This is a genomic window from Pseudomonas sp. PVC-3-1 (genome assembly GCF_057444315.1).
In genome coordinates, this window is the sequence record NZ_CM172023.1 from 2333319 (window position 1) to 2556801 (window position 223483).

The 223483-nt window shown below is 64.5% G+C and carries 218 protein-coding genes, 1 tRNA gene and 2 pseudogenes; 136 read left to right on the plus strand and 85 right to left on the minus strand.

What is annotated here, in order from left to right; genetic code table 11:
• Positions 1 to 607 precede the first annotated feature (607 nt).
• The 9 genes from AC2T4A_RS10810 to AC2T4A_RS10850 all read right to left on the minus strand — a co-directional run bounded on the left by AC2T4A_RS10810 (position 608) and on the right by AC2T4A_RS10850 (position 12430).
• Complete coding sequence (locus AC2T4A_RS10810; protein WP_416744601.1) at positions 608 to 1231, minus strand: helix-turn-helix transcriptional regulator; 624 nt, start codon at positions 1229 to 1231, stop codon at positions 608 to 610.
• Positions 1232 to 1321: 90 nt separating this feature from the next.
• Positions 1322 to 2452 carry an NAD(P)/FAD-dependent oxidoreductase gene (locus AC2T4A_RS10815; RefSeq protein ID WP_486743274.1) on the minus strand — a complete coding sequence of 377 codons (1131 nt, stop codon included), beginning with the start codon at positions 2450 to 2452 and terminating at the stop codon, positions 1322 to 1324.
• 13 nt (positions 2453 to 2465) lie between these two features.
• Positions 2466 to 3413 (minus strand): ornithine cyclodeaminase family protein, encoded by a 948-nt coding sequence (locus AC2T4A_RS10820; RefSeq protein ID WP_486743275.1) that lies wholly within the window; start codon positions 3411 to 3413, stop codon positions 2466 to 2468.
• Positions 3414 to 3584: 171 nt separating this feature from the next.
• The gene (locus AC2T4A_RS10825) at positions 3585 to 5543 is read right to left on the minus strand and encodes a methyl-accepting chemotaxis protein (RefSeq protein WP_478377792.1); all 1959 of its coding nucleotides are present in this window, start codon (positions 5541 to 5543) and stop codon (positions 3585 to 3587) included.
• A 321-nt stretch (positions 5544 to 5864) separates the two neighbouring features.
• Entirely contained in the window at positions 5865 to 7433 is a 1569-nt protein-coding gene (gene rhlB, locus AC2T4A_RS10830) for an ATP-dependent RNA helicase RhlB (protein ID WP_478377791.1), read from the minus strand.
• Positions 7434 to 7529: 96 nt separating this feature from the next.
• On the minus strand, positions 7530 to 8687 hold the full coding sequence (locus AC2T4A_RS10835; protein WP_486743276.1) for a dipeptidase: 1158 nt from the start codon (positions 8685 to 8687) through the stop codon (positions 7530 to 7532).
• Between the two features lie 75 nt (positions 8688 to 8762).
• Entirely contained in the window at positions 8763 to 9701 is a 939-nt protein-coding gene (locus AC2T4A_RS10840) for a GGDEF domain-containing protein (protein ID WP_486743277.1), read from the minus strand.
• Between the two features lie 151 nt (positions 9702 to 9852).
• The gene (locus AC2T4A_RS10845; RefSeq protein WP_486743278.1) at positions 9853 to 11745 is read right to left on the minus strand and encodes an acyl-CoA synthetase; all 1893 of its coding nucleotides are present in this window, start codon (positions 11743 to 11745) and stop codon (positions 9853 to 9855) included.
• Between the two features lie 31 nt (positions 11746 to 11776).
• Positions 11777 to 12430 (minus strand): alpha/beta hydrolase, encoded by a 654-nt coding sequence (locus tag AC2T4A_RS10850; RefSeq protein ID WP_486743279.1) that lies wholly within the window; start codon positions 12428 to 12430, stop codon positions 11777 to 11779.
• 513 nt (positions 12431 to 12943) lie between these two features.
• Between AC2T4A_RS10850 and AC2T4A_RS10855 the strand changes: the two genes are divergently transcribed.
• The 5 genes from AC2T4A_RS10855 (at position 12944) to pcsA (ending at position 18219) form a co-directional block, all read left to right on the plus strand.
• Positions 12944 to 13972 carry an amino acid ABC transporter substrate-binding protein gene (locus AC2T4A_RS10855; protein ID WP_236174233.1) on the plus strand — a complete coding sequence of 343 codons (1029 nt, stop codon included), beginning with the start codon at positions 12944 to 12946 and terminating at the stop codon, positions 13970 to 13972.
• 118 nt (positions 13973 to 14090) lie between these two features.
• Positions 14091 to 15275: an amino acid ABC transporter permease gene (locus AC2T4A_RS10860; protein ID WP_416744592.1), complete on the plus strand. Its 1185-nt coding sequence runs from the start codon at positions 14091 to 14093 to the stop codon at positions 15273 to 15275.
• A 12-nt stretch (positions 15276 to 15287) separates the two neighbouring features.
• Positions 15288 to 16385 carry an amino acid ABC transporter permease gene (locus AC2T4A_RS10865; protein WP_416744591.1) on the plus strand — a complete coding sequence of 366 codons (1098 nt, stop codon included), beginning with the start codon at positions 15288 to 15290 and terminating at the stop codon, positions 16383 to 16385.
• 12 nt (positions 16386 to 16397) lie between these two features.
• On the plus strand, positions 16398 to 17174 hold the full coding sequence (locus tag AC2T4A_RS10870; protein ID WP_301532925.1) for an amino acid ABC transporter ATP-binding protein: 777 nt from the start codon (positions 16398 to 16400) through the stop codon (positions 17172 to 17174).
• Between the two features lie 349 nt (positions 17175 to 17523).
• The gene (gene pcsA / locus AC2T4A_RS10875) at positions 17524 to 18219 is read left to right on the plus strand and encodes a phosphatidylcholine synthase (protein ID WP_401033782.1); all 696 of its coding nucleotides are present in this window, start codon (positions 17524 to 17526) and stop codon (positions 18217 to 18219) included.
• Between the two features lie 136 nt (positions 18220 to 18355).
• Here the strand turns inward: pcsA and AC2T4A_RS10880 are convergent, their stop codons facing one another.
• Entirely contained in the window at positions 18356 to 19312 is a 957-nt protein-coding gene (locus AC2T4A_RS10880) for a GlxA family transcriptional regulator (RefSeq protein WP_486743280.1), read from the minus strand.
• A gap of 124 nt (positions 19313 to 19436) precedes the next feature.
• On the opposite strand from AC2T4A_RS10880, the gene AC2T4A_RS10885 reads away from it, so the two are divergent.
• From AC2T4A_RS10885 to AC2T4A_RS10900, 4 genes are all read left to right on the plus strand, one after another.
• Positions 19437 to 19919: a nuclear transport factor 2 family protein gene (locus AC2T4A_RS10885; RefSeq protein ID WP_486743281.1), complete on the plus strand. Its 483-nt coding sequence runs from the start codon at positions 19437 to 19439 to the stop codon at positions 19917 to 19919.
• Between the two features lie 73 nt (positions 19920 to 19992).
• Positions 19993 to 20694: a glutathione S-transferase C-terminal domain-containing protein gene (locus tag AC2T4A_RS10890; RefSeq protein WP_416744588.1), complete on the plus strand. Its 702-nt coding sequence runs from the start codon at positions 19993 to 19995 to the stop codon at positions 20692 to 20694.
• Positions 20691 to 20996, plus strand: coding sequence for a GIY-YIG nuclease family protein (locus AC2T4A_RS10895; RefSeq protein WP_416744587.1), 306 nt, complete (start codon positions 20691 to 20693; stop codon positions 20994 to 20996). Before AC2T4A_RS10890 ends, AC2T4A_RS10895 begins: the two co-directional genes overlap by 4 nt.
• Positions 20997 to 21059: 63 nt before the next feature.
• The gene (locus AC2T4A_RS10900; RefSeq protein WP_416744586.1) at positions 21060 to 21995 is read left to right on the plus strand and encodes a glutathione S-transferase family protein; all 936 of its coding nucleotides are present in this window, start codon (positions 21060 to 21062) and stop codon (positions 21993 to 21995) included.
• Here AC2T4A_RS10900 and AC2T4A_RS10905 read toward each other — a convergent pair.
• From AC2T4A_RS10905 to AC2T4A_RS10915, 3 genes are all read right to left on the minus strand, one after another.
• A complete protein-coding gene (locus AC2T4A_RS10905) occupies positions 21976 to 22902 on the minus strand; it encodes a DUF4344 domain-containing metallopeptidase (protein ID WP_416744585.1) in 927 nt (308 codons plus the stop codon). The genes AC2T4A_RS10900 and AC2T4A_RS10905 overlap by 20 nt on opposite strands.
• Before the next feature lie 232 nt (positions 22903 to 23134).
• Positions 23135 to 24142: a nucleoid-associated protein YejK gene (gene yejK, locus AC2T4A_RS10910; protein ID WP_184591109.1), complete on the minus strand. Its 1008-nt coding sequence runs from the start codon at positions 24140 to 24142 to the stop codon at positions 23135 to 23137.
• A gap of 115 nt (positions 24143 to 24257) precedes the next feature.
• Complete coding sequence (locus AC2T4A_RS10915) at positions 24258 to 25622, minus strand: TAXI family TRAP transporter solute-binding subunit (RefSeq protein WP_416744584.1); 1365 nt, start codon at positions 25620 to 25622, stop codon at positions 24258 to 24260.
• A 133-nt stretch (positions 25623 to 25755) separates the two neighbouring features.
• Here AC2T4A_RS10915 and sbcD point away from each other — a divergent pair, with 133 nt between their 5' ends.
• From sbcD to AC2T4A_RS10940, 5 genes and pseudogenes are all read left to right on the plus strand, one after another.
• Positions 25756 to 26976: an exonuclease subunit SbcD gene (sbcD, locus tag AC2T4A_RS10920; RefSeq protein ID WP_416744583.1), complete on the plus strand. Its 1221-nt coding sequence runs from the start codon at positions 25756 to 25758 to the stop codon at positions 26974 to 26976.
• Positions 26973 to 30437, plus strand: a complete 3465-nt coding sequence (locus tag AC2T4A_RS10925; RefSeq protein ID WP_486743282.1) for an AAA family ATPase — start codon at positions 26973 to 26975, stop codon at positions 30435 to 30437. Before sbcD ends, AC2T4A_RS10925 begins: the two co-directional genes overlap by 4 nt.
• Entirely contained in the window at positions 30437 to 30892 is a 456-nt protein-coding gene (aac(6'), locus tag AC2T4A_RS10930) for an aminoglycoside 6'-N-acetyltransferase (RefSeq protein ID WP_486743283.1), read from the plus strand. Before AC2T4A_RS10925 ends, aac(6') begins: the two co-directional genes overlap by 1 nt.
• Positions 30893 to 31040: 148 nt before the next feature.
• Positions 31041 to 31262: pseudogene (locus tag AC2T4A_RS10935) on the plus strand (hypothetical protein); the annotation flags it as partial.
• Between the two features lie 96 nt (positions 31263 to 31358).
• Positions 31359 to 31760 carry a Dps family protein gene (locus AC2T4A_RS10940; RefSeq protein ID WP_486743669.1) on the plus strand — a complete coding sequence of 134 codons (402 nt, stop codon included), beginning with the start codon at positions 31359 to 31361 and terminating at the stop codon, positions 31758 to 31760.
• 121 nt (positions 31761 to 31881) lie between these two features.
• On the opposite strand, the gene AC2T4A_RS10945 is transcribed toward AC2T4A_RS10940, so the two are convergent.
• On the minus strand, positions 31882 to 32691 hold the full coding sequence (locus AC2T4A_RS10945) for a PA3715 family protein (protein ID WP_478377777.1): 810 nt from the start codon (positions 32689 to 32691) through the stop codon (positions 31882 to 31884).
• 29 nt (positions 32692 to 32720) lie between these two features.
• A complete protein-coding gene (locus tag AC2T4A_RS10950; RefSeq protein WP_416744579.1) occupies positions 32721 to 33956 on the minus strand; it encodes a dienelactone hydrolase family protein in 1236 nt (411 codons plus the stop codon).
• A 156-nt stretch (positions 33957 to 34112) separates the two neighbouring features.
• Here AC2T4A_RS10950 and AC2T4A_RS10955 point away from each other — a divergent pair, with 156 nt between their 5' ends.
• Both AC2T4A_RS10955 and AC2T4A_RS10960 read left to right on the plus strand, forming a co-directional pair.
• Positions 34113 to 34847, plus strand: a complete 735-nt coding sequence (locus tag AC2T4A_RS10955; protein WP_416744578.1) for an energy transducer TonB — start codon at positions 34113 to 34115, stop codon at positions 34845 to 34847.
• 38 nt (positions 34848 to 34885) lie between these two features.
• On the plus strand, positions 34886 to 35428 hold the full coding sequence (locus AC2T4A_RS10960; protein ID WP_486743284.1) for a hydrolase: 543 nt from the start codon (positions 34886 to 34888) through the stop codon (positions 35426 to 35428).
• A 19-nt stretch (positions 35429 to 35447) separates the two neighbouring features.
• On the opposite strand, the gene AC2T4A_RS10965 is transcribed toward AC2T4A_RS10960, so the two are convergent.
• Entirely contained in the window at positions 35448 to 36338 is an 891-nt protein-coding gene (locus AC2T4A_RS10965) for a LysR family transcriptional regulator (RefSeq protein ID WP_486743285.1), read from the minus strand.
• A 158-nt stretch (positions 36339 to 36496) separates the two neighbouring features.
• On the opposite strand from AC2T4A_RS10965, the gene AC2T4A_RS10970 reads away from it, so the two are divergent.
• The gene (locus AC2T4A_RS10970) at positions 36497 to 38020 is read left to right on the plus strand and encodes an MFS transporter (RefSeq protein ID WP_486743286.1); all 1524 of its coding nucleotides are present in this window, start codon (positions 36497 to 36499) and stop codon (positions 38018 to 38020) included.
• Positions 38021 to 38081: 61 nt separating this feature from the next.
• Here the strand turns inward: AC2T4A_RS10970 and rlmF are convergent, their stop codons facing one another.
• From rlmF to AC2T4A_RS10995, 5 genes are all read right to left on the minus strand, one after another.
• Complete coding sequence (gene rlmF, locus AC2T4A_RS10975) at positions 38082 to 39089, minus strand: 23S rRNA (adenine(1618)-N(6))-methyltransferase RlmF (protein ID WP_416744575.1); 1008 nt, start codon at positions 39087 to 39089, stop codon at positions 38082 to 38084.
• 52 nt (positions 39090 to 39141) lie between these two features.
• Positions 39142 to 39720 (minus strand): VTT domain-containing protein, encoded by a 579-nt coding sequence (locus AC2T4A_RS10980; RefSeq protein ID WP_416744574.1) that lies wholly within the window; start codon positions 39718 to 39720, stop codon positions 39142 to 39144.
• 10 nt (positions 39721 to 39730) lie between these two features.
• The gene (locus AC2T4A_RS10985; RefSeq protein WP_416744573.1) at positions 39731 to 40027 is read right to left on the minus strand and encodes a winged helix-turn-helix domain-containing protein; all 297 of its coding nucleotides are present in this window, start codon (positions 40025 to 40027) and stop codon (positions 39731 to 39733) included.
• Positions 40028 to 40049: 22 nt separating this feature from the next.
• On the minus strand, positions 40050 to 41879 hold the full coding sequence (locus tag AC2T4A_RS10990) for an SLC13 family permease (RefSeq protein ID WP_416744572.1): 1830 nt from the start codon (positions 41877 to 41879) through the stop codon (positions 40050 to 40052).
• A 111-nt stretch (positions 41880 to 41990) separates the two neighbouring features.
• Positions 41991 to 43646, minus strand: a complete 1656-nt coding sequence (locus AC2T4A_RS10995; RefSeq protein ID WP_486743287.1) for a thiamine pyrophosphate-binding protein — start codon at positions 43644 to 43646, stop codon at positions 41991 to 41993.
• A 197-nt stretch (positions 43647 to 43843) separates the two neighbouring features.
• Here AC2T4A_RS10995 and AC2T4A_RS11000 point away from each other — a divergent pair, with 197 nt between their 5' ends.
• Complete coding sequence (locus AC2T4A_RS11000; RefSeq protein ID WP_486743288.1) at positions 43844 to 48805, plus strand: C39 family peptidase; 4962 nt, start codon at positions 43844 to 43846, stop codon at positions 48803 to 48805.
• Positions 48806 to 48979: 174 nt separating this feature from the next.
• Positions 48980 to 50884 (plus strand): M14 family metallopeptidase, encoded by a 1905-nt coding sequence (locus tag AC2T4A_RS11005; RefSeq protein WP_486743289.1) that lies wholly within the window; start codon positions 48980 to 48982, stop codon positions 50882 to 50884.
• A gap of 125 nt (positions 50885 to 51009) precedes the next feature.
• Here the strand turns inward: AC2T4A_RS11005 and AC2T4A_RS11010 are convergent, their stop codons facing one another.
• The 4 genes from AC2T4A_RS11010 to AC2T4A_RS11025 form a co-directional block, all read right to left on the minus strand.
• The gene (locus AC2T4A_RS11010) at positions 51010 to 53859 is read right to left on the minus strand and encodes a valine--tRNA ligase (protein WP_486743290.1); all 2850 of its coding nucleotides are present in this window, start codon (positions 53857 to 53859) and stop codon (positions 51010 to 51012) included.
• A 218-nt stretch (positions 53860 to 54077) separates the two neighbouring features.
• Positions 54078 to 54449 (minus strand): DNA polymerase III subunit chi, encoded by a 372-nt coding sequence (locus tag AC2T4A_RS11015; protein WP_486743291.1) that lies wholly within the window; start codon positions 54447 to 54449, stop codon positions 54078 to 54080.
• A gap of 19 nt (positions 54450 to 54468) precedes the next feature.
• Positions 54469 to 54897 (minus strand): DNA polymerase III subunit chi, encoded by a 429-nt coding sequence (locus AC2T4A_RS11020; protein WP_478377765.1) that lies wholly within the window; start codon positions 54895 to 54897, stop codon positions 54469 to 54471.
• Positions 54898 to 55056: 159 nt separating this feature from the next.
• Positions 55057 to 56547 carry a leucyl aminopeptidase gene (locus AC2T4A_RS11025; RefSeq protein WP_486743292.1) on the minus strand — a complete coding sequence of 497 codons (1491 nt, stop codon included), beginning with the start codon at positions 56545 to 56547 and terminating at the stop codon, positions 55057 to 55059.
• 190 nt (positions 56548 to 56737) lie between these two features.
• Between AC2T4A_RS11025 and lptF the strand changes: the two genes are divergently transcribed.
• Both lptF and lptG read left to right on the plus strand, forming a co-directional pair.
• Positions 56738 to 57862 (plus strand): LPS export ABC transporter permease LptF, encoded by a 1125-nt coding sequence (gene lptF, locus AC2T4A_RS11030; protein ID WP_416744564.1) that lies wholly within the window; start codon positions 56738 to 56740, stop codon positions 57860 to 57862.
• Entirely contained in the window at positions 57855 to 58922 is a 1068-nt protein-coding gene (lptG, locus tag AC2T4A_RS11035) for an LPS export ABC transporter permease LptG (RefSeq protein WP_416744563.1), read from the plus strand. Before lptF ends, lptG begins: the two co-directional genes overlap by 8 nt.
• A gap of 128 nt (positions 58923 to 59050) precedes the next feature.
• Here the strand turns inward: lptG and AC2T4A_RS11040 are convergent, their stop codons facing one another.
• On the minus strand, positions 59051 to 59566 hold the full coding sequence (locus AC2T4A_RS11040) for an RDD family protein (RefSeq protein WP_486743293.1): 516 nt from the start codon (positions 59564 to 59566) through the stop codon (positions 59051 to 59053).
• Positions 59567 to 59727: 161 nt separating this feature from the next.
• Here AC2T4A_RS11040 and AC2T4A_RS11045 point away from each other — a divergent pair, with 161 nt between their 5' ends.
• The 8 genes from AC2T4A_RS11045 (at position 59728) to AC2T4A_RS11080 (ending at position 69250) form a co-directional block, all read left to right on the plus strand.
• Complete coding sequence (locus tag AC2T4A_RS11045) at positions 59728 to 61275, plus strand: EAL domain-containing protein (protein WP_486743294.1); 1548 nt, start codon at positions 59728 to 59730, stop codon at positions 61273 to 61275.
• 581 nt (positions 61276 to 61856) lie between these two features.
• Positions 61857 to 62246 (plus strand): type IV pilin protein, encoded by a 390-nt coding sequence (locus AC2T4A_RS11050; RefSeq protein WP_486743295.1) that lies wholly within the window; start codon positions 61857 to 61859, stop codon positions 62244 to 62246.
• Positions 62247 to 62251: 5 nt separating this feature from the next.
• Positions 62252 to 62803, plus strand: a complete 552-nt coding sequence (pilV, locus tag AC2T4A_RS11055; protein ID WP_486743296.1) for a type IV pilus modification protein PilV — start codon at positions 62252 to 62254, stop codon at positions 62801 to 62803.
• Positions 62800 to 63930 (plus strand): PilW family protein, encoded by a 1131-nt coding sequence (locus AC2T4A_RS11060; RefSeq protein WP_486743297.1) that lies wholly within the window; start codon positions 62800 to 62802, stop codon positions 63928 to 63930. Before pilV ends, AC2T4A_RS11060 begins: the two co-directional genes overlap by 4 nt.
• Positions 63927 to 64415, plus strand: coding sequence for a hypothetical protein (locus AC2T4A_RS11065; RefSeq protein WP_416744557.1), 489 nt, complete (start codon positions 63927 to 63929; stop codon positions 64413 to 64415). The genes AC2T4A_RS11060 and AC2T4A_RS11065 overlap by 4 nt, the downstream gene beginning before the upstream one ends.
• Before the next feature lie 2 nt (positions 64416 to 64417).
• Positions 64418 to 67471, plus strand: coding sequence for a pilus assembly protein (locus AC2T4A_RS11070; RefSeq protein WP_486743298.1), 3054 nt, complete (start codon positions 64418 to 64420; stop codon positions 67469 to 67471).
• 12 nt (positions 67472 to 67483) lie between these two features.
• Positions 67484 to 67984: a GspH/FimT family pseudopilin gene (locus AC2T4A_RS11075; RefSeq protein ID WP_486743299.1), complete on the plus strand. Its 501-nt coding sequence runs from the start codon at positions 67484 to 67486 to the stop codon at positions 67982 to 67984.
• A 309-nt stretch (positions 67985 to 68293) separates the two neighbouring features.
• Positions 68294 to 69250 carry a tyrosine-type recombinase/integrase gene (locus AC2T4A_RS11080; RefSeq protein ID WP_486743300.1) on the plus strand — a complete coding sequence of 319 codons (957 nt, stop codon included), beginning with the start codon at positions 68294 to 68296 and terminating at the stop codon, positions 69248 to 69250.
• On the opposite strand, the gene AC2T4A_RS11085 is transcribed toward AC2T4A_RS11080, so the two are convergent.
• The 17 genes from AC2T4A_RS11085 to AC2T4A_RS11165 form a co-directional block, all read right to left on the minus strand.
• Complete coding sequence (locus tag AC2T4A_RS11085) at positions 69247 to 69543, minus strand: hypothetical protein (RefSeq protein WP_301593392.1); 297 nt, start codon at positions 69541 to 69543, stop codon at positions 69247 to 69249. The genes AC2T4A_RS11080 and AC2T4A_RS11085 overlap by 4 nt on opposite strands.
• A 184-nt stretch (positions 69544 to 69727) precedes the next feature.
• Positions 69728 to 70228: a hypothetical protein gene (locus AC2T4A_RS11090; protein WP_486743301.1), complete on the minus strand. Its 501-nt coding sequence runs from the start codon at positions 70226 to 70228 to the stop codon at positions 69728 to 69730.
• Entirely contained in the window at positions 70225 to 71295 is a 1071-nt protein-coding gene (locus AC2T4A_RS11095; RefSeq protein WP_486743302.1) for an RNA-directed DNA polymerase, read from the minus strand. Before AC2T4A_RS11095 ends, AC2T4A_RS11090 begins: the two co-directional genes overlap by 4 nt.
• Positions 71296 to 71617: 322 nt before the next feature.
• Complete coding sequence (locus tag AC2T4A_RS11100) at positions 71618 to 71980, minus strand: four helix bundle protein (RefSeq protein WP_301593395.1); 363 nt, start codon at positions 71978 to 71980, stop codon at positions 71618 to 71620.
• Positions 71981 to 71994: 14 nt separating this feature from the next.
• Positions 71995 to 72657 (minus strand): hypothetical protein, encoded by a 663-nt coding sequence (locus tag AC2T4A_RS11105; protein ID WP_486743303.1) that lies wholly within the window; start codon positions 72655 to 72657, stop codon positions 71995 to 71997.
• A 62-nt stretch (positions 72658 to 72719) separates the two neighbouring features.
• Entirely contained in the window at positions 72720 to 73334 is a 615-nt protein-coding gene (locus AC2T4A_RS11110; protein WP_486743304.1) for a DUF1566 domain-containing protein, read from the minus strand.
• A gap of 10 nt (positions 73335 to 73344) precedes the next feature.
• On the minus strand, positions 73345 to 73887 hold the full coding sequence (locus AC2T4A_RS11115) for an HD domain-containing protein (RefSeq protein ID WP_486743305.1): 543 nt from the start codon (positions 73885 to 73887) through the stop codon (positions 73345 to 73347).
• Positions 73884 to 74372 (minus strand): hypothetical protein, encoded by a 489-nt coding sequence (locus AC2T4A_RS11120; protein WP_486743306.1) that lies wholly within the window; start codon positions 74370 to 74372, stop codon positions 73884 to 73886. Before AC2T4A_RS11120 ends, AC2T4A_RS11115 begins: the two co-directional genes overlap by 4 nt.
• A gap of 71 nt (positions 74373 to 74443) precedes the next feature.
• A complete protein-coding gene (locus tag AC2T4A_RS11125) occupies positions 74444 to 75265 on the minus strand; it encodes a YfdQ family protein (RefSeq protein WP_486743307.1) in 822 nt (273 codons plus the stop codon).
• Positions 75266 to 75300: 35 nt separating this feature from the next.
• A complete protein-coding gene (locus AC2T4A_RS11130; protein WP_301593408.1) occupies positions 75301 to 75639 on the minus strand; it encodes a hypothetical protein in 339 nt (112 codons plus the stop codon).
• Between the two features lie 31 nt (positions 75640 to 75670).
• Entirely contained in the window at positions 75671 to 75898 is a 228-nt protein-coding gene (locus tag AC2T4A_RS11135; RefSeq protein WP_301593410.1) for a pyocin activator PrtN family protein, read from the minus strand.
• Complete coding sequence (locus tag AC2T4A_RS11140; protein ID WP_301593412.1) at positions 75898 to 76146, minus strand: hypothetical protein; 249 nt, start codon at positions 76144 to 76146, stop codon at positions 75898 to 75900. Before AC2T4A_RS11140 ends, AC2T4A_RS11135 begins: the two co-directional genes overlap by 1 nt.
• Positions 76147 to 76148: 2 nt before the next feature.
• Entirely contained in the window at positions 76149 to 76508 is a 360-nt protein-coding gene (locus AC2T4A_RS11145) for a hypothetical protein (RefSeq protein ID WP_486743308.1), read from the minus strand.
• Complete coding sequence (locus AC2T4A_RS11150) at positions 76505 to 76789, minus strand: phage antirepressor KilAC domain-containing protein (protein WP_486743309.1); 285 nt, start codon at positions 76787 to 76789, stop codon at positions 76505 to 76507. The genes AC2T4A_RS11145 and AC2T4A_RS11150 overlap by 4 nt, the downstream gene beginning before the upstream one ends.
• Before the next feature lie 10 nt (positions 76790 to 76799).
• A complete protein-coding gene (locus AC2T4A_RS11155) occupies positions 76800 to 77321 on the minus strand; it encodes a hypothetical protein (RefSeq protein WP_486743310.1) in 522 nt (173 codons plus the stop codon).
• On the minus strand, positions 77318 to 77518 hold the full coding sequence (locus AC2T4A_RS11160) for a hypothetical protein (RefSeq protein WP_486743311.1): 201 nt from the start codon (positions 77516 to 77518) through the stop codon (positions 77318 to 77320). Before AC2T4A_RS11160 ends, AC2T4A_RS11155 begins: the two co-directional genes overlap by 4 nt.
• Before the next feature lie 80 nt (positions 77519 to 77598).
• A complete protein-coding gene (locus AC2T4A_RS11165) occupies positions 77599 to 78327 on the minus strand; it encodes a LexA family protein (protein ID WP_486743312.1) in 729 nt (242 codons plus the stop codon).
• A gap of 52 nt (positions 78328 to 78379) precedes the next feature.
• Between AC2T4A_RS11165 and AC2T4A_RS11170 the strand changes: the two genes are divergently transcribed.
• The 36 genes from AC2T4A_RS11170 to AC2T4A_RS11345 all read left to right on the plus strand — a co-directional run bounded on the left by AC2T4A_RS11170 (position 78380) and on the right by AC2T4A_RS11345 (position 106724).
• Positions 78380 to 78568, plus strand: a complete 189-nt coding sequence (locus AC2T4A_RS11170) for a winged helix-turn-helix domain-containing protein (RefSeq protein WP_486743313.1) — start codon at positions 78380 to 78382, stop codon at positions 78566 to 78568.
• Positions 78569 to 78748: 180 nt separating this feature from the next.
• Complete coding sequence (locus tag AC2T4A_RS11175; protein ID WP_486743314.1) at positions 78749 to 79249, plus strand: phage regulatory CII family protein; 501 nt, start codon at positions 78749 to 78751, stop codon at positions 79247 to 79249.
• A complete protein-coding gene (locus tag AC2T4A_RS11180) occupies positions 79242 to 79454 on the plus strand; it encodes a TraR/DksA C4-type zinc finger protein (RefSeq protein ID WP_301593426.1) in 213 nt (70 codons plus the stop codon). The genes AC2T4A_RS11175 and AC2T4A_RS11180 overlap by 8 nt, the downstream gene beginning before the upstream one ends.
• The gene (locus AC2T4A_RS11185; RefSeq protein WP_486743315.1) at positions 79447 to 81876 is read left to right on the plus strand and encodes a VapE domain-containing protein; all 2430 of its coding nucleotides are present in this window, start codon (positions 79447 to 79449) and stop codon (positions 81874 to 81876) included. Before AC2T4A_RS11180 ends, AC2T4A_RS11185 begins: the two co-directional genes overlap by 8 nt.
• A 268-nt stretch (positions 81877 to 82144) precedes the next feature.
• Positions 82145 to 82738, plus strand: a complete 594-nt coding sequence (locus tag AC2T4A_RS11190; RefSeq protein ID WP_486743316.1) for a hypothetical protein — start codon at positions 82145 to 82147, stop codon at positions 82736 to 82738.
• A 388-nt stretch (positions 82739 to 83126) separates the two neighbouring features.
• A complete protein-coding gene (locus tag AC2T4A_RS11195) occupies positions 83127 to 83516 on the plus strand; it encodes a putative holin (RefSeq protein ID WP_486743317.1) in 390 nt (129 codons plus the stop codon).
• The gene (locus AC2T4A_RS11200; protein ID WP_486743318.1) at positions 83506 to 83793 is read left to right on the plus strand and encodes a phage holin family protein; all 288 of its coding nucleotides are present in this window, start codon (positions 83506 to 83508) and stop codon (positions 83791 to 83793) included. The genes AC2T4A_RS11195 and AC2T4A_RS11200 overlap by 11 nt, the downstream gene beginning before the upstream one ends.
• A gap of 60 nt (positions 83794 to 83853) precedes the next feature.
• Positions 83854 to 84210 (plus strand): hypothetical protein, encoded by a 357-nt coding sequence (locus tag AC2T4A_RS11205; protein ID WP_486743319.1) that lies wholly within the window; start codon positions 83854 to 83856, stop codon positions 84208 to 84210.
• Positions 84203 to 84511 (plus strand): HNH endonuclease signature motif containing protein, encoded by a 309-nt coding sequence (locus AC2T4A_RS11210; protein ID WP_486743320.1) that lies wholly within the window; start codon positions 84203 to 84205, stop codon positions 84509 to 84511. Before AC2T4A_RS11205 ends, AC2T4A_RS11210 begins: the two co-directional genes overlap by 8 nt.
• A 181-nt stretch (positions 84512 to 84692) precedes the next feature.
• Positions 84693 to 85109, plus strand: a complete 417-nt coding sequence (locus tag AC2T4A_RS11215; RefSeq protein WP_486743321.1) for a terminase small subunit — start codon at positions 84693 to 84695, stop codon at positions 85107 to 85109.
• Position 85110: 1 nt separating this feature from the next.
• On the plus strand, positions 85111 to 86832 hold the full coding sequence (locus AC2T4A_RS11220) for a terminase large subunit (RefSeq protein WP_486743322.1): 1722 nt from the start codon (positions 85111 to 85113) through the stop codon (positions 86830 to 86832).
• Positions 86829 to 88061 (plus strand): phage portal protein, encoded by a 1233-nt coding sequence (locus tag AC2T4A_RS11225; protein ID WP_486743323.1) that lies wholly within the window; start codon positions 86829 to 86831, stop codon positions 88059 to 88061. Before AC2T4A_RS11220 ends, AC2T4A_RS11225 begins: the two co-directional genes overlap by 4 nt.
• Before the next feature lie 15 nt (positions 88062 to 88076).
• On the plus strand, positions 88077 to 88934 hold the full coding sequence (locus AC2T4A_RS11230; protein WP_486743324.1) for a head maturation protease, ClpP-related: 858 nt from the start codon (positions 88077 to 88079) through the stop codon (positions 88932 to 88934).
• Between the two features lie 10 nt (positions 88935 to 88944).
• On the plus strand, positions 88945 to 90369 hold the full coding sequence (locus AC2T4A_RS11235; protein WP_486743325.1) for a phage major capsid protein: 1425 nt from the start codon (positions 88945 to 88947) through the stop codon (positions 90367 to 90369).
• 44 nt (positions 90370 to 90413) lie between these two features.
• The gene (locus tag AC2T4A_RS11240; RefSeq protein ID WP_486743326.1) at positions 90414 to 90812 is read left to right on the plus strand and encodes a hypothetical protein; all 399 of its coding nucleotides are present in this window, start codon (positions 90414 to 90416) and stop codon (positions 90810 to 90812) included.
• A 53-nt stretch (positions 90813 to 90865) separates the two neighbouring features.
• Positions 90866 to 91252, plus strand: coding sequence for a hypothetical protein (locus AC2T4A_RS11245; RefSeq protein WP_486743327.1), 387 nt, complete (start codon positions 90866 to 90868; stop codon positions 91250 to 91252).
• Entirely contained in the window at positions 91249 to 91581 is a 333-nt protein-coding gene (locus AC2T4A_RS11250; RefSeq protein ID WP_486743328.1) for a head-tail connector protein, read from the plus strand. Before AC2T4A_RS11245 ends, AC2T4A_RS11250 begins: the two co-directional genes overlap by 4 nt.
• 1 nt (position 91582) lies before the next feature.
• Entirely contained in the window at positions 91583 to 91939 is a 357-nt protein-coding gene (locus tag AC2T4A_RS11255; protein ID WP_486743329.1) for a phage head closure protein, read from the plus strand.
• Complete coding sequence (locus AC2T4A_RS11260; RefSeq protein WP_486743670.1) at positions 91939 to 92781, plus strand: glycosyltransferase family protein; 843 nt, start codon at positions 91939 to 91941, stop codon at positions 92779 to 92781. Before AC2T4A_RS11255 ends, AC2T4A_RS11260 begins: the two co-directional genes overlap by 1 nt.
• Positions 92729 to 93346, plus strand: coding sequence for a methyltransferase domain-containing protein (locus tag AC2T4A_RS11265; RefSeq protein ID WP_486743330.1), 618 nt, complete (start codon positions 92729 to 92731; stop codon positions 93344 to 93346). The genes AC2T4A_RS11260 and AC2T4A_RS11265 overlap by 53 nt, the downstream gene beginning before the upstream one ends.
• 191 nt (positions 93347 to 93537) lie before the next feature.
• Positions 93538 to 94035 carry an HK97-gp10 family putative phage morphogenesis protein gene (locus AC2T4A_RS11270; protein ID WP_486743331.1) on the plus strand — a complete coding sequence of 166 codons (498 nt, stop codon included), beginning with the start codon at positions 93538 to 93540 and terminating at the stop codon, positions 94033 to 94035.
• On the plus strand, positions 94035 to 94400 hold the full coding sequence (locus AC2T4A_RS11275; RefSeq protein ID WP_486743332.1) for a DUF3168 domain-containing protein: 366 nt from the start codon (positions 94035 to 94037) through the stop codon (positions 94398 to 94400). The genes AC2T4A_RS11270 and AC2T4A_RS11275 overlap by 1 nt, the downstream gene beginning before the upstream one ends.
• Before the next feature lie 74 nt (positions 94401 to 94474).
• Entirely contained in the window at positions 94475 to 94987 is a 513-nt protein-coding gene (locus AC2T4A_RS11280) for a phage tail tube protein (protein WP_480448961.1), read from the plus strand.
• Between the two features lie 3 nt (positions 94988 to 94990).
• Positions 94991 to 95392 (plus strand): phage tail assembly chaperone family protein, TAC, encoded by a 402-nt coding sequence (locus tag AC2T4A_RS11285; protein ID WP_480448959.1) that lies wholly within the window; start codon positions 94991 to 94993, stop codon positions 95390 to 95392.
• A gap of 68 nt (positions 95393 to 95460) precedes the next feature.
• Positions 95461 to 95676 (plus strand): phage tail assembly protein T, encoded by a 216-nt coding sequence (locus tag AC2T4A_RS11290; RefSeq protein ID WP_486743333.1) that lies wholly within the window; start codon positions 95461 to 95463, stop codon positions 95674 to 95676.
• Between the two features lie 53 nt (positions 95677 to 95729).
• On the plus strand, positions 95730 to 96050 hold the full coding sequence (locus AC2T4A_RS11295) for a hypothetical protein (RefSeq protein WP_486743334.1): 321 nt from the start codon (positions 95730 to 95732) through the stop codon (positions 96048 to 96050).
• A 57-nt stretch (positions 96051 to 96107) separates the two neighbouring features.
• Positions 96108 to 98600: a phage tail tape measure protein gene (locus AC2T4A_RS11300; RefSeq protein WP_486743335.1), complete on the plus strand. Its 2493-nt coding sequence runs from the start codon at positions 96108 to 96110 to the stop codon at positions 98598 to 98600.
• Positions 98600 to 99478 carry a DUF2460 domain-containing protein gene (locus AC2T4A_RS11305; RefSeq protein ID WP_486743336.1) on the plus strand — a complete coding sequence of 293 codons (879 nt, stop codon included), beginning with the start codon at positions 98600 to 98602 and terminating at the stop codon, positions 99476 to 99478. Before AC2T4A_RS11300 ends, AC2T4A_RS11305 begins: the two co-directional genes overlap by 1 nt.
• A gap of 47 nt (positions 99479 to 99525) precedes the next feature.
• Positions 99526 to 100410: a DUF2163 domain-containing protein gene (locus tag AC2T4A_RS11310; RefSeq protein WP_486743337.1), complete on the plus strand. Its 885-nt coding sequence runs from the start codon at positions 99526 to 99528 to the stop codon at positions 100408 to 100410.
• Entirely contained in the window at positions 100407 to 100838 is a 432-nt protein-coding gene (locus AC2T4A_RS11315; protein ID WP_486743338.1) for an NlpC/P60 family protein, read from the plus strand. Before AC2T4A_RS11310 ends, AC2T4A_RS11315 begins: the two co-directional genes overlap by 4 nt.
• Positions 100835 to 104002 carry a phage tail protein gene (locus tag AC2T4A_RS11320; protein ID WP_486743339.1) on the plus strand — a complete coding sequence of 1056 codons (3168 nt, stop codon included), beginning with the start codon at positions 100835 to 100837 and terminating at the stop codon, positions 104000 to 104002. Before AC2T4A_RS11315 ends, AC2T4A_RS11320 begins: the two co-directional genes overlap by 4 nt.
• Entirely contained in the window at positions 103999 to 104700 is a 702-nt protein-coding gene (locus tag AC2T4A_RS11325) for a DUF2793 domain-containing protein (protein ID WP_486743340.1), read from the plus strand. Before AC2T4A_RS11320 ends, AC2T4A_RS11325 begins: the two co-directional genes overlap by 4 nt.
• Positions 104697 to 105392 carry a hypothetical protein gene (locus AC2T4A_RS11330; RefSeq protein WP_486743341.1) on the plus strand — a complete coding sequence of 232 codons (696 nt, stop codon included), beginning with the start codon at positions 104697 to 104699 and terminating at the stop codon, positions 105390 to 105392. The genes AC2T4A_RS11325 and AC2T4A_RS11330 overlap by 4 nt, the downstream gene beginning before the upstream one ends.
• Positions 105389 to 105925, plus strand: a complete 537-nt coding sequence (locus tag AC2T4A_RS11335) for a glycoside hydrolase family 19 protein (RefSeq protein WP_486743342.1) — start codon at positions 105389 to 105391, stop codon at positions 105923 to 105925. Before AC2T4A_RS11330 ends, AC2T4A_RS11335 begins: the two co-directional genes overlap by 4 nt.
• Positions 105922 to 106428, plus strand: coding sequence for a DUF2514 family protein (locus AC2T4A_RS11340; protein ID WP_486743343.1), 507 nt, complete (start codon positions 105922 to 105924; stop codon positions 106426 to 106428). Before AC2T4A_RS11335 ends, AC2T4A_RS11340 begins: the two co-directional genes overlap by 4 nt.
• Positions 106429 to 106463: 35 nt before the next feature.
• Positions 106464 to 106724 carry a hypothetical protein gene (locus AC2T4A_RS11345; protein ID WP_486743344.1) on the plus strand — a complete coding sequence of 87 codons (261 nt, stop codon included), beginning with the start codon at positions 106464 to 106466 and terminating at the stop codon, positions 106722 to 106724.
• Here AC2T4A_RS11345 and AC2T4A_RS11350 read toward each other — a convergent pair.
• From AC2T4A_RS11350 to AC2T4A_RS11360, 3 genes are all read right to left on the minus strand, one after another.
• Positions 106721 to 107374, minus strand: a complete 654-nt coding sequence (locus AC2T4A_RS11350; protein ID WP_486743345.1) for an SOS response-associated peptidase — start codon at positions 107372 to 107374, stop codon at positions 106721 to 106723. The genes AC2T4A_RS11345 and AC2T4A_RS11350 overlap by 4 nt on opposite strands.
• Before the next feature lie 39 nt (positions 107375 to 107413).
• Entirely contained in the window at positions 107414 to 107929 is a 516-nt protein-coding gene (locus AC2T4A_RS11355; RefSeq protein WP_486743346.1) for a hypothetical protein, read from the minus strand.
• Positions 107930 to 108078: 149 nt separating this feature from the next.
• Positions 108079 to 108164: transfer RNA gene (locus tag AC2T4A_RS11360), tRNA-Leu, on the minus strand.
• 106 nt (positions 108165 to 108270) lie between these two features.
• On the opposite strand from AC2T4A_RS11360, the gene queA reads away from it, so the two are divergent.
• From queA to AC2T4A_RS11390, 6 genes are all read left to right on the plus strand, one after another.
• Positions 108271 to 109314 (plus strand): tRNA preQ1(34) S-adenosylmethionine ribosyltransferase-isomerase QueA, encoded by a 1044-nt coding sequence (gene queA, locus AC2T4A_RS11365; RefSeq protein ID WP_486743347.1) that lies wholly within the window; start codon positions 108271 to 108273, stop codon positions 109312 to 109314.
• A 12-nt stretch (positions 109315 to 109326) separates the two neighbouring features.
• Positions 109327 to 110445: a tRNA guanosine(34) transglycosylase Tgt gene (gene tgt / locus AC2T4A_RS11370; RefSeq protein ID WP_416744949.1), complete on the plus strand. Its 1119-nt coding sequence runs from the start codon at positions 109327 to 109329 to the stop codon at positions 110443 to 110445.
• Positions 110446 to 110483: 38 nt separating this feature from the next.
• On the plus strand, positions 110484 to 110825 hold the full coding sequence (gene yajC / locus AC2T4A_RS11375; RefSeq protein ID WP_017522301.1) for a preprotein translocase subunit YajC: 342 nt from the start codon (positions 110484 to 110486) through the stop codon (positions 110823 to 110825).
• A 64-nt stretch (positions 110826 to 110889) separates the two neighbouring features.
• Entirely contained in the window at positions 110890 to 112752 is a 1863-nt protein-coding gene (secD, locus tag AC2T4A_RS11380; RefSeq protein ID WP_416744553.1) for a protein translocase subunit SecD, read from the plus strand.
• Between the two features lie 10 nt (positions 112753 to 112762).
• On the plus strand, positions 112763 to 113680 hold the full coding sequence (gene secF, locus AC2T4A_RS11385) for a protein translocase subunit SecF (RefSeq protein ID WP_416744552.1): 918 nt from the start codon (positions 112763 to 112765) through the stop codon (positions 113678 to 113680).
• Between the two features lie 159 nt (positions 113681 to 113839).
• On the plus strand, positions 113840 to 114376 hold the full coding sequence (locus tag AC2T4A_RS11390; RefSeq protein WP_037010115.1) for a glycine zipper 2TM domain-containing protein: 537 nt from the start codon (positions 113840 to 113842) through the stop codon (positions 114374 to 114376).
• A gap of 205 nt (positions 114377 to 114581) precedes the next feature.
• On the opposite strand, the gene suhB is transcribed toward AC2T4A_RS11390, so the two are convergent.
• The gene (gene suhB, locus AC2T4A_RS11395; RefSeq protein ID WP_081515987.1) at positions 114582 to 115397 is read right to left on the minus strand and encodes a type III secretion system regulator SuhB; all 816 of its coding nucleotides are present in this window, start codon (positions 115395 to 115397) and stop codon (positions 114582 to 114584) included.
• Positions 115398 to 115543: 146 nt separating this feature from the next.
• On the opposite strand from suhB, the gene trmJ reads away from it, so the two are divergent.
• From trmJ to AC2T4A_RS11500, 21 genes are all read left to right on the plus strand, one after another.
• On the plus strand, positions 115544 to 116323 hold the full coding sequence (gene trmJ, locus AC2T4A_RS11400; protein WP_478377756.1) for a tRNA (cytosine(32)/uridine(32)-2'-O)-methyltransferase TrmJ: 780 nt from the start codon (positions 115544 to 115546) through the stop codon (positions 116321 to 116323).
• Complete coding sequence (cysE, locus tag AC2T4A_RS11405) at positions 116316 to 117095, plus strand: serine O-acetyltransferase (protein WP_416744550.1); 780 nt, start codon at positions 116316 to 116318, stop codon at positions 117093 to 117095. Before trmJ ends, cysE begins: the two co-directional genes overlap by 8 nt.
• A 140-nt stretch (positions 117096 to 117235) precedes the next feature.
• The gene (iscR, locus tag AC2T4A_RS11410; RefSeq protein ID WP_088419609.1) at positions 117236 to 117730 is read left to right on the plus strand and encodes a Fe-S cluster assembly transcriptional regulator IscR; all 495 of its coding nucleotides are present in this window, start codon (positions 117236 to 117238) and stop codon (positions 117728 to 117730) included.
• 28 nt (positions 117731 to 117758) lie between these two features.
• Positions 117759 to 118973 carry an IscS subfamily cysteine desulfurase gene (locus AC2T4A_RS11415; protein ID WP_081515981.1) on the plus strand — a complete coding sequence of 405 codons (1215 nt, stop codon included), beginning with the start codon at positions 117759 to 117761 and terminating at the stop codon, positions 118971 to 118973.
• Positions 118974 to 119000: 27 nt separating this feature from the next.
• Positions 119001 to 119387, plus strand: coding sequence for a Fe-S cluster assembly scaffold IscU (gene iscU / locus AC2T4A_RS11420; protein WP_015478505.1), 387 nt, complete (start codon positions 119001 to 119003; stop codon positions 119385 to 119387).
• A 26-nt stretch (positions 119388 to 119413) separates the two neighbouring features.
• Positions 119414 to 119737 (plus strand): iron-sulfur cluster assembly protein IscA, encoded by a 324-nt coding sequence (gene iscA / locus AC2T4A_RS11425; protein ID WP_024762955.1) that lies wholly within the window; start codon positions 119414 to 119416, stop codon positions 119735 to 119737.
• Between the two features lie 8 nt (positions 119738 to 119745).
• Positions 119746 to 120267: a co-chaperone HscB gene (gene hscB / locus AC2T4A_RS11430; RefSeq protein WP_416744549.1), complete on the plus strand. Its 522-nt coding sequence runs from the start codon at positions 119746 to 119748 to the stop codon at positions 120265 to 120267.
• Positions 120268 to 120311: 44 nt separating this feature from the next.
• Positions 120312 to 122171 carry a Fe-S protein assembly chaperone HscA gene (gene hscA, locus AC2T4A_RS11435; protein ID WP_486743348.1) on the plus strand — a complete coding sequence of 620 codons (1860 nt, stop codon included), beginning with the start codon at positions 120312 to 120314 and terminating at the stop codon, positions 122169 to 122171.
• A gap of 6 nt (positions 122172 to 122177) precedes the next feature.
• A complete protein-coding gene (gene fdx / locus AC2T4A_RS11440; RefSeq protein WP_017522289.1) occupies positions 122178 to 122516 on the plus strand; it encodes an ISC system 2Fe-2S type ferredoxin in 339 nt (112 codons plus the stop codon).
• A 14-nt stretch (positions 122517 to 122530) separates the two neighbouring features.
• Positions 122531 to 122731 carry a Fe-S cluster assembly protein IscX gene (gene iscX / locus AC2T4A_RS11445; RefSeq protein ID WP_017522288.1) on the plus strand — a complete coding sequence of 67 codons (201 nt, stop codon included), beginning with the start codon at positions 122531 to 122533 and terminating at the stop codon, positions 122729 to 122731.
• Positions 122732 to 122981: 250 nt separating this feature from the next.
• Complete coding sequence (gene ndk, locus AC2T4A_RS11450) at positions 122982 to 123413, plus strand: nucleoside-diphosphate kinase (protein WP_024762960.1); 432 nt, start codon at positions 122982 to 122984, stop codon at positions 123411 to 123413.
• Between the two features lie 27 nt (positions 123414 to 123440).
• Positions 123441 to 124589: a dual-specificity RNA methyltransferase RlmN gene (rlmN, locus tag AC2T4A_RS11455; protein WP_416744547.1), complete on the plus strand. Its 1149-nt coding sequence runs from the start codon at positions 123441 to 123443 to the stop codon at positions 124587 to 124589.
• A 16-nt stretch (positions 124590 to 124605) separates the two neighbouring features.
• A complete protein-coding gene (pilW, locus tag AC2T4A_RS11460; protein WP_416744546.1) occupies positions 124606 to 125364 on the plus strand; it encodes a type IV pilus biogenesis/stability protein PilW in 759 nt (252 codons plus the stop codon).
• On the plus strand, positions 125361 to 126398 hold the full coding sequence (locus tag AC2T4A_RS11465) for a RodZ domain-containing protein (RefSeq protein WP_486743349.1): 1038 nt from the start codon (positions 125361 to 125363) through the stop codon (positions 126396 to 126398). The genes pilW and AC2T4A_RS11465 overlap by 4 nt, the downstream gene beginning before the upstream one ends.
• Before the next feature lies 1 nt (position 126399).
• Positions 126400 to 127512 carry a flavodoxin-dependent (E)-4-hydroxy-3-methylbut-2-enyl-diphosphate synthase gene (gene ispG / locus AC2T4A_RS11470; protein ID WP_486743350.1) on the plus strand — a complete coding sequence of 371 codons (1113 nt, stop codon included), beginning with the start codon at positions 126400 to 126402 and terminating at the stop codon, positions 127510 to 127512.
• Between the two features lie 18 nt (positions 127513 to 127530).
• Positions 127531 to 128820, plus strand: coding sequence for a histidine--tRNA ligase (hisS, locus tag AC2T4A_RS11475; RefSeq protein WP_486743351.1), 1290 nt, complete (start codon positions 127531 to 127533; stop codon positions 128818 to 128820).
• A 23-nt stretch (positions 128821 to 128843) separates the two neighbouring features.
• The gene (locus AC2T4A_RS11480) at positions 128844 to 129488 is read left to right on the plus strand and encodes a YfgM family protein (RefSeq protein WP_138215440.1); all 645 of its coding nucleotides are present in this window, start codon (positions 128844 to 128846) and stop codon (positions 129486 to 129488) included.
• A 1-nt stretch (position 129489) separates the two neighbouring features.
• Positions 129490 to 130632, plus strand: coding sequence for an outer membrane protein assembly factor BamB (gene bamB / locus AC2T4A_RS11485; RefSeq protein ID WP_416744543.1), 1143 nt, complete (start codon positions 129490 to 129492; stop codon positions 130630 to 130632).
• Positions 130633 to 130714: 82 nt separating this feature from the next.
• Positions 130715 to 132202 carry a ribosome biogenesis GTPase Der gene (der, locus tag AC2T4A_RS11490; protein ID WP_045210518.1) on the plus strand — a complete coding sequence of 496 codons (1488 nt, stop codon included), beginning with the start codon at positions 130715 to 130717 and terminating at the stop codon, positions 132200 to 132202.
• Positions 132203 to 132283: 81 nt separating this feature from the next.
• Positions 132284 to 133432: a pyridoxal phosphate-dependent aminotransferase gene (locus AC2T4A_RS11495; RefSeq protein WP_486743352.1), complete on the plus strand. Its 1149-nt coding sequence runs from the start codon at positions 132284 to 132286 to the stop codon at positions 133430 to 133432.
• On the plus strand, positions 133420 to 134214 hold the full coding sequence (locus AC2T4A_RS11500; protein WP_486743353.1) for an amidohydrolase: 795 nt from the start codon (positions 133420 to 133422) through the stop codon (positions 134212 to 134214). Before AC2T4A_RS11495 ends, AC2T4A_RS11500 begins: the two co-directional genes overlap by 13 nt.
• Positions 134215 to 134350: 136 nt before the next feature.
• Here AC2T4A_RS11500 and AC2T4A_RS11505 read toward each other — a convergent pair whose 3' ends face one another.
• On the minus strand, positions 134351 to 135304 hold the full coding sequence (locus AC2T4A_RS11505; protein WP_416744540.1) for an aldo/keto reductase: 954 nt from the start codon (positions 135302 to 135304) through the stop codon (positions 134351 to 134353).
• Between the two features lie 132 nt (positions 135305 to 135436).
• Here AC2T4A_RS11505 and AC2T4A_RS11510 point away from each other — a divergent pair, with 132 nt between their 5' ends.
• Positions 135437 to 135769 (plus strand): DUF5629 family protein, encoded by a 333-nt coding sequence (locus tag AC2T4A_RS11510; protein ID WP_478379671.1) that lies wholly within the window; start codon positions 135437 to 135439, stop codon positions 135767 to 135769.
• A 39-nt stretch (positions 135770 to 135808) separates the two neighbouring features.
• On the opposite strand, the gene AC2T4A_RS11515 is transcribed toward AC2T4A_RS11510, so the two are convergent.
• From AC2T4A_RS11515 to leuA, 4 genes are all read right to left on the minus strand, one after another.
• A complete protein-coding gene (locus tag AC2T4A_RS11515; protein WP_486743354.1) occupies positions 135809 to 137047 on the minus strand; it encodes an OprD family porin in 1239 nt (412 codons plus the stop codon).
• A gap of 81 nt (positions 137048 to 137128) precedes the next feature.
• Complete coding sequence (locus AC2T4A_RS11520) at positions 137129 to 138496, minus strand: spinster family MFS transporter (RefSeq protein ID WP_486743355.1); 1368 nt, start codon at positions 138494 to 138496, stop codon at positions 137129 to 137131.
• A gap of 270 nt (positions 138497 to 138766) precedes the next feature.
• The gene (locus AC2T4A_RS11525; protein ID WP_486743356.1) at positions 138767 to 139243 is read right to left on the minus strand and encodes a hypothetical protein; all 477 of its coding nucleotides are present in this window, start codon (positions 139241 to 139243) and stop codon (positions 138767 to 138769) included.
• 82 nt (positions 139244 to 139325) lie between these two features.
• Complete coding sequence (leuA, locus tag AC2T4A_RS11530) at positions 139326 to 140996, minus strand: 2-isopropylmalate synthase (protein ID WP_416744535.1); 1671 nt, start codon at positions 140994 to 140996, stop codon at positions 139326 to 139328.
• A gap of 400 nt (positions 140997 to 141396) precedes the next feature.
• Here leuA and AC2T4A_RS11535 point away from each other — a divergent pair, with 400 nt between their 5' ends.
• From AC2T4A_RS11535 to AC2T4A_RS11555, 5 genes are all read left to right on the plus strand, one after another.
• Complete coding sequence (locus AC2T4A_RS11535) at positions 141397 to 141861, plus strand: DUF2946 domain-containing protein (RefSeq protein ID WP_416744534.1); 465 nt, start codon at positions 141397 to 141399, stop codon at positions 141859 to 141861.
• Positions 141862 to 141966: 105 nt separating this feature from the next.
• Entirely contained in the window at positions 141967 to 144078 is a 2112-nt protein-coding gene (locus AC2T4A_RS11540; RefSeq protein WP_486743357.1) for a TonB-dependent copper receptor, read from the plus strand.
• A gap of 52 nt (positions 144079 to 144130) precedes the next feature.
• Complete coding sequence (locus AC2T4A_RS11545) at positions 144131 to 145501, plus strand: PepSY-associated TM helix domain-containing protein (RefSeq protein ID WP_486743358.1); 1371 nt, start codon at positions 144131 to 144133, stop codon at positions 145499 to 145501.
• A gap of 129 nt (positions 145502 to 145630) precedes the next feature.
• Positions 145631 to 146119 carry a copper chaperone PCu(A)C gene (locus AC2T4A_RS11550; protein ID WP_486743359.1) on the plus strand — a complete coding sequence of 163 codons (489 nt, stop codon included), beginning with the start codon at positions 145631 to 145633 and terminating at the stop codon, positions 146117 to 146119.
• Positions 146119 to 146661 carry a GNAT family N-acetyltransferase gene (locus AC2T4A_RS11555; RefSeq protein WP_486743360.1) on the plus strand — a complete coding sequence of 181 codons (543 nt, stop codon included), beginning with the start codon at positions 146119 to 146121 and terminating at the stop codon, positions 146659 to 146661. Before AC2T4A_RS11550 ends, AC2T4A_RS11555 begins: the two co-directional genes overlap by 1 nt.
• Here AC2T4A_RS11555 and AC2T4A_RS11560 read toward each other — a convergent pair.
• From AC2T4A_RS11560 to xseA, 4 genes are all read right to left on the minus strand, one after another.
• Positions 146642 to 147031: a ribosomal maturation YjgA family protein gene (locus tag AC2T4A_RS11560; protein ID WP_486743361.1), complete on the minus strand. Its 390-nt coding sequence runs from the start codon at positions 147029 to 147031 to the stop codon at positions 146642 to 146644. The two genes, AC2T4A_RS11555 and AC2T4A_RS11560, sit on opposite strands and share 20 nt — an antisense overlap.
• A complete protein-coding gene (locus tag AC2T4A_RS11565) occupies positions 147031 to 147867 on the minus strand; it encodes a peptidoglycan DD-metalloendopeptidase family protein (RefSeq protein WP_486743362.1) in 837 nt (278 codons plus the stop codon). The genes AC2T4A_RS11560 and AC2T4A_RS11565 overlap by 1 nt, the downstream gene beginning before the upstream one ends.
• A 184-nt stretch (positions 147868 to 148051) precedes the next feature.
• Positions 148052 to 148810, minus strand: coding sequence for a M15 family metallopeptidase (locus AC2T4A_RS11570; protein WP_486743363.1), 759 nt, complete (start codon positions 148808 to 148810; stop codon positions 148052 to 148054).
• 6 nt (positions 148811 to 148816) lie between these two features.
• Positions 148817 to 150196 carry an exodeoxyribonuclease VII large subunit gene (xseA, locus tag AC2T4A_RS11575; protein WP_486743364.1) on the minus strand — a complete coding sequence of 460 codons (1380 nt, stop codon included), beginning with the start codon at positions 150194 to 150196 and terminating at the stop codon, positions 148817 to 148819.
• A 148-nt stretch (positions 150197 to 150344) separates the two neighbouring features.
• On the opposite strand from xseA, the gene guaB reads away from it, so the two are divergent.
• The 4 genes from guaB to tadA all read left to right on the plus strand — a co-directional run bounded on the left by guaB (position 150345) and on the right by tadA (position 155766).
• Positions 150345 to 151814 (plus strand): IMP dehydrogenase, encoded by a 1470-nt coding sequence (gene guaB, locus AC2T4A_RS11580; protein WP_024762983.1) that lies wholly within the window; start codon positions 150345 to 150347, stop codon positions 151812 to 151814.
• A 210-nt stretch (positions 151815 to 152024) separates the two neighbouring features.
• Positions 152025 to 153602, plus strand: a complete 1578-nt coding sequence (guaA, locus tag AC2T4A_RS11585) for a glutamine-hydrolyzing GMP synthase (RefSeq protein ID WP_045211294.1) — start codon at positions 152025 to 152027, stop codon at positions 153600 to 153602.
• A 254-nt stretch (positions 153603 to 153856) separates the two neighbouring features.
• Positions 153857 to 155260, plus strand: coding sequence for a multicopper oxidase family protein (locus AC2T4A_RS11590; RefSeq protein WP_486743365.1), 1404 nt, complete (start codon positions 153857 to 153859; stop codon positions 155258 to 155260).
• Positions 155248 to 155766, plus strand: a complete 519-nt coding sequence (gene tadA / locus AC2T4A_RS11595; RefSeq protein WP_478379662.1) for a tRNA adenosine(34) deaminase TadA — start codon at positions 155248 to 155250, stop codon at positions 155764 to 155766. The genes AC2T4A_RS11590 and tadA overlap by 13 nt, the downstream gene beginning before the upstream one ends.
• Before the next feature lie 162 nt (positions 155767 to 155928).
• On the opposite strand, the gene mltF is transcribed toward tadA, so the two are convergent.
• Complete coding sequence (gene mltF / locus AC2T4A_RS11600) at positions 155929 to 157404, minus strand: membrane-bound lytic murein transglycosylase MltF (RefSeq protein ID WP_486743366.1); 1476 nt, start codon at positions 157402 to 157404, stop codon at positions 155929 to 155931.
• 290 nt (positions 157405 to 157694) lie between these two features.
• On the opposite strand from mltF, the gene purL reads away from it, so the two are divergent.
• From purL to AC2T4A_RS11615, 3 genes are all read left to right on the plus strand, one after another.
• On the plus strand, positions 157695 to 161588 hold the full coding sequence (gene purL, locus AC2T4A_RS11605) for a phosphoribosylformylglycinamidine synthase (RefSeq protein ID WP_486743367.1): 3894 nt from the start codon (positions 157695 to 157697) through the stop codon (positions 161586 to 161588).
• A gap of 173 nt (positions 161589 to 161761) precedes the next feature.
• Entirely contained in the window at positions 161762 to 162022 is a 261-nt protein-coding gene (locus tag AC2T4A_RS11610; protein ID WP_416744520.1) for a CDGSH iron-sulfur domain-containing protein, read from the plus strand.
• Between the two features lie 183 nt (positions 162023 to 162205).
• Positions 162206 to 162523, plus strand: a complete 318-nt coding sequence (locus AC2T4A_RS11615; RefSeq protein WP_416744519.1) for a YqfO family protein — start codon at positions 162206 to 162208, stop codon at positions 162521 to 162523.
• Positions 162524 to 162567: 44 nt separating this feature from the next.
• Here AC2T4A_RS11615 and nagE read toward each other — a convergent pair whose 3' ends face one another.
• From nagE to AC2T4A_RS11650, 7 genes are all read right to left on the minus strand, one after another.
• Positions 162568 to 164226 (minus strand): N-acetylglucosamine-specific PTS transporter subunit IIBC, encoded by a 1659-nt coding sequence (gene nagE, locus AC2T4A_RS11620; protein WP_486743671.1) that lies wholly within the window; start codon positions 164224 to 164226, stop codon positions 162568 to 162570.
• Positions 164227 to 164357: 131 nt separating this feature from the next.
• Positions 164358 to 166871 (minus strand): phosphoenolpyruvate--protein phosphotransferase, encoded by a 2514-nt coding sequence (gene ptsP / locus AC2T4A_RS11625; protein ID WP_486743368.1) that lies wholly within the window; start codon positions 166869 to 166871, stop codon positions 164358 to 164360.
• 11 nt (positions 166872 to 166882) lie between these two features.
• Positions 166883 to 167905 carry an SIS domain-containing protein gene (locus AC2T4A_RS11630; protein WP_486743369.1) on the minus strand — a complete coding sequence of 341 codons (1023 nt, stop codon included), beginning with the start codon at positions 167903 to 167905 and terminating at the stop codon, positions 166883 to 166885.
• The gene (nagA, locus tag AC2T4A_RS11635; RefSeq protein WP_478379657.1) at positions 167886 to 168992 is read right to left on the minus strand and encodes an N-acetylglucosamine-6-phosphate deacetylase; all 1107 of its coding nucleotides are present in this window, start codon (positions 168990 to 168992) and stop codon (positions 167886 to 167888) included. The genes AC2T4A_RS11630 and nagA overlap by 20 nt, the downstream gene beginning before the upstream one ends.
• A 15-nt stretch (positions 168993 to 169007) precedes the next feature.
• On the minus strand, positions 169008 to 169769 hold the full coding sequence (locus AC2T4A_RS11640) for a GntR family transcriptional regulator (protein WP_478379656.1): 762 nt from the start codon (positions 169767 to 169769) through the stop codon (positions 169008 to 169010).
• Between the two features lie 249 nt (positions 169770 to 170018).
• Positions 170019 to 170519, minus strand: coding sequence for a L,D-transpeptidase family protein (locus AC2T4A_RS11645; protein ID WP_416744512.1), 501 nt, complete (start codon positions 170517 to 170519; stop codon positions 170019 to 170021).
• Between the two features lie 53 nt (positions 170520 to 170572).
• Positions 170573 to 171124: an NUDIX hydrolase gene (locus AC2T4A_RS11650; RefSeq protein ID WP_486743370.1), complete on the minus strand. Its 552-nt coding sequence runs from the start codon at positions 171122 to 171124 to the stop codon at positions 170573 to 170575.
• A gap of 135 nt (positions 171125 to 171259) precedes the next feature.
• Here AC2T4A_RS11650 and AC2T4A_RS11655 point away from each other — a divergent pair, with 135 nt between their 5' ends.
• The 5 genes from AC2T4A_RS11655 to AC2T4A_RS11675 are packed head-to-tail and all read left to right on the plus strand — an operon-like array spanning position 171260 to position 174563.
• On the plus strand, positions 171260 to 171856 hold the full coding sequence (locus AC2T4A_RS11655) for a CoA pyrophosphatase (RefSeq protein WP_017522246.1): 597 nt from the start codon (positions 171260 to 171262) through the stop codon (positions 171854 to 171856).
• Between the two features lie 40 nt (positions 171857 to 171896).
• On the plus strand, positions 171897 to 172424 hold the full coding sequence (locus tag AC2T4A_RS11660; RefSeq protein WP_416744508.1) for a gamma carbonic anhydrase family protein: 528 nt from the start codon (positions 171897 to 171899) through the stop codon (positions 172422 to 172424).
• Positions 172417 to 172605, plus strand: a complete 189-nt coding sequence (locus AC2T4A_RS11665; protein WP_416744506.1) for a DUF1289 domain-containing protein — start codon at positions 172417 to 172419, stop codon at positions 172603 to 172605. The genes AC2T4A_RS11660 and AC2T4A_RS11665 overlap by 8 nt, the downstream gene beginning before the upstream one ends.
• Positions 172606 to 172656: 51 nt before the next feature.
• The gene (purT, locus tag AC2T4A_RS11670; protein WP_486743371.1) at positions 172657 to 173838 is read left to right on the plus strand and encodes a formate-dependent phosphoribosylglycinamide formyltransferase; all 1182 of its coding nucleotides are present in this window, start codon (positions 172657 to 172659) and stop codon (positions 173836 to 173838) included.
• Positions 173835 to 174563: an SGNH/GDSL hydrolase family protein gene (locus AC2T4A_RS11675; RefSeq protein WP_486743372.1), complete on the plus strand. Its 729-nt coding sequence runs from the start codon at positions 173835 to 173837 to the stop codon at positions 174561 to 174563. The genes purT and AC2T4A_RS11675 overlap by 4 nt, the downstream gene beginning before the upstream one ends.
• Positions 174564 to 174660: 97 nt before the next feature.
• Here the strand turns inward: AC2T4A_RS11675 and AC2T4A_RS11680 are convergent, their stop codons facing one another.
• The 3 genes from AC2T4A_RS11680 to AC2T4A_RS11690 all read right to left on the minus strand — a co-directional run bounded on the left by AC2T4A_RS11680 (position 174661) and on the right by AC2T4A_RS11690 (position 178395).
• Complete coding sequence (locus AC2T4A_RS11680; protein WP_486743373.1) at positions 174661 to 175974, minus strand: MFS transporter; 1314 nt, start codon at positions 175972 to 175974, stop codon at positions 174661 to 174663.
• 285 nt (positions 175975 to 176259) lie between these two features.
• A complete protein-coding gene (locus tag AC2T4A_RS11685) occupies positions 176260 to 177552 on the minus strand; it encodes an HlyC/CorC family transporter (RefSeq protein ID WP_416744499.1) in 1293 nt (430 codons plus the stop codon).
• Between the two features lie 42 nt (positions 177553 to 177594).
• Positions 177595 to 178395 (minus strand): cytochrome C assembly family protein, encoded by an 801-nt coding sequence (locus tag AC2T4A_RS11690; RefSeq protein WP_416744497.1) that lies wholly within the window; start codon positions 178393 to 178395, stop codon positions 177595 to 177597.
• Positions 178396 to 178616: 221 nt separating this feature from the next.
• Between AC2T4A_RS11690 and ffh the strand changes: the two genes are divergently transcribed.
• From ffh to AC2T4A_RS11720, 6 genes are all read left to right on the plus strand, one after another.
• On the plus strand, positions 178617 to 179990 hold the full coding sequence (ffh, locus tag AC2T4A_RS11695) for a signal recognition particle protein (protein WP_486743374.1): 1374 nt from the start codon (positions 178617 to 178619) through the stop codon (positions 179988 to 179990).
• 144 nt (positions 179991 to 180134) lie between these two features.
• Complete coding sequence (gene rpsP, locus AC2T4A_RS11700) at positions 180135 to 180383, plus strand: 30S ribosomal protein S16 (protein ID WP_192291507.1); 249 nt, start codon at positions 180135 to 180137, stop codon at positions 180381 to 180383.
• 5 nt (positions 180384 to 180388) lie between these two features.
• The gene (gene rimM, locus AC2T4A_RS11705) at positions 180389 to 180925 is read left to right on the plus strand and encodes a ribosome maturation factor RimM (protein ID WP_486743375.1); all 537 of its coding nucleotides are present in this window, start codon (positions 180389 to 180391) and stop codon (positions 180923 to 180925) included.
• A 26-nt stretch (positions 180926 to 180951) separates the two neighbouring features.
• Positions 180952 to 181695: a tRNA (guanosine(37)-N1)-methyltransferase TrmD gene (gene trmD / locus AC2T4A_RS11710; protein WP_024766884.1), complete on the plus strand. Its 744-nt coding sequence runs from the start codon at positions 180952 to 180954 to the stop codon at positions 181693 to 181695.
• Positions 181696 to 181738: 43 nt separating this feature from the next.
• Complete coding sequence (rplS, locus tag AC2T4A_RS11715; RefSeq protein ID WP_017522234.1) at positions 181739 to 182089, plus strand: 50S ribosomal protein L19; 351 nt, start codon at positions 181739 to 181741, stop codon at positions 182087 to 182089.
• 159 nt (positions 182090 to 182248) lie between these two features.
• A complete protein-coding gene (locus AC2T4A_RS11720; protein WP_416744493.1) occupies positions 182249 to 182662 on the plus strand; it encodes an acyl-CoA thioesterase in 414 nt (137 codons plus the stop codon).
• A gap of 137 nt (positions 182663 to 182799) precedes the next feature.
• Here AC2T4A_RS11720 and AC2T4A_RS11725 read toward each other — a convergent pair whose 3' ends face one another.
• Positions 182800 to 183477, minus strand: a complete 678-nt coding sequence (locus tag AC2T4A_RS11725) for a cyclic di-GMP-binding domain-containing protein, MshE-related (protein ID WP_416744491.1) — start codon at positions 183475 to 183477, stop codon at positions 182800 to 182802.
• 98 nt (positions 183478 to 183575) lie between these two features.
• On the minus strand, positions 183576 to 185420 hold the full coding sequence (locus AC2T4A_RS11730; protein ID WP_486743376.1) for a cation:proton antiporter: 1845 nt from the start codon (positions 185418 to 185420) through the stop codon (positions 183576 to 183578).
• Positions 185421 to 185508: 88 nt separating this feature from the next.
• On the opposite strand from AC2T4A_RS11730, the gene xerD reads away from it, so the two are divergent.
• From xerD to AC2T4A_RS11755, 5 genes are all read left to right on the plus strand, one after another.
• Entirely contained in the window at positions 185509 to 186405 is an 897-nt protein-coding gene (gene xerD / locus AC2T4A_RS11735) for a site-specific tyrosine recombinase XerD (RefSeq protein ID WP_478378870.1), read from the plus strand.
• Positions 186406 to 186654: 249 nt separating this feature from the next.
• Entirely contained in the window at positions 186655 to 187383 is a 729-nt protein-coding gene (locus tag AC2T4A_RS11740) for a DsbC family protein (protein WP_416744485.1), read from the plus strand.
• Between the two features lie 174 nt (positions 187384 to 187557).
• A complete protein-coding gene (locus AC2T4A_RS11745) occupies positions 187558 to 188862 on the plus strand; it encodes a homoserine dehydrogenase (protein WP_296285349.1) in 1305 nt (434 codons plus the stop codon).
• Between the two features lie 51 nt (positions 188863 to 188913).
• On the plus strand, positions 188914 to 190323 hold the full coding sequence (gene thrC / locus AC2T4A_RS11750; RefSeq protein WP_486743377.1) for a threonine synthase: 1410 nt from the start codon (positions 188914 to 188916) through the stop codon (positions 190321 to 190323).
• A 171-nt stretch (positions 190324 to 190494) separates the two neighbouring features.
• Positions 190495 to 190776: a DUF3509 domain-containing protein gene (locus AC2T4A_RS11755; protein WP_045210456.1), complete on the plus strand. Its 282-nt coding sequence runs from the start codon at positions 190495 to 190497 to the stop codon at positions 190774 to 190776.
• A 565-nt stretch (positions 190777 to 191341) separates the two neighbouring features.
• Here AC2T4A_RS11755 and AC2T4A_RS11760 read toward each other — a convergent pair.
• The 5 genes from AC2T4A_RS11760 to AC2T4A_RS11780 form a co-directional block, all read right to left on the minus strand.
• Positions 191342 to 192043, minus strand: a complete 702-nt coding sequence (locus tag AC2T4A_RS11760) for an ABC transporter ATP-binding protein (protein WP_045210454.1) — start codon at positions 192041 to 192043, stop codon at positions 191342 to 191344.
• Positions 192044 to 192046: 3 nt separating this feature from the next.
• Positions 192047 to 192814 carry a high-affinity branched-chain amino acid ABC transporter ATP-binding protein LivG gene (livG, locus tag AC2T4A_RS11765; RefSeq protein ID WP_045210453.1) on the minus strand — a complete coding sequence of 256 codons (768 nt, stop codon included), beginning with the start codon at positions 192812 to 192814 and terminating at the stop codon, positions 192047 to 192049.
• Positions 192811 to 194067 carry a high-affinity branched-chain amino acid ABC transporter permease LivM gene (locus tag AC2T4A_RS11770; protein ID WP_416744481.1) on the minus strand — a complete coding sequence of 419 codons (1257 nt, stop codon included), beginning with the start codon at positions 194065 to 194067 and terminating at the stop codon, positions 192811 to 192813. Before AC2T4A_RS11770 ends, livG begins: the two co-directional genes overlap by 4 nt.
• Positions 194064 to 194987 (minus strand): high-affinity branched-chain amino acid ABC transporter permease LivH, encoded by a 924-nt coding sequence (gene livH / locus AC2T4A_RS11775; protein WP_416744479.1) that lies wholly within the window; start codon positions 194985 to 194987, stop codon positions 194064 to 194066. The genes AC2T4A_RS11770 and livH overlap by 4 nt, the downstream gene beginning before the upstream one ends.
• Before the next feature lie 116 nt (positions 194988 to 195103).
• The gene (locus AC2T4A_RS11780) at positions 195104 to 196225 is read right to left on the minus strand and encodes a branched-chain amino acid ABC transporter substrate-binding protein (RefSeq protein ID WP_045210450.1); all 1122 of its coding nucleotides are present in this window, start codon (positions 196223 to 196225) and stop codon (positions 195104 to 195106) included.
• A 309-nt stretch (positions 196226 to 196534) separates the two neighbouring features.
• On the opposite strand from AC2T4A_RS11780, the gene AC2T4A_RS11785 reads away from it, so the two are divergent.
• Complete coding sequence (locus tag AC2T4A_RS11785) at positions 196535 to 196852, plus strand: DUF2288 domain-containing protein (protein ID WP_486743378.1); 318 nt, start codon at positions 196535 to 196537, stop codon at positions 196850 to 196852.
• 66 nt (positions 196853 to 196918) lie between these two features.
• Positions 196919 to 197284: a DUF5064 family protein gene (locus AC2T4A_RS11790; protein ID WP_024766898.1), complete on the plus strand. Its 366-nt coding sequence runs from the start codon at positions 196919 to 196921 to the stop codon at positions 197282 to 197284.
• Positions 197285 to 197445: 161 nt separating this feature from the next.
• Here the strand turns inward: AC2T4A_RS11790 and phnE are convergent, their stop codons facing one another.
• The 4 genes from phnE to AC2T4A_RS11810 are packed head-to-tail and all read right to left on the minus strand — an operon-like array spanning position 197446 to position 200709.
• On the minus strand, positions 197446 to 198216 hold the full coding sequence (gene phnE, locus AC2T4A_RS11795; protein WP_486743379.1) for a phosphonate ABC transporter, permease protein PhnE: 771 nt from the start codon (positions 198214 to 198216) through the stop codon (positions 197446 to 197448).
• The gene (locus AC2T4A_RS11800) at positions 198213 to 199055 is read right to left on the minus strand and encodes a PhnE/PtxC family ABC transporter permease (RefSeq protein WP_486743380.1); all 843 of its coding nucleotides are present in this window, start codon (positions 199053 to 199055) and stop codon (positions 198213 to 198215) included. Before AC2T4A_RS11800 ends, phnE begins: the two co-directional genes overlap by 4 nt.
• A complete protein-coding gene (locus AC2T4A_RS11805) occupies positions 199049 to 199855 on the minus strand; it encodes a phosphonate ABC transporter ATP-binding protein (RefSeq protein ID WP_486743381.1) in 807 nt (268 codons plus the stop codon). Before AC2T4A_RS11805 ends, AC2T4A_RS11800 begins: the two co-directional genes overlap by 7 nt.
• On the minus strand, positions 199852 to 200709 hold the full coding sequence (locus tag AC2T4A_RS11810; protein ID WP_486743382.1) for a putative selenate ABC transporter substrate-binding protein: 858 nt from the start codon (positions 200707 to 200709) through the stop codon (positions 199852 to 199854). The genes AC2T4A_RS11805 and AC2T4A_RS11810 overlap by 4 nt, the downstream gene beginning before the upstream one ends.
• A 165-nt stretch (positions 200710 to 200874) precedes the next feature.
• Here AC2T4A_RS11810 and AC2T4A_RS11815 point away from each other — a divergent pair, with 165 nt between their 5' ends.
• Both AC2T4A_RS11815 and AC2T4A_RS11820 read left to right on the plus strand, forming a co-directional pair.
• Positions 200875 to 201774, plus strand: coding sequence for an NAD(P)-dependent oxidoreductase (locus tag AC2T4A_RS11815; protein WP_416744467.1), 900 nt, complete (start codon positions 200875 to 200877; stop codon positions 201772 to 201774).
• Complete coding sequence (locus tag AC2T4A_RS11820; protein WP_253444646.1) at positions 201771 to 202562, plus strand: hydroxypyruvate isomerase family protein; 792 nt, start codon at positions 201771 to 201773, stop codon at positions 202560 to 202562. Before AC2T4A_RS11815 ends, AC2T4A_RS11820 begins: the two co-directional genes overlap by 4 nt.
• 12 nt (positions 202563 to 202574) lie before the next feature.
• Here the strand turns inward: AC2T4A_RS11820 and AC2T4A_RS11825 are convergent, their stop codons facing one another.
• Positions 202575 to 204737 (minus strand): putative bifunctional diguanylate cyclase/phosphodiesterase, encoded by a 2163-nt coding sequence (locus AC2T4A_RS11825; protein WP_416744465.1) that lies wholly within the window; start codon positions 204735 to 204737, stop codon positions 202575 to 202577.
• Positions 204738 to 205032: 295 nt separating this feature from the next.
• Between AC2T4A_RS11825 and AC2T4A_RS11830 the strand changes: the two genes are divergently transcribed.
• The gene (locus AC2T4A_RS11830) at positions 205033 to 206691 is read left to right on the plus strand and encodes a phosphoethanolamine transferase (RefSeq protein WP_416744463.1); all 1659 of its coding nucleotides are present in this window, start codon (positions 205033 to 205035) and stop codon (positions 206689 to 206691) included.
• A gap of 78 nt (positions 206692 to 206769) precedes the next feature.
• On the opposite strand, the gene AC2T4A_RS11835 is transcribed toward AC2T4A_RS11830, so the two are convergent.
• Positions 206770 to 207222, minus strand: a complete 453-nt coding sequence (locus AC2T4A_RS11835; protein ID WP_416744461.1) for a universal stress protein — start codon at positions 207220 to 207222, stop codon at positions 206770 to 206772.
• 288 nt (positions 207223 to 207510) lie between these two features.
• A complete protein-coding gene (gene rapA / locus AC2T4A_RS11840; RefSeq protein ID WP_478378858.1) occupies positions 207511 to 210363 on the minus strand; it encodes an RNA polymerase-associated protein RapA in 2853 nt (950 codons plus the stop codon).
• A 223-nt stretch (positions 210364 to 210586) separates the two neighbouring features.
• On the opposite strand from rapA, the gene AC2T4A_RS11845 reads away from it, so the two are divergent.
• The 7 genes from AC2T4A_RS11845 to AC2T4A_RS11875 all read left to right on the plus strand — a co-directional run bounded on the left by AC2T4A_RS11845 (position 210587) and on the right by AC2T4A_RS11875 (position 215264).
• The gene (locus AC2T4A_RS11845; RefSeq protein ID WP_416744458.1) at positions 210587 to 210892 is read left to right on the plus strand and encodes an aspartate-semialdehyde dehydrogenase; all 306 of its coding nucleotides are present in this window, start codon (positions 210587 to 210589) and stop codon (positions 210890 to 210892) included.
• Positions 210893 to 210940: 48 nt separating this feature from the next.
• Complete coding sequence (locus AC2T4A_RS11850) at positions 210941 to 211540, plus strand: alpha-ketoglutarate-dependent dioxygenase AlkB family protein (protein ID WP_416744456.1); 600 nt, start codon at positions 210941 to 210943, stop codon at positions 211538 to 211540.
• Positions 211537 to 211698, plus strand: coding sequence for a hypothetical protein (locus AC2T4A_RS11855; RefSeq protein ID WP_416744454.1), 162 nt, complete (start codon positions 211537 to 211539; stop codon positions 211696 to 211698). Before AC2T4A_RS11850 ends, AC2T4A_RS11855 begins: the two co-directional genes overlap by 4 nt.
• Before the next feature lie 215 nt (positions 211699 to 211913).
• Positions 211914 to 212024: a cytochrome c oxidase subunit CcoM gene (ccoM, locus tag AC2T4A_RS11860; RefSeq protein ID WP_024764625.1), complete on the plus strand. Its 111-nt coding sequence runs from the start codon at positions 211914 to 211916 to the stop codon at positions 212022 to 212024.
• Between the two features lie 184 nt (positions 212025 to 212208).
• Positions 212209 to 214197 carry an FUSC family protein gene (locus AC2T4A_RS11865; RefSeq protein WP_486743383.1) on the plus strand — a complete coding sequence of 663 codons (1989 nt, stop codon included), beginning with the start codon at positions 212209 to 212211 and terminating at the stop codon, positions 214195 to 214197.
• Positions 214184 to 214393: a DUF1656 domain-containing protein gene (locus tag AC2T4A_RS11870; RefSeq protein WP_416744450.1), complete on the plus strand. Its 210-nt coding sequence runs from the start codon at positions 214184 to 214186 to the stop codon at positions 214391 to 214393. The genes AC2T4A_RS11865 and AC2T4A_RS11870 overlap by 14 nt, the downstream gene beginning before the upstream one ends.
• 13 nt (positions 214394 to 214406) lie before the next feature.
• Positions 214407 to 215264 (plus strand): efflux RND transporter periplasmic adaptor subunit, encoded by an 858-nt coding sequence (locus tag AC2T4A_RS11875; protein ID WP_416744448.1) that lies wholly within the window; start codon positions 214407 to 214409, stop codon positions 215262 to 215264.
• Here the strand turns inward: AC2T4A_RS11875 and AC2T4A_RS11880 are convergent.
• The 3 genes from AC2T4A_RS11880 to AC2T4A_RS11890 form a co-directional block, all read right to left on the minus strand.
• A complete protein-coding gene (locus tag AC2T4A_RS11880) occupies positions 215245 to 216423 on the minus strand; it encodes an MFS transporter (protein WP_486743384.1) in 1179 nt (392 codons plus the stop codon). The genes AC2T4A_RS11875 and AC2T4A_RS11880 overlap by 20 nt on opposite strands.
• A gap of 142 nt (positions 216424 to 216565) precedes the next feature.
• A complete protein-coding gene (locus AC2T4A_RS11885) occupies positions 216566 to 217036 on the minus strand; it encodes a MaoC family dehydratase (RefSeq protein ID WP_416744445.1) in 471 nt (156 codons plus the stop codon).
• Positions 217033 to 217986 carry a lysophospholipase gene (locus AC2T4A_RS11890; protein WP_486743385.1) on the minus strand — a complete coding sequence of 318 codons (954 nt, stop codon included), beginning with the start codon at positions 217984 to 217986 and terminating at the stop codon, positions 217033 to 217035. The genes AC2T4A_RS11885 and AC2T4A_RS11890 overlap by 4 nt, the downstream gene beginning before the upstream one ends.
• 306 nt (positions 217987 to 218292) lie before the next feature.
• On the opposite strand from AC2T4A_RS11890, the gene fadD2 reads away from it, so the two are divergent.
• A complete protein-coding gene (fadD2, locus tag AC2T4A_RS11895; protein ID WP_486743386.1) occupies positions 218293 to 219981 on the plus strand; it encodes a long-chain-fatty-acid--CoA ligase FadD2 in 1689 nt (562 codons plus the stop codon).
• Between the two features lie 76 nt (positions 219982 to 220057).
• Here fadD2 and AC2T4A_RS11900 read toward each other — a convergent pair whose 3' ends face one another.
• The gene (locus AC2T4A_RS11900; protein ID WP_416744440.1) at positions 220058 to 220294 is read right to left on the minus strand and encodes an HP1242/YdcH family protein; all 237 of its coding nucleotides are present in this window, start codon (positions 220292 to 220294) and stop codon (positions 220058 to 220060) included.
• A 447-nt stretch (positions 220295 to 220741) separates the two neighbouring features.
• Here AC2T4A_RS11900 and fadD1 point away from each other — a divergent pair, with 447 nt between their 5' ends.
• Positions 220742 to 222427: a long-chain-fatty-acid--CoA ligase FadD1 gene (fadD1, locus tag AC2T4A_RS11905; protein WP_416744439.1), complete on the plus strand. Its 1686-nt coding sequence runs from the start codon at positions 220742 to 220744 to the stop codon at positions 222425 to 222427.
• Positions 222428 to 222466: 39 nt separating this feature from the next.
• Positions 222467 to 223339 (plus strand): annotated as a pseudogene (locus AC2T4A_RS11910) (cache domain-containing protein); the annotation flags it as partial.
• Positions 223340 to 223483: the final 144 nt, after the last annotated feature.

The window sequence follows — 223483 nt, forward strand, 5'->3', positions numbered from 1 at the left end:
AACTGCACTCTGCCGTCCCTGTCGATGAGTGCATTCGTAGGATGGGTCGGGCGGCGTTTCGCGAGCTTGCGATACCCATGCTGGCTATGCGCTGGTTGGCTTGGGCATTTTTGCGCCGCTTTGGCGTGTTCGGTTACTTCTTGTTTCGCCCCCTCGGGCGAGTCACTTTCTCAAACGCCAGAAAGTAACCAAAGGGCTTGCCCCGGACATCCGGTTTTTCGCTTGGGGCGAAAAATACCCTCGTTGAATCGAAGTTTCAGGGGCCCGCCGCGAAGGGCCATCCCTGGCCCGTCGCGGCTCTCGCGACATCCATGTCGCTCAACCCCTGAAACTCCGCTTCAACGAGGCCTCCTGAACGGGGCAGTCCGGAGTACGCGGATATTTCTCTGGAAGACTTTTAAAAGCCAAAGCCAAAGCCAATGCCAAAGCCAAAGTTGGATTGGAAGCAGGCTCTCGCGGGAGCGGAATCCTTCCACGATCGATGTCGCGCCGTGCCGTTCGGTTCGCGAGCAAGCTCGCTCCTACAAAAAGCGCGCTGCACGTTCCGGCTACCTGTAGGAGCGAGCTTGCTCGCGAACCGGAGCAAAAAGCGCGGGAAGAAGTCGGCTCAAACCTCCTCCTTCAACTCCTTCAGGTGCTTGTACACCGTCGCCCGCCCCATGTTCAGCACGTTGGCCACATAGTTCGCCGCGCTCTTGCCCTTGAATGCGCCCTCCGCATGCAGCGCCAGGACCAGCTCGCGCTTGTGGTCGCGGCTGAGGGTGGACAGGCTCAGCTGGCGCTGCCGCAACCAGGCATGGAGGAAGGTATTGATGCGCTCCTGCCAATCATCGCGGAACAGCGCATCGGGTTGCGGCACGATCTTGCTCGAGGACAGGAACAGGTCCAGCGCCGCCTTGGCGGTCTCGAACAGGGTGATGTTGAGGTTGATGCACAGCACCGCCAGCGGCTCGCCCTTGGCGTCGCGCAGCACGGTGCTGATGGAGCGGATCTTCTGGCCGTCCCAGTTGAGCTTCTCGTAGGGGCCGATGTTGCGCTCGTCATGGCCGCCTTCGAGCATGTCCTCCAGCGCCGAGTCGTCGCCGATCTCGCGCTTGGAGATGTTGTTCGCCAGATAGGCCACGCGCTGGTTGCGCAGGTCGTGAATGACCACTTCGGCGTGGGGGAAGAACAGCGCGGCGATGGCGTCGGCGATGGCCTTGTAGTTGTCCAGCGGATCAGCGGTGGTCATGGGCAAGGCTCTCGAGGGCGATGAGGCGGGCGATGGAGCGGGCGCTGGCGAGTGTGCCGCAAGCGCCCGCAGGCTGTCACGACTGGCGGCTCACTTGGTCAGCAGCCGCGCCGGGGACAGCATCTCGGCGCTCAGGCCGTGGCGGGTCAGGTGCTCGGGCAGCGCTTCATGGCGGATCAGCGCGGCGCTGGCTTCCCCCATCGCCGCCGAGGTCTGGATGCCATAGCCGCCCTGGCCGGCGACCCAGTACAGGCCGGGCGTGGTCGGGTCGTAGCCGGACACCAGGTCGCCGTCGGCGAAGAACGAGCGCAGGCCGGCCCAGGTGTGGCTCGGGCGGCGGATGCTCAGCGTGGTGTGTTCCTCGATCTGGTAGATGCCCATCGCGATGTCCAGCTCTTCGGGCTGCACGTCGTGAGGTTCCACCGGGTCGGCGTTGGCCGGCGAGCCGAGCAGCATGCCGGCGTCAGGCTTGAAGTAGAAGGATTCGTCCAGGCTGACCAGCACCGGCCAGGCGTGGCTGTCCACACCCTCGGGCGGGCTGAACAGGAAAGCAGCGCGGCGCTTGGGCGTGAGGCCCAGGGGCGTGGCACCGGCAAGTTCGGCAATCTTGTCGGACCAGCTGCCGGCGGCGTTGACCAGCACCGGCGCGCGGTAGGTCTGCTGCGCGCAGCGTACTTCCCATACGTCGTCGATACGGCTGATTTCCAGGGCTTCGCTATCGAGTTGAACGCTGCCGCCGTTGCGACGGACGCCGCGGAGATAGCCTTGCAGCAGGCCATCGGTGTCGATGTCGGCGGCGCTGGGGTCGAGCATCGCGCCGTGGACTTTCTCGCGGCGCAGCACCGGCACGATGGCGCAGGCTTCATCGGCATCCAGCAGGCGTATTTCCGGCACGCTGGCGAGGGCGCTGTCGTACTGGCGCCGGAGCTCTTCCGGGTTGCCTTCGAAATCCACGGTCATCTCGCCGCGCGGGGTGAGGATCGGGTGTTCGACGAAGCCTTCGGGCGGGGTGTCGAAGAAGGCGCGGCTGGCAGCGGTCAGCGCACGCACCTGCGGCGTGCCATAGGCGACGGTGTAGAGCGCGGCCGAGCGGCCGGTGGAGTGGTAGCCGGCGTGGGACTCGCGCTCCAGCACGGCGACCTTGCCGTGGCGGGAGAGGAAGTAACCGGTGGAGGCGCCGGCAATGCCGCCGCCGATGATGAGGAAGTCGACTTCGATCATGTTCGTCCCCGGCTCAGGCTTTGGTGGTCTGGAGATGGTAGAGCGCATTGGCCAGGGCGACGTCTTCCAGGCCCAGGCCGATGGAGCGGAAGAAGGCGTGGCGCTGGTAGTCCGGTTTCGCGGCCTGGCCGCTGACCAGTTCCGGCAGGTCGCCGTGGATGGCGCCGTCCCAGCCGTGCTCGTCGCGGGCCAGGCGCATCTCGCCGGCGGAGGCCGGGGTGGTGGCGCGGTAGTCGCAGTAGACATCCATCTGCGCCAGCGATTGCGGCGGCACTTCATGGGCGCGGGCGACGTTGGTGCTGATGGAGGTGATCAGCGCCGGTTTGCCGAGGATCGCCGGGTCGAGCACCGGGGTACCGGAAGAGGTGCACAGCAGCACGACGTCGGCATCGGCCACGGCGGACTCGACACTGGTGGCCGGTTCGGCGCGGGAATCGATAGCGCCGAACTGGGCCAGCACGCCGGCGTTCAGGTTCGGCGAATAGACGCGGATGCTCTGCCAGTCGCGCAGGCATGCTACATAGCGCAGGTGCGCACGAGCGACCGGGCCGCTGCCAACGATGGCCAGGCGCTTGGCGTCCGGGCGGGCCAGTTCCTGTACCGCCAGGGCGGTGGTGGCGGCGGTGCGCGCCGTAGTCAGGCTGCCGGCGTCGCACAGCAGCAGCGGCTGGCCGCTTTCCATGGACATCAGCAGGCTCCAGGCGGTGACCAGCGACTTGGGCTGGCGCACGATGTACGGCGAAGTCTTCACGCCGTAGACCTTCTGCGAGGCCAGCACGCCCAGGTAGTTGATGAAATCGCCGCCGCCATTGGGGAACTCCACCAGTTGCTGCGCGGGTTGCACGGCGCTGCCGCCAGCCAGTTCGACGAACATGTCACGCATCGCCTGGAGCACGTCGACCTGTTCCAGCAGGCGTTCGGCGTCAGCCTGGTTGAGGGTGAAAGGTGTGGCGGCGGACATGGCGAAACTCCAGATATGGATTTATTTTTCCATTCTGGACTCTGTTGTCTTGATCAGCAAGGGCGAGTGGTCGGATGAGCGCCGTGTAGGAGCGAGCTTGCTCGCGAGCGCATTTTGCCGGAGGTTCCGGTGCCGCGCGGTTCGCGAGCAAGCTCGCTCCTACAGGGGGCGTTACAGCTTGAACTGCGCCACCAACTCCTCCTGGCTGCCGGCCACGCGGCGCAGATGCTCGCCGCAATCACGGGTGTGCGCAGCGGTCTTGCGGTTTTCCACGGTCATGTCGCTCAGGCGGTGCATGTGCTGATTCACTTCCTGGGTCGTCGCGGCCTGCTGTTCGGCAGCGGCGGCGATCTGGAAGGCCATGGCGTGCACGCCCTGCAGCGAGTCGTCCAGCGCGCCGAGGGCTTCGATCACGGCCTGGGTGTCCTGTTCCAGGGTGTGGGCCTGCTCGCTGGCGCCGCTCATGCTCGACTGCGCCTGGATGGATGAGTCGCCCAGGCTGCCGACGATGGCGACGATCTCGTCGGTGGCGCTGCGGGTGCGCTGGGCGAGGCTGCGCACCTCGTCGGCGACCACGGCGAATCCACGACCCGCTTCGCCGGCGCGGGCGGCTTCGATGGCGGCGTTGAGCGCGAGCAGGTTGGTCTGTTCGGCGATCGAGCGGATCACGTCCAGCACCGAGCCGATCTGCTGGCTCTCGCCGGCCAGGGTCTGTACCACGCCGTCGGCCTGGCGCAGGCCGACCAGCAACTGGTCCTGGCGGCCGATCATGTGCTGCAGGGTGCCCTGCATGGCGACGAAGGCCTGCCGCGCGGCGGCGCTGCCATCCGCGCTGCGGCTGGCGCTGCCAGCGATCTCCTGCACGGTGGCGGCCATCTGGTCGACGGCGCTGACCACCATTTCCAACGCTTCCTGTTGCTGGTCGAGGTGATTGCTGGTGCGTCCGGCGGCGTCGAGGATGTCGCCACTGGCATCGCCCACGGCCTCGCTGGCCTGGCGCAGGCGCTCGACGACCTGGCGCCAGGCCACGGTCATCTCGCGCAGGGCCTGCATCAGGCCGCTGCTGGCGCTGGCGTCGTCGCTCAGTTTGAGTTCGCCGCTGGCCAGGCGCTGGGCGAGGGCCGCCATGCTGGCCGGCTCGCCGCCCAGAGGGCGCATCACGCTGCGGCTGACCAGCCAGGTGCCGGCTGCCACGCCTACCAGGGTCAGCAGGCCGAGCACGAGAATCTGCCACATCAGTTTGCGTACCGGAGCGAAAGCCTGGGCCTGGTCCATCTCCGCCACCAGTGCCCAGTGCAGGCCGTCCAGGTTCAGCGGGACGAAGGACTTGAGTGCCGGCTCGTCGCTCAGGCCCGCTTCGGTAAGACGCCCCTGTTCACCGGCCAGGGCTTTCTCGATGGCCTGTCCGGGCAGCGCGGTGGGGCTTTCCTTGTCGCGGCGTACGTGGTGGTCGGCGAAGCGCACCGAGTCCGAGCGCAGGCTGCCGTCGCCGCCTACCAGGTAGGTCTCGCCGTCGTCGCCCAGGCCCTGGCGGTTCTGCATCACTTCGTTGATTGCCGCCAGCGGCAGTTCCAGCACCAGCAGCAGTTGCAGCTTGCCGTTGTCCTTGATCGGCGCGGCCAGCCATTGCACTGGCTGCTGGTCGTTGGGCGCCTGCTCCAGGTCGCTGATGCTGGCCTTGCCGCTGTCCAGTGCCTTGCGGATGAACAGGCCGAACGGCGTGTCGCGCCACTGCGGATCACCGATGTTCTGCTGGTAATCGACGCCGCGGCCGAGGCTGAACACCACCTTGCCGTCGCCGGCCACCAGCCGCAGCTCGCGGTAGCCGAAGGTCTTGATGAAGTTCTCGAACACCGGGCGGTCGTAGTTGGCGGTAGTCACCAGGGAGTCGCTGTCCAGGCCTGCGTAGTTGCTGCCCAGGTTGGTGGCGAGGCTGCTGAGCTGGTCGTTACGGGCCTTCCACGCGTCCATCAGCTGCCGCTGCTTGATGCTGGCGACCGCCTCCAGGGCGTTCAGGCTTTGTTCTTCGAGGGCTCGGCTGGCCTGGAGATAGACCACGATGGCCATCACCAGCACGGGGATCAGGCCGACCGAGAGGAAACTCAGAGCAAGTTTGGCGCGCAAGGGCATGGGAGGATTCCGACGAGTTCTTGGAATTGTTCTCGCGTGCTTTGCAAGAAGCGTGCGAATTTTTTTACGTCTGTAAATAAAACTGATCAGAAATGGCCGGGGCGGGGCTGATTTCCTGGCTGAAGATGGCGCGGTGCCATTGTTTGCGCGGATTCCCGTACGGTCGTCCCAGCGGGTCCGGCGGGAAAAACCCGAGGCTCTGGTGCGTGGATAGGCTTGGGGGTGAGCGGGGGAGAGGAGGTGGCGTCACCGGACGTAACGTCGATGGAAACAAAAAAGGCGAAGCCCAGGGGCTTCGCCTTCTTGTGGTGCAGTACTCGATCAGTGCTTGCGCGGTACCGGCTTGAGCAGCTCGGTGGGCGGCATTTCGCAGGTGATCTTGCGGCCCAGCAGTTCCTCGATCGGCGGCAGGGCGAAGGCATCGTCCTCGCCGGCGAAGCTGATCGAAGTACCGGTGCTGCCGGCGCGGCCGGTACGGCCGATGCGGTGTACGTAGTCGTCCGGATCTTCGGGCAGGGTGAAGTTGATCACGTGGCTGATGCCGTCGACGTGGATGCCGCGGCCGGCAACGTCGGTGGCGACCAGGACGCGGATCTTGCCTTCTCGGAAACCTTCCAGGACCTTGATGCGCTTGTGCTGCGGCACGTCGCCAGACATCTGGGCGGCGCTGATGCCGTCCTTGGTCAGGCGTTCTTCGATGCGGCGCACCTCGTCCTTGCGGTTGGCGAAGACCATCACGCGGGTCCAGTCGTTCTGCGCGATCAGGTTGTACAGCAGCTTGTACTTGTCGCTGCCGGCAACGGCGTAGACGTGCTGCTCGACGGTATCGCTGGCGACGTTCTCCGGCTCGATCTCGACGATGGCCGGGTCGACGGTCCACTGCTTGGCCAGGTTCATCACGTCGTCGGTGAAGGTGGCGGAGAACAGCAGGGTCTGGCGTTCGCCCTTGTACGGGGTCTGGCGGATGATCTGGCGGACCTGCGGGATGAAGCCCATGTCGAGCATGCGGTCGGCCTCGTCCAGCACCATCACCTCGACCATGTCCAGGTGCACCTCGCCGCGCTGGTTGAAGTCCAGCAGGCGGCCGGGGGTGGCGACCAGGATGTCGCAGAAACGCGATTCCAGGGTGCGCAGCTGCTTGTCGAAGTCCATGCCGCCGACGAAGCTCATGACGTTCAGGCCGGTGTACTTGGCCAGGCCGATGGCGTCGTTGGCGATCTGCACCACCAGTTCGCGGGTCGGCGCGATGATCAGCGCACGCGGCTCGCCCATGTAGCGCTCTTTCGGCGGCGGGGTCTGCAGCAGCTGGGTGATGATCGAGATGAGGAACGCGGCGGTCTTGCCGGTGCCGGTCTGGGCGCGGCCGATGGCGTCCTGGCCACGCAGGGTGAAGCCCAGTACCTGCGCCTGGATCGGCGTGCAGTAGGGGAAGCCCAGGTCATGGATGGCGTGCATCAGGCGCGGGTCGAGGTTGAAGTCGTGGAAACGCGTCTTGCCTTCGGCCGGCTCGACCACGAAGTCTTCCAGCTTCCAGTTGTCCACCACCGGCGGGCGCGGCTTGCGCTCGCGGCGCGGTTTCGGCTCGCGGGGTTTGTCGGTGCCTTCGGCCTTGGCATGCTCGTGCTTCGGAGCGTGCTCGCGTTTCTCGCCGCGTTCACCTTTGTCGGAACGCTCGGCGCGGGGTTTGTCGCTCTTCGGGCCGCGGGCCGACTTCTCGGCTGCATCGGCTGTATCGGCCGCTTCGCGGGGCGGGCGCGGGCTACGCGGTTTGCGCGGACGTTTCTCACCGCTCTGGGCGGGCTTTTCTGCGGCGGGAGCGGGGGCCGCTGGCGTGGCTACGGGTTGCTCGCCGTCGCCCTTGCTGAAGATTTTCTTGAGTGCTTTGAGCACGGCTGTCTCGTGTTGGTTAAGGAATGAACGGCCGCCAGTGTAATGCAAGATGCCCGCAGGGCGAAGTGCCGCGGGCATCCTGCCCATTGACTTGGGCTACGGAAGGTTCTCCAGCAGCAGGCGGCGCACGTTGCCACCCATGATCGCAGCGATGTCCTGGTCGCTGAAACCGGCCTTCGCCAGGCCCTGGGTCAGTTGCGCCAGTCCTGTGGTGTCGAAGGGGGCATTCACTGCACCGTCGAAGTCCGAACCCAGCGCGATGTGTTCGACGCCCACCTTGTCGGCGGCGTAGCGCATGGCCTTGACGATGGCGCTCACCGACGTTTCGCAGACTGCGCCGTCCCAGTAACCGATGCCGATTACACCGCCGGTATTGGCGATGCCGCGCAGATGGGCGTCAGTCAGGTTGCGCGGGCCGGGGCAGGTGCCGGCGACGCCGGTATGGGAAACGATCACCGGGCGCCTGGCGATGGCCAGCACGTCGTCGATCAGCGGGCGCGAGGCGTGGGCCAGGTCGATCAGCATCTTCTTGTCTTCCAGGCGCGGGATGACCTGGCGGCCGAACTCGGTCAGGCCACCCTTCTTCAGGCCATGGGCGGAGCCGCCGACCTCGTTATCGAAGAAGTGGGTCAGGCCCATGATGCGGAAGCCCGCGTCGTACATGCGGTCGATGTTTTCCAGCTTGCCTTCGAGCGGGTGCAGGCCTTCGGTGGCCAGCACGCCGGCGAGTTGTTTCGGGTCTTTCTGCCAGGCGGCGAGGTAGCGGGTGAGGTCCTCGCGGCTGCGGATCAGGGTGAGCTTGCCCTGGCTGTCGGCGGCGGCCTTGTCCAGCAACTCGCCTTGATAGAGGGCGCGCTCCAGCAGGCTGTTCCAGGTCCGCGCCGGCCAGCGCTGGGCGATGATCAGCGGGGTGATGTTGTCGCTGTCGGCGCTGTTGCTCTCGTAGTTCAGGCCGCGCGGGGTCTTGGTGACGGTGGAGAACACCTGCAGGCCGACATTGCCCTCGATCAGGCGCGGCAGGTCGGTGTGGCCGTGGTTGTGGCGGTCAAGCAGGTTGCGATCCCAGAGCAGGGCGTCGTCATGCAGGTCGGCGACGAACAGGCTCTGGTGCAGCGCCTGGGCCTCGGGGGAGGCAGGGTAGGGCGGCGGGCTGGCCACGGTATTCATCTTCCGGTCCATGTAGCCCGGCAGGTTGAAGAAGATTCCCAGGCCAACGGCCAGCAGGACGAGCAGAACGATCAGCAGCTTGCGCATGTCAGCTTCCCAGCTTTGTTGTTATTCGAGTTTTGCCGGGATGGAATCTAACAGACGGGAAAGTGCAGCGGGAGGTCAGCCGCAGAGGCAGTTGCGGCCCTTCTGCTTGGCCTGGTAGAGAGCACCGTCGGCGCGCAGGATCAGGCTCGGCAGGTTTTCCTGGATGTCCATCTCGGCCAGGCCGAGGGAGACGGTAACGCCGGGCAACACGCCCACCGGCGAATAGAAGGAGGCGATCTGCTCCAGGCTCTGGCGCAGGCGATTGCCAATGCGCCGGGCTTCGTCGATGGCGATCTCCGGCAGGAGGATGACGAACTCCTCTCCACCGTAGCGTGCCATGCTGTCCTTGGGCCGCAGCTGGCTGCGCAGGGTGTGGGCAACCAGGCACAGCGCATAGTCGCCGGCCAGGTGGCCGTGTTCGTCGTTGTAGTTCTTGAAGTGGTCGACATCGAGCATGAGCATGCACATGGGCTGTTCATTGAACGCGCAGCGCGTGCTTTCGCGATCGTAGATGTGCTCCAGCCAACGTCGGTTGAACAGCCCGGTGAGGGTGTCGATGTTGGCGTTCTGCTCGGTGTCGAGAATGATCCGGTTACCCTCGCGCACCCGCTCGCACAGGACCGTGAGGAGATTCTGCATGACTTGCGGGGAGTGCTCGAACAGGCCGATCAGCGCCTCGCGGTGCAGGCGCAGCACGGTGGTCGGTTCGCTGGCGACGACGTATGCCGAAGGGTGGTCGCTGTCGATGAAGCTGATCTCGCCGGCGCAGTCCCCCGGATGCAGGGTACTCACCGGCTGGTTGTCCAGCGAACCCAGGTACACCGTCAGGTGCCCGGAGAGAACCATATAAAGGAAGTGATTGCGGTTGAACGGCGACAGCAGGATTTCCCCGCGCTCCAGTTCGCAGGCGCAGAAATCCTTGAGCAACTGCTGCAGGTGAGCCGCGGCCACGTTCTGGAACAGGCGCAGATGCTGGAGCTGGCGAATGTCCTCGTTCCACTGCGCGGCTTTCATGACGCAGCGGAGGACGGGTGATGGCTGGTGATGTGCACGACTGACTCTCCCTGTAGTCCTCTTCGCACATTGAGACATCAGTATTAGTCAGATTTGATTACTGGCAATTCGCAGCCACACCCGGCCGACCGGCGGTCGGCCGGGTGTTTCATCAGCTTTCCAGCAGCTCCACATGCACTGCATAGCCGCCCAGACGGTCGGCCAGTGCAGCGCGCGAGTCCAGATCGAGGCCGCCGACGAACAGGCGGGCTTTCTGGCCAAAGCGGTCATCGGCGATCACTTCGATGCGTGGCGCCGGGGACAGGTGCCGGGTCTCGTCCTCGAGCACGCGACGAATGGCATCCAGGCGCAGCGCCGGCTTGAAGGTCTTGCCCACTGCGGTGACCGGGATGGCGTCCAGCAGCCAGACGTCCTTGGGCACCGCCGCGCGCTCGGGGACATGGCGGGCGGCGTGCTCCAGCAGCTCCGCCTCGCTCGCCTGCATGCCGGGCTTGAGCTGGATGTACACCACCGGCAGCTCGCCGGCCTTCAGGCACGGCTTGCCCACGGCGGCGGCCATGGCCACGGCAGGGTGGCGATGCAGGGCTTCCTCGATCATCTGCGGATCGATGTTGTGGCCGCCGCGGATGATCAGGTCCTTGCTGCGGCCGGTGAGCCAGATGTAGCCGTCGGCGTCGATGCGACCCAGGTCGCCAGTGTTGAACCAGTCGCCGTCGACCCAGATGTCCTTGTTCTTGCTGGCCTGCAGGTAACCCTTGAACACGGTGGGACCGCGCAGGCAGATGTTGCCGATCTCGTCCACGGCAGCATCGCGCAGGTACCGGCCTTCACCGTCGAGGATCACCGATTTCAGTTCGCAGTAGGGCAGGCGCAGGCCGATGGAACCGGGCCGCCGCTCACCGCCGCGCGGGTTGCAGCTGGTGCCGCAGGTGCCTTCGGTCATGCCATAGCCTTCGATGATCGCAAGGCCCGTCTTCGCCTCGAACTGGCGGATCAGCTCCACCGGCATCGGCGCCGCGCCGCACAGGGCGAAGCGCAGGCTGGAGAGGTCGCGGCCTTCGCTGGGCACCTGCAGGAGGGCGGCGTAGATGGTCGGCACGCCGCTGAAGCTGGTGACCTTGTAGCGCTCCACCAGTTTCCAGAAGTCCTGGATCAATGTCGGGTTGCGGTAGCCCTGGGGGCCGGCCAGCAGTACTTCACCGCCACGCATGAAAGGTGCGAGGCCGGTAACCATCACACCGTTGACGTGGAACAGCGGCAGGCCGCAGAGCAGCACGTCGTGGCCGTCGTAGTCGGCGTTCAGGCCCATGATCTCGGCCATCGCCACTTCGTTGAAATGGCTGTGCGGTGCGAGCTTGGGCGTGCCGGTGGTGCCGCCGGTGTGGAAGTAGGAGGCGACTTCGTCCGGACCGATCACCCGGCCGCTTTCCAGGTGGTCGTCCGGGCACTGGGCGAGCAGTTCGTCGAAGTCCAGCACGCCCTCGGGCAGCGCGCCGCGGGCGGTCTTGATCGCCGAGCGCTGCGGTTCGGGTAGCAGGTTGGCGATGTCGACGGTGACGATGGCGTTGAGGTCGGGCAAGTGGTCGCGCAGGCCGGCGACCTTTTCCCACAGGTCTGTGCCGGGGAACGGCGCCAGTGTCACCAGCACGCGGGAGTCGGCGGCGCGCACCAGCTCGGCGATGTGCTCGGGATCGAGCAGCGGGTTGATCGCATTGACGATCCCCGCTGCTTCGCCGCCCCAGATCACGTAATGGGTCTGCGGCAGGTTGGGAAGCAGGAACGACACCGAATTGCCAGGCCGCACGCCGAGACGGTGGAAGGCGTTGGCCGCCTGGGTGAGGCGGGCAAACAGCTCGGCGTAGCTCACCCGGATCGGCTCCTCGGCCGCCGAGCCCTGCAGCAGGAAGCTCAGGGCGGTGGACGTGCCGAACTGCTGCGCCGAGCGGCGCAGCAGTTCATAGGTGTTGGGCGGCAGGTCGCGGTCTTGCAGCGGAACCTGTTCCAGGGCTTCGACGTCACGCAGGCTGCTGATCGGGGCGTTCATGCTTCTTCTTGTTCTCCGCAGGGTCAGGGGATCACAGGCGCTCCCGCAGCCAGGCGCCGATATCGCCAAGCTCCTCGTTGCTCACTTCGTGGCTCATCGGGTAGGTGCGCCACTGGGCGGGCACCTCGTTGGCCTGCAGGAAGTCGTACGCGGCGCGGCCCATGGCAGGCAGCACCACGTCATCGAAAGTGCCATGCAGGCAGAGTGCGGACAGTTGTCTTTTTGTAGCCGGCAGGCTTATGCCTTCGCTGAATGTCGGGCCATAGGTGGAGAGCGCCATGACGCCGCCCAGTTCGCCGTCCCAGCGCAGGTAGCCGGTGTGCAGCACTACTGCGCCGCCCTGGGAGAAGCCGGCGAGGATGATGCGCTTGGCCGCGACGCCCTGGTCGATCTGCCCCTGGATCAGTGCGATCACGCTGTCGGCCGAGGCTTCCAGCTGCGCTTCGTCGATGGCGCGTGCCGGGGCCATGGCGAGGATGTCGTACCAGCTCGGCGCGGGCATGCCGTTGAACACGGTAACCGGGCGGGTCGGCGCCTGGGGCAGGATGAAGCGCGTCGAGGTGAAGCTGCGTTGCAGCATCTGTGCTACCGGCTCGAAGTCGTAACGGTCGGCGCCCAGGCCGTGCAACCAAATGACGCAGGAATCGGCAGGTTGGGACGGATCGAGGATCAGCGGCTGGGTCATGGAGGCTCCAGGATGGGGCAGGCGCTCTAGGAAGGGGCGCTGCGTGCGAGAAAGGGCGGAGGGGCGATGCAAGAAGATGTCGCATGGCCATAACTTGTGGGACTTGACTGAACGAAATTGCACGAACGTTCCTCGGCTGGTACGCCCCTTGCTATCGCTACTGGCAGGCTGTGCGGCCCCACTTCCGGTAACACTCTACCGACCCCATCCGGAAAGCTGTACCGGAAGTGGCGCCGCGAAAGCCTTGGGCTGCTTCAGGGCCTGTCGCGCCGGCTGCGGTCAACAGCCGGCGCGGCGGGCCTTCGCCTTCACGCAATGATCCCTTGATGACCCGTTCCAGCGCGCAAGACCTGCGCGCTCGAAGGTGTGTTCGCGGCTCGGCGAAGGATTTTTCGCAGGCCGTCTAGACTCACTTTCAGGTCTCCATCCCGTTTGTTGTCTTGCTGGTGCCTCACAAGGGTACGGCGGTGGAACCGGGACTCCAAAACACTAAAAAAGCAACGGAGAAGATCGATGAAGATGGTGAAATCCACCCTGGCAGTGCTGACCACCGCCGCCGTGTTCGGTATCAGCGGCCTGGCGCATGCTGGCGCCACCCTGGATGCTGTGAAGAAGAAAGGCTACGTGCAGTGCGGTATCAGTGACGGTCTTCCCGGCTTCTCCTATGCCGACGCCAAGGGCCAGTACAAGGGCATCGACGTGGACGTCTGCCGCGCCGTGGCGGCGGCCGTGTTCGGCGACGCCAGCAAGGTCAAGTACAGCCCGCTGACCGCCAAGGAACGCTTCACCGCGCTGCAGTCCGGCGAGATCGACATCCTCTCGCGCAATACCACCTGGACCAGTTCCCGCGACAGCGCCATGGGCCTGAACTTCGTCGGCGTGACCTACTACGACGGCCAGGGCTTCCTGGTGAACAAGAAGCTCGGCGTTTCCAGCGCCAAGGAACTCGACGGCGCCACCGTGTGCATCCAGGCCGGCACCACCACCGAGCTCAACCTGTCCGACTACTTCCGCTCCAACAACCTCAAGTACACCCCCATCACCTACGACACCTCCGACGAGAGCGCCAAGTCACTGGAGTCCGGCCGTTGCGACGTGCTGACCTCCGACCAGTCGCAGCTCTACGCCCAGCGCATCAAGCTGGCCGCGCCGGACGACTATGTGGTGCTGCCCGAGGTGATCTCCAAGGAACCCCTCGGCCCGGCCGTGCGCCAGGGTGACGAGGAGTGGTTCGACATCGCCCGCTGGACGCTCTTCGCGATGCTCAACGCCGAGGAGCTGGGCATCAACTCGAAGAACGTCGAGGAACAGGCCAAGAGCACGAAGAACCCCGACGTCGCGCGCCTGCTCGGCGCCGAGGGCGACTATGGCAAGGACCTCAAGCTGCCCAAGGACTGGGCGGTACAGATCGTCAAGCAAGTGGGTAACTACGGCGAGATCTTCGACCGCAACGTCGGCGACGGTAGCGAGCTGAAGATCAAGCGTGGCCTCAACGCCCAGTGGAACAAGGGAGGTCTGCAGTACGCACCGCCGGTGCGCTGACCTGACCCGTTCCGGCGCCCGGAGTGTGGGCGCCGGACTGTTTCGAACGACGTGAAGCCTTCCGGGCGGCCACGGGCGTAGCCCCGTGGTCGCCCGGCGGCCTTCCGAGAGGGCTTACATGCAGAATTCCGTCAAGGCCCAGCGCCCGCGGGGGGTATCGCTCAACGATCCCGTCGTGCGCGGCTGGGCATTCCAGGTCATCGCCGTCATCTTCGTCGTGGCGGTCGGCTGGTTTCTCTTCGACAACACCCAGACCAACCTCGCCCATCGCGGCATCCAGTCCGGTTTTGGTTTCCTTGACCACAGTGCCGGCTTCGGCATCTCCCAGCACCTGATCGACTACAGCGAAAGCGACACCTACGGACGGGTGTTCATGGTCGGCTTGCTGAACACGCTGCTGGTCACAGTGGTGGGGATCTTCTTCGCCACCATCCTGGGATTCATCCTCGGTGTGGCGCGGCTGTCGCCCAACTGGCTGATCCGCAAGCTGGCGACCCTGTACATCGAGACCTTCCGCAATATCCCGCCGCTGCTGCAGATCTTCTTCTGGTACTTCGCGGTACTCGGCCCGCTGCCGGGCCCGCGGCAGAGCATCAGCTTCGGCGACCTGTTCTTCGTCAACAACCGCGGCCTGCAGATGCCCGCGCCGATCGCCGCCGACGGCCTCGGCCCGTTCATCGTCGCGGTGATCCTGGCGCTGGTTGGCTGGGTAGTGATCTGGAAGTGGGCCAAGGCCCGCCGACATGCCACCGGCAAGGCCTTCCCGGTGTTCCTCAGCGGCCTGGCGCTGCTGATCGTGCTGCCGGGGCTGGTGTCGCTGGTCGCTGGCGCGCCGTTCCACTGGGACGTGCCGGTGCTGCAGGGCTTCAACTTCCGTGGCGGCTGGGTGGTGATTCCGGAGCTGGTGTCCATCGTGCTCGCCCTGTCGGTCTATACCGCCGCCTTCATCGGCGAGACGGTGCGCGCCGGCATCCAGGCGGTCAGCCATGGGCAGACCGAGGCCGCTGGATCGCTGGGCCTGCGCCCGGGGCAAACGTTGCGCCTGGTGATCATCCCGCAGGCACTGCGAGTGATCATTCCACCGCTGACCAGCCAATACCTGAACCTGGCGAAGAACTCCTCGCTGGCCGCCGCCATCGGCTACCCGGACATGGTCTCGCTGTTCGCCGGCACGGTACTCAACCAGACCGGCCAGGCCATCGAAACCATGGCCATCACCATGAGCGTGTACCTGGCCATCAGCATCAGCATTTCGCTGCTGATGAACTGGTACAACAAGCACATCGCGCTGGTCGAGCGGTAGGGGAAGCAGACTATGACAACGCATACCTTCAAGCCCGACCTGCCGCCACCGGCGATGAGCGTGGGCGTGCTCGCCTGGCTGCGCGCCAACCTGTTCTCCAGCTGGTTCAACACCCTGCTGACGCTGGTCGGCATCTACCTGGTCTACCTGATCGTGCCGCCGCTGCTGGAGTGGGCGATCATCAAGGCCGACTGGACCGGCACCACCCGCGCCGACTGCTCCCGCGAGGGCGCCTGCTGGGTGTTCATCGGCTCGCGTTTCGGCCAGTTCATGTACGGCTTCTACCCCGAGGAACTGCGCTGGCGCGTGGACCTCACCGTGCTGTTCGTTGTGTTCGGTGCCGCGCCGCTGTTCCTCAAGCGCTTTGCGTACAAGGTGAAGTACGGCCTGGGCTTCCTCGTGGCGCTGCCGATCGTGGCCTACTGGCTGCTGCACGGCGGCTTCCTCGGCCTGGAAACCGTGCCGACCAGTTCCTGGGGCGGGTTGATGCTCACCGTGGTGATTGCTGCGGTCGGCATCTGCGGGGCGATGCCGCTGGGCATCCTGTTGGCGCTCGGGCGGCGTTCGAAGATGCCGGCGATCAAGGTCATCTGCGTCACCACCATCGAGTTCTGGCGTGGCGTGCCCCTGATCACCGTGCTGTTCATGTCCTCGGTGATGCTGCCGCTGTTCCTTCCCGAGGGCATGAACCTCGACAAGCTGCTGCGGGCCATGGTGATGGTGGTGCTGTTCGAGGCCGCCTATATCGCCGAGGTGGTGCGCGGTGGCATGCAGGCCATCCCCAAGGGGCAGTACGAAGCCGCGGCGGCCATGGGCCTGGGCTACTGGCGGACCATGGGCCTGGTGATCCTGCCGCAGGCGCTCAAGCTGGTGATCCCCGGCATCGTCAACACCTTTATCGCGCTGTTCAAGGACACCAGCCTGGTGATCATCATCGGCCTGTTCGACTTCCTCAACAGCATCAAGCGCGCCACCGCGGACCCAGCCTGGCTGGGCATGGCCACCGAAGGCTACGTGTTCGCTGCGGTCGTCTACTGGATTTTCTGTTTCGGCATGTCCCGCTACTCCATGCACCTGGAGCACAAGCTGGACACCGGCCACAAGCGTTAGGAGCGATTCGTCATGTCTGAAGCCACCCAAAAGACCGCACAGCCGGCCGTCGGCGATCACGTGATGATCACCATGAAGGGCGTGAACAAGTGGTACGGCCAGTTCCACGTGCTCAAGGACATCAACCTGGAGGTCAAGCAGGGCGAGCGCATCGTGCTCTGCGGGCCGTCCGGCTCGGGCAAGTCCACCACCATCCGCTGCATCAACCGCCTGGAAGAGCACCAGCAGGGCAGCATCGTGGTCGACGGCACCGAGCTGACCAACGACCTCAAGCAGATCGAGGCGATCCGCAGCGAAGTCGGCATGGTGTTCCAGCACTTCAATCTGTTCCCGCACCTGACCGTGCTGCAGAACTGCATCCTGGCGCCCATGTGGGTGCGCAAGATGCCCAAGCGCCAGGCCGAGGAAGTCGCCATGCATTACCTGGAGCGCGTGCGCATCCCGGAGCAGGCGCACAAGTTCCCCGGCCAGCTCTCCGGCGGCCAGCAGCAGCGCGTGGCGATTGCCCGCGCGCTGTGCATGAAGCCGAAGATCATGCTGTTCGACGAGCCCACCTCGGCACTCGACCCGGAAATGGTCAAGGAAGTGCTCGATACCATGATCGGCCTGGCGCAGAGCGGCATGACCATGCTCTGCGTGACCCACGAGATGGGCTTCGCCCGCACCGTGGCGAACCGGGTGATCTTCATGGACAAGGGGGAGATCGTCGAACAGGCGCCGCCGGACCAGTTCTTCGACAACCCGCAGTCGGATCGGACCAAGTTGTTCCTCAGCCAGATCCTGCATTGATATAGCTCTTCGTAGGAGCGAGCTTGCTCGCGAACGGGTTTCCGGCCGCGACAGCGTTGGGCGGGCTCGCGAGCACGCTCGCCCCTGCAAGGGCATCACGCCATCTTTCACGTGACGGGGCTGACCTCGTCACGCTCGTCCCCCCCGATAGCAAGCCCACGCCGCAACGGCGTATGCTGCCAACTCCACCGCACACACCGGCGGCATCGCGACAAACCGGCTGAACTCGGCCGTCGGATCGGTGTTCCCATGTGCAGTGGTTCGTCAGGGATGGGCTACCGTTTGAAGTAGCTCCCCTGCACCCGCCGTCCAAAGGAAGAGAGCCGACGTGAACCTGATCCTATCGCCAATGAACCTCAGCAAAGCCAAGGCCTGGGGCGCCCATGCGGTGACCTCCAGCGGTGTCATCCTCGCGCTGCTTGCGCTCCTCGCGCTGGTCGACAACAGGCCCCAGGCCTGCCTGCTGTGGCTGGGCGTGGCGCTGCTGGTGGACGGCCTGGACGGCACCCTGGCGCGCAAGTTCGATGTCAAGGCGGTGCTGCCGCACTTCGATGGCTCGACGCTCGACCTGGTGATCGACTACCTCACCTACGTCTTCATCCCCGCGATCTTCATCTACCGCTACGTGCCGCTGCCGGTGCATACCGAGCTGCTTGCCGTGGGGGTGATCCTGGTGTCCTCGCTGTTCTGCTTCTGCAACGTCAACATGAAGAGCAAGGACAACTACTTCGTTGGCTTCCCGGCGGCCTGGAACGTGGTGGCGGTTTACTTCTTCGTGCTCGACCTGCACCCCTGGGTGAGCTTCGTCACCGTGCTGGTGCTGGCCGCGCTGACCCTGACGCGCATGAAGTTCCTGCACCCTTTCCGCGTGCGTCAGTTCATGCCGCTGAACATCGCCGTGACCTTCGTCTGGATGCTCAGCAGCGCGCTGCTGATCCTCCAGCAGCCGATCGACCAGCCGTGGCTGCTCGGCCTGTGGTTTGCGGCTTCGGCCTACTTCGTCGGCGTGTGCGTATGGCGCACGGCAATGGAGTGGTTCCACTGATCGCGGAATCTCCATTCCCTCCATCCATCCTGCGATGCTGATCCTCACCCTGTAGGAGCGAGCTTGCTCGCGAACCGCCCAGCGCTGGAGTGGCCGGGAAATGGTTCGCGAGCAAGCACGCTCCTACAGGTTCACCTTAAGCCTGCCGCCCCAGCAAGCGCTGGCGGAAAGCCCCCGGTGTCTCCCCGCAAACCTGCTTGAACAACCGCGCGAAGCTCGCCCGATCGGCGTAGCCCACGTCGCTTGCGATGCGCTCCAGCGAGCGCGCCGGATCACCCAGCGCCTCCTGCGCCGAGGCGATGCGCAGGCGCTGCACATAATCGTTCGGCGACATTCCCACCTGCTCGCGAAAGCGCCGCAACAGCGTGCGCGTGGAACAGTGCACGCGTTGCGCAAGCGTGGCGAGATCGAAGGGTTGCGCGTAGTTATCCTCCAGCCACGCCAGCAGCGGCTCCAGTGGCGAGCCAGCGGGCAGCGGCTCGGGCAGCAGCGGAGTAAAGCGCCGCTGGCGGCCGCGCCCATGCTCGAACACCAGGGTTGCCGCCGCGCGCCGCGCCAGCGCCGCCCCGGCGTGCCGCTCGATCAGGTACAGGCACAGGTCCAGCCCGGCCTGGGCGCCACCGGAGCAGAGCCGGCCCTTGTCGTCGGTGCACAGGGCATCGATGTCCAGCCGGACCTGGGGATAACGCTCGCGGAATGCTGCTTCCAGCGCCCAGTGCGTAGTCGCGCGGCGGTCGTCCAGCACGCCGGCTTCGGCCAGCAGAAAGGCACTGCTGCACAGGCTGCCCAGCTGGACGGTGTCAGGTGCGCGGCGCAGCCAGTCGAGCAGCGGTTGGTTGGCGGCGAAGGTGGCGTCGATGTCCGCGCCGGTGGCGGGGATCAGCAACAGGTCGCAGCGCGCAGCAAGATCGAGCCCGCCTTCCACTTCCACCAGCCCGAAGGGCAACGTCACGGGCGTACCGTCTGCACTGACCCGCAGCACCTCGAAGCGTCGCTCGCCGGCCAGACGGTTGGCGAGGTGGAAACTGTCCATGGCCAGCCCAAGGCTGGAGCACAGGGTTTGCGGGCAGACGAACAGGGCTATCCTGAACATGGCGTCTCGCTTTGCGCTGGCGGTAGGTGTGGCGCTTTCGATCATAATGTTGTCGATATTGCCAATCGTGTCCAGTCGCTGCAATCCCGATACTGCACACATTCCTCCTGACTCGAGCCCAACCATGGCCCACGCCAACGCACAACTGATCGAACGTTTCTACCAGGCCTTTCAGCGCCGCGACGGCGAGGCCATGGCTGCCTGCTACAGCGCCGACGTGCTGTTCAGCGACCCGGTCTTCACCGACCTGCGCGGCGCCGAAGCCGGCGATATGTGGCGCATGCTCACGGCTCGCGCTAAGGATTTCGCGTTGACCTACGAAGGCGTCGAGGCCGATGAGACGCGAGGTTCCGCACGCTGGGTGGCGTCCTACACCTTCACCCAGACCGGTCGGAAAGTGACTAATCACATCCAGGCACATTTCCACTTTCGCGACGGATTGATCTGTCAGCATGAGGACAGATTCGACCTGTGGAAATGGTCGCGCCAGGCCCTCGGCACCAAGGGAGCGCTGCTGGGCTGGGCACCGCCGGTGCAAAGGGCAATTCGTGCGCAGGCCGCCAAAGGCCTCGCAGCGTATCGCGCACAACGGGCGGCGGCGGCCTGATCGCGGGCTTTCGGGCTCGCCCGCGGCGGCTGGATAGGCTTAAATGACAGGCGACTGAGAGCCGGACGCCGCCATGATCACACTTTTCCAGTTCCCGCCCGCCTTCAACGTACCCAACGTCAGCCCCTTCTGCCTGAAGCTGGAGACCTTCCTCCGCCTGGCCGGGCTGGAGTACCAGGTCAAGCATGTGATGGACCCGCGTAAGGGGCCCAAGGGCAAGCTGCCGTTCATTACCCTGGACGGCAAACCCGTCGCCGACACGGCGCTCATCATGCGCACCCTGCAGCAGTACTACGAATTCGACCTGGACGCCGGCCTCGACGCCCGCGGCCGTGGCTGGGCGGTTTCGATCACGCGGCTGTGCGACGAGCACCTGGTACCTCTGCTGGTGTATTTCCGCTGGCTCGACGAGCAGGGCTTCCGACAGGTGAAGGACGTGATGTTCCGCAGCATTCCCGCACCGCTGCGCCCGGCGGCGGGTATGTTCATGCAGCGCAAGATCCGTGGCGACCTCAAGGGCCGTGGCCTGATGCGCCACAGCCGTGAAGAACTGCTGAGCTTCGCCCGCGACGACCTCGAAGCCCTCGACGGTATGCTCGGCGACCTGCCGTACTTCGGCGGGGCCCAGCCGTGCAGCGCCGACGCCGCCACCTACGGCGTGCTGGCCAACCTGATCCTCAGCACCCTGGAAACCCCGCTCAACGACATGGCGCGCAGCTACGAGCGCCTGGTTGCCTATTGTGACCGCATGCAGGCGCGGGTCTGGGCGTCGTGACGGCCGCCGAGCCCAAGCCCTGGTTCGTCTACCTGGTGCGCGCCGAGAACGGCGCGCTCTACTGCGGTATCAGCGACGACGCGCAACGCCGGTTCGAAACCCATCGCACCGGCAAGGGCGCGCGCTTCTTCCATTCCAGCCCGGCCCAGGCGCTGGTCTACGTCGAAGCCTGCCCCGGCAAGGGTGATGCCCTGCGCCGCGAGCGTGCGATCAAGGCGCTGACCAAGAAGGCCAAGGAGCGCCTGGTGCTGGCCAGCCCCTTCACCATCAGCGCCGTGGATGTCGTGCCATCCGAGGGATGAGGTAGGACTCGCGCGAAGCACGGGTTAAGCTGCCGGACCACTTTACGGCCGCTGGAGCGACCCATGTCCGAGCTGATCCTGCACCATTACCCGACTTCGCCCTTCGCCGAAAAGGCGCGTCTGATGCTGGGCTTCAAGCAGCTGTCCTGGCGCTCGGTGATGATTCCGCCGCTGATGCCCAAGCCGGACCTGATGCCTCTCACCGGCGGCTACCGCAAGACCCCAGTGCTCCAGGTCGGCGCCGACATCTACTGCGACACCGCACTGATCGCCCGCCGCCTGGATCAGGAAAAGGCCGTGCCGGCACTGTTTCCCGAAGGCCACGAGTTCACCGTCGCCAGCTTCTCCTCGTGGATCGACTCGGTGATCTTCCAGCATGCGGTCAGCCTGGTATTCCAGCCCGAATCCATCGCCATGCGTTTTGGCAAGTTGCCGCCGGAGTTCCTCAAGGCCTTCGTCGCCGACCGCAGCCAGCTGTTCAGCGGCGGCACCGCCAGCAAGCTCTCCGCCGAGCAGGCCAAGCACCAGTGGCCGGCGTTCATGGCCCGTGTCGAGGAACAACTGGCCCGCGAGGAAGGCGACTTCCTGTTCGGCGAGCCCTCGGTGGCCGACCTGTCTCTGGCCCATTGCCTGTGGTTCGTCAAGGCTACGCCGGTCACCTCGCCGCTGGTGGATGCCTACCCGGCCGTCAGCGCCTGGCTCGGCCGCGTGCTGGGCTTCGGCCACGGTGCGCCCAGCGAAATGAGCGCCGAGGAGGCCATCGCCGTGGCCCGCGACAGCCAACCGGCGGCGCTGCCGCAGGCAGACTTCGTCGACCCCAACGGCTTCAAGCCTGGCCAGCGCGTGGTGATCGCCGCCACCGACTACGGCTGCGATCCGGTAGAAGGCGAGCTGGTCCATACCGGACTGGAAAGCCTGATCCTGCGTCGCGAGGACCCGCGCGCCGGCACCGTTCACGTGCACTTCCCGCGCGTCGGCTTCAGCATCCGCCCGGCCTGAGTCCGGCCGGGCCAGGGCATTGCCGCGTCACCGGCGTACGCAGGCGCGGCAGGTTCTCGGCCATCTCGCGGAAGTGTTGCAGGCGCTCGTAGCAGAGCGCCATTTCCCCGCTGTTGCTGTTGTACCAGGCGTCTGGAGCGCCGCAGCTGACCAATCGCAGATTCAGCGGGCGTGGCGGGCGAAACAGGCGAAACACCTCGTTGACCATCAATTGCAGGTGATCGCCGTCGCGTAGCAGCGCGATCAGCGGCTCGGTCTCGTCACGGTTCACCGACGGTGTATCCCAGGTCAGGCGCCACGCCGCGTGGTGCTGGATCGACGCGGTGCGCCGCGAATGCCGGATCCATTCCAGCGCCTTGCTCGCCTGGCGGAACTCCTGGTCGCAGTAGACGGCCCGCTCGTAGGGCAGGCCGGTAAGCGGCGGCAGCCAATCCAGCCGCGCCATGTCGCTGCCGTAGAGCAGGCAGGCGATGTTGTAGTAGCGCTGCTCGTCCAGCGGGTGGCTGTCCCAGGCCAGCACCTGATCCGGCGGCGGCTTGGGCGTCTGCCATTCCAGCCGCCAGTAGTCGGCGATGTCCAGCAGGCGGGCATCCACCTCGTCGCGCGGCAGCCTGGCGTAGAGGTGAAACAGCAGGATGAAGCCGAGTTGGTCCGCCGCGTCCTCCTCGCGGCCCAGCACCGGGAGATCGTACTCGGCGATCAGCACATGCCCCATCTCGTGCATCACGCTGAACTCGGCGTTGGCCAGCACGAAGCGCGCGACATTGGGAGTCAGCGCCTGGGGTGCCGGGGCGGCGAAAAGGAGTTGGGTGCAGAGCAGCAACAGCAGCGCCAGGTACGAGCGATCCACCCGGGGATGCCCGGAGAGCGGCGACGCAGCGACAGTGAAAGCGTGCAAGGCGGACATGGCGGCCACCGCGAGCGAGAGGCGCCTGATTTGACTGTAGCACCCGCACCACGCGGGCTGCGGAGTGCTTGTCGGAAGTTGGCAGGTTCGCGAGCAAGCTCGCTCCTACAACGAGCGCGCCGTGCTGACCGACTGCCTGTAGGAGCGAGCTTGCTCGCGAACCGCCCAGCGCTCAATCGTCACGCACAAAAAAGCCCATCACGAGACGGGCTTTTTTGTCAGCGCACGGACCTCAGTCCTTGCGCCGCTTGAGCTGGTCCTGCAACTGGGTTGGCAGGCCACGGATGATCAGCATGTCGCGGGCCTCGTCGTACTCCACCTTGCTGCCCAGCAGGTGCGCCTCGAAGCTGATCGACAGCCCCTCGGCGCGGCCGGTGAAGCGGCGGAACTGGTTGAGGGTGCGCTTGTCGGCCGGGATCTCCGGCGACAGGCCATAGTCCTTGTTGCGGATGTAGTCGTAGAAGGCGCGCGGCGCCTGGTCGTCCATCAGCTCGGAGAGCGCGTCCAGGGCCATCGGCTCGCCGATCTTGGCCTGGCTGGTGGCATAGTCCACCAGCACGTCGGTCTTCTCGCGGGCCTGTTCTTCGGGCAGGTCTTCGCTTTCCACGAAGTCGCTGAAGGCCTTGAGCAGGGTGCGGGTCTCGCTCGGGCCATCGACGCCCTCGGTGCAGCCGATGAAGTCGCGGAAGTAGTCGGAGACCTTCTTGCCGCCCTTGCCCTTGATGAACGAGATGTACTGCTTGGACGTCTTGTTGTTCTGCCACTCGGAGATGTTGATCCGCGCGGCCATGTGCAGCTGGCCGAGGTCCAGGTGGCGCGACGGGGTCACTTCCAGCGCGTCGGTCACCGCCACGCCTTCGCTGTGGTGCAGCAGGGCGATGGACAGGTAGTCGGTCATGCCCTGCTGGTAATGGCAGAACAGCACGTGGCCGCCAGTGGAGAGGTTGGACTCTTCCATCAGCGTCTTCAGGTGCTCCACCGCCTGCTTGGAGAAGGCGACGAAGTCCTTGCCGCTGTCCAGGTACTCGCTCAGCCAGCCGCTGAAGGGGTACGCGCCGGACTCGCCCTGGAACAGGCCCCAGGCCTTGTTCGGCTTGGCGTTGTAGCTCTCGTTGAGATCGGCCATCAGGTTTTCGATGGCCTGGGAGTCGCCCAGCTCGGCGTCGCGCGCGTGCAGCGTCGCGGGGTTGCCGTCGGGCTTCTTGTCGATCAGGTGGACGATGGCGTGGCGAATCGGCATGGCGGACCCGGATGTTCAGTGCCGGCGACGCCGCGCGCATCGAAGCGGCGGCGGGGCGGGCGGATTGGAAAACGCCAGAGTTTACCCGACCCGGCGGCGGGATGCGCGACGCCGATCAGTCCGCTGCCGGCACCAGCCCCTCGTCGCGCTCGCGCCGGTTGCGTCGCAGCTGGCGCAGGCGACGGATCACGTAGTTCAGGTGCAGGTGCAGCTCGTACAGCTCGTTGTAGTAGGACAGCGGCACTTCGACCTTGGCCAGCTCGGCCTCCAGCTGTTCCAGGCGCTCGATCTCGGTGCTCAGCTCGGCGCTGCCGGTGCGCTCGTCCAGGCGCCGGTCGATCTCGCGCAGGTAGCGATACCAGCGGTAGATGCGCGCGCGGATGCGCCAGCGGTACAGCGGACCGATGGATTTCATCAGCGGGATGAGGATGGCGATAAAGGGAATCAGCAGGATGATGTAGCGGTCCGCCAGGGAGGCGATACGGAACGGCAGGAAGCGCTGCAGCAGCGGCGGCCCGCTCTTGTAGTAGCGCTCGGCGTCTTCCTGCAGGGCCAGGGTGCGCGGCTCGGCGCTGGGGAAGGCGCCAGCGGCGTCGAGCAGGGTGCCGCTCTTCATGACCGTGCGCGCGGCTTCGAGAATCAGCGGGGTAAGCGCCGGGTGAAAGTCGCCGTTGACCACCAGGGTGGCGACCGGCGCCAGGGTGGCCAGGTCCTGATCCGGCACGTTCTGCGACAGGTTCAGCAGACCTTCGCTGACGTCCACGCGCTTGAGGAAAGGAATCCGCGCCTCGTAGGCGTGGGCGCGACGGAAGCCGGCAAGCTTCAGGTCAGGGCTGGCTGCCAGGCGCTGCACCAGCGGATTTTCTGCCGGGCCGACGAAGAAGGCGGCATCCAGCTCGCCGGCCAGCAGTTCATTGGCCACCGCGTTACCGCCACGCGCCTGCCAGCCGGCAGGCAGCGGATCGGTGGGAATCTCGTTGGCCTTGAGGATGGCCTCGGTCACGGCCTCGGTGCCGCTGCCGGAGCCACCGATGGCCACACGCAGGGCGAGCAGGTCCGCGAGGCGGTCGATCTTCGCCTCGCGGCGCTGGAACAGCCACAGCGGCTCCTGGAATACCGCGCCAAGGGTCTGCAGCTGGGCGCGCTGCTTGGGTTCCAGTTGCTGCTCCTGGCCGCTCTGCACCAGTGCGACATCCACGCCGCTCTTGCCATCCAGCAGTTTGCCCAGGTTCTCCCGCGAGCCAGAGGTGCGCACCAGTTGCAGGTCGAATCCCTGCTTGGCCAACTCTTCCTTCAGTCGCTGGCCAAATACCGCGTAGCCGCCACCCGGTGCGCCGGTGGCCAGGGTGGCACTCATCGGTGGAGGCGGAGCGACGAAGTAGAAGACCGCGGCGACCAGCGCGGCCAGCACCGGCACCAGCCAGAGGTTGGCGCGAACAAGAATGGCGAGGTCCTTGAGCATGTTCAGAAGGCGTTGCATGGGGAGTCCTTGTGACGACGTGCTGTCCTGAAAAGATAGCCAGCCTGCGCGGGGGCGGCCGGCGAATCCGCCCCCGATGGAGCTTGAACCGCTATCATCCGAGGCTTCGAAATACGGCTGCGGACATCACGGCATGCGCATTCTCCACACCTCCGACTGGCACCTGGGCCAGCATTTCATGGGCAAGAGCCGCGAGGCCGAGCACCAGGCGTTCTGCGCCTGGCTGGTCGAACAGGTGCGCGAGCAGGCCGTGGATGCGGTGATCATCGCCGGTGACATATTCGATACCGGTGCGCCGCCCAGTTACGCCCGCGAACAGTACAACCGCTTCATCGTCGAGCTGCGCGATACCGGCGCTCGCCTGGTGGTATTGGGTGGAAACCACGACTCGGTGGCGATGCTGGAGGAATCCCGCGACCTGCTGGCTTGCCTGGATACTCAGGTGATCGCCGCCGTCGGCACCGATCTCGAGCGCCAGTTGCTGGTGCTGCCGCAACGTGACGGCCAGCCCGGCGCCATCCTCTGCGCGATCCCCTTCATCCGCCCACGGGACGTGCTCACCAGTCAGGCCGGGCAGAGTGCGCAGGACAAGCAGCTGGCCTTGCAGCAGGCGATCCAGGCGCACTACCGCGAGCTGTTCCAGCGCGCCGAGGCGCAGCGCGAAACGCTCGGCCGACACTTGCCGATCATCGCCACGGGACATCTCACCACCGTGGGCGCCAGCGCCAGCGAATCGGTGCGGGAAATCTACGTCGGCACCCTGGAGGCCTTCCCCACCAGCGCCTTCCCGGCAGCGGACTACATCGCCCTGGGCCATATCCACCGGCCGCAGAAGGTCGGCGGCCTGGAACACATCCGCTACTGCGGCTCGCCCATTGCGCTGAGCTTCGACGAAGCGACCCAGGGCAAGGAAGTGCTGCTGGTGGACCTGGATGACAGCGGTCTGCGCAGCGTCACCGCGCTGCCGGTGCCGCGCTTCCAGCCGCTGAAGTCGGTATCCGGCAGCCTCGCCGAACTGCCCGCCGAACTGGCCCGCGTCGCTCGCGAAGGCAACGTGGAACAACCGGTGTGGCTGGAAGTCCTGGTGCACACCGACGACTACTTGACCGACATCCAGCTGCGCGTCGAAAAGCTCTGCGAAGACCTGCCGGTGATCGTCCTGCGCACCCGCCGCGAACGCGGCACCGCGCAGGCGGCGTTGTTCAGCGAGGCGAAGGAAACCCTCGACGAACTCAGCCCGGAGGACGTGTTTCGCCAACGCCTCGATGCCGAGGACCTGGAGGCGCCGCTGCGCGAGCGCCTGACCGGGCTCTACCGCCAGGTCGTTGCTGACCTCCAGGAGGAGCGCCCGTGAGAATCCTCAGCCTGCGCCTGAAGAACCTCAACTCGCTCAAGGGCGAATGGAAGATCGACTTCACTGCCGAGCCCTTCGCCGGTAACGGCCTGTTCGCCATCACCGGCCCGACCGGGGCGGGCAAGACCACGCTGCTCGATGCCATCTGCCTGGCGCTGTATCACCGCACGCCGCGCATGAGCGTGCTGTCGCAGAGCGGCAACGAGCTGATGACCCGGCATACCGCCGATTGCCTCGCCGAGGTGGAATTCGAGGTGAAGGGCCAGCCTTACCGAGCCTTCTGGAGCCAGCGCCGCGCCCGTGACAAGGCCGACGGTGCGTTGCAGGCGCCGAAGGTGGAGCTGGTGCGCATCGACCGCGCCACCGGCGAGGGGCAGATCCTCACCGACAAGATCAACGACAAGCTCAAGCAGACCGAGACGCTTACCGGCCTGGACTTCGAGCGCTTCACCAAATCCATGCTGCTGGCCCAGGGTGGCTTTGCCGCCTTCCTCGAAGCCAACGCCAACCAGCGCGCGGAACTGCTGGAGGAACTCACCGGCACGGAAATCTACGGACTGATTTCCCAGCGCGTATTCGAGCGAACCCGTGAAGTGCGTGGCGTGCTGGACCAGTTGCGCGCCCGTGCCGATGGCTTCGAACTACTCAGCACTGAACAGCGCGGCGAACTGGAACAGCAAGGCCGCGATGCCGCCGTGCAGGAAACCGCTCTGCAATCACAGCACGCGGCCGTTCAGGCGCAGCGTCGCTGGCGCGAAGACCTGACCCGTGCGCAGCAGCAGGTCGAGCAGGCTGCTGTGAAAGAGTCTGACGCACGACAGGGGCTGGAACAGGCACAACCTGACCTCAAACGCCTGGCGGACAGTGAGCCCGCCGCTCGCCTGCAGCCGTTGTACCAGCCCTGGCGCGGCAGTCACGAGAGCGTCGAACAGGTCCGCGCGGCGCTGGGGGACAACCGCACACAGCAGGCGTCCAGCCGTGATGAGGTCGCCCAGGCTCTGTGGGCGGCCAGCCAATATGCTCAACAGGCGCAAGAGGCGCGCGCGAGTGAGCACAAGGCTGTCAGCGAGCAGCGGCAGGCGTTGCAGGCGCGCCTGGCGCAGCATCCGCAGCGAGCGAGGCTGGGTGAACTGCTCGGTGGTTGGCGCGCGCAGTTTGCCCAGCGCTCGCGGCTTGCCCAGGCTATCGCCGACCTGCAGCGGCAGGCGCAGGCGACCGATCAGGCGCTGCAGGCCGCGACGGCGCAGCGGCAGACCCTGCAGGGCAACGTCGCCTTCATGCAGCAGCAATTCGATTCGGCTGGCACGCAGGAGAAACAGCACCAGCAACAGCTCGATGCGTTGCTGGGCGGCGCCACCGAAACTGCCCTGCGTGAACGTCTGCAACAGGCGCAACTGCACAGCCGTGGGCTCGACCGTCTGGAACAACTGGCCCAGACCCGCGCCCAGACCGCCGCACAGTTGGAGCGCTGGCAGCCGGAGCTGAACTCGTTGCGCCAGCGCAGGGCCGAGCGCGACACGGCCATCGTCGCGCTGCGCGAGCGCTATCAGGCGACCAAGCAGCAGGTCGCCGACAAGGAAAAGCTCCTGCAGCAGGAGCAGCGGATTCACCAGTTGGAGCATCTGCGCGCGCAGTTGCAGCCCGGTGAGGCCTGCCCGCTGTGCGGCTCGCCGGAACACCCGGCTATTGCGGCTTACCAGGCACTGGACGTGTCTTCCACGCAGACGGCGCTGGAGCGGGCGCGCCAGCAATTGGCCGAGCTGGAAAGCCAGGGCATTGCCCTGCGTGGTGAGTTGGCCGAGATCGATGCGCAACTGCAACAGGGGCAGCGCCAGCTGGACGAAGCCCTGGCCGCACAGGTGCAGCATCAGCAGGCGTGGCGGCAGCAGTGTGAAGCTCAGGGCGTTGCGCTGGAGAATGACCAGCAGCTCGCCGCCGAGCGCGAACGCCATGAGACGTCGCTGGCCGCCTTGCAGCAGCAACTCAAGGCACTGGACGAACACCGGGCCCAGCTCGAGCAGGCGCAACAGCAACGCCAGCGCGCCGAACGCGACCATGCCGAGGCCGCTCAGCAACTGGCGCTGTTCGATCAGCAGCAGACCCACGAACGCCAGCGCCAGGCAGAGCGTGCGCAACAACTCGCCACTCAGCGGGCAGAGCTGCAACAGCAGGATCAGGCGCTGGCCGCCGCACTGGGCGAGCTGGATTACGATATGCCGGAAGACGGCGAGCAATGGCTGGCCGAGCGCACCGCAGAGTGGCAGCAATGGCAGCAGGACCAACAGCGCAGCCAGGAACTGGCAGCAGCCGAGCGTGATGCCGAACAGGCCGCTCGTGCGGCGCAGCAGATCGCCGCGCAATGGCAGCAGCGCTGGCAGGTTGCCGGTTTTGATACGCGTCAGGCGCTGCTCATTCATGCGGCGCCGCAACAGGCGTTGGCGCAGGCCGAGGAACAACTGGCTGCCGCCCAACGCCAAGCCGATGCCTTGCAGGGCCGCGAGCAATCGCTGGTGGAGCGCCTGGAGCAGGAGCAGGCACGTCTTTCGGAGCATCTGGCGAGCTGGCAGCAGGCGCTGGCGGCGAGCCCCTTCGCCGATGAGGCGACCTACCTCGCTGCGCTATTGGACGATGCCCAGCGCACCGAACTCAGTCAGCTGCGCCAGCGTCTGGAAACGGCCATCACCGAAGCCGTTACCTTGCGCGCGGCTGCGACCCGGGATGTCGAGCGCTTGCAGGCCGAGCCTCACGGCGAGCATGCGTTGGAAGAACTCGACCAGCAGTTGCAGGCGCTCGCCACGCAGCTGCGCGAGCTTGGCCAGCGCCAGGGCGAGATTCGCGCCCAGTTGCAGGGCGACGACAATCGCCGCGCGAGCCAGCAGAGCCTATTCGCGGAAATCGCCCGGCAAGAGGAAGAGCACGACCTCTGGCAGCGTCTCAACAGCCTGATCGGTGCCTCCGATGGCGCGCGCTACCGACGCTTCGCCCAGGGCCTGACTCTCGATCACCTGGTGCACCTTGCCAACCGTCAGCTACAGCGGCTGCATGGTCGCTACCAGCTGGCGCGGCGCAGCGACGGCGAGCTGGAACTGGAAGTGGTGGATACCTGGCAGGGCGACACCGCGCGTGACTGCAAGACGCTGTCGGGCGGCGAGAGCTTCCTGGTCAGCCTGGCGCTGGCGCTGGCGCTGTCCGATCTGGTCAGCCACAAGACCAGCATCGATTCGCTGTTCCTCGACGAAGGTTTCGGCACCCTCGATGGCGAGACCCTGGAGGTCGCGCTGGATGCTCTCGACAGTCTCAACGCCACTGGCAAGACCATCGGCGTGATCAGCCACGTAGAGGCGCTGAAGGAGCGCATCCCGGTGCAGCTCAAGGTGCACAAGGGCGTTGGCATGGGTTACAGCCAGCTCGATGCGCGCTTCCGTTTCAACCCTGAGCGCTTCGAGCCGGAGAAAGCCTGATGGACATGTCGGTACTGCATTGCGTCGCGAGCGATCTGGCCGACTGGGTCGACCTGCGCCTGCAACTCTGGCCAGGCGATCATGCGGAAGAGTTCTTCGAGGAGGCGCGCGACATTCTCGCGCAGCCGCAACGCTTCGGTGCGTGGTTGGCCCGAGATGAAAAGGGCAGGGCGCTGGGCCTCGCGGAAGCCGCGGTGCGCAGCGACTACGTGAATGGCACGCAAGGGACGCCCGTGCTGTTTCTCGAAGGCATCTATGTGCGTGAGGACGCCCGCCGGCGAGGCATGGCGCGGGCTCTGGTGCGCGCGGTACAGGCCTGGGGCAGTGCACGCGGCTGTGTGGATTTCGCCTCCGATGCGGCGCTGGACAACACTGTCAGCCACGCCTTGCATCGCGCCCTGGGCTTCGTCGAAACCGAGCGTGTCGTGTTCTTCCGCAAGCCCCTCGACGATTGATCCACATCAGTCGGAACGTGAGTACGGTACTGCGGTCAACTTGCAATCGACGTCAGGCGAGATAGGCTCAAGACCGCGTAAGTCAGCCGCTCCCGCCTGGGTCGGCATCCACAGGTATCGTGATCTTTCGTAGAGGTGATTTGTGATGAAGCAATCCGCATCGGCTCCGAAGAAACCCGCAGCGGCCAAACCCGCCGCGAAGCCGGCTGCGAAAGCGGCCAGCAAACCTGCCGCAAAACCTGCCGCTGCCAAGCCGGCAGCCAAGCCCGCTGCCAGCAAACCCGCAGCTGCCAAGACCGCAGCCGCCAAGCCCGCTGCCGCAAAACCGGCGGCCAAACCTGCCGCAGCCAAGTCCGCGCCGCGCCGCGCCCCCGCACTGGCCACGCCGTCGGACCTGAGCAAGAACGCCACCCGCGATCTGTCGGCTGCGCTCAATCGCCTGCTGGCGGATGTCTTCGCGCTGTACCTGAAGACCAAGAACTTCCACTGGCACGTAAGTGGTCCGCACTTCCGTGACTACCACCTACTGCTGGACGACCATGCCACCGAAATCTTCGCGATGACCGATGCGATTGCCGAGCGCAACCGCAAGATCGGCGGCAACACCATCCGCTCCATCGGCCATATCTCGCGCCTGAAGCGCATCCTCGACAACGATGCCGAGTTCGTCCAGCCGCTGGACATGCTGGCCGAACTGCAGGAGGACAACAAATCGCTGACCTCCTACATGCGCGAAGTCCATGACCTATGCGACGAGTACCACGACATCGCCACCGCCAGCCTGATCGAGAACTGGATCGACGAGACCGAGCAGCGCACCTGGTTCCTGTTCGAGACCAGCCGCCGTGGGGACAGTACCGGCCACTGATTGCAACGACAAGAAAGACAAGGCCGCCTCCGGGCGGCCTTGTCTTTTGTAGGAGCGAGCTTGCTCGCGAACCGGGTCATATCGGGCTCACCGGCTGGATCGTTCGCGAGCACGCTCGCTCCTACGGCTGTGGCTGGCTCTGCCAGAAGGTGGAGAACTCCTCGAATGGATAGCGCGTACCGTCGTAGCTGACGGTGGTGCGTACGGTCTTCGGCGTACCGACATCGTCACCTTCATGCTCGCGCTGGACCTTCGACGTCACGATCAGGTCGGCATAGCCGTGATGGCTTTCCTTGCCCATGGCCAGGGTGAGTTGCGAGCGTTCGATGACTAGCTTGTCAGTGCCGCCGCAGACCACGCCTTCCAGCGTCGTCCATTGCCGCAGGTAGGTGCGGAACACTTCCTTGAGCTTGTCGCCCTGCGGCGCGTACAGGCTGAAGTCGTCATAGGACCAGGCGTCCGGACAGCTTGCGCCGCGTGCCACGCTGCCGATGATCAGGCCGAAGCCGCGCACCTCCGGTGCCAGGCGATAGCGCGCGGTGTCGAGCCACAGGCTGGAGCTGTCGATTTCCACCATGGCGTCCTCGCCGATGCTGTCGTCGCTGCGCGTCACCAGCTTGCCGCTGCTGGTATCGAGCTGGCCGACCAGCAGGTTCAGGTTGCGCTCGCCCGGCTCGGCCTTGTCGCCGGCCGCGCTGTAGGCGACGGCGACTACCTGCAGCGTCGGATCGTCCGGCCAGGGCTTGCAGGCAGCGGCCACCACGGGCGTCGTCGCTCCGGACTGCGGTGCCTGCCAGCCCTGCTGGCCGAGCAGCCCGGCCAGGGTCTGCAGGGTGGCAGCGTCGCAGGGTTGCGCGGTGCGCTCCGCCGCGCCGGCGCTGCCGGCAAGTACCAGCAGCGCGGCGCAGGTCCATTTCCCTATGGGGTACATCGGGTGCTCCTTGGGTTCATCGAGGAGGATCAGCGGCCTTCGCTGTCCTTCCACTTGTTCATCAGGGTGTTCGATTCCAGGCCCTCGTCGAGCAGCTTCTTCGCTGTCTCCACACCGGCCACCGGCAGCCCGGCGGGGTCGAGCAGGCCGATCTGCACCAGTACGCTGGCCTGGTCCCAGTAGATATGTTCGTGGCACAGCTTGTCACCACGGAAGCGGATCACGCCGAGCATGGGGATCTCCACGTACTTGCCAGTGGGCGGCACGCCGGGGAGCATCCAGTCGATCTCGCTGGTGTGGGTGAAGCACATGACGAACTCGTCCACCACCTGCAGCGCGCCGACGGTGCGGGAGATCGGCACCAGCTTCATGTCCGGCGGATTGCCGTGGACGAAGTGGTTGCGGTAGAAGCGCGCCAGTTCGTCCTGGCCGACGCCGCCGGTCATGGTGGGGATGTGGTTGACGTAGGGCTGGGCCACCATCGTCGCCATGGTGGCGGGCACGTCGCGGGCGGCGAATTCGTGGTGGATGTGGTCTTCCCACAGCTGCGACAGGTCGAAGTCCGGGCCGATCTCGCGTTTGAGCGCACCGATGCTGCGCTCGTGGGCCATCAGCGCGGCGGGCTTGTCGAAGTGCATGCCGTTGGGGCGGGCGAAGGCATGGTCGACGCCGGGGTAGCTGTAGATTTCCGCCTTCGGCAGCTTGCCGAGGACTTCGCCGATGGCCGCGCGGGCGTTGGCGTCGCAGTACACGTCCTGCTCGGCGAAGTGCAGCACCAGGCGGCCCTTGATGTTCGCTGCCTCGTCGAGCATCTGTTCGATGCCCATGCCGTAGTAGCCCACGGAGCATGCAGCGTCGGTGCGCGCGGCGGTGAGGTAGGCGAGCTTGCCGCCCAGGCAGAAGCCGACGTAGCCGAGGCCGCGATCCTCGACTTCCGGGAGGGCGCGCAGGGCATCCATGGCAGCGGCAATGTCGTCTACGCCCTTGTCCACGTCGAAGCGTTGGAACAGGCCGATGGCCTGGCCGAATTCGGCCTCGCTGTAGCCCAGTTCGAGGTTGGGTTGCAGGCGCCAGAACAGGTCGGGCACCAGGGCGACGTAGCCTTCCTCGGCATAGCTGTCGGCGATGCTGCGCATGTTGGCGTTGACGCCGAAGATCTCCTGGCCGATCACCACGCCGGGGCCGTGCCCGCTGGCCGGTACCGCGAGATAACCGCTGAAGCTGCCGCTGCCGTCACGTGCGGCGATGCTGATGCTCTTGCCCATGTTCCCTTCTCTCCCAGGCTCGTTGTTGTGTTGTTCTGGCGGCATAGGGTGCGTGCTTGAGCGGCGCCTGCCAAGAGGGCCTGCAGCTTGTGAGGGAAAGTGGCGCAGCGCTACCATCGCGCCCCTCATGAAAATGGAGCTTCAGGATTGGATCGCATGGAGAAAGCAAAGGGTATCGCGCGCATCGGTCTGCTGCTGGCGCTGGCAGTATTGGCGGCATGCAGCAGCACAAAGAAGGACGACGCGCCACGGCTCGTTGCACGTTACATGGCTCCTCCGGAGTATCCTCAGGAGTTCCGGCCCCTTGGGATCGATGGTTCGGTGAAGACCACGTTCGATATCGAGCCCAGCGGCGAGGTTTCCAATGTGCAGATCGTCGAATCGACCCATCCCGCGCTGGCCGATGCCGTACGCGAGCGCGTGGCCCAGTGGCGGTTCGATCCCTGGACGCCGACTGCCACCCATCCGGCGCCGCAGGAGGTGATCAAGACCTTCAACTTCAAGCAGGTCGAAGCCGGCACGCCCATTCTGGGCGCGGACAAATCCGCGGACGAAAACGAAGCGAACCCTGGCGTGGGGCTGGCGAACACGATTCGCGACCTGCTCGCCCAGCCGTGCAGTGCGATCAGCAGCCAGTACGCCGATTTCCACAAGGCCTACCCGGATCGTCCACTGGATCAACTGCCGAGCTTCCGCATGACCAGTGGTGCGCTGTTCCTCGTTCAGCTCAGCGGCAAGCTGGATGTCGAGAAGAACCTCCAGGTCGGCAAGCTCTTCGATGCTGCTTTGCCCGGTGTACTGGAGCGCTGCCAGCAGCAGCCGCAGGCCGTCTACTCGGACGTCCTTTTTGATGAGATGCGTCGCGCGCGTGTTGACAGCGCACGCTCCTGAGCCCAAAAAACAGGGCTGGACCTGCGAGGAATTTCTCCATGCTGATGCGCGCCCAAACCTCCTGCCTGCTGATCATCGACATCCAGGAGCGCCTGTTCCCGGCCATCCACGACAACGAGGCGGTGCTGGAACACAGCGCCTGGCTGCTGGCCATCGCACGGCGGCTGGGCGTTTCGGTGCTGGCCACCGAGCAGTATCCGAAGGGCCTCGGGCCGACGCTGCCGACGCTGCGTGACGAACTGGCGGAAGGCGAGGTGCTGGAGAAGATCGCCTTCTCCGCCGTCGCCGATCCGGGGCTGTTGCAGATGCCCGGCGGCGATAGTCGGCAGTTCGTGGTGTGCGGCACCGAAGCACACGTCTGTGTGTTGCAGACGGTGCTCGGGCTGCTCGCCGAGGATCGCCAGGTCTATGTGGTGGACGAGGCCGTCGGTTCGCGTCGTCCGCAGGACAAGGCGCTGGCGCTGGAGCGCATGCGTCAGGCCGGGGCGGTGATTATCTCGCGGGAGATGGTCGCCTTCGAATGGATGGAGCGCGCCGGCACGGAAGTCTTCCGCGAGATCAGCAAGCAGTTCATCCGCTGATCGGTCTGTGAGTCCACCCTCAACGGGTGACGAACAGGCGGTCGTCGAGAAAGTCGAGGAACACCCGTAGCTTCAGCGGCATGCGCCGACCCGCTGGCCACAGGGCGTGGAAACTGCCCTGGTGCGTGGTGTGTTCGCTCAGCACCTGCACCAGGCGGCCATCGCTCAGCGCGCTGCGCACCGCAAAGTCGGGCAGGCATGCGATGCCCATGCCCTGGCTGGCGACGTTGATCAGCATGTCGGCGGTATTGCAGATCAGCCCGCCGTCGAGGCGCGGTTCCGTTTCGCCCGGTGCGAGGTTCAACGGCCAGCGCTGTACCAGCCCGCTGCTGGGGTAGCGGTAGTGCAGGCACAGATGCTGGTTGAGGTCCGCCGGGCGCCGGGGCGTACCGTACTGGCGCAGGTAGGTCGGGGCGGCCACCAGCAGCAGGCTGAAGTCGCCCAGCTTGCGCGCCTTGAGACGCGAGTCGCGCAGCTCGCCGCCGCGCACCACGAGATCGAAGCCCTCGTCGATGACGTCCACCAGGCGGTCGGTGAAATCGATGTCCAGCTGGATGCGCGGATAGCAGCGGAGGAACTCCGGCAGCACCTGGGGCAGCAGCCCGGCCACCAGCGGCATGCTGACCTTCAGTCGGCCGCGAGCCTGCTGGGTGGACAGCGCCAGTTCCTGCTCCGCTGCTTCCAGCTCGTCGAGGATGCGCCGGCAACGCTCGAGAAACAGTTGGCCTTCGTTGGAGAGGCTGAGGCTGCGTGTGCTGCGATGGAACAGGCGCACGCCCAGGCGTTCCTCCAGGCGGGCGATGCTCTTGCCCACCGCCGAGGCGGAAAGGCCGAGCAGGCGCGCGGCCTGGGCGAAGCTCAGAGTCTCGGCGACCTGGAGGAATACGCGAAGGCCGTTGAGGCTGTCCATGTACATGCGTCCGTTTGGGCGGGCGGCCATTGTGCCGCGCCGCGAACCTTCGATTGCGGACAGTGATGTCCGTTTTGTTCGGAATCCTAGCCTGTTTTTCCGCAATGCCGGGTTGGGTAGCGTTCGGCGGGTCTTCTTCGGATCATTGCGGACCCACCATGAACCCTTCCCACGACACTTCCGAAAACCAGCCCGCCACGTCGCGCTGGCTGCTGTTGCTGGCGGCCAGCCTGACGGCGGTGCTGATTCCTCTCTGCTTCACCGGCCCTGCCGTGGTGTTGCCAGCCATCGCCCTTGAACTGGGCGGCTCGGCCGTGGCGCTGAACTGGATCGTCAACGGTTACGTGCTGGCCTACGGCGCGGCGATGATGGCGGCCGGCAGCCTGGCGGACGTGTATGGGCGCAAGCGTGTCTGGCTGGTCGGCCTGGCGCTGTTCTGCGTCACTACGCTGGCGATTCCTCTGGCCGGTTCGGTGGCGACCATCGATGTGCTGCGCCTGTTGCAGGGCGCCGGTGGTTCGGCGGCCTTCGCCGCCGCCATGGCGGCGCTGGCACAGGAGTTCGACGGACCGATCCGCACGCGGGTGTTCAGCCTGCTGGGCACTACCTTCGGCGTCGGCCTTGCATTCGGCCCGTTACTCGCCGGCTGGCTCACCGATGGGCCGGGCTGGCGCTGGGTGTTCCTGGTGCCAGCGGTTTGCGCGCTGGCTTCGGTGCCGGTGGTGGTGCGCCATTGCCGCGAGACACGAGACCCGCAGGCGCGCGGTCTCGACTGGCCGGGAGCGCTGAGCTTTACCGCTGCGCTCAGCCTGTTTACCTACGGTCTGTTGCTGGCACCGGAACAGGGCTGGAGTAGCCTTGTGGTCATTGTCACCCTGGTGGCGAGCGCCCTGCTGCTGGCGGCGTTCATCGTCATCGAGCAGCGTGTGGAGCGCCCATTGCTGGACCTGTCGCTGTTCAGCCAATGGCGCTTCGTCGGCGTGCAGTTGCTGGGTGCGTCGCCGGCGTTCGCCTACGTGGTCTTGATCGTGCTGCTGCCGGGGCGCTTCATCGGTATCGAGGGGCAGGGCGCGCTCCAGGCAGGCTGGACCATGCTGGCGTTGTCGGCGCCGCTGCTGGTGGTGCCCTTTGTTGCGGCGTTATTGGCGAAGCATTTCAGTGCGGGCAGCCTGTCGGCGATCGGGCTGTTGATCGTGGCGGGCGGGCTGCTCTGGCTGGCGCGCAGCCTGGAGGCGGGCATAGCGCCGGATGCGCCGTTGCTGGTAATCGGCATCGGTATCGGCTTGCCCTGGGGGTTGATGGACGGGCTGGCGGTGAGCGTGGTGGAGCGCGAACGCGCGGGCATGGCCACCGGTATCTTCAACACGGTGCGGGTGTCCGCCGATGCGGTGGCCATCGCGGTGGTCGGTGCCTTGTTGGCGACCTTGATCGCGGCGCAGCTGGAGCCGCTGGGGTTGCCCACGGTGGATCGGCTGATGAGCGCCAACCAGCTGGCCATCGGCAACCTGGCGGCGGTGGTCGAGCAACTGCCGCAGCTGGCGCCTGAGCAATTGCGCCGTGATTACGTGGCGGTGTTCAGCCGAGTGCTGCAACTGCTCGCGGGCGTGACCTTCCTCGTTGCCGGGCTGGTGTTCCTGCTGCTGGGCCGGGAGCGCATACCGGCCATGGCAGCCGAAGTCTGATAGCGGCGCTTATCCGCCCAGCTCTCGACGACGGCGCATAACGCGTGCCGCGTTATGCGCCCTACGGTTGGGCTCGGCGGTGTTCCGGCTCGAGGAAGGTCCAGGCGACGAAGCGGCTCTGTTTCTGCCCCTGGGCCATGTCCACGGTGCGAATGGAAATGGCGCCGGCCTTTTTCAGCGCACGGCGGAAGTCGTCGAGGTTACCGGCCTTGGACACCAGCGAGCTGAACCAGCGCACCTGCTGGCCGACCTCGGCGCTCTCCGCCGCCAGCTTGCGCAGGAAGGCGATCTCGCCGCCTTCGCACCACAGCTCGTTGCTCTGCCCGCCGAAGTTCAGCTTGGGCAGTTGGCGCGACGGGTCGAGCTTGCCGAGGTTCTTCCATTTGCGCCGGCTGCCGCTGCTGGCTTCCTCGGGCGAGGCATGGAAGGGCGGGTTGCACAGGGTTGCGTCGAAGCGCTCAGCGGCACCGAGCAGGCCGCGGAAGATGTGCTTCGGATCGTGCTGCTGGCGCAGTTCGATGGCATCGGCCAGGCCCGGATTGCCGTTGACGATGGCGTGGGCGGAGGCGAGGGCGGCCGGCTCGATGTCCGAACCGAGGAAGCGCCAGCCATAGTCGCGGTGGCCGATCAGCGGGTAGATGCAGTTGGCGCCGACGCCGATGTCCAGCACGCGCACATCCGGCCCGCGCGGCACGCTGCCGCCGTTTTCCTCGGCGAGCAGGTCGGCGAGGTAGTGCACGTAATCCGCACGACCGGGGATCGGTGGGCAGAGGAAGCCGGCGGGAATGTCCCACTGGCCGATAGCGTATTGCGCCTTGAGCAGCGCGCGGTTGAACACACGCACTGCTTCGGGGTTGGCGAAGTCGATGCTTGGTTTGCCGTAGGGGTTGGTGATGACGAAACGGCCCAGCTCCGGGCAGCCCTCGATCAGCGCCGGGAAATCGTAGTGGCCCTGGTGGCGGTTGCGCGGGTGCAGCAGGTTCGGTCGCTTGGCAGCGGGATCGCGCAGCGCCTGGGCAGGTTTCGCGGGCGCGGCGGGACGTTTTGACGGTTTTGGCGGTTTCGACATGGGGGCGCGCAGGGCAGGGAAGCGGTGGACGATTTTCCCACAGATGGGCGCTTCAGCCGAGCAGCACGTTGCTCAGTCGGTCGAACAGCAGGCAGCAGAGCAGCAGCGGTATCGGCAGGCCGAGCAGGGTGCCGAGCATGTAGGGCCAGAAACCGATGCCCGAGAGCGCCAGGCTGTAGTTCAGCGTCGGTGAAGTGATGAAGGCGTGACGCAGCAGGAACACGCTGCTGGCGGGGCGCTGGTCGAGATGGCTGAACACTGCGCGGGTCAGCTTGTTGTTCAGCAGGCGCAGGCCGTTGCCACCGACAGCACGCACGACCAGGAAGGTGAAGCCGCAGGAGAACACTGCCGCGCAATAGGTGATCAGCCCGCCCCAGAGTTTGCCCATGGCCAGCACGGCGGCGGCGAGGAACAGCAGGCCGGGGATGTGCAGCAGGTTGCCCAGGGCGAACAGCCCGACGAACAGCAGCAGGCCGTGCAGGCGGTTGTCGGTCAGCTCGCTGCGCAGGTAGTCGAGGCTGAACTCTTCGTGCAGGCCGCTGGCGCGGTAGAGCAGAACCAGCACCACGGCGAAGGCCAGCAGCAGGATCAGTCGACGAATGCGCCAGAGGGCGGGTGGGACGGCAAGCATGCGGGCGGGCTCAGGGGTACTGCAGGATGTCCTTGATCTTCGGCAGGTGCGCGGCGATCCAGCGCGGATCGATGGCGCCCCAATCGCGGATGCGGTAGTGACCTGCGTTGTTGCGCTCGCCGTCGTGCTGTTCGAAGACGCAGTCGATATCCAGGTCGGCCAGCGCGGCCAGGGTGTCCTGGGCAGTGCGGCGGGGCATGCCGGTGGCCTCCATCAGCGCCGGGACGCTGGTCGCGGTGCCGCTGTCGATCAGCCAGGCGACGTACAGGCGACGGTAGAAACTGCTTTTGGTCTTGCTGACTTCCATCGGGACATTCCTTTGTGGACTGCTACAGCGGCAGCAGCCAGGGTACCAGCACAACGCTGACGATCATCACCAGAATCGTGAAGGGTACGCCAACCTTGACGAAATCGGCGAAGCGATAGCGCCCCGGCCCCAGCACCAGGGTGTTCACCGGCGAGGAGATCGGCGTCATGAACGCGGCCGACGCGGCCAGCGCGACGATCATCGCGAAGGCTTCCGGGGATGCCCCCAGGGCCTTGGCCGTGGCGATGGCGACCGGAGCCATGAGCACGGCGGTAGCGGTGTTGGAGATGAACAGGCCGATCACCGCCGTCAGCACGAACAGGCTGGCAAGGATGGCATAGGTTCCCGCGCCGCCGAGGGCGCCGACCAGGCCATTGACCGCCAGGGTGATGCCGCCGGTCTTCTGCAGGGCGAGAGCGAAGGGCAGCATGCCGACGATCAGCAGTAGGCTCTGCCAGTGGATGGCGCGGTAGGCACTGTCCATGTCGATGCAGCGGAACGCGCCCATCAGCAGGCAGGCGATCAGTGCGGCCATGACGTTGGGCACCAGCCCGCTGACCATCAGGATCACCATCACCGCCAGGCTGAACAGCGCGTGTGGCGCCTGGCTGGCGGCAGGGGCGGCCTCATCGACCTCGGCGGGCAGGCTGAGCACCAGGAAGTCGCGGGCGCGCGCCTGCAACTGGCGGATCTCCTTCCAGCCGCCGATCACCAGCAGCGTGTCGCCGACCTTCAGCTTGGCGTCCAGCAGGCCTTCCACCAGCGCTTCGCGGTTGCGCCGCAGGCCGACCACGTTGAGGCCGAACTGGCTGCGGAACTCCAGGTCCAGCACGCTCTTGCCCTGCAGCGCGGATTCCGGCGGCAGGGTGACTTCGGCCATGCCGACCTCGTGGGCGCGCTCGGTGAAGTAGTCGCCCTGCAGGCTCAGTGGCTCCAGGCCGAATTCGTGGTACATGCCCAGTAGGTCGCTGCGGTCGCCGTAGATATCCACCAGCAGCACGTCGCCGGCATGCAGCACGATGTTGGCGCTGGGGCTGAGGATCTTCAGGCGGAAGTGCACCATGCGCTCGATGGCGACCACGTTGGTGCCGGCGCGGGCGCGCAGTTCGATGTCGCCCAGGCTCATGCCCACCAGTTGCGAGTCGGCACGGATGCGCAGGCGGCGCTCGCGGCCGGCGAGCTGGTAGTCGCGGATCAGGTCGCTGAGGGTGCGGCGCTTGACGCTCTGTTTGTCGTCGTCGCTGTCATCACCCAGCCAGCGCCGCGCCACCAGCATGTAGCCGACGCCGAGCACCAGCACCACCAGGCCGAACGGCGTGAAGCTGAAGAAGCCGAAGCCCTTCGAACCTTCGCGCACCAGCTCGCTGTGGATAACCACGTTGGGTGCAGTGGCGACCAGGGTGAGCATGCCGCTGATCAGCCCGGCGAAGCTCAGCGGCATCATCAGCCGGCGCGGCGACACGTGCAGGCGCGCGGCGATGCTCAGCACCACGGGGATGAAGATGGCGACCACGCCGGTGGAGCTCATCACCGAGCCCAGGCCGGCCACGGCGAGCATCAGCAGCACCAGCAGGCGCGTCTCGCTGGCGCCGGCCCGGCGGGTCAGCCATTCGCCGATGCGGTAGGCCACGCCGGTGCGCACCAGGCCTTCGCCGATGACGAACAGCGCGGCGATCAGGATGACGTTGGGATCGGCGAAGCCGGCCAGCGATTCCTGCACGCTGAGGATGCCGGACAGTGGCAGGGCGACCATCACCAGCAGGGCGACCACGTCCATCCGCGGACGGTTGATGACGAACAGCCCGACGGCGGTGGCGAGCAGGGCGAGGACCCAGATCAGTTGCAGACTCATGCGCTTCCCTAGCGGATTTTCGGCGCCATTGTGCCCGCTGGCGCGGGCGCAATGCCTTGACCCGGTGCAGCTTAGCGAAGCCTGCGCTGCTGCGTGTGAAGCGAAAAGTCCTCAGGGCAGCCGTGCGACCGGGGTGATCTGCCGAGGATCGGTACGCAGCTCGATCAGTGCCGGCTTGCCGCTGGCCTGGGCGCGCTGGAAGGCGTCGGCGAAATCCTCGGTGCGTTCGACCAGTTCACCATGGGCGCCGAAGGCGCGGGCGAGGGCGACGAAGTCGGGGTTGCGCAGTTGCGTGGCACTGATGCGGCCAGGGTACTCGCGCTCCTGGTGCATGCGGATGGTGCCGAGCATGCCGTTGTTGACCACGATGACGGTCAGCGCGGCGCCATATTGCACGGCGGTGGCCAGTTCCTGCGGGTACATCATGAAACAGCCGTCGCCGGCGAAGCACACCACGCTGCGCTGCGGATCGCGCAGCTTGGCGGCGATGGCGGCGGGGAAGCCGTAGCCCATGGCGCCGTTGGTGGGCGCGAGCTGGCTGCGCGGCGAGCGATAGCGGTAGAAACGGTGCACCCAGACGGCGTAGTTGCCGGCCCCGTTACTGATCACGGCGTCGTCCGGCAACGTCTCGTTCAGGTACTGGACGACATGCGTCAGGTCCACGCCCTGCGGCGGTTCTGCGTTTTGCGGCGCGGTGATGTAGCTGAGGTAATCGGCGCGGGCAGCGGCGGTCCATTCGACCCACGGTGTTTCGGCGAGGGGCGCGAGATCGGCCAGGGCGGCGGCGATCTCCGGCATGCCGGCTTCGATGGTCTGGTCAGCCTGGTAGACGCGGCCCAGTTCGCTGGCGTCGGCGTAGACGTGGATCATCGACTGCAATGGGCGCGGGCTCTGGATGAGGGTGTAGCCGGCGCTGGGCGTTTCACTCAGGCGCGAGCCGAGCACCAGCAACAGGTCGGCTTCCTGGACGCGCGCGCTGAGCTTGGGCGAGGCGCCGAAGCCGAGTTGGCCGGCGTACTGCTCGTCGCGGTTGTCGATCAGGTCCTGACGGCGGAACGAGGCCACCAGCGGCAGATGGTTGGCGCGGGCGAAGGCTCGTACCTGTTGGCAGGCTTCGGTGGTCCAGCCGGTGCCGCCAACGATCAGCAGCGGGCGCTTTGCCCGGGCGAGGCGCTCGCGCAGTTCGGCCAGTGCGTCGGCGCTCGGAGCGGCACGGGTAATCGGCGTCGGCTGCACATCAGCGACTTGTGCCGCGCCGAACAGCACTTCCTCCGGCAGCCCGATGACCACCGGGCCGGGCCGCCCGGACTGGGCGACGCGGAAGGCGCGGGCGACGATTTCGGGGATGCGGCGGATGTCATCGATCTCGGTGGCCCACTTGGCCAGGCCGCCGAACATCTGCCGGTAGTCCACCTCCTGGAAGGCCTCGCGGCCCTTGAAGGCGCTTTCCACCTGGCCGATGAAAAGGATCATCGGCGTCGAGTCCTGCATCGCCGTGTGCACGCCGTTGGCCGCGTGGGTCGCGCCCGGCCCACGGGTAACGAAGCAGACGCCGGGCCTGCCGGTGAGCTTGCCGTAGGCATCGGCCATGTTCGAGGCGGCGCCTTCGTGGCGGGTGACGATGGTCTGGATATCGGCGGCGTCGTGCAGGGCATCGAGAACCGGGAGGTAGCTTTCGCCGGGGATGCAGTAGACGGTGTCCGTGGCGTGGTGCAGCAGGGCATCGACGAGGATCTGGCCGCCGTTGCGGGCTGGAGAGTCTGGCATGGCTGTTCGCTTGAGGGGGGACGGGTGCCGGTGATCTTCAGCCAAGCAGCGGCGCCTTCCAAGCGACGATTCTTCCGGAGGTCATTCCGGCAAGGAATGGCGCCACAGCGGGCCGAACCTGGCTGTCGGCAAAAAGACACTGGTCGATCTTTCGAGGGCACGGCACTATCTTCCTGCCATCTGGGAGGGCGTAGTCAATGAACGGATTCGATCTGGAACCCTGCGTCGCGGCGGGCAGCGTCGCGGACATCGCGCACATCGAGCGGCTGTGCGACATCGGCAGATTTCAGGATGCCTACGAGCAGGCCTTGAGGCTGGGGCCGCTGGAGGAGTGGCGGGGGCCGCAGGCCCTGGCGCTGGCCTCGCGACTGCTGCGGCACCTGGGGGCGCAGCGGCTGGCACGGGTTTTCGCCTGGCGCGCCTGGCGTGCCGACCGACGCAGCTATGCCGGTTGTCTGGTGCATGGGCGAGAGCTGTTGTCGCGGCGCGGACACTATTTCGTCTGGCGCTGGATCCATCAGCTGGCTCCGCTCCACGGCACCGCCGATGAAGAGGCGGAGTGGCTGTCTTTCATCGCGCTGCAGGCTGCACATCTGCGCGACTTCACTCGCTCCCGCGAGACCATGGAGCGCGCCCTGGAGCTGAGCCCGGGGCAAGCCTGGTTGCACGTCGAGCAGGCTTACTGCCTGGAACAGGAGGACCGCTTCGCCGAGGCGTTGCAGGCCTGCGAGCGGGTGCTGGAAACCTGGCCCGATTACCGGGCGGCCCGGCAACAGGCCGCGTCGATGGAGATGCTGCTGGGCCGCGACGCCGAGGCTATGGCGCGCTTGCAGGTCGCGGCCCGGGAAACCCAGAGCGCGGCATTGCTCTCGCAGCTTGGCGGGTGGCTGATCGAGCATCAGCGCCTCGACGAGGCCGAGCAGACCCTGCGGCGGGCCGAGGCCTGCGCCATCCTCAACGACGCAGGGCTCAAGCGCTGGTATGCGGCGCGCTACTGCGATATCGCCTGCCTGCGCGGCGACTACGAAAACGGCCGGCACTATGCCGAACAGGCCGGCCCTGGCTTCTACCAGGGGATCGCTGAAAAACTGCGGGCGCCCCAGGGGCAGCGTCGCCTGCTGCCGGTATCTTTCGTTCGGCAGCACCACGTCACCTGCGGCCCCGCGACATTGACCGCAATCGCCCGGTTCTGGGGGCGAGGTGTCGAACATCTGCAGGTCGCGGAGGAGATTTGCTACGACGGCACACCACATTTCGCGGAGCGCAACTGGGCCGAGCGCAATGCCTGGCTGGCGCGTGAGTTCACTGTCGACTGGGGTAGTTGTGTCGCGCTCATAGACCGCGGCATCCCGTTCACTCTCACCACGCAGACCACCGGCAGCGGACACCTGCAGGCTGTCATCGGTTACGACGCCCCCCGTGGCACCTTGTTGCTGCGCGATCCATCTCAACGCGATTACAACGAACTGCTCGCCGAATCCTTCTTTGCCGAACGCAAGGCTTTCGGTCCGCGCGGCATGCTGATGCTGCCGGCTGACGAGGCAGCGCGGCTGGAGGGCTTGGAGCTTCCCGACGCGGCGCAGTGGGATGCCTATTACGCCGTGATCGGCGCCCTGGAAGTGCATCATCGGGAACAGGCGCGGGAAGGACTCGCCAGGATGCTGCAGCACTGGCCCGATGACCGCCTGACGGCACAGGCCGAACGAGCCCTGGCCGGGTACGACGGCAGCGAGGCGGGCCGCCTGGCGGCCACCGAAAAATTGCTGAGGATGTTCCCCGAGGACGCCAACCTGAGGTTGTCCAAGGCGTCGTCGCTGGAGCAGCTGGCGACCCGCGCGGAACAGCAGGAGTGGTATTCGCAGATCGCGGAGCACAGCGCGGACGTCTGGGTGCTGGTGCGCTACGCGCATTTCCTCGCCGAGGACGGTAGCCGCCAGGCGCAGGCACAGGCGCTTTTCCAGCGCGCCCTGTATGGTCATCCGACGCTGGCGACGGCCTGGCAGGGCCTTGCTTCGCTGCTCTGGGGCGAGGGCCGGCAGGAGGAGGCCACCGAGTTGTATCGGGTTGCCGCCTGCCTCGATGAGTTCAATGAAGGCCACGCGCTGGCCTTCTTCCGCTCCAGCCGCTGGTTGCGCCAGGGCGAAGTGGCGCTGGAATTCCTCCGGCAACGGGCTGAACGCCTGGGAAATCGCAACAGCGGGCCGGTGATCAGTCTGTGCCAACTGCTCGATGAACTGGAGCGCGTGCAGGAGATGTTCACGTTGCTGGAGCGGGGGCTCGCACGACTGCCCGAGGACCCTGAACTGCTGCTGTACGCCTCGGACGCCTATGGGCGCTACGGCCGGCTCGAGGAAGCCGAGGCCTGCCTGCGCCGGGCCGAGTCGCGCTGCCAGCGCGGGCGCTGGGTGCGCGCCCACGCCTGGCACCTGCAGCGCAGTGGCGCCGACCATGATCTGGCCTTGCAGGAGGTGGGCGAGGCGCTCGAGCAGGAGCCGCTCAACCTGGGCCTGCAACGCCTGTACGCCGATCTGCTGCAGAAGCGCCAGGGACGGGCGGCGGCACTTGCGCACCTGGCTGACCTCGTGGCCCGTTACCCCCATCACTGCGGGGTAGCGGAGATGCACTACGGATGGCTTTCGAGCGAGCCCCTGGTCGACAAGGAGCGCGCATTGCGCCATCTGCTGGCGATCAACCCGGCCTATCCCTGGGCGCTGCGTGAACTGGCGGTCAACCTGGCCAACCAGGCGCGCGGCGATGAGGCGCTGGAGCAGGCCGAGGTCGCGCTTGGATTGGAACCGCGTTCGTCCAACGGTGCCTCGACCATGGCCTTCGTGCGCCTGCGGCGCGGCGAGCGCGAGATGGCGCGGGAATACCTGCGACTGGCGCTGGAGTGCTCGGTAGACAACGACTACGCCATCGAGACACTAGTGGAACTGGCCGCCAGCCGGGAAGAAAGCCTGCAGGCGCTGACCCTGGTGGCCGACCAGCTCAGGCGGCAGGTGACCTTTGGTGACGGCCTGCTGGGCTACCAGCGCGTCGCGCAGCCACTGCTCGAAGCGGAGGCGGTTCTGCAGACGCTGCAGGAGGCGCTGGCGCAGCGCCCCGACCTGTGGCAAGCCTGGCTGGCGGTCGCGATCCAGCAACGCGCGTGCGGCCAGCAGGAGGCCGCCAGCACCCTGCTGAGCAGCGCCATCGAGCGCTTCCCTCTGCTGCCGCGCCTTTACCTGGAGCTGGCCCAGCTGCACCTTGTCGCGAAGGACTTTGCCGCGTGTCGCGAGGTGCTGGAGAAGAGCTTCGCCATCAACCTCGTCTGGGTTCCGGCCATTCGCACCTACCTGGAATCGCTGCTGGAGGAAGATGCCGAGCTGGCGCCGGGGCTGGCGCTGCTGAAGCGTGCGCTGCTGCGCGAGCCGGAGAATACTGCTTTGCGGGTCTGGCAGGCATATCTGCTGGGGCGCGTCGAGCGCTTCGTCAAGCAGCGCGAGGCGCTGGAAAGGGCCCTGAAGGAAGAACCGGATAACCAGTGGGCGTGGAATCAGCTGCGAGAGCTGGACGAGCGCGAGCGCACGCCGGAAGCGGCCGTCACGCTGGCCAGGCAACTGGTGGAACTGCGCGCCGGCGATCCGGCCGCCTGGCAGGCCTTGGCCGAACTCAGCCAGGGTGACGAGCGTGGCGCGGCCCTGCGTGAAGCGTTGCGCCTGGCGCCTTTCGGCTGGGCGGCGGGAGAGGGCTATCTGAAATGGCTGATCGAGCAGCGCCGCTTCGAGGAGGTGGGCCAGTGGCTCGATGGGCCGCCCTGGCAGGGCAACGCGCCGGTGGAGTTCGAGTTGTACCGCGCTCGCGCCCAGCGCGCCGCGGGGCGGAACCGGGAGGCGGTTGGCGCGCTGCGGCAACTGTTGGCGCGGGCGGAAAACTTCTTCGAAGGCTGGCGCCAACTGGCCGACTATCACGACGAGGATGGCGAGGCCGCGCCTTATGTCGAAGCCGCCCGGCAGATGGTCGCACTGCGCCCGCAACTGGCGATGGCCCATGGCTTCCTGGGGCATGCGCTGGTCGCCGCCGCGCAGCCTGCCCAGGCGGAGGCCTCCTTCGAGCGCGCCCTGGAACTGGACGCCAACTACCCGTTCGCCTGGTTCCAGCTGTTCGACCTGCGCCTGGATCGCCAGGCGACTGTCGCCTGCGAGGAAATGCTGCACGCCATGGCCGTCCACACGACGGGGCCGGCCCTCGATCTGCGGATGGTGCGCCTCGGTGTGGCCGAGGACCGTTTCGCCGCGCACCTTCGCGACGGCCTGAAACGCCTCGCGCAGAGTGACGAGGACGTCGGGGAAGTCTGGAGCCGGGCCGAAGACGCCGTGATGGGGGCCGCGCGCGAGCATGTTCTGGTGCAGGAGGTTGAGCAAAGCCTGCAGCAGGGCAGCGCCAATACGGTCGCCGCTCGCGCCTGGCTGCGCCGCCAGGCTGGGGCGCTGGTGCCGGGGGGCCTGCTGAGGGCGTTCAAGCGCATGCTGCCCAAGGACCGCCAGGGGAATCTCGCCGTGGCGATGTTGGGCCTGCTGGCCGACCGCCCCGCTGATAGTGCGGTGCTGCGCAGCACCTGTTACCTGCTGCGCGAAACGATGAAAAGAGACATGCGGATCTGGTCCCATGCCAGCTACGCGCTCTCCAACCATGGCGAGTGGTACACCCTGACCAGCATGCTGGGCGACTGGCGCGAGCGCAACGACGCACCGGCCTGGGCGCTGGACAACCTTTCCCTGGGCCTGCGCGAGCTGGGCAGGGACGAGGAGGCGGGCGAAGTCTCCCGACGCGCCCTGGCCCTGGATGACGGCAACCTGGAGGCCCGGTTGTGGCTGACTGTCGATCACGCGATCAGCGATGACCTGGGCGCGTTGGCCAGCGGCCTGGCGGCGATTCCCGTGGAGTCGCTGCGGCCTTACTACGCCTGCCTGTGGCACCTGGCGGAGGGCTATCGCGAGGCGCGCGAAAGTGGGCATGCGCGTCATGCGCAGGGGCAATTCGAACTGGCGCGCCGGCAGGCGGCGGGCAGTCGCAGCCACGGGGTCTATCGTCGGCTGCGCCGCAGACTGGCCGCGGCGCTGGCAAGGCGTCAGCGCTCCTGGCTGGAACGCCTATGGTGGCGGATCCAGCTGCACTGAGTCGCTGTTGCCGACATCAACAGGCGGCGCCGGTGGCCATTCAGGGCAGCCGGGCCGCTCGGCGACGCAGGGCGCGACGACGAACCGCGCTGGTATTTGCCCAGGGTTGACTATGGTTGATGCACGGACGCACCTGCGTCCGCAGGACGTTTTGCTGCAGAAGGAGACCCTCCCATGTACCCCCTTTCGTCCCGAGCGCTACTCGCCGGCCTGTTCGCCACCTCCAGCCTGCCCCTATACGCCGCCCTGCCTTCGGCGCCGGGGTATGTCGATGACAGCGGCTACAGCGCCGCGGCCAAGACCCGAATCCTCCCGGCGATGTTCGAGCAGAAGCTCACCAGCACGAAGTACATCGCCAAGTCCGACAATCCTTTGATCACCCTGGCCGAATCCAGCGGCTTCAAGGAAACCTCCGATTACCACCAGACCCGCGCCTGGTTGCAGAAGCTGGCGGATGCCTCCGGCGGCGCCATTACCTTGAGCGATTTGCCGGAGAACAGCGCGACCGGCGAGCCGATGCTATTGGTCACCGCCAGCCGCGAGGCGGACAAGTCCGCGGCGGGGCTGAACAAATCCGGCAAGCCGACCGTTTTCGTCGAAGCGGAAATCCACCCCGGCGAAGCCAACGGCAAGGATGCGATGTTCATGCTGCTGCGCGACATGACCACCGGCGACAAGCCGCTGGCAGGGTTGCTGGACAAGATCAACATCGTCTTCATCCCCACCGTGAACATCGACGGCGACCTGCGCCGCAGCCCCTACGGGCGGATCAACCAGAATGGCCCGGAGGTCACCGGCTGGCGGGTCAACGGTCTGAACTACAACCTCAACCGTGACTTCACCAAGCTCGACAGCGCGGAAATCCGCAACGTCGCCTCAGTGTTCAACCAGTACGACCTGAGCTTCTTCGTCGATACCCATTCCACCGACGGCGCCATGTACCCCTACGACAGCTCCTATTGCCACAACGGCAACGGCTGGTCGCCGGCCTCCAGCGAGTGGATGGACAAGGTCATGCGGCCGCCGGTGTACAAGGAGCTGGAAAGCGACGGCCATGTGGTCCACGAGTGCATCAGCTTCAACGACAACCAGGACCCGACCAAAGGCTATTACCCCTATCGCACGGACCTGGCGCGTTTCTCCAACCAATACGGCGACATCCGCAACGTGCCGTCGATCCTCATCGAGCAGCACGCGCTGCATCCTTATGAAACCCAGGTGCTGGGCAACTATGTGATGCTCAAGGCGATGTTCCAGGTGATCGGCGACAACGCCGAATCGCTCAAGCAGGCCATCGCCAAGGACCGCGAGCGCCTGGCCGCGCAGAAGGAGGTGATCCTCACCTGGAAGCCTGGCAAGGAGCAGCACACGCCGTTCACCGTCGGCGACTACCGCTACGAGGAATCACCGATCACCGGCAAGAAGACCATCGTCTGGAGCAACAAGCCCAAGCAACTCAACGTGCCGATCAGCGACAACTCGGTGCCGGACCTGGTGGTGAAGCGGCCGAAGCAGTTCGTGGTGCCGGTGCAATGGAGCGAGGTGATCGCTCGGCTGAAGTCCCATGGAATCCAGATGAAGACCCTGGACAAGGCCACGCCCATCGAGGTGACCCTGAACCGCATGGACGACATCAAGCTGGCGGGCGGCTTCGAGCCTGACCGCGCCGCCACCAACGAGATTCCCGGCTACGAGGGGCACCTGCTGGTCAGCGGCGTGGGCAAGCCGTTCCAGAGATTGCAGACCTACCCGGCGGGCTCGGTGGTGATCGATACCGACCAGCCGCTGGGCGTGCTGGCGATTAACCTGCTGACGGCGGAAAGCCCGGACTCGTTCTGGTCCTGGGGCTTCTTCAACTCGACCCTGGTGGTGGCCGAGGAGCCGGAGGAGTACGTGATGGAGCCGATGGCGCGCAAGATGCTCGCCGAGGATCCGAAGCTCAAGGCCGAGTTCGAGAAGAAGCTCAAGGACGACAAGGCCTTCGCCAAGGACGCCCAGGCGCGCCTGCAGTGGTTCTACCAGCGCACGCCGTTCTATGACGTGAATGCCTACGTGTATCCGGTGGGGGCGGTGTACTAGAAGCTGACTCTAGGAGCGAGCTTGCTCGCGAACAGGCCTGGAGCTGGGCGGTTCGCGAGCAAGCTCGCTCCTACAGAGGGCTGCGGAAAGCACAAGGCCCGCATTGGCGGGCCTTGTGGTGGCACTTACAGGCTGGCGATCTTCTCGCGCTGCTGGATCAGGTTGGTCACCGCCTGCTCGGCTTCAGCCAGCTTGGCGCGTTCCTTCTCGATCACTTCCGGCGGGGCCTTGGCGACGAAGCCTTCGTTGGACAGCTTGCCGCCCACGCGTTTGACTTCGCCTTCCAGGCGCTGGATTTCCTTGTCCAGGCGCGCCATCTCGGCAGCCTTGTCGATCAGGCCGGCCATCGGTACCAGTACCTGCAGATCACCGACCAGCGCGGTGGCGGACATCGGCGGTTCTTCGCCTTCGTCCAGCACACGGATGGTCTCGAGCTTGGCCAGCTTCATCAGCAGCGGCTCGTTGTCGGCGAGGCGACGGTGGTCTTCGGGCGATGCGTTGTTCAGTACCAGGTCGATGCGCTTGGCCATGGAGATGTTCATCTCGCCGCGGATCTGGCGGATGCCCAGCATCAGGGCCTTGACCCACTCGATGTCGCCTTCGGCGGCCGCGTCGATCTTCGCCTCGTCGGCAATCGGCCAGGGTTGCAGCATCAGGGTGTCACCGGACTTGCCAGCGGCGGTCTTGATGCGCTGCCAGATTTCCTCGGTGATGAACGGCATGAACGGGTGCGCCAGGCGCAGTGCGGTTTCCAGCACGCGCGCCAGGGTGCGACGGGTGCCGCGCTGACGTTCGATCGGCGCGTTTTCGTCCCACAGCACCGGCTTGACCAGTTCCAGGTACCAGGCGCAGTACTCGTCCCAGATGAACTCGTAGAGGGCCTGGGTGGCGAGGTCGAAGCGGAAGGCGTCGAGCTGACGGGCGACTTCGATCTCGGTGCGCTGCAGAGCGGAGATGATCCAGCGGTCCACCGAGGACAGCTCGACCGGCTCGCCATTCACGCCGGTGTCCTTGCCATCGGTGTTCTCGATGACGAAGTTGGCAGCGTTCCACAGCTTGTTGCAGAAGTTGCGATAGCCCTCGACGCGGCCCATGTCGAACTTGATGTCACGACCGGTGGAAGCCAGCGAGCAGAAGGTGAAGCGCAGGGCGTCGGTGCCGTAGCTGGCGATGCCTTCGGGGAACTCGGCCTTGGTCTGCTTGGCGATCTTCTCGGCGAGCTTGGGCTGCATCATGCCGCTGGTGCGTTTCTCCAGCAGCTCGTCCAAGGTAATGCCATCGACAATGTCCAGCGGGTCGAGCACGTTGCCCTTGGACTTGGACATCTTCTGGCCCTGGCCATCGCGCACCAGACCGTGGACGTAGACGGTCTTGAACGGGATCTGCGCGGTGCCATCGCCATTCTTGATCAGGTGCATGGTCAGCATGATCATGCGCGCAACCCAGAAGAAGATGATGTCGAAGCCGGTCACCAGCACGTCGGTGGGGTGGAAGGTCTTCAGGTACTCGGTCTGTTCCGGCCAGCCGAGGGTGGAGAAGGTCCACAGGCCCGAGCTGAACCAGGTATCGAGGACGTCTTCGTCCTGACGCAGGTTGGCGTCGCCCAGGTTGTGCTTGGCGCGCACCTCGGCTTCGTTGCGGCCGACGTAGACGTTGCCGGCGTCGTCGTACCAGGCCGGGATGCGGTGGCCCCACCAAAGCTGGCGGCTGATGCACCAGTCCTGGATGTCGCGCATCCAGCTGAAGTACATGTTCTCGTACTGCTTGGGCACGAACTGGATGCGGCCATCTTCCACGGCGGCGATGGCGGGTTCGGCCAGCGGCTTGGTGGAGACGTACCACTGGTCGGTCAGCCAGGGTTCGATGACGGTGCCGGAGCGGTCGCCCTTGGGCACTTTCAGTGCGTGGTCGTCGATCTTCTCGAGCAGGCCGGCGGCCTCGAAGTCGGCGACGATCTGCTTGCGCGCGACGAAGCGGTCGAGGCCGGCGTAGGCGGCCGGCAGGCTGGAGTCGAACTCGGCGTTGACGCTGCCGTCGAGCTGGAACACCTGGGCGGTCCCGAGCACGGCGGCGTTCTTGTCGAAGATGTTGATCAGCGGCAGGTTGTGGCGCTTGCCGACTTCATAGTCGTTGAAGTCGTGGGCCGGGGTGATCTTCACGCAGCCGGTGCCGAACTCGCGGTCGACGTAGTCGTCGGCGATGATCGGGATGCGCCGGCCCACCAGCGGCAGGTCGATGAAGGTGCCGATCAGGGCGGCGTAACGCTCGTCTTCCGGGTGCACGGCGACGGCGCTGTCACCCAGCATGGTTTCCGGACGGGTAGTAGCGACGATCAGGTGATCCTTGCCGTCGGCGGTCTTGTTGCCGTCGGCCAGCGGGTAGCGCAGGTGCCAGAGGTGGCCCTTCTCGTCGTGGTTCTCCACTTCCAGGTCGGAAATGGCGGTGTGGAACTTGGTGTCCCAGTTGACCAGGCGCTTGCCGCGATAGATCAGGCCGTCCTCGTGCAGGCGCACGAAGGCTTCCTTGACCGCTTCGGACAGGCCGTCGTCCATGGTAAAGCGCTCGCGCGACCAGTCCACGGAGGAACCCAGGCGACGAATCTGGCGGGTGATGGTGCCGCCGGACTGGTCCTTCCACTCCCAGACCTTCTCCAGGAACTTCTCGCGGCCCAGGTCATGACGGGCGATGCCCTGCGCGGCCAGTTGGCGTTCCACCACCATCTGGGTGGCGATGCCGGCGTGGTCGGTGCCCGGTTGCCACAGGGTGTTGCGGCCCTGCATGCGGCGGTAGCGGATCAGCGCGTCCATGATGGCGTTGTTGAAGCCGTGACCCATGTGCAGGCTGCCGGTGACGTTCGGCGGCGGGATCATGATGGTGTACGGCTCGCCGGAACCTTGCGGGGCGAAGTAGTTCTCTTTCTCCCACAGGGGGTACCAGTGGGATTCGATGGCGTGGGGCTGGTAGGTCTTGTCCATGAGCGCGGCGGGACCCTGATAAGGCTAGACGGAAAACCGCTGAGTATAACGGGAGGCGGGGCGCTCAGGCCACCGGCGCGGATGGCCATGCGCCCAAAGGGGCTGTAGGAGCGAGCTTGCTCGCGAACCCGCCTGATGCCTGATGGTTCGGGCATGAAGCTTCGCGAGCAAGGCCTTGGCGCTCCCTCGTTCCTACAGAGAGGGATCGGGTTTGGCAGTCAGGGCTTGCGCTGCGCCAGCAGGCGCTGCATGCGCGCTTCGAGGCGGCGCTGCAGTTCGGCTTCGATCTGCGGGGCGAAGTCGTCGAGGACGTCCTGCAGGATCAGTTGGGCCGCGGCGCGCAGCTCCAGGTCCAGGCGGTTCAGCTCGCTGGCTGCAGGCGATGCCTGCGGCGCGGCGGGTTGCGCAACGGCCGGCTCCGGCGCCTGCGGCGCGGGCGTGACGACGTCGGAGAGCAGCGGAATGTTATCCGGCTCGAAGGATTCGGTGAGCAGGGGCGGCTCGGCGCCCGACTCGTCCAGCAGGTCCTGGATCTTCTTCAGGTCTTCCAGCAGGTGGTCGGGGTCGTGCGGGGGCTTGCGGTTGTCCATGGTCTTGGCAGAGACGCTCTCAAGGGCGCGGCAGGCGGTGATCCTGCAAAGGATAGCCCTGCTCGCGGTAGCGGCGGAAATTCTCCCGCGCGGCCTGACGAATCGCTGGTTCCTCGATCACCAGTTCGGCGACCCGGTTGAAGCGGTCGACGAAGGAGGGGATGGCCAGGGTCAGGTTGATCAGCAGGTCCCGGTGGCTCTCCGGCGGCTCGCCGAGGGCGAGTACGATCGGCGAGTCGGCGTCTTCTTCCACCGCATTGTGTGGGATGAAGGTTTCGCCCCGGAAGTTCCACAGCCGGGCATCCAGCGCTTCGCGCTGGGCCTCGTCGCTGCACAGCACGAAGATGCGCATGCCTTGCCGCCAGGCCTTTTCGGCGAGGCGGCAGGCGATGGTCAGGCGTGCGTCGGGATCGGCGCTGGGTATGACGTAGAAATCCACACGCGTCATTTTTTGGCCCCAAAGCTGCTGCGTTTGCTCATGCTGCGTTGAAAACCTGCGCAAATTGCTCATTTACAAAACGTAAACTGCGCATTTGCGCAGGATTTCGCCTTGCCTGAGCGGCACTCGCGACGCTTTGGGTTCCAAAAAACATTTCTGTCTACTCCGTTACTTGGCGCGGTCCAGCAGGTACTGGGTCAGCAGCGGAACCGGGCGGCCAGTGGCGCCTTTGTCCTTGCCGCCGCTGATCCACGCGGTGCCGGCGATGTCCAGGTGCGCCCAGTGGAACTTCTTGGCGAAGCGCGACAGGAAGCAGCCGGCGGTGATGGTGCCGGCCTTCGGCCCGCCGATGTTGGCGATGTCGGCGAACGGGCTGTCCAGCTGCTCCTGGTACTCGTCGAACAGCGGCAGTTGCCAGGCGCGGTCGTCGGCGACTTCACCGGCCTTGAGCAGTTGCTTGACCAGCGCGTCGTTGTTGCCCATCAGGCCCGAGGTGTTGGAACCCAGGGCGACGATGCAGGCGCCGGTGAGGGTGGCAATGTCCACCACGGACTGCGGCTTGAAGCGCTCGACATAGGTCAGCGCGTCGCACAGCACCAGGCGGCCTTCGGCGTCGGTGTTGAGGATTTCGACGGTCTGGCCGCTCATGGTGGTGACGATGTCGCCCGGACGGGTGGCGCCGCCGCTGGGCATGTTCTCGGCGCAGGCCATGACACCCACCAGGTTGATCGGCAGTTGCAGCTCCAGCACGGCGCGGAAGGTGCCGAACACGGAGGCGGCGCCGCACATGTCGAACTTCATCTCGTCCATGCCCAGGCCTGGCTTGAGGCTGATGCCGCCGGTGTCGAAGGTGATGCCCTTGCCGACCAGGACGTGCGGGGCCTCGTCCTTCTTCTTCGCGCCGTTGTATTGCAGCACGATCAGGCGTGGCGGCTGGTCGCTGCCCTGGGCGACAGCGAGGAAGGAGCCCATGCCCAGTTCGCGCAGTTTCTTCTCGTCGAGCACTTCGACCTTCAGGCCCTTGTATTCCTTGCCCAGCGCCTTGGCCTGCTCGCCGAGGAAGGTCGGGTGGCAGAGGTTTGGCGGCAGATTGCCCAGGTCGCGGGTCAGGGCCATGCCGTTGGCGATGGCCTGGGCTTCCTTGGCGCCCTGCTCGACGGCGGCGGCATCGGCCTTGTCGGTGAGCAGGGTGATTTTCTTCAGCTTCGGCGCTTCGGCCTTCTGGCTCTTGAATCGGTCGAAGACGTAGGTGCCGTCGGCCAGGGTTTCCACCTGCAGGCGGGCCTTGCCATGGGCATTACGGCCTTTCACGGCCAGGTCGCCCAGGGCCAGGACGGCGTCGCCGCCGCCCAGGTTCTTCAGGTTGCCGAGGACGGCGGAAACCAGTTTGCGGTAGGCGCGGTCGGAGAGTTCGCGCTCTTTGCCGGCGCCGACCAGCAGGACGCGCTCGGCCTTAAGGTTGGGTAAATCCTGCAGTAGTAGAGTCTGGCCCACCTTGCCTGCCAGATCGCCACGCTTGAGCAGGTTGGCGATGGCTCCGCCGGTGGCTTCGTCGACGGCCTTGGCGGTGGCGCCAAGCTTGCGGCCTTCGCCCACGGCGATGACCAGGGTGGCGGTCTTGAGAGTTTCCGGACGTACGCTTTTTACAAGGAATTCCATGGCTGAGTGTCCCCGGGACAAAGAGCAGAATGGTCTGCGAATGAAGATGGACTGCGCAGTGACAGGCCTGGCGAATCGCAGGATAATGCCGGCTATTTGCGCTGGGTCGCGTCCGCGCGCACCCGGCAATGCTTCACGGCGGCTAGTTTGAGCGTAGCCGCCTGAGCGTGACAACCCTGGAGTGTCCGGTTTGATTGTCTTCCGTTACCTGTCCCGTGAAGTGTTGATCACCATGAGCGCGGTCAGCGCCGTGCTGCTGGTCATCATCATGAGCGGCCGTTTCATCAAGTACCTGGCGCAGGCGGCCCAAGGCCTGCTCGATCCGGGTTCGCTGTTCATGATCATGGGCGTGCGCCTGCCGGGCTTCCTGCAGCTGATCCTGCCGCTGGGGCTGTTCCTCGGCATCCTGCTGGCCTATGGCCGCCTGTACCTGGACAGCGAGATGACCGTGCTCACCGCCACCGGCATGAGCCAGCAGCGCCTGCTGGCCATCACCTTGGCGCCGGCGCTGTTCATCGCCCTGCTGGTGGCGTGGCTGAGCCTGTGGCTGGCGCCCCAGGGCATCACCCAGATGCAGCTGCTGCTGAACAAGCAGGACGCGATGACCGAGTTCGACACCTTGGCGCCGGGGCGCTTCCAGTCGATGCGCGACGGCACGCGGGTGACCTATACCGAAACCCTGGCCAACGAACGGACGGAGCTGGGCGGGGTGTTCATCTCCGACAAGAACCGCCCGCGCAACGGCAAGGACGGCGGCACTTCGGTACTGGTCGGCACCACCGGCGTGCAGGAAATCCACGCGGACGGCAGTCGCTACCTGATCCTCAAGGATGGCTACCGCTACGACGGTACGCCTGGCCAGGCCGATTACCGCGAGATCAAGTACGACACCTACGCCGCGCTTCTGCCCAAGCCGGAAGTGAGCAGCGAGATCGACGACCGCGACGCCATCCCCACCTCCGAACTGCTGGGCAGCGATGACCCGCGCATGCAGTCCGAGCTGCAGTGGCGCCTGTCCATCCCGCTGTTGGTGTTCGTGGTGACTGTGCTGGCGGTGCCGCTGTCGCGTGTCAACCCGCGTCAGGGCCGCTTCCTCAAGCTGCTGCCGGCGGTGCTGCTGTACATGGCCTACCTGGCCCTGCTGATCGCCGGGCGCGGCATGCTCGACAAGGGCAAGATCCCCATGGCTCTCGGCCTGTGGTGGATCCACGGGATATTCCTGGCCATTGGCCTGTTGTTGCTGTACTGGGAGCCGCTGCGTCTGAAGCTGGCCGCCAAGCGAGCGAAGTCGGGCGGGGAGCTGAAGCATGCGTAAGCTGGATCGTTACATCGGCACGACCGTCTTCGTTTCCATTCTCGCGGTGCTCGGGGTGATCCTCGGGCTGGCCGAGCTGTTCGCCTTCGTCGACCAGTTGGGGCAGATCAGCGACACCTACACCCTCGGCGAGGCGCTCAAGTTCGTCCTGCTGACCGCGCCCAGCCGCGCCTACGACATGCTGCCGATGGCCGCGCTGATCGGCTGCCTGGTGGGCCTGGGTACCCTGGCCAGCAACAGCGAGCTGACCATCATGCGCGCCGCCGGTGTATCGCTGCAGCGCATCGTCTGGGCGGTGATGAAGCCGATGCTGGTGCTGATGTTTGCCGGCATCCTGATCGGCGAGTACGTGATTCCCTACACCGAAACCGCCGCCCAGAGCGGCCGCGCCCTGGCCCAGAGCGGCAACGGCTCGCAAAGCTCCAAGTCGGGACTGTGGCACCGCCAGGGCCACGAGTTCATCCACATCAACGTGGTGCGCCCGGACGGTGTGCTGCTGGGTGTGACCCGCTACAACTTCGACGACAACCGCCGCCTGCAGTCCGCGAGCTTCGCCCGCCAGGCCGTGTTCGAGAACAACCAGTGGCAACTGCAGGACGTGACCACCAGCGTGCTGCACGCCGCGGAAAAACGCAGTGAAGTGGTGAGCGCGGCGAGCGAGACCTGGAACATCCAGCTCAGCCCGCAGTTGCTCAACACCGTGGTGATGGAGCCCGAAGCGCTGTCGATCACCGGCCTGTGGGGCTACATCCATTACCTGCAGGACCAGGGCCTGAGCTCGAACCGCTACTGGCTGGCGTTCTGGACCAAGATCCTGCAACCGCTGGTAACGGCCGCCCTGGTGCTGATGGCGATCTCGTTCATTTTCGGCCCGCTGCGCAGCGTGACTCTCGGTCAGCGCGTGTTCACCGGCGTGCTCGTGGGCTTCACCTTCCGCATCGCCCAGGACCTGCTCGGCCCGTCCAGCCAGGTGTTCAACTTCCCGCCGCTGCTGGCGGTGCTGGTGCCGGCGGCGATCTGTGCCTTCCTCGGCACCCTGTTGTTGAAGCGAGCCGGATAAGCCCTGTAGGAGCGAGCTTGCTCGCGAACCTCTCGCCACCGAGTGGGGATGTATCGCGAGCAAGCTCGCTCCTACAGAGAGCAAAAGCAAAAAGCCGGCAATCGCCGGCTTTTTTGTGCCCCCGAGGATCAGCCCCGGCCCTGTGTGGCCTTGCGCACAGCCTTGGGAATCTGGATCACCACGCTTTCCGAGTAGCGGTCCTGCCAGGTGCGCTTGTCCTTGTCCCAGAGCATCCAGAGGAAGCCGAGGCCGGCGCAGGCCCACGAACCGATGGCGATGACGAAGCGCAGCAGCGCCTGCATCAGGCTGATGCGCGTGCCGTCGGCGTTCTGTACGCGCACGCCCCAGACCTGCATGCCCAGGGTCTGGCCGCTGTGGGTCCAGAACTTCGCGAAGAAGGCGAACACGCTGATGAACAGCACGCTGGAGAGCAGCGGGTCGCCGGTCAGCGCGCCCTGGTCGGCCAGCATCCGGAGCTTCTCGCTTCCATAGATCAGGCGCAGGAAGCCTTGCTGGTAGATCAGTGTCACGACCATCAGCAGGGCCACGCAGAGCAGGAAGTCGTAGAACATCGCGGCAAGGCGACGGAGGAGCGTGGCGGGCGGGAAGTTTCCCACGGGCTGGAGCTGCTGCGGCTTGGGCATGAGCGTCTTCTGTGGCGATCAGGGTGGATGGGGCCGGGATTATACGGATTCCGCCGCGCAGCGCCCGACGGCGGAGGCTGTTCTAAGCTCAAACCACGCCGCTGCCCACGGGGGAGTGGCAATGCGTCGCAGGTCGCGGCGCCGTCAAGCAAGGAACAAGGATGCCGCTACGCACCTACACCCGGCGCAGGCTCTTGCCCCGTCTGGTCTTTTCCCTTTCCATGGCGCTGCTGCCGCTGTTGCTGGGCAGCGTGATCATCTACTGGCAGACCTTGCGTGCCCTGTCTAGCGAGGCTCGCACCGCCTCGAACGAGGCGGTGCGCCTGTTCGACGTGATGCTCAGCAATGCCACGGCGGCGGCGCGGGTAGCGTTGCTGCATGACGATGAGGCTTGCGACGATGCCACCCAGGTGCTCAGGGAGCAGGTCGCTGTCGTGCCATTCGTCCGTTCGCTCAACCTGACCCGCGACGACGACATCTATTGCACCTCGCTCTTCGGTGAGTTCGACGAACGCATCGATCCTACTCTTTATGTGGACGGCACCCTGCGCATGATGGCCGGCAACCGGGTGACGCCGCACTACGCCCTGCTGATCCTGCGCCGCGCGGAAGGGCCTCATGCGGCCCTGGCGACCGTGGACGGGCGTTACCTGAGCAATACACTGCAACTGGTCGACCAGCGCAGCGACCTGCAACTGCACGTCGGCAGGCAATGGATGGACGAGGCGGGCATCGTTCGCGACGGCTCGCCCAACCCCCTGCCGCTGGGGCAGGTCGTCCAGCACTCGGAGCGATTTCCCTACTCGGTGATCGGTGGCTTCCCTGCCGGCGCGCAGTGGCAGCACATCCGCGAGGATTCGCTGCCCCTGGTGACACTGATGTTCATGTTGGGCGGGATTTCCGGATTCGTCTGTTTCTGGCTCTGGGGGCGTTCGGCCACGCCGAGCCTGGAGCTGGAGAGGGCCCTGCTGGCTGGCGAATTCGTGCCCTACCTGCAACCGCTGGTGGATGCCCGGGATGGGCGCTGGGTGGGCGCGGAAGTGCTGATGCGCTGGATTCACCCGCGCGAGGGCATGGTCGGCCCTGATCTGTTCATTCCCATGGCGGAGCGGTCAGGGCTGATCGTGGCGATGACCCGTGAACTGATGCACCAGGTTGCAGATGGGCTGGCGCCGCACGGGCAACTGCTGGGTCAGGGCTTCCACCTGGGCTTCAACATCAGCGCTCGGCACTGCACCGAGTCGGGGCTGTCCGACGATTGCCGGGACTTCCAGGCGCGTTTCCTGCCCCATCGCCCCGAGCTCACCCTGGAGCTGACCGAGCGTGAGCTGATCGTGTCCAGCGAAGTGACTGACGAGCTTTTCGACAACCTCCATGGGCTGGGCGTCAAGCTGGCCATCGACGACTTCGGCACCGGCAACTCGAGCCTGGCCTACCTGCATCGCTTCAAGGTGGATGCGCTGAAGATCGACAAGAGCTTCGTGGCGATGATCGGCGTGGATGCGCTGTCCTCGCACGTCCTCGACAGCATCGTCGAACTCTGCGGCAAGCTCGACCTGATGATCATCGCCGAGGGCGTGGAAACCGAGGAGCAGCGGGCCTATCTCGCCCTGCGCGGCGTTGAGGTGCTCCAGGGGTATCTGTTCGACCGGCCAATGCCATTGGCGGCGTTCGTCCAGGCGCTGCAGGAGCGACAAGGAACGAGCTGAGGTCACTTGCTGCCCCTTCACCCTGCTGGCCGATTGAGCTTGAGCGGATTTTCCTCACCCTGAGGAGCAGCGGGGGCGCTGGCTATTGCCATCGCGAGAATAATTGACTCGGTAGTTTGCTTATGAATAGCCGGATAAATATAGGCTGAAGATGTAATAATTTCTCGTCTGTTGTTGGATGGCTGCTTCTTTGAATAAGTTATCAGCAGGCTTTGTTGTTAATTTTAAAAGCGATATAGGTAGCGGTTTTTACTTTTTCTTCACACTTTTTTTATGTGAATTTAATGATTGGTACTGTTGTTCTTGAAGTTTGCCTGGGAATACTTTGAGCGCTCCTTTTCTAATTCCTGTCTGGACGGTTTTCGGCACTTGTCGTTGAGGCTGTGTTTGGCTCTAATGCGCGTGGTTGTTGGGGTGTTGGCTTTTTGGCGCTAAAGATTCGTTCAACTTTTTCGCTAGCTATTTGTATATATAGCGTCGTGTCTGCGACGACTGGTATTGAATTACCGCGTCGGCGGGGTGGCGATTCGCCATTTAACTAATAGAGTCTTTGAAAAGGACCCGAAAAGAGAGTCTTGATAATGTCTGTTAGTTCCCGTGGTTTTACCCTGATCGAGTTGATGGTGGTGGCGGCGATAGTGGCGATCCTGGCCGCAATTGCTTATCCCAGCTATCAGCAGTACGTCATCCGGGGCAAGCGATCCGCGGCCCAGGCACAGATGATGGATATCGCCAATCGCCAGCAGCAGTTCCTGTTGGCCAATCGCGCCTATGCCAGCAAATCCGCACTGGAAGGTGGCGGCTACGTGCTGCCCAGCGAGGTGTCCGCCAACTACGGTTACGACATCACCGTGGGCAGCGGCACTCCGCCCACCTTCACGATCACCTTCACCCCCAGTGGCGCGCAGGCCAGCGACGGCAACCTGACCCTCAGCAGCGACGGCACCAGGACGCCGTCCGCCAAGTGGTGATCGTCATGATGACCTCCCGCCAGAACGGTGTGACCTTGATCGAGCTGCTGATCAGCATCCTGATCATTTCCCTTGGCTTGCTTGGCCTGGCCAAGCTGCAGATGCGCATGCAGTTGTCGGACATGGAGTCCTACCAGCGCGCGCAGGCGCTGCTGTTGCTCAATGACATTTCCAGTCGGATGGCGGCCAATTCCAACAATGCGTCCAGCTACGTCACTGGCGCCTCTTCGCCGGTCGGCTCCGGCATGACCTGTTCGACCACTACCGGCACCCGTCAGCAGGCGGATATCGCCGACTGGTGCAACAGCCTGCAGGGTGCAGCGGAGGTCGGTGGCGGCAACGTCAAGGCCGGCGCCATGCTGGGCGGGCGCGGCTGCATCCAGTCGCTGGGTAGCAATCAGTACATGATCACGGTTGCCTGGCAGGGAATGAGCCCCATTTCGGCGCCGCCCTCGAGCGTGGCGTGCGGTACGGGCAGCTATGACGGCAGCTCCGGTTGCAGCAACGATCTGTGCCGGCGCGTGGTGACCACCGTCGTGCGGGTGGCCACCCTATGAGCCGCGCTACTGCGCAGCGCGGATTCACGCTGGTGGAGCTGATGGTTGCCGTGACCATCGGCTTGATCATCATGGCGGGAGTCCTGTCGCTCTACCTGAACCTGAGTCGTACCAACGACGACATGGCCAAGACCAACGCCCTGATCGAAAACGGTCGGTTCGCGGTGGGGCTGATGCAGGAAGACTTCGCCCATGCCGGCTTCTGGAACGGATACATTCCCCAGTTCGATGACCTGACGGTGACCGGTATTCCCGGCGACGTGCCGACGGCCCTGGCGCCAGTGTGCTCGGACTTCTCCACCTGGACCGCTGCCGACAAGGTCAATGCCGTCGGTATCGTGGTACAGACCTACTCGGCGGTGCCCAGCGGCTGTTCGGGAATCATCTCTGACCTGGCGGCGAACTCCGACGTGGTGGTGATTCGCCATGCGGAGAACTGCGTGCCCGGCGTTGGCAACTGCGAGGCACTGACGGCCGGCAAGGTGTATTTCCAGGCCTCCTTCTGCGACACCGATGCCGGCCCTACGACCCCCAATCCGTTTGTGCTCGCGACCACCGGTTTTACCCTGCGCAAGCGCGACTGCACGACCCTGGGCGAGCGCCGCAAGTTCATCACCAACGTCTATTACGTGCGCACCTATGCCGTGACGGCCGGGGATGGCATTCCCACCCTGATGCGCGCGCAGTTCGATACCTCCGGGGGGGCCACGCCGACTAATGGCCTGCAGGCGGCCGTGCCGCTGATCGAGGGCATCGAGTCCTTCCGGGTCGAGCTGGGACTCGACAACGTCAGTGACTCCGGCGCAGCGGTGAACTACGCCCAGGGCGTGTCCTGGGCTGACAGCAGTACCAAGACCTCGCCCACCAATCGGGGGGACGGTTCCCCAGACGGCAGCTTCATTCACTGCGGTTCGGCTTCCTGCACCGCAGATCAACTGGTCAATGTCGTCGAGGCGCGTCTCTACGTCGTCGCGCGCACCCGCTCCCCGACACCAGGCTACAGCTCCGACAAGACCTATGCCCTCGGCTCGACCACCCTCGGCCCCTACACCGATGGCTACAAACGGCACCTGTTCACTTCCAGCGCCACGCTGGTGAACGTATCCCGGCGGAGGCAGACGCCATGAAGACGCACCGCAGTATGAGAAGCCAGCAGGGCGCGACCCTGGTGGTCACCTTGGTGATGTTGCTGATGCTGATGCTGATGGTGGGCAGTTCCTACACCCTCAGCGGCACCAATCTCAAGGCCGTGGGCAACATGCAGTTCCGCAACGAGGCGATCGCCTCCGCCAACATCGGCATCGAGCGGGTGCTGGGGTCAGCCTTTACCTCTGCACCGACGGCGGAACAGCTCAACGTCGACATCAACAATGACGGCACCACCGACTACCAGGTGTCGATGGCAACCCCGATCTGCCTGAGCGCGAAACAGGGAGCCGGGTCTTCGCTCTGCGGCAAGCAGACCCAGAGCATGTGCAGCCAGGACTGGAACACCGTCTGGGAATTGAACGCGACCGTGACCGATGCCGTGACCGGGACGGCGGTGAAGGTTCGCTCGGGCGTGCGCGTGCAGCTCACCGATACGCAGAAGCAGACCGTGTGTGGAGCATGAAGATGAAAACTCAGGGCAGTCTCATGATCTTCCGGCGCGCGCTCGCCTGTTGTGTACTGTGCTTCACCTCGGTGGCGGCCTGGGCGGAGGATATCGACCTGTTTGTCGGTACGCCGCCCAATTCGACGGATGCGCCGAACGTGTTGATCATTCTCGACAACACCGCCAACTGGAACACGCCATTCGATAATGAAAAGGCGGCGCTGGTATCGGTGATCAACGGCCTGACCGCGAACAAGTTTCGTGTCGGCCTGATGATGTTCACCGAGACAGGTGGTGGCGACAAGGGCGATGACGGCGCCTATGTGCGGGCTGCCATCCGCTTGTTCGATACGGCGAACAAGCCCAAGTACCAGGCTCTGGTAAACAGCCTGGACGTTGGGGGGGACAAGTCCAACGGGGGCAAGATCAGCAAGGCGATGGAGGAGGCCTGGCTCTATTACTCGGCCAGCGCGCCCAATTCGGGCAACAAGAAGGTGAAGACCGACTACGTCGGCAACGTCTCGGGCACCGCGTCCTCCAAGGCCATCTACGCCCTGGCTGGCAACGCTTTGCCATCGAAGGATGGCTCACCCTACGTCAGCCCCATCGTCGCCGGCTGCGCGAAGAATTTCATCATCTACATCAGTAACGGTGCGGCGCAGGACAACACCAACGATATCAAGCAGGCAACGGATGCACTGACCGCGGCCGGCGGCAATGCCACCGCGATTCCGATTTCCCCCAGCGGCTCCCAGGACAACGTGGCCGACGAGTGGGCGCGCTTCATGAAGAAGAGCAGTCTCGCCATTACCACCTACACCGTAGACATCAACAAGGATACCCAAGGGCAGGGGCCTGGCTGGACCGCGCTGCTCAAGAGCATGGCCAACGTCAGTAGCGGCAAGTACTTCGACGTGACTTCCAGCGGCACTCAGATCGCTGACGCGCTGAACGCGATCTTCTCCGAGATCCAGGCCACCAACAGCGTGTTCGCCTCGGTGACGCTGCCGGTCAGCGTCAATACCCAGAGCACTTACCTGAACCAGGTGTTCGTCGGCATGTTCCGGCCTGACACCGATTCCTTCCCGCGCTGGCCCGGCAACCTCAAGCAGTACAAGCTGGGCATGGTCGGCGGCGCGCTGAAAACAGTGGATGCCGACGACAGAAGCGCCATCAACAGCAGTACCGGATTCATCACCGAATGCGCGCGCAGCTTCTGGACGCCCAGCACCACCGACAACTACTGGGCGTTCAAGCCGCAGGGCGGCTGCCTCACAGTCACCGGGGCCGACGCTTCCAACTATCCGGATGGCAACATCGTCGAGAAGGGCGCCCAGGCCTATCGCCTGCGCCAAGGCGGCACGCGGACGGTGAAAACCTGCGCCGCCAGCGCCTGCACCACCCTGACCAACTTCAACACCGCCAACGGTACCGCCATCGGGCTGCTGGGCACGGCGAACACCACTGAACGCGACACCCTGATCAACTGGGCGCGGGGCGATGACAGCCAGGACGAGAACACCAACGCCAACCTGACCGAAGTACGCTCGTCGGTGCATGGCGACGTGGTGCATTCGCGTCCGGCGGCGGTCAATTACGGGACGGCGGCTTCGCCACAGGTGGTGGTCTACTACGGCGGCAACGATGGCCTGCTGCGGGCAGTCAACGGCAACCGTACCGCCGCCATCGGGTCGGTGCCGGCCGGTAGCGAAATCTGGTCGTTCATGCCGCCGGAGTTCTACCCCAACATCAAGCGGCTGCGTGACAACACCGTCACCATCGCCTTCCCCGGTCACACGACCGGGTCGCCGACACCGCTGCCCAAGGCCTACGGCATGGATGGCTCGGTGACCACGGTCCGGCAGGGCACCAGCACCTGGATCTACGCGGCCATGCGCCGTGGTGGTCGGGCGCTGTATGCCTTCGATGTCAGCACGCTGGCCAGCCCCAGCCTGAAATGGAAGATAGGCTGCCCGAACCTGACCAACGATACCGGCTGCTCCACCGACTACAGCGGCATCGGGCAGACCTGGGCCACACCGACCACCTTCACGGCAGCCGGCTACGGCAGCGGTGTCTCGACCATCCTGGCGATGGGCGGTGGCTATGACGCCTGTGAGGACGGCGACCCGAACACCTGCACCTCGTCCTCCAAGGGCAACCGGATCTACATGATCGATGCCGACACCGGGGCTGCGCTGAAGACCTTCACGACTGATCGTGGTGTCGTCGGTGACGTAACCATGGTGACCAACAGCAGCGGCCTGGCGGTCTACGGCTATGCTGCCGACCTGGGCGGCAACGTCTACCGGATTTCCGGGGTGGACGCCGTTTCGCCCATCGGAACGACCGCGCCGGCGAACTGGACCATCACCAAGATTGCCGCGCTGGGTTGCAATTCCGCTTCCAGCTGCACGGCAAACCGCAAGTTCCTCTATGGCCCTGAGGTCGCCGTCAGCAATGGGCAGTACGTCATCCTGCTCGGCTCCGGCGACCGCGAGAAGCCGCTGCTCAGCTACACCTCGGCCGCCAGCGTGGCGAACCGCTTCTACACCCTGCGCGACAACCCCACCGAGTCGACCTGGCTGACGTCCGAGAACGCCACCTGCGGCGCCAATGTGATCTGCAATGCGTCGCTGCTGGCCATCACCAGCACCGCCAACCCCAGCGACGCAGACCTCGCTGCGCACCCGAAGGGCTGGTACCTGGGCCTGGCATCGACCGAACAGGTGGTGACTTCGGCGTTGCTGCTGTTCGATACCATCATCTTCAGTACCCACACCCCGCAGGTCGCGACCACGACCAGTTGCGTCGGCCTCGGCACTGCGCGCAATTACAACATCAACTACCTGAACGCCTCGGCAACCGGCGATCGCTTCCAGGTGATTGCCGGCGGCGGCTTGCCGCCCTCGCCGGTGGCCGGTGTCGTGGTGCTCGATGACGGCACGCAGAAGCCCTTCATCATCGGCGGTGGTACGTGTGCCACCGACTCCTCGCTGCAGGGCTGTGAAGCGGTGCCGCCGACGTCCGGAACCCGGCCGAAGTCCTGGGTGTTCTGGGATATCGAGCGATAGGAGGGCGGCATCATGAAAGCAGTTTCCCGGCATGTGGACAGCGGTTTTACCCTGCTTGAACTGATGGTCAGCCTGGCGGTGCTGGCAATCCTGATCGGTATCGCCGTACCTTCGATGAGTGACGCGACGCTGGCCAGCAAGCTCAAATCCAGCGCCAACGATCTTGTGGCCGGCGTGGCGATGGGGCGCAGCGAGGCGATCAAGCGCAATGCGGTGACCAGCCTATGCGTGTCGAGCAACGGCACCAGTTGCGGCTCGGGCGGGTGGGAGCAGGGCTGGATCGTCATTTCCGGCTCGACGGTGATCCAGAAGCACGCCGCGGCCCCGACGGGGTTCAAGGTCACTTCCAACGTCGCCAAGGTCGACTTCCAGCCGACCGGCGTGGGCAATACCCAGGCGAGCATCACCGTCTGCCGCTCCGCTCCCAGCGCCGGGGCGCAGGAGCGGGTGGTGAGCGTCAGTGCCACCGGACGCGCCTACGTCAGCAAGACCACGACCGGGACCTGTTCCTGAGGCGATCAAAAATCGCAGGCAACAAAAAACCGGCCAGAAGGCCGGCTTTTTTGTGGGTTTCGACAGTTCAGCGGAACTGCCGAAACCATGTGGTGGTGCCCCGGGAGGGACTCTCAAGGCATCCTGAAAGGATCATAGGCTTCTATAAATTGTCATCAAGGCCGCGCCATTGCTGGCTTTGGCTATTTCATCCCGCATAGCCTTCCAGCGTCTTGGCGTAATTTCGTGCTACCGTTTACGCCAAATTTACGCCAAGGCGGGTGAGCGGTGGCAACGTATAGGAAGCGGAGCGGCGGGTGGCGTGTCGAGGTGGCCAAGAAGGGAGTGCGGGACTCTGGCACCTTCTCCACGAAGGCCGAGGCGGTTGCCTGGGCTACTCAGCGAGAGGCTGAGATTCTGGCAGGAGTGGGGAGCCCCAAAGGGGCATCGAACTCGACTCTGAAGGAGGCGCTGGAGAAATACAAGCTCGAGGTATCACCCAGCAAGGTTGGTCAGCGCTGGGAGGAGATCCGACTGGACAAGCTGATCAATGAACTGGAGTTCGTTGGTGAGCGCATGGTGGATGTTGGTGCCGAGCAGGTCGCGGCCTGGCGCGATATGCGGCTGAAGTCGGTGGCCACCTCAACTGTTCGGCGCGAGATGACGCTGCTGTCCAGCGTTTTCGAGCAGGCGCGGCGAGAATGGCGGTGGATCAAGTCAAACCCCGTGCGCGAGGTGAAGCGGCCGAAGAACCGACCGCCCAGGGACAGGCGAATTTCTGCTGCTGAGGAAAAGAAAATCCTCGACGGTCTTGGGTATGCAGAGGGTGAAGCTCCAGGCAGCAAGCTGCAGGAACTGGCCTATGCGTTCCTGATCGCACTGGAGACCGCCATGCGGCAAGGCGAGATTCTCGGCCTGTCCAGCGGCCGGGTAAACTTGCGGGGCCGATATGTGGAGCTGATCCATACCAAGAATGGCGACGCCCGCAAGGTTCCGCTGAGTTCGCGGGCCGTTGATCTGCTGAAAGTGATGGTCGATGCCGCTGGCGATCGCCAGGAGCTGTTCACTCTTTCATCCAAGTCGGCGGATGTCATGTTCCGGCGTGTCCGTGATCGAGTGAAGATTGAGGGCCTGACGTTCCATGACACCCGTCATGAGGCAACAACCAGGCTTGCCCGTAAGCTTGATGTGCTGGATCTGGCGCGGATGACCGGGCATCGTGATCCGCGCTCGCTGATGATCTACTACAACGCAACAGCCACCGAAGTGGCTAGCCGCCTGGATTAACTCCGGCGGCCTTTCGGCAGCTTGCTGCTGTTCTGCCGCGCCCACTTCTTTACGTCTACCGCGAACCAGCGTTTCATCGCCTTGACGGTGCCGCAGGGCTGAAGCGGTTCCGGGAAGTCAGGCCGTGTTGCGACCCGCTGCTCCACCGTAATCGGCGACAGCTTTAGGTATTCGCCAATCTCCTTGCTGGTCCACAGCTCATCCTCGGGTGCAATTTTCGGCCCGCTCAAGTACGCCACCAGGTCAACGATTGCCTTGGCCAGGTCTTGGTCCTGCTGTTTTTCCTCGATCATCCCCTGTTCCTCATCTCTTCGCATAGCGCCGGCCCAGGTAGTGCCAGCGCTTCGTCTTGTGTTCTGCTCGTTCCTGGCTGGTTGGCCAGCGTTGCCCTATTGCTCCGCAGGCTGTGCAGAGGATGTGCATCGGGCTAGTGAATACCCACTGATGCTCGTCTCTCCTGCACATCTCGGTAATTCGTTACGGCAGGGCGGCCAGTGCCGCCTTGAACTTGCGGACGGCTTCCAGATCGCCGGCCAGGCGCTCCCGGCTTTGCTCGGCTGCCAGTGCTGCATCCTCGAGACGGCGTGCCAGGTTTTTCATCTGCACCGCGAACTGGTCAGCCAGTTCCGCGAGCTCGCCGGCCAGTTCACCGAACATTTCGATGGAGTCGCCGACGGTAGGCGCGGTGGCTTGAGTGCTGGTCGGTGCCATTGTTTTCTCCTGGAGTGCGGATTGCGGCTGGCGGGTATCGACGCGACGAAACTGCCCGGGATTGGTCTCCTTGACCAAGCCTGCCTCTTTCAGCGCCTTCAGACAGCCGCGGAGCACGTGCATGTCGATGGTGCTGCGTGTCTGAGCGCGAAGCTGGGTAAGTATCTGGATCGGCTCCCAGTCATCCTGGATGGGCACGACCTCGAAGACTTTGCGCGCCACCGCTGAGGTGCCCTGCAGAAGCTGCTGTTGTTTGGCTGGAGTCATGTTGCCCCCTTGAAGGTCTTGCGCAGGTTGGCGGAGACAGCTCGCCCGCGCTTCTGTACGACCCTGGCCAGCTTGCGGCGGGAGTTATGGCTGTGGCTGGCCTGGCCAAGGAGGCCGAAGTAGCTGTTGGCCGTCTCGCGCAGCTGTTCTGCCGGCACGGTGCTGACCTGGCGCAGGGCGACTTCTACCGTGCGCGGCCGGGTGACACGCCGGTGCGGAAGTATCACTTGGCCCACGAAATCGATCCCGCGGGCGATGGTCTGGAGCACGGTCTTCGACGGGTTGAGCCGGGCATGCAGCTTGTCGGCCAGGAAGGCCTCGATCCGGTCGTGCCAGGTATTCAGCTGTTGGGGCGACTCGGCCAGCAGCACGAAGTCGTCGACGTAACGGATGTAATGCTTAACGCGTAACTGGTGCTTCACGAACTGGTCCAGCGCGTCGAGGTGCACGTTGGCGAAGAACTGCGACGAAAGGTTTCCGATGGGCAGACCCAGGTGCGCCGGCTGCGCGGTGAGCCGCTTGTGCTGTGGAACCCGGTTCAGCAGGCGGGTGGGGCTGCGGGTTTCGTAGTTGGTGCGCGGGTCGTGCCAGAGGATCTGCAGGGCAAGTGCCCGCCAAGCTGGCTCGGGGATGTGCGCGGTCAGCTGCTGCTCCAGCACCCGCTTGTCGAGGCTGACGAAGAAATTGGCCAGGTCGCACTTCAGGTAGTAGGCGCGGCGTTGCCAATTGCGGGTGATGCTGCGCACCTTCTTCTCCAGACGCTGGGCGCCGTAGAGGGTGCCGCGGCCCTTGATGCAGGCGCAGCTATCGGAAATGAACGAGCGCTCGATGCGCGGGCCGATGTGGTTGTACAGAAGATGGTGGACGATCCGGTCGCGGAAGTCAGCGGCCCACACCTCGCGGTGTTTCGGGTGCGTCACCACGAAGCAGATGGAGGCGCCTGGTTGGTAGACGCCGGTGTTCAGTTCGTTGAGGAGTTGCATGATGTTGCGCTCCAGGTTGAACTCGAATGCAAGGGCTGACTGGCTGTTGCGCTTGCTGCGCCGGCAGTCGTAATAGGCCTGCATGAGTGCCTCGATAGAAAAACCAGCATGGCCGCTTGTGTTGCCGTTCGATGCTGCGGACGGCGAAAGCGGGCCGGGCGTTGTCCTTGTCGTCGTTGTTCTGGTTGCCATCGTCGAAGTTCTGGATCCACGCGTTGTTCGGGCCGTTCTGCGCCAGGTCGTGCTATCTACGTCGCGCTGCCGAAGGCTAAGGCCGATCAGCGGCGAGACTGCGCGGGGCCTGCCGGGACGATGCCCGGCGGTTCCCCTGATGCGCATGACGGTGGCCTTGTGAGCCAGCGGCACGACCAGAATCAAAATCGCGCTGGTATGAGGGCCGTGGCGCTCATACGGCTGGCGATGCGGCGGCATTTCGTTTCCACCCAGTGGCCTGCCGGCCTATGTCGTCGGTGATCTGAATGGCCCGGCCGTGTTGGGCGCTACTGAGTAGCCCAAGGTCGACCGAGAGGCGCAGCATCAGCTCGACGACCTGGATGCGCTCCAGGATCTGCTGGATGTGTGCGACTCGTTCCTGGCTGCCGGCCGTGTTGGCGCGGAAGACCAGGATCGACACGTCGATGCACTCGTTGAGCACCTTCTCGCCAAGGGTGCGCTTGAAGTCGCGGCGCCATCCTTTGGAGAGGTCGGCCACAAGCCGCGCCAGTTCTCCGGAGCGCTTGTAGATCGGCAGGTGTTGGGCGATGGCCATGCTGGAAAACTCGCTTAGCTCGCGCTGCGCGCGAGGTTGGTTAGAGCGTTAAGTGGTGAAGGGATAACGATTCTGCGGACGGCGAAAGCGGGCCGGGCGCTGACCTTGTCGCCGTGGTACTGGTAGCCATCGACGAAGAGCTGGATCCACGCGTAGCCCGGGCCGCCCTGCGTGCTGGTAATCCACCAGCCCTTGCCCTCGAACTGCTCGGGGATGTTCGACCAGCACAGGTATGCCTCGGCTCGCGACGGCAGGTAGAGGTCGGCGTGGCCATCGGCCTGCTGCTCGGATGCCCACTTCGCGGCGGGATGGTCGGTGTCATCGGCGAGCAAGGCGCGGGTGTTGGCCAGGCCGTCGCGGATATGATCGGCGCCGGGGGTGCGCTGTCCGTACCCGCCGTAGATGATCGAATCGATCTGCGCGTGTTTCGGGGCGATCAAATGGTAGTCCGGCTCGCCGTTCTCGCCGCGGATCACGCCAACGTAGGTGCCGCCCTCGCCAGGCCACCATTGGCCAATGGCAGGCGGGGACGCGAAATCGTCGCTGGTGATCAACTCACCCGAGATGGCGGTGAACGATACCAGGCCGGTTTCCTGCTCCAGTACGTGGCGAGCGAGCTGGGCGTTGGTGGTGTTGAGCTTGGTGCTACCGATGGTCAGGGTGATTTCGTTCTGCATGGTCTGAACCTCAAAAATTTGAGCCGCCCGCGCGCTGCGCGCGCGGATGGGGAGCGAAGGGGTCAAGGGGTGACTTTGATTCTGCGGACGGCGAAAGCGGGCCGGGCGTTGCCCTTGCCGTCGCCGAGCTGGCCGCCACCGTCGAAGCGCTGGATCCACGCGCCGTACGGGCCGTGCTGCGTACTGGTCCAGTAGCTGCAGGCCTCCAGCGCTTCCTCGCCGCCTTCCTGGAAGATGGCGATGGGGCTCTGCCCGGGCGCCTGGTCGGTGTAGGGGTAGCCTGGCGGCAAGCTGCTGGGGTTTTCGCCGTCGCGGAAGCTGCACCAGTTCTCTTGGGCGGTGGGCTTGCAGGCGCGATAGACCAGTTCGTTTTCATCGCGGGCGCCCAGGTACCAGTCGTTGTGGCCGCCAATCAACAGGTCCAGCGCCCAGGCGGCCAGCTCCGAGCCGGCCTCGGCCATGGCGCGGGTGTTGGCCAGGCCATCGACGAAGCTGGTGGCGCCGGGGATCAGCAGGCCGCGCTTGCCCCAGTGGATCGGATCATGGAAGCCCAGTGCCTTGGGGGCGCGGATGAGGGCGAACCGCTCACCGTCAATCTGGAATTGACCTACATAGAAGCCGCCTTCGAACGGAGTGCCGATGACAGTGGGGATGGCGTTATTGGTCAGTGCATTCATGGGGTAGTCCTCAGATGTGGGCTGCGCGGTGGGTGCTGGAAAGCAGCCCCATCAGGCGGTCATGGAAGTGCCAGCGGGAAACGTGCGGGGACCAAAGGGTGATCCGGCCGGCGATGGGCTCGATGCCCTCAAGGCAACGCCAGGGCGCGGGATGTTCCGGCATCAGGTCGCGGCGCTCAGTGGCAAGTGCCACCAGGTCTGCCTGCTTGACGCAGGCAGGCAGCTCTTCGTCGATATCGAAGCGAGCGCAGATGGCCGACCAGATGCGCTTCTCCACCTCGCAGAACGCCGGCATGTGCTCCTTGAGGGGGCGGACCATGTCGCCGATATAGGCCTCGGTTGCGTCATGCAGTAGTGCGGCGAGCTGATGCTCGGGCGGTACAAGGTTGGCCACAATGACGCTGTGCTGAGCGACGGTGTAGTGCTCTTTGGTGTGCCCGTTGAAGCGCGCGATAGTGCCCAGGGCCTGCGCGATATCGCGCGGGTCGATCATTTCCGGGGTGGGTTCGAACAGGTCGAAGCGCTTTCCGCTCCAGGTGAGAATCCAGGTCATGCCGCGTTCTCCTGTGCTTCGGAGGCCTCGGCCGCGGCGATAGCGTCATGTACGCGGAGCGACAGACGCATGGCCATCGCGGCTGCGTCATTTGCCCAGGCAGCCTTATCGGTCGCGTTGAACTGGCGGAACAGATTGGCCGCGTACTGCAGCTGTCCGCTGATCTTCATGAGCTCGCCGGCGTGCTCCAGCGTCAGCGGGTTCGAGCGGCGCGAGTAGTGCGCGATGCGGTTGTCGCAGTCGAGCAGGAGCGCTTCCCGGTCTGCCTGGTGCTGGGTTTCCATGGCCTTGATCTTGTCGGCCTTGGCGGTGATGTCTTCGTGTAGGGCATCGATGTGAGTGCGGTAGCCGCGCTGCGCGTCTCCATACCCGAGGTCGTAGCCGTTGGACTGGGCGCGTAGGACGCCGATCCAGGCGACGATGAGGATCACCAGCATGGCGATCGCCATGGCTCCGATGATCATGTACTGAGTAGTCGTTTGCATGTGCTGTGTCCTCCATAGGGCCCGCCACCGGGAATGGATGTCAGAGTCCGGTGGCGGGGTATTGCAGGTGGTTAGGCGCTCGCCTCGTAGAGCGGAACCTCGCCGATGCCCTCGGCGATCTGCTTGCGCACGGCGCCGTAGGCTTCTTCGAGGACCTTGTCCGGGCGCACCAGCTCGAACCACATCACCAGGCGCTGATCGGCGATGCGGTAGCGGAAGCGGGCGGCGATCAGGAAGGCTTCACCGCCCAGGAACGGGCGAACGCCGATGTAGAACTGCTCGGGAATGTTCAGCTGGCCGGTGGCGCCGGCGCGGCCGTCGATCTCCTCGTTGTAGGTGAGCTGGATCTGACCGTTGTCCAGGCGCGTGCCCTGGCGGAAGCTGATGTTCTTCTTCGCTTCCAGGGTGCGGCTGATCTCCAGCATGTCAGCGGCGGACGGTGCCGTGGGCTGGTCGTTGGGCTGAACGATGTCGCGGACGTTGTCCTCGATGAATTCAGCGAAGCTGGCCTGGTCGAGCTTCTTGCGGTCGAAGGCCTTCCAGTTGCCCCACTCGACAGTGGTCGGGCATTTGTAGCGCGCGACATGGCTGCCCCAGGCCGGCTGATCCGGCAGGTGGTAGTCGATGACAGCGGTGAAGGTCAAGCCGGTGGGGCCGTTGCAGAAGACGGCGGTAGAGGGCTTGGCGAAGCGCTTCACGTAGTCGATGAAAGTCATCGCATCGAGCACGTTCAGGTTTTCACGGACGCGCGACGGTGCCGGGAGCAGGTGTTCCAGGTCGGTCAGTTCTACCGAACTGGGAACCAGGGCGACCGGCGTGGCCAGCGAGGGATGGTCGATCGGCTTGCCCAGGGACTGGGACAGGGCGACCAGTTGGTTCAGAAACTCTTGCATGTGCAGTGCTCCTTCTAGCGTTGGGTGTGGAGGGTTTACTCGCTGACTTGGCGCAGCTCAGGAGCGGGTTCAGAGTCCACGGTGCGAAGGCTGAGCTCCTGCTGGCGAGGGTCGCGGCGGGAAAGGTTGCCCTCGGGGGTGAGGAAGAACAGCGAGGTGCCGCGCGCGAGCACGGGCTCCTTGGATTTCACGTCGGCCTTGATGGTCATCTGGCCAGCGCCTTCGGGCTTGTAGGTCAGCTTGATCGTCAGCTCGCCGGCCTTGCCGGTGGCGCGGATCGCGTCGACCAGGCTGTGCTGGGTGTCGGTCAGCTCGTCCAGCAAGCCGCCGGTCTCCACGTCGCGGAGCGTGTCGATGAAAGGGCGTTTCGTCATGTGCTGTGTCTCTTCTATGGTGGTGGCGCGGTTATGCCGCCTTCTCGTTGAGGAACTCGGCGAGGTCCTCGAGGAAGACGACGGGTTTTTCACGGCGCGAGGCCGTCAGCTTGTGAGTGGCCAGGGCCACGTCGCCGCGGCTGATCAACTTGCGCAGGTGCTTCTCGGTCTGGATGTGGGAGAAGTACGCCTTGTGGACTTGGTCCAGCGTCAGGGTCGCGGTTCCCCACTGTTTGAACAGTTGCTCGAAGGTGGTCATTACTTCACCTGGAGCCATGGATGGGGTGCGTTGGGATCGGCTTTCAGTTCCCTGCTGCGCACCCGAATCGCATTGCTGATCAGGTCGAAGTAGCGCATCGACTGCTGCTCATCGAGGGCGCCGAGCGCGAGGGCCATACGCTGGGCTGCGTCGGCGATCATGGCGGCGGCGAAGACAGAGTCGGCGTGAGCGGCGCAACGAGCCCCGACCGCGTGAGCAGTCAGCAGGCGGTAGCCTTTGGGGGTCATGGTCAGACTCCTCGGCTCGCCGGCAGGCGAGCCTTCACGATATGCACCAGGCCTTCGATCGTTTTGCCGGTGGCCCGGAAGGCCACGTTCTCAGCCTCGTCGGTGATCACCGTGCCGAACGGCCGTACCGGGTCGGTCGTCAGCGTGACGTGCGGCAGCCAGCCGCGCGGGGTGACGGCGAGGAGTTCGGCATAGAGATTCGCCAGCTGGATGGCCTGCTCCGGGATGGCATGCAGGCGGCCGATGCACTCTTCCGCTGCATCCCGCACTGCTTCAGCCGGGTAAGCGGTCGGTGCCACCAGGTGCATGCCAACCAACTTCAGAGTGCCGACAGCGTCGGCGATGGGATTGGATTCGTTCATGCCACGTTGTCCTTGTGCAGGGTGACGGTGATCGCGATGCCCAGGCGCTTGGCCAGCCATGCGATGCCGTCCTCTGTCACCATCAGCACGCTGTAGTGGGCGTATTTGCCGATCTTCGGGTTCCAGCGGGAGCGAGGGTCCATGAACAGATGGCCGCGGCCGATGTGCTTGGCGGCGAGCGTGCCGTCTCGATTCATGTCCTGGTGCTGTCGGAGGTGATCGCGCAGGGCGTGTTCACCGATGCCCAGAACTGCGGCTGCTTGGCGGATATCCCGGTTCATGGCGAAGGCCTCAGGCTACGAGCTGGCTTTCGATGTGCTCGGTGAGGGCGGTGCGCAGGTCATTGGGCGAGCCGCTGACGATGTGCGTGCCGGCATCCGAGACGATGATCCCGGTGATGCGCTTGGTCCCTCGATGCACTGTGACCATGTGGCCGGTCGACAGTCGCTGGAACCCGCCGGCGTCGATCAACGTTTCCAGGTCTTCCGCATCGCAGACAGGAATAATGGGCGCGGCCAGCGAGGAAATGCTCGGCTCACGGAGGCGCCCCGATTCGATTCGGCCGTTGGCCATGTCTTCGATGAAGTTGCGCAGGCGGAGGTGGTTCGACAGGAGTGCGCTGTTCAGCAGGATTTCACCGGAGTAATCGCCGACGACCACCCGCGCGCGAGTATTGCGGCCCTCGTCGGTGACATTGAGCGAGGCGGTAATACGCTGATCCAGGCGCTGCAGCGGGCAATCCATCTTGCCGCCGTAGTTGACCAGCTGATGGATCAAGTCGTGCTCAGGAAAGGGGATGCGGAAGTCGGTCATGCGGCACCTCCCCAGGGGCCGCCGTCCGTTTCATCGGAGCGGTTCGGCTTGGCCAGGCGGGCGCAACGGGATGTGGTAACGATCACCAGCAGCCCGGTCTTGGCCTGGATGGCTTCGACTGCTGCTCGGCTGGTGGCCGCTGCCGGGTGCAGGAGCACCAGGCAGGGGGCTTTATTGGCGTGCTGTGCCGTTTGCATTGCTCGTACTCCAGGGGTCAGAGATGGGTACGAAGCAAACGATACGACTATGAATTGGTTGTAGTCAATCCATTTATGAATTATTCGATGGCGATCGTTCGCCGCCGCCTTCTATTCATCCAGGAGCCGGTCACAACACCGCAGATTTCAGTCCCCTCTGGAACGTGGATGATCCTATTTGGGAACTCGGGGTTAAGGGCGAGAAGGAAGGTGCCGTCTTCACTGACCTGCAGGCGTTTGAACGTGGCTTGTCCGTCAGGGGTTCTTGCAACGATGTCATCATCATGTAGAGCCTCCAGTTGGGGCTCAACCAGAATCAATTCACCTGGCCGGTATTCTGGGAACATGCTGTTCCCGCGAACCTCAAGACAGAATGCGTTGCTGCTGTGAGGAAATGGGCAGTCCAGCCACTCCTCGGCATAGCCCGGTTCAAACAAGTCAATCGCCTCGCTCAGGGTCCCTGCTTGGACCCAGGAAATCCGAGGGACGCGGCCTTTAATGGCGGGTCCTTCCGTCACATTGTTGTCGAATTCTGCGTTCAGCTTTCCCGCAAGTAGATCCGCCCCGTCAAGACCCATAGCCTTTGCGAGCTTCATTACGTTGTCGATGCGCGGGCTCTTGGCATCGCCAGCCAGTATCCGGTGGGCTGTGGGCTGCGGTACGCCTGAGCGTCGGCCTAACTCGCCCTCTGACCACTCAAGTTCCTTGAGCTTCTCGGATAACAATCGACCAATCAGTTGCCCTGATACGGCCATTTGGAGGTCCTTATACCTAAATGAATAATTCAGGATTGTATTGCCCTTGGTCATTCACCCGCGTATGATCGCGTGTAATTCATTTGTGAATTGATTGGGCCCTGAGATGACTATCCGCGACATGATCGAGGCGCTGGTTAAAGGCGGGATGAAGCAAGGTGCAATCGCCGAGGCTGTTGGCGTGAGCCAGCCGACTATCCACCGCGCTCTGCACGGCGCCGACGTCCTGTACGCCACTGGCAAGAAGATCGAAAGCCTCTACGAGGCTCGGTGTGGGCAGCCCAAGGCTGCCTGAAGGAACCCTTTTTCCAAAGGGGCCGGCGCGGGACTCTGACCTCCCGCGCCGGCGGGTTGCTAGACAAGGGCTCTGACCCCCTTGGCTGGCTTACGACGACACAGCACATGCATCGGTCGTGGTCATAGAGTAGGGCGTGCCCAGCTCGATGGCTACACCGTAAAGGGAGCATTTACGGTTATGAGCCGCAAAGACCTATTGCCGAACGCCGGTCCGGTGTTCAGCCTCCGTGAAGCACTCTATCGCGCAGGCCGCGATTACAAGGGCGGTCTCACCTCCCTTGCCCATGGCATGGTCCTGTCCTACGAGGATCTCCAGAAGAAGCTCAAGCTCGATGAGGAACGGCGCTGGCTGAACCCCGACGAGCTCGAGGACCTCATCCGCCTCACCAATGACGATCGTCTTCTGGATGCCCTGATGCGTCCGGTAGGTGCTGTCTGGTACCGGCCGGTTCCGGTCGAGGCCACCGGTGAGGCTCTGAAAGCTGTTGGTGATCTGCTCCAGCGTGAAGGCAAGTTCGTGGGCAGCTTGCACAACGGCGCCTCCGACAGCGTATGGGAGCCGCACGAAGTCGCGGACCTGGAATATCACGGCGCGAACGTCATTCGCGCGATCCTCGGCATCATGGCCGGTGCTCGTCAGGCGATGGAAAAACGCCTGGAGGAGAAGGGCCATGACTGACCTGCTGGATATGGCCAACGAGCAGGAGGAGAACCGACTGCAGGGCATCTTGGCCGCCCGGAAGCGTCCGGCGCCGGCATACACCGTCAGCGCAACTCATTGCGACGACTGCGGCGCCGAGATTCCTTCGGCGCGACGTCTGGCGGTGCCCGGGTGTGAACTCTGCATCGATTGCCAGACCCTGCTGGAGAAGCGCCGTGGCTGACAAGCTGGAGCTGAGTGTCAGCGATCTCTGGACGCTGTTGCAGTACCTCTCCGCTGATAGCCGGGAAGCCTGGGTAGCGGTGGGGATGGGCGTAAAGGCCGAGTTCGGTGAAGAGGGCTTCGATGCCTGGGACCACTGGAGTCAATCCGGTACCGGCTACAAGGCCGCCGATGCTAGGACGGTCTGGCGTTCCTTCCGTAAGTCGGGAACCGGCTTCGGTACCGTGGTCAAGATGGCGCGGGACAATGGATGGGAGCCGGAGAAGAAGGAGCTGTCGCGCGAGGACAAGCGTCGGTTTGCCCAGCAGCAGGAAGAGCGCCGGCAGCGGCGGCAGGCCGAGCTGGAAGCGGACGAGGCGCGGCTGCTGGTGATGCGACAACAGGTGGCCGCAGCTTGCGGGTGCATTCTGATGGAGCACTGCCAGCCGGCCGGCAACAGCCCGTATCTGCAGCGCAAGAAGGTCGGGGCATACGGCGTTGCCTTCCTGCGGCACACGGTGGTGCTGGAGATCGACGACCAGGCTGAGCGCTGCCAGCTCTGGGTTGGCGCAGATGCGCAGCATTACCTGACGAACCTGCCGAAGCCGCGGCCCGACCATCTCTCGATGTTGGTGATGCGGCGCGGTGATCTGGTCATTCCATTGCGTGATGCCGATTTCACGCTGCATTCGCTGCAACTGATCAACGACCAGGGCAAGAAGCTGTTCCCGAAGTACGGCCGCAAGGCTGGGCTGTTCCATCTGCTGGGAGACTTGGCCGGTGCGAAGTGCGTGGCTGAGGCGGAAGGCTACGCGACGGCGGCCAGCGTGCATGAAGCCACCGGTTGGCCGGTGGCAATGGCTATCGACTCCGGGAACTTGCCCGGCGTCGCGGCGGCGCTACGACAGTTGGCTCCGGATGCCTGCCTGGTGATCGCCGGGGATGATGACCCCACCGTTACGGGAAACCCGGGAAGGGTCAAGGCGGAGACCGCGGCGAAGAGTTGCCGCGGCGTTGCTGTCTTCCCGGCCGGAGAGCCTGGTGCCGACTGGAATGATCTACATGTTGCCCAGGGCCTGGAGCTGGTTCGCGAGCAGCTGGCGGCAGCGGCGGACTCGGCCGTTGTACCCCATGTTCCGCCTGCGGCTGGCGATGAAATTGACTACGAGGCGGGGCGCGAGCCGGAGCATGGGGTAGAGGAGGGTTGGACCCAGCTGCTGCGCCGAAACGACAACGGCGGCCTGCTGCCGGAGTTGGCGAACGCCTTCCTGATCCTCGCCAACGCGCCCGAGTGGAAAGGGGTGCTGGCGTACAACGAATTCGCGGATCGCATCGAGAAGGTGAAGCCGCCGCCGGTGCCGGATGGTGCGCGAGGCCCATGGCAGGACGTAGATGCGAGCAAGACGCTGGTCTGGTTGCAGATGGTCTGGGGGCTGCGGCTGCGCAGCAGTTCCATCGCGGACGAGGCGGTGCGCATGGTGGCGTGGGACAACCGCTATCACCCGGTGAAGGAGTTCCTCAACGTGCTGCAGCCATGGGACGGCGAAGCGCGGTTGCCGGCGCTGATGCAGACGGTCTTCGGGGCGGATGCAAACGCCTATACCGAACACATCGGGCAGTCGCTGCTGGTGTCGGCGATCGCGCGGGTTCTGCGGCCCGGCTGCAAGGTTGATGAGATGGTGGTGCTGGAAGGCGGCCAGGGCCTTGGCAAGTCGACGTGCGTAGCCGAGCTGTTCGGCAGTGAGTGGTACCTGGAAACCAGCGAGCCACCAGTAAACAAGGACTTCTATGTCACGATGCAGGGCAACTGGGTGGTGGAGATCGGCGAGATGCAGTCTTTCTCCAAGGCCGATATCAACCAGGTGAAGATGGCCATTACCCGGCGCGACGACAAGTACCGGGCGCCCTATGACCGCCACGGCAGCAGCCACCCCCGGCAGTGCATCTTCATTGGTACGACGAACGCTGATGCCTACTTGGGCGACCCCACCGGGGCGCGACGATTCCTTCCGGTGCTCTGCCGCCAGGCAGACGTGGGGTATGTGCGCCATTGGCGCCCGCAGCTGTGGGCGGAAGCGCTGCACCTCTATCAGACGGGATTCCAGTGGTGGGCCTACCCGAAGGACCTGGCCAAGGAGGAGCAGGATGCGCGCTATATGGAAGACGCCTGGGAGGAGGTGGTGCTCGAGTACCTGGAAGGCAAGGCGCCGCACTTGCACTACCCGAGCGGCCACCAGGGTCGGATCAACGAGGTCACGGTGATGGAGTTGCTCCGGCATGCTCTGCGCATCGAGATCGGCAAGATGAACAAGCCAGAGCAGAACCGCGTGGCGGCCATCCTCTGCCGGCTGGGCTGGACAAAGCTCAATCAGAAGAGGGTGAACGGGATCCGCATTCGCCCCTACATGCGCCCGGCGGCCGACGAGTCGAGGGCTGCCGCATGAGCGTCACTGCCGTCACATCTCACCGTCACAGCCAGGCTCAAGAAAATTCCTTTGAAATCAGGAGTGTCACAACCGTCACAACCGTCACAACGGGATTCCTCACGCATATACGCGCGCTCCTGTGCGCGCACGCGCATCCTGTGTTCATTCTTTACGTTGTGACGGTTGTGACAGTAGTGACAGCCACGACAGGAGCGGGTTTCAACGTCACCACCATCAGTCACCACGTGTCACAACGGGTTTTCATCGTGCAGAGCGGAGTTCAGCCATGATCGATGCAGTTGAGGAAGTGATGCGCCATTGGGGGGAGCAGGTGCGCAAGGCGGGGAGTGCGGGTGGCCTGCCCAGTACGATGGCCACGATCATGGAGTACGGCGGCTGTGCGCCGCGAGGCGGTGTGTATGGCGCGCGGGTGCTGATGGCCGGTGCCGGGCCGGATTTCCTCGCCAGCGAAGTTGAGGCTGCATTGGGTTGCGTGGAGCGTTCCGAGGGTGGATCAGCGCTGATTGCGCTGGCGTCGATTCGCTATCTCCATGCGAGCGATCTGACTCTCGATGCGCAGGTGCGCCACCTCGGCCTTGGATATGGCTCTGCCGGGCGCTCTGCCTACTACCGGAGTCTTGATCGACTGCACCACCTGGTGGGTGCTGAACTGCGCGCCAGGCAGCGGAGAGGAAAGGCGCGGGCGAAGGAGTCGATGCGTGGTGGTGATCGCCTGCGGAAGACCTCTCTGGAGCAAGCCAAGAGTGCCCATAGGGCGCGCGGCGTTGAGTTGATCGGCAAGAATGTTAATGACCGCTCGTCGGGGCATATGGCGCCGATGGGCGCCGGTCAGGTGCCGAACGGCGCCGAAGCGAACTAACCGAAAACCAGGGCTTTTCGTTACGCAAATCGGGGGGTAAAAAGTCGTCACGATGTTAAGAGTCCGTTAACGGGACTCACCCACCGAGCACGTGCTGTGCGCCCCGCCTTGGAGCTCTGCCCAGGCACCGAAAGCCCCTCGCATGAGGGGCTTTCCTTTTTGCAGGAGTTCGGCCCGGCTCAGGGCCTAAGTCGGTAGTGGCGTGTCGCATACCCGTGCGGTCACTGCGGCGCAACGCGATGAGAGGCGGAGGTACGCGACTCAGCGAGCCCGCCCGAACAGCCCGAGATGAGCACGGGTCTCCTGCTCCACTTCTTGAGGACTGGGCCGCAGAGCCTGGCCTTCTCATATCTGCGCTTGCGATTGCAGGCCCTAAGGGGAGAACACCATGGCCGAGCCGAGTAGTGGGGCTGCGGTGGGGACTGCCGTGATCGGACTTGGCGCTGCCTCGCTGCTTCCCGGAGTTGATCTGAATGCCGTGATAGGCGCCTTCGCCGGAGCGCTGTTCTTCGTGCTTTGGGCGCGGGACGTCACTGCGATTGCCCGGGTGGGCTATCTGCTTGTCTCCTGGATCGGCGGCTATTACGTCGCCGCGGAGGCCGTAGGCCGGGCATGGACTGCTTACTCAGGGTTGCCTGCGCTTGTTGCTGCGGCCCTGATCGTGACGGTACTGATCGGTGCGTTGGAGTGGATGAAGGGTGGCCAGGCGCCGGTCTGGCTGCGTATCGCATACCTCCGAATGCTCCGAATGTTCGGAGGCCCGAAAGATGGCAGTTGATCTGGTTACCCTGGTGGCGGCGCTGGTGTGCGGTGCGATCTGCGTACGGATCGTGACGTATCGCCGCGGCGGTGCAAGCTACCGACTCGGCGTTTCCTTCTGCGCCTATGTGCTGGCGGCCGGAACCGGAGCCCAGGCGATGCAGATCGCCTTCGGGGCCCTTCTGGCCCGGCCGGTGCCTTCTGTTACTCCCTGGATGCTGGTGGTGCTGCTGGTGGTGCTGGTCCTGATAGTCAGGTCTCGCGGCAATGTGGCGCGCATCTGGGAACTGACCTGATGGCCTGCAGACGCTGCGAAGAGACCAGGGCCTACATCCTGGCAAATCTGAGGATGATGTATGAGCGAGCAACCCTGCGAAAACGAAAAGCCTCTGCTGGTGGTGAAGCTGGACCGGTTCCTGACCAAGGAGCAAACCGAGGCGTTCACAAAGGCAGTTGACCGCGAGGCTGGGCGCTTGGGCATGAATTCCCTGCTGCTGACCTGCGGAGCGGATGCACACATCGAGCAAGACCTGCGCCCGGTGCTAAGCGATCTGCTCGCCGAGCAGCGCAACACCAACCGGCTGTTGGTCGCTCTGGTCGAGGCGATGGCGTATGAGCCGGAACATGAGCTGAGCACTGACGTGGTGGTGCAGCGTGATCTGTCCGGTAAGCCGATCAGGTTGCCGCCACCACCTGGTGCCAGGAATGGCTAAGGTCCAGACCCTGAAGCCCAAGCTGCAGCAGGTCGGTTCAAAGCTGAAGGCCACGGCCAACACCAGCGAGCGCCGCATGACGGGCAGCAGGTTGCAGCGTCGGCGCCATCGCTTGTGGTTGGCCTCTCCTCACTGCGCTGAGTGCGGCGCGATGGTGGCCTACCCGAGTGGCTTCGAACTGGACCACAAGGTCCCGCTCTACTTGGGCGGGGCGGACACGGAGGAGAACTGCCAGATCCTCTGTTGCGGGCCAGGCAGCTGCCACGAACGCAAGACCAGGGCTGACGTCAGCTTGGCCTGACCGCGCGGAATATTCCTCGCGCGGCGGAAATTCACGGGAATGGGGAGGGGTGGGGCAAAACTTCGAAAACTCGGAGCACAGGAAACCTCGCCCCCTCTCACGCGCAGAAAATTCCCCCTTTAACGGATTCTGTTAAGCCATGGCGTTAACTGAACAGCAACGCAAATTCGCTGAGGCACGGATGGAGGGCCTGTCGATCAGAGAATCGGCAATCTCCGCCGGCTGCCCGGAGAAGAGCGCGTCTCAAGCTGGTTCGCGCCTGGAGAAGCACCCGAACGTGCTGGCCCACCTGGCCAGGCTGAAGAGCATCGAATCCGAGACTGTTCCAGGAAGTGGCCGCGATGCTCCGCCGGCCGGTGTCAGCCTGGGCGATGAGTTCTACGACGACCCGAAGGACCTGCTCAAGCAGGCGATGAACGATCGGCGCCTCGATGCGAAGACCCGTATTCAGGCGGCTGTCGCCCTGCTGCCGTTCGAGCACCAGAAGCTCGGCGAGGGCGGCAAGAAGGATCAGAAACAGCAGGAAGCTGGTCATGTGGTGAAAGGGCGTTTTGCTCCGGCTGCGCCTCCATCGCCCCAAATGAAGCTGGTGAAGTGAAATGGACTGGAGCACTGCGTGCCCTGATTGGGCAGACCGGCTGCTGTCCGGGAAAAGCCTGATTCCTCCACCAATCTTCGAAGACCAGGCCGAGCAGGCACTGACGATATTCAAGCAGCTGTGCGTGGTGGACATCCCGAAGGTCTGGGATGAGGCCCTCGAGCGCGAGCGTTACCAGACCTTCGGCGAGTGCTGCGAAGAGTGGGTCTTTGACTTCGTCGCCGCGATCTTCGGTGCCTACGATGCCGAGACGGGTCGCCAACTGATTCGCCAGTTCTTTCTGCTGATCAGCAAGAAAAACGCGAAGTCGACGATTGCTGCGGGGATCATGCTGACGGCCGTCATCCTGTGCTGGCGGGAAAACGAAGAGCACCTGATCCTCGCTCCCACCAAGGAAGTAGCTGATAACTCGTTCAACCCTGCCGCCGGCATGGTGCGCGCGGATACTGAGCTGACCGCGCTGTTTCATGTGCAGGAGCACACTCGCACTATCACCCACCGCATATCCCGGGCGAGCCTGAAGGTCGTCGCGGCAGATACCGACACGGTGTCCGGAAAGAAGTCGGGCAAGATCCTGGTGGACGAGCTCTGGGTCTTTGGCAAGCGTTCCAGCGCAGACGCTATGCTCATGGAAGCCACCGGCGGCCAGATTTCGCGGCCGGAAGGTTTCGTGATCTACCTCTCGACGCAGAGCGACGAGCCGCCGGCGGGTGTATTCGCGAGCAAGCTGCAGTATTTCCGGTCGGTACGCGACGGCGAGGTGAAGGACCAGAAGTCGCTGGGGATCATCTACGAATTCCCAGCGCCGATGATTCAGGCCAAGGCCTACCTGAAGCCTGAGAACTTCCACATCACCAACCCCAATGTGGGGCGTTCGGTAAGCCGCGAATGGCTCGAGGACAACCTGGCGCAGCGCCTTCGCGGCGAAGAGGGTGAGCTGCGGAAGTTCCTGGCCAAGCACCTCAACATCCAGATCGGGATGAACCTGCGCGAAAACCGATGGGCAGGTGCGGACCATTGGGATGCTGGGGCAGACAGAACGCTGACGTTGGAAGAGTTGATTCGTCGATCAGAAGTTGTCGTCGCCGGTATCGACGGCGGTGGCCTGGATGACCTCCTGGGGTTGTCGCTGGTGGGCCGCGAGAAGGGCACGCGACGCTGGCTGCACTGGGCCCATGCCTGGGCACACAGGATCGTGCTGGAGCGCCGCAAGGAGATCGCCACCCAGCTCCTTGAGTTTCAGGCTGACGGCGACCTGACCATTGTCGATTTGCCGGGGGACGACGTATTCGACCTGGCCGACATTCTCTGCCGTGTGAAGGACGCTGGCCTCTTCCCTGAAAAGAGCTCGATTGGCGTGGACAACGCCGGTATCGGCGACATCGTCGACGAGCTGACCACCGAGCAGCGTGGGTTCACCCTCGATGACATCGTGGGCATCAGCCAGGGGTGGAAGCTCAACGGCGCGATCAAGACCACGGAACGAAAGGTCGCTGGCGGCGAGTTCATTCATGGTGGCCAGCGCCTGATGGCCTGGTGCGTAGGCAACGCTAGGACCGTGCCGGTAGGCAACGCCATTGCGATCAACAAGCAAGTCAGCGGCACCGCCAAGATCGACCCGCTGATGGCGACCTTCGACGCGACCACGCTCATGGCGCTCAACCCCTCGGCTTGCGATGAGGGCGATTTCAACGACTTCCTGAAGGCACCGATCATCGTATGAAGCCCAAGACGAAGAAGCCGAGCCGGATCAAGGCTGCCGTGCTGGGCTGGCTGGGTGTCCCGGTCGGCCTGACGGACGAGACCTTCTGGAACCAGTTCGGCACCAACGTAGCCGGCCAGCAGGTCAACGAGTGTTCCGTCCTCAAGCTGTCAGCGGTCTGGTCGTGCACTCGGCTGATTGCCGAAACAATCTCGACCCTGCCGCTGGGCCTTTACGAGAAGACGAGCACCGGTCGCAATCCGCTGCCAAATCACCCGCTGTACAGCATCATCCACTCCAGCCCGAACGCAGACTCAACGGCATCGGTGTTCTGGGAGGCGATGGTCGTCTCCATGCTGCTACGCGGAAACGGATTCGCGGAGAAGAAGTTCCTCGGGGGGCGCCTTGTCGCCCTGGTGTTCCTGCCGCCATCCCGTCTGGCGATCACGAGGGACTCTTCGGGCAATCGCATCTATCGATTCACAGAGAAGAACGGCAAGCAGCGCGTCATTCCTGAGTCATCCATCTTCCGCATCCCAGGCTTCACCACTGATGGTGACTGGGGGCTGTCTGCAATTGAGTACGGGAGCCAGGTGTTTGGCTCTGCTCTGGCCGCCAGCAATGCCGCCAATAGCACCTTCGAGAAGGGCCTGGCGCCGACCGTTGCCTTCACCATGCAGCGCGTCCTCAACAAGGAGCAGCGCGCCGAGTTTCGCGAGAGCTTGGCCGAGGTCAGTGGCGCCATCAACGCCGGGAAGTCTCCTCTGCTCGAGGGGGGCATGGATGCCAAGACGATCGGCATCAACCCCAAGGACGCCCAGCTGCTGGAATCCCGCGCGTTCAGTGTGGAGGAGGTCTGCAGGTGGTTCCGCGTTCAGCCCTTCATGGTTGGCCAGTCAGAGAAGTCCACTACCTGGGGGACGGGCCTCGAGCAACAGATGATCGGCTTCATGACCTTCACGATCCTGCCCTGGCTCACCCGGATTGCACAGTCCATCTGCAAGGACCTGCTGTCGCCGGCCGATCAGAGAACGGTCTACGCCGAGCACAGCATCGAAGGAGTGCTGCGCGCTGACAGCGCTGGCCGCGCTTCCTTCCTGTCGACCATGGTGAACAACGGGATGATGACTCGCGATGAAGCTCGCGCGAAGGAGAACCTACCGCTGAAGGGCGGGAACGCTGACGTGCTCACCGTACAGACCGCGCTGATCCCCATTGACCAGCTTGGCAAGACCACCGCCGGCAACTGATCCAGAGGAAATCCCATGTCCATTCGAGCACTGCCCGCCGCGCGCGTGGGCGCGCCGGCGGCTGGCCTGCGTTTCGACCTATCGGCCCGCGCCATGGAGCGCTGGAACCCGGCGGTGCAGGCTGCCACCGAGCAAGACAACACCATCAGCATCCTCGACATCATCGGCCAGGACTTCTGGAGCGGCGAGGGCGTCACCGCCAAGCGGATCGCCGGTGCACTGCGCGCCATCGGTGAAAACGACGTGGTGGTGAACATCAACAGCCCAGGCGGCGACATGTTCGAAGGGCTGGCGATCTACAACCTCCTCCGCGAACACCCCGGCAACGTAACCATCAAGGTGCTCGGCATGGCGGCCTCGGCAGCCTCCATCATCGCGATGGCCGGCGACGAGGTGCAGGTGGCCCGCGCCGGCTTCCTGATGATCCACAACGCCTGGACCTGGGCCGCCGGGAACCGGCACGACTTCCGCGAATTCGCCGACTACCTGGAGCCCTTCGACGCCGCGATGGCGGATGTCTACGTGGCCCGCACCGGCCTCGATGCCAAGACCGTCGCCACGATGATGGACGGCGAGACCTGGATTGGCGGCAGCAAGGCGGTGGAGCAGGGCTTCGCCGATTCGTTGCTCGACTCCGACGAGGTCGCCGCCGGCAATGAGAAGCCCACCGCCAAGGCCGTGCGGCGCGTCGAGAACGCACTGCGCGCCTCCGGTATGCCCCGATCCGAGGCCATGCGCCTGATCTCCGAATTCAAAGCCAGCCTGAGCGACTCGGCTGGTAGCGGTGAGCGTGACGCCACCGACCCCGGCCGCAAGGCCACCCGGCTGCAGGTTGAACCCCTGTCGCGACTCGCTTACAAACCGCTCTCTTGAGGAAATACTCATGAAACGATTCAAACTCTCCGCACCGCTGGTCCTGGCGGTGATCGCTGTTGCGATGCTGATCCCTCTGGCGGTCGGCCTCGTCACTCCGATGACCAATGCGGTCATGGCTGGCAGCGCCCTCGCCAGCCTCACCGTCGTCGCCTTCAGCTCCCTGTTCATCGAGCCGGCGACCTACCCGCTCCGCGCCGCTCACGCGCAGTTCGGTCGAGCCGGCGAAGACACCGACATCGAGCGCGAGTATCGCCAGGTTCAGGCTGACCTGAAGACCGTCGGCGATGATCTGCGCAAGCATGCCGAGGCTGCCGAGAAGAACATCAACGCCCACGTCGCGCTTTCCGAAGAGACCAAGGCTTCGGTCGACAAGCTGCTCACCACCCAGGGTGAACTGAACGCCCGCCTGCAAGCGGCCGAGCAGCAGATCGTGAAGCTCGATGGCGGCAGCCGCGGCGATGACCGACAGGAGTCCGCTGGCGAGACCTTCACCAATGACGAGCGCTACAGCGCATTCGCCGCCCAAGCCCAGGCCAGCGGCAACTACAGCCTGACCGTCCCGGTCCGCGCTGCCATCACCAGCCTGCCCGGGTCCGCCGGCGATCTGATCCAGCCGCAGCGCGTCGGCATGGTGCAGCCGCTCCAGCAGCGCCTGTTCCTGCGTGACCTGCTGAACTGGGGCCGAACCACGTCGTCCTCGATCGAGTTCGTGCGTGAGACCGGCTTCACCAACAACGCCGCCCCGGTCTCGGAAAACCCGCAGAACCCGAAGCCGGAGTCGAACATCATCTTCGAGCTGGACTCGGCGCCGGTGGCAACCATCGCCCACTGGATTCGCGCATCCAAGCAGGTGCTGGCTGACGTGGCGATGCTGCAGAGCTACATCGACGGCCGCCTGTTCTATGGCCTGAAGCTGAAGGAAGAGCAGCAGCTGCTCAAGGGGTCCGGCGTTGGCCTGAACCTGAACGGCATCTACACCCAGGCCACCACCTACGCGAACCCTGGCGTGACCGTGGAAGGTGAAACTGCGATCGACCGTCTGCGCATCGCGCTGCTGCAGGTCACTCTGGCCGAGCTGGAAGCGGACGGCATCGTGCTCAATCCGGTCGACTGGACCAGCATCGAGCTGACCAAGGACCGCAACTATGGCTATGTCTTCGCAACCCCGACCGGCATGGCTGTTCCGGGTCTGTGGTCGCGGCCGGTAGTGGCGACCCAGTCCATGGACATCGGTGACTTCCTGGTGGGCTCCTTCCAGCAGGGCGCCCAAGGCTGGGATCGTGAAGACGCGAACATCACGGTCTCCACGTCCGACCGCGACAACTTCGTGAAGAACATGGTCACCATCCTCTGCGAAGAGCGCGTTGGCCTTACCGTCTACCGCGACGAAGCCTTCGTGAAGGGCGACTTCGACGGCCTGCCGGTGTCCTGATCAACTGGCGGGGCTTCGGCCCCGCCTTCCTTCGAGGAAAAGTCATGGTCTTGGTAACAGCTACCTCAGGGTTTGATCACGGAGGGCAGCGCCGCCGCGGCGAAGTGTTCGACGTGAGCCCGCAGCACGCCGTTGCGCTCAAGAAGAAAGGCCTCGTCACGTACGACGAGAACCAGGTGGACCCCGCCAAAGCCGCTGGCGAGACGTCGTCTGCATCGCAAGTGGCCCCAGCCTCACCGCAGACGACTGCGAACGAGTTAGGCGCTGGCGTTACGGATCAGGTGAACGAGAATCCCTCGGAACCGGAACCGGAACCGGAACCGGAACCGGAACCGGAACCGGAACCGGAACCGGAACCGGAACCGGAACCGGAACCGGAACCGGAACCGGAACCGGAAGCCCAGCCGGCCGCCCCGCGTCGTCGGAAATCAGCCGCGGAGTAATTGTCACCAACACCACTTTCCGGCTCTGCCCCTGGGCTGACGTCCTGTACGCGATGGATGCGGCCTGGTGGCAGGTCCACGGCGAGGAAGCCGCTGCCGCTTTCGGCGGCGATCGCTGCGCGCCGTTGACCTTCAAGGATGTGAAGAAAGTGCGCTTCCAGCAGTTCCAGAACAGCGGCGCCGGAGCGGCTTCGCTGGCTGCCTTCTGGGGGGCGCGGCGGATCATCCTGCTGGGCTACGACTGCCAGAAGACTGGTGGGCGCGCGCACTGGCACGGCGACCACCCGGCCGCCCTGGGCAATGCCGGCAGCGTGGACAAGTGGCCGGCGCAGTTCCGGCAACTGGCCGCGCATCTCGCAGGCCTCGAAGTCATCAATTGCAGTCGAGAGACGGCCCTGCAGGCCTTCCCGCGGCGCACCCTCGAAGAGGTTCTCTCGTGAGCGTCATCAACCTTCAGGACGTGAAGCAGGCCCTGCGCGTTATCCACAGCGCCGACGATGCCCTGATCCAGCAGCTGATCGACAGCGCCGAGGATGAGGCCGTGCGCTTCTGCGGTCGCACGCAGTTGCCGACCTTGCCGCTGGACAACCCCTGCTCACCGAGCAGCGAGGATATCCCGTCCAGCGAGGATCCAGTGGCGCCCAGCGTCTTCACCGCGGTGGTGGCGCTGGTAAAGGCCGACTACGAGGCGACGGTCGATGAGGCGAAGAAGCTGCGCGAGCTGGCCGAGGTCAAGCTGATGCCCTATCGCGTCGGCCTGGGGGTGTGAGGTGCTGACCAATCGCTTGCGGCACCGCATCACCTTCCAGGCGCAGGAGCAGCGGCAGGACTCGGAGTCGGGTGACGTGCTGTTGGTCTGGGTGGACGCCTCGCAGTCCGACGGCACGCTGCTGGTGGACGTTCCGGCCGAGGTGCTCACCGGCGCCGGCCGGGAGTTCATGGCCGCCAACACCAAGCAGAACGAGACCGACGCACGGATCAACCTGCGTTGGTTCCCGGATCTGGACATGTCCTGGCGGGTCATCTGGCAGGGCCAGCAATTCACCATAACCGGCGCCGACACGGATGCCACTGGGTGCAAGGAATGGCGCCTGCGCTGCGCGACAGGAGTCACCGACGGTCGATGATGATCATCAACGGCATGAAGGGGCTGGGCGACAACATCTACCAGCGGGCATTCATCAAGCAGCTACCGCGAGGCGTGTGGCTGGAGACTCCCTGGCCCGAGCTCTACCAGGACATTCCCGACATCAACCTGATCCTGCCGGTGACCAGGCTCCGCACGCAGATGAAGAACATCTGCCGGCAGCCGAAGGGAACCTGGCAGCGGCGCCCGCGCGGCACCGTGGTTCAGGTCGGCTACGGCCGGGAGGGCATCTTCCCGGGAATGATGCGCAGCTTCGCCCGCCGCCCAGGGGAGATGGACCTGCCCGACTTCGGACCATCGCCGGTCGATGGCCGCTACGTGGTGGTCCGACCGGCGACGGTCCGCTCTGAGTGGCGCGCTGACACCCGCAACCCGCTGCCCGAGTACATCGCCCAGGCGGCGGATGAGATGCGTCGACGCGGTTTCAAGGTGGTCTCGGTTGCTGACCTGGTCGAAGGCCGGGAATGGGCGCTCGACCCACTGCCAGCCGCTGACCTGCGGTTCCACCGCGGCGAGCTACCGGTCGACCAACTGCTGGCCCTCATCCAGGGAGCTGCGGCAGTGATCGGCGGAATCGGATGGCTTCTGCCGGCGGCGATCGCGGCCAAGGTGCCAGCCCTGATCATCTGCGGCGGCCAGGGCGGCTACAACGCGCCGGAGCTCATCACCGCCAAGGTGATGGACACCTCGCGAATTGAATTCGCGGTGCCCGACAAGTTCTGTCGCTGCACCCAGAAAGAACACAACTGTGACAAGAGGATCTCGGACTATGACGCACGCCTTGCCGCCTGGGCTGACCGACTGCCTGCTGTGGTCGGATGAGCTGGGCATGGGGTACCACCCGCGCAAGCCGATGGACTACTCCGGCCCCTACTTCGAGAAGTACCAGGCGATGGATGCGACCCCGATGGGGGAGGCGCTGACCAAGGCCCGTGTGAGCATGGTTCGCCGCCACCACGTCGGCGACCTGGTCGACATCGGCATCGGTGGCGGCCGCTTCCTCGAGGAGTCCGGCGCCTTCGGCTACGACGTGAACACCGATGCAGTGCGCTGGCTCAGGGAGAGCGGCAACTACCTGGATCCCTACGCCAGCAGAATCCCGGCGATCACCTGCTGGGACAGCCTCGAGCATATCCCGAATCCGGAGGAGCTCCTGGCCCAGGTGGTTGACTGGGTGTTCGTCTCGATGCCGATCTACCAGGACCAGGCCGACTGCCTGGCGAGCAAGCACTTCAAGCCAGGTGAGCACCTCTGGTACTGGACGCAGAACGGCCTCATCAGCTGGTTCGCGCGTCTCGGCTTCGGCTGTGTCGAGATCAACCAGGACGAGTCGGACATCGGCCGGGAGGGCATCACCAGCTTCGCTTTCCGGAGGTTCCATGGCTGACCACATCCACACCCCAGGCGACGGCCGAGGCCGTCGCGACGTGTTGGTGAATGGCAATCGAATCGACCACGTTGTATGGGCTGATACCCGACGCGGGGTGGTCTGGTTCTGCCCAGCGCCCGTGCGTCTGGCGAAGGGAAAGGACGCCCCCTACGCCCGCCGTCTGCGCGGCGCCGTAGAGGTGGTCTCCCGTGGCTGATGGCACGGAATTCAGCATCACTGGCTTGGAGTCCCTGCTGGGTAAGCTGGATGGTCTGAGCTTCGACATTCGCCGCAAGGGCGGGCGTGCAGCATTGCGCAAGGCCGCCATGGTGGCGCTCAATGCCGCGAAGGCCGGCGCCGAGAAGATCGATGATCCAGGCACCGGCCGAAGCATCTCCGACAACATCGCGCTGCGGTGGAACGGGCGACTCTTCAAGCAGTCCGGAGACCTTGGCTTCCGCATTGGCGTGCTCCACGGGGCTGTGTTGCCGGCGAGGGGCGACAGCGTCGATAGGCAGAAGAACGCTCCAACCCCGCACTGGCGTCTCTGGGAATTTGGGACCTCGAAGATGAAGGCCTCGCCGTTCATGCGCAGCGCTCTGGCCGACAACATCGCCGAGATGACCAGCACCTTCGTCACCGAATACGAGAAGGCTATCGACCGCGCTATCAAGCGCGCCCAGAAGAAGGCAGCCAGGAGCAGCTGATGTACGCACCGATTTTCAAGGTCTGCTCGCAGGACGCCGGCGTTGTCGCCTTGCTCGGCGCGAAGCCAACCAGGCTTTACCTATTCGCTGAGGCGCCCGACAAACCGCCGCGCCCCTACGCGACTTGGCAAGCCTACGGCGGGGCGCCCGAGAACTACCTGGCCAACCGCCCCGACATCGACTCTTTCAGCCTGCAGGTGGATGTCTTCGCGGAGACGGCCGCTCAGGCCCGCTCCGTCGCGACAGCGATCCGCAACGCGATCGAGCTGCGCGCCACGATCACCCGCTGGGGTGGTGACGACAGGGACGAGCCAACTGGCCTGTATCGCATCAGCTTTGACGTTGACTGGTGGGTGAACCGCTAGCCCGCCGACCTCAGTAACGACCCGCATCTCGCGGGTTTTTTTGTGCCTCAAGAAACCCGCGACAGGAGACTCCAATGTCCATTTTGGCCCAAGGAACGCAGTACTTCGTGCTCGATCCGAACCTCGACAGCAATGGCCCCGGCGTGCTGGAGATCGATTGCATCACCGCGTTCAACCCTGGCGGAAACCCGTCCGACCAGATCGATGACACCTGCCTGAAGGCACGCTCGCGCACCTTCAAAAAGGGTCTGCGCACCCCAGGGCAAGCCACTGGCACCCTGAACGCCGATCCGCAGAACGATAGCCACTATCGGTTCTGGCAGTTCGCCGAAGACCCCGAATTCGACCAGGTTGAGATGGACATGGTCATCGGCTGGTCTGACGGCCCGCTCGACGCGAGCGGTGAGCCGACCTCCCTGCCGACAATCGCCAGCGATGGCGGATTCAACCTGCCCGACGACCGTACCTGGTACCGCTTCCGCGGCTATGTGTCGGACTTCCCCTTCGACTTCCAGAGCAATGCGGTGGTGGCCACCAACTTCACCGTCCAGCGCTCCGGTCGTGGCTACTGGATTCGGAAGGTCTAACTCATGCAGCTCAGCCTCTCCAGCCTCACGAAAATGGGCGCCTTCACCGGCGCCCCGGTAGAGAAGGAAATCACCTGGAAGCAGAAGGGCTCTGCGGAAGAGCTCAAGGCCACGGTCTTCGTGCGCCCGCTCGGCTACCGCACCGCCGTCTCCGACGTCCTGGCCCACACCGGCAAGGTCGACGGGGTTGCCGGACGGATCGCTGCCAGCATCTGCGACCAGGACGGCAACCCGATCTTCTCGGTTCTGGACATCACCCATGGCCCGCTCGACCCGGAAGCGCTGGCGAAGGACCCCGAGTCCACCAAGCGCCTCGGTGCTCTTGACGGGAACCTCACGGTGGCGCTGCTGGTGGCCATCCAGGAGGTGAACGCTCCGGGAAAGAGCCAAGCCTCGGAGAGCTAGACGAGGTCTGGCACGAGCTCGTGCTCAACGGAGTGGGTGGCAGGACGATCGCAGAGGCGCAGGAGCGCATGAGCCTGCAGGAGTTCTCACAGTGGGTGGCCTTCCGAAAAAAGCGGGGAGGCCTCCACCCAGGGCGCCGCATGGATCGCGGCTTTGCCCTGCTGGCCAGCATGTACGCGAACACCCACACCAAGAACGGCGGGTTCAAGATCTCCGACTTCCAGCCATTCGAGGCTGATGACAAGCCGATCTCGCTGGTTACGGCGATGGAGAATTGGGACTGACTGAGGGAACGGCTGGGTGCTAGAGTTCGCTGATTCTATGGAGAGGAACACGCATGAAAGCACCTTTTTTCGTAGCTTTAGCCCTGATGAGCACCCAGGCTTTTTCTGCCGATACAGCGGAGTCGAACGATCCATGCGGATGGGTCAACACGATTTCTGAAGCGATCATGAAGGCGCGCCAGGATGAGAAGCCCATGGCAAAAGTCATGGCTGTTTTCGACGGCGGTGACGCCTCGCCTGAGATGAAGAAGGCCATGAAGCAAATGGTCATCGCGGCCTATGAAGAACCGGCAATGTCCGTTCCGGAAAACAAGGCCAGGGCAGTCGCGCGATTCCAGAACGAGATGTATTTGAGTTGTGTGAAGGGCACATAAGCCCTTTCGGCTCCCACAAGCCCGCTTCGGCGGGTTTTTTATTGCCCGGAGTTTTTCATGGCAGCACGAAGCCTCGGTACTCTAACCCTCGATGTCATCGCCAAGGTTGGCGGCTTCGTGTCAGGAATGGATGCCTCTGAGCGCAGCGCTGAAAAATGGCGCAAGTCGGTAGAGAAATCAGCCAAGGCGGTCGGTGTGGCTATCGGCGGCGCAATAGCTACGGGCGCTACGGCGCTGACCGCCATGACTGTGGGCGCTGTTCGGTCCGCCGGCGAGATCACGAACCTTGCCAGTGTCGCCAACGCCGGCACCACCGAGTTTCAGAAGTACGCCGCCGGTGCGAAAACCGTAGGCGTTGAACAGGACAAGCTCGCAGACATCTTCAAGGACACGAACGACAAGGTAGGTGACTTCCTCAACACTGGTGGTGGCGCCCTGCAGGACTTCTTCACGCAAATCGCTCCGAAGGTCGGCGTCACCGCAGAGGATTTCCGAAACCTCTCTGGGCCGCAGGCCTTGGGCTTGTATGTCAGCAGCCTGGAGAAGGCCAACGTCAGTCAGGCCGACATGACCTTCTACATGGAGGCGATCGCCAGTGACGCGACTTCTCTGTTGCCGTTGCTCCGGAACAATGCAGAAGGTTTCACCATGCTCGGTGATGCGGCCGAGGCCGCAGGCGCGATCATGGACGAGAAAACCATCAAGTCGGCGAATGAGCTGAAGGCCGCCACTTGGCTGATCGAGCAGAGCACAACGGGCCTGAAGAACCAGCTGGTTTCCCAGTTGCTTCCAGTGCTCAGCGATTTTGCAGATGACCTCTTTGGCGTGGCCAAACAGGGAACCATCATGGTTACCGTCGGTGAGGCCGCGGTGACAACCATCAAGTGGATGGCCAAGGCAGCAATCGGCGCTGTCGGTGCATTCGACTTGATGGGGAAGGCGATAGGAGGTGCTGCAGCAACCGCCGCTGCCGGATTTAAGGACGCGGATTGGATGGACTTCGCCGTTGGCCCTGTGGGGTTGGCGAATCTCCTCTACAAGAACCGGAAAAACATCCAGCAGACCGCTGCTGGGGTGGGCGAAGACCTTGATGAGGTTGCCCAGAAATACGCCGGATTCCTAAAGGATGTCGATCAGGCTGGAACTGGTGGTACTAACGGATTTGTAAAGCAGCTCGCTGGAGTCATGGATGAGCTGGATAAGCTCGGTAGGAAGCCTGGATCTTTCCGCGCGGTAACCAAGGAAGAGCAGGCCGCCGCGAAGGCCGCCGAGCAGGCCGCAAAAGCCCTGCAGAAGCGCTTCGACGATGCCGAGACCGGCTACGAGCGGCAGATCGCCCTGATCAACACCGAGGTCGATAAGCGCAAGGATGCCACCGAGGTCGCCAAGCTTCAGTTCGAGATCGAGTCGGGCAAGCTGAAGGGCATCAACGCCCAGCAGCAGGAGCGCCTCAACGGCCTGGCCACCGAGCTCGACCGTCTTCAGAAGCTGAAGCAGGCGAACGAGGATGCCGCGAAGGCTGCCGCGTACCGGTCGTCGCTGGGGCAGGAGAACTCGACCGCTGCGGCCGGCTTCGACCTGGAGCTGGCCGGCGCCGGCGCGGGCGACAAGTACCGCGCACGCCTGCAGGGCCTGCTGGAAATCCGCCAGCGCTTCAACGAGAAGCTGTCGGACCTGACCACGCAGCTGAACTCCGGCGACATCAGCCAGTCGCTGTACGACAAGGAAACCGCGATCCTTCAGCAGGCCCTGAACGATCGCCTGAAGATTCAGGAGGACTATTACGATCGCGTAGATGAGGTCCAGGCCGACTGGATGGCGGGCGTCGATGAGGCCTTCCAGAACTACGTCGACAGCGCCCAGGACCATTACCAGATCGCAGCTGACGCGGTCACCAACATCCTCGGCGGCGCCACTGATGCGCTCAGCGACAGCATCTACGACGTCTTCACGGGGACCGAGTCGCTGGGTGACGCCCTGGGCAACCTCGCTACCACCATCGGGCAAACCATCGTCAAGGCGATTGCCGACATGGCGGCTCAATGGCTGGTGGCTCAGGCCGTCCAGTTGCTGGTCGGACGTACCACCCAGGCGAGCGCGGCGACAACTCTGGCGGCCAACGCCCAGGCTACGGCTTTGCAGGCTGGTCTTGCCGCTTTCGCCTCCACCGCTGCAATCCCTATTGTTGGCCCGGTCGCGGCTCCGGCGGCGATGGCTGCGGCTCTGGCCGTGGCCGAACCGATGGCCGCCGCGGTTGGCGTTGCAGCTCTGTCAGGCATGGCCCACGACGGCATCGACAAAGTACCTGCCGACGGCACCTGGTACCTGCAGAAGGGGGAGCGGGTAACGACTGCTGAGACCAGCGCGAAGCTGGACAGCACCCTCGACCGGGTTCGCTCCGATATGTCGCGCAGCTCGCGCTCTGGCGGCGGCATTGGGACAGTCAACTTCTACCAGACCACGACCGACGCCAAGAGCCAGAACGAAGCCAACGCCCGCGCGCTCCGGCGCATGCGCAGGCTGGTCGACGGCTCCTTGAGGTATGAGTAATGGGTGAGTTCATTGAAGAGCGCCTCGACACCTGCATTCGTCTTGGCGCCGAGTCGGAAGATGGATTCTTCCTGGATGTCTCGCGGACATCGAGCGGGGCCAGGTATGCCGCGCTGAAGAACGGCAAGCCCTACCGGACCTTCGACATCGAATACGTCAAGGACCTGCCGGAGCTGGCCGAGGAGATCCGCAGCCTGTTCTATCGCACCTGGGGCGGGTTCGCTGGATTCCGGGTGCAGGCTTGGGACGACTTCACCACGGCCCTGGATGGGACTTCCGCGTACACGTCGCTCGATTGCCGGCTGGATGTGGTTTCGCCTGGCATCTATCAACTGGTGAAGGAGTACGGCCGGGACAAGCCAGGCCTTGCCAGCATCGGCCGCCCACGCAGGACGATCTTCAAGCCGGTAACTGGGAAGGCAGTGATTGCGGTTGCGGGCCTGGCGTACCCCAACGGGGTAACGATCGACTACACGACAGGTCGCGTGACCCTGGCGGCCAACAAGACCTCGACCATAACCGGCATCACGAAGGGCGCCACGACGGTATTCACAGGGTCCAACAGCTTCGTCATCGGCGAGTCGGTCGCCCTGAAGGACATCGTCGGGATTGCCGCTCTCAACGGCCTGCGCGCGCTGGTCACCGCCCGCACCGCTGGGACGTTCACGCTGGCCATCAACTCCTCGTCGATGGTGGGCGACTACGTCAGCGGCGGCACGGCGCAGACCCAACCGCTCAACACCGGCTCGGACGTTGTGACTGGCGGGTGCGAGTTTGATTACCCCGTCGTCTTCAGCTCGAAGTTCAACGTCCAGGCCCTGGGCATGGATGTCGGCCAAGCCTCTGGCCTGACCCTCGAAGAAATCCTCAACCCGTAAGCCATCACGCACAGCCATTGCGCTGGGCGCTTTCATTGGGGAATCCTATGAAACCACACGTTGCCGCCTGGTCGACGAAAGTTCGCTGCGCCCGGGTTGTGTCGCAAGACGGAACCACTGTGCGGATCACCGAGCATCCAGTTGACCTGGTCATGAGCAATGGCCAGGTATACCGGTGCGACACAGGTTACGAATTCACCGGGCAGGATGATCAGGCCGATGTGGCGCCCGGCAGCTTCGATCTGACCGGCATCCTTGATCATGGCATCACTCGCGATCAACTCGGCAGCGGGGTGTTCGATAACGCTCGCATCTACTCATTCGCCACAAGCTGGGCCAGCCCCGTAGAGGACGAGGAACCGAGTCCATTGGCCTTCCTTGGAAGGACAACTCTGAGCGACAGCACCTATTCGACAGAGGTCATGTCAGCAAAGGATGTTCTCAGCCAAGAGATGGGGCGCATCTATGCACCTTCATGCCCCTGGACGCTGTTCGATCAGCATCTCAGCGGTGGGCTCATTGCATCAACACGAAGCCGCTGCATTGGCTCTCGATCCAATCCCGACGGGCCGAGTATCGATACCTATCGAGTAACTGGCGTAATCACTAGTGTTACCAGCCAATCCCAGTTCCAAGATACCGGCAGAGCAGAGCCTGACGACTGGTTTACGGCCGGCGAGGTGCTGTTCACCAGCGGTCCAAATGCTGGGCTGCAGCCGCTTAAGATCAAGCGCAGCACATCTGGCGGCCAGTTCTACCTGCATGGTGGAACCTATTCCTTGCCGCGGGTAGGCGATGCCTACGTGATGATCCCAGGCTGCAGGAAACGCCTGGAGGACTGCCGAGACAAATTCGGTAATGTCGTCAACTTCGGCGGCCAGCCCTACGTTCCAACGACCTCCGAATACACCCAGGTGGGGCGCGGCTCATGAAGCGAGAGGATATCGTCGCCGCCGCGCTATCGGTGGAGCGCACGCCGTTCAGACATCAGGGTAGGGTGCCAGGCGTAGGCCTGGACTGCGTTGGCCTCTACATCCATATCTGCCAGGCTCTGGGTTTCGAGTGCATCGACACCACAGGCTATGCCAGAGACCCCTATGACGGGACGCTAGAGCGTGAGTTGGATCGCCAGCCCTGCCTGGTTCCGATAAACCTCTCTGATGCAACAACGGGCGATCTTCTCGCGATGCGCATCAGCCGGGCCCCGCAGCACATTGCAATTCACGCCGGGTTCATCGATGGCCACCCCTACATCATCCATTCCAGCGAGGAGGCTGGTCACGTCTGCCACCATCGCGTGGACGCGACCTGGCGCCACCGCATCCTTTCGGCCTACCGATTCAGGGGTGTTGAAGAATGAGTCTCAGCGCGCAACTCTTCGGCCGTGACAGCACGATCTTCAAGATCAACAATTTCATGCTGGGCGGCGGCCCCGGGCTGATTGATAGCGCCTACCGCAAGCTGTTTCCAGAGGCGAAGACTCCCTCTCCAACAATCCCCACTGTTCAGGATAGTGCCTACGGTAATCCAATCCCGCACTTCTATGCAATGTATGGAACTTCAGGGAACGTCATCTGGCTGAAGGGCGGGAAGCTCGACTACACCGTCAAGAAGAAGAAGTCCGGCGGAAAGGGTGGCGGCTCAAGTTCTGCTCAACCTGTGTACAGCTACTTCGCCACCTTCGCCTTGGCGCTTGGGGAAGGTGAAATTTCCGGCATTCGCCGTATCTGGTGCTCTGACAAGCTGATCTACAACGCCGGTAGTGATGACCTTGAAACCATCGTCGCGAGTAACCAGTCCGCCAAGGGCTGGGTTCTCTATCGCGGAACTGACGACCAGCTACCAGACCCAGATATGCAGGCTGACAAGGGAGTTGAGAATACTCCGGCTTACCGTGGCCTCGCCTACATCAAGTTCAAGCGATTCGCGCTGAAGAACTATGGCGATTCGCTCGCCGGCAGCCAGTTCAAGGTTGAGGTTGTTCGGGCAAACAGCTTTGAGGTGATAGCAAGTGAGGGGCCTTCCCTGAACTTTGCAACATGGCGTGATGTTGCGGTCAGTGCATCTGCGTTTTGCGCCATCGCAACGTCAGTTGCTTACGTTGGCATCAGCTATGACGGGAAAAGCTGGCGGCAAGTAGCACTGCCGGAAACTTCAACCTGGCGCTCCATTGGATATGGAGCTCCGGGCTTTGTGATTCTCTCGCAAAGTGGGAGAGGGGCGTTTTCCAGCACGGGAGAGGCATGGGTTTCGTTCGCGCTACCCGTGAGTGCAGAGTTTGTGCGCGTAGCCTGGAGTGGTGTTTCGTATGCAACTGTAGCTGCGAATACTGCTGTTGCGATGGTATCCCCTGACGGCAGAACCTGGGTTTCGAAATCTTTGCCTGCTTCGAGAAACTGGTCCGGCATCGCCTACGGAGCAGGGAAGTACATAGCTGTAGCGTTGCTCACCAATAAGTATGCGGTCTCGTATGACGAGGGTGAAACTTGGGTTGAGAAAACACTGCCAATTACCGGAAGTTTCAGCGGAGTCGCCTATAACGACGAAGTCTTCTGCATCATCACGAGTGGCAACAGTAATTTTCTGGTGTCGGAGGATGGAGAGACGTGGACTGCAGTACCTGCTCCTGGTGGCGCCACTCTGAGAGACTGGCTGGATATCTCTGCGGATAGTGGAGTGTTCGCCCTAGCCGATGGCACTTCAAGCCAGCCGACGAACTATGTTGGCTTCTCTGGCGACGGGGTGAATTGGGATCTTGACGTTGTCCAGCATGAGACTTGGCAGGGAGTCGCGAATATTGGCAACAGCATGGTTGCCGTCGCTCCTGGTTTGAGGAGTGTCTGTGCAGTTCGTCGCGTCTCTCCTGACTCCGAGACTTTGGCCGATGTGATCTCAGCGGAGGTCAGCCTAACCAATCTCCTTGGGCCGGCTGATATCGATGTTTCAATGCTCACCCAGAGTGTTCGGGGATACAAGGTAGTCGGCGGTTCACCGCGCTCAGTCATTGAGGAACTGCAGTCCGCCTATCGATTCGACGTTCGCATGCATGGGTATTCGATTCAGTTCGTGCCTCGAGGGCAGGCGTCTGCGGTTTCTATCCCGTGGGGCGATCTCGCCGCCACCGATGGCGACGAGATCGGTGATTCGCTTCCCTATACCCGGGAAATGGACTCCCAGCTCCCACAGAAGATAACTGTCTCTGGCGTCAGTGCTGACCGTGAGTATGCTTCGTCGTCGCAGTACTACGAGCGCATTGGCACAAATGCCGTCAACTCTGAATCTGTCGACCTGGGTCTGGTCCTGACTGATGACGAAGAGGCGCAGATCGCGGAGGTTCTCTGCGAGTTGCGCTGGCTGGAGCGCGATGAGTTCTCGTTTGATCTGCCACCAACCTACCAGGCGCTTGAGCCAGCTGACGTTGTAACGGTCAGCGCGAAGTTTGGAACCTTCGATCTGCGCCTGACCGAGGTTAGCAGTCAGGCAAATGGGATAGTTTCCTGCAAGGCCTTCCCAAACAGCATTGGGCTCTATACCAGCGTGGCAGTTGGTGCGCCGGCGCCTGGGCCAGATGGCACCATCGGTGTGGAAGGCCCAACCTTCATGGCGCTGGTAGACGGCCCGATGATCTATGAGGACGTGCAGAACGCTCCCGGATTCTCCACTGCGGCGGCCGGCTATACCGGCGGTTGGCCAGGCGCTGTCTTGGTTCGATCGAACGACCAAGGGCAGACCTGGATAGATCTTCAGGGATACGACGCCCCGGGCACTGTCGGGACCTGCCGGGATTCGCTCGCCGTCAACTCTGGCGCCTTGTTTGATCTTGGAGGAAGTCTGCGCGTCGACATGATCGCCGGCGAGCTTGAGAGCATCACGGAAAGCCAGATGCTCGAAGGCGGGAACATGGCGCTTTACGGCGCTGATGGTCGGTGGGAGGTGATTCGCTTCCAGAACGCCGCTCTGCAGACTGACGGCTCCTACATCCTGACCAAGTTCGTGCGAGGCGACAAAGGAACGGAGTGGGCGACTGGTTTGCACCTGGCCGGCGATGTTCTTGTGATGGCAGCTGACCCTGACAATGCCTTTGTTGGCTCTCCAGTAGAGTCGATTGGCCTGCAGCGCACTTATCGAGCGGTTACATCCGGCGCCTCGATTGATTCCGCAGCTGACCTGTCATTCACCTACCGCGGCGTAAACCTGAAGCCGCTCTCTCCGGCCTATCCATTTGGCAGCAGGAACTCGTCCAGCGATCTCGCCGTGAGCTTCACTCGCCGCAGCCGGTTCTCGTCGAGCTGGTGGATTACCGGTGTACCTGCACCAGTTGGTGAGGCGAGCGAGGCCTACCAGGTGGATGTCATGTCCGGATCAACGGTGAAGCGGACAATCAGCATCACCAGCCCTTCATTCACCTACACCGCCGCTGATCAGACGACCGACTTCGGCTCGCCACAAGCCTCTATCACCCTTCGCATCTGCCAGGTGTCGGCGACCGTAGGTCGCGGATACCCCCTGGAGGTCATCCTGTGAGCAATACCCCAAAGCTGAAGATCCAGGAACTGGCCAACAGCGCCAATCAGAATCTGGTGGTCAACAGCAGTGCCTTCTCCATTCTCGACGTACTGGTCGACAAGACAGTAAAGAGCCGAGGCGTCAACACGCCTCCAGGAAGTCCCATTGATGGGGACGCCTACATTGTCGGCAGTAGCCCAACAGGGCTGTGGAGTGGGAAGGCGGCACAGATCGCCTACTGGCGCACCTCCGCTGGTGTATGGCAGTTCATCGTTCCGCTCGAGGGTTGGGCTGTCCGCGTTCAAGATGACGACGATGCCAACGGGGCCCCCAAGGAGTACATCTACACGGGCTCAGCCTGGACTCTGCCTGACCTGACTGGCGGCGCCACGGGAATGACGATCAGCTCAAAGAGCACCGCGTACACGCTGGTTCTGGGGGACGCCAACACTGGCATTCTCCACCCGAGCGCCGACACCACTGCACGCACGTTCACGATTCCGGCCAACGCATCGGTGGCTTTCCCTGTCGGAACCATGATCTCGTTCTTCAACCAGAACGCTGCTGGCGTTGTGACTATCGCGATCACCACGGACACTATGCGTCTTGCAGGCGCCGGGACTACCGGCAGCAGAACCCTCGCGGCAAACGGCGTAGCTACAGCGATCAAGCTCACCAGCACCGAGTGGATGATCAGCGGGGTCAACCTGACATGAACCCGCATCAGGCTCTGTTGATGAGCTACCCGGGGGCTGGCAATGCGATGTCAGTGGTTGCTGGGTCGACGGTATACCAGCCCGCATCGGCAACCTCTGTAAGCCCAGCGGTGCCGGCCGGCGCCTCTGTGGGCGATCTGTTACTCGCGTTCGTGGTGACGTTCTACCCGATAACGTCGGTGCCATCGGGATGGACTCTGGTTGATTCACAGGCCAACCCGTTCTCAGGGGGAGGCCTGAACACAACGCTGAGCATCTATTCGAAGACTGCTGTTTCAGGTGATATCGGCGCCGCGATTACTTTCGGATATGGAACCGCCGAACAGTCCGGCGCCTGCGTGTTGGCTATTCACAAGGCAAACTCGACGACCGCTACGGTATCCAGCACTACGAAGAGCACCCAAGACCTTTCGGGCGTGACGTTTGCCGCCTCTGCAATTACAGCGACGGCTGGGCAGATGATTATCGCCTCACAGTGTGCGATCTACACCATAACTGGCTCAGCAACCATCTACACCGTCCCATCAGGGCTGACTCAGCAGACGCCTTCATCTGTCAACCAGAACAGGCTTTGTGTCGGCACCAAGGTCAGCGCCACCGGGGAGTCGTTCAGTGGGAACTTCAGCAACAACGGCTATGGCGGCACCGTCACCCAAGAGGTTTCATCCATCTCCCTGGTAATCAGCCCATGACGCCAATCACCGAGGCGCAGCTCCTGCGCATCTATCCCAACGCCAGCCAGAGAGCTGGCGTTTTTGTTCCTGCGCTCAACCGGGCGATGGAGCGCTACCAGATCAATACGCCGGCGCGCCAGGCTGCATTCCTTGCCCAGATCGGGCATGAGTCGATGCAGCTAAAGCGCACGAGGGAGATTTGGGGGCCTACGCCGGCGCAGTCGCGCTATGAGGGCCGGAAGGATCTGGGCAACACGCAGCCAGGCGACGGGAAGCGCTTCATGGGGCGAGGCTTGATCCAGATCACCGGTCGAGAAAACTACCGCAGGGCGGGCGCAGCCCTGGGCGTGCCGCTGCTGGACAAGCCGGAACTGCTCGAACAGGTCGAGTGGGCCGCTGCGTCTGCCGCCTGGTGGTGGAGCAACCGGGGTCTGAACGAACTGGCCGATACCGGCGAGTTCGAGCAGATCACCCGCCGCATCAATGGCGGCCTGAATGGCCAGCGAGAGCGCCTGGAACTGTGGGCGCGCGCCAAGGAAGTGCTGGCGTGACCTTCTTCAAGGCTGTTCCGATCTGGTCCTGGGTGATCCTCGTGCTGGTGATTGGCCTTGGCGCCCAGGAAGTCCGTGTTCGCGCCGGGCAGGCCGAGACGGCGACGGCCCGGAAAGAGCTGAGCGATTACCGCGCCGCGGTGGCGGAAGCGTCCAGAAAGGCGGAAGCCGCTGCCCGAGAAGAGGAAAGGCGCCGGCAAGCGGAAGTCGACCAGGTGGAAATCAAAGCGAAGGAGAAGATCAATGCGGCAAATGCTGATGCTGATGACGCTCGTAATGCTGCTGATGGGCTGCAGCGCGAAGTCAATCGACTGCGGGCTGGCCGTTCAGCCACCTGCAGTGCCATCGCTGCCGGAGAACGCAAGGCAAGGGGAGACGCCTTCTCTGTGCTTGCCGACGTGTTCCAAGAATCTGTCGACCGCAATCGAGGCCTGGCAGACGCGCTTGAGCGAAGCCGAGTAGCCGGGAAGGCCTGCGAGGCGGCTTACGACGGCATCCGATAGGGTAGACTGCCGGCCTCGATCAACAGGAGGTTGGCATGCTCAGAATTCGATCCAATGGCGGGACGCGCCTGAACCTGGAGCGCCTTGTCACCAAGGCCGGGCAGTACGGTGTCTGGGAGTTCCACGTCGCCGCCAACTCCGAGATGTTCAAGGGGCTGCAGGCTGGCCGTCATGCCGCGCTGCTGCCGGCTGAACCGAAGGAGGGGCAGGAGGTGGAGCTCTTCGCCATGCTATCGCCGCACTCGCCACAGGAAGAGTGGAAAGCAATCGGGAAGGGCACGGCCCATTACCTCTAGATCGGTTCGATCAACTGCGCGCCCTGGTTCCTGACGCTCCCGACGTCCGTCGAGATGCGGTAGGCCTCGAAGTCCTGCCGCGCCAGGGCGATGGTGTCATAGGCCAGCTCCAGCGAGGTCTCAGGCGATAGCCAGGTTTTCCACTGCTCCGGCGCCAAGATGACCGGCATCCGGTGGTGGATGGCTGAGACCAGTCCCTCGGCCTCCTTGGTCAGCAGCGCGCAGGAGGTGATCGGCTCACCCTCTGGCGGTGACCAGGTCGACCAGATCCCGGCGATGGCCAGCACGTCGCCGTCTATCGCGTGGTGGTAGTAGGGCTGGTTCACGGCGCGGCCGGCGGTGTTCTTCACCGGCTCCTTCTCGTTCCATTCATACCAGCCCGCCGCTGGCATCAAGCAGCGCTTATGCCGGATGGCGTCCCGCCACATTGGCTTCGTCGCTGCTTCCTCGCTCCGCGCGTTGAAGGTCAGCGGCGGCAGTTTCTCCTGCTTCCACCAGAACGGGATCAGTCCCCAGCGGGCCGCGACCACTTCCTGTTCTCCTGCCTCGTTCAGGAACACCATGGGTACCTGACTGGTCGGCGCGACGTTGTACGCGCGGTCGATCCAGCGCCCGGAGTTTCCCCGCCCAATATGCCAATACCGCTCCATGGCGGCCTCCTCTGGCGTTACATACCGTCCACACATCGTTCAGCCTCCCGAGTACGGCCAGCGCTTGTCGCCGGCGCCGGCCGGAATCACTTCCCTCAGTTCGAACAGCTCCTGGCCATCGCACATTATCCGCAGGCCCTCGACGTCGCCCGCGAACTCACGGTCGAAGCGGCCTACGCGCAGGTGTAGCCCCGGCGGCCGTCCGATGATGTTACCGAGCAGCTTCCCCTGCAGGTCCTGGTAATGGCCTTCGGTTCCGATCGTGCCAACCACCTCGCCATCGACCAAGACATGGTAGTAGCAGCCCAGGCACCAGTGGGTTTCCCTGGTAATGTTGTGCTCGACATTCCAGGAGTAGGCGCCGAGCGCGCGGGTGACCATCTCCTGACGCTCCGATAGGCAGATCAGGCCGAGCTGGTAGGCCTCGTCGGCCTGAGCCAACAGATAGTGGTAGTGATCGTCGGTGCGGTAGAGGAAGGCGACGCGGTCGCACAGCGCAGCCTCCCAGCGATATATCAGTAGCCGGCGGTCGTTTTCGTGGTTGGTGTACAGCATGGTCCGCCTCCCGAGTCAGGGGAGGGAAAGAATACTGTATGTATATACAGTTTCAAGCGGCGGGCAGAAACGGAAGTTCTGGCATTACGCCAAAATTACGCCAACAGAAAAGAAAAAGCCCGTAAGAACAATGTCTTACGGGCTTTATTTGGTGCCCCGGGAGAGACTCGAACTCTCACTCTGTCGCCAGAAACGGATTTTGAATCCGCCGCGTCTACCATTCCGCCACCGAGGCAATGGGCGCGCAGTATAGGGAGGCGCTCTGCGCCGGTCAATCGGCTCGAATGGTCAGAATTTGGCATTTCCAGTAAGATACGCGCCCCTTCGAGATAGCTCTTCCCATGCGTGTCGCTGACTTTCATTTCGACCTGCCCGAGGCGCTGATCGCCCGCCATCCGCTTCCTGAGCGCCGTTCCAGCCGCCTGCTGGTGCTGGACGGTCCGAGCGGCGAGCTCAGCCATCGGCAATTCGCTGACATCCTCGGCTTCCTCAAGCCGGGTGACCTGATGGTGTTCAACAACACCCGGGTAATTCCTGCCCGCCTGTTCGGCCAGAAAGCTTCTGGCGGCAAGCTGGAAATCCTCGTGGAGCGCGTGCTGGACAGCCATCGCGTGCTGGCCCACGTGCGTTCCAGCAAGTCGCCCAAGCCGGGTTCGAAGATCCTCATCGACGGCGGTGGCGAGGCGGAAATGCTGCAGCGCCACGATGCGCTGTTCGAGTTGGGCTTCAGCGAGGAGGTGCTGCCGCTGCTGGAGCGCGTCGGCCACATGCCGCTGCCGCCTTATATAGACCGCCCGGACGAAGATGCCGACCGGGAGCGCTACCAGACTGTCTATGCCGAGCGCGCCGGTGCCGTTGCGGCGCCGACCGCCGGCCTGCATTTCGACGAGGCGCTGCTCGAGTCGATCCGCGCCAAGGGCGTGGATACCGCGTTCGTCACCCTGCACGTCGGCGCCGGCACCTTCCAGCCGGTGCGCGTGGAGCGCATCGAAGACCACCACATGCACAACGAATGGCTGGAAGTCAGCCAGGACGTGGTCGACGCCGTGGCCGCCTGCAAGGCGCGCGGTGGCCGTGTGGTTGCTGTCGGTACCACCAGCGTGCGTTCGCTGGAGAGTGCCGCCCGTGATGGTGTTCTCAAACCCTTCAGCGGCGACACGGACATTTTCATTTTCCCCGGGCGGCCGTTCCACGTGGTCGACGCCCTGGTCACCAACTTCCACCTGCCGGAATCCACCCTGCTGATGCTGGTCTCCGCCTTTGCCGGCTACCCCGAGACCATGGCCGCCTACGCGGCGGCAGTGGAGCAGGGCTATCGCTTCTTCAGCTACGGCGATGCCATGTTCATTACCCGCAACCCGGCACCGCGCGGCCCCGAGGACTGATCCATGAGCTTCATGAAATTCGAACTGCTGGCCACCGAGGGCAAGGCCCGTCGCGGCCGCCTGAGCTTCCCCCGCGGCGTGGTGGAAACCCCGGCGTTCATGCCGGTGGGCACCTACGGCACCGTGAAGGGCATGCTCCCGCACGACATCGAGGGCATCGGCGCGCAGATCATCCTCGGCAACACCTTCCACCTGTGGCTGCGTCCGGGCACCGAAGTGATCCAGAAGCACGGCGACCTGCATGACTTCATGCAGTGGAAGGGGCCGATCCTCACTGACTCGGGCGGCTTCCAGGTGTTCAGCCTGGGCGCGCTGCGCAAGATCAAGGAGGAGGGCGTGTACTTCGCCTCGCCGGTGGACGGCGCCAAGGTCTTCATGGGCCCGGAAGAGTCCATGGCCGTGCAGCGCGCGCTGGGCTCGGACATCGTGATGATCTTCGACGAGTGCACCCCGTATCCGGCCGAGTTCGACGTCGCCAAGCGCTCAATGGAGCTGTCGTTGCGCTGGGCCAAGCGTTCGAAAGTCGCCCACGGTGATAGCCCGTCTGCGCTGTTCGGCATTGTCCAGGGCGGCATGCACGAAGAGCTGCGCATGCGCTCGCTCGAGGGGCTGCAGGAAATCGGTTTCGACGGCCTGGCCATCGGCGGCCTGTCGGTGGGCGAGCCCAAGGAGGAGATGATCCGCGTGCTGGACTTCCTGCCCAAGCACATGCCGGCTGACAAACCTCGTTACCTGATGGGTGTGGGCAAACCCGAAGACCTCGTGGAAGGTGTGCGCCGGGGCGTCGACATGTTCGACTGCGTCATGCCCACCCGCAATGCGCGCAATGGCCACCTTTTCGTTGACACCGGGGTGATCAAGATCCGCAACGCGGTTCACAAACATGACGAATCGCCGCTGGACCCGACCTGCGATTGCTACACCTGCAAACACTTCTCCCGCGCCTACCTCTACCACCTGGACAAGTGCGGCGAAATGCTCGGCAGCATGCTCAATACCATCCACAACTTGCGGCATTATCAGCGGCTTATGGCTGGTTTGCGCGAGGCAATCCAACAGGGTACATTGGCGAACTTTGTCGACGCCTTCTACGCCAAGCGCGGCCTTCCCGTGCCGCCGCTGGCGGACTGACCTTATTCATCGAAAAAGCTTTGAGACAGGAGTTTCCAATGAGTTTTCTGATTCCCGCTGCCTACGCTGACGCCGCAGCCCCCGCCGCTGCTGCAGGCCCGGCCGGCACTGGCTTCGAGTGGATTTTCCTGGTCGGTTTCCTGGTCATCTTCTACCTGATGATCTGGCGTCCCCAGGCCAAGCGCTCCAAGGAGCACAAGAACCTGCTGTCCGGCCTGCAGAAGGGCGATGAAGTCGTCACTTCCGCCGGTATCGCCGGCAAGGTCACCAAGGTCGCCGAGGACTTCGTCGTCGTCGAGGTTTCCGACAACGTCGAGCTGAAGTTCCAGAAGGCCGCGATCGCCGCCACCCTGCCGAAAGGCACCCTCAAGGCGATCTGATCCACCTCTTAGAAACCCAACCGACGGGGCGCAAGATGCGCCCCGCGTCATAACGGGCGGTGTCATGCTCAACAAGTATCCCCTGTGGAAGTATCTGCTGATCCTGGCGGTTCTGGCCGTCGGTTTCATCTACTCCGCACCCAACCTCTATCCTGACGATCCGGCCGTGCAGATCAGCGGCGCGAGCACTGCGCTGCAGATTTCCCAGGCTGACCTGGACAAGGCCAGCAAGGCGCTCGCCGACGCTGGCATCGCCGTCAAGGCGGGTTCGCTGGGCAAGAACAGCGGCCTGATCCGCCTGGTCAAGCAGGAAGACCAGCTGCCGGCCAAGGACATCGTTCGCCGCGCACTGGGTGACGACTACGTGGTCGCCCTGAACCTGGCTCAGACCACGCCGAACTGGCTGCGCAATATCGCTGCCCACCCGATGAAGCTGGGTCTCGACCTGTCCGGTGGTGTGCACTTCCTGCTGGAAGTGGACATGGACAAGGCCGTCGATGCCCGCATGAAGGTGTACGAGAACGAGGTCAAGAGCGCCCTGCGTAAAGAACGCGTGCGCTATCGCAGCCTGCCTGTGCAGGACGGCGGCATCCAGCTGGGCTTCACCGAAGAAGCCGACCTGGACAAGGCCAAGTCGATCATCGCCAAGGATTTCCGCGATTTCGAAACCGCCCAGAGCGAGCGCAATGGCATGCAGGTCCTGCGCCTGGCCATGACCGCCACCAAGCTGGCCGAAATCCGCGAATACTCGATCAAGCAGAACCTCACCACCGTCCGCAATCGCGTGAACGAGCTGGGCGTGTCCGAGCCGCTGGTACAGCGCCAGGGCGCCAACCGCATCGTCGTCGAGCTGCCGGGCGTGCAGGACACCGCTGAAGCCAAGCGTATCCTGGGCAAGACTGCCAACCTGGAGTTCCGCCTGGCCGCCGAGCCGGATGCGATCAAGTCCTCCACCGAAACCTTCGAGTTCCGCGAGCCGCGTCGTCCGCCGGCGAGCCTGGAGCGTGGTGTGATCATCACCGGTGACCAGGTCACCGACGCCAGCGCCAGCTTCGACGAGAACGGCCGTCCGCAGGTGAACATCCGTCTGGATGGCCACGGCGGCGAGCTGATGAACCGCGCGACCCGCAACAACGTCGGCCGCAGCATGGCGGTGGTGTTCATCGAGCAGAAGCCGATTACCCGCTACACCAAGCAGGTCGTCGACGGCGTCGAGCAGGACGTTGCTGTCCCGGCGTTCAAGGAAGAGAAACAGATCATCAGCCTGGCGACCATCCAGTCGCCGCTGGGTAACCAGTTCCGCATCACCGGCCTGGACGCTCCGGGCGAGTCCTCGGAACTGGCCCTGCTGCTGCGCGCTGGTGGCCTGGCGGCGCCGATGTACTTCGCCGAAGAGCGCACCATCGGCCCGAGCCTGGGTGCGGACAACATCGCCAAGGGTATCGACGCATCCCTGTGGGGCATGGTCTTCGTTTCCCTGTTCATCATCGTCATCTACCGCTTCTTCGGCGTGATCGCCACCGTCGCCCTGGCCTTCAACATGGTCATGCTGGTGGCATTGATGTCGATCCTCGGCGCAACCCTGACCCTGCCGGGCATCGCGGGTATCGTGCTGACCATGGGCATGGCGGTGGACGCCAACGTGCTGATCTTCTCGCGGATACGCGAGGAACTGGCGGCGGGCATGTCGACGCAGCGGGCGATCCATGAGGGCTTCAACCGTGCCTTCACCGCGATCATCGACGCCAACCTGACCTCGCTGCTGGTCGGCGGCATCCTCTACGCCATGGGCACCGGCCCGGTGAAGGGCTTCGCCGTGACCATGTCCCTGGGTATTCTCACCTCGATGTTCACTGCCATTCTGGTCACCCGCGCAATGGTGAACCTGATCTACGGCGGCCGCGACGTTAAGAAGCTGTGGATCTAAGGGGCCAGAGATGAATATCAAGATCGGTACTATCAACTTCATGGGCGTTCGCAACATTGCGTTCGCCGCAACCCTGATCCTCACCCTGATCGCCCTCGGCAGCTGGGTCTTCAAGGGCATCAACTTCGGCCTGGATTTCACCGGCGGTACGTCGATCAAGCTGACCTACGAGCAGCCTGCCGACCTTTCCAAGGTGCGTGAGCAACTGGTCGCCGCGGGTTACAGCGAGGCCGTGGTGCAGAGCTTCGGTGATACCCGCGACGTACTGGTACGCATGCCCAGCGAAGATCCGGAACTCGGCAAGAAGGTCGCCACTGCGCTGCAGAAGGCTGACGCTTCGAACCCGGCCAAGGTGAACGGCGTCGAGTACGTCGGCCCGCAGGTGGGTGAAGAGCTGCGCGACCAGGGCGGCCTCGGCATGCTCCTGGCGCTGGGCGGCATCCTGCTGTACGTGGGCTTCCGCTTCCAGTGGAAGTTCGCCCTGGGGGCGATCCTCTCGCTGATCCACGACGCCATCATCGTGATGGGCGTGCTGTCGTTCTTCCAGATCACCTTCGACCTGACCGTGCTCGCCGCGGTGCTGGCGGTGGTGGGCTACTCGCTGAACGACACCATCGTGATCTTCGACCGGGTGCGCGAGAACTTCCGCGTACTGCGCAAGGCCAGCCTGATCGAGAACATCAACATCTCGACCAGCCAGACCCTGCTGCGGACCATCGCTACCTCGGTATCGACCCTGCTGGCCATCGCCGCTCTGCTGTTCTTCGGCGGCGACAACCTGTTCGGCTTCTCCATCGCCCTGTTCGTCGGGGTAATGGCGGGTACCTACTCGTCGATCTACATCGCCAACGTGGTGCTGATCTGGCTGAATCTGTCCAGCGAGGACCTGATTCCTCCGCCGAGCAAGGAAGTCGACGAACGCCCGTAATAGAGCGCTTCCGGCCCTCCACAGAAAACTCCCGCTTCGGCGGGAGTTTTCGTTTGTAGGGGGTGTGTCACGTATTTGCCGGAACTTTCTTACAAAAGAGCTGCTCCAAGGCAAGGTAAAGGGCGAGGCCCGAATGAGAAGAAAGACCAGGAGAACCCTATGAACAAGTCGTTGCTAATCGGTACCGTGCTGGGCGCTGTAGGCGTGACTGCCGGTGGCGCCGTGGCTACCTACAGTCTGGTGGACCGCGCACCGCAATACGCCGAGGTGCTCGCCGTTCAGCCGGTCAAGGAAACCATCAAGAATCCGCGCCAGGTCTGCAAGGACGTGGCAGTGACCCACCAGCGCCCGGTCAAGGACCAGCATCAGATTGCCGGTACGGCAATTGGCGCCATCGCTGGCGGCCTGCTGGGCAACCAGATCGGTGGCGGCAATGGCAAGAAGATCGCCACCGTGGCAGGCGCCATCGGCGGCGGTTATGCGGGCAACAAGGTGCAGGAAGGCATGCAGGAGCGTGATACCTACACCACCACAGAAACCCGCTGCAGCACCGTCAATGACACCAGCGAGAAGGTCGTCGGTTATGACGTGAAGTACCTGCTCGACGGCAAGGCCGGCCAGGTCCGCATGGATCGTGATCCGGGCTCGCAGATTCCGGTCGACAAGAGCGGTCGGCTGGTCCTGGGGCAGCAATAAGCAGTCGCCAGGTGAAAGTGAAAAAGGCGCCCATTGGGCGCCTTTTTCTTTTCTGCTTTCTGTAGGAGCGAGCTTGCTCGCGAACCGCCTCAAGCCCTGGTGGCAGGATAAAAAACTTCGCGAGCAAGCTCGCTCCTACAGGGAGTGCGTTCTTGCAGGCACAAAAAAGCCCGGCATCGCCGGGCTTTTCTTGCGTCGCTCAGGCTCAGCGCTTGAGCGAGGCTGGCAGGTGCGGCTGGATGCTGGTCAGCAGGGCCTTGAAGCACTTGGTGTTGCCGGCAACGATCTGGCCCTTCTCAAGGAATTCGTGACCGCCGGTGAAGTCGCTCACCAGGCCGCCCGCTTCCTGGATCAGCAGGGCGCCAGCAGCCATGTCCCACTCGGACAGACCGAATTCCCAGAAGGCGTCGTAACGGCCGGCGGCGACGTAAGCCAGGTCCAGGCTCGCGGCGCCGGCGCGGCGGATGCCGGCGGTCTGGCCGACCAGGCTGCGGAACATGCCCAGGTAGGCGTCCAGGTTGTCCATCTGGCTGTCGCGGAATGGGAAGCCGGTGCCGAGCAGGGCGCCTTCCAGGCTCTTGCGATTGCTGACGCGCAGGCGACGGCCGTTCAGTGCGGCGCCACGGCCGCGGCTGGCAGTGAATTCTTCCTGGCGGACCGGGTCGAGGACTACGGCGTGCTCGAGGCGGCCGCGGTATTTGCAGGCGATGCTGACGGCGTAGTGCGGAACGCCGTGGATGAAGTTGGTGGTGCCATCCAGCGGGTCGATGATCCACAGGTAGTCGGCGCCTTCGCCGCTGCCTTCGAGCATGCCGCCTTCTTCGCCCATGATCCCGTGGTTCGGGTAGGCCTTGCGCAGGGCGGTGACGATGGAGAGTTCGGCCGCGCGATCGACTTCGGTGACGTAGTCGTTGGCTTCTTTCTCGTTGACCGACAGGGTATCCAGGCGTTCGATGGAGCGGAAGATCAGTTCACCGGCGCTGCGAGCGGCGCGCAGGGCGATATTCAGCATAGGCTGCATGGAGAGGTCACCTGGGTCGTTAAAGAAAGCCGAACATTCTAGCAGAAAGCCATGGAGTTCATAGAGCGACCTGTCGCCTGCGTGGCGCAAGACCCACTGCTGCGGTAGGATTCCCTCCCTTTTTCGCTTTTGTGTGGAGTCGCGCGTTGCTCGACAAAATTCGCGTGGTGCTGGTCAACACCAGCCATCCCGGCAATATCGGCGGTACGGCCCGTGCGATGAAGAACATGGGCCTGTCGCGCCTGGTGCTGGTCGATCCGATGGATTTCCCCAGCAGCGAGGCGCGCGCCCGCGCGTCCGGCGCCGATGACATTCTCGATGCGGCCGTGATCGTGCCGACCCTGGAAGATGCCCTGGTCGGCTGCAGTCTGGTGCTCGGTACCAGCGCGCGCGATCGCCGCATTCCCTGGCCGCTGCTCGACCCCCGCGAGTGCGCCACCACCAGCCTGGAGCATGTCCAGCAGGGTGGCGAGGTCGCGTTGGTCTTCGGTCGCGAGTACGCCGGCCTGACCAACGAAGAGCTGCAGCGATGTCAATTCCACGTGCACATCCCGGCCAATCCCGAGTTCAGCTCGCTGAACCTGGCGACGGCGGTGCAGGTGCTGGTCTATGAGGTGCGCATGGCCTGGCTGGCTGCTCAGGGGCAGCCGACCAAGCAGGAGAAGGTGGAGTCCACCGCGATGCTCAACAGCGTTCCGGTGACGTCGGATGAGCTGGAGCGCTTCTATGCGCACCTGGAATCGACGCTGGTGGATATCCAGTTCCTCGACCCGCAGAAGCCGCGCCACCTGATGTCGCGCCTGCGTCGCCTGTACGGCCGCAGCGGCGTCAGCAAGCTGGAGATGAATATCCTGCGGGGTATTCTCACCGAGACACAGAAGGCTGCCCGTGGGGAGCTTTCCAAGCGGAGTGATGAAGATGTTTGAGCGTGTACGCGAAGATATTCAAAGCGTATTCCATCGTGACCCGGCGGCGCGCAACGCCTTCGAGGTGCTCACCTGCTACCCGGGCCTGCATGCCGTCTGGCTGCATCGCCTGGCCCATGGCCTGTGGACGTCCGGCTGGAAGTGGCTGGCGCGCATGGTGTCGAACTTCGGTCGCTGGATGACCGGCATCGAGATCCATCCGGGTGCGAAGATCGGTCGCCGCTTCTTCATCGACCATGGTTTGGGAATCGTCATCGGCGAAACCGCCGAGATCGGCGACGACGTGACTATCTATCAGGGTGTGACCCTGGGTGGCACCAGCTGGAACAAGGGCAAGCGTCACCCAACGCTGGCCGATGGCGTGGTGGTTGGGGCGGGCGCCAAGGTGCTGGGTCCGTTCACCGTTGGTGCCGGCGCCAAGGTCGGTTCCAATGCCGTGGTGACCAAAGAGGTACCGCCGGGTGCCACCGTTGTGGGTATTCCGGGCCGCATCATCGTCAAGGATGATGCCGATCAGGCTGCCAAGCGCCAGGCCATGGCGGAAAAGCTCGGGTTCGATGCCTACGGTGTCAGCCAGGACATGCCCGACCCGGTGGCGCGCGCCATCGGCCAACTGCTCGATCATCTGCAGGCAGTCGATGGCCGGCTGGAGGGCATGTGCAAGGCTCTGACAGCGCTGGGCAGTGACTACTGTGCGAAAGATCTTCCGATTCTGCGGGAAGAGGACTTCGCCGGAGTGAAGGATCAGGAGAGCAGCAAGTCGGCGCAGTGATGCGCCGGCTCTTGCATTGCTGCTACAATATGCCGCCGTTCGCTGGCTAATTCCGACTAAAGTAATAGGTCTTATAGTTGACTTAAATAGTCGGAAAAGAGCATACTCCCGCCATACCAGCGATTCTTCCGGATTTCCCCATGCGATTGACCACCAAAGGCCGCTATGCCGTCACCGCCATGCTCGATCTGGCGTTGCACGCCCAGCGTGGCCCGGTTTCTCTCGCCGATATCTCCGAGCGCCAGGGTATCTCCCTGTCCTACCTGGAACAGCTGTTCGCCAAGTTGCGCCGTGGCAACCTGGTGGTCAGCGTGCGCGGTCCGGGCGGCGGCTATCAGCTGTCCCGCGACATGACGGGCATCCACGTCGCCCAGGTGATCGATGCAGTCAACGAGTCGGTCGACGCCACCCGCTGTCAGGGGCAGGGCGACTGCCACTCCGGCGATACCTGCCTGACCCACCACTTGTGGTGCGACCTCAGCCAGCAGATTCACGAGTTCCTCAGTGGCATCAGCCTGGCCGACCTGGTCGAGCGCCGCGAAGTTCAAGAGGTCGCCCAGCGCCAGGACGAGCGTCGCTGCTCGGGCAGTAAGCCGCTGCGCCTCGACAAGATTGAAGCGTCCGCCATCGATTGAGCGAACGCCCGCCTGTAGGAGTTACCTGATGAGATTGCCGATTTACCTCGACTACTCCGCCACCACCCCGGTGGATCCGCGTGTCGCTCAGAAAATGGCCGACTGCCTGCTGGTTGACGGCAACTTTGGCAACCCGGCTTCGCGTTCCCACCTCTTCGGCTGGAAGGCCGAGGAAGCGGCTGAGAACGCCCGTCGCCAGGTCGCTGAGCTGGTCAATGCCGACCCTCGCGAGATCGTCTGGACGTCCGGTGCTACCGAGTCCGACAACCTCGCCGTCAAGGGCGTCGCGCACTTCTACGCGACCAAGGGCAAGCACATCATCACCTCGAAGATCGAGCACAAGGCGGTCCTGGATACCTGCCGCCAGCTGGAGCGCGAAGGCTTCGAAGTGACCTACCTGGAGCCGACCCCCGAGGGCATCATCACCCCGGCGATGGTCGAGGCCGCCCTGCGTGACGACACCATCCTGGTCTCGGTCATGCACGTGAACAACGAAGTCGGCAGCATCAACGACATCGCCGCCATCGGCGAGCTGACCCGCTCGCGCGGCATCCTGCTGCACGTCGACGCCGCCCAGTCCGCCGGTAAAGTCGACATCGACCTGGAGAAACTCAAGGTCGACCTGATGTCCTTCTCCGCCCACAAGGTCTACGGCCCCAAAGGCATGGGCGCGCTGTACGTGCGCCGCAAGCCGCGCGTTCGTCTGGAAGCCCAGATGCACGGTGGCGGCCATGAGCGCGGCATGCGTTCGGGCACCCTGGCGACTCACCAGATCGTCGGCATGGGCGAAGCCTTCCGCATCGCCAAGGAAGAAATGCACCAGGAAATGGCTCGCATCGAAGGCCTGCGCAAGCGCTTCTTCGATCAGGTGCAGGACCTGGAAGAGCTGTACCTCAATGGCAGCCCCACTTCCTACGCGCCGAACATCCTCAACGTCAGCTTCAACTACGTCGAAGGCGAGTCGCTGATGATGTCGCTCAAGGACCTGGCCGTTTCGTCCGGTTCCGCCTGCACCTCGGCTTCGCTGGAGCCGTCCTACGTGCTCCGCGCCCTGGGTCGCAACGACGAACTGGCGCACAGCTCCATCCGTTTCAGCTTCGGCCGCTTCACCACTGAAGAAGAGGTCGATTACGCCGCCAAGAAGGTGGTGGAAGCCGTTTCCAAGCTGCGTGAACTCTCGCCGCTGTGGGATATGTTCAAAGAGGGTGTCGACCTGTCCAAGGTCGAATGGCAGGCCCACTGACCCGCCCCGTAGAAGTGAGGATTAGCCATGGCTTACAGTGACAAGGTCATCGACCACTACGAAAACCCGCGCAACGTCGGCAAGCTCAACGCCGAAGATCCGGACGTCGGCACCGGCATGGTCGGCGCGCCGGCCTGCGGCGACGTAATGCGCCTGCAGATCAAGGTCAACGAGCAGGGTGTCATCGAAGACGCCAAGTTCAAGACCTACGGTTGCGGCTCGGCCATCGCCTCCAGTTCCCTCGCCACCGAGTGGATGAAGGGCAAGACCCTGGACGAAGCCGAATCCATCAAGAACACCACCATCGCCGAAGAACTGGCCCTGCCGCCGGTGAAGATCCACTGCTCGGTACTCGCCGAGGACGCCATCAAGGCGGCCGTACGCGACTACAAGCAGAAGAAAGGTCTGCTCTGAAGCGATCCGTTGAGTAAGGAGTTCCCATGGCCATCAGCATGACCGAAGCCGCCGCCAATCACGTTCGCCGCTCCCTCGAAGGGCGCGGCAAGGGCGAAGGTATTCGTCTTGGCGTGCGTACCACCGGTTGTTCGGGCCTTGCCTACGTGCTGGAGTTCGTCGACGAACTGGCGGCCGAGGACGAGGTCTTCGAGAGCCACGGTGTGAAGGTCATCATCGACCCGAAAAGCCTGGTTTACCTCGACGGCACGGAGTTGGACTTCACCAAGGAAGGCCTCAACGAGGGCTTCAAGTTCAACAACCCGAACGTACGCGGTGAGTGTGGCTGCGGCGAAAGCTTCAACGTCTGAGGCTGGGTGTGGGTAGTCCCTGTCACTTCGCGCTGTTCGACCTGCAGCCGGGCTTCCGGATCGATCTGGAAGCCCTCGGCAATCGCTACCGTGAGCTGGTGCGAACCGTCCATCCGGACCGTTTCGCCGATGCTTCCGAGCGCGAGCAGAGACTGGCGCAGGCCAAGGCCGCTGAACTCAACGATGCCTACCAGACGCTGAAGAGCGTTCCGCGTCGTGCCCTGTACCTGCTGGCCCTGCGCGGCGATGCTCTGCCGCTGGAAGCCACGGTGCAGGACCCGGAGTTTCTTCTGCAGCAGATGCAGCTGCGGGAGGACCTGGAAGACCTGCAGGACAGTGCTGATCTCGACGGCGTGGCGCAGTTCAAGCGTCAGCTGAAGTCCGCCCAGCAGCAGCTCGAGGCGGATTTCGCCGAGTGCTGGGATGACGCCGCCCGCCGCGATCTGGCCGAGCGCCTTGTGCGTCGCATGCAGTTCCTCGACAAGCTGGCGCAGGAAGTGCGGCAGCTGGAAGAGCGACTCGACGATTAATCCGCGCGGCCCACGCCGCGCCCGATAGCCTGATTAGATACCGCATGGCCTTACTGCAGATCGCCGAGCCCGGACAAAGCCCCCAGCCACACCAGCGTCGTCTGGCCGTGGGGATCGACCTGGGCACCACGAATTCCCTCGTCGCTGCCGTGCGCAGCGGCGTCGCGGCTCCGCTGCCGGACGATCGCGGCGAAGTGATCCTGCCGTCGGCGGTGCGTTATCTCGCTGATCGCATCGAAGTGGGGGAGAGCGTTCGCGCTACTGCCGCGCAGGATCCACTCAACTCCATCATCTCGGTCAAGCGCTTCATGGGCCGCGGCCTGGAAGACGTGAAGCAACTGGGCGGCCAACTGCCGTACCGCTTCACTCAGGGCGAGTCGCACATGCCCTTCATCGAGACCGTCCAGGGCGCCAAGAGCCCGGTGGAAGTCTCGGCTGAAATCCTCCGTGTCCTGCGTCAGCGCGCCGAATCCACCTTGGGTGGCGAGCTCGTCGGTGCGGTGATCACCGTCCCTGCCTATTTTGACGACGCCCAGCGCCAAGCCACCAAGGACGCCGCGCGTCTGGCTGGCCTGCATGTGCTGCGCCTGCTCAACGAGCCGACTGCCGCCGCTGTCGCCTATGGTCTGGACAAGAATGCCGAGGGCCTGGTCGCCATCTATGACCTGGGTGGCGGCACTTTCGATATCTCGATCCTGCGCCTGACCCGCGGTGTCTTCGAAGTCCTGGCCACTGGTGGCGATACCGCCCTGGGCGGCGACGACTTCGATCATGCCATCGCCGGCTGGATCATCGAGCAGGCGGGTATCTCGGTCGACCTCGACCCGGGTACCCAGCGCCGCCTGTTGCAGACTGCCTGCGCGGCGAAAGAGGCTCTGACCGATAGCGACGTCGTTTCCGTTGCTCATGACGGGTGGACTGGCGAGCTTTCCCGTGCCCAGCTCGAGGCCCTGATCGATCCGCTGATCCAGCGCAGCCTCAAGTCCTGCCGTCGCGCCGTGCGTGATTCCGGTGTCGAGCTGGAAGAAGTCAGCGCTGTGGTCATGGTCGGTGGCTCCACTCGCGTGCCGCGCGTTCGTGAGCTGGTAGGTGAGCTGTTCGGTCGCGAGCCGCTGACTGATATCGACCCGGATCAGGTGGTCGCCATCGGCGCCGCCATCCAGGCTGATGCCCTGGCCGGCAACAAGCGCGGCGAAGAGCTGCTGCTGCTGGATGTGATTCCCCTGTCGCTCGGCCTGGAAACAATGGGCGGGCTGATGGAGAAGGTGATTCCGCGCAATACCACCATCCCGGTGGCGCGCGCCCAGGAGTTCACCACCTACAAGGATGGCCAGACGGCCATGATGATTCATGTGCTGCAAGGCGAACGTGAGCTGGTCAAGGACTGCCGGTCCCTGGCGCGCTTCGAGCTGCGGGGCATTCCGCCGATGGTGGCGGGCGCGGCGAAGATCCGCGTCAGCTTCCAGGTCGATGCTGATGGCCTGCTGGGCGTGTCCGCCCGCGAGCTGTCCTCTGGTGTCGAGGCGAGCATCCAGGTCAAGCCGTCCTACGGCCTGACTGACGGCGAAATCGCCCGCATGCTGCAGGACTCCTTCCAGTACGCCGGCGACGACATGGCCGCCCGCGCTCTGCGCGAGCAGCAGGTCGAGGCCCAGCGCCTGCTGGAGGCCGTGCAGTCCGCGTTGGACGCCGATGGCGAGCGCCTGCTGGATGCCGACGAGCGCCTGGTCATCGATGCCGGGATGGATTCGCTGCGCGAGCTGGCTACCGGCAGCGATGCCACTGCCATCGAACTACAGATCAAGCGTCTGTCCCAGCTGACCGACGCCTTTGCCGCGCGCCGTATGGACGCCACCGTCAAAGCCGCACTGGCCGGTCGCCGGCTCAACGAAATCGAGGAATAAGCGAAGATGCCGCAGATTGTCTTTCTGCCCCACGCCGAGCACTGCCCTGAAGGCGCGGTGATCGAAGCCCAGCCGGGCGAAACCATCATGAAGGCGGCGCTGCGCAACGGCATCGAGATCGAGCACGCTTGCGAGATGTCGTGTGCCTGCACCACCTGCCACGTGATCGTGCGCGAAGGCTTCAACTCGATGGAGGCCTCCGACGAGCTGGAAGACGACATGCTGGACAAGGCCTGGGGCCTCGAGCCGGATTCGCGCCTGTCCTGCCAGGCGGTGGTCGGCGAGACGGACCTGGTAGTGGAAATTCCGAAGTACACCATCAACCAGGTGTCCGAAGGTCACTGAAGCGGAGCGTCCACATGAGTCTGAAATGGGTTGATGTGCTCGAAATCGCCATCCAACTGGCCGAATCCAAGCCGGACGTCGATCCGCGTTACGTGAACTTCGTCGATCTGCACCGCTGGGTGCTGGCATTGCCGGAGTTCAGCGACGATCCTTCCCGCGGCGGGGAAAAGGTCCTGGAGGCCATTCAGGCTGCCTGGATCGAAGAAGCCGACTGAGGGCGCGGCTCACCAGAGCCGCGTACCCATTTGTCATGAACCCGCGTATAATTCGCGGGTTTTATCTTTAGGTGAGCTGTCGAAAATTCCCTCGGGGAGATTTTCCAGCCGCCGGCCCTGTCGCAGTCGGGCCGGCTTCGCGGTCGCCACCCATCGGGCGCGGCGCGCGGCAAACCCTAGAATCGCAGGAGCTCCTGGCCACGCCAGGGGCTTCTTGGCATTACCAACCTTGCTTTTCGGAGTTATTTCCATGGCCCTGCAACGTACCTTCTCCATCATCAAGCCCGACGCTGTTTCCAAGAACGTCATCGGCGAAATCCTGACCCGCTTCGAGAAAGCCGGCCTGCGCGTTGTCGCTTCCAAGATGGTTCAGCTGTCCGAGCGCGAAGCTGGCGGTTTCTACGCCGAGCACAAAGAGCGTCCCTTCTTCAAGGACCTGGTTTCCTTCATGACCTCCGGTCCGGTCGTTGTTCAGGTTCTGGAAGGCGAAGATGCCATCCTGCGCAACCGTGAACTGATGGGCGCTACCGATCCGAAGAAAGCCGACGCCGGCACCATCCGCGCCGACTTCGCCGTTTCCATCGACGAGAACGCCGTACACGGTTCCGACTCGGAAGCTTCGGCTGCCCGCGAAATCGCTTACTTCTTCTCCAGCACCGAGGTGTGCGAGCGCATTCGCTAATCCAGGCGAATGAGCGAGGGTGAATCCATGACTGATACCGCTGTAAAGGCCAACCTGCTGGGCATGACCAAGCCCCAGCTCGAGGAATTCTTCGAGTCCATCGGTGAAAAGCGCTTCCGCGCCGGCCAGGTGATGCAATGGATTCACCACTTTGGCGCTGTCGAATTCAGCGCCATGACGAACGTCGGCAAGGCCTTGCGCGAAAAGCTCGAGGCCGTTGCCGAAATTCGTCCGCCGGAGATCGTCAGCCAGGATATTTCCGCTGACGGTACCCGCAAGTGGGTGGTGCGCGTGGCCTCGGGCAGTTGCGTCGAGACCGTGTACATCCCGCAGGGCGGCCGCGGCACCCTGTGCGTGTCGTCCCAGGCCGGTTGCGCGCTGGACTGCAGTTTCTGCTCCACCGGCAAGCAAGGCTTCAACAGCGACCTGACCTCCGCCGAGATCATCGGCCAGGTGTGGATCGCCAACCAATCGTTCGGGACCATCCCGGGCAAGATCGACCGTGCCATCACCAACGTGGTGATGATGGGCATGGGCGAGCCGCTGCTGAACTTCGACAACGTCGTGACCGCCATGAGCATCATGATGGAAGACCTCGGCTACGGCATTTCCAAGCGCAAGGTGACCCTGTCCACCTCAGGCGTGGTGCCGATGATCGACAAGCTCGCCGAGGTGACCGACGTGTCCCTGGCCCTGTCGCTGCACGCACCCAACGACGAACTGCGCAACAAGCTGGTACCGATCAACAAGAAGTACCCGCTCGAGATGCTGCTCGACTCCTGCTACCGCTACATCACGCGCCTGGGCAAGGAGCGCGTGCTGACGATCGAGTACACCCTGCTGGCCGGCGTCAACGACCAGCCCGAGCATGCTGAGCAATTGATCGCACTGCTCAAGGATTTCCCTTGCAAGATCAACCTGATTCCGTTTAATCCGTTCCCGCATTCCGGCTACGAGCGGCCAAGCAACAATGCCATTCGCCGTTTCCAGGACATGCTGCACAAGAGCGGCTTCAACGTGACCGTTCGTACCACACGCGGCGACGATATCGATGCTGCCTGTGGTCAGCTGGTGGGGCAGGTGATGGACCGCACCCGCCGCAGCGAACGCTATATCGCCGTACGACAGCTGGCCGCGGATGCCGAACAGGCTCCGACCAACGCCAATCGAAACTGAACTAGGGAGGAATCCGATGACCCTGCGCGCCGCGCTGTGCTTACTGTTGGCAACCGTGCTGACGGGTTGCGTGACGACTGGTAAACAGGATCCTCTGAAAACCGAAAAGGGCCGGGATGAGGCACGCGATGCCTTCATCCAGCTCGGTATCGGTTACCTGCAGATGGGCAACACCGAACAGGCCAAGGTGCCGCTGCGCCAGGCCCTGGACATCGATTCCTCCAGTGCCGACGCCCACGCCGCTCTGGCGGTGGTCTATCAGGTGGAAAAGGAGCCCAAGCTCGCCGAGAGCGAGTTCCGCAAGGCGCTGTCTTCGCGCTCCGGTGATGCGCGCATCCTGAACAACTATGCGGGCTTCCTGTTCGAGCAGAAGCGCTACCAGGAAGCCTACGACACCTACATGAAGGCCACCGAAGACGGACTCTATTCCGAGCGCTCGCGCATCTTCGAGAACCTCGGCCTGGTCAGCATGAAGCTGAACAAGCGTGCCGAGGCCAAGGAGTTCTTCGAGAAGGCCATTCGCCTGAATCGCAACTCGACGGGCGCTCTGATCGAATTGGCCGACCTGAACTACCAGGATCGCGAGTACGTACCCGCTCGCGCGTTCTACGAGGAATACCTCAAGCGGGGCCCGCAGACTGCGCGCAGCCTGCTGCTGGGGATTCGACTGGCAAAGATCTACGACGACCGGGATACCGCTGCCAGCTACGGGCTGCAACTCAAGCGCCTGTATCCCGCTTCTCCTGAATACCAGGCATACCAGGCGGATAAATGATGAATACGTCGCAGCCCGATGTCATCGGCACGACCCGCGCCAACCCTGGCGAAACCCTGCGCCAGGCGCGTGAGAACAAGGGCTGGAGCACCGCTCAGGTCGCCGGCCAGTTGAACCTGACCGAGAACGCCCTGCGTTCGCTGGAGCAAGGTTCCTTCGATCAGTTGCCCGGTCATACCTTCGCCCGTGGCTACATCCGCGCCTACGCCAAGCTGCTGGGCATGGACCAGGCCCAGATGGTCACCGCCTTCGACCAGTACACCGGCACCGACGCCACCGGCAGCAACGTCCAGGCGCTCGGCCGCGTGGTCGAGCCCGTTCGCCTGTCGCGCAACCTGCTGCGCCTGTTCAGCCTGGCGCTGCTGGCCGTGCTGATCGGCTTCGGCTACTTCTGGTGGCAGGAGCGCTCCGCGCGCCCGGCCGAGACCGGTAGCCTGAACATGGAGCACGTCGAGGTCGAGAGCGCCGACGGCACCACCGAGATCCACACCCTCGACGAGCCGGAAGACCAGGCTGTCGCCGAGGATCAGGCCAATACTCCGGCGGTTCCGAACGAACCGGTCGGCGATAACGGCAGCGCCGAGGCACCCGCCGAAGCCGCTCCGTCGACCGCGCCGGCTCCGGCCGCTCCGGGCGTGCCGGCTGCTGCCGAAACCGCTCCGGTTCAGGTTCCGGCGATCCCGGGCCAGCCACCGGCTGCACAGCCGCCCGCCGCTGCGGCCAGCGCGGCCGCTCCGGTTGACCCGGTGACTCCGACCGAGGCGCCCGCCGCTCCGGTGGTTGCCGCCGCGGGGCAGGGCGTGGTCAAGGTTCAGTTCAGCGCCGATTGCTGGACCCAGGTGACCGATGCCGATGGCAAGGTCGTCCTCGAGGGCCTCAAGCGCAAGGGTGACTCGCTGGAAGTCGCTGCCAAGGCGCCGGTGCAGTTGCGCCTGGGTTACGCCCAGGGCGCCCAGGTCAGCTACAACGGCCAGCCGGTCGAAGTCACGCCGGCGCGCGGTGGCACCGCGCGCCTGAAGTTGGGTGGACAGTAAGATGCATTGCGAGTCTCCGATCAAACGTCGCCTTTCCCGCAAGATCTGGGTAGGTAACGTGCCGGTGGGTGGGGATGCTCCCATCGCCGTGCAGAGCATGACCAACACCGACACCCTGGATGTGGCCGCCACCGTGGCCCAGATCCGTCGTCTGGAAGACGCCGGCGCCGACATCGTCCGCGTCTCCGTGCCGGACATGGACGCCGCCGAGGCGTTCGGCAAGATCAAGCAGCAGGTGAAAGTCCCGCTGGTGGCCGATATCCACTTCGACTACAAGATCGCCCTGCGCGTGGCCGAACTGGGCGTCGACTGCCTGCGTATCAACCCCGGCAACATCGGTCGCGAAGACCGGGTGAAGGCCGTGGTGGACGCGGCGCGTGACAGGAACATCCCGATCCGTATCGGCGTCAATGCCGGTTCCCTGGAGAAGGACCTGCAGAAGAAGTACGGTGAGCCCACCCCCGAGGCCCTGCTGGAATCGGCCATGCGCCACGTCGACCACCTGCAGCGCCTGGACTTCCAGAACTTCAAGGTCAGCGTGAAGGCTTCCGACGTGTTCATGGCCGTCGCCGCCTACCGTCTGCTGGCCAAGGAGATCGAACAACCCCTGCACCTGGGCATCACCGAAGCCGGTGGCCTGCGTTCGGGGACCGTGAAGTCTGCCGTGGGCCTGGGCATGCTGCTCGCCGAAGGCATTGGCGACACCATCCGCATTTCTCTCGCTGCCGATCCGGTGGAAGAGATCAAGGTCGGCTTCGATATCCTTAAGTCGCTGCGCCTGCGCTCCCGTGGCATCAACTTCATCGCCTGCCCGAGTTGTTCGCGGCAGAACTTCGATGTGGTGAAAACCATGAACGAGCTGGAAGGCCGCCTCGAGGACCTGCTGGTGCCGCTGGACGTCGCCGTGATCGGTTGCGTGGTCAACGGTCCGGGCGAGGCCAAGGAAGCTCACATCGGTCTGACCGGCGGTACACCGAGCAACCTGATCTACATCGACGGCAAACCGGCGCAGAAGCTGCAGAACGATAACCTGGTGGATGAGCTGGAACGGCTGATCCGCGAAAAAGCGGCCGAGAAGGCCGAGGCCGACGCCGCACTGATCGTGCGCGGCTGACCGCAACAAGGATCCTAAGTGAGCAAGTCCCTGCAAGCCATCCGTGGCATGAACGACATCCTGCCGGACCAGACCCCGGCCTGGCGCTACCTGGAGCGCACCTTCGCCGATCTGCTGGACGCCTATGGCTACAGCGAGATCCGCATGCCGATCCTGGAATTCACCGAACTCTTCGCCCGCGGCATCGGTGAAGGCACCGACGTGGTCGACAAGGAGATGTACACCTTCCTCGACCGCAACGGCGAATCCCTGACCATGCGTCCGGAAGGTACTGCCGGTTGCGTGCGCGCCGTGCTCGAACACGGTCTTTCCGGTGGCGGCCAGGTGCAGAAGCTCTGGTACACCGGCCCGATGTTCCGCTACGAGAAGCCGCAGAAAGGCCGCTATCGCCAGTTTCACCAGATTGGCGTGGAAGTCTTCAACCTGCCCGGCCCGGACATCGACGCCGAGCTGATCATCCTCACCTGGCGCCTGTGGCAGAAGCTGGGCATGGCCGACGCCGTGACCCTGCAGCTGAACACCCTGGGTTCCAGCGAAGCGCGCGCGCGTTTCCGCGAGGACCTGGTGGCCTACCTGCAGGAGCGCTTCGATCAGCTAGACGAAGACAGCCAGCGTCGCATGACCACCAACCCGCTGCGCATCCTCGACAGCAAGGTGGAGAGCACCCAGGCCCTGCTGGTCGGTGCGCCGAGCCTGCATGACTACCTGGATGAAGAGTCGATCGCCCACTTCGAGGGCCTGAAGGCTCGCCTGGACGCGGTCGGCCTGCGCTATGAAATCAACCAGAAGCTGGTGCGCGGCCTGGATTACTACTGCCGCACCGCTTTCGAATGGGTCACCGACAAGCTCGGTGCCCAGGGCACCGTCTGCGGCGGGGGCCGCTACGATGGCCTGGTCAGCCAGTTCGGCGGCAAGCCGACTCCTGGCGTGGGCTTCGCCATGGGCGTGGAGCGCCTGGTGCTGCTGCTGGAGACCCTGGGCTTAGTCCCGGCTGCGCTGAGCCGCCCGGCCGATCTCTACGTCTGCGCCTTCGGCGAGCCGGCGGAGCTGGCCGCGCTGACCCTGGCGGAAAAGCTGCGTGAAGCCATTCCGGGCCTGCGCCTGCTGGTCAATGCCGGCGCTGGCAGCTTCAAGAGTCAGTTCAAAAAGGCCGACAAGAGCGGCGCACAGTTCGCAATGATTCTGGGTGACGACGAACTGGCCAACCGCGTGGTAGGTTTCAAGCCCCTGCGTGGCGAGGGCGAACAACAGAATATCGCCTGGGATGCTCTGCCCGAGCACCTGGCTGCCTGCCTCAAGCAGGCCTGAATCGAGCGGATAGGAGTATTGGGGTGAGTAACCGTACCGAAGAAGAACAGATCGCTGACATCAAGGACTGGTGGCAGCGTAACGGCATGCCCCTGCTGACCGGCGCCGCTCTGGCGCTGATCGTGGTGTTCGGCTGGCAGGCCTGGAAAAAGTACCAGAACAACCAGTCCCAGGGCGCCTCCATCATTTACCAGGCCCTGCTGGAAACCGCGCTGAACCCGACCGGCAAGCCTGACACCGCCAAGGTCGCCGAGCTCGCTGGCAAGCTGAATACCGACTTCGCCGGCACTCCGTACGCCCAGTACGGCCGCCTGTTCGTCGCCAAGGTCGCGGTGGACAGCGGCAAGCTGGATGACGCGGTCCTTGAGCTGAAGGCCGTGGTCGACAAGCCGGTTGACGCCACCCTGGGCGAGCTGGCCCGTCAGCGCCTGGCCCGTGTCCTGGCTGCCCAGGGCAAGGCCGAGGACGGCCTGAAGCTGCTCGACGGCAACGTCGACAAAGCCTACGTTGCCACCCGCGAAGAACTGCGCGGCGACCTGCTGCTGCAGCTCAAGCGCAATGACGACGCCCGCGTTGCCTACGAAAAGGCCAAGGCAGCCCTGCCCGAAGACGCCGCTGTCGGCGCCCTGCAGATGAAACTCGACGACCTGGCCAAGGGAGACGCCTGAGATGTTGCGTTGGAAACACGTTGCACTGCTGGCACTGACCCTGATGGCTGTGGGTTGCAGCAGCAATAGCAAGAAAGAACTGCCGCCGGCCGAACTGACCGATTTCAAGGAAGAGGTTCGCCTGGAGAAACAGTGGAGCCGTTCGGTCGGTGATGGCCAGGGCGACCTGTACAACCTGCTCGAACCCGCCGTGGATGGCCAGACCATCTACGCCGCGTCTGCCGAAGGCCGCGTCATGGCCATGCAGCGCGAAACCGGCGAAGTGCTCTGGAAGAAAGACCTCGATCTGCCGATTTCCGGCGCCGTCGGCGTGGGCAACGGCATGGTCCTGCTGGGCACCCTGCGTGGTGACGTGATCGCCCTGGATTCCGGTTCGGGCGAGCAGAAATGGCGCGCCAAGGTCACCAGCGAAGTGCTGGCTGCCCCGGCCACCAACGGTGACGTGGTGGTGGTGCAGACCCAGGACGACAAGCTGATCGGCTTTGACGCCTCCACCGGCAACCAGCGCTGGATCTACGAAGGCACCGTACCGGTGCTGACCCTGCGTGGCACCGGCGCTCCGTTGATCGCCGGCCGCCTGGCCCTGGCGGGTCTGGCCAGCGGCAAGGTCGTCGCCGTGGATGTGGAGCGTGGCCTGCCGGTCTGGGAGCAGCGCGTTGCCGTCCCGCAAGGCCGTTCCGAGCTGGACCGCGTGGTCGATATCGACGGTGGCCTGCTGCTGGTCGACAACGTTCTCTATGTCGCCAGCTACCAGGGCCGTACCGCGGCGCTGGACCTGGGTACCGGCCGCGTACTCTGGCAGCGTGAGGCTTCCAGCTACGTCGGCGTCGCCGAAGGCACTGGCAGCGTGTTCATCAGCCAGGCCAGCGGCACCGTGGAAAGCCTCGACTCCCGTGGTTCGTCCTCGCTGTGGAGCAACGACGCACTGGCTCGCCGCCAGCTGTCCGCTCCCGCCGTGCTGTCGAGCAACGTGGTGGTCGGTGACCTGGAAGGTTATGTGCACCTGCTCAGCCAGGTGGACGGTCGTTTCGTTGGCCGCGAGAAGGTCGACGGTGACGGCGTGCGGGTTCGCCCGCTGGTAGTCGGCAGCTGGATGTACGTGTTCGGCAACAGCGGCAAGCTGGTCGCCTACACGCTCCGCTAAGCTGAGTGTTACTGCCGGCCGCTGCCGTGAAAAACGGCAGCGGCCGTCGTGTTTTCTGAAATTCAAATTCCTGGAGAGCCGCATGGTTCCCGTAATAGCCCTGGTGGGCCGCCCGAACGTCGGCAAGTCCACCCTGTTCAACCGCCTGACCCGCACCCGTGACGCCATCGTCGCCGAGTACGCAGGTCTGACCCGAGACCGCCAGTACGGCGAGGCCAAGTGGCAGGGCAAGAAATTCATCGTCATCGATACCGGTGGTATCTCCGGTGACGAAGAGGGTATCGACGCCAAGATGGCCGAGCAGTCGCTGCAGGCCATCGAAGAGGCCGACGCCGTCCTGTTCATGGTCGATTCCCGCGCCGGCCTCACCGCCGCCGACGAGATGATCGGCGAGCACCTGCGCAAGAAGAACAAGCGCACCTACCTGGTGGCGAACAAGGTCGACACCGTCGATCCGGACATCGCCCGCGCCGAGTTCAGCCCGTTGGCCCTGGGGCATGCGATCCCGATCGCCGCCGCCCATGGCCGTGGTATCACCCAGATGCTCCAGGAAGCCCTGGGCGAGATGTTCGCCCCCGAGCCGGAAGCGCCGGAAGACAACGACCTGCCCAGCGAGCTGGAAGAAGTCGCCGAGGGCGAGGAAGCCAAGCGCATCCCCGGCCCGAGCGAGAAGGATGGCATCAAGATCGCCATCATCGGCCGCCCGAACGTTGGCAAGTCCACCCTGGTCAACCGCATGCTCGGTGAAGAACGGGTGATCGTGTACGACCAGGCGGGCACCACCCGCGACAGTATCTACATCCCCTTCGAGCGCAACGAAGAGAAGTACACCCTGATCGACACTGCCGGCGTGCGCCGCCGCGGCAAGATCTTCGAAGCGGTGGAAAAGTTCTCCGTGGTGAAGACCCTGCAGGCGATCCAGGACGCCAACGTGGTCATCTTCGTCATGGACGCCCGCGAAGGCGTGGTCGAACACGACCTCAACCTGCTTGGCTTCGTGCTGGAGACCGGCCGTGCGCTGGTCATCGCGCTGAACAAGTGGGACGGCATGGAATCGGCCGAGCGCGACTACGTGAAGACCGAGCTCGAGCGCCGGCTGATGTTCGCCGACTTCGCCGACATCCACTTCATCTCCGCGCTGCACGGCACCGGCGTTGGCCACCTGTACAAGTCGGTACAGGATTCCTTCCGTTCCGCCGTGACCCGCTGGCCCACCAGCAAGCTCACGCAGATCCTCGAGGACGCCATCCAGGTCCACCAGCCGCCGATGGTCAACGGCCGCCGTATCAAGCTGCGCTATGCGCACCTGGGCGGTGCCAACCCGCCGCTGATCGTGATCCACGGCAACCAGGTGGACGCGGTGCCCAAGGCCTATACCCGCTACCTGGAGAAGACCTTCCGCCGCGTGCTGAAGCTGGTCGGCACGCCGATCCGCATCGAGTACAAGGGCGGTGACAACCCGTTCGAGGGCAAGAAGACCCAGCTCACCGATCGCCAGGTCAACAAGAAGCGCCGTCTGATGTCGCACCACAAGAAGGCGGAGAAGAAGAAGAAGGACAAACGTAAATAACGTCTGTCAGGCTTTAGACCGCAAGCCGCAGGCGATAGAGTAGAGACTTCCCTCTCATCGCCTGCAGCCTGTAGTCACGCCATGCTTACCAGCAAACTGCCGAATGTCGGCACCACTATCTTCACCCGCATGTCCCAGCTCGCCGCCGAAAGCGGGGCGCTGAATCTCTCCCAGGGCTTCCCGGACTTCCCCGGCCCCGCGCCGCTGCTCGAAGCGGTCGCCCGCCACGTCATGGCCGGGCACAACCAGTACAGCCCGATGACCGGCCTGCCGGCGCTGCGCGAACAGGTAGCGCTAAAGGTCGCCAGCCTGTATGGGCGTAGCGTCAGCGCCGACACCGAGGTGACCATCGTTCCCGGAGCGACGGAAGGGATCTTCTGTGCCGTACAGGCGCTGATCCGCGCCGGCGATGAAGCCATCGTCCTCGATCCCTGCTACGACAGCTACGAGCCTTCGGTGGAACTGGCCGGTGGCCGCTGTGTGCACGTCGCACTGAGCCAGGCGGACTTCCGCATCGACTGGCAACGCCTGGCCGATGCCATCACCCCGCGCACCCGCCTGATCTTCCTCAACAGTCCGCACAACCCCAGCGGCGCACTGATCGACCGTGCCGACCTGGATCGCCTGGCCGAGCTGATCCGCGACCGCGAGATCTACGTGATCAGCGATGAGGTCTACGAGCACCTGATCTATGACGGCGTGCAGCATGCCAGCGTGCTGGCCCATGACGAGCTGTACCCGCGCGCCTTTGTCATCAGTTCCTTCGGCAAGACCTACCACGTCACTGGCTGGAAGACCGGCTACGTGGTGGCACCGCCGGCGCTGTCGGCGGAAATGCGCAAGATCCACCAGTACGTGAACTTCTGCGGCGTGACCCCGCTGCAGTGGGCGCTGGCTGACTTCATGGCCGCGCATCCCGAGCACCTGCGCGAGCTGCCGGGTTTCTACCAGGCCAAACGCGACCTGTTCTGCGACCTGCTGGACGGCTCGCGCTTCACCTTCCAGCGCGCCGCCGGCACCTACTTCCAGGTGGTCGATTACTCGGCGATACGCCCGGACCTCGATGACGTCGCCATGTCCGAATGGCTGACCCGCGAGCACGGCGTGGCTGCCATTCCGGTCTCGGTGTTCTACCAGCAGGCACCGGCGGACATGCGCCTGGTGCGCTTCTGCTTCGCCAAGAAAGAGGAGACGCTGCGCCAGGCAGCGGAACGACTATGCGCGATCTGAGCCAACTGCCAGACCTCAAGCTTGCTCTCGTGCAGACCACCCTGGTCTGGCACGACGCCAAGGCCAACCGTGAGCGCTTCGACGCGCTGCTGGAAAGCGCCCGTGGCGCAGACTTGGTGATCCTGCCGGAGATGTTCACCACCGGCTTCTCCATGGACTCCGAAGCGCTGGCCGAAGCGGAGGAGGGCGAGACCTACGTCTGGCTGCGCGAACAGGCGGCGAAGCTGGACGCCGTAGTCTGCGGCAGCGTGATCATCCGCGCCGCTGACGGCAGCCATCGCAACCGCCTGCTCTGGGCGCGCCCGGATGGCGAAGTGCAGCACTACGACAAGCGCCATCTGTTCCGCATGGCCGGCGAGCACAAGCACTACACGCCAGGGGAGCAGCAGGTGCTGCTGGATTGGAAGGGCTGGCGGATTCGCCCGCTGGTCTGCTACGACCTGCGCTTCCCGGTGTGGAGCCGAGATGCCCAGGACACTGACCTGCTGCTCTACACCGCCAACTGGCCGGCCGCGCGCCGCCAACACTGGAATCGGCTGTTGCCGGCGCGGGCTATCGAGAACCTGTGCTACGTCGCGGCAGTCAACCGGGTCGGTGAAGACGGCAAGGGCCACGCCTATTCCGGCGACAGCCAGGTGCTGGATTTCCAGGGAGACAATCTGCTGGCCGCCGGGAATGCCGATGGCGTCTTCCAGATAGCCTTGAGCGCGGCGGAGCTGACGGCTTACCGGGAACGCTTCCCGGCGAACCTGGATGCAGATCGGTTCGATATCCAGTTTTAATTGGATGCCAATCGCGGACGGAGTCCGCTCCTACGAAAGGCTGATGCTTTTGTAGGAGCGAGCTTGCTCGCGAACCGCCCAGATCAAGCGTTGAAGCGTTCGCGAGCAAGCTCGCTCCTACAGGTCGGCCCGTCCTTCAATACGCGCTGGCGGTATTCAACCGCTGGATCGCCTCGTCACTGAGCTTCAGGTCGACCGCCGCGATCAGGTCCGGCAACTGCTCCAGCTTCGATGCGCTGGCTATCGGCGCGGTGACGCTCGGGCGGGCCATCAGCCAGGCGAGTGCGACCTGGGTCGGCGTAGCGTTCAGTTCGCCGGCCACTTCCTCCAGTGCATCGAGGATGGCGAAGCCGCGCTCGTTCATGAAGTTCTTCACCTTGTAGCCGCGCACGCTGCTCTTGCCCAGGTCCGCTTCGCTGCGGTACTTGCCGGTGAGGAAGCCCGCCGCCAGCGAATAGAAGCTGATGACGCCCAACCCCAGCTGCTGCACCGTGGGCTCAAGGTTGGTTTCGTAGTTGGCGCGGTCATACAGGTTGTAGTTGGGCTGCAGGCTCTGGTAGTTCGGCAGCTTCAGACGCTCGCACACCTCGCGCGCTTCGCGCAGGCGCTTGGCCTCCAGGTTCGAGGCGCCGATCACCCGCACCTTGCCGATCTCGATCGCTTCGGCAAAGGCGCCCATGGTCTCCTCCATCGAGGTGTGCGGGTCATCGCAATGGGACTGGTAGAGGTCGATGTAGTCGGTCTGCAGGCGCTTGAGCGAACGCCCCAGCGCCTGCTCGATGTACACCGCCGACAGGCCCTTGTGGCCGTTGCCCATGTCCATGCCGACCTTGGTGGCGATCTGCACCTGGTTGCGCTTGCCGGTCTTCTTCAGCCATTTGCCGATCAGGATTTCCGACTCGCCGCCCTCGTGGCCGGGCACCCAGCGCGAATAGACGTCGGCGGTGTCGATGCAGTTGAGCCCGGCGTCCACAAGCGCATCCAATAGACGGAACGAGGTCGCCTCGTCGGCGGCCCAGCCAAACACGTTGCCGCCAAATACCAGGGCGGGAATCTTCAGGCCCGATTGGCCGAGTTCGCGTGTACGCATCTGTTTTGGCTCCTGTGGCTGCGCGGGAACCCTCAGTGTAGACGCCGCCCATCCCTTCGCCGGGGCGAATGACCGGCAGCCAGAGGCCAGCTGGTCTATCATGGCGGCCAGCCCATTTGCCGAGTGCCGAACATGACCACGACTCCCTACCTGCTGGATCAGCTGGAAACCGCCGACATGCTGTTGATCGACGGTCTGCATGCCTGGCAGTTCGAGCTCAACGAGGCATTGCTGGACCAGGCCGACGCTGCCGCCCATGCGGACAAGCCCTTCGCCAGCGAGGACGTGGTGCTGCAGATCGAATCCCTCGACGGCCGCGACCGCCGCGAATGGCGCTTCAGCTACAACCAGGTTATGGAAGCCAGCTACCAGGCCGAAGACGAGACCTGGCTGCTGCAGGCAGGGGACAAGCAACATCGCCTCTGCTGTCTGGGCGCCGTCACCGCCAGTGGCGACGACGAATAGAAACGAAGGCCCCGAGAGGGGCCTTCTTCATTTCCGGGTTCAGAAAGCCAGCGGATAGCTGGTGATGAAGCGCACCTCGTCGTAGTCGCTGGCATAGCTGCTGCGGACCGTGGAAGTGCGCATGAGGAACGACAGCGTCTTCAGCGGCCCGTTCTGGATGGTGTAGCCCACGTCGGTATCGCGCTCGTACTCATGGCCATCGCTCTTGCCCGGTCGCGAGATATCGGTGCCCTTGGTGTAGCGCGTCATCAGGGTCAGGCCCGGCAGGCCGAGGCTGGCGAAGTCGTAGTCGTAACGCAGCTGGTAGGAGCGCTCCTGCGCCCAGAAGAAGCCGCCGTTGGTGACCCAGTTGACCAGGTAGGGTTGTGGCGTGTTGCCCAACAGCATGGGAAACATGTCTTCGCCCAACATCCGCTGATAGGTGGCCGAAAGCGTGTGGCTGCCGTGCTTCACACCGAGCCGTGCGCCATAGGCGCGGTTGTCGATGCGCCCGGACAGCGCCTGCCCGGACTCCTCGTTGTGGAAGTAGCTCAGGGTGCCGAGCAGAGCGGTGTTCTCGCCCAGCGGCTGCTTGAAGTTGGCGCCGACGTAGTGCTGGTCGTAGATATCCTCGAGCTGGGCGAAGTAGTAGCTGGTGGACAAGCCAGGCGTCCACTGCGCATCGACACCGCCCAGGTTCAGCTTGTTGCTGTCCTGGCTGGCGGGACGGGTGGCTAGGTAGAACGCTTCGCGGTCACTGGAGGCGCGGGTGCTGGTATTCCACAGCTGTGCGGCAGTGAACTTGAAGCGATCCGACTCCTTCGACTCGAGCATCACGCCCTGGAAAGTCTGCGGCAGCACGCGCACGTCATCCTGGAAGATCACCGGCAGGCGTGGCTCCAGCAGGCCGACTTTCAGCGTGGTCTTTGAATAACGCAGCTTGAGCGTGGCGCCGCCACGGCTGAAGTCATCCACCGGCTCGCCGGTCGTGCGGTCATAGGGCAGGTTGCTGTCGTTGCTGGTGCCGGCGCCGCCGTCGAGCTTCAGGGCGTAGAAGCCGGTGAAGTCCACGCCGACGCCAATGGTGCCTTCGCTGAAGCCGGAGCTGAAGCGCGCCAGCACCGCCTGGGACCAGCTGCCGGCCTGGGATTGCGGGGCGTTGTCCTGGCGGTAGTCGCGCAGCATGTAGAAGTTGCGCAGGGTGGTGTCCAGGCGGCTGTCGTCGATCAGGTCGGCCTGGGCGCAGAGGGGCATCAGCGCGCTGGACAGCAGCGCACCGACAAAGCGAATACGGAACATCGTCATCTCCTGGGGGCCGTTCGCCGGGGGGCGGATCGTCACGCCGGCGAACAGATGTGCGTCTTGTCGAGGCGGGCGCGGTCAGTTCGCGGTGGCGGCGCTGTCCAGCGGTGCGGCTTCAGGCTGGGCTGTCTGCTCCTGGCCCAGGCTGCGGCGGAAGTGCTTGCGCCCGTTGCCCAGCAGCCACAGGCAGAGCAGCCCGGCGAGGGTGACGATGATGCCGATAGAGGAGCCGACGGCCTTCGGGTCCTTGAAGTACTGGTCGGTGAGCAGCGCCACCAGGGTGGTGCCGACGCCCAGGCCGATCAGGTTGGAGACCAGCAGGAACAGCGCCGACACCTGCGCGCGCAGGCGATTGGGCGTGAGCACCTGCATGGCGGCTGCCGAGGTGGAGATGCAGAAGGCGCAGAAGAACATCGCCGGGCCCATCAGCAGCACCGACAACTGCAGGCTGCCGGCTGTCACCGCACCGATGACGAAGGGGATGGTGCAGGCCGCGCCGAGCATGCCGCTGATCATCGCGGCATCGCTGCGCCCGCGCTTCTGCAGCACGTCCACCAGCCAGCCGGCGCAGAACACCCCGGCGGTGTTGAGCACCAGCAGGATGCCGCCGAGGATGTAGCCGACCTCCAGTGGCGTCAGGCCGTACTGGCGGATATACATGGCCGGCGCCCAGCCCATCAGCGCGTACTGGCACATGGCGAAGAAGGAGAAGCCCAGGTAGTGGCAGGTGAAGGTGGCGCGGTGGCGGCGCAGGAAGCGCAGGCCGTCGCCGATGGTCGCCTTGTGCTGCGGGTTCGCCTCCTTGCGCGCCGGGTCGCGGATGGTCAGTGCGATCAGCAGCGCCACCAGCACGCCGGGTAGGCCGACGATGAAGAACGCGATCTGCCAGGAGCGCACCTGGCCCAGCCAGCCCATGTCGATGGCCGGCACGTCGCGCAGCGCCTCGATCACATAGCCGCCAACGAGGAAGGCCAGGCCGCCGCCGAGAAACGCGCCCATGGAGTACAGCCCCAGCGCGCGGCCGAGTTTTTCCTTGGGGAACAGGTCGGCGAGCATCGAGTAGGTCGCCGGCGTCAGCGCTGCCTCGCCGACGCCCACGCTCATGCGTGCAAGGAACATCTGCAGGAAGTTCTTCGACAGCCCGCACGCGGCGGTGGCGATGCTCCAGAACGCTACGCCGATGGCGATGATCCTGACCCGCGAGGAGCGGTCGGCGAGATAGGCGATGGGCAGACCCATGAAAGCGTAGAACAGCGAGAAGGCCAGCCCGCTGAGCAGGCTGAACTGGGTATCGGTGATCTGCAGGTCGGCCTTGATCGGCTCGATCATCAGCGAAAGGATCTGCCGGTCAACGAAGGAAAAGATGTACGCCACCATGCACAGCACGACGACATACCAGGAATAACGCGGAGTGAAGACGGATTTCGAGTGGGATTGCGGGTTCACGGTTACTGGCTCCTGAAGCGGGTGAAGGCAGATGGCCAAGCACGTCGAGCTCGTTGTTGTTGTAGGTAACCGGGCGCCTCTGTACGCAAGGCAGGGGCGGCCGTAGGTGTCTGATTGCGTGACACGGTTTTTTGATTGCCTGCCGCTTTACGGCAGTGCACGCAAGACTAGGGAAGGGGGCAGGCGGGGGTAATCGGGGCGAGTACCAGCATTGCGGAGACTGCCCCCTAGGGAACTAGGGGGAATCTTTAGAGGTCGTCGCGGGGCGGATCAGATCAAACCGAGCAGGGAAAGGATGACAGCACCGACAAAAATCACCGCCAGGACGCCGATCAGGAACAAAAGGCTGACGCCGAAGGCGCGCCAGTTCGACGCGAACTTGCCAGCGGCAGCGGCATGCTCCCTGAGTGCGGGTTCGTAGCGCTGCCTGGCAAGCCCGACCATAACGAACAGCGTGGCTATTGCCATTGGCATGCCGGATATGTTGTCGGGTAGAAGTTGGCCGATGACGAATATGGCCACGGTCAGCCCGATGCCGGTAAGCCAGATATTTCTCGCTTCCTGCGGCCGGCCGAGTTGCTTGAGGTTCTGCGTGATGACCCAGGCTCCGGCAACGGGCAGGCCAAAGAAGGTTGCAATACCGACTGCACTGATCTTGTAGAGAGAGGCGCCTGTGACGACAGAGGGCAGGTCGTGAAGGGGTGACGCGGGCGTCTGGAAGGGATTTTTCTGCTGGGTGTCAGTCATGTTCTCACTCCATGAAAACAGCCCCGGACGCACGAAGCGTCCGGGGCAAAGGGACTTCCTTTTTGACCAGCGTAGACCAGGCTTACGCGGCTTTCGCGTGGCCCAGCGTCACCGCACGGTTCAGCGCACTGAACAGCGCACGGAAGCTCGCGGTGGTGATGTTTTCATCGATGCCGATACCGTGCAGCGAACGACCACCCTCGACACGCAGCTCGATGTAGGCGGCCGCGCGGGCGTTGGTGCCGGCGCCGATGGCGTGCTCGTTGTAGTCCATGATCTCGACGTCCACCGGCAGCGAAGCGACCAGGGCTTCCAGGGTGCCCTTGCCCTTGCCGTGCCAGCGGTGCTGCTCGCCCTTGTGGGTCACGTCGATGTCGATGGCGCAGACGCCGTTTTCTTCCTGCAGGCGGTAGTTCTTCAGGCCGAACGGGGAAACGGCCTGCAGGTACTCGGTCTGCAGCAGGGTGTAGATCTGCTCGGCGGTCATTTCCAGGCCAAGACGGTCGGTCTCGTTCTGTACCACCTGGCTGAATTCGATCTGCATGCGGCGCGGCAGGCTGATGCCGTATTCCTGTTCGAGCAGGAAGGTGATGCCGCCCTTGCCGGACTGGCTGTTCACACGGATCACCGCCTCGTAGCTGCGGCCGATGTCCGCCGGGTCGATCGGCAGGTACGGGACTTCCCACACGGCGTCTTCCTTCTGCTGGGCGAAGCCCTTGCGGATGGCGTCCTGGTGGGAGCCGGAGAACGCGGTGTGGACCAGGTCGCCGACGTACGGGTGACGCGGGTGCACCGGAATCTGGTTGCACTCTTCCACCACCTTGCGCACGGCGTCGATGTCGGAGAAGTCCAGCTCAGGGTCGATGCCCTGGGTGTACATGTTCAACGCCATGGTCACCAGGCACAGGTTGCCGGTGCGCTCGCCATTGCCGAACAGGCAGCCTTCGACGCGGTCGGCGCCGGCCATCAGGGCCAGTTCCGAAGCGGCCACGCCGGTGCCACGGTCGTTGTGGGTGTGCAGACTGAGCAGCACACTGTCGCGCTTGTTGATCTGGCGGCCGAACCACTCGATCTGGTCGGCATAGTTGTTCGGGGTGGCGCACTCGACAGTGGCGGGCAGGTTGAGGATCAGGCGGTTGGCCGGGGTCGGCTGGAACACGTCGATCACCGCATTGCACACCTCGACGGCGAAATCGGTCTCGGTGGAGCTGAACACTTCCGGCGAGTACTCGAAGCCCCACTGGGTTTCCGGCGCGGCTTCAGCCAGGCGCTTGATGGTCTGGCCAGCGGCCACGGCGATGGCCTTCACGCCAGCCTTGTCCTGGTTGAAGACAATCTTGCGGAAGCTCGGCGCGCAGGCGTTGTAGTAGTGGACGATGGCCTTCTTCGCGCCCTTGAGGGACTCGAAGGTGCGCTCGATGAGGTCGTCGCGGGCCTGGGTCAGCACCTGGATGGTGACGTCATCGGGAATGTGGCCGCCCTCGATCAGCTCGCGAACGAAGTCGAAGTCAGTCTGCGAGGCGGACGGGAAGCCCACTTCGATTTCCTTCAGGCCGACCTGAACCAGGCACTTGAAGAAGCGCATCTTCTTCTCCGCGTCCATCGGCTCGATCAGGGACTGGTTACCGTCGCGCAGGTCGGTGGACAGCCAGATCGGCGCCTTGTCGATGATCTTGTCCGGCCAGGTGCGGTCGGGCAGGGTGATCTGGGTGAAGGCGCGGTATTTCTTCGACGGGTCTTTCAACATGCTCATGAGCGGAATCCTTGTTCTCTGCGGCCTGCGGGCCTGCGCAAATAAAACGAAATGAGGCGAAACCGGGGGAGGGGGGGCTCAGCTACGCAGTCGCGGGCTGACCAGACGCAGGCAGGCGTGTTGGCGAAGCAGGATGAGGGTGTGTGCGGTTTTCATGAGTGCCAAGCTAATGGCCTGAGAGAGCTATGGCAAGCATTTGGGGAAATTTGGTAGAAAAAGTCTCTGCTGGGTATTTCATGATGATTAATTGTTGTGATGAGTGGTTTTTAGCAATTTTTCCTAGTGCTTAACGCTGTGCTTAACTGATTCTGCGTCTACTTGCCGCAGCGGAGCTTTGTAACTCCATGCGATCATTGCGCACCCGTCTGAGGCGGGTACCTTCCATCCGCAAGGACATTTCGTGATCCGTCGTACTCGACAAGGCGTAGGCACCTGGCTGGCGTTGTTCGCCATGCTGATGATCTATGTCGGCCCGCTGGTTTCCCAGTCGATGCCGATGGATCACGCCATGCCCATGGATCACGTCATGCCGATGGAGCATGGCAAGGCGCCGGCCCATGAAATGTCCCACGACATGGCCGGCATGGACGACATGGCCTGCTCCGACGGCCAACGCGCCGCAGGCCATCACGCCGCACCGGATTCCCATGGCGAGCAACCGCTCACCGCCGACGCCTTCATGGAGAAGTGCGGCTACTGCAGCCTGCTGATCCACAGCCCGCCGCTGACGCCGCCGCCGGTAGTGCTCGACCACGGTGTCCCCGCCGTCGGCGCACCGGTTGCACTGTTCACTGCCTCCCGCATTCCTGCCTCGCCGGTCTTCCCCGGCGCCCGCTCCCGCGCTCCTCCGTTCCTGATCGGCTGACCCGCAATCCCGACTCCCCGACCCCGGCGCGGATGCCTGCATTCGCTTGCGCGCCGTGCGAGTACGCGTGGAGCGGGCGTCATCACCGATCATGGAATTCATGGAATGACCCGCATGCCCCTGCGCCGTCGGCACACTGCCGTCGGCCTGCGCGCCCTGTGCGCGCTGACCGCCCTTGGCGGTTTCACTGCCGTCCCTGTGCTGGCCGAGGAAGAAGATCGCTCGGCGCACGCCACCAATGCGTCGGTTACCGAACTGTCGCCCAGCGTCATCACCGCCGTGGCGCAGAGTTCGCCGCTGACCATCGTCACCGACCCCAAGCAGCCGCGCCAGCCGATCCCCGCCAGCGATGGTGCTGACTACCTAAAGACCATTCCCGGTTTCTCCGCCATCCGCAACGGCGGCACCAATGGCGATCCCGTACTGCGCGGCATGTTCGGCTCGCGCCTGAACATCCTCACCAACGGCACTACCATGCTCGGCGCCTGCCCGGCGCGGATGGACGCGCCCACCTCTTATATATCGCCGGAAACCTTCGACAAGCTCACTGTGGTCAAGGGCCCGGAGACCGTGATCTGGGGCCCCGGTGCATCGGCCGGGACCATCCGCTTCGACCGTGAACCCGAGCGCTTCGGCGAGCTGGGAACCCGCGTCAATGGCAGCATCGTCGCCGGCTCCAACGGCCGCTTCGACCGCGTGCTGGATGCCGCTGCTGGCGGGCCGCTGGGGTATGTGCGGGTCACCGGCAACAAGTCGCAGTCCGATGACTACGAAGACGGCAGCGGCAATACCGTGCCCTCGCGCTGGAACAAGTGGAACGGCGACGTGGCCGTGGGCTGGACGCCGGACGCCGACACCTTCGTCGAACTCACCGCCGGCAAGGGCGACGGCGAAGCGCGTTATGCCGGGCGCGGCATGGACGGCTCGCAGTTCAAGCGTGAAAGCCTCGGCCTGCGCTTCGAGAAGTCCAACATCGGCGAGGTGCTCGACAAGCTGGAGGCGCAGGTCTACTACAACTACGCCGACCACGTGATGGACAACTACAGCCTGCGCACGCCCTCGGGTACCGGCATGATGGCCGGCCCCATGGCCTCCAACGTTGATCGGCGCACCCTCGGTGGACGCCTGGCCGCCACCTGGCGCTGGGACGACTTCAAGCTCATCACCGGGGTCGATGCGCAGACCAATGAACACCGCGAACGCTCCGGCATGGGGATCAACACCTATGACGAGCAGCCGTGGGACAAGGACGCCGTGTTCCACAACTACGGCGCCTTCGGCGAGCTGACCTGGTACGCCGCCGACCGCGACCGCGTGATCACCGGCGCGCGCCTGGACCGCGCTTCGGTCAAGGATTACCGGCAAAGCACCGGCTCGGGGATGATGGCGATGCCCAACCCCACCGCCGATGACACCCGCGCCGACACCCTGCCCAGTGGCTTTGCGCGCTACGAGCACGATCTGGCCGATACGCCGACCACGCTCTATGTCGGCCTCGGACACGTGCAGCGCTTCCCCGACTACTGGGAGCTGTTCTCCCCGGACAAGGGCCCGAGCGGCTCGGTCAACGCCTTCGACAGCATCAAGCCGGAGAAGACCACCCAGTTGGACTTCGGTGCGCAGTACGAGGACGAGAAGCTCAAGGCCTGGGCGTCGGGCTACGTCGGCGTGATCCGCGACTACATCCTGTTCGATTACATGCCCGGCGGCATGATGGGCCGTACCTCCCAGGCTCGGAACGTCGATGCCCGCATCATGGGCGGTGAGCTGGGCGCGGCCTACGCACTGACCGGCAACTGGACCGCCGACGGCACCCTGGCCTACGCCTGGGGCAAGAACACCACCGACGACACCGCGCTGCCGCAGATGCCGCCGCTGGAGGCGCGTTTCGGCCTGAGCTACGAGGACGGTGACTGGAGCGCCGGCGGACTCTGGCGCGTGGTTGCGCACCAGGGCCGGATCGCTGAGAACCAGGGCAACGTGGTTGGTTACGACTTCGACGAAAGCCCCGGCTTCGCCGTGTTCTCGCTCAACGGCGCGTACAAGCTGAGCAAGAACCTCAAGGTCAGCACCGGCGTCGACAACCTGTTCGACAAGGACTACGCCGAGCACCTGAACCTGGCGGGCAACGCCGGCTTCGGCTACCCGGCCAACGACCCCGAATCGATCCACGAGCCGGGACGTACGTTCTGGACCAAAGTGGACTTCAGCTTTTAAGCCCGACCGGCCCCCGTCGGTTGGGGGCCTCCTTGCGTGAGGAGACCAACGAATGCAGCACAAGACATTCGATTTCTACAACCTGGCCTGGCGCTGGCACTTCTATGCCGGGCTGTTCGTCGCGCCGTTCATGATCCTGCTGTCGCTCACCGGGATCATCTACCTGTTCAAACCTCAGCTCGACCCGCTGATGTACAGCGACCTGCTGACGGTGAAGCCAGGCGAGGTACGGCTGTCCGCCGATGAGCAACTGATGCACCTGCATCACCAGAACCCGCAGTTGCAGGTCAGCCAGTACCTGCCGGCGCCGGCTGCCGACCGCAGCGCGCAGTTCGTTGCCCAGCTCGACGGGCGCGAGGTGAACGCCTTCATCGATCCGTACAGCGGCAAGCTGCTGGGTGTGCAGGACGCCAAGTCCAACCTGCAGGCGATGGCCCGTGCGCTGCACGGCGAGCTGATGATCGGCACCATCGGCGACCGGCTGATCGAGCTGGCTGCGGGCTGGGGCATCGTGCTCGTCGTCTCCGGCCTTTACCTGTGGTGGCCGCGCAAGCGCTCGCTGCGGGTGCTGCTGTGGCCGGACCTGTCGCGCCGCGGCCGTGCGCTTTGGCGTGAGGTGCACATGGTGGTCGGCTTCTGGGGCTCGTTGCTGATGCTGTTCATGCTGCTCACCGGCATGACCTGGACCGGCTTCTGGGGAAAGTCCTTCGCCGACGTGTGGAACCGCTTCCCGGCTGCCATGTGGAATGAGGTGCCCAAGTCGGACCTGGAGGCGCGCACGCTCAACGAGGCGCACCGCCAGACCATTCCCTGGGCGATGGAAAACACCCCGATGCCGATGTCCGGCGGCGCCCATGCCGAGCACATGGCCCATGGTTCCGGCGGCATGGCGATGCCGCAGATCAGCCTGCACCAGGTGGTCGACACCGCCGACCAGGCTGGTGTGACGCCGGGCTACGCCATCGCGCTGCCCAAGGGCGAGCAAGGCGTGTTCACCGTCTCGGTGTTTGCTGACGACTCGCGCAACGACGCCACCCTGCACATCGACCAGTACACCGGCAAAGTGCTCGCCGACGTGCGCTGGAAGGACTACGGCCTGGTGGCCAAGGGCGTCGAATCCGGGGTGATGCTGCACGAAGGCAAGATGTTCGGCCTGTTCAACCAGCTGCTCATGCTGGGCGTCTGCCTGATGATCCTGCTCAGCGCCGTCAGCGGCCTGTGGATCTGGTGGAAGCGCCGCCCGCAAGGCCGCCTCGGTGTACCGCCGATGCCTCACGCGCTGCCGGTGTGGAAGGGCGGCGTGGTGATCATGATCATCCTTGGCGTTGCCTTCCCGCTGGTGGGCGCGTCGCTGCTGCTGGTGTGGGCGCTGGACTGGGCCGTACTGTCGCGCATCAAACCGCGCAGTCCGGCGCTGGGCTGATGCCGGCGCTGTTCCAACCTGACGCCTGCCGTGAGGCAGGCTATGCTGCGGCGCGATCGTTGCGCCCGCGGCGCCAAGCTCTTCCGCCGCTCCGGCGGACTCGATCACAAGCCAACTGGAGTCTCGAACATGCGTAAAACCCTGCTCGCTTTCGCTGTCCTGCTGGGCTTCTCCGGTGCCGCCATGGCCCACGAATACGAGGCTGGCAACCTGCATATCGACCACCCGTGGTCGCTGCTGCTGCCGGCCAACTCGGTGAACGGCGCCGCTTACTTCATCGTGCAGAACCACGGCCAGTCGGCAGACCGCCTGCTCGGCGCCGACACCGACCGCGCCGCCAGCGCCGAGGTTCACCAGCACGTGGAGAAGGACGGCATGATGAAAATGCAGAAGGTCGAAGGCGTGGACATCCCCGCCGGCGGCAAGATCGTCTTCGCGCCTGGCCAGTATCACCTGATGCTGTTCGGCCTGAAGAAGCCGCTCACCGATGGCGAGCGCTTCCCGCTGACCTTGCACTTCCAGAAGGCCGGCGACGTGAAGGTGGAGGTCGCGGTGCAGAAGGACGCACCGAAGGGCACTGACATGGGCCACGACATGCACGGCATGAAGATGAACTGATGAGCGACCGGCTCCTGCGCCCGCTGGTGTGGGCGCAAGACGGCGAGTGGCTGCTGGGTTTCGACGGCAGCTACTCGAGTGACTCGATCCTGCGCATCGAGAGCGCCGCCGATGGTTTCATCCTGCGCGAGGAACGACTGGCCGAGACGCAGACCAAGCGCTACCCCTTCGCCGACCTGAAGGACGACGTCACGGCGGCCGACTGGACTGCCGTGGTTGTCGACGAGGAAGGCGAACGCCTGGGCTTCGCCATCGCCCGCTACGAAATCTGGAATCGCCGCGCGGTGCTGGACGACCTGTTCGTCCTCGCCAGCGCGCGCGGCCAGGGTGTCGGCCGGCAACTGCTGGAAGGCTGCCTGGAATGGGCGCGCGGCACCGAGGCGCGCCATCTGTGGCTGGAAACCCAGAACCTCAATCTGCCGGCGGTGGGCTTCTATCGCTCCCGTGGCTTCGCCCTCAGCGGGTTGTCCACCGACCTCTACGACCCGGCACAGGTGCTGCCCGGCGAAATGGCGCTGTTCTTCAGCTACCCGCTGGCCTGAGCGCTACGCGCGCTTGCCGCGCGGAGAGGATCAGTATGAAGCCGATGCAGTAGGCCAGCACATCCAGCCAGTCCGGCGTGGCGCCCAGCACGATGCGCAGTGCGCGGTTGCCGATCTGCCAGTGGAAGGTCGCGGCGAGGTACTGGCCGAACTCGATCAGCAGCCCGCAGCCCAGCGCCGCAGCGGCCTGCCAATGCGCTGGTGCATCCTGCACGGCGCGCAGCAGGCAATACAGCCAGATGACTGCCAGCACGTCGCCGCCGAAGCCGCGCAGCCAGCCGAGATTCGCTCCAGCCGTGGCCAGCCAGACGAGGACGGCGAACCAGAGCAGCGCAAAGATTGCACTGCGCCCCTCGAAACGAAGGCGCATCAGGGTTTGAAGGCGCCGATGAAGATCGCCGGATCGACGCGGGCATCGTTCAGGCTGACGTTCCAGTGCATGTGCGGCCCGGTGGCGCGGCCGGTAGCGCCAACGCGGCCGACCACCCCGCCACGCGCGACCTGGTCACCGAGCTTCACGTCGATCTTCGACATGTGACAGAACATGCTGATGAAGCCCTGGCCGTGGTCGACGAACACGGTGTTGCCGTTGAAGAAGTAGTTGCCGATCAGGATCACCTTGCCGGCGGCCGGGGATTTGATCGGCGTGCCGGCGGGCACGGCGAAGTCCAGCCCGGAGTGCGGGTTGCGCTCCTCGCCGTTGAAGAAGCGGCGCAGGCCGAAGGGGCTGGAGAGCGGGCCGCTGACCGGCTTGTCCAACACCAGGTTGCTCGGCGTGCCGGGGCTGAAGCTGCGGTAGGCGGCGGTCTGCTCGGCCAGTTCGCGGTTGATGCGCTTGAGGTCTTCGGGCAGCGGGTTCACCTGGCGGGTGTTCTTCAGGGTGATGCGCTGCTCTTTATAGTGCTTGCTGCCCACGCTGAAACCGAGGTTGCGGCTGGCGCCGGCCTGCTTCACGACGATCTGCTGACTGCCGGTCCTGGCGGTCAGCGGGATACCGACGATGGCGATCCAGTCGCGACTTTCCTCGCGCACCACCAGCACCGGTTTGCCCTGGTAGGTAGCGGTGGGTACGGCGGCATCCTGGCCCAGTTGCACCACGGCGACGCCGCCGGGAACCGGCTTGTTCAGGGTGCGGCTGATGAAGCCTTCAGCGTGGGCGGACAGGGTGACGAGGGAGGCGATGAGCAGGCAGGAGAGTCGGAACATGGCGCAATCCGTGGACGTGTCGGCGGATGAAGCGGGCAGTCTACACGGGGCTATTCGGCGAGCGGGGCGATTTCGTCGAAAGCGGAACGTTGTGGCACGGCGCTTTTTGTAGGACCGAGGGGTGCGCCCAGCCCTTGCTCGCGAACCCACCCCGCAGCGAAACCGTTCGCGAGCAAGCTCGCTCCTACAGGTTGTGCAGGCCCTCGAGCTGCTGGCGCCACAGCTGCTCCAGCGGCAGCACCTGCGCTGGGCCGTAGATGGCGTGGGGCTTGCCCAGGTGCGCGGCCCACAACTGGTCGCCGTAGTCGTAGTGCCACCACTCGCTGGAGAGGTTGCTGAAACCCGCTGCTTTCATGGCATTGAACAGAATTCGGCGGTTGCCGCGGATGCGCTGCTGTAGTTCGTCCGGCGCGTCGATCTCTTCGTAATGTCGGGTATAGGAACGTGGTGTGGCCTCGTCGAACAGGCTGCCCATGTCCAGCCAGCGGCCTTCGCCGTCGCACAGGGTCAGGTCGATGGCGCCGCCGGTCAGGTGCGGGCTGGGCGATTCGGCGCGGGTGCTGGGCGGCGCCACAAACTCGCGGGTGCGCCGGGTCAGCTCGGCCGGATCGGCGTCCGGATCATGCTGACGGAGGATGTCGTAGAGCGTGTCGTACAGGTGCTGCTGCACTGCAAAGGGCCGCCAGGCGTCGAGGATGACCAGGCGCAGGCCGTCGGGCAGCAGGCTGGCGGCCCGCAGCAGGCGCTCGAAGACTTCCGTGCGGGCATAACATTCCGGCTGGGCGTTGGGCACGCCGAGACGGTGATAGGCCGGCCATACCGCGAAACCCGTAGCAATGCCCATGGCCTGCAACGGTTGCTCGCACTCGACGATGGGCACACGGAAGGCCTCGGCCCAGTCCGGATCGGGTTGCGGCAGGATTGGCGCTAGCAGGTCGGTCATCGGTTCTCAGTCCAGCAGCGACAGGGTGACGGGCGCCTGGTGATTGTCCTCAACGCGTACCTCCAGCTCACCGTCGCCCAGCTTGGCCTTGAGGCGCTGGCCGTTCTTCGTCTGCGTGGCGCTGCGGATGGCCTGGCCCTTGTCGTCCAGCAGGATGCTGTAGCCACGGCCGAGGGTCGCCAGCGGGCTGACGATGTGCAACGTCTGCATCAGGCCATCCAGGCGCTGGCGCTGTTCGCGCAGGATCGTCTGGGTGGCTCGGGGTAGGCGGGCGCTGAGGTTCTCCAGGCGCTGCCGAAGCAAGGCCAGGTTACGGCCGGGATGTTGCGCGGCGAGGCGCGTATCCAGCCGCGCGACACGCTCCTGACGGATGTGCAGTTGGCGCTCGAAGGCGCGGCGCAGGCGCATGTCCAGATCGTCCAGGCGTTGGGACTGCTGGCGCAGGCGCTCGCCGGGGTGACGCAGGCGTCGGGCGGTGCCTTCCAGGCGCAGACGTTCGCGGGTCAGACGGTCCTGGATGCGCAGGATCAGCCGGCGACGCAGGCTGTCCAGGCGTTGTTGCAGGTCGCCGCTGTGCGGCGCCAGCAATTCGGCGGCGGCCGAGGGAGTGGGCGCGCGCACGTCGGCGACGAAGTCGCTGATGGAGACGTCGGTCTCATGGCCCACGGCGCTGACGATGGGGGTCACGCAGGCGGCGATGGCACGGGCCACCGGTTCCTCGTTGAAGCACCAGAGGTCCTCCAGCGAGCCGCCGCCACGGGCCAGGATCAGTGCGTCGAAGCCCTGGGCGTCGGCCAGCTTCAGCGCGCGGACGATCTGCCCGATGGCCTCGCGGCCCTGTACGGCGGTGGGGATCAGGGTCAGCTCGACCTGCGGCGCGCGGCGGCGGAACACGCTGATGATGTCGCGGATCACCGCGCCGGTGGGCGAGCTGATGATGCCGATGCGCCGTGGATGGGCGGGCAAATCCTGCTTGCGCTCGGCGGCGAACAGGCCCTCGGCGGCGAGCTTTTCCTTCAATGCCTCGAAGGCCAGGCGCAGTGCGCCGTCACCGGCCGGTTCGACGGTATCGGCGATCAGTTGATAGTCGCCACGTCCCTCGAACAGCGAGACCTTGCCTCGCACCCGCACGGCCAGGCCATCACGCAGGGCCTGGCGCACGCGCAGGGCGTTCTGCCGGAACAGCGCGCAGCGCACCTGGGCGTTGCTGTCCTTGAGGGTGAAATACATGTGGCCGGACGCGGGGCGGGCGAGGTTGGAGATTTCGCCCTCCACCCAGACCTGCGGGAACACGTCCTCCAGCAGGTGGCGGGCGCGCTGGTTGAGCTGGCTGACGGTCAGAACCTCACGGTCGAGGCCCAGCCGTTGGAAGGGATCTTTCTGCATGGCGAAGGATGATAAGCGCGCCCGTGGACAGGGGCCAGCGCGCAAGATGGAGAAAGGCTTTATTCAGATCGTCTGGTCACGTTGAGCCGCAGCCCCCAGCTGGGATATAATGCCGCGCTTCCATTTTTCCCGATCGGGAGCCCCCGCCATGCTGCGCATCAGCCAAGAAGCCCTCACTTTCGACGACGTCCTCCTGATTCCGGGTTATTCGGAAGTCCTACCCAAGGACGTGAGCCTGAAAACTCGCCTGACCCGAGGCATCGAGCTGAACATCCCGCTGGTGTCCGCCGCGATGGATACCGTGACCGAAGCCCGCCTGGCCATCGCCATGGCGCAGGAAGGCGGCATCGGCATCATCCACAAGAACATGAGCATCGAGCAGCAGGCCGCCGAGGTCCGCAAGGTCAAGAAGCACGAGACCGCGATTGTTCGCGACCCGGTCACCGTGACCCCGTCGACCAAGATCATCGAGCTGCTGCAGATTGCCCGCGAGTACGGCTTCTCCGGCTTCCCGGTGGTGGAAGAGGGTGAGCTGGTCGGTATCGTCACCGGTCGCGACCTGCGCGTGAAGCCGAACATCGGCGACAGCGTCGCCGCGATCATGACCCCGAAGGACAAGCTGGTCACCGCCCGCGAAAACACCCCGCTGGAAGAGATCAAGGCCGCGCTCTACGAGAACCGCATCGAGAAGATGCTGATCGTCGACGAGAACTTCTACCTCACTGGCCTTGTGACCTTCCGCGACATCGAGAAGGCCAAGACCTACCCGCTGGCGTCCAAGGATGACCTGGGTCGCCTGCGCGTCGGCGCAGCCGTCGGTACCGGTGCAGACACTGGCGAGCGTGTTTCCGCCCTTGTTGCCGCTGGCGTTGATGTGGTAGTCGTCGATACCGCCCACGGCCACTCCAAAGGCGTGATCGACCGCGTGCGCTGGGTGAAGGAAACCTTCCCGCAGGTACAGGTCATCGGCGGCAATATCGCCACCGGCGAAGCCGCGAAAGCCCTGGCAGACGCCGGCGCCGACGCTGTGAAAGTCGGCATCGGCCCGGGTTCCATCTGCACCACCCGTATCGTTGCTGGCGTTGGCGTGCCGCAGATTTCCGCCATTGCCAACGTCGCCGCTGCCCTGGAAGGCACCGGTGTACCGCTGATCGCCGACGGTGGCATCCGCTTCTCCGGCGACCTGGCCAAGGCCATGGTGGCTGGCGCTTACTGCGTGATGATGGGTTCGATGTTCGCCGGTACCGAAGAAGCACCGGGCGAGATCGAGCTGTTCCAGGGCCGCTCCTACAAGTCCTACCGTGGCATGGGCTCCCTGGGCGCCATGGCCGGTTCCACCGGCTCTTCCGACCGCTACTTCCAGGACGCCTCCGCCGGCGCCGAGAAGCTGGTGCCCGAAGGCATCGAAGGTCGCGTGCCGTACAAGGGCCAGTTGACCGCCATCGTCCACCAGTTGATGGGTGGCCTGCGTGCCGCCATGGGCTACACCGGCAGCGCCGATATCCAGGACATGCGCACCAAGCCGCAGTTCGTGCGCATCACTGGCGCCGGCATGGCCGAGTCCCACGTCCACGATGTACAGATCACCAAGGAAGCGCCGAATTACCGCGTAGGTTAAAAATGGCTTTGACGCTGCTGCGCTTGAACATGCTGCGTTGGAAAAACAGTCGAAATGCTCATTTGCTTCAGCAAACTCCGCTTTCTCCTGTTTTCCCGCCTTGCCTGTCCTGCGCTCGCGACGCGGCAATGCCATTTTTAAAAGTTGCAGGACACGGGGCTGCTTGATACAGCCCCGTGTCGTTTAAGAATTTCGCTACGAGAGATGGCCATGGCCCAAGACATTCACGCTCACCGGATCCTGATCCTCGACTTCGGCTCCCAGTACACCCAGCTGATCGCCCGCCGCGTCCGCGAGATCGGTGTGTACTGCGAAATCCATCCGTTCGACATGAGCGACGACGAAGTTCGTGCCTTCGCCCCGCGCGGCATCATCCTGGCCGGTGGCCCGGAGTCGGTGCACGAAGCCAACAGCCCGCGCGCGCCGCAGGCGGTGTTCGATCTGAAGGTGCCGCTGTTCGGCATCTGCTATGGCATGCAGACCATGGCCGAGCAGATGGGCGGCAAGGTGCTGGGCTCTGACCTGCGCGAATTCGGCTACGCCCGCGTCGACGTGGTCGGCAAGGCCCGCCTGCTGGACGGCATCGAAGATTGCGTCAGCGAAGACGGCGTGTTCGGTCTCGACGTCTGGATGAGCCACGGCGACAAGGTCACCGAGATCCCGGCCGGCTTCCACATCCTCGCCAGCACCCCGAGCTGCCCGATCGCCGCCATGGCTGACGACGCGCGCGGCTACTACGGCGTGCAGTTCCACCCGGAAGTGACCCACACCAAGCAGGGCGGTCGCATCCTCTCCCGCTTCGTGCTGGACATCTGCGGCTGCGAAGCCCTGTGGACCCCGTCCAACATCGTCAACGACGCCATCGCCACCGTGCGTGCCCAGGTCGGCAACTCCAAAGTGCTGCTGGGCCTGTCCGGCGGCGTCGACTCCTCGGTGGTCGCAGCCCTGCTGCACAAGGCCATCGGCGACCAGCTGACCTGCGTCTTCGTCGACAACGGCCTGCTGCGCCTGCACGAGGGTGACCAGGTGATGGCCATGTTCGCCGAGAACATGGGCGTCAAGGTGATCCGTGCCAACGCCGAAGAGAAGTTCCTCAGCCGCCTCGCCGGTGTCAGTGACCCGGAGCAGAAGCGCAAGATCATCGGCGGCAGCTTCATCGAAGTTTTCGATGAGGAAGCCACCAAGCTGAAGGACGTGAAGTTCCTCGCCCAGGGCACCATCTACCCGGACGTGATCGAGTCGGCCGGCGCCAAGACCGGCAAGGCCCACGTGATCAAGTCGCACCACAACGTCGGCGGCCTGCCCGAAGACATGCAGTTCGAGCTGGTCGAGCCGCTGCGCGAGCTGTTCAAGGACGAAGTCCGCAAGATCGGCCTGGAGCTGGGCCTGCCCTACGACATGGTCTACCGCCACCCGTTCCCGGGCCCGGGCCTGGGCGTGCGCATCCTTGGCGAAGTGAAGAAGGAGTACGCCGATCTGCTGCGTCGCGCGGACCACATCTTCATCGAAGAGCTGCGCAACTTCGACTGGTACCACAAGACCAGCCAGGCCTTCGTGGTGTTCCAGCCGGTGAAATCCGTCGGCGTGGTCGGCGATGGCCGTCGCTACGCCTGGGTCGTGGCCCTGCGCGCCGTGGAAACCATCGACTTCATGACCGCTCGCTGGGCGCACCTGCCGTACGAGCTGCTGGAGAAGGTCTCGAACCGTATCATCAACGAGATCGAAGGCATCTCCCGCGTCACCTACGACGTGTCGAGCAAGCCGCCGGCAACCATCGAGTGGGAATGACAAGGGCGATTTAACATCCCCTTAACGAAGAGGGCGGCATGCTCGCCGCCTTCTTCGACAGGCGAGGGCGGGATGCCCGTCCTTGACCTGGCGCATGAGAGGCGTTAGCGCCTTCATGCACAGTTGCTTCTGCTTTCGTATCAAAAAAGCAGGACAGTGCAGCCGGCCGCAAGAGCCTGGCGCCGGGCGCGAACGCGCCAATCTCCGTGAAAGCCGATGGGGTCGCAAGTCCCTTGTTTGAGGAGTCTGGACCCATGTCGTTTACCCGTAGACAAGTACTCGGTGGCCTTGCTGGCCTGGCCGTCGTCGGCCTGGGCGCCGGTGGCGCGCGCATCTGGCTGGCACGTCCGCAGGTCGCCGCCGAGCATGATTACGAACTGATCGCCGCGCCGCTGGACCTGGAGCTGGTGCCTGGCCACAAGACCCCCGGCCTGGGCTATGGCGGCCAGGCTCCCGGCGTGGAAATCCGCGCGCGCCAGGGCGACTGGCTGCGGGTGCGCTTCACCAACAAGCTGGACGAGCCGACCACCATCCATTGGCACGGCATCCGCCTGCCCATTGAGATGGATGGCGTGCCTTATATCTCGCAGCCGCCGGTGCAGCCGGGCGAGAGCTTCGTCTACCAGTTCAAGACGCCGGACGCCGGCAGCTACTGGTATCACCCGCACCTGATGAGCAGCGAGCAGCTGGGCCGTGGCCTGGTCGGGCCGCTGATCATCGACGAGCGCGAGCCGAGCGAGTTCACCAGCGAGAAGATCCTCAACCTGAAGACCTGGCATGTAGACGAGGAGGGCAACTTCACGCCCTTCAGCGTACCGCGCGAAGCTGCACGCGAAGGTACTCGCGGGCGCCTGTCGACCATCAACGGCGAACGCACGCCGGTGATCGAACTGCCGGCCGGCGAGATCATCCGGGTGCGCATTCTCAACGTCGACAACACCGTGACTTACCGCCTCAACCTGCCGGACGCCGAGGCGAAGATCTACGCCATCGACGGCCACCCGGTGGAGCCGCGCGACTTCGGCAAGGGCCCGAGCGACCAGTACTGGATCGGCCCAGGCATGCGCCTGGAACTGGGCATCCGTGGCCCGGCGCAAGGCACCGAGCTTTCGCTGCGCAACGGCCCGGTGCGCCTGGCGACCATCCGTGGCGTGGCCAACCCCAAGGCGCCGACGGCCCGGTGGCCGGCGCCGCTGCCGCGCAACCCGGTCGCCGAGCCGGACCTGAAGAACGCCGAGACCATCAACTTCAAGTTCGAGTGGGTCGGCGCCATGTCCGACTATTCCAAGGGCCAGTCGGCGCCTTCGCTGTGGCAGATCAATGGCGTGGCCTGGCAGGGCGGTGAAGAGCACAAGCACAACTCGCCGCCGCTGGCGAAGCTCAAGGAAGGCAACAGCTACATTTTCGTACTGCGCAACATGACCCAGTACCAGCACCCGATCCACCTGCACGGCATGGCCTTCAAGGTGCTGGATTCGGATCGCCGGGACATCATTCCGTACTTCACCGACACCTACCTGCTGGGCAAGAATGAGACGGCACGCGTGGCGCTGGTGGCGGATAACCCCGGCCTGTGGATGTTCCACTGCCACGTGATCGATCACATGGAGACCGGCCTGATGGGAACCATCGCGGTGGGCGAGGCATGGTGCGGCTGACCAACAGCAAGGGGCATCCGACGGTGAAGGGGCTGGTGCCGGTCATCGACCGCAGCCAGGACATCCCCTTCATGCGCGAAGCCATGGCGCTGGCCGAGCAGGGCGCGGCGCTGGGCGAAGTGCCGGTGGGCGCCGTGCTGGTGCTGGACGGGAAGATCGTCGGCCGAGGCTTCAACCGGCCGATCACCTCCCACGATCCCAGTGCCCACGCAGAAATGGTCGCCATCCGCGAGGCCGCTGCCGCCGCGCAGAACTACCGACTGCCCGGCAGCACCCTCTACGTCACCCTCGAGCCGTGCAGCATGTGCGCCGGCCTGCTGGTGCACTCGCGCATCCAGCGCGTGGTGTTCGGCGCCACCGAGCCCAAGTCGGGGGTGGTGGTCAGCCGGGGCAACTTTTTCGAACAGGACTTCCTCAACCACCGGGTGCTGGTGGAAGGCGGGGTCCTGGGGGAGGAGTGCAGCGCGATGCTCTCGGCCTTCTTCAAGGCGCGGCGCAAGGGCTGAGTTCGGCCTTTTTGTAGGAGCGAGCTTGCTCGCGAACGGCGCAACGCCAAGCCTATCGCGGACGGAGTCCGCTCCTACCCAATGCTCGACATCCGCGTAGGAGCGGACTCCGTCCGCGATCGATTCGACGTGGCACGTCGGCGACGTCAGTGGGTTTGAACCTCAGAGCTTCTGATCCCGCCCGTCATCGTCGTCAGGCTTGGTCTTGTTCACGCCGGGCAGGTGCAGGCCACTCTCGGCGAGCTGGCCGCCTTCCATCTGCGGCTGGGTTACCCAGGTCAGGATGTCGTAGTAGCGGCGCACGTTCTGCACGAAGTGAACGGTTTCGCCGCCGCGCGCATAGCCGTAGCGCGTCTTGCGGTAGTACTGCTTCTGCGCCAGGCGCGGCAGCATCTTCTTTACATCGAGCCACTTGTTCGGGTTCAGGCCTTCCTGCTCAGCCATCTTGCGCGCGTCGTCCAGGTGCGCGCCGCCGATGTTGTACGCGGCCAGGGCGAACCACATGCGGTCCGGGTCCTTGATGCTGTCGGGCAACTCGTCCTTGATCTGCACGTAATACTTGCTGCCGCCCTGGATGCTCTGCTTCGGGTCCAGGCGGTTGGCCACGCCCATGGCCTGGGCGGTGCGGTTGGTCAGCATCATCAGGCCGCGCACGCCGGTCTTGGAGGTCGCGTCGGGCTGCCACATGGATTCCTGGTAGCCGATGGCGGCCAGCAGGCGCCAGTCGGCCTCCAGCTTGGTGCCGCTCTGGCGGAAGTGCGGTTCGTACTTGGGCAGGCGCTGTTGCAGGTGCTGGGCGAAGGTATAGGCGCCGACGTAGCCCAGGACGTCCACATGGCCGTAATAGCGGTCCTTCAGGCGTTGCAGCAGGCCGTCCTGCTTGGCCTTGTCGAGGAAGGCGTTGACCTTCTCCAGCAGGCTGGTGTCATCGCCGGCCGGCAGCGCCCAGGCCAGCCCCTTGGCATCGCCGAGATCGAACGCGACGCGCACGTTGGGGAAGTAGACCTGGTTCATCGCCAGTTCGTTGGAGTCCACCAGGGTCAGGTCGATCTCACCGACGTCCACCATGCGCAGCAGGTCGACCATTTCGTCGGCGTCGGATTCGCGGTATTCCAGCTTGGGGAACTGCTTCTTCAGCTCTGCCAGCTGCGCGGCGTGGCTGCTGCCTTTCAATACGACGATGCGCTTGCCGACCAGGTCTTCCGGGCGGGTAGGGCGCTGGGCGCCGTTGCGGTAGACGACCTGCGGGGTCACGTCGAGGTAGGAGTGCGAGTAGCGCACCTGGGAATCGCGATCGCCGCCCGGGGTCAGACCGGCAGCCGCAAGGTTCGGCCCGCCGTCGCGGCCGATCCGGTCATAGAGGTCATCGATGTTGTCGGCGGTTTCGATCTGCAGCTGTACACCCAGGCTGTCTGCAAAGCGCTTGGCCAGCTCGTACTCGAAACCGGTGTCGCCATTGCGGTCCTGGAAGTAGGTGGCCGGACTGTTGCGGGTGATCACGCGCAGCACGCCGTCCTTCTGCACGCGCTCGAGGGCCGTCGGGGCTTTCGCCTCGCTACAGCCGGAAAGCAGCAGAAAGATACAGGTCGCCAAGATCCAGGCGGTGCAGCGCACACGGGACACAGTCAGGGCAAGCATCAGGGCAGTATACGCAAAGGCTGTTGTGCGCCATATCTCGACAGCTCGAAGCTTCTCTGCTAGCTGGGACACCGTTCGTCGGCATTTTTCGTGGCGAACCCCGCTGGCGCGGGATTTTCCCCAGGCGGCTCGAAGGCGTTCGAAGATGAATGGCGATTTCCGCCGGAGTAGCGGCAAGGAAGGTGCTTGAAAGGTGCCGCCACGGTGCGCTTTACGGTAGAATGCACGGCCTCTGTGGGCCGGCCCGACCGGCCCCACATACTTCCCCGTCTCCAGAGGCTGTTCCGACAATGCTGATCCTGCGCGGTGCTCCCGCCCTTTCCGCTTTCCGCCACGGCAAACTGCTCGACCTGCTGACCCAGCATGTGCCCGCCGTCACCGGGCTGTATGCCGAGTTTGCGCACTTCGCCGAGGTCACCGGAGCCCTCAACGCCGAGGAAGAACAGGTCCTGGCGCGCCTGCTGAAGTACGGTCCGAGCGTACCGGTGCAGGAGCCCGCCGGTCGTCTGTTCCTGGTGCTGCCGCGCTTCGGCACCATTTCGCCGTGGTCGAGCAAGGCCTCTGATATCGCCCGCAACTGTGGTCTGGCGAAGATCGAGCGCATCGAGCGTGGTATCGCCTACTACGTCACCGGCGAGCTGAGCGAGGCCGACGCGCAAACCGTCGCCGCCCGCCTGCACGACCGCATGACCCAGCTTGTACTGAATGAGCTCGAAGAAGCTTCCGCCCTGTTCAGCCACGCCCAGCCCAAGCCGCTGACCGTGGTAGACATCCTGGCCGGCGGTCGTGCCGCGCTGGAGAAGGCCAACCTCGAACTGGGCCTGGCGCTGGCCGAAGACGAGATCGACTACCTGGTGAAGAGCTTCGTCGAGATGGGCCGCAACCCGCACGACGTCGAGCTGATGATGTTCGCCCAGGCCAACTCCGAACACTGCCGCCACAAGATCTTCAACGCCAGTTGGGACATCGACGGCCAGGCTCAGGACAAGAGCCTGTTCGGCATGATCAAGAACACCTATGAAATGCACCGCGAAGGCGTGTTGTCCGCGTACAAGGACAACGCTGCGGTGATGAAAGGCTACGTCGCCGGTCGTTTCTACCCGAACGCCGAGACCCGCCAGTACAGCGCCAGCGAAGAGCCGGTGCACATCCTGATGAAGGTGGAAACCCACAACCACCCGACCGCCATCGCTCCCTTCCCCGGCGCCTCCACTGGCTCCGGCGGCGAAATCCGTGACGAAGGCGCAACCGGTCGTGGCGCGAAGCCGAAAGCCGGCCTGGTGGGCTTCACCGTTTCCAACCTGAACATCCCCGGTTTCGAACAGCCCTGGGAAGTGCCCTACGGCAAGCCCGAGCGCATCGTTACCCCGCTGGACATCATGATCGAAGGCCCGCTGGGCGGCGCCGCGTTCAACAACGAATTCGGTCGCCCGAACCTCGCCGGCTACTTCCGCACCTTCGAGCAGGCCATCGCCACTCCGCGCGGTGAGGAAGTCCGTGGCTACCACAAGCCGATCATGATCGCCGGCGGCATGGGCAACATCCGCGAAGACCACGTGCAGAAGGGCGAGATTTCGGTCGGCGCCAAGCTGATCGTACTCGGCGGCCCAGCCATGCTGATCGGCCTGGGCGGCGGCGCGGCTTCCTCGATGGCCACCGGCGCCTCCGCCGCTGACCTGGACTTCGCCTCGGTGCAGCGCGAGAACCCGGAAATGGAACGCCGTTGCCAGGAGGTCATCGACCGCTGCTGGCAGATGGGCGAGAACAACCCGATCAAGTTCATCCATGACGTGGGCGCGGGCGGCATCTCCAACGCCCTGCCGGAACTGATCAACGACGGCGGCCGCGGCGGTCGCTTCCAACTGCGCAACGTGCCCAACGACGAGCCGGGCATGAGCCCGCTGGAAATCTGGTGCAACGAGTCGCAGGAACGCTACGTGATGTCGGTGGATGCCGCCGACTTCGAGACCTTCAAGGCCATCTGCGAGCGCGAGCGCTGCCCGTTCGCCGTGGTTGGCGAAGCCACTGAAGAGAAGCAACTGACCGTTGCCGACAGCCACTTCGGTAACAACCCGGTGGACATGCCGCTCGAAGTGCTGCTGGGCAAGCCGCCGCGCATGCACCGTTCGGTCACCCGCGAAGCTGAGCTGGGCGATGACTTCGCCGCCGCCGGCCTGGACCTGACCGAGTCCACCGAGCGTGTGCTGCGTCACCCGGCCGTTGCCAGCAAGAACTTCCTGATCACCATCGGCGACCGCACCATCACCGGCCTGGTTGCCCGCGACCAACTGGTCGGCCCGTGGCAGGTTCCGGTGGCCGACTGCGCCGTCACCGCCACCAGCTTCGACGTCTACACCGGTGAAGCCATGGCCATGGGCGAGCGCACTCCGCTGGCCGTGATCGACGCCCCGGCCTCCGGCCGCATGGCGATCGGCGAGACCATCACCAACCTGGCCGCCGCCAGCATCGACAAGATTTCCGAGATCAAGCTCTCCGCCAACTGGATGGCCGCTGCCGGCCACCCGGGCGAGGACGCGCGCCTTTACGACACCGTCAAGGCTGTCGGCATGGAGCTGTGCCCGGCGCTGGGCATCACCATCCCGGTGGGCAAGGACTCCATGTCCATGAAGACCCGCTGGCAGGATGGCGACGCCGAGAAGAGCGTGACCTCGCCGATGTCGCTGATCATCTCCGGTTTCGCTCCGGTCAACGACGTACGCAAGACCCTGACCCCGCAGCTGCGCCTGGACAAGGGCGAAACCGACCTGATCGTCATCGACCTCGGTCGTGGCAAGAACCGCATGGGCGGCTCCATCCTCGCCCAGGTCAACGGCCAGATCGGCCGCGCCGCGCCGGACGTCGATGATGCCGAAGACATGAAAGCCTTCTTCGCCGTGATCCAGGGCCTGAACGCCGACGGCCACCTGCTGGCCTACCATGACCGTTCCGACGGCGGCCTGATGGCCACCGTGGTGGAAATGGCCTTCGCCGGCAAATGTGGCCTCGATCTGAACCTCGATGCGCTGGCCGATAGCCGTGACGAGCTGACTGCCGCCCTGTTCAACGAAGAACTGGGTGCGGTGATTCAGGTTCGCTGCGCCGCCACCCCGGAAGTACTGGCCCAGTTCAGCGCCGCCGGCCTGGAAGACTGCGTCGCGGTCATCGGCCAGCCGGCCAGTAGCGCCGACATCGTGCTCTCCTTCAACGGCGAGCGCGTCTACAGTGCCCAGCGTCGCAACCTGCAGCGCATCTGGAGCGAGACCAGCTACCGCATCCAGCGCATGCGCGACAACGCCGATTGCGCCGACCAGGAATACGATGGCCTGCTGGAAGACAACCCCGGCCTGTCGGTGAAGCTGAGCTTCGACGTCAACGACAACATCGCCGCGCCCTACATCAAGAAAGGCGTGCGCCCGCAGATCGCCATCCTGCGCGAGCAGGGCGTCAACGGCCAGGTGGAAATGGCCGCGGCCTTCGACCGCGCCGGCTTCGCCGCCGTCGACGTGCACATGAGCGACATCCTCTCCGGCCGCATCAGCCTGGAGCAGTTCAAGGGCCTGGTGGCCTGCGGCGGCTTCTCCTACGGCGACGTACTGGGCGCCGGCGAAGGCTGGGCCAAGTCGATCCTGTTCAACGCCCGTGCCCGCGACGGCTTCCAGGCCTTCTTCGAGCGCAAGGACAGCTTCGCCCTCGGCGTGTGCAACGGTTGCCAGATGATGTCCAACCTGCACGAGCTGATCCCCGGCACCGAGTTCTGGCCGCACTTCGTGCGCAACCGCTCCGAGCAGTTCGAAGCGCGCGTAGCGATGGTCCAGGTCCAGGAGTCGCAGTCGATCTTCCTGCAGGGCATGGCCGGTTCGCGTATGCCGATCGCCATCGCCCACGGCGAAGGTCATGCGGAGTTCGAAAGCGAGGAAGCGCTGCTGGAAGCTGACCTGTCCGGCACCGTGGCCCTGCGTTTCGTCGACAACCTGGGCAAGGTTACCGAGAGCTACCCGGCCAACCCGAACGGCTCGCCGCGTGGCATCACCGGCCTGACCAGCCGCGACGGCCGCGTCACCATCATGATGCCGCACCCGGAGCGCGTGTTCCGCGCCGTGCAGAACTCCTGGCGTCCGGACGAGTGGGAAGAGGACGGCGGCTGGATGCGCATGTTCCGCAATGCCCGCGTCTGGGTGGGTTGAGCCCGGTCTGATGCGATACGAAAAAGGGGAAAGCTTCGGCTTTCCCCTTTTTCTTTACGGGCCCTTGCAGGGACCATGGCTCTGGTGGGAGCGCGCTTGCTCGCGAATCGCGCCATAGCCGAACCCTGCGGGCGGGGCCTATTCCGACCCTGTTGCCGACGGTGGATCGCCAGATGGATGACTTGCAGAAACTTCCCGAAGTTCGCACGGTTGAGCCGGGGCAGGTTCTGCGCCTGTGCCGCTGCGGGCGGTGCGCCTGCCTGCCGGATGCCGACGCCGATTGTGCCGACGCCCTGAAGTTGACCGTCGGGCGCGAACGCCATCTGTTGCTATGCCGCTGCGGGCTGTCGGCGGGCCTGCCGTTCTGCGACGGTTCCCACGCGCCGGCAGCACCTGGCCTGAAGGAACGTTGGCGCCGCTTCACTGGAAGGTGAGGTCGAAGTCCGTCACAGATTTCATACAAAGTCGTTCACAGACGAACAAGCCCGGAACCGGACGGTCGAACTTCCACGACGACCTGCAAGTCAGAAGAGGCAAAGTGCCACTATTTGTGGCAGCATTTGTCACCCGTGGCGTTCTTTGTCACGGCAGTGTCCCTGTTTCGATCGGAGTCTCCGATGTACAAACTGTGTTTCTACGTTCCGGAAAGCCATCTGGAACCGGTCAAGAAAGCGGTGTTCGCCGCCGGTGCAGGACGCATCGGCGCCTATGACAGCTGTTGCTGGCAGGCGCTCGGACAGGGACAGTTCCGCCCATTGCAAGGCAGCAATCCGTTTATCGGCCAGGCTGGCAGCGTCGAGCAGGTCGCCGAGTGGAAGGTTGAGATGGTGGTGGCCGACGAGTTGATCCATGACTCGGTGAAAGCGCTGAAGGCGGCGCATCCTTACGAGACGCCAGCCTTCGAGGTCTGGCGGCTATCGGACATGGTGTTCTGACCCAAGAAAAGGCGCCCGCAGGCGCCTTTTTTCATGCCCCGCGATCAGCCGCGCAGGCTGCCGAAGGACTGCCCCAGCGCCCCCGCGCGCGGCCCGACCAGCAGGTGATAGACGCCTTCAGCCACCTGGCTGACACCCAGGCAACCCAGCTCGGCGAGACGGCCTCGCTGCAACTGCTCACCGTTCTTCACGGCCACCCGCAAGCGTGTCAGCGCGACGGTCTCGACGCTGCACAAATTGCCCTTGCCGCCCAGCGCCTGCAGCCATTCACCGGTTTCCTGCGACGAGACGACTTCCACCGGTTGCGAGGCTGAATCCTCGTTGACGGGTTGGGCTGCACTCTCCTGCAGAATGCCTGCCGGTAGTGCGTGGCGGATCTCGTCGGCAATGCTGTCGGCTTCCGGGCCGACCACTACCTGCAGGCTGCCGGCCTTGCCGGGGCGGACCACGGCCATCGCGCCCAGCGCTTTGAGCTGCGTGTCCGAGGCTTTGCTGCGGTCCGTCAGCTTCAGGCGCAGGCGGGTTGTGCAGGCGTCCACCACCTCAAGGTTGGCGGCGCCGCCCAGCGCCTTGATGAATGCCGGTGCGCGCTGCTCGGAGGAGCTGTGGGTCGTTTCGTCGTCGCTGTTTTCGTCGAATTCCTCGCGGCCGGGTGTCTTCAGCTGGAAGCGGCGGATGCAGAAATCGAACACGAAGTAGTAGGCGGCGGCATAGCACAGGCCCAGCGGCCAGAGCATCCAGCCGTTGGTGGACCTGCCCCAGCCCAGCGCCAGGTCGATGGCGCCGCCGGAGAAGGTGAAGCCCAGGCGGATGTTCAGCAGGTCAGTGATGGCCATCGACAGTCCGGTCAGCAGCGCGTGAAGCAGGTACAGCAGCGGCGCCAGGAACATGAAGGCAAATTCGATGGGTTCGGTCACGCCGGTGAGGAAAGCGGTCAGTGCCATCGATAGCAGCAGGCCGCCGACGAGCTTGCGCCGCTCCGGGCGGGCGTTGCGGTACATCGCCAGGCACGCGGCAGGCAGGCCGAACATCATCACCGGGAACATGCCGGCCATGAACTGGCCGCCCTTCGGGTCGCCGGCGAAGTAGCGGGCGAGGTCGCCGGTGATCTGCCGGCCGGTCTCCGGATCGGTGAAGGCGCCGAAGACGAACCACATCAGGTTGTTGAGGATGTGGTGCAGGCCGGTGACGATCAGCAGGCGATTGAGTACGCCGAAGGCGAAGGCGCCAAAGCTGCCGCTGCCCACCAGCAGGTTGCCCAGGTCATCGATCACATGCTGGACAGGCGGCCAGATCAGCCCGAACAGCACACCCAGGCCCAGCGCGGCGAGGCCGGTGGCGATGGGCACGAAGCGCCGGCCACCGAAGAACGCCAGGTACTGCGGCAGGGCGATGTCCTTGAAGCGGTTGTACAGAGCGCCGGCGACCAGGCCGCTGATGATCCCCGAGAGCACGCCCATGTTGATGCTGGGGTCGATGGCCTTGAGCGTCGACATCATCACCAGATAACCCACGGCGCCTGCCAGGCCGGCGGTGCCGTTGTTGTCGCGGGCGAAGCCGACGGAGATGCCGATGGCGAAGATCAGTGCCAGGTTGGCGAAGATTGCATTGCCGGCATCGTGGATCAGCAGAATGTTCAGCAGATCCTTGTCGCCCAAACGTAGCAGCAGACCGGCGATCGGCAAGATGGCGATCGGCAGCATCAGGGCGCGCCCCAGGCGCTGCAGGGTTTCGATGAAGGCGCCGTACAACCGCGCGAGCAGCTGGCGCGGGCCTTGTGCGGTCTGGATCAGCTCAGTGGTCATGGTGTGGCTCCGATTCTTGTTCTGGGGCTTCAGGCCTGCGGCCACAGGCGTGCGCAGGCTTCCCGCACGGCGCGGGCGGAGCCCAGGGCCAGCAGTTCCTGGCTATGCCGGCGGCAGTGCTCGGCATCGAGTTCGCGCACCCGCGCCTTGATCTCGCCGACCAGGCCGGGGCTGACCGAGAGCTCCTGCACGCCCAGGCCGATCAGCACCGGCGTGGCCAGCGCTTCGCAAGCCAGGGCGCCGCAGACGCCGACCCAGCGGCCATGACGGGCGGCGCCGGTGCAGGTCTGGGCGATCAGCCGCAGCAACGCCGGGTGCAGCGCGTCGATGCGCGCGGCGAGCCCGGCATGGCAGCGGTCCATGGCCAGGGTGTATTGCGAAAGGTCGTTGGTGCCGATGGAGAAGAAATCGGCGTGCTCGGCCAATTGATCGGCCAACAGGGCCGCGGAGGGCACCTCGATCATCACGCCCAGTTCGGGGCGTTGCTCGATGCCCAGTTCCTGCGCCAACTGGTCCAGGCGCTGGCGGATGGCGATCAGCTCGTCCACCTCGCTGACCATGGGCAGCAGCACGCGGCAGCGTTGCAGCCCGGAGACCTGCAGCAGTGCGCGCAATTGCTGGTCGAGCAGATGCGGCAGCGCCTGGCCGAGGCGGATGCCGCGCAGGCCCAGCGCCGGGTTTTCCTCGGCGGGCAGTGGCAGGTAGGCGAGGTGTTTGTCGCCGCCGACATCGATGGTGCGGATGATCACCCGGCGCTCGCCCATGGCGTCCAGCACGTCCTGGTAGGCGCGTTGCTGCTCCTGCTCGTTCGGTGCCTGCTGGCGGTCGAGGAAGAGGAATTCGGTGCGCAGCAGGCCGACGCCATCGGCTCCGGCGGCAAAGGCTTCGGCTGCTTCTTCCGGGTTGGCGACGTTGGCGCCGACCTCGATGGACTTGCTGTCGCGGGTCTGAGCCGGTTGCTGGGCCTGCGCACGCTGGCGTTCGCGGGCTTGCTCGCGTTGTTCGAGCTGAACAGCGACCTGGGCGATCCGTTCGGCGCTGGGGCTGTATTCCAGTCGGCCGTGATCGGCATCCAGCACCAGCACTCGGCCTTCTTCCAACTCCAGCACCTGCGGGCCGAGAGCCACCAGGCAGGGCAGGCCCCTGGCGCGGGCAAGGATGGCGACGTGGGAAGTGGCGCCGCCTTCGGCCATGCACAGGCCGGCGACGCCAGCGCGGACCAGCGGGCCGAGGTCGGACGGGGTGATTTCATGGGCGGCCACCAGGCTGCCTGCCGGGACCGGCTGTTCGCCCTCGTTGTCGAGCAGGACGCGCAGCACGCGCTTTTCCAGGTCTCGCAGGTCATTGGCGCGCTCGGCCAGCAGTGGGTTGCCCAGCGCCTGCAGAATGCCGCATTGCGCCTGCACGGCACGGTGCCAGGCGTGGGCGGCGCTGACGCGCTGGTTGATCAGCAGGTCGGCGGCATCCAACAGACCGGGGTCTTCCAGCAGAGCGAGGTGGGCGGAGAAGATCGCTTCCTCGTCCGCGTGACCTTGTTTCCCGGCCTGTTGCAGCGTGGCGCGAACGTCATCGCGAACTCGTTTCAGCGCCTGATCCAGTTCGCGGTGCTGTTCGTCCGGCCGCGAATCTGCGCCGTCCTGCGGAAGCTGGATGGCGCCCAGGCGCACCAGCGGGCCGCTGGCCACGCCAGGGGCGGCGCAGACGCCACCCAGTACGCCGGTTTCCTCCGTGCCTCGCGGCGCCGCTACCGGGACGGCGGCGACGGGAAGCGGATGGGGCTCGCCATCGGCGGTGCCCAGGGTTTTCAAGAGGGCGTGGAGCGCTGCTTCGCTGTCCTGGCCGCGGCAGATCACTTCCACTTCGTCCTGCTCGGCGACGCCCAGGCCCATGATGCCGACCAGGCTGTCGACGCTGGCGCTGCGCCCGCCGAAACGCAATTCGGCGCGGCTGGAGAATTCCTGGGCGGTCCTTCGCAGAAGTGCAGCGGGGCGGGCGTGGAGACCGCCGTGCAGCGCCACGCGGACGCTGCCACGGCTTTCACTGCCGCTACTGTGTGGTTCGTTGGATGCCGGCGCCGCACCGGTCCGGCTGAGTTGCAGCAGCGGCGCGCCGATGTCTACCGACGTGGTGGTCAGTGGGCGTAACTGGAAGCCGTCGCCATTGGTGACGATCAGTACCGTGATCAGGCTCTTGCTGCCGCGCGCCACCTTGTCCAGGTCGAAGCGCAGCAGCGGCTGGCCTTCACTGACCCGCATACCTTCCTGCACCAGCGCTTCGAAGCCCTCTCCCTGCAGCTGAACGGTGTCCAGGCCCAGGTGCAGCAGCAGTTCGGCGCCGTTGTCGGCCTTCAGGGTCACGGCATGGCGAGTGCGCGCGACGTGCATGACCACGCCGGCGCAGGGCGCATGCAGGCAGTCGTTAAGCGGGTCGATGGCGATGCCATCGCCCATGGCGCCACTGGAGAACACCGGGTCGGGGACCCGGCTGAGCGGCATCACGGGCCCGCTCAAGGGGGCTTTGAGGGCCAGATTGTTGTTGTTCATGGTGGCTGCGCTCAGTGGGTGCGGGTGACCTTGCTCAGGTGCCGCGGCTGGTCCGGGTTCATGCCGCGTGCTTCGGACAAGCCGGCGGCCATGACGTAGAAACTCTGGATCGCCAGGATCGGGTCCAGCGCCGGGTGGGCGGCGCTGGCGAGCGGCAGGTCACGCCCGGCGACATCGCCCGGGGCGGCCAGCAGGACCCGCGCGCCACGCTGGCGCATGTCCTCGGCCAGGGCCAGCAGGCTGGCCTGTTCGGGGCCTCGGGGGGCGAGGATGAGCAGCGGATAGTGCTCGTCCACCAGGGCCATCGGGCCGTGGCGGACTTCAGCGCTGCTGAAGGCCTCGGCCTGGATCGCCGAGGTTTCCTTGAATTTCAGCGCGGCCTCCTGGGCCATGGCGAAGCCAGTGCCGCGGCCGATCACCATCAACCGCTCGCAGTCGCGCAGGGCCTGCACGGCTGGCGTCCAGTCCAGGGCCGCGGCCCGCCGGAGGTCGTCGGCAAGGCCGGCTCCCGCTTCGAGCAGTGACTGGTCGCGTTGCCAATGCGCCAGCAGGCGGGTGGCGGCGCTGAGGGTGGCGATGAAGCTCTTGGTGGCAGCGACGCTGCGTTCGGGGCCGGCACACAGCGGTACGGTGAATTCGGCGGCAGCCTGCAGCGGAGAGTTCTCGGCATTCACCAGAGCGACGCTGAGGGCGCCGCGCTCGCGCAGGCGGCTCAGTGTGTCGACCAGGTCCGGGCTCTGGCCGGACTGGGAGAAGGCGAAGGCGACCTGCCCGTCCACCTGCAGCGGCGCCTGGCGCAGGGTCACCACCGACATCGGCAGCGAGGCCACCGGTAGGCCCGCGTGCTGCATGGTCAGGTAGGCGAAGTAGCTGGCGGCGTGGTCGGAGCTGCCACGGGCGACGGTCATTGCCAGCTTCGGCGCGGCGGCGCGCAGGCGCTCGCCAAGCGCCGGCAGGCTGCTGTCCAGTACGCTGAGCTGGTGTGCGACCACGTCGGCGGCGGACAGCGCTTCTTCAAGCATCAGTGAGGTCAAACTGGTCTCCTTCGACCCAGACGGTCTCGAGGGTCAGGGAACGGTCCAGGCGCACGATGTCGGCCCAGGCACCGGGGGTGAGGCGTCCGCGCTCGGCGATGCCCAGGTAGTCGGCGGGGAACTGCGAGAGGCGCTGGGAGGCTTCGGCGATGGGCAGGCCGATCTTCACCAGGTTGCGCAGCGCCTGGTCCATGGTCAGCGTGCTGCCGGCCAGGGTGCCGTCAGGCAGGCGTACGCCGCCCAGGCACTTGGTGACGGTGTGGCTACCCAGCTTGTATTCGCCGTCGGGCATGCCGGCGGCGGCGGTGGAGTCGGTCACGCAGTACAGGCACGGGATCGAGCGCAGGGCGACCTTGATCGCGCCGGGGTGCACGTGCAGCAGGTCGGGGATCAGCTCGGCGAACTGCGCGTGGGCCAATGCGGCACCGACCATGCCGGGTTCGCGGTGGTGCAGCCCGCTCATCGCGTTGTACAGGTGAGTGAAGCTGGTGGCGCCGGCTGCCATGGCTGCCACACCGTCCTCGTAACTGCCCAGTGTGTGGCCGATCTGCAGGCGCACGCCGCGCTCGGCCAATGCGCTGATCAGCGGCAGGTGGCCGGCGATTTCCGGGGCGATAGTGATGACCCTGATCGGTGCCAGGCGCAGGAACTCGTCCACTTCGTCGAGCACCGCGGCGTGGGCGAAGTTGGGTTGCGCACCGAGCTTGCCGGAATTGATGAACGGGCCTTCCAGGTGCACGCCCAGCACGCGCGCCGCCTGGCCGCGCGGCGCCTGGCAGTAGTCGCCCAGCGCACCGAGCACGCCGGCGATCTCGTCGCGCGGTGCCGTCATGGTAGTGGCGAGCAGCGAGGTGGTGCCGAAGCGCAGGTGCGTGCGCGCAATGGCGGCAAAGGCGCCGGCGCCTTCCATGATGTCGTGGCCGCCGCCGCCGTGAACGTGCAGGTCGATGAAGCCGGGCAGCAGGTAGGGCAGGTCGTTGTGCGACGGGTCACCGAGGGAGCCGTCAATGCGCTGGATGCGGCCTTCCTGCAGGTGCAGGTGGCCCACGATCCAGCCCCGAGGGGTGAGGATGTTGCCTTTGAGCATGGGAGTCGTCCCGGATCAGCGCCGCAGTTCGGCGACGAAGTCGTAGTAGTCGTTGCGGCAGTAGGTGTCGGTCAGCTCGATGGCAGTGTTGTCTTCGAGGTAACCGATACGGGTCATCAGCAGCATGGCGGTGCCGGGCCGGATGCCCACCAGCGCGGCTTCCTCGACCGAGGCGTTGACCGCCTGCACGTGTTGCAGGGCGCGGACCACCGGACGGCCGATGGCATCCAGGTGGGCATAGAGCGAGTCACCGACTGCCGACGGGTCGCCGAGCAGGCGCGCCGGCAAGCTGCTCTGCTCGATGGCCATGACGACGCCGTCGGCCTTGCGCAGGCGTTTCATGCGTACGACCTTCTCGGTGGGCGACAGGCCCAGGCGGATCACCTCTTCATGGGTCGGCAGGCTGATCTCGCGTTCCAGCCAGGCAGAACTGGGGGTGAAGCCCTTGAGACGGAGCATTTCGCTGAAGCTGGAGAGGCGCGACAGCGGCTGCTCCAGGCGCGGGGTGATAAAGGTGCCGGAACCCTGGATGCGATGCACCAGCCCTTGCTCGAGCAGGACCTCCAGCGCCTTGCGTGCGGTGACCCGGGACAGGCCGAGGTATTCGCTGAGATAGCGCTCGGAAGGCAGGGCTTCCTCGGCGCGCCAGTGCCCGGCGTGAATGGCGCTCTCCAGGCTGCGGGCCAGTTGCAGATAGAGCGGGGTGGACAGGCTCTCGTCCGGCCGCAGGGCCTGCAGGCGTTGCTCGGCGCTGATCAGGGTGGGCTGGTGGGTCATGGTCGGCTCGTTGGCGAGGTAGTGGAATTTACGCTAATACCACTTGGATACCACGTCAATGCCAGCTGGCCGGTCACCGGGGCGCTGGCCGACGAACTGCAGCCTGCGTCGCAATCGGCGAAAAGTGTGAGGAGTTGACGGTGAAAGGCTTGCGGAGGTTGGAGGTTGTGCCTGGCGCGCAACGAAAAACGCCGCCAGGGCAGGGCCGTGGCGGCGTTTCAGACGGACACTGGTATCAGTGTGGTCGCGTCAGGGGCGGATCTCGATCAGCGTGCCGTCCTTGACCAGGCTCCAGACCTCGCGCATGTCGGCGTTGGTCATGGCGATGCAGCCGTTGGTCCAGTCCAGGGTCGAGAAGTACCATTCGGGGTAGTCGTCATCCATCGGCGTGCCGTGGATCATGATCATGCCGCCGGGCGACAGGCTCTTCTCCCGTGCCTTGGCCACGTCGCGGGCGTTGGGGTAGGAGATGTGAATGGAGAGGTTGTACTTGTCGCTGGTCTTGCGCCAGTCGATCCAGTAGAAGCCTTCTGGCGTGCGATTGTCGCCCTCGGCCAGCTTCGGGCCCTGCGGGCGTTTGCCCAGGGACACGCGGTAGCTCTTGAGAACCTTGCCGTTGCTCATGAGGTGCAGTTTGCGCTCGGACTTGAGCACGAGAATCTTGTCGATGTGACCGTCGAGCGTGGGCGTCGCGTTGGCATGCGAGAACGCTGCGAAGGTCAGACAAAGTACGGCAATCAACCAGCGCATCGAGTGGTGTTCCCCGGTAGTTCCTAAAGCCTTAGAGGCGGTAAATGAGTCTATTAGTTCTTTTTCTGTACAAGCATTGGGAGAATCCCTTCGTTGCGTATCGGGTATTTCTGAAGCACTCGATCCGCTAGGAAATATTCTAAGGTACGACCCACAGTGGGGAAAGCCAGCTCACCCCACGGAATGTCGGATTCTTCGAAGAGTTGCACTTCCAGGCTTTCCTCGCCGGCGGAGAAGTCCAGATCGGCGAGTTCCGCGCGGAAGAAGATATAAACCTGGCTGATATGCGGCAGATCAAAGACCGTATAAAGCTGCAGGCCGTGAACGCGGGCATTGGCCTCCTCCAGGGTCTCGCGAGCGGCGGCTTGTTCCAGGGTTTCGCCGTTCTCCATGAAGCCCGCCGGCAGCGTCCAGAACCCCTGGCGCGGTTGAATGGCGCGGCGACAGAGGAGAATGCGCCCCTCCCAGACCGGCAGACAGCCGGCGACGATGCGCGGGTTCTGGTAATGCACCGTCTGGCACTGGTCGCAGACGAAGCGCGGGCGGCTGTCGCCGCTGGGGACGCGCAGGCTGACGTTGGCGCCGCACTGGCTGCAGAATTTCATGCCGCTTCCTTGTTATTCAATGGAACAATCTTGCGCGTTGCGCGGGGCGCCCAGCAAGGGGCGGGGGTTGGGCAGGGGCGTCTTTCGTGCCATGATCCTTCAATTAGAAGAATCGGCCCCCGCAGGATGTTCGGCATGCTGGACCAGCTGCGCCAACGCATACAGACGCACACGCCAAGCGACCTTGAAACGGACCACAGCTTCCCGGAAGCGGCGGTCCTGCTCCCCATCACTCCCCAGGAAGAGCTCGTGCTCACCCTGCGCGCGACCGGGCTTTCGACCCACAGCGGCGAAGTTGCCTTCCCTGGTGGGCGGCGCGACCCGGAGGACGTGGACCTGATCCACACCGCCCTGCGCGAGGCCCAGGAGGAAATCGCCCTGCCGCCGGGCCTGGTGGAAGTAGTCGGGCCCCTGAGCACCCTGGTGTCCCGGCACGGCATCCTGGTCAAGCCATTCGTCGGTTTCGTCCCCGATTTCGTGGAGTACCGCCCTAATGACGGCGAGATCGACGCCGTGTTCAAGGTGCCGCTGGAGTTCTTCCGTGGCGACCCGCGGGAAACCACCCACCGTATCGATTATTTCGGCCGCAGCTGGTACGTCCCGAGCTACCTGTTCGAGGGCTACAAGATCTGGGGCCTGTCCGCGATCATGCTGGTCGAGTTGCTGAACCTGCTGTATGACGCCCGTATCGACCTGCACCAGCCGCCGTCGAAGTTCATCAAGTTGAGCTGAGACCCGAGAAGCGAGAGCGGCCCCCGCCTGAGGAGAAACCATGAAGTACCGCCTGGGCTCGTCCCGAGTCGAAACCCATCCGGAGAGCTGGATTGCCCCCAACGCCACGGTGGTCGGCAAGGTGCGCCTCGACGCCGGCGCCAGCGTGTGGTTCAACGCCGTACTGCGCGGCGACAACGAGCTGATCCACATCGGCGAGCACAGCAACGTGCAGGACGGCACCGTCATGCACACCGACATGGGCTTCCCGCTGACCCTGGGCAAGGGCGTGACCATCGGCCACAACGCCATGCTGCATGGCTGCCAGGTGGGCGACTACAGCCTCGTCGGCATCAACGCGGTGATCCTCAACGGCGCGAAGATCGGCAAGTACTGCATCATCGGCGCCAACGCACTGATCCCCGAGGGCAAGGAAATCCCTGACGGCTCTCTGGTCATGGGCTCCCCCGGCAAAGTGGTACGCGAGCTGACCGAGCCGCAGAAGAAGATGCTCGAAGCCAGCGCCGCCCATTACGTCCATAACGCCCAGCGGTACGCCCGCGATCTGGTCGAGCAGGAAGATGACTGAAGAACGTCCCGTCGCCTCGCCCTGCGTGCATGTCTGCGCGCTGGACGATGCCGACATCTGCCTGGGCTGCCAGCGCAGCGCCGCCGAAATCACCCGTTGGGGCCTGATGGACAACGCCGAGCGCCGCGCGGTGCTCCAGCGTTGCGAGCAGCGCGCCCGTGAGCAGGGCGTGCTGGCCTAGCGCATCACGAGCTACCCCGTTTCGAACTTTCCCTTCCCGAGGTTTCCCGCAATGCCCCGTATTGGAACTCCCCTGTCGCCGAGCGCGACCCGCGTACTGCTCTGTGGCTCCGGCGAGCTGGGCAAGGAAGTGGCGATCGAGCTGCAGCGCCTGGGCTGCGAAGTCATCGCCGTGGACCGCTACGCGAACGCGCCGGCCATGCAGGTTGCGCATCGCAGCCACGTGATCAGCATGCTCGATGGCGTCGCCCTGCGCGCAGTGATTGAGCAGGAGAAACCGCACTACATCGTGCCGGAGATCGAAGCCATCGCCACCGCGACCCTGGTCGAGCTGGAGAGCGAAGGCTACACCGTCATCCCCACCGCCCGTGCCGCGCAGTTGACCATGAATCGCGAGGGCATCCGTCGCCTGGCCGCCGAAGAGCTGGGCCTGCCGACCTCGCCCTACTACTTCGCCGACACCTACGAGGACTACGCCGCTGGCGTTGCAGCCGTGGGCTACCCCTGCGTGGTGAAGCCGATCATGAGTTCTTCCGGCAAGGGCCAGAGCGTGCTCAAGTCCGACGCCGACCTGAAGACCGCGTGGGATTACGCCCAGGAAGGCGGCCGCGCCGGCAAGGGCCGGGTTATTGTCGAAGGCTTCATTGACTTCGACTACGAGATCACCCTGCTCACCGTGCGCCACATTGGCGGCACCACCTTCTGCGCGCCCATCGGCCACCGCCAGGTGAAGGGCGACTACCACGAATCCTGGCAGCCCCAGGCCATGAGCCCTAAGGCGCTGGCCGAGTCCGAGCGCGTGGCCAGGGCGGTCACCGAGGCGCTGGGCGGCCGCGGCCTGTTCGGCGTGGAGCTGTTCGTCAAAGGTGACGAGGTGTGGTTCAGTGAGGTTTCGCCACGCCCGCACGACACCGGCCTGGTGACCCTGATTTCCCAGGATCTCTCCGAGTTCGCCCTGCATGCCCGCGCGATCCTGGGCTTGCCGATTCCGGTGATCCGCCAGTTGGGCGACTCCGCCTCGGCGGTGATCCTGGTGGAAGGCAAGTCGCAGCAGGTCTCCTTCGGCAATCTCGGTGCCGCCCTGAGCGAGCCGGACACGGCGCTGCGCCTGTTCGGCAAGCCGGAGGTGGACGGCCAGCGCCGCATGGGCGTGGCCCTCGCGCGCGACGAGTCGATCGACGCCGCCCGCGCCAAGGCCACCCGTTCGGCCCAGTCGGTCAAAGTCGAGCTGTGAGCCGCTGGGCGGGGCTGATGTGGTGGGCGGCGGCATTGCCGCTGCTGCCGCTGGCTCTGCCCATGGCCGTGCGTACCAAGCGCACGGCCTTGCGCCTGGCTCCCGCCGCGGGCGCCTGCGAAGGCGTTGCGGGTGCAGAGTTTCCTGGTGAACCCTTTCGTCTTCTCCTGCTGGGTGAATCCACGGTCGCGGGAGTTGGCGCGTCCTGCCTGGACTTTGCGCTGGCCGGCCGGCTGGCGCTGGCGCTATCGATCCGCCTGGAGCGCCCCGTTGCCTGGCGCGCGATCGGGGAGAACGGCATTACCGCTGCAGAGGCCTGTGAGCGGCTGCTACCGGTGGCGACTGATCAGGAGTACGAGCTGGTGGCGCTGGTCTTCGGCGTCAACGACACCACGCATTTCAGCTCCGGCCAGCGTTGGCTGGGGGCTCTTGAGCATCTGATCGCGCATTTCCGTGGTCGCGGCGCACGGGTCGTCTGCACGGCCGTGCCGCCATTGCAGCATTTCACGGCCCTACCCTGGTTGTTGCGCCGGCTGCTCGGCTGGCGCGCAGCGCTGCTGGATCGCCAGCTCAGCCGCCTGGCGCTGGCGCAGGGGGTAGGGTATTGCGGCGTCAGCCTGGAGATGCAGCCGCAGTTCCTCGCCATCGATGGCTATCACCCGTCGGCACTGGGTTATCAGGTCTGGGGCGAACACCTGGCCGACTGGCTGGTTACCCAGCGCTGACCCTCTTTTGTAGGAGCGAGCTTGCTCGCGAACCCGCGTCACGCTGGGGCTGACGGTGCAATGCGTTCGCGAGCAAGCGCTCCTACAAGAATGGGTGTCAGCGAATGGCGTTCAGGTCATCGTGACGAGTTTCGCGCAGGCACAGCACCGCCAGCAGGCTCAGCCCCGCCGCAACCGATACGTAACCGCCCACCCAGCTCAGGCCGCCCATGCCCACCAGCTTCTGCGCGATGTACGGCGCCACCGAGGCGCCAAGGATGCCGCCCAGGTTGTAGGCGGCCGACGCGCCGGTGTAGCGCACATGGGTGGGGAAGAGTTCCGGCAGCAGCGCGCCCATGGGGGCGAAGGTCACGCCCATGAGGAACAGTTCCAGCGACAGGAACACCGCCACTTCCACCGACGAGCCCTGGCTGAGCAGCGGCTCCATGGCGAAGCCCGAGGCGATGGCAGCGATGGTGCCGACGATCAGCACCGGCTTGCGCCCGAAGCGGTCACTCAGCCAGGCCGAAACCGGCGTGGCGGCGGCCATGAAGAGCACCGCGATGCATAGCAAGCCAAGGAAGTCTTCGCGGCTGTAGCCCAGGGTGCTGACGCCGTAGCTCAACGAAAACACCGTGGAGATATAGAAGAGGGCGTAGCACACCACCATTGCCAGGGCGCCCAGCAGGGTCGGCCTCCAGTGTTTCGAGAACAGCTCGGCGATCGGCAGGCTGGAACGCTCGTGGCGCTCCATGGCCTTGGCGAACACCGGGGTTTCCACCAGTTTGAGGCGGACGTACAGGCCGACGATGACCAGCACCGCGCTGAGCACGAACGGGATGCGCCAGCCCCAGGCGCGGAACTGTTCTTCGCTGAGCAGCATCGCGAGGCAAAGGAACAGACCGTTGGCGGCGAGGAAGCCGATCGACGGGCCCATTTGCGGGAACATGCCGAACCAGGCGCGGCGGCCCTTGGGCGCGTTCTCCGTGGCCAGCAGCGCCGCGCCGCCCCATTCGCCACCCAGCCCAAGGCCCTGGCCGAAGCGCAGCACGCAGAGCAGGATCGGCGCCCAGGCACCAATGCTGTCGTAGCCCGGCAACAGGCCGATCAGGGTGGTGGAAATGCCCATCAGTAGCAGCGAGGCCACCAGGGTCGACTTACGCCCGATGCGGTCGCCGAAGTGGCCGAACAGCGCCGAGCCCAGCGGGCGGGCGAGGAAGGCGATGCCGAAGGTGATGAAGGCGCTGAGCGCCTGGGCGGTGCCGGAGGTCTGCGGGAAGAACACCGGGCCGATCACCAGCGCAGCGGCGGTGGCGTAGACATAGAAATCGTAGAACTCGATGGCGGTGCCGATGAAACTGGCCACCGCGACGCGGGTGGTGGAGTTGGTCTGTTCGGCCGGTGGTGCGGCTTCGAGGGTGGCGCTGGTCATGCGGGTCGGTCCCTGGCAGTCCTGCTCGGCGACGAATCTGCGGTCGTGTCCGGCATCATGAAGAGGCATCGCCGTAGCGCGAAAAGGAAGCGCGGCCCGTGTCGGGGCAGGGTGGGCGCGGCTCGCGGTGGGTCGGGGCGGGGCCGGCTGCTTCGCAAGGCAACGACGCGGGGTCGAGGCTCGGCGGGGCGTGCGATTGACTGGCCGGCGCAGCGTCGCGGGTAACGACGGGCGCAGGCGGGAGGCTGGGTAAGCCGCCTGGATTATAGGGGCGGGCGGGGCGGCTCAGGCAAGCTCGTCGGCGTAAGGCTCTCTTGGCGGAGCGCCAGGCAGCCACGCGCGCACACTTTTCACCCGGTTTTCGCCCGACTGGAGGATTTCCAGACGGTAGCGGCCGATCTTCAGGCACACCGCGCAGTCGGGAATCTGCTCCAGTGCTTCGGTAACCAGGCCGTTGAGGGTCTTGGGCCCGTCACTGGGCAGTTGCCAGCCCAGCGCGCGGTTGACGTCCCGCAGGTTGGCCGAGCCGTCGATGACATAGGTGCCGTCGGCCTGGGGGTGGATGTCCGGGTTGCGCAGGGTGTTCTGGTTGCTGAACTCGCCGACGATCTCTTCGAGGATGTCTTCCAGGGTGATGATGCCGATCACCTCGCCGTACTCGTCGACGACGATACCGATGCGGCGCTTCTGCTTCTGGAAGTTCACCAGCTGGGTCGACAGCGGCGTGCTCTCGGGCACGAAGTAGGGTTCCAGGCAGGCGGCCTTGAGGCTGTCCTTGGTCAGCTGGTTATGGGTCAGCAGACGGGCAATCTGGCGCATGTGCACCACGCCCTCGACCTGGTTGATGTCGTTGCGGAACACCGGCAGGCGGGTGTGGGTGGTGTTGCGCAGCTGGCCGATGATGGTTTCCAGCTCGTCGTCCAGGTCGATGCCCTGGACCTCGTTGCGCGGGACCATCAGGTCGTTCACCGTGATCTTTTCCAGGTCGAGGATGCTCAGCAGCATGTCCTGGCGGTTATTGGTGAGCTTCTCGCTGGAGTCGGTAACCACGCTGCGCAACTCGTCGTTGCTCAGTGGCTTGCTGCCGCGCTGGGTCGGGTCGAGACCGCCCATGCGCAGCAGGGCGTTACTAATGCCGGTCATCAGCCAGAGCAGTGGGCTGAACAACTTCTGCATCCACAGCAGTGGCAGGCTGGCGGGGAAGGCCACGCGTTCGGGACGCAGGGCGGCGTAGGTCTTGGGCGTGATTTCGCCGAAGATCAGCAGGATCAGCGTCAGCGCCACGGTGGCGATGGCAACGCCGGCTTCGCCCCACAGTCGCAGTGCCAGCAGGGTCGCCAGGGACGAGGCGACGATGTTGACGAAGTTGTTGCCGATCAGGATGGTGCCGAGCAGGCGGTCGGTGCGCAGCAGCAGCCAACTGGTGCGCCGCGCCCCGCGGTTGCCCTGCTTGGACAGATGGCGCAGGCGGTAGCGGTCGAGGCTGAGCATGCCGGTCTCGACGCTGGAGAAGAATGCCGAGCAGAGGATCAGGAAGACCAGCAGGCCGATCAGGTAGCCGGGGTGGATCTCTTCCATGCGCGCAGGTCCTTCAGCGGCGCCCGAGCGCCACCGTTAGCGTCAGATGTGCAGGATGAATTCCTTGACCAGCTTGCTGCCGAAGTAGGCCAGCATCAGCAGGCAGAAACCCGCGAGGGTCCAGCGGATTGCCTTGTGGCCGCGCCAGCCGAGCTGGTGGCGGCCCCACAGGAGGACGCCGAAGACGATCCAGGCGAAGCAGGAGAGGATGGTCTTGTGCGCCAGGTGCTGGGCGAACAGGTTGTCGACGAACAGCCAGCCGGAGATCAGCGACAGCGAGAGCAGCGACCAGCCGCCCCAGAGGAAGCCGAACAGCAGGCTTTCCATGGTCTGCAGCGGCGGGAAGTTGCGGATCAGGCCCGACGGGTGCTTGTGCTTGAGCTGATGGTCCTGCACCAGCAGGAGCAGCGCCTGGACCACTGCGATGGTCAGCAGGCCGTACGCCAAGATCGACAGCAGGATGTGGGCGAGGATGCCGGGCTGCTCGTTGATCGGCTCGATGGTGCCGTGGGGCATCAGCGCGGCCAGCAGGGTGGTCAGCGCACCGAGCGGATAAAGGAAGATCAGCAGGTTGTGCACCGGGATGCGCAGGCACGCCAGCAGAGTCAGGGCGGTGACCGCGGCGGAAATCAGGCTGGCGGCATTGAAGAAGTCCAGCGTCAGACCCGCGGGCGTGAGCAGCTCCTGGCTCAGGGCGTAGGCCTGGCAGAGCAGGGCGACCAGGCCCAGCAGGAGGAGCAGCGGTTTCTGCGGCGGGGTGCGGCGGGCCAGGCTTGCGCCCTGGTAGGCGGTGGTGCCGATATAAAGGACGGCGGCGATCAGGCTGGGCAGCAGAGGTTGCATAAGTCCTTGGAACAGTCCTTCGACGGGGGACCCGAAAGGTTGTGAGTTTGGCACAGATCGCACGCGCCTAGAAAGCGGCTGAGAACAGTTCGCTTCTGGCCTGCGAAGCAGTCGGTCACATCGGGATCATCGGCGGTGTTGGCGTTGGCCGCACTTGGTTATAATCGCCCGCTTGCTGACAAGCCAAACCCTGGCCCGTCCGGGCCTGATTAGGAACGCGCATGTTCGAAAACCTTACAGATCGCCTCTCGCAAACGCTGCGCCACGTCACCGGCAAGGCCAAGCTGACCGAGGACAACATCAAGGACACGCTCCGCGAAGTGCGGATGGCCCTGCTGGAAGCCGACGTGGCCCTGCCGGTGGTCAAGGACTTCGTCGCCAAGATCAAGGATCGCGCGGTCGGCACCGAAGTTTCCAAGAGCCTGACCCCGGGTCAGGCCTTCGTGAAGATCGTCCAGGCCGAACTGGTCGAGCTGATGGGCGCGGCCAACGAGGACCTCGACCTCAACACAGCCCCGCCGGCGGTCATCCTGATGGCCGGCCTGCAGGGCGCGGGCAAGACCACCACCGCCGGCAAGCTGGCGCGCTTCCTTAAAGAGCGCAAGAAGAAGTCCGTGCTGCTGGTATCTGCCGACGTCTACCGCCCGGCAGCGATCAAGCAGCTGGAAACCCTGGCCAACGACCTGGACGTGACGTTCTTCCCGTCCGACACCAGCCAGAAGCCGGTCGCCATCGCCGAAGCGGCGATCCGCGAGGCCAAGCTGAAGTTCATCGACGTCGTAATCGTCGACACCGCCGGCCGTCTGCACATCGACGCCGACATGATGGACGAGATCAAACAGGTCCACGCGGCGATCAAGCCGGTGGAAACCCTGTTCGTGGTCGACGCCATGACCGGCCAGGACGCCGCCAACACCGCCAAGGCCTTCAATGACGCGCTGCCGCTGACCGGCGTGGTGCTGACCAAGGTCGACGGCGACGCACGTGGCGGTGCCGCGCTGTCCGTACGCGCCATCACCGGCAAGCCGATCAAGTTCCTCGGCATGGGCGAGAAGAGCGAAGCGCTCGATCCGTTCCACCCCGACCGCGTGGCCTCGCGCATTCTCGGCATGGGTGACGTGCTCAGCCTGATCGAGCAGGCCGAGCAGAGCATGGACCGCGAGAAGGCCGAGAAGCTCGCGAAGAAGATCAAGAAGGGCAAGGGTTTCGACCTGGAAGACTTCCGCGATCAGCTGCAACAGATGAAGAACATGGGCGGCCTGGGCAGCCTCATGGACAAGCTGCCGATGCTGGGCGGCGTCAACCTGTCGCAGATGGGCAACGCGCAGAACGCGGCGGAGAAGCAGTTCAAGCAGATGGAGGCGATCATCAACTCCATGACCCCCGCCGAGCGCCGCGATCCGGAAGTGATCAGTGGTTCGCGCAAGCGCCGCATCGCCATGGGTTCGGGTACCCAGGTGCAGGACGTTGGTCGCCTCATCAAGCAGCACAAGCAGATGCAGAAGATGATGAAGAAGGTCACCGCCAAGGGCGGCATGGCCAAGATGATGCGCGGCATGGGGAGCATGTTCCCCGGCGGCATGCCCAAGATGTAAGCCCGGACGGCTCGCCGCCCGGCGGGCAGGACGCGCTGCGGCTTGCGGCGCGGGGCTTTAGCTCATAGAATATGCGGCCTTTCGGGCTATGTGCCCGAGGGCTGCATTTATTTTTTGCAAGCAAACCATAGGAACAACGTACGCATGGTAACCATTCGTCTGGCTCGTGGCGGCTCCAAGAAGCGCCCGTTCTATCACCTGACCGTGACCAACAGCCGCAACGCTCGTGACGGCCGTTTCGTCGAGCGCGTCGGCTTCTTCAACCCTGTCGCCACTGGCGCCGAAGTCAAGTTCTCGGTCAACCAGGAGCGTCTGAACTACTGGCTGAGCCAAGGCGCTCAACCGTCTGAGCGTGTTGCTCAGCTGATCAAGGAAGCCGCCAAGGCTGCCTGAGATCGATGAACACGAATCCTGCTCCCGCCGAGGAGATGGTTGTTCTCGGCAAGATCGTATCGGTGCACGGTATTCGTGGTGAGGTGAGGGTGTATTCCTTTACTGATCCGTTGGACAACCTGCTGGACTATCGCCGCTGGACGCTCAAGCGTGGCAACGAAGTTCGACAGGCTGAACTGGTCCAAGGTCGCGTGCAGGGCAATGTCCTGGTCGCGAAGCTGAAGGGACTGGATGATCGCGAGATCGCCCGCACCTTCGCTGAATTCGAAATCCTGGTCCCGCGCAGCGAGCTGCCGGTGCTGGACGATGGCGAGTTCTACTGGAGCCAGTTGGAAGGTCTCAAGGTGATCGACCAGAACGGGCAACTGTTCGGGATTCTCGACCACATGCTGGAGACCGGCGCCAACGATGTGATGGTAGTCAAGCCCTGCGCAGGCAGCCTGGACGACCGTGAACGCCTGCTCCCGTATACGGATCAGTGCGTGCAAGCGGTGGACCTGGAAGCCGGCGAGATGCGGGTGGACTGGGACGCGGACTTCTAAGCCATGTGGATGAGAGCCCTCAGCCGATGTGGATAGGAGTCATCAGCATCTTTCCGGAGATGTTTCGCGCCATCAGCGACTATGGCATCACGAGTCGCGCGGTCAAGCAGGAGCTGATTCAGCTTCAGTGCTTCAACCCGCGAAGCAACACCGAGGACCGTCACCAGACGGTGGACGACCGGCCTTTCGGCGGTGGTCCCGGCATGGTGATGAAAATCAAGCCGCTCGAAGGCGCCCTGGGCGATGCCCGGCAAGCCGCAGGCGGACCGGTGAAGGTGATCTACCTTTCGCCGCAAGGTCGCAAGCTCACGCAGGCGGCTGTGAAAGAACTGGCGAACGAGGAACGACTGATCCTGATCGCCGGGCGTTACGAAGGCATCGACGAGCGCTTCATTGAAGAGCATGTCGATGAGGAATGGTCAGTTGGCGATTATGTCCTGTCCGGGGGTGAGCTTCCGGCCATGGTGCTGATTGACGCGGTCACGCGGTTGTTGCCCGGTGCATTGGGCCACGTGGACTCCGCCGAGGAGGACTCCTTCACGGATGGCCTGCTCGACTGTCCGCACTACACCCGACCTGAGGTGTACGCAGACAAACGTGTTCCTGAGGTGCTGCTCAGCGGCAACCACGAACACATCCGGCGCTGGCGTTTGCAGCAGTCCTTAGGCAGGACCTGGGAACGACGTGCCGATCTTCTGGATTGCCGCTCGCTTTCTGGAGAAGAGAAAAAGCTGCTGGAGGAATACATCCGCCAGCGGAACGATAGTTAACGTATCGATGGCGAGCGCCGAGCGCTTGTCTTAGGAGCACGAAATGACCAACAAGATCATTCAGCAGATCGAAGCTGAACAGATGAGCAAAGAGATTCCGGCGTTCGCCCCCGGCGACACCGTAATCGTCCAGGTTAAAGTGAAGGAAGGCGACCGTCAGCGTCTGCAGGCCTTCGAAGGCGTCGTGATCGGCAAGCGTAACCGCGGCCTGAACAGCGCTTTCACCGTTCGCAAGATCTCCAACGGCGTAGGCGTTGAGCGTACCTTCCAGACCTACAGCCCGCTGGTTGACAGCATCTCCGTCAAGCGTCGCGGCGACGTGCGCAAGGCCAAGCTGTACTACCTCCGCGAACTGTCCGGCAAGGCAGCTCGTATCAAGGAAAAACTGGCCTAATTCGCCGGTTGTTCCCGAAAAAAGCAGCCCACGGGCTGCTTTTTTCTTGCCTGGCGTTTTTGACCTTTGGTCCGGCGCCTTCATCTGCCCCGGCAGCGCATTAGAAGTACAACACCCGCAGCACCGGCAGCCACACTCTTTGCACCAGGTAGCAGTGGCATGAGCCCCAGAGAGCAAGAAGTCCTCCGTCGCACGGAGCTGTCCGAAACCCGCGTGACCAAGGCGATTTTCCCGCCCACCACCAACCACCACAACACCCTGTTCGGCGGCACAGCGCTGGCCTGGATGGACGAGGTGTCGTTCATCGCCGCGACGCGCTTCTGTCGTCTGCCGCTGGTGACGGTGTCCACCGACCGAATCGACTTCAAGCACCCGATTCCTGCCGGTTCCATCGTCGAGCTGATCGGTCGCGTGGTGAAAGTCGGCAATACCAGCCTCAAGGTCGAGGTGGAAGTGTTCGTCGAGAGCATGGCAGCCGATGGCCGTGAGAAGGCCATCCACGGTCTGTTCAGCTTCGTCGCCATCGACGACGAGAAGCGCCCGGTGCCGGTCCTGCCCGGATTCGAGGCCTGAAATGCAAGAAGGCGCCCAAGGGCGCCTTCTTTCGTTTGAATTGTAGGAGCGAGCTTGCTCGCGAACAGTTTTGCCGGTCACATCGGTGTTGGGCGGTTCGCGAGCAAGCTCGCTCCTACAGATATCCATCCATCGATTTAGTGGCGCAGGCTGATTTTCAGCGAGGCCTGGGACAGATCGATGTTCTGCAGGCTCAGACTGCCCATGCTCTGGGTCTTCGGCGCGCCGGCGACGCGGATGTTGTCGAAGCGCACCTCGCCGATGGAGCTGGGCAGGCGCACGTTGATCGAGCCGTCCGGGTTCAGTGACGAGGAGGCATGCTGGGTGTCGTATTGCACGTCACGCAGCGAGGTCTCGGCATCCAGGCTGTCGACCACCGGCATCACCAGCCGAGACAGTTGTTTGATGGCACCGACGCCATCGCCACTTTCGGCACTGACCAGCAGGCTCTGCAGGGTATCGTCGAAGCCCTGGGCGCTGACATCGCTCATCTCGCGGTCGCTCAGTGGCTTCAGCCCCTTGGGCGCTTCGTGGCGGGTGATGCTGGTGGGGGCCTGGCGCTGTACATCGGCGCTGGCCAGTTGGAACGGGCTGAGCAGGGCGGCGACCAGCGTCGCGGCGAGGCGCAGGTTGTTCTGCTTCTTCAGCGCGCGGCCGAGCTGACGCTCGCTGATCCAGCCTTGCTGGATGAGGGTTTCACCCAGGCGCAGTCCGTTGGTGAGCTGGAGCTGGATGGCCTTATCCAGCTGTTGGGAGGTGATCAGACCCTTGCTGACAAGGATCTGACCGAGACGGGAGTTCTGTTGACTGGGCATGGCGTGAGCTTCGTGGGGCGCTATGATGGCGTGGTGCAATCATCGTCCTTCAGAAATTTCCTGTCACCAGCCTAAAGATAGGCAGACACCGCCGATCGTCAGGTTGTTTCGGCCCGCCCCGTTTCGTTTGCCCCCGCAGGGTTTCCGCTCGCTTCCTCGATCAGCGAAATCACCGTCCAGCCAGTGTCTGGTGCCAGCGGGCGCTCCGGGCTGGCAATGTGCAGTCGGCCATTCGGGTTCTTGGCGAACAGCAGCAGCGCGCGCTTATCGTGCTGGGTCTGGTAATCCTCCCAGCCGAAATTCTCGCTGAGCAAGGTCGAACGAATCTCCGCTCCGCGTGCGATCAGGCCGGCGATCTGTGGGTAGGTGATCGCCGATTGTCCCAGCGGGCGGCCGCGGTGGCGGTCGCTGACGCGGTGCTTCTCGCTGCGTCGGCTGTCCTGGCTGCTGGGCAGGATGAAGCGCTGGCGCGGGTTGAACTCGTGGCGGAAGCTCATGCACATCAGTGCATTCAGTTCAGCGTTGGGCGACAGGGCCAGCAGGTGCCCCAGGCCGATCAGGTCCAGGTGCGCCTCAGCGTGCTGCGAGGCCGGGTTGCCGAAGTAGGTGGGCAGGTTGTCCATGCGCGCCGCGCGGGTGTTCTCCCAGCTCGAGTCGGTGAGCAGCACCTTCACCCCTGCGTGCTGCAGGCCGGCGCCAATGGCGCGGGCCACTGGGTTCGCACCGATGATCAGGAAGCCGGTGGGTACCGGCTCGGCGACTTTCAGCAGGCGAGCCAGGGGGCGTGCGGTGGCGCTCTGCAGGATCACCGTGCCGATGATCACCAGGAAGGTCAGCGGCACCAGCACGCCAGCCTGGGCGTGGCCTGCTTCCTGCAGACGAATGGCGAAGATTGCCGAGACTGCTGCGGCGACGATGCCGCGCGGGGCGATCCAGCTCAGTAGCGCTCGCTCGCGCCAGTTCAGCGACGAGCCGACAGTCGCAATCAGCACGTTCAAGGGGCGGGCGACGAACTGGATCAGCGCCAGCACCAGCAGCGCGATCGGCCCCAGCCCCAGCAGAGCCGGCAGATCCAGCCGAGCGGCGAGCAGCACGAACAGACCGGAAATCAGCAGGACGCTGAGGTTCTCCTTGAAGTGCAGGATGTGCCTCACGTCGACGCCTTTCATGTTGGCCAGGCGCAGGCCCATTACTGTCACCGCCAGCAGCCCCGATTCGGACATCACCGAATTGGACAGGACGAAGACGCCCAGCACCACGGAGAGCGATGCGAGGTTGTGCAGGTAATCCGGCAGCCAGTGGCGGCGCAGCGCCACGCCCAGGGCCTGTCCGCCAATCAGCCCGGCGACGATGCCGGTGCCGATAACGCTGATGAAGGTCAGCAGGCTGTCCACCCAGCCTGAGCCGATGTCGCTGGCGGCGATGAAGGTGTACACCACCACGGCGAGGATGGCGCCGATGGGGTCGATGACGATGCCTTCCCAGCGCAGGATGTTGGCGATGGTCGCGTTGGGGCGAACCACACGTAGCATCGGCACTATCACCGTGGGGCCGGTGACTAGCGTCAGGGTGCCGAACAGCAGCGCCATTTCCCAGGTGAAGTCCAGCAGGTAGTGCGTAGCCAGGGCGATCACGCCCCAGGTGATCAGTGCGCCGATGGTGACCATCCGCCGGACCACGGTGCCGATTTCCTTCCATTCGTCCAGGTGCAGCGTGAGGCTGCCTTCGAACAGCACCAGCGCCACCGCCAGTGACACCAGGGGAAACAGCAGCGGGCCGAACAGTGCCTCGGGTGTCAGTACGTGGAGGATCGGCCCCATCAGGATGCCGCTCAGCAGCAGGAACAGGATCGCCGGCAGGCGCAGGCGCCAGGCCAGCCACTGGCTGGCTAGGGAGGCGGCGCCAATGCCGGCGAGAGCGTAATAGGTGCTGTGTTCATCCATGGAGCGGCGAAGTCCTTCGACAGAGTGGAGAGGGGAGTGGCGGATATGAAAGACTATCTCCGCCACATTGTCCTTCGCCATGGCCCCCATGACCCCGGTTCCACATTTTCTAATCGATCGCTTCCTCGATGCCCTCTGGCTGGAAAAAGGCCTGTCCGACAACACTCGCAGTGCCTATGGCAGCGATCTCGCGCTGTTCAACGGATGGCTGGGCGAGCGCGGCGTTGCGCTGGAGTCCGCCGGGCGCGACGTGATTCTCGACCACCTGGCCTGGCGCCTGGGCGAGGGCTACAAAGCTCGCTCGACGGCGCGCTTCCTCTCCGGGCTGCGTGGTTTTTACCGCTACTGCCTGCGCGAGGGACTGATTGCCGAAGACCCGACGCTGCTGGTGGATTTGCCTCAATTGGGTAAGCCGCTGCCCAAATCCCTCTCAGAAGCGGACGTTGAGGCCTTGTTGGCGGCGCCGGAGACCGACGATCCGCTGGGGCTGCGCGACCGCACCATGCTGGAGGTCCTCTATGCCTGCGGACTGCGCGTGAGCGAACTGGTCGGGTTGACCCTGGAGCAGGTGAACCTGCGCCAGGGCGTGGTGCGCGTGCTCGGCAAGGGCAGCAAGGAGCGCCTGGTGCCGCTAGGCGAGGAGGCGATCCGCTGGATCGAGCGCTACGTGCGCGAGGCGCGCGGTGACCTGTTGGCTGGCCGACCCAGCGACGTGCTGTTCCCCAGCCTGCGTGGCGAGCAGATGACCCGCCAGACCTTCTGGCACCGCATCAAACTGCACGCGAAGGTGGCCGGCATTGGCAAGAGCCTGTCGCCGCACACCCTGCGCCATGCCTTTGCCACCCATCTGCTCAACCACGGCGCCGATCTGCGCGTGGTACAGATGCTGCTGGGGCATAGCGATCTCTCTACCACGCAGATCTACACGCATATCGCCCGTGCGCGGCTGCAGGACCTGCATGCGCAGCATCACCCCCGCGGGTGAGCTTCGCTGCGCCGCTAGACATCCTTCGAATTGTGCGGCTTCACGCCAGTGTTCAGCGTGAACTTGTAGGCGCGAGCTTGCTCGCGAACCGGCCAGGGCGACGAGGCATCAAGCGCTTCGCGAGCAAGCTCGCTCCTACAGAAAAGCCACGGAAGCAGGAAAATACCTGGAAGCTTCCGGCTACAGCCTTTGGCTCGGTCTTGCCGCCCCGGTGTGGTAGTCTTCGCCGACCGACATCAGGAGTTTTCCATGCGTTTGTCTCGACTTCTGGCTGCCGCGGCCCTTGGCCTCGTCAGCACCCTTGCCCTGGCCGCCGAGCCGGACCAGGCAATCCGCACCACCCTGCAGTCCCTGCAGCCTGACCTGCCCATCGAGAACATCTCCAAGGGTCCCCTGGAAGGCATCTACCAGGTGCAGCTCAAGGGCGGTCGCATCCTTTATGCCAGCGCCGATGGCCAGTTCGTCGTACAGGGCAATATCTACCAGGTGAAGGACGGCAAGCCGACCAACCTGACCGAGAAGGCCGAGAGCGCCGGCGTGGCCAAGACCATCAACGCCATTCCCGCCAAGGACATGGTGGTGTTCCCCGCCAAGGGCGAGACCAAGGCGCACATTACCGTCTTCACCGACACCACCTGTCCGTATTGCCAGAAGATGCACGCCGAGGTGCCGGAGCTGCAGAAGCGCGGCATCGAAGTACGCTACCTGGCCTTCCCGCGCCAGGGCCCGAACTCGCCGGGTGACCAGCAGCTGCAGGCTGTATGGTGCTCCAAGGACCGCCAGGCCGCGATGACCGACATGTTCCATGAGAAGGAAGTGAAGGCCGCCAAGTGCGAAAATCCGGTGGATGCGCAGTTCGCCCTGGGCCAGATGGTCGGCGTGCAAGGCACCCCGGCAGTGATCCTCGCCGACGGCACCATGCTGCCGGGCTACCAGCCGGCCGGCCAGATCGCCAAGCTGGCCCTGGAAGCCAAGTAAGCCGCGGCTTGCGCTCTGATTGACTAATACGGAACCGCTTCGTAATGTTCGGTTCCTTTTGACTAGGGAACAGGCACCTGGCCTGTTCTGACTTGGTGCCTGCTGCCGTGCCCGCCTCGTTGCGGGCATCGGCGCGTCAGGTGCCCCGATGCTGTAATCATGGGGAGTTTCAGCGTGAATCCGGTGAAAGTGGGAATCTGTGGGTTGGGGACCGTCGGTGGCGGTACCTTCAATGTACTCAAACGCAACGCCGAGGAGATTGCCCGCCGTGCCGGGCGTGGTATCGAGGTTGCGCAGATTGCCGCCCGTCGCCCCAATCCGAAGTGTGAAACCGGCAGTACCCCCATTACTGCCGACATCTTCGACGTGGCGAACAACCCGGAAATCGACGTCGTCATCGAACTGATCGGTGGTTACACCCTGGCCCACGAACTGGTGCTCAAGGCCATCGAGAATGGCAAGCACGTGGTCACCGCCAACAAGGCGCTGATCGCCGTGCATGGCAACGAAATCTTCGCCAAGGCCCGCGAGAAGGGCGTCATCGTTGCCTTCGAAGCCGCCGTGGCTGGTGGCATCCCGGTGATCAAGGCGATCCGCGAGGGGCTGGCCGCCAACCGCATCAACTGGCTGGCCGGCATCATCAACGGCACCGGCAACTTCATCCTCACCGAAATGCGTGAGAAGGGCCGCGCCTTCGCCGACGTGCTGAAGGAAGCCCAGGCGCTTGGCTACGCCGAAGCCGATCCGACCTTCGACGTCGAAGGCATCGATGCTGCGCACAAGCTGACCATCCTGGCGTCCATCGCCTTCGGCATCCCGCTGCAATTCGACAAGGCGTACACCGAAGGCATCACCCAGCTGACCACCGCCGACGTGAACTACGCCGAGGCGCTGGGCTACCGCATCAAGCACCTGGGCGTCGCCCGCCGTACCGACAAGGGTATCGAGCTGCGCGTTCACCCGACCCTGATCCCGGCCGACCGCCTGATCGCCAACGTGAACGGCGTGATGAATGCGGTCATGGTCAACGGCGATGCCGCCGGCTCCACGCTGTTCTATGGCGCGGGCGCCGGTATGGAGCCCACCGCTTCCTCGGTGGTCGCCGACCTGGTGGACGTGGTTCGCGCCATGACCGCCGACCCGGAGAACCGCGTGCCGCACCTGGCCTTCCAGCCGGACTCGCTCTCCGACCACCCGATCCTGCCGATCGACGCCTGTGAAAGCGCCTACTACCTGCGCATCCAGGCCAAGGACCATCCGGGCGTACTGGCCCAGGTGGCGACCATCCTCTCCGAGCGCGGCATCAACATCGAATCGATCATGCAGATGGAAGTCGAAGAGCATGACGGTCTGGTGCCGATGATCCTGGTTACCCACCGCGTGCTCGAATCCCGCATCATCGAAGCCATCGCCGCGCTGGAAGCGCTGGATGACGTCGTCGGCAATGTCGTACGCATCCGCGTCGAACAACTGAACTGAATCGACTGCGGCGGCGCCTGCGCGCTGCCGCCAACCCGAAGGTTTCACTCCATGCGTTACATCAGTACCCGCGGCCAGGCGCCCGCGCTGAACTTCGAAGACGTGCTGCTGGCTGGCCTGGCCAGCGACGGCGGCCTCTACGTGCCGGAAAACCTGCCGCGCTTCACCGTCGAGGAGATCGCCTCCTGGGCCGGCCTGCCGTACCACGAGCTGGCCTTCCGCGTGATGCGCCCGTTCGTTGCCGGCAGCATCGCCGACGCCGATTTCAAGAAGATCCTCGAAGAGACCTACGGTGTCTTCGCTCACAACGCCGTGGCGCCGCTGCGCCAGCTCAATGGCAATGAGTGGGTGCTCGAGCTGTTCCACGGCCCGACCCTGGCCTTCAAGGACTTCGCCCTGCAACTGCTCGGCCGCCTACTCGACCACGTGCTGACCAAGCGCGGCGAGCGCGTGGTGATCATGGGCGCCACCTCCGGCGACACCGGTTCGGCCGCCATCGAAGGCTGCAAGGCCTGCGAGAACGTCGACATCTTCATCATGCACCCGCACAACCGTGTGTCCGAGGTGCAGCGCCGGCAGATGACCACCATCCTGGGCGAAAACATCCACAACATCGCCATCGAAGGCAACTTCGACGACTGCCAGGAAATGGTCAAGGCCAGCTTTGCTGACCAGGGTTTCCTCAAAGGCACCCGTCTGGTGGCGGTGAACTCGATCAACTGGGCGCGGATCATGGCCCAGATCGTCTACTACTTCCACGCTGCCCTGCAGCTCGGCGCACCGGCCCGGTCCGTGGCCTTCTCGGTGCCCACCGGCAACTTCGGCGACATCTTCGCCGGCTACCTGGCGCGCAACATGGGCCTGCCGGTCAGCCAGCTGATCGTCGCGACCAACCGCAACGACATCCTGCATCGCTTCATGTCCGGCAACCGCTACGACAAGGACACCCTGCACGCGTCGCTGTCGCCGTCCATGGACATCATGGTCTCGTCCAACTTCGAGCGCCTGCTGTTCGACCTGCACGGCCGCAACGGCAAGGCCGTCGCCGAGCTGATGGACAACTTCAAGGCCACCGGCAAGCTGGCCGTCGAGGATGACCGCTGGACCGAAGCCCGCCGTCTGTTCGATTCGCTGGCGGTAAGCGACGAGGAAACCTGCGAGACCATCGCCCAGGTCTTCGCCGAGTCCGGCGAACTGCTGGACCCGCACACCGCCATCGGCGTACGCGCCGCTCGCGAGTGCCGTCGCAGCCTGGCGGTGCCCATGGTCACCCTGGGCACCGCGCATCCGGTCAAATTCCCGGAAGCGGTGGAGAAGGCCGGCATCGAGGTTGTTCCGGCACTGCCGGCGCACCTGACCGACCTGTTCCAGCGCGAAGAGCGTTGCACCGTTCTGCCGAACGAACTGGCCAAGGTCCAGGCCTTCGTCAGCGCCCACGGCAACCGCGGCAAGCCGCTCTAAAACGCGGCTCGCTGTTTGAAAAAGCCCGCCAATCGGCGGGCTTTTTCATGCCCGCATGAATGGGCCGTGAAACATGCCGTCATGACCAACGGTACTGAAACTCACGAACTTTATCGCCGAACGTGCGGTCTTCTTCCTGTGTTTTTTCATTTCGCAACAAGGAGATACGACATGGACCGGCTAAGCGCCCTGCTGACCGAGACCTTCGCTCCCTACGCTCCCTCCCTGGGCCCGGCACGCCCCGACGGCGGCCGAATTCTGACCCTCACCAACGACGAAGGAGACGTGGTACTGCGGCGAGTCATCGAGGGCCAGCATCTGGCCGACCATGACCAGAGTGCAGAAGCGGTGCAGACCATTCGCCGCGACCTGCTGATCTCCGAAGGTCGAATGGAGGACGACGTGGTCTCCCAATTGCGCCAGCGAGCGCAGGTGCTGAGCTACGGCACCTGAGCGCGAGTAAACGAAAACGCCGCCCACTGGGCGGCGTTTTGGTTTCTGCATTTCAGAGCTTGCCCAGGTATTTGAGTCGGGAACGGATGGCGCCGCCGGAGCGCCCGTGCTCGCGGGTAATGGCTGCCAATGTCTCGCCAGCCTCGAAGCGCTCCAGCAAGGCATCTCTTCTGCTTGCTGCCAGGGGCTGCCGCCCTGTTGCGGCAATATGCGCGGCTTGGTCGGCAGGACCTCAATCGCACGGATGGCGTGGAAAAGGGCGCGGATCAGTTCCGATGTGTGGCAGGGATTCGGTGTGCTAGTCGGCATTCATGGCGGCTCTCCTGGTTTGGTCTGCAGATGCTTGGCGCGCGCTATGTGCTGTCTGTCGGCAGAGTCGGGAGAGGCGTAAGAAGCGGCGGAGGAGGGTGGGCTGACTGTAGGAGCGAGCTTGCTCGCGAATGGATTTATCGTCAGCGCCGCCGTTGGGGAGTGGTTCGCTAGCAAGCTCGCTCCTACAAAGGGCGTGCTCGTCCGTGCACAAGAAAAACGGCCCCGAAGGGCCGTTTTTCATCGCGCGAAAGGATCAGCCGCCGAGGTACGCGTCGCGCACCTTGGGGTTCACCAGCAGGTTGGCGCCGGTGTCCTGCATGACGATGCGACCGTTCTCCAGCACATAGCCGCGGTCGGCGAGCTTCAGCGCCTGGTTGGCGTTCTGCTCGACGAGGAAGACGGTCACGCCTTCCTGGCGCAGCTGTTCGACGATGTCGAAAATCTGCTGGATGATGATCGGCGCCAGGCCCAGCGACGGCTCGTCGAGCAGCAGCAGCTTGGGCTTGCTCATCAGCGCACGGCCGATGGCGAGCATCTGCTGTTCGCCGCCGGACATGGTGCCGCCGCGCTGGTTGAAGCGCTCCTTCAGGCGTGGGAAGAGCCCCAGGACCTTGTCCATCTGCTCCTGGTAGTCACCCTTGCTGGTGAAGAAGCCACCCATGGCGAGGTTCTCCTCCACGGTCAGGCGGGCGAACACGCGACGGCCTTCCGGCACGACGGCGATGCTCTTGCGCATGATCACCGAGGATTCCTTGCCGACCAGCTCTTCGCCCATATAGGTGATGCTGCCGGAGGAGGCGCGCGGGGAGCCGCACAGGGTCATCAGCAGGGTCGACTTGCCGGCGCCGTTGGCGCCGATCAGGGTGACGATCTCACCCTGCTGGACTTCCATGCTGACGTCGTGCAGCGCCTGGATCTTGCCGTAGAAGGTGGAAACCTTGTCGAACTTCAGCATGACTCAGGACTCCCCCAGATAGGCTTTGATCACATCCGGGTTGCCGCGGATTTCCTCCGGGGTGCCGTCCGCGAGCGGGGTACCCTGGTTGATCACGTAGATGTGGTCGGAAATGCTCATCACCAGCTTCATGTCGTGCTCGATGAGCAGGACGGTGACGCCGTGCTCGGAGCGCAGCATGGCGATCAGCGCCTTGAGGTCCTCGGTTTCCCGCGGGTTCAGGCCGGCCGCCGGCTCGTCCAGCATCAGCAGTTGCGGACGGGTCATCATGCAGCGGGCGATCTCCAGGCGGCGCTGCTGGCCGTAGGCGAGGGTGCCCGCCGGGCGGTTGGCGATGTCCTTGAGGTTGACGATTTCCAGCCAGTGCGAGGCGTAGTCCAGGGCCTCGGCTTCCGCGCGGCGGAAGGACGGGGTCTTGAGCAGCCCGGCGAGGAAGTTGGTGTTGATGTGCCGGTGTTGCGCCACCAGCAGGTTCTCCACCGCGGTCATCTCCTTGAACAGACGCACGTTCTGGAAGGTCCGCACCACGCCCTTGTGGGCGATCTTGTGACCCGGCAGGCCCTGGATGGGCTCGCCGCGCAGCAGGATCTCGCCACCGGTGGGCGCGTAGAAGCCGGTCAGGCAGTTGAACACGGTGGTCTTGCCGGCGCCGTTGGGGCCGATCATCGAGATCACCTGTTTTTCCTGGACCTTCAGGGCCACGTTGTTGACGGCCAGCAACCCGCCGAAGCGCATGGTGAGGCCGGCTACTTCAAGAATCGGTCGGCTCATTTGCGCAACTCCAGGTGCGGGCGCTGCATGGGCAGCAGCCCCTGCGGACGCCAGATCATCATCAGCACCATGAGGGCGCCGAACATCAGCATGCGGTACTCGCTGAACTCACGCATCAGTTCGGGCAGCAGGATCATCACCACGGCCGCCAGGATGACGCCGAGCTGGGAACCCATGCCACCCAGCACCACGATGGCGAGGATGATGGCCGATTCGATGAAGGTGAAAGACTCCGGAGTGACCAGGCCCTGGCGCGCGGCGAAGAAGCTGCCGGCGAAACCGGCGAAGCAGGCGCCGAGAGTGAACGCAGAGAGCTTGATCAGCGTCGGGTTCAGACCCAGTGCGCGGCAGGCGATCTCGTCTTCGCGCAGGGCTTCCCAGGCGCGGCCCAGGGGCATGCGCAGCAGACGGTTGATCACGAACAGCACCAGCAGCACCAGCAGCAGCGCAACCAGGTAGAGGAACACGACCTTGTAGTTCGAGTTGTAGGCGATGCCGAAGAACTCGTGGAAGGTCTGCATGCCCTCAGGAGCGCGGCGCTCGAAGGTCAGGCCGAACAGGGTCGGTTTCTCGATGTTGCTGATGCCGTTGGGGCCGCCGGTCAGCTCGGTCATGTTGCGCAGCAGGATGCGGATGATCTCGCCGAAGCCCAGGGTCACGATGGCGAGGTAGTCACCGCGCAATCGGAGCACCGGGAAGCCGAGGATGAAGCCGAAGAACGCGGCCATCAGACCGGCGATCGGCAGGCATACCCAGAAGCCCAGGCCGTAGTAGTGCGACAGCAGCGCGTAGCTGTAGGCGCCCACGGCGTAGAAGCCGACGTAGCCGAGGTCGAGCAGGCCAGCCAGGCCCACCACGATGTTCAGGCCCAGGCCCAGCAGGACGTAGATCAGGATCAGGGTGGCGATGTCCACCGCGCCGCGCGAGCCGAAGAACGGCCAGGCGAGGGCGACGAGAATCAGCACCATGATGATCTTGCGTTGCACGGAGGCGTGGGTCAGGCGTTCGGCCAGACGGGTATGCGGGTGCGACAAGGCTTGCTTCACGCTGCCGCCGAAGGCGAAGCGATCGCGCACCAGTTGCCAGACGAACATCAGCACGGCGCAGGCGGCGATGGTCCACAGGCGCGCGGGGCTGACGTTTTCCAGTTGCAGGCCGATGCCGATCACACTGAGCTTCACGCCCAGCACCGGGTAGGCCACGGCCATCACCAGCAGGGCGCTGAAGAAGGCGGTCTTGAGTTTCTGGCTCATACCTTTTCCACCTCCGGGCGACCGAGCAGGCCAGTGGGGCGGAAGAGCAGCACGAGCACCAGCAGGGTGAAGGCCACCACGTCCTTGTACTGGTCACCGAACACGTCGGCGCCGAAGGCTTCGGCAACACCCAGCACCAGCCCGCCGAGCATGGCGCCCGGAATGCTGCCGATGCCGCCCAGTACCGCGGCGGTGAACGCCTTGATGCCGGCGAGGAAGCCGATGTGCGGGTTGATCACGCCGTATTGCAGGCCCAGCAGCACCGCGGCCACGGCGGCCAGGGTGGCGCCGATGACGAAGGTCAGGGCGATGATGTTGTTGGTGTTGATGCCCAGCAGGTTGGCCATCTTCAGGTCCTCGGCGCAGGCGCGGCAGGCGCGGCCCAGGCGGGAACGGGAGATGAACATGGACAGGCCGTACATGGTCAGCAGGGTGACGATGAAGATCAGCACCTGCATGTACGAGATGGTCACGCCGGTCATTTCGTCGGCGCCGATCACGAAGTTGCCCGGCAGCAGGCTGGGAATTGCCTTGTCCTTGGAGTCCTGGGCGAGCAATACCTCGTTCTGGAGGAAGATCGACATGCCGATCGCAGAGATCAGCGGGATCAGCCGGTTGCTTCCGCGCAAGGGCCGATAGGCGATCCGTTCGATGCTGTAGCCGTACGCACTGGTGACGATGATGGCGGCGGCGAAGGTGCAGATGATGACGACAGGAAGACTCACGATTCCCATCATCGCCAGCCCCGTGATCACGATGAAGGCCACGTACGAGCCAATCATGTACACCTCGCCATGGGCGAAGTTGATCATGCCGATGATGCCGTAGACCATGGTGTAGCCGATGGCGATCAGGGCATAGGTGCTGCCGACGGTGAGGCCGTTGATCAGCTGTTGCAGGTAGTGATAGAGCTCAGGCATTACCTAACTCCTCGGGCGTCGCGTGAAGCGGCGCTTGTGGCGCGACGGACCCCCGGAATACTCGGATAAACAAAGCCCACTGCGGATGCAGTGGGCTTTGTGTGGCGGCGGGTGGCTTACTTGGCTTCGGTCTTGGTGCCGTCCTTGTGCCACTGGTAGACCACGAAGTTGAAGTTCTTCAGGTCGCCCTTCTCGTCGAAGGCCAGGTCACCGGTCGGGGTCGCGAAGGTGTTGGAGCGCAGAGCGGCGGCTACCTTGTCGGTGTCCTCGCTGCCGGCTTTCTTGATGCCTTCGGCGATGACCTGTACCGCGGCGTAGGCCGGGAACACGAACGGACCGCTCGGGTCTTCGTTCTTGGCCTTGAAGGCATCAACCAGCGCCTGGTTCTTCGGATCCTGGTCGAAGGATTTGGGCAGGGTCACGTACAGGCCTTCGGAAGCCGGGCCGGCGATGGCGGAGATTTCTTTGTTACCCACGCCTTCCGGGCCCATGAAGCCGACTTTCAGACCTTTCTCGGAAGCCTGGCGCAGGATCAGACCCAGCTCCGGGTGGTAACCGCCGTAGTAGACGAAGTCCACTTTCGCTTGCTTGAGCTTGGCGATCATCGCGGAGAAGTCCTTGTCGCCGGCGTTGATGCCTTCGAACAGGGCGACCTTGATGCCAGCGTCTTCCAGGGTCTTCTTCACGGCAGTGGCGATGCCTTCGCCGTACTGCTGCTTGTCGTGGATCACGGCCACGGTCTTGGGCTTGATGTGCTCGGCAATGAACTTGCCGGCGGTCGGGCCCTGCAGGCTGTCCAGACCGATGGTGCGGAAGATCAGCTTGTAGCCGCGGGAAGTGATGTCCGGGCTGGTGGAAGCGGCGGTGATCATCATCACGCCTTCGTCTTCGTAGATGTCCGAAGCCGGTTGAGTGGAGCTGGAGCACAGGTGGCCAACGACGAACTTGACGCCATCGTTGACGATCTTGTTGGCAACGGCCACGGCTTGTTTGGGATCGCAAGCGTCGTCGTAGACCACGCCTTCGAGTTGCTTGCCGTCGACGCCGCCAGCCTTGTTGATCTGCTCAATGGCCATCTTCGCGCCAATGAACTGCATCTCCCCATACTGGGCGACTGCGCCGGTCACCGGGCCGGCCAGAGCGATCTTGATGGTGTCCGCGGCCATGGAGAAGCTGGCAACGCCGGCCAGGGCCATGGCGGTGAACAGCTGGGAAAGACGCTGAGTACCCTTTTTCATAGTGCTCCACTCTTCTTGTGTTTTCGTTTTTGTAGTCCTGGTGGCCGAGGGGCTACCGGACCGGGATTGCCCCGGACAGGCCCACCGGCAACTGTACCGGTACAGTGTAGAGTGCCGCCTGACCGCTTGAAAAGCGGGGGGCGGCAGCCCATCCCTGGGCATGTCGCAAGATTGACACAAACGTACAGAAAAACGGCGCCTTCCGACTTTTCGCCGTGGGTTTTCCGCCACCATGGAAAACGCCGTCCGAACCTTGCCTGGCGCGGTCTCGGCGCTATCATGGCGCCGTTCGTTTACCAGGTGAGATTCATGACTGAACAAGCTAGCACCCTCTATGCCAAGTTGCTTGGCGAAACCGCGAAGATTTCCTGGCAGGAGCTCGCGCCCTTCTTCGCCCGTGGCAACCTGCTCAAGGTCGCGGGTTCTGCCGATCTGGTGGAGGTCGCAATGGGCGTGGCCGAGGACGACAGGGCGAAGGTGTCCGCCTGGCTGGCCAGTGGTGATCTGAGCAAGGTCGACGAGAAGCTGGCGCAGGACTTCCACGACCGCGACCCGGAGCTGTGGGCGGTGGTGATTGCCCCCTGGGTGCTGGTACAGGAAAGAGTTCGAAAAGAGTCCGTGCACTGACACAGGGCGATTTCCAATTCGCAAAGGCCGGCTAGACTGTCGGGATTCCATAGAAGGAGATTCGCCATGTTCGAACCGGGCCATCTGCATCTCCAGTCCCTACCGGGTCTGGGGCAGCAGGAGATCGACGCTCACATCAACTATGAAGTCCGCAAGGATGTGGAAAAAGGCACCATCGTTCACTTCGTCATGAAGGGCGAGATCGACGGCAATGCCTTCACCGAAGAATGGGACATGCCCAAGGAGCAGGCCTTCAACTTTGCCAGCGATGCCACTCGCATTGCGCAAAAGCATGGCCTGCATCCTCGGTTCGGCTCGATGGTGCGTAACCACAAGGAATACGACGCGATGTTCGAGGACATCCGCCAGAAGCTCGGCACCCAGCCTGGCGACCCGATCGACCTGGACAAGGTGATCCACGGCGATTCGTAAGGTCTGAATCCAATAAAGAGCCCGGCCAAGTGCCGGGCTTTTTATTGCCTGTGACGTCAACGCCGCCCTATGCAGGAGCGAGCTTGCTCGCGAACCCGCCTGACGCTTGTGCCACCGGTGAACGATTCGCGAGCAAGCTCGCTCCTACCGAGGGCTGGCGGTTAGTGACTCACCCAGCGCTGCCGCGCCCAGGCGCTCAGGCTGTCGACGCACAGCACCAGGAGCAGCATGGCGATGATCACCGTGGCGGCCTGGGCCTGTTGGAACAGGCTGAGGCTGAAATACAGCATCTGCCCCAGGCCGCCTGCGCCGACGAAGCCCAGCACGCTGGCCATGCGGATGTTGTTCTCCCAGCGATAGAGCATGTAGGCCACCAACTGCGGCCAGACCGCCGGGAGGGTGCCGTAGGCGAAAGCGGCAATGCGCCCGCCGCCAGCCAGGCGCACCGCCTCTGCCGGCGCGGTCGGGGTATTTTCCAGCGCCTCGGCGAACAATCGGCCGAGCACGCCGCCGGTATGCAGCGCCAGCGCGAGCGTGCCAGCGTTCGGGCCGAGCCCGGCGGCCAGCACCATCAGTGCGCCCCAGACCAGCTCCGGCACTGCGCGCAAGGCATTGAGCAGCAGTCGCGACAGGCTTTGCGCGATTCGCCCGAAGCGCCCGGCCGCCAGCAGCGCCAGTAGCATGCCCAATAGCGCCGCGAGCAGGGTGCCGATGGCGGACATCGCCAGCGTTTCCAGCGCGCCGTGGCCGACCGCGGTGAGATGCGTTGCGCTCAGGTCGGGTGAGAGGAAGTCGCGGCCGTAGTCGAGCATCTGGCCGAGGCCACGGGCGTCGAACAGCCCGCCGCTGTCCATGTCCAGATAGACGAACGACGCGCCGACGGCGAGCAGGATCAGCAGCAGCCAGCCCAGGCTGCGCAGCAGGCCGGTCATTCCAGCCTCCCGCGCAGGAAGCGGCTGAGCAGGTCGGCGCCGAGCACCAGCACCAGGAAGGTCAGCAGGATGCTCGCTACCTCGCCGCCGGCGAACATGCGCAGCGACAGGTCGATCTGCTGTCCGAGGCCGCCGGCGCCGACAAAGCCCATTACCACCGAGGCGCGGATCGCACACTCCCAGCGGTAGACGGTGTAGGAGATCAGTTCCGCGGCCGCCGAGGGCAGCACGCCGTAGGCGAAGGCCTGCAGCCGCGAGCTGCCGCCCAGCAGCAGGGCGCGGGTCGGACGCGGGTCCACCGATTCGAAGATTTCCGCGTAGACCTTGCCAAGCATGCCGCCATAGGTGATGGCGATGGCCAGCACACCGGCAGTGGGGCCCAGGCCCACGGCGCGGACGAAAAGCAGCGCCCAGACGATCTCCGGCACGCTGCGCAGCACGATCAGCAAGCCGCGTACCGGCCAGCGCAGTGCTCGCGCCCACCAGGCCGGCAGGCCGCCGCGGGGCAGGGCGGAGATCGACAGTGCACGGGTCGCCAGTAAAGCCGCCGGGAAGGCGATCAGCCACGCCAGGGCCATGCCGGCGGTGGCGATGGCCAGGGTTTCCAGGGTGGCGCGGCCGAGCAGGGCGAGGAATTCCTCGTCATGGGCCGGCGGCCAGAAGCCACCGAGGAAGTTGGCCATGGTTCGCGCGTTGTCACCGCTGAACAGGCCGACGATATCCAGCTCGGATAGGCGTAGCCCCGGCCACAGCAGGGCGAGGGCGAGCAGGGTGAGTAGCAGGCGTGGCAGCGCCGCCGGGTCGCGGGGCGGGGCCTTCGTGAGCGCGGGGTTCAGCATCGCGGAATCTGTACCACCAGCGGCTGGCCGACCGGCGCGGAGGCAGGCGCCTGGCCCAGCTGCTCATTGGCATACAGTGCGCGCAGGTCCTCGGGGCTGACGCTCTCCGTGGCCTTGTCAAAGGCGATGCGTCCATCGCGGATGCCGACAATGCGCGGGAAATGCTCCAGCGCCAGGTCCACGGCGTGCAGGCTGGCCAGCAGCGTTACGTTGCGGCTCTGCGCCTCGCGGGTGAGCACGCCGAGGGTATGGCCGGCCAGTACCGGGTCCATGGCCGAAACGGGTTCATCCGCCAGCAGCACTTCGGCTTGCTGGTACAAGGCACGGGCGATGCCGACGCGCTGCAGTTGGCCGCCGGAAAGCTGGTCGCAGCGCTCGAAGAGTTTGTCGCCCAGGTCCAGGCGTTGCAGCTCACTGCGGGCGCCAGCGCTGTCCAGCGGGTAGATCAGGCTCGCCAGGCTTTTGAGTAGCGGCCACTGGCCGAGGCGGCCGGCGAGTACGGCGGTGACTACGCGCTGGCGCGGCGGGAGAGGCGGCGCCTGGTGAATCAGCGCGATGCGGGCGCGCAGGTGCTGGCGCGCGCCGGCACTCAGAGCCCAGGGCTGGGCGTCGAGCAACTCGTAGCGCCCCGCCGAGGGTTGCAGGGAAGTTGCCAGGATGCGCAGCAGGGTCGTCTTGCCGGCGCCCGAAGGTCCGATGATCGCCACCCGCTCGCCGGCAGCGACGCTGAGGTCGATGCCGGCGAGCGAGCGCTGGCCGTTGGCGTGGATGTGCTCCACGCCGGTCAGTTTCAGGGTCACTTCAGCAGGCCGGCGGCGCGCGCCGATTCCTCGATGCCCTTGTAGTTCTCAGGCTGGGTTTCGATGAAGCGGCTGGCCGCCTGCAGGTCGAGGATTTCCTTGTCGTGCGGCTTGCTCGGGTCGAGGGCGAGGAAGGCTTTCTTGATCTTCTCGGCCAGGGCCGGATCGAGGTTGCCGCGCACGGTCCAGTTGTAGTCGTAGTAGGTCGGGGTGGTGGCGAAGACCTTCACCTTGTTGGTGTCGACCTTGCCGCTGTCCACCAGCTTCTGCCAGACGGAGGCGTTCAGCACACCGGCGTCGACCTTGCCGGCCTGGACCCAGGCCACAGTGGCGTCGTGGGCGCCGGAATAAGCGACGCGGGAGAAGAACTGCTCGGGCACCACGCCGTCCTTCTGCATGAAGTAGCGCGGCATCAGGCTGCCGGAAGTGGACGATACCGAACCGAAGGCGAAGGTCTTGCCCTTGAGGTCCTGGATCGATTTCACGTTCGGGTCGGCGGTGATGAATTTGCTGGTGAACTGCTGGTCCTGCTCGCGCTGTACCAGCGGGATGGCGTTGCCGGTCTTCAGGCGTGCCTGGACGAAGGTGAAGCCGCCCAGCCAGGCCATGTCCAGGCGATCCGAAGCCAGGGCTTCGACCACGCCCGCATAGTCGGAGACCGGGATGAACTTCACCGGCATGCCCAGTTGCTCTTCGAGGTAGGCGCCCAGGGGCTTGAACTTGCGCAGCAGCTCGGTCGGGGCTTCGTCGGGAATGGCGGAGACCTTGAGTTCCTTCGGTGTATCGGCGTGGGCGAAAACGGCGGACAGGGACAGAGCGAAACCGGCGGCGAGCGCCAGGGTGCGTTTGAGCATGGGGAGAGTTCTCCGGGTCAATGGCGGAAAAAACTCCGGGAGTATAGTGGCGTCGCGCCTGTTTGGCTGCCTTCCACTTCGTCGCGCCCGGTTCGGCAGGCAGGCGACGGCGCCTGTTAGAATGCCGGTCCCCGTACTTTCCCGCCCTTGTACCGGAGATCATCCATGTCGTCCGCCAGTCCCTCCCTTGCCTTTGCCGGCCTCGGCCTGATGGGTGTACCCATGTCCCGCCGCCTGCTCGCCGCCGGTTTTCCGCTGACCGTCTGGAACCGTTCCGCCGGCAAGCGCGAGCTGCTCGCCGCCGAGGGTGCGAAGGCCGTGGAGACGCCGGCCCAGCTATGCGCCGAGGCCGAGGTGGTGATGCTCTGTCTGGCTGATACGGCCGCCGTGCGCGAAGTGGTGTTCGGCGCCGGTGGCATCGTCGAGGGCGCCCGCGCTGGGCAGTTGCTGGTGGACTTCTCCAGCCTGGAGCCGGCCGCAACCCGCGAAATGGCCGCCGAGCTTGAAGCGCGTACCGGCATGCGTTGGGTCGATGCCCCTGTTTCCGGCGGTACGCCGGGCGCCGAGGCCGGCACCCTGGCGATCATGGCCGGCGGCCGCGTCGAGGATGTCGAGCGCGTGCGGCCGATCCTCGCCCACCTCGGCCAGCGCCTGACGCGTATGGGGGATGTTGGCGCGGGGCAGGTGACCAAGGTGTGCAACCAGATGATCGTCGCCTGCAATGCTCTGGTGATCGCCGAAGTGGTGGCGTTGGCGGAGAAATCTGGCGTTGACGCGAGCCTGATCGCCCCGGCCCTGGCCGGCGGTTTCGCCGACTCCAAACCCCTGCAGATCCTGGCCCCGCAGATGGCCGAGAGCCGCTTCGAACCCGTGAAGTGGCACGTGCGCACGCTGCTCAAGGATCTGGACACCGCCGTGAAGCTTTCCCGCGAGGAGGGCTCGGCCACGCCCATGAGCGGCCTCGCCGCGCAACTGATGCGCCTGCATGGCAGCCAGGGCAATCTCGAACGCGACCCGGCTACGCTGGTCGAGCAATACCGTCTTTCGAAGGAATTCCCGCAATGAAACTCTGCGCCAACCTGTCCCTGCTGTTCACCGAAGTTCCGCTGCTGCAGCGCATCGACGCCGCCGCCAAGGCCGGCTTCGAGGGCGTGGAAATCCAGTTCCCCTACGACGTCCCCGCACAGGACCTGAAGGCCGCGCTGGACGAGGCCGGCCTGCCGCTGGTGCTGATCAACCTGCCGGCCGGTGACCTGATGCAGGGCGGGCCGGGCATTGCCGCCGTGCCGGAGCGCGCGGCGGAGTTCGAGGCGGCGCTGGCCAAGGCGCTGGACTACGCGCGCATCGTCAAGCCGCAGCACATCAACGTGCTGGCTGGCCGACTGGTCGAGGGGCTGGAGCGCGAGGTTGCCCTGCAGACCCTCGCCGAGCGTCTGCGCGCCACCTGCGATGCCTTTGCCGGCAGTGGCACCGATGTGCTGATGGAAGCCATCAACTGCCACGACATGAAGGACTTCCTGCTCAACACGCCCGAGCACCTGCAGGACATGCTCGAGCGCGTGGCGCGGGAAAACCTGCGTGCGCAGCTTGACCTCTACCACATGGCGCGCATGGGCCTGGAACTGGTGGATTGTATCTACGCGCTGATGGGCCAGATCGGCCACGTGCAGTTCGCCGACTACCCCGAGCGCGGCGAGCCGGGCTCGGGCGAGATGGAGTTCGAAGTACCCCTGCAGGTGCTCGACGATGTGGGCTACGACGGCTGGCTGGGCGCCGAGTACCGTCCCACCGGCACTACCGCCGATTCCCTGCGCTGGCTGCCGCGCTGGCGCGCTGGCAAGTTCGATTTCTGAGGCGGACCCGGCTCAGGCCTGGTTGCGCAGCAGCGCCGAGTCGCTGTCCTCGTGGTAGGCCTCAAGGAATTCCACCAGCGCGGATAAGGGCAGGGGCCGGCTGAACAGGTAGCCCTGCGCCAGCTCGCAATGGTTGTCGCGCAGGAACGCCAGTTGCTGCGCATGCTCCACCCCCTCGGCGATCACCTTCAGGTGAAGCTTCTGCGCCATGGCGATGATCGCTTGGGCGATCTCGCTGTCGCGGCGCGATTGCGGTACGTCGCGGATGAAGGAGCGGTCCACCTTCAGCGCATCCAGCGGCAACTGGCGCAGGTAGGACAGGGAGGAATAGCCGGTGCCGAAATCATCGATGGACAGGCTCACACCCAGATCGCGCAGACGATTGAGCAGCGGGATGGCCTGGCTGATGTTGGCCATCACGGCGTTCTCGGTGACTTCCATTTCCAGGTAGCGCGCAGCCAGACCGGTGTCGGCGAGGGTCTGCTTCACCTCGTCCACCAGGCTTTCGCGGCCCAGGTTGCTGGCGCAGCAGTTCACCGCGACCCGCAGGCCGCTGTAGCCCAGGTCGTGCAGGCGGCGTAGGTCCTCGCAGGCGCGGCGCAGCACCCAGGCATCCAGCGCGCCGATCAGGCCGTTGGCGGTCGCCAGGCCGATGAAGCGGTCCGGCGCCAGCAGGCCGTGGGTCGGATGTTTCCAGCGCACCAGCGCTTCGAGTTGCTCCACCTCGCCATGGTCGATGCGCAAGATCGGTTGGTAGTAGAGCACCAGTTCGTCGTCCCACAGCGCCTTGCGCAGTTCCTCTTCCAGTTGCAGTTCCTGGGTCGCCTTGGTCTTCAGGTGCGGGCTGAAGAAGTGCGTGGCGTTGCGGCCGTTGCCCTTGGACTGGTAGAGCGCGAGGTCGGCGTGCTTGAGCAGTTCCTCGGGCTGTTCGCCGTCGTTGGGAAACAGGCTGATGCCCAGGCTCATGGTCATCACCAGGCTGCGCCCGGCAGTGCTGATCGGCTCCTTCATGCGCTGCATGAGGCGCTGGGCGAGGATGCGCGCCTCGTGGTCCTCGCCCAGGTCGGCGAGGATGCAGAACTCGTCGCCGCCCAAGCGCGCCAGCAGGTCCGTACTGCGCAGCGCGCTGCGGATGCGCTCGGAAACGATGCACAGCAACTCGTCTCCGGCGGCATGGCCGAGGGAGTCGTTGACCCGCTTGAAGTGGTCCAGGTCCAGCATAATCACCGCCATGCCCTGGGCCTTCTGCCGGTTGCGTTGCAGGCGGGCCTCGAACTCGTCGTTGAGTGCGTTGCGGTTATGCAGGCCGGTAAGGCCATCGAAGCGCGCCAGTTTCTGCAGTGAGGCGTTGGCATTGTCCAACTGGTTGAGCAGGGCGTTGACCCGGCTCAGCTCGCTTTCCTTGCTTTCCAGGCTGTCCTCGATCCAGGCCGCCCAGAGTCCGGCCAGCACCACGGCCAGGGCCAGCAGGCCGACCATCAGCCCTAGCTGGATGGCGTTGTTGCGCCCCATGTCCGCCACCGGCGCTACCCAGCTGGGCAGGGTCAGCGTCAGCGCAGCCATGCCGGTGAAGTGCATGCTGGAAATGGCGCCGCCCAGCAGCAGGCTGGCGAGAATCTGGTAGATCCACTGGCGGCCCGCCGGCTGGCGGTTGAGCACCGGCGCGAGCACCAGCGCGACGAAGGCCACCAGCACGGCCATCAGTACCGAGAGGGTGACCAGTAGCGGGTCGTAGTGCTGCGTCGGTGGCGACTCGATGGCGGCCATGCCGGTGTAGTGCATGCCGGCGATGCTGGCGCCGATGCAGCAGGCGGCGAGCAGGTATTGCAGCGGGCTCAGCCCGGCGTGGGCGAGCAGGCGCATGGCAACCACGCAGATGGCGATGGCGATGAGCAGCGACAGCAGCGTCAGCCCGCCGGAAAAATGCAGCGGCACCGAGGCGTGGAAGGCCAGCATGGCGACGAAGTGCATCGACCAGATGCCACTGCCCAGGCAGATGCCGCCAACCCACTGCCAGCGGTGGGCGTGTTGCGGCGCGCGGGCCATTCGCGCAGTGATGTTCAGGGCTACGAAGCTGGCGACACAGGCGATCAGGATGGCCAGCAGGACCAGCCCGGGGTTATGGGAACACTCCAGCAGCACTGCATCGGGTACGGCGTCCTGGTGCCAATCCATGGGCGGGATACTCCGGATGTCGGGGAATGCGCAGGCAGATTGATATCACTTTGCTTTGAGTCTAGGAAGCCAACTTGACGCTGCAAGCAACGCACTGACTTTTCGGCGCAAAGCCTGGCGGCACGCGACGCACGGTAGTGTCGAGTGCCCAGCTGATCGCAGATCCGACCACTGGCCGAAAGCTTGTAGCCAACTTGACACTTTTTTGACTAACTGCCCGCTAGAGTTGCGCCGCCGGCCGGCAGGGTCGGCGATCCCTTTTCCTATCCGACTATCGATGTAAGGAGTGCGCTCGATGTCCGAGGGCAAGCGCCGCCTCTTCCCCCAGGTCAGCTCCGCGCGGCTGGTCCTGCTGTTCTCGCTGGCACTGGTGCTGTTCTACAACTTCGCCACCTGGCGGGCGCTGAACAGCCTGGTCCCCATGGAAGGCGCATGGGGCGTGGCGTTCTTCGCATCGTTCGCCTTCTTCCTCTGGGCGGCTTTCACGCTGCTGCTGACCCTGGTGTCGTTTCGCCCGTTGCTCAAGCCGGCGCTGACCCTGGTGGCGCTGGTGTCGGCGGCGGCGGCATATTTCATGAACTCCTACGGTGTCGTGATCGATACCGTGATGGTGCAGAACATCATCGAGACCAATCCCGGTGAGGCCGCCGCGCTGTTCAGCGCGCGCATGGTCGGCTACCTGTTGGTGCTGGGCGTGCTGCCGGCGGTGATCATCTGGCTGACGCCGGTGCGCTACAGCCCGTTCTTCCGAGGCTTGCTGAACAAGGTGTTAGTGATCGTCGGTTGCCTGGTGGTGGTTGCCGTCTGCGTGGGGGCGTTCTATTCCACCTACGCTCCGGTGTTCCGCCAGGAAGAGAAGCTGACCCACTTCATCAACCCGACCAACTACATCTACGCGGTGAGCAAGTTCACCAAGCAGCGCCTGGGCATCAAGGAAAACCTGGTGGTGCAGCCCATCGGCGAGGATGCGGTGATGCCACGCAAGGTGAGCGCCGATGGCCGCAAGTCGCTGATGATCCTGGTGGTTGGCGAAACCGCCCGTGCGGACCACTTCTCCCTTAATGGATACGCACGCGACACCAACCCGGAACTGAAGAAGCTCGACATCCTCAACTTCACCAACGTCAGCTCCTGCGGCACGTCCACCGCGGTGTCGGTGCCCTGCATGTTCTCCAAGTTCCCTCGCGAGGACTACAGCGACAAGAAGGGCAAGACCAACCAGGGCCTGCTGGACATCCTCCAGCGCGTCGGTGTGTCGGTGCTCTGGCTGGACAACAACAGCGACTGCAAGGGTACCTGCCTGCGCGTGCCCAACCGCGATATCCCGAAGGACCAGCCGGGGCCGTTCTGCGACGGCAAGAACTGCCTGGACGAAGCCCTGCTGCAGAACCTTCAGGCCTACATCGACGGCCTGAAGGACAACGCCATCATCGTCCTGCACGCCGACGGCAGCCACGGCCCGGAATACTACGACCGCTATCCCAAGTCGCTGGAGCGCTTCACCCCGGTGTGCCGCACCAACCAGTTGGGCAGCTGCAGCAGCGAGGAGCTGGTGAACGTCTACGACAACACCATCCTCTACACCGACTTCTTCCTGTCCAAGGTCGTCGAGCTGCTCAAGCAGAACCAGGAGCGCTTCGATACCTCGATGCTCTACGTCTCCGACCACGGTGAATCGCTGGGTGAGAATGGCGTCTATCTGCACGCCGCGCCCTATGCCATTGCGCCGAAAGCGCAGACCCACGTGCCGATGGTGATGTGGTTCGGCAATGGCGCCCTGGGCGGCATGGGCGTGGATCGCGGTTGCCTGGAGAAGAAAGCCTATGGCGCCGAGCTCAGCCACGACAACCTGTTCCACTCGGTGCTTGGCCTCTACGGCGTACACACCAGCCTGTACCAGCCGGACCTGGATATCTTCCACTCCTGCAAACGCGACATGACTGCCGCCCAGTAAGCCAGCGGCGAGTGACATGCGGCCATGAAAAAGGCCCTGCGGTGCAAACCGCAGGGCCTTTTGTCTTTCCGGGGACTGTTACTTCTCGCGAACCAGCAGCACCGGGCGGTTGCTGACGCGCAGCAGGCCTTCGGCCACGCTGCCCAGCATCAGGCGGCGCACGCCACGGCGACCGTGGGTGCCCATGACGATGACGTCGGCCTTGGAGGCTTCGGCCTCGATCTCGATGCGCTCGGCGATCTCTTCGCTGGCGCGTTCCTGGCAGACCCGCTCGAAGCTGGCCTTCACCGGGAACTCGGCAATCTTCTCCTTCGCCTTGCCGAGGATGTCATCGGCGGCCTTCAGCGCGGCCTCGCGCAGTGGTTCGGGGTTGTAGTACACGGCGTAGTCGGGCAGATGGCGCAGCGGGCTGTCGACGATAGTGACGACACGCAGCTCACCGCCGCTCAGTTGGGCCAGCTTGGCCGCTTCGACCAGGGCGCGGTCGGAAACCGGGCTGCCGTCCACCGCTACCAGAATGCGCTCGTACATGATGTGTTCCCTCAATGAGTGGCTTGGTAAGGAAACTCTATCCCCCCATGGGCGAGAATCCCTTGCGCAGCGTCAATGGTAGTCGGTGTGTCCGACTATGCCGGGAATAGAGCGGCGTAACCGTGGATGGACCGTTGCCGGGGCGGGTTCGCGAGCAAGCTCGCTCCTACAGGTTGCGGGAGTGCCTGCTTTTTGTAGGAGCGAGCTTGCTCGCGAACAACGCCCGCCCATGAAAAAAGCCGCCACCGGTTGCCCGGTGGCGGCTTCTTCATTTCAGCCTTGTTGCGATCAGCCGGCGACCAGCACGCGGATCGCCTCCAGGCGCAGGGAGGCCTTGTCCAGCATTGCCAGGCTGTCGTCACGCTGCTTGCGCAGGGCGTCCAGCTCGCTGTCGCGCACGCTGGGGTTGACGGCCTTGAGCGCGGTCAGGCGCGCCAGTTCCTCGTCCAGGGTTGCGGTCAGATGCTGGCGGGCGGCTTCGACACGTTCGGCATGGCGCGGGGTGATCTTGGTCTCGGCCACGGCGAATTGCTTGGCCAGGACGTCGCGCTGGGCCTGCACGAACTTGTTGGCGCTGGCGCGCGGTACGCTTTCCAGCTGGTCGTTCAGGGTGTCGAAGGACACGCGCGAGGACAGATCGTTGCCGTTGGCGTCCATCAGGCAGCGCAGCGCCACCGGCGGCAGGAAGCGGCCCAGCTGCAGCTTGCGCGGCGCAACGGCTTCGCTGACGAACAGCAGCTCCAGCAGCACGGTGCCGGGCTTGAGCGCCTTGTTCTTGATCAGTGCCACCGAGGTGTTGCCCAGCGAGCCGGACAGCACCAGGTCCATGCCACCCTGCACCATGGGGTGTTCCCAGGTGAGGAACTGCATGTCTTCGCGGGCCAGGGCCTGGGCGCGGTCGTAGGTGACGGTCACGCCTTCGTCGTCGCCCAGCGGGAAGCTGGCGTCGAGCATCTTCTCGCTCGGGCGCAGGATCAGGGCGTTCTCGGAGTGGTCTTCGCTGTCGATCCCGTAGGTATCGAACAGGCGCTCCATGTAGATCGGCAGGGCGAACTGGTCGTCCTGTTCCTCGATCTCGGCCACCAGCGCCTCGCCTTCGCCAGCGCCACCGGAGTTCAGCTCCAGCAGGCGGTCGCGGCCGTTGTGCATCTCGGCTTCCAGCGCCTCGCGGGCGGCGGTGCCTTCGGCCAGCAGGGCTTCGAAGGCGTCGTCGTCGCCACCGTCCAGCAGCTCCACCAGGCGCGGGCCGAAGCGGTGCTGCAGGGCGTTGCCGGTGGGGCAGGTGTTGAGGAAGGCGTTCAGCGCCTGGTGGTACCACTGGAACAGGCGTTCCTGCGGGCTGTTCTCCAGGTGCGGCACATGGATCTGGATGGTGTGCTTCTGGCCGATCCGGTCAAGGCGGCCAATGCGCTGTTCCAACTGGTCCGGGTGGGCCGGCAGGTCGAACAGCACCAGGTGATGGGCGAACTGGAAGTTGCGGCCTTCGCTGCCGATTTCCGAGCAGATCAGCACCTGGGCACCGAATTCTTCATCGGCGAAGTAGGCGGCGGCACGGTCGCGCTCGAGGATGCTCATGCCCTCGTGGAACACGGTGGCCGGGATACCGGACTTCAGGCGCAGGGCATCGCCCAGGTCCATGGCGGTCTCGGCGTGGGCGCAGATCACCAGCACCTTGTACTGCTTGAGCATCTTCAGGGTGTCGATCAGCCACTCGACGCGCGGATCGAAGCGCCACCAGCGGTTGTTTTCGTCGCCATCGTCAGCCTGGGCCTGGAAGCTGACCTCCGGGTAGAGGTCCGGGTGCTCGCCCAGCGGCAGCTCCATGTACTCGATCGGGTTGGTCAGCACGTAGGGGTGCAACTGGCGCTCCGGGAAGCCCTGCACGGCGGCACGGGTGTTGCGGAACAGCACGCGGCCGGTGCCGTGGCGGTCCAGCAGCTCGCGTACCAGGCGGGCGCGGGCATCTTCATTGCCGGCCTCGACGCTGGCCAGCAGATCGTCGCCATCGCTGCCGAGGAAGCCGTGGATGGCCTGGCGGGCGGCGGGGGAGAGGCTGCCCTGGTCAACCAGCTCCTGCACCGCCTCGGCTACCGGGCGGTACTGACTGCTTTCGGTGCGGAAGGCTTCCAGGTCGTGGAAGCGGTCCGGGTCGAGCAGGCGCAGACGGGCGAAGTGGCTGTCCAGACCGAGCTGTTCCGGGGTCGCGGTGAGCAGCAGTACGCCGGGGATGACCTGGGAGAGTTGCTCGACCAAACGGTACTCGGGGCTTGCCTGTTCCGGGTGCCACACGAGGTGGTGGGCTTCGTCGACCACCAGCATGTCCCACTCGGCGGCGAACAGCGCGTCCTGGGCTTTTTCGTCTTCGCGCAGCCACTCCAGCGCCACCAGGGCCAGCTGGGTGTCTTCGAAGGGGTTGCTGGCATCGCTCTCGACGAAGCGCTCGCGGTCGAACAGGGCGACTTCCAGGTTGAAGCGCCGGCGCATTTCCACCAGCCACTGATGCTGGAGGTTTTCCGGTACCAGGATCAGCACGCGGCTGGCGCGGCCGGAGAGCAACTGGCGGTGGATCACCAGGCCCGCTTCGATGGTCTTGCCCAGGCCCACTTCGTCGGCCAGCAGGACGCGCGGCGCCATGCGGTCGGCGACTTCACGGGCGATGTGCAGCTGGTGCGCAATGGGTTGTGCGCGGGCGCCGCCCAGGCCCCAGAGCGAGGACTGCAGCAGGCGGGTGCGGTGTTCCAGGGTGTGGTAGCGCAGGCCGAACCAGGACATCGGGTCGATCTGCCCGGCGAACAGGCGATCGCTGGCCAGGCGGAACTGGATGAAGTTCGACAGCTGGGTTTCCGGGACGGTGTGCTGCTCGTTCTGCGCGGTGATGCCGTGGTAGATCAGCAGGCCGTCGACCTCGTCCACTTCGCGGACGGTCATCTTCCAGCCTTCGAAGTGGGTGATCTGATCGCCCGGCGCGAAGCGCACGCGGGTCAGCGGCGCATTGCGCTCGGCGTACTGGCGGGTATCACCGGTGGCCGGATAGAGCACCGTGAGCATGCGGCCATCCAGCGCCAGGATGGTCCCCAGGCCGAGTTCCGCTTCACTGTCACTGATCCAGCGTTGACCGGGTTGATACTGCGCCATGGACACCTCCCAAAAAAAGCCGGCTATGGTACCGGAACGCGCAGCGTTCAGCGATGGCCGTCGGCGCCTCCGGTCGTCCGAATCATCGGGAATGCCGGTTATTTGCGTGCACTCATCGCGAATCGTGGAAAGTGTAGCGAGGCGCTCTCAAGTCTGTAGCCGCTGCGCCGATAGCCTGACCAGAGGACTTGTCAGCGCCATTCCACAGGGTTTGCCCCAGGACCAGCCTATGCTGCCGCCGATTCCCCATAGTCTGGCACCCGTCACTGCTCAGCAGGACGTGCCCAAGCCGCGACCGGATGTCACCCCGGTGACTCCGCCTGCGCCCAGCGCGGGCAATGCCGGCGTGGAGCTGGAGCGCCGCCCGGACGAGCAGGCGCTGCGCGAGGAGTACCAGCGTCGGCGCAAGCGCCGTCAACTCGCCGACGGCACGCCCGAGGGCGAGGCGCTGGAAGAGCTGGAGGAAGTGGAGGAGTTGGGCGACGAAGTGCAGGCCGCGCCGCGCAAGGGGCTGTGGATCGATGTCGAGGTCTGACTTGCCAGGGGAGTAGACTGTGCCCCTCGCTGATTCCCCGAGCTGTCCATGCTGTTCGACGACGCCCCCATCCTGCTACCCGATGCCGAGCTGCGCCTGTTTCCCGACTGGTGTGCGCCGGAGCGCGCCGCCCGCTGGATGGAGCAACTGCTCGCGGAAACGCCCTGGGAGCAGCCGCAAGTGCACCTGCATGGCCGCGACTACCCGGTGCCGCGCCTGGTCAACTGGTACGGCGATCCCGAAGCCTTCTATACCTATTCCGGCCTGACCCATGCGCCGCTGCCCTGGACGCCGCTGTTGGCGGAGATCCGTGCCGCGGTAGAGGAGGCCGCCGGTCAATCCTTCAATGGCGTGCTGCTCAACTACTATCGCGACGGCCAGGACTCGATGGGCTGGCACAGCGATGACGAACCGGAGCTGGGGCGCAACCCGCTGGTCGCCTCGTTGAACCTGGGCGGCACGCGGCGTTTCGACTTGCGGCGAAAAGGGCGAAACACAATCGAACATTCCATCGAACTGTCTGGCGGTTCACTGCTGGTCATGTCCGGCGCGACACAGCATTATTGGCAACATCAGGTTGCCAAGACGCGCCGTCCGGTCGCACCGCGCCTGAATCTGACCTTCCGCCTGGTGCATGCCTTGCCATGAGCAACGACGACAAGCTGATCGACTTTAACGCCGAGCGCGACAAGCGCATCCACGACGTACACGAAAAGCGCCTGCAGGACGTGCGCAAGGCCTTCGAGCAGGCGCTGCCGCTGGGCAAGCCGCGCAAGAAGAACAAGAGCAAGCCGAAGAAACGCTGAGACTTACCCGCAGAATTCCCGCTTTTTTGCCGCCAGGGCCCGCCCTGCGCGGCTTCCCGCCGCACCATACCTCACCTGAAACTTGACCTGAGTCAGTGCTCCGGCCCTCCCCGGAAAGCGCCTTGTCGTCCATTGATCCAGGTCAATTTGCCCCGCCCGGCCGCCGGTAATCTGCACACATCCCCAGACGATGTAGGCAACAGGAGGCCAGCATCATGTTCATCGACGAAGTGGTTCTCGCAGGCATCCTTACCGTCGGACTGATGGTTGTTTTCTTCGGCGGGGTCGGAATTTTCATCTGGAAGGACAGCCACAAGAAGAGCTGATCCTTACAGAGTCACAGAGCACGCAAGGCACTTCGGGCGACTTAGGTCGCCCGTTTTTTTTTTGCCTCTACGAAAGTCGGGATGACATATTGTTAGCCTGCTAATAATATGATTGGTAACGATTCATCCATCCGGTTTGCCGGCTATCGTTAAGCGATAGACCCGGACCCTTTCGAGAGACCGCGTGCGACCTACGCTACAGGCATTCCTCGCGCCGGATACGCTGGCGCTGAAATTCGCGATCAAGACCCTCCTGGCCGGCGGCCTGGCACTTTGGTGTGCCTTTCGCTTCGACCTCGAGCAGCCGCAGTGGGCGTTGATGACGGTGTTCATCGTCTCCCAGCCGATGTCGGGCATGGTGGTGGCCAAAGGGTTGTTCCGCCTGATCGGTACCCTCGTCGGCACCGCCATGTCGGTGGTGATGATGGCATTGTTCGCCCAGACGCCCTGGCTGTTCCTGCTGGCCATCTCGCTCTGGCTCGGGCTCTGCACTGCCGCCTCGACTAGCCTGCGCAACCATGTTTCCTATGCCTTCGTGCTTTCGGGCTACACCGTGGCGATCATCTGCCTGCCGGCGATCAGTCATCCCCTGGAAGTGTTCGACCAGGCGGTGGCGCGCAGTACGGAAATCTGCCTGGGGATTCTCTGTGCCTCGGCGGTCAGCGCCATCCTCTGGCCGCGCCGCGTCGAGGCCAACCTGGACAAACAGGCCCATGCCACCTGGCTCACCGGCATGCAGGCCGCGCGCAGCGAGATCGATGCCGACGCGCGGCAGATCAAGGGGCTGCTACAGGCGCTGGGCAAGATCGTCGAAGTCGATGTGCAGCGTGACCACGCCTGGTTCGAGGGCTATCGCGGACGCATGCGTTCGCGGGCGTTGCGGATTCTTTCCCGCGACCTGCTCAGCCTGCTGCGCACCGCGCGTGGCGTGGCTCGACAACGCAGCGTGCTGGATGCCGACGACCGCGCGCGCCTGCAGCCCTGGTTCGAGGAACTGCGCGCCACCCTGGAGGATCCGCAGGTCGACGCCATGCGCTCGTTGCAGGAGCGCCTGCAGGAGGCCGGGCTGGATGAAAAGCACTCCAACGACCTGCGCTACTGCCTGACTCGCTGCTCCTTGCTGTTGCTCAAGGCGCTGAACTCGGAGAAGACCATGCGCGCCGTGGCGGACGGACGGGTGGACGACGTCGCCACCGGCACGCTTTCCTGGCACCGCGACGGGCTGATGGCGCTGTTCTACGGCCTGCGCAGCGCGTTGGCGCTGCTGGGCATGTCAGCGTTCTGGATGGCCACTGCCTGGCCGGCGGCCACCGGCGGCATGCTGTTGGCGGCGGTGATCTGCAGTCTGTTTGCCAACCGTGACAACGCCGTCACCATCGGCCTGGGTTTCCTGCGCGGTATTCTCTATGCGATTCCGTCGGCGGCCATCGTCAGCCAATGGCTGCTACCGCAGTGGAACGGCTTCCCGTTGCTGTGCCTGGCGCTGGGGGTGCCGCTGTTCTTCGCCCTGCTGGGCATGGCGACACCGGCATTGGCGGGCACTGCGACGTCCTTTTCGATCCATTTCATTACCCTGGTGGCGCCGAGCAACGTCATGAAGTACGACCTGGCCAACCTGCTCAATTCGGCCCAGGGCATCGTTATCGGCGTGGGCTTCGCGGTGCTGGTGTTCCGCTTGCTCACCTTGCCGGCGGATTGGCTCAACCGCCGGTTGATCCAGGCCACGTGCGAAGACCTCGGGCGCCTGACCCGGCGGCCGCTGGGCGAAGCCGAGAACTGGTTCGGCGGGCGCATGGCCGATCGCCTGATCCGCCTGGCGCGGCACTACACCCTGCTGCCCAGGGAAGAACAGAAACGCTGGCAAGATGGCTTGCTGGCGCTGGACCTAGGCAACGAATTGATCCATCTGCGCTCCTGCCTCAGCGGAGCGCAAGGGCAACTGCGCAAGCGTCGCGACCAGTTCCTCGGCGCCCTGGGCAGTGTGCTGGAAAAGGGCCCCGGCGCAGGGCGCGAGCAGCGCCTGGAAAGCCTGTGCCCGCCCCTCGAGGAAGCGCTCGCGCACGACCTGCAGGGTGACAACGAACCCAACCGCCTGGCTCGCGCGGCGCTGGCGCAGTTGCGTCATACCTGGCGCCAATGGTGCCGCCTGGAGGACGCCAATGGGACTGCATGAGTACGGCTGGGGCGGCGTTTTCCTGAGCCCGCTGTTCATCTACGCGGTGTTGGCCCTGGGCCTGACCGTGGTTTTGCGCCTGCTGCTGCAGGCCACTCGCTTCGGCCGGTGGATCTGGCACGAAGCCCTTTTCGATTGCTCGCTGTTCGTGCTGATTCTCTGCGCCATCACCTGGGCGTTGAGCGGAGCACCCTGAGAGGAGAAGCTGTATGCGCGGTTACCTTCGCGTAGCGGTCACTATCATTCTGGTCATCGCCGCGGTCATGGCCGGCACCTGGCTGTGGCGCTACTACATGCTGTCGCCCTGGACCCGCGACGCGCGCGTGCGCGCCGACGTGGTGGTGATAGCGCCGGATGTTTCCGGCTGGGTCACCGACCTTGCCGTGCAGGACAACCAGCAGGTCAAGGCCGGCGACCTGATCATGCGTATCGACCACGAGCGCTACGCGGCGAACCTGGAGCAGGCCAAGGCCCTGGCCGAGACCCGGCACCAGCAATACCTGTTGCGTGTGAGCGAGGCGTCGCGGCGCAGTAAGCTCGGTATCGCCGCGATCAGTGCCGAGGACAAGGAAACCGCGCAGATCAACGCCGCCATCGCCAAGAGCGAATACGACGAGGCGCAGGCCCAGGTGCGCCTGGCGCAACTGAATCTGACCCGCAGCGAAATGCGCGCCCCGCGCGACGGCCAGGTCACCAACCTGCGCCTGGCCCAGGGCAACTACGCCCAGGCCGGCCAGGCGATGATGGCGCTGGTGGACCAGAAGTCCTTCTACGTCACGGCCTATTTCGAGGAAACCAAACTGCCGGGCATCCGCGTCGGCCAGCCGGCCCAGGTGGTGCTGATGAGCGGCGACATCGCCATCGATGGCACTGTGGAAAGCATCAGCAGCGGCATCACCGACCGCAATGCGATCCCCGACAGCCAGTTGCTGGCCAACGTCGAGCCGACCTTCAACTGGGTGCGCCTGGCCCAGCGCATCCCGGTGCGCATCCACTTGGACAAGGTGCCCGAGGGCGTACACCTGAGTGCCGGGATGACCGCCAGTGTCACCGTAAAGGAGCGCTGATTCCCTCCGCCTGGGGTTCGCGCCCGAACCAGCAGGACAGCGCTGCGCACAGCACCGACGCCGCTACCAGGCTGATACCGACCCAGGGTGTCCAGGCGATGCCGGCGAGGCTGATCACCGCGCCTCCCAGTGCCGCGCCGAGGGCCACGCCCAGGTGCATCGCCGATGTATTCAGCGCCACCCCTGCGCTGCCGCTGGCCGGGTCGCTGGCCAGCAGGTAGCTCTGCACGGCCGGCGAGATCATCCAGCTGATGGTGCTCCAGACCATCAGCGCACCGAGCAGCAGCCACGGATGACCGAGGCTCAGTGGAATCGCCAGCATCGCCAGGCCGAACAGCACCGGGACCACGACCAGCGCACGGCGATGGCCGAGGTGGTCGCTCAGCCAGCCACCCAGGTAGCCGCCGCCTATGGCCGCCAGGCCGATCAGCAGCAGGGTCAGGGCGATGCCCTGGCTGTCGGTGATCCCGGCGACCTGCTGGAACCACGGCGTGATGTAGGCGAACAGGGTGAAGTGCCCGCCCAGCAGGAGGATCGACACCAGTTGCGCCAGGTTCAGCGCCGGGCTGCGCAGTTGGCGTTTGTAGGCTGCGCCATTGGCCGGACTATCCAGCGCCCGACGGGGCAGGGCGATCTGCAGCAGGACAGCCAGGGGCAGCGAGTAGAGGGCGATGGCGGCGAAGATCCAGCGCCAGCCGAACCATTCGTTGACCAGCACACCGGCCGGCACGCCAAATACCAGCGAGCCGCTGATGCCCATGAAGATCAGCCCGAGGGCGCGGCCGCGTTGCGCCGGCTGCGCCAGCTCCACGGCCAGCAGGCTGGCCTGCATGATCAACAGTCCACAGCAGGCAGCCATGCCGATGCGCATCAGCAGCAGCGACCCATAGCCGGGGCTCAGCGCGGCGCCGGCATTGAAGGCGGCGAATACGAGCAGGGTGATCACCAGCAGCCGGCGACAGTCGGCACCACGGGTCAGCCAGCCGAGCGAGGGCGCGGCGATGGCGAAACTCAGGGAAAACAGGCTGGTGAGCTGCCCGGCGAGGCTGAGGGAAACCTGCAGGTCAGCCGCGAGCGAGGGCAGGATGCCGGTGAGGATGGCCTCGGCGAGGCCCGCGGCAAAGGTGCAGAGGGATAGCAAAAGCAGTCGAAGGTCCATGGCGGCTCCGATTCCCGGTGAGGGGTTTCGGGCACGTAGCCTTCGGTTATCCCGGATGGATGTGAGGTGACGGGGGCAGGGTAGTCGAGCGAAAAACGGTATACAAGTTTCCGGGGCCGGATGGCCGGCCCCGGAACATACGTCAGCCGACGGTGATCGGCGGCAGGGCAGGCAATTCGATGTTGAGCTTCTCTGCGGGGGCCAGCACTTCGGCCTCGCCTTTCACCACGGCTTTGCCGTCCTGGTTGAGCACCACGGTGCCGATGCGCACCCGGTTCTTCGGCAGTTTCTCCAGCACTTCCAATTCCACGGTCAGCTGGTCACCGAGCTTCACCGGGCGGGTGAACGCCAGGTTCTGGCCGAGGTAGATGGTGCCCGGGCCGGGCAGGGTGGTAGCGATCGCCGCGCTGATCAGCGCACCAGTCAGCATGCCGTGGGCGATGCGCTCCTTGAACTGGGTGGTAGCGGCATAGTCGGCGTCCAGGTGTACCGGGTTGCGGTCGCCGGAGACCTCGGCGAACAACTGGATGTCGCGCTCGGTCACGTTGCGCTGGAAGTTGGCCTTCTGGCCGACTTCGAGTTCTTCGTAAGGGACGTTCTGTACGGAAGTCATAAGGGCTCCTCGGATTTCTCGACCTGCGGGACCGGGCACTGCACGCCCAGCCAGTCGATCAGGTTGGCGGTGACCTCGTCGCGGTTGCTCTCGTTGAACAACTCATGGCGAGCGTCGGGATAAATCTTCAGTTGGACGTCACGAACCCCGGCACGAGTCATCGCCTGGGCAAGATCGCGCAAACGCCTGCCCTGGCTGACAGGGTCGCGTTCGCCGCCGATCACCAGTACGGGCAGGTCGTTGCGGATGGCTGCCAGATGTTCGATCGGCGTGATGTCTGCCAGTCCGCCGAGCAGGTCCAGCCATAGCTGGTTGCTGCAGCGGAAGCCGCACAGCGGATCGGCGACGTACTTGTCGACTTCGGCCGGGTCGCGGCTGAGCCAGTCGAAAGCGCTGCGATTGGGCTTGAAGGCCTTGTTGAACGAGCCGAAGGACAGGAAGTCGATCAGCGCGCTGCGCCCCAGCGGGCCTTGGCGCCAGTGCTCGAAGCGGGCGATGGCCCGTGCGCTCTTGTACAGCGCCACCGGCTGGTAATTGGAGCCGGACAGTACTGCTGCCTTCACGTTGGCGCTGTGTTGCATGAGGTAGGCGCTGCCGATGTAGCTGCCCATGCTGTGGCCGAGCAGGATGATCGGCAGGTCCGGGTGCTCCTCGCGCACATGCTGGTTGAGCGTGTGCAGATCGCCGATCACCTTGCCCCAGCCACCACGGTCGGCGTAGTGGCCCAGCTCGCCGTTCTCGGCGGTGCGGCCGTGGCCGCGCTGGTCGATGGCATAGAGGTGGTAGCCGGCGGCATTCAGGGCCAGCCCCAGGCGTTCGTAGCGGCCGGCGTGCTCAGCCATGCCGTGGGACAGCATCAGGGCGCCGCGGGACGGGCCTTCCGGCGCCCAGTGGCGGGTATAGAGCGGTGTCTCGTCGCTGGCGGGGAGCCAGTAGGCGGCGTAGGGCATGGGGTCCATCCTGTTTCTTGTTCGTCGATTCTTATTGGAATGGGGCCATGGAGCGGGCCGGACGGGGCGATTCTGCCACGCCGGGACATCTTCTGTATGGATTGCTGACAGCACCTGGCCGATGTCGTGTAAGGCCCGTCCTAGGCGGTCGTCGGCTCTATCCCGCGCCACGCCGGGATGGTGGCGCAAGATTCACGCAGTCTATGACGCCGCCTGGAGTCTTTGCGATGACCAAAGGAACTGCTAGCTTCCGTCGAATGACCGCAATGACGGTTCGGTTTCGCTCAGGTATGAGGACAAGAATAAATGCAACCTGATTTCTGGAACGACAAACGCCCGGCCGGCGTGCCCAGCGACATTGACCTGACCGCCTACAAATCGGTGGTGGAAGTCTTCGAGCGCTCCTGCAAGAAATTCGCCGACCGTCCGGCCTTCAGCAACATGGGCGTGGCCCTGACCTACGCCGAGCTGGATCGCCTGTCCGCCGCCTTCGGCGCCTACCTGCAGAAGCACACCGACCTGAAGCCCGGCGACCGCATCGCCGTGCAGATGCCGAACATCCTGCAATACCCCATCGCCGTGTTCGGCGCCCTGCGCGCCGGCCTCATCGTGGTCAACACCAACCCGCTCTACACCGCTCGCGAAATGCGCCACCAGTTCAAGGATTCCGGCGCCCGCGCGCTGGTCTACGTGAACCTGTTCGGCAAGCTGGTGCAGGAAGTGCTGCCCGATACCGGCATCGAATACCTGATCGAGGCGCAGATGGGCGACCTGCAGCCCGCGCTCAAGGGCCTGCTGGTCAACACCGTGGTCAAGCACGTGAAGAAGATGGTGCCGGAGTACAACCTGCCCCAGGCCGTCTCCTTCAAATCGGCCCTGCGCCAGGGGCGCGGCCATGGCCTGCAGCCGGTCAAGGTCGGCCTGGAAGACATCGCGGTGCTGCAGTACACCGGCGGCACCACCGGCGTGGCCAAGGGCGCCATGCTCACCCACGGCAACCTGGTCGCCAACATGCAGCAGGTGCACGCCTGCCTGCAGCAGCACGGCCCGGACGGCAAGCCGCTGATGCAGGTCGGCAACGAGGTCATGATCGCGCCGCTGCCGCTGTACCACATCTATGCCTTCACCGCGAATTGCATGTGCATGATGGTGAACGGCAACCACAACGTGCTGATCAGCAACCCGCGTGACATCCCCGGCTTCATCAAGGAGTTGAAGAAGTGGCGCTTCTCCGCGCTGCTGGGCCTGAATACCCTGTTCGTCGCCCTGATGGATCGCCCGGAATTCAAGGAACTGGACTTCTCCAACCTGAAGGTCACCAACTCCGGCGGCACTGCGCTGGTCACCGCCACCGCCGAGCGCTGGAAGGCGATGACCGGCTGTACTGTGGTGGAAGGTTACGGCCTGACTGAAACGTCCCCGGTGGTCAGCACCAACCCCTACGGTGATGCGGCGCGTCTGGGCACTGTCGGCCTGCCGGTGCCGGGCACCGCGCTGAAAGTCATCGACGACGACGGCAACGACGTCGGCCTGGGCGAGCGTGGCGAGCTGTGCGTGAAGGGCCCGCAGGTGATGAAAGGCTATTGGCAGCGCCCGGACGCCACCGCCGAGGTGCTGGACGCCGAAGGTTGGCTGCGCACCGGTGATATCGCGGTGATCGACCCGGACGGTTTCACCCGCATCGTCGACCGCAAGAAGGACCTGATCATCGTCTCCGGCTTCAACGTCTACCCCAACGAGATCGAGGACGTGGTCATGGCCCACCCGAAAGTCGCCAACTGCGCGGCGGTCGGCGTGCCGGACGAGAAATCCGGCGAGGCGGTGAAGCTGTTCGTCGTCGCCCGCGAAGGCGGCGTGACCGTCGAAGAGCTCAAGGCCTACTGCAAGGAAAACTTCACCGGCTACAAGGTGCCCAAGCACATCGTGCTCAAGGACGCCCTGCCGATGACTCCGGTAGGCAAGATCCTGCGCCGGGAGTTGCGCGAAACCGCCTGACGCCAGCGTGAATGAAAAAGGGGCTGATCCAGGATCAGCCCCTTTTTATTTTTGGCGGGTAGACGGCCAGGGCCGATCAACCACCACAGCCGCCGCAGCAGCCGTCCTTTTTGCGCAGGATCTCGTAGAGATCGTCCTTGAGCTGCAGCTTCTGCTTCTTCAGTGTTTCGATGGTGTCGTGCGAGGCGGGAGTGATGCCGGCTTCCATGTTCTTGATCTCCTGGTCGAGATCGTTGTGGCTATGGAAGAGCTTGGCGAAATGCGGGTCTTCGGCTTTGAGGCGGGTAATCTTTTCACGGAATTCAGGAAACATGAGGGTTCTCCAGGAGAGTGCAGAAGCACTTTGCGGTATCCGCAACCGGCTTATGTTGAGGTAGATCACTGAAGGCTTCGCAACGATGGACCTCCCCGAAACCGCCCAATCGAACGCGGACGAATCTTCCCAGTAACGGGACAGATCTGACCCAGAGCCCCCATCCTTTTTCCGGTTTCATTTCCCTGAAATCTACTTTGTCAGACAATCCAACAAGGCTGCGAGCCTTCTGGGACGGGCCTTTCCGACGAAAGGAAGGTTAGTGACCGAAAAGCCTGTCTCTGGTCATTTTTCTTACGGACGAGGCTGTGTTTGGTGCTGGTCGCTGTTTCCCAAAGCTGATAATCTCGGCCCGCTTTTCGCTCCCCGAGCAGGGGAAAGCGACATAAACACAACAAAGAACCGCGAACGCGGTAAAGATGAGCTGTTGCTTAGGAGTGGGCTTCCATGACCGACAATTTCTGGAAGGACAAATACCCAGTGGGGATCGCTGCCGAGATCAACGCTGACCAGTACCCGAACATCCTCGCGGTACTCAAAGAATCCTGCCAACGTTTTGCAGACAAGCCTGCCTTCAGCAACCTGGGCAAGACCCTGACCTACGGCGAGATGTACAAGCTCTCCGGGGACTTCGCCGCCTACCTGCAACAGAACACTGATCTCAAGCCCGGCGACCGCATTGCCGTGCAGCTGCCCAACGTGCTCCAGTACCCGGTCGTGGTCTTCGGCGCCATGCGCGCCGGCCTGGTCGTGGTCAACACCAACCCGCTGTACACCGCGCGGGAAATGGAGCACCAGTTCAATGACTCCGGCGCCAAGGCGCTGGTGTGCCTGGCGAACATGGCGCACCTGGCCGAGGAAGTGCTGCCCAAGACCGGTATCCGCAACGTCATCGTCACCGAAGTGGGTGACATGCTGCCGCCGCTCAAGCGCTTCATCGTCAATTTCGTGGTCAAGAACATCAAGAAGATGGTCCCGGCCTACACCATCCCCAATGCGCAGAAGCTCACCGACGTCCTGGCCAAGGGCCGTGGCAAGGCGGTGAAGGAAGTCTCGCCGCACAACGACGACGTTGCCGTGCTGCAATACACCGGCGGCACCACCGGCGTGGCCAAGGGCGCGATGCTGACCCACCGCAACCTGGTCGCCAATATGCTGCAGTGCAAGGCGCTGATGGGTGCCAACCTCAATGAAGGTTGCGAGATCCTCATCACCCCGCTGCCGCTGTACCACATCTACGCCTTCACCTTCCATTGCATGGCGATGATGCTCACCGGCAACCACAACATCCTGGTGACCAACCCGCGCGACCTGGCCAGCATGGTCAAGGAACTGTCGCAGTGGAAGTTCACCGGCTTCGTCGGCCTGAACACCCTGTTCGTCGGCCTGTGCAACAACGAAGGCTTCCGCAAGCTGGACTTCTCCGCGCTGAAGCTGACCCTCTCCGGCGGCATGGCGCTGCAACAGGCTGCTGCCGAGCGCTGGAAGGACGTCACCGGCTGCGCCATCTGCGAAGGTTACGGCATGACCGAAACCAGCCCGGTGGTGTCGGTGAACCCGTTCCAGAACATTCAGATCGGCACCATCGGCATCCCGGTTCCGTCGACCCAGTGCAAGGTCATCAGCGATGACGGCCAGGACCTGCCGCTGGGCGAGCGTGGCGAGCTGTGCGTCAAGGGCCCGCAGGTGATGAAGGGCTACTGGCAGCGCCAGGAAGCCACCGACGAGATCCTCGACAAGGACGGCTGGCTGCGTACCGGCGACATCGCGATCATCCAGGAAGACGGCTACATGCGTATCGTCGACCGCAAGAAGGACATGATCCTGGTGTCGGGCTTCAACGTGTACCCCAACGAGCTGGAAGACGTGCTCGCCACCTTGCCGGGCGTGCTGCAGTGCGCCGCCATCGGCATCCCGGACGAGAAGTCCGGCGAGGCGATCAAGGTCTTCGTGGTGTCCAAGCCGGGCGTCACCCTGACCAAGGAGCAAGTCATGCAGCACATGCACGACAACCTCACCGGCTACAAGCGTCCCAAGTCCGTGGAGTTCCGCGACAGCCTGCCGACCACCAACGTCGGCAAGATCCTGCGCCGCGAATTGCGCGACGAAGAGCTCAAGAAGATCAGGGCTTAAGCCGATATACAAGAAACCCGCCGCAAGGCGGGTTTTTTGATGGGGCAAGGAAGCCATGTCCCTTATCCGCTTGAGGTGAACGCCTTGAACACTGCCCTCCGTTTGCGCGCCAAGGTCCTGCTCCTGGCCATCGTGCCGATCCTGCTCCTCACTCTGCTGCTGTGCGCTATTTCCACCATCGCCTTGAAGCAACTGGCGAGCCAGCAGGAAGCGCAGATCCGCGAGAACCTCACCCAGGACCGTGAAGCTCAGCTGAAGAATTTCGTCGATGTGGCGCTGGCTGCCGTCGGCCCGGTCTATCAGGCCGCGACGCAGGGCGATGCCCAGGCGCGCGAGCAGGGCATCGCGATCCTCAAGCGCCTCGAATACGGCAAGGGCGGCTACTTCTGGGGCTATGACACTCGCTCCGTGCGCGTCTTCCAGGGCACCAGCGACGAGCGTCTGGGCGAGGAATTCAGCGGCTATCGCGACCCCAATGGTGTCTATGCCATCCGCGAACTGGTGGCGGCGGGGCAGAGCGGTCAGCACTACGTGCGCTACAGCTTCACCCTGCCCGGCGGCAACGCCATCGTGCCGAAGATCGGCTACGCCCACTTCCTGCCCAAGTGGAACCTGGTGTTCGGCACCTCGCTGAACCTCGATGATGTCGAGCGCGAAGTGAAGGAAGCCGGCGCCGCTTTCGATGCCAAGATCGACAACCTGCTGCTGCTCATGGGCGGCTCCGCGCTGGCGCTGGTGGTGGTGATCGGCCTGCTTGCCGGGCTGTTCAGCCGCACCATCGTCCAGCCCATCGTGCAGGTACGCGACAATCTCGACGACATGGCCGCCGGTGACGGCAACCTGACTCATCGCCTGAACTTGGGCCGCCATGACGAGTTGGGCGAACTGGCGGGTTCGTTCAATCGTTTCGTCGAGAAGATCCATGTACTGGTGCAGCAGGTCGCCGGCACCACGAACCAGTTGTCGGGTCTGGTGGGCGACGTGGCCCAGCAGGCGCAGCGCTCCGAGCGCGCAATGGACGGGCAGCGCCACGAGACCGACCAGGTTGCCACCGCC

What these genes read in the sequence shown, in the direction of transcription:
- AC2T4A_RS10810 (WP_416744601.1), bottom strand. Translation starts at nt 1,231, where the DNA reads ATGACCACCGCTGATCCGCTGGACAACTACAAGGCCATCGCCGACGCC.
- AC2T4A_RS10815 (WP_486743274.1), bottom strand. Translation starts at nt 2,452, where the DNA reads ATGATCGAAGTCGACTTCCTCATCATCGGCGGCGGCATTGCCGGCGCC.
- AC2T4A_RS10820 (WP_486743275.1), bottom strand. Translation starts at nt 3,413, where the DNA reads ATGTCCGCCGCCACACCTTTCACCCTCAACCAGGCTGACGCCGAACGC.
- AC2T4A_RS10825 (WP_478377792.1), bottom strand. Translation starts at nt 5,543, where the DNA reads ATGCCCTTGCGCGCCAAACTTGCTCTGAGTTTCCTCTCGGTCGGCCTG.
- AC2T4A_RS10835 (WP_486743276.1), bottom strand. Translation starts at nt 8,687, where the DNA reads ATGCGCAAGCTGCTGATCGTTCTGCTCGTCCTGCTGGCCGTTGGCCTG.
- AC2T4A_RS10840 (WP_486743277.1), bottom strand. Translation starts at nt 9,701, where the DNA reads ATGAAAGCCGCGCAGTGGAACGAGGACATTCGCCAGCTCCAGCATCTG.
- AC2T4A_RS10845 (WP_486743278.1), bottom strand. Translation starts at nt 11,745, where the DNA reads ATGAACGCCCCGATCAGCAGCCTGCGTGACGTCGAAGCCCTGGAACAG.
- AC2T4A_RS10850 (WP_486743279.1), bottom strand. Translation starts at nt 12,430, where the DNA reads ATGACCCAGCCGCTGATCCTCGATCCGTCCCAACCTGCCGATTCCTGC.
- AC2T4A_RS10855 (WP_236174233.1), top strand. Translation starts at nt 12,944, where the DNA reads ATGAAGATGGTGAAATCCACCCTGGCAGTGCTGACCACCGCCGCCGTG.
- AC2T4A_RS10860 (WP_416744592.1), top strand. Translation starts at nt 14,091, where the DNA reads ATGCAGAATTCCGTCAAGGCCCAGCGCCCGCGGGGGGTATCGCTCAAC.
- AC2T4A_RS10865 (WP_416744591.1), top strand. Translation starts at nt 15,288, where the DNA reads ATGACAACGCATACCTTCAAGCCCGACCTGCCGCCACCGGCGATGAGC.
- AC2T4A_RS10870 (WP_301532925.1), top strand. Translation starts at nt 16,398, where the DNA reads ATGTCTGAAGCCACCCAAAAGACCGCACAGCCGGCCGTCGGCGATCAC.
- pcsA (WP_401033782.1), top strand. Translation starts at nt 17,524, where the DNA reads ATGAACCTCAGCAAAGCCAAGGCCTGGGGCGCCCATGCGGTGACCTCC.
- AC2T4A_RS10880 (WP_486743280.1), bottom strand. Translation starts at nt 19,312, where the DNA reads ATGTTCAGGATAGCCCTGTTCGTCTGCCCGCAAACCCTGTGCTCCAGC.
- AC2T4A_RS10885 (WP_486743281.1), top strand. Translation starts at nt 19,437, where the DNA reads ATGGCCCACGCCAACGCACAACTGATCGAACGTTTCTACCAGGCCTTT.
- AC2T4A_RS10890 (WP_416744588.1), top strand. Translation starts at nt 19,993, where the DNA reads ATGATCACACTTTTCCAGTTCCCGCCCGCCTTCAACGTACCCAACGTC.
- AC2T4A_RS10900 (WP_416744586.1), top strand. Translation starts at nt 21,060, where the DNA reads ATGTCCGAGCTGATCCTGCACCATTACCCGACTTCGCCCTTCGCCGAA.
- AC2T4A_RS10905 (WP_416744585.1), bottom strand. Translation starts at nt 22,902, where the DNA reads ATGTCCGCCTTGCACGCTTTCACTGTCGCTGCGTCGCCGCTCTCCGGG.
- yejK (WP_184591109.1), bottom strand. Translation starts at nt 24,142, where the DNA reads ATGCCGATTCGCCACGCCATCGTCCACCTGATCGACAAGAAGCCCGAC.
- AC2T4A_RS10915 (WP_416744584.1), bottom strand. Translation starts at nt 25,622, where the DNA reads ATGCAACGCCTTCTGAACATGCTCAAGGACCTCGCCATTCTTGTTCGC.
- sbcD (WP_416744583.1), top strand. Translation starts at nt 25,756, where the DNA reads ATGCGCATTCTCCACACCTCCGACTGGCACCTGGGCCAGCATTTCATG.
- AC2T4A_RS10945 (WP_478377777.1), bottom strand. Translation starts at nt 32,691, where the DNA reads ATGTACCCCATAGGGAAATGGACCTGCGCCGCGCTGCTGGTACTTGCC.
- AC2T4A_RS10950 (WP_416744579.1), bottom strand. Translation starts at nt 33,956, where the DNA reads ATGGGCAAGAGCATCAGCATCGCCGCACGTGACGGCAGCGGCAGCTTC.
- AC2T4A_RS10955 (WP_416744578.1), top strand. Translation starts at nt 34,113, where the DNA reads ATGGAGAAAGCAAAGGGTATCGCGCGCATCGGTCTGCTGCTGGCGCTG.
- AC2T4A_RS10960 (WP_486743284.1), top strand. Translation starts at nt 34,886, where the DNA reads ATGCTGATGCGCGCCCAAACCTCCTGCCTGCTGATCATCGACATCCAG.
- AC2T4A_RS10965 (WP_486743285.1), bottom strand. Translation starts at nt 36,338, where the DNA reads ATGGACAGCCTCAACGGCCTTCGCGTATTCCTCCAGGTCGCCGAGACT.
- AC2T4A_RS10970 (WP_486743286.1), top strand. Translation starts at nt 36,497, where the DNA reads ATGAACCCTTCCCACGACACTTCCGAAAACCAGCCCGCCACGTCGCGC.
- rlmF (WP_416744575.1), bottom strand. Translation starts at nt 39,089, where the DNA reads ATGTCGAAACCGCCAAAACCGTCAAAACGTCCCGCCGCGCCCGCGAAA.
- AC2T4A_RS10980 (WP_416744574.1), bottom strand. Translation starts at nt 39,720, where the DNA reads ATGCTTGCCGTCCCACCCGCCCTCTGGCGCATTCGTCGACTGATCCTG.
- AC2T4A_RS10985 (WP_416744573.1), bottom strand. Translation starts at nt 40,027, where the DNA reads ATGGAAGTCAGCAAGACCAAAAGCAGTTTCTACCGTCGCCTGTACGTC.
- AC2T4A_RS10990 (WP_416744572.1), bottom strand. Translation starts at nt 41,879, where the DNA reads ATGAGTCTGCAACTGATCTGGGTCCTCGCCCTGCTCGCCACCGCCGTC.
- AC2T4A_RS10995 (WP_486743287.1), bottom strand. Translation starts at nt 43,646, where the DNA reads ATGCCAGACTCTCCAGCCCGCAACGGCGGCCAGATCCTCGTCGATGCC.
- AC2T4A_RS11000 (WP_486743288.1), top strand. Translation starts at nt 43,844, where the DNA reads ATGAACGGATTCGATCTGGAACCCTGCGTCGCGGCGGGCAGCGTCGCG.
- AC2T4A_RS11005 (WP_486743289.1), top strand. Translation starts at nt 48,980, where the DNA reads ATGTACCCCCTTTCGTCCCGAGCGCTACTCGCCGGCCTGTTCGCCACC.
- AC2T4A_RS11010 (WP_486743290.1), bottom strand. Translation starts at nt 53,859, where the DNA reads ATGGACAAGACCTACCAGCCCCACGCCATCGAATCCCACTGGTACCCC.
- AC2T4A_RS11015 (WP_486743291.1), bottom strand. Translation starts at nt 54,449, where the DNA reads ATGGACAACCGCAAGCCCCCGCACGACCCCGACCACCTGCTGGAAGAC.
- AC2T4A_RS11020 (WP_478377765.1), bottom strand. Translation starts at nt 54,897, where the DNA reads ATGACGCGTGTGGATTTCTACGTCATACCCAGCGCCGATCCCGACGCA.
- AC2T4A_RS11025 (WP_486743292.1), bottom strand. Translation starts at nt 56,547, where the DNA reads ATGGAATTCCTTGTAAAAAGCGTACGTCCGGAAACTCTCAAGACCGCC.
- lptG (WP_416744563.1), top strand. Translation starts at nt 57,855, where the DNA reads ATGCGTAAGCTGGATCGTTACATCGGCACGACCGTCTTCGTTTCCATT.
- AC2T4A_RS11040 (WP_486743293.1), bottom strand. Translation starts at nt 59,566, where the DNA reads ATGCCCAAGCCGCAGCAGCTCCAGCCCGTGGGAAACTTCCCGCCCGCC.
- AC2T4A_RS11045 (WP_486743294.1), top strand. Translation starts at nt 59,728, where the DNA reads ATGCCGCTACGCACCTACACCCGGCGCAGGCTCTTGCCCCGTCTGGTC.
- AC2T4A_RS11050 (WP_486743295.1), top strand. Translation starts at nt 61,857, where the DNA reads ATGTCTGTTAGTTCCCGTGGTTTTACCCTGATCGAGTTGATGGTGGTG.
- pilV (WP_486743296.1), top strand. Translation starts at nt 62,252, where the DNA reads ATGATGACCTCCCGCCAGAACGGTGTGACCTTGATCGAGCTGCTGATC.
- AC2T4A_RS11060 (WP_486743297.1), top strand. Translation starts at nt 62,800, where the DNA reads ATGAGCCGCGCTACTGCGCAGCGCGGATTCACGCTGGTGGAGCTGATG.
- AC2T4A_RS11065 (WP_416744557.1), top strand. Translation starts at nt 63,927, where the DNA reads ATGAAGACGCACCGCAGTATGAGAAGCCAGCAGGGCGCGACCCTGGTG.
- AC2T4A_RS11070 (WP_486743298.1), top strand. Translation starts at nt 64,418, where the DNA reads ATGAAAACTCAGGGCAGTCTCATGATCTTCCGGCGCGCGCTCGCCTGT.
- AC2T4A_RS11075 (WP_486743299.1), top strand. Translation starts at nt 67,484, where the DNA reads ATGAAAGCAGTTTCCCGGCATGTGGACAGCGGTTTTACCCTGCTTGAA.
- AC2T4A_RS11085 (WP_301593392.1), bottom strand. Translation starts at nt 69,543, where the DNA reads ATGATCGAGGAAAAACAGCAGGACCAAGACCTGGCCAAGGCAATCGTT.
- AC2T4A_RS11090 (WP_486743301.1), bottom strand. Translation starts at nt 70,228, where the DNA reads ATGACTCCAGCCAAACAACAGCAGCTTCTGCAGGGCACCTCAGCGGTG.
- AC2T4A_RS11095 (WP_486743302.1), bottom strand. Translation starts at nt 71,295, where the DNA reads ATGCAGGCCTATTACGACTGCCGGCGCAGCAAGCGCAACAGCCAGTCA.
- AC2T4A_RS11100 (WP_301593395.1), bottom strand. Translation starts at nt 71,980, where the DNA reads ATGGCCATCGCCCAACACCTGCCGATCTACAAGCGCTCCGGAGAACTG.
- AC2T4A_RS11105 (WP_486743303.1), bottom strand. Translation starts at nt 72,657, where the DNA reads ATGCAGAACGAAATCACCCTGACCATCGGTAGCACCAAGCTCAACACC.
- AC2T4A_RS11110 (WP_486743304.1), bottom strand. Translation starts at nt 73,334, where the DNA reads ATGAATGCACTGACCAATAACGCCATCCCCACTGTCATCGGCACTCCG.
- AC2T4A_RS11115 (WP_486743305.1), bottom strand. Translation starts at nt 73,887, where the DNA reads ATGACCTGGATTCTCACCTGGAGCGGAAAGCGCTTCGACCTGTTCGAA.
- AC2T4A_RS11120 (WP_486743306.1), bottom strand. Translation starts at nt 74,372, where the DNA reads ATGCAAACGACTACTCAGTACATGATCATCGGAGCCATGGCGATCGCC.
- AC2T4A_RS11125 (WP_486743307.1), bottom strand. Translation starts at nt 75,265, where the DNA reads ATGCAAGAGTTTCTGAACCAACTGGTCGCCCTGTCCCAGTCCCTGGGC.
- AC2T4A_RS11130 (WP_301593408.1), bottom strand. Translation starts at nt 75,639, where the DNA reads ATGACGAAACGCCCTTTCATCGACACGCTCCGCGACGTGGAGACCGGC.
- AC2T4A_RS11135 (WP_301593410.1), bottom strand. Translation starts at nt 75,898, where the DNA reads ATGACCACCTTCGAGCAACTGTTCAAACAGTGGGGAACCGCGACCCTG.
- AC2T4A_RS11140 (WP_301593412.1), bottom strand. Translation starts at nt 76,146, where the DNA reads ATGACCCCCAAAGGCTACCGCCTGCTGACTGCTCACGCGGTCGGGGCT.
- AC2T4A_RS11145 (WP_486743308.1), bottom strand. Translation starts at nt 76,508, where the DNA reads ATGAACGAATCCAATCCCATCGCCGACGCTGTCGGCACTCTGAAGTTG.
- AC2T4A_RS11150 (WP_486743309.1), bottom strand. Translation starts at nt 76,789, where the DNA reads ATGAACCGGGATATCCGCCAAGCAGCCGCAGTTCTGGGCATCGGTGAA.
- AC2T4A_RS11155 (WP_486743310.1), bottom strand. Translation starts at nt 77,321, where the DNA reads ATGACCGACTTCCGCATCCCCTTTCCTGAGCACGACTTGATCCATCAG.
- AC2T4A_RS11160 (WP_486743311.1), bottom strand. Translation starts at nt 77,518, where the DNA reads ATGCAAACGGCACAGCACGCCAATAAAGCCCCCTGCCTGGTGCTCCTG.
- AC2T4A_RS11165 (WP_486743312.1), bottom strand. Translation starts at nt 78,327, where the DNA reads ATGACCAAGGGCAATACAATCCTGAATTATTCATTTAGGTATAAGGAC.
- AC2T4A_RS11170 (WP_486743313.1), top strand. Translation starts at nt 78,380, where the DNA reads ATGACTATCCGCGACATGATCGAGGCGCTGGTTAAAGGCGGGATGAAG.
- AC2T4A_RS11175 (WP_486743314.1), top strand. Translation starts at nt 78,749, where the DNA reads ATGAGCCGCAAAGACCTATTGCCGAACGCCGGTCCGGTGTTCAGCCTC.
- AC2T4A_RS11180 (WP_301593426.1), top strand. Translation starts at nt 79,242, where the DNA reads ATGACTGACCTGCTGGATATGGCCAACGAGCAGGAGGAGAACCGACTG.
- AC2T4A_RS11190 (WP_486743316.1), top strand. Translation starts at nt 82,145, where the DNA reads ATGATCGATGCAGTTGAGGAAGTGATGCGCCATTGGGGGGAGCAGGTG.
- AC2T4A_RS11195 (WP_486743317.1), top strand. Translation starts at nt 83,127, where the DNA reads ATGGCCGAGCCGAGTAGTGGGGCTGCGGTGGGGACTGCCGTGATCGGA.
- AC2T4A_RS11200 (WP_486743318.1), top strand. Translation starts at nt 83,506, where the DNA reads ATGGCAGTTGATCTGGTTACCCTGGTGGCGGCGCTGGTGTGCGGTGCG.
- AC2T4A_RS11205 (WP_486743319.1), top strand. Translation starts at nt 83,854, where the DNA reads ATGAGCGAGCAACCCTGCGAAAACGAAAAGCCTCTGCTGGTGGTGAAG.
- AC2T4A_RS11210 (WP_486743320.1), top strand. Translation starts at nt 84,203, where the DNA reads ATGGCTAAGGTCCAGACCCTGAAGCCCAAGCTGCAGCAGGTCGGTTCA.
- AC2T4A_RS11215 (WP_486743321.1), top strand. Translation starts at nt 84,693, where the DNA reads ATGGAGGGCCTGTCGATCAGAGAATCGGCAATCTCCGCCGGCTGCCCG.
- AC2T4A_RS11220 (WP_486743322.1), top strand. Translation starts at nt 85,111, where the DNA reads ATGGACTGGAGCACTGCGTGCCCTGATTGGGCAGACCGGCTGCTGTCC.
- AC2T4A_RS11225 (WP_486743323.1), top strand. Translation starts at nt 86,829, where the DNA reads ATGAAGCCCAAGACGAAGAAGCCGAGCCGGATCAAGGCTGCCGTGCTG.
- AC2T4A_RS11230 (WP_486743324.1), top strand. Translation starts at nt 88,077, where the DNA reads ATGTCCATTCGAGCACTGCCCGCCGCGCGCGTGGGCGCGCCGGCGGCT.
- AC2T4A_RS11235 (WP_486743325.1), top strand. Translation starts at nt 88,945, where the DNA reads ATGAAACGATTCAAACTCTCCGCACCGCTGGTCCTGGCGGTGATCGCT.
- AC2T4A_RS11240 (WP_486743326.1), top strand. Translation starts at nt 90,414, where the DNA reads ATGGTCTTGGTAACAGCTACCTCAGGGTTTGATCACGGAGGGCAGCGC.
- AC2T4A_RS11245 (WP_486743327.1), top strand. Translation starts at nt 90,866, where the DNA reads ATGGATGCGGCCTGGTGGCAGGTCCACGGCGAGGAAGCCGCTGCCGCT.
- AC2T4A_RS11260 (WP_486743670.1), top strand. Translation starts at nt 91,939, where the DNA reads ATGATCATCAACGGCATGAAGGGGCTGGGCGACAACATCTACCAGCGG.
- AC2T4A_RS11265 (WP_486743330.1), top strand. Translation starts at nt 92,729, where the DNA reads ATGACGCACGCCTTGCCGCCTGGGCTGACCGACTGCCTGCTGTGGTCG.
- AC2T4A_RS11275 (WP_486743332.1), top strand. Translation starts at nt 94,035, where the DNA reads ATGTACGCACCGATTTTCAAGGTCTGCTCGCAGGACGCCGGCGTTGTC.
- AC2T4A_RS11280 (WP_480448961.1), top strand. Translation starts at nt 94,475, where the DNA reads ATGTCCATTTTGGCCCAAGGAACGCAGTACTTCGTGCTCGATCCGAAC.
- AC2T4A_RS11285 (WP_480448959.1), top strand. Translation starts at nt 94,991, where the DNA reads ATGCAGCTCAGCCTCTCCAGCCTCACGAAAATGGGCGCCTTCACCGGC.
- AC2T4A_RS11290 (WP_486743333.1), top strand. Translation starts at nt 95,461, where the DNA reads ATGAGCCTGCAGGAGTTCTCACAGTGGGTGGCCTTCCGAAAAAAGCGG.
- AC2T4A_RS11295 (WP_486743334.1), top strand. Translation starts at nt 95,730, where the DNA reads ATGAAAGCACCTTTTTTCGTAGCTTTAGCCCTGATGAGCACCCAGGCT.
- AC2T4A_RS11300 (WP_486743335.1), top strand. Translation starts at nt 96,108, where the DNA reads ATGGCAGCACGAAGCCTCGGTACTCTAACCCTCGATGTCATCGCCAAG.
- AC2T4A_RS11305 (WP_486743336.1), top strand. Translation starts at nt 98,600, where the DNA reads ATGGGTGAGTTCATTGAAGAGCGCCTCGACACCTGCATTCGTCTTGGC.
- AC2T4A_RS11310 (WP_486743337.1), top strand. Translation starts at nt 99,526, where the DNA reads ATGAAACCACACGTTGCCGCCTGGTCGACGAAAGTTCGCTGCGCCCGG.
- AC2T4A_RS11315 (WP_486743338.1), top strand. Translation starts at nt 100,407, where the DNA reads ATGAAGCGAGAGGATATCGTCGCCGCCGCGCTATCGGTGGAGCGCACG.
- AC2T4A_RS11320 (WP_486743339.1), top strand. Translation starts at nt 100,835, where the DNA reads ATGAGTCTCAGCGCGCAACTCTTCGGCCGTGACAGCACGATCTTCAAG.
- AC2T4A_RS11330 (WP_486743341.1), top strand. Translation starts at nt 104,697, where the DNA reads ATGAACCCGCATCAGGCTCTGTTGATGAGCTACCCGGGGGCTGGCAAT.
- AC2T4A_RS11335 (WP_486743342.1), top strand. Translation starts at nt 105,389, where the DNA reads ATGACGCCAATCACCGAGGCGCAGCTCCTGCGCATCTATCCCAACGCC.
- AC2T4A_RS11345 (WP_486743344.1), top strand. Translation starts at nt 106,464, where the DNA reads ATGCTCAGAATTCGATCCAATGGCGGGACGCGCCTGAACCTGGAGCGC.
- AC2T4A_RS11350 (WP_486743345.1), bottom strand. Translation starts at nt 107,374, where the DNA reads ATGGAGCGGTATTGGCATATTGGGCGGGGAAACTCCGGGCGCTGGATC.
- AC2T4A_RS11355 (WP_486743346.1), bottom strand. Translation starts at nt 107,929, where the DNA reads ATGCTGTACACCAACCACGAAAACGACCGCCGGCTACTGATATATCGC.
- queA (WP_486743347.1), top strand. Translation starts at nt 108,271, where the DNA reads ATGCGTGTCGCTGACTTTCATTTCGACCTGCCCGAGGCGCTGATCGCC.
- tgt (WP_416744949.1), top strand. Translation starts at nt 109,327, where the DNA reads ATGAAATTCGAACTGCTGGCCACCGAGGGCAAGGCCCGTCGCGGCCGC.
- yajC (WP_017522301.1), top strand. Translation starts at nt 110,484, where the DNA reads ATGAGTTTTCTGATTCCCGCTGCCTACGCTGACGCCGCAGCCCCCGCC.
- secD (WP_416744553.1), top strand. Translation starts at nt 110,890, where the DNA reads ATGCTCAACAAGTATCCCCTGTGGAAGTATCTGCTGATCCTGGCGGTT.
- secF (WP_416744552.1), top strand. Translation starts at nt 112,763, where the DNA reads ATGAATATCAAGATCGGTACTATCAACTTCATGGGCGTTCGCAACATT.
- AC2T4A_RS11390 (WP_037010115.1), top strand. Translation starts at nt 113,840, where the DNA reads ATGAACAAGTCGTTGCTAATCGGTACCGTGCTGGGCGCTGTAGGCGTG.
- suhB (WP_081515987.1), bottom strand. Translation starts at nt 115,397, where the DNA reads ATGCAGCCTATGCTGAATATCGCCCTGCGCGCCGCTCGCAGCGCCGGT.
- cysE (WP_416744550.1), top strand. Translation starts at nt 116,316, where the DNA reads ATGTTTGAGCGTGTACGCGAAGATATTCAAAGCGTATTCCATCGTGAC.
- iscR (WP_088419609.1), top strand. Translation starts at nt 117,236, where the DNA reads ATGCGATTGACCACCAAAGGCCGCTATGCCGTCACCGCCATGCTCGAT.
- AC2T4A_RS11415 (WP_081515981.1), top strand. Translation starts at nt 117,759, where the DNA reads ATGAGATTGCCGATTTACCTCGACTACTCCGCCACCACCCCGGTGGAT.
- iscU (WP_015478505.1), top strand. Translation starts at nt 119,001, where the DNA reads ATGGCTTACAGTGACAAGGTCATCGACCACTACGAAAACCCGCGCAAC.
- iscA (WP_024762955.1), top strand. Translation starts at nt 119,414, where the DNA reads ATGGCCATCAGCATGACCGAAGCCGCCGCCAATCACGTTCGCCGCTCC.
- hscA (WP_486743348.1), top strand. Translation starts at nt 120,312, where the DNA reads ATGGCCTTACTGCAGATCGCCGAGCCCGGACAAAGCCCCCAGCCACAC.
- fdx (WP_017522289.1), top strand. Translation starts at nt 122,178, where the DNA reads ATGCCGCAGATTGTCTTTCTGCCCCACGCCGAGCACTGCCCTGAAGGC.
- iscX (WP_017522288.1), top strand. Translation starts at nt 122,531, where the DNA reads ATGAGTCTGAAATGGGTTGATGTGCTCGAAATCGCCATCCAACTGGCC.
- ndk (WP_024762960.1), top strand. Translation starts at nt 122,982, where the DNA reads ATGGCCCTGCAACGTACCTTCTCCATCATCAAGCCCGACGCTGTTTCC.
- rlmN (WP_416744547.1), top strand. Translation starts at nt 123,441, where the DNA reads ATGACTGATACCGCTGTAAAGGCCAACCTGCTGGGCATGACCAAGCCC.
- pilW (WP_416744546.1), top strand. Translation starts at nt 124,606, where the DNA reads ATGACCCTGCGCGCCGCGCTGTGCTTACTGTTGGCAACCGTGCTGACG.
- AC2T4A_RS11465 (WP_486743349.1), top strand. Translation starts at nt 125,361, where the DNA reads ATGATGAATACGTCGCAGCCCGATGTCATCGGCACGACCCGCGCCAAC.
- ispG (WP_486743350.1), top strand. Translation starts at nt 126,400, where the DNA reads ATGCATTGCGAGTCTCCGATCAAACGTCGCCTTTCCCGCAAGATCTGG.
- bamB (WP_416744543.1), top strand. Translation starts at nt 129,490, where the DNA reads ATGTTGCGTTGGAAACACGTTGCACTGCTGGCACTGACCCTGATGGCT.
- der (WP_045210518.1), top strand. Translation starts at nt 130,715, where the DNA reads ATGGTTCCCGTAATAGCCCTGGTGGGCCGCCCGAACGTCGGCAAGTCC.
- AC2T4A_RS11495 (WP_486743352.1), top strand. Translation starts at nt 132,284, where the DNA reads ATGCTTACCAGCAAACTGCCGAATGTCGGCACCACTATCTTCACCCGC.
- AC2T4A_RS11500 (WP_486743353.1), top strand. Translation starts at nt 133,420, where the DNA reads ATGCGCGATCTGAGCCAACTGCCAGACCTCAAGCTTGCTCTCGTGCAG.
- AC2T4A_RS11505 (WP_416744540.1), bottom strand. Translation starts at nt 135,304, where the DNA reads ATGCGTACACGCGAACTCGGCCAATCGGGCCTGAAGATTCCCGCCCTG.
- AC2T4A_RS11510 (WP_478379671.1), top strand. Translation starts at nt 135,437, where the DNA reads ATGACCACGACTCCCTACCTGCTGGATCAGCTGGAAACCGCCGACATG.
- AC2T4A_RS11515 (WP_486743354.1), bottom strand. Translation starts at nt 137,047, where the DNA reads ATGTTCCGTATTCGCTTTGTCGGTGCGCTGCTGTCCAGCGCGCTGATG.
- AC2T4A_RS11525 (WP_486743356.1), bottom strand. Translation starts at nt 139,243, where the DNA reads ATGACTGACACCCAGCAGAAAAATCCCTTCCAGACGCCCGCGTCACCC.
- leuA (WP_416744535.1), bottom strand. Translation starts at nt 140,996, where the DNA reads ATGAGCATGTTGAAAGACCCGTCGAAGAAATACCGCGCCTTCACCCAG.
- AC2T4A_RS11540 (WP_486743357.1), top strand. Translation starts at nt 141,967, where the DNA reads ATGACCCGCATGCCCCTGCGCCGTCGGCACACTGCCGTCGGCCTGCGC.
- AC2T4A_RS11545 (WP_486743358.1), top strand. Translation starts at nt 144,131, where the DNA reads ATGCAGCACAAGACATTCGATTTCTACAACCTGGCCTGGCGCTGGCAC.
- AC2T4A_RS11550 (WP_486743359.1), top strand. Translation starts at nt 145,631, where the DNA reads ATGCGTAAAACCCTGCTCGCTTTCGCTGTCCTGCTGGGCTTCTCCGGT.
- AC2T4A_RS11555 (WP_486743360.1), top strand. Translation starts at nt 146,119, where the DNA reads ATGAGCGACCGGCTCCTGCGCCCGCTGGTGTGGGCGCAAGACGGCGAG.
- AC2T4A_RS11560 (WP_486743361.1), bottom strand. Translation starts at nt 147,031, where the DNA reads ATGCGCCTTCGTTTCGAGGGGCGCAGTGCAATCTTTGCGCTGCTCTGG.
- AC2T4A_RS11565 (WP_486743362.1), bottom strand. Translation starts at nt 147,867, where the DNA reads ATGTTCCGACTCTCCTGCCTGCTCATCGCCTCCCTCGTCACCCTGTCC.
- AC2T4A_RS11570 (WP_486743363.1), bottom strand. Translation starts at nt 148,810, where the DNA reads ATGACCGACCTGCTAGCGCCAATCCTGCCGCAACCCGATCCGGACTGG.
- xseA (WP_486743364.1), bottom strand. Translation starts at nt 150,196, where the DNA reads ATGCAGAAAGATCCCTTCCAACGGCTGGGCCTCGACCGTGAGGTTCTG.
- guaB (WP_024762983.1), top strand. Translation starts at nt 150,345, where the DNA reads ATGCTGCGCATCAGCCAAGAAGCCCTCACTTTCGACGACGTCCTCCTG.
- guaA (WP_045211294.1), top strand. Translation starts at nt 152,025, where the DNA reads ATGGCCCAAGACATTCACGCTCACCGGATCCTGATCCTCGACTTCGGC.
- AC2T4A_RS11590 (WP_486743365.1), top strand. Translation starts at nt 153,857, where the DNA reads ATGTCGTTTACCCGTAGACAAGTACTCGGTGGCCTTGCTGGCCTGGCC.
- tadA (WP_478379662.1), top strand. Translation starts at nt 155,248, where the DNA reads ATGGTGCGGCTGACCAACAGCAAGGGGCATCCGACGGTGAAGGGGCTG.
- mltF (WP_486743366.1), bottom strand. Translation starts at nt 157,404, where the DNA reads ATGCTTGCCCTGACTGTGTCCCGTGTGCGCTGCACCGCCTGGATCTTG.
- purL (WP_486743367.1), top strand. Translation starts at nt 157,695, where the DNA reads ATGCTGATCCTGCGCGGTGCTCCCGCCCTTTCCGCTTTCCGCCACGGC.
- AC2T4A_RS11610 (WP_416744520.1), top strand. Translation starts at nt 161,762, where the DNA reads ATGGATGACTTGCAGAAACTTCCCGAAGTTCGCACGGTTGAGCCGGGG.
- AC2T4A_RS11615 (WP_416744519.1), top strand. Translation starts at nt 162,206, where the DNA reads ATGTACAAACTGTGTTTCTACGTTCCGGAAAGCCATCTGGAACCGGTC.
- nagE (WP_486743671.1), bottom strand. Translation starts at nt 164,226, where the DNA reads ATGCTGCCGATCGCCATCTTGCCGATCGCCGGTCTGCTGCTACGTTTG.
- ptsP (WP_486743368.1), bottom strand. Translation starts at nt 166,871, where the DNA reads ATGAACAACAACAATCTGGCCCTCAAAGCCCCCTTGAGCGGGCCCGTG.
- nagA (WP_478379657.1), bottom strand. Translation starts at nt 168,992, where the DNA reads ATGCTCAAAGGCAACATCCTCACCCCTCGGGGCTGGATCGTGGGCCAC.
- AC2T4A_RS11640 (WP_478379656.1), bottom strand. Translation starts at nt 169,769, where the DNA reads ATGACCCACCAGCCCACCCTGATCAGCGCCGAGCAACGCCTGCAGGCC.
- AC2T4A_RS11645 (WP_416744512.1), bottom strand. Translation starts at nt 170,519, where the DNA reads ATGCGCTGGTTGATTGCCGTACTTTGTCTGACCTTCGCAGCGTTCTCG.
- AC2T4A_RS11650 (WP_486743370.1), bottom strand. Translation starts at nt 171,124, where the DNA reads ATGAAATTCTGCAGCCAGTGCGGCGCCAACGTCAGCCTGCGCGTCCCC.
- AC2T4A_RS11655 (WP_017522246.1), top strand. Translation starts at nt 171,260, where the DNA reads ATGCTGGACCAGCTGCGCCAACGCATACAGACGCACACGCCAAGCGAC.
- AC2T4A_RS11660 (WP_416744508.1), top strand. Translation starts at nt 171,897, where the DNA reads ATGAAGTACCGCCTGGGCTCGTCCCGAGTCGAAACCCATCCGGAGAGC.
- AC2T4A_RS11665 (WP_416744506.1), top strand. Translation starts at nt 172,417, where the DNA reads ATGACTGAAGAACGTCCCGTCGCCTCGCCCTGCGTGCATGTCTGCGCG.
- purT (WP_486743371.1), top strand. Translation starts at nt 172,657, where the DNA reads ATGCCCCGTATTGGAACTCCCCTGTCGCCGAGCGCGACCCGCGTACTG.
- AC2T4A_RS11680 (WP_486743373.1), bottom strand. Translation starts at nt 175,974, where the DNA reads ATGACCAGCGCCACCCTCGAAGCCGCACCACCGGCCGAACAGACCAAC.
- AC2T4A_RS11685 (WP_416744499.1), bottom strand. Translation starts at nt 177,552, where the DNA reads ATGGAAGAGATCCACCCCGGCTACCTGATCGGCCTGCTGGTCTTCCTG.
- AC2T4A_RS11690 (WP_416744497.1), bottom strand. Translation starts at nt 178,395, where the DNA reads ATGCAACCTCTGCTGCCCAGCCTGATCGCCGCCGTCCTTTATATCGGC.
- ffh (WP_486743374.1), top strand. Translation starts at nt 178,617, where the DNA reads ATGTTCGAAAACCTTACAGATCGCCTCTCGCAAACGCTGCGCCACGTC.
- rpsP (WP_192291507.1), top strand. Translation starts at nt 180,135, where the DNA reads ATGGTAACCATTCGTCTGGCTCGTGGCGGCTCCAAGAAGCGCCCGTTC.
- rimM (WP_486743375.1), top strand. Translation starts at nt 180,389, where the DNA reads ATGAACACGAATCCTGCTCCCGCCGAGGAGATGGTTGTTCTCGGCAAG.
- trmD (WP_024766884.1), top strand. Translation starts at nt 180,952, where the DNA reads ATGTGGATAGGAGTCATCAGCATCTTTCCGGAGATGTTTCGCGCCATC.
- rplS (WP_017522234.1), top strand. Translation starts at nt 181,739, where the DNA reads ATGACCAACAAGATCATTCAGCAGATCGAAGCTGAACAGATGAGCAAA.
- AC2T4A_RS11720 (WP_416744493.1), top strand. Translation starts at nt 182,249, where the DNA reads ATGAGCCCCAGAGAGCAAGAAGTCCTCCGTCGCACGGAGCTGTCCGAA.
- AC2T4A_RS11725 (WP_416744491.1), bottom strand. Translation starts at nt 183,477, where the DNA reads ATGCCCAGTCAACAGAACTCCCGTCTCGGTCAGATCCTTGTCAGCAAG.
- AC2T4A_RS11730 (WP_486743376.1), bottom strand. Translation starts at nt 185,420, where the DNA reads ATGGATGAACACAGCACCTATTACGCTCTCGCCGGCATTGGCGCCGCC.
- xerD (WP_478378870.1), top strand. Translation starts at nt 185,509, where the DNA reads ATGACCCCGGTTCCACATTTTCTAATCGATCGCTTCCTCGATGCCCTC.
- AC2T4A_RS11740 (WP_416744485.1), top strand. Translation starts at nt 186,655, where the DNA reads ATGCGTTTGTCTCGACTTCTGGCTGCCGCGGCCCTTGGCCTCGTCAGC.
- thrC (WP_486743377.1), top strand. Translation starts at nt 188,914, where the DNA reads ATGCGTTACATCAGTACCCGCGGCCAGGCGCCCGCGCTGAACTTCGAA.
- AC2T4A_RS11755 (WP_045210456.1), top strand. Translation starts at nt 190,495, where the DNA reads ATGGACCGGCTAAGCGCCCTGCTGACCGAGACCTTCGCTCCCTACGCT.
- AC2T4A_RS11760 (WP_045210454.1), bottom strand. Translation starts at nt 192,043, where the DNA reads ATGCTGAAGTTCGACAAGGTTTCCACCTTCTACGGCAAGATCCAGGCG.
- livG (WP_045210453.1), bottom strand. Translation starts at nt 192,814, where the DNA reads ATGAGCCGACCGATTCTTGAAGTAGCCGGCCTCACCATGCGCTTCGGC.
- AC2T4A_RS11770 (WP_416744481.1), bottom strand. Translation starts at nt 194,067, where the DNA reads ATGAGCCAGAAACTCAAGACCGCCTTCTTCAGCGCCCTGCTGGTGATG.
- livH (WP_416744479.1), bottom strand. Translation starts at nt 194,987, where the DNA reads ATGCCTGAGCTCTATCACTACCTGCAACAGCTGATCAACGGCCTCACC.
- AC2T4A_RS11780 (WP_045210450.1), bottom strand. Translation starts at nt 196,225, where the DNA reads ATGAAAAAGGGTACTCAGCGTCTTTCCCAGCTGTTCACCGCCATGGCC.
- AC2T4A_RS11785 (WP_486743378.1), top strand. Translation starts at nt 196,535, where the DNA reads ATGACTGAACAAGCTAGCACCCTCTATGCCAAGTTGCTTGGCGAAACC.
- AC2T4A_RS11790 (WP_024766898.1), top strand. Translation starts at nt 196,919, where the DNA reads ATGTTCGAACCGGGCCATCTGCATCTCCAGTCCCTACCGGGTCTGGGG.
- phnE (WP_486743379.1), bottom strand. Translation starts at nt 198,216, where the DNA reads ATGACCGGCCTGCTGCGCAGCCTGGGCTGGCTGCTGCTGATCCTGCTC.
- AC2T4A_RS11800 (WP_486743380.1), bottom strand. Translation starts at nt 199,055, where the DNA reads ATGCTGAACCCCGCGCTCACGAAGGCCCCGCCCCGCGACCCGGCGGCG.
- AC2T4A_RS11810 (WP_486743382.1), bottom strand. Translation starts at nt 200,709, where the DNA reads ATGCTCAAACGCACCCTGGCGCTCGCCGCCGGTTTCGCTCTGTCCCTG.
- AC2T4A_RS11815 (WP_416744467.1), top strand. Translation starts at nt 200,875, where the DNA reads ATGTCGTCCGCCAGTCCCTCCCTTGCCTTTGCCGGCCTCGGCCTGATG.
- AC2T4A_RS11820 (WP_253444646.1), top strand. Translation starts at nt 201,771, where the DNA reads ATGAAACTCTGCGCCAACCTGTCCCTGCTGTTCACCGAAGTTCCGCTG.
- AC2T4A_RS11825 (WP_416744465.1), bottom strand. Translation starts at nt 204,737, where the DNA reads ATGGATTGGCACCAGGACGCCGTACCCGATGCAGTGCTGCTGGAGTGT.
- AC2T4A_RS11830 (WP_416744463.1), top strand. Translation starts at nt 205,033, where the DNA reads ATGTCCGAGGGCAAGCGCCGCCTCTTCCCCCAGGTCAGCTCCGCGCGG.
- AC2T4A_RS11835 (WP_416744461.1), bottom strand. Translation starts at nt 207,222, where the DNA reads ATGTACGAGCGCATTCTGGTAGCGGTGGACGGCAGCCCGGTTTCCGAC.
- AC2T4A_RS11845 (WP_416744458.1), top strand. Translation starts at nt 210,587, where the DNA reads ATGCTGCCGCCGATTCCCCATAGTCTGGCACCCGTCACTGCTCAGCAG.
- AC2T4A_RS11850 (WP_416744456.1), top strand. Translation starts at nt 210,941, where the DNA reads ATGCTGTTCGACGACGCCCCCATCCTGCTACCCGATGCCGAGCTGCGC.
- AC2T4A_RS11855 (WP_416744454.1), top strand. Translation starts at nt 211,537, where the DNA reads ATGAGCAACGACGACAAGCTGATCGACTTTAACGCCGAGCGCGACAAG.
- ccoM (WP_024764625.1), top strand. Translation starts at nt 211,914, where the DNA reads ATGTTCATCGACGAAGTGGTTCTCGCAGGCATCCTTACCGTCGGACTG.
- AC2T4A_RS11870 (WP_416744450.1), top strand. Translation starts at nt 214,184, where the DNA reads ATGGGACTGCATGAGTACGGCTGGGGCGGCGTTTTCCTGAGCCCGCTG.
- AC2T4A_RS11875 (WP_416744448.1), top strand. Translation starts at nt 214,407, where the DNA reads ATGCGCGGTTACCTTCGCGTAGCGGTCACTATCATTCTGGTCATCGCC.
- AC2T4A_RS11880 (WP_486743384.1), bottom strand. Translation starts at nt 216,423, where the DNA reads ATGGACCTTCGACTGCTTTTGCTATCCCTCTGCACCTTTGCCGCGGGC.
- AC2T4A_RS11885 (WP_416744445.1), bottom strand. Translation starts at nt 217,036, where the DNA reads ATGACTTCCGTACAGAACGTCCCTTACGAAGAACTCGAAGTCGGCCAG.
- AC2T4A_RS11890 (WP_486743385.1), bottom strand. Translation starts at nt 217,986, where the DNA reads ATGCCCTACGCCGCCTACTGGCTCCCCGCCAGCGACGAGACACCGCTC.
- fadD2 (WP_486743386.1), top strand. Translation starts at nt 218,293, where the DNA reads ATGCAACCTGATTTCTGGAACGACAAACGCCCGGCCGGCGTGCCCAGC.
- AC2T4A_RS11900 (WP_416744440.1), bottom strand. Translation starts at nt 220,294, where the DNA reads ATGTTTCCTGAATTCCGTGAAAAGATTACCCGCCTCAAAGCCGAAGAC.
- fadD1 (WP_416744439.1), top strand. Translation starts at nt 220,742, where the DNA reads ATGACCGACAATTTCTGGAAGGACAAATACCCAGTGGGGATCGCTGCC.